The 221,286-nt window shown below is 74.2% G+C and carries 231 protein-coding genes, 3 tRNA genes, 5 pseudogenes and 1 riboswitch (2 of these 240 running past the window's edge); of the genes and pseudogenes, 134 read left to right on the top strand and 105 right to left on the bottom strand.

Going from position 1 to position 221,286, the window contains the following annotated elements:
* Together PED38_RS05795 and PED38_RS05790 are read right to left on the bottom strand one after the other, a co-directional pair.
* A protein-coding gene (locus tag PED38_RS05795) for a hypothetical protein (RefSeq protein ID WP_270980299.1) crosses the window boundary here: on the bottom strand, window positions 1–392 show its 5' portion. Its footprint begins 55 nt before the window's first position; only the first 392 of its 447 coding nucleotides appear in the window; the start codon lies at window positions 390–392; the stop codon falls past the left edge of the window.
* Window positions 393–395: 3 nt separating this feature from the next.
* The gene (locus tag PED38_RS05790; RefSeq protein ID WP_270980298.1) at window positions 396–521 is read right to left on the bottom strand and encodes a hypothetical protein; all 126 of its coding nucleotides are present in this window, start codon (window positions 519–521) and stop codon (window positions 396–398) included.
* 262 nt (window positions 522–783) lie between these two features.
* On the opposite strand from PED38_RS05790, the gene PED38_RS05785 reads away from it, so the two are divergent.
* Window positions 784–1,674, top strand: a complete 891-nt coding sequence (locus tag PED38_RS05785) for an amidase domain-containing protein (RefSeq protein ID WP_063072485.1) — start codon at window positions 784–786, stop codon at window positions 1,672–1,674.
* Here PED38_RS05785 and PED38_RS05780 read toward each other — a convergent pair.
* On the bottom strand, window positions 1,671–2,168 hold the full coding sequence (locus tag PED38_RS05780; RefSeq protein WP_063072484.1) for a ribosomal maturation YjgA family protein: 498 nt from the start codon (window positions 2,166–2,168) through the stop codon (window positions 1,671–1,673). The two genes, PED38_RS05785 and PED38_RS05780, sit on opposite strands and share 4 nt — an antisense overlap.
* A gap of 80 nt (window positions 2,169–2,248) precedes the next feature.
* Window positions 2,249–3,889 carry a phosphoglucomutase (alpha-D-glucose-1,6-bisphosphate-dependent) gene (pgm, locus tag PED38_RS05775; protein ID WP_270980297.1) on the bottom strand — a complete coding sequence of 547 codons (1,641 nt, stop codon included), beginning with the start codon at window positions 3,887–3,889 and terminating at the stop codon, window positions 2,249–2,251.
* A 49-nt stretch (window positions 3,890–3,938) separates the two neighbouring features.
* On the opposite strand from pgm, the gene pheA reads away from it, so the two are divergent.
* The 11 genes from pheA to PED38_RS05720 all read left to right on the top strand — a co-directional run bounded on the left by pheA (window position 3,939) and on the right by PED38_RS05720 (window position 12,952).
* The gene (gene pheA, locus PED38_RS05770; protein WP_063072482.1) at window positions 3,939–4,895 is read left to right on the top strand and encodes a prephenate dehydratase; all 957 of its coding nucleotides are present in this window, start codon (window positions 3,939–3,941) and stop codon (window positions 4,893–4,895) included.
* Between the two features lie 49 nt (window positions 4,896–4,944).
* Window positions 4,945–6,225 (top strand): serine--tRNA ligase, encoded by a 1,281-nt coding sequence (serS, locus tag PED38_RS05765; RefSeq protein ID WP_270980296.1) that lies wholly within the window; start codon window positions 4,945–4,947, stop codon window positions 6,223–6,225.
* Window positions 6,222–7,043 (top strand): HAD family hydrolase, encoded by an 822-nt coding sequence (locus PED38_RS05760; protein WP_063072480.1) that lies wholly within the window; start codon window positions 6,222–6,224, stop codon window positions 7,041–7,043. The genes serS and PED38_RS05760 overlap by 4 nt, the downstream gene beginning before the upstream one ends.
* A 170-nt stretch (window positions 7,044–7,213) precedes the next feature.
* A tRNA-Ser gene (locus PED38_RS05755) sits at window positions 7,214–7,298 on the top strand.
* A gap of 16 nt (window positions 7,299–7,314) precedes the next feature.
* Window positions 7,315–8,577, top strand: coding sequence for an LCP family protein (locus tag PED38_RS05750; RefSeq protein ID WP_063072479.1), 1,263 nt, complete (start codon window positions 7,315–7,317; stop codon window positions 8,575–8,577).
* Window positions 8,578–8,674: 97 nt separating this feature from the next.
* A tRNA-Ser gene (locus PED38_RS05745) sits at window positions 8,675–8,766 on the top strand.
* 79 nt (window positions 8,767–8,845) lie between these two features.
* The gene (locus PED38_RS05740; protein WP_063072478.1) at window positions 8,846–9,391 is read left to right on the top strand and encodes a hypothetical protein; all 546 of its coding nucleotides are present in this window, start codon (window positions 8,846–8,848) and stop codon (window positions 9,389–9,391) included.
* Between the two features lie 64 nt (window positions 9,392–9,455).
* Entirely contained in the window at window positions 9,456–10,541 is a 1,086-nt protein-coding gene (locus PED38_RS05735) for a LacI family DNA-binding transcriptional regulator (RefSeq protein WP_270980295.1), read from the top strand.
* Between the two features lie 167 nt (window positions 10,542–10,708).
* Window positions 10,709–11,407, top strand: a complete 699-nt coding sequence (locus PED38_RS05730) for a ThuA domain-containing protein (protein WP_063072476.1) — start codon at window positions 10,709–10,711, stop codon at window positions 11,405–11,407.
* A gap of 17 nt (window positions 11,408–11,424) precedes the next feature.
* Window positions 11,425–12,501, top strand: coding sequence for a Gfo/Idh/MocA family protein (locus PED38_RS05725; protein WP_270980310.1), 1,077 nt, complete (start codon window positions 11,425–11,427; stop codon window positions 12,499–12,501).
* Between the two features lie 91 nt (window positions 12,502–12,592).
* Window positions 12,593–12,952, top strand: coding sequence for a hypothetical protein (locus tag PED38_RS05720; RefSeq protein ID WP_063072475.1), 360 nt, complete (start codon window positions 12,593–12,595; stop codon window positions 12,950–12,952).
* 109 nt (window positions 12,953–13,061) lie between these two features.
* On the opposite strand, the gene PED38_RS05715 is transcribed toward PED38_RS05720, so the two are convergent.
* Window positions 13,062–14,405, bottom strand: coding sequence for an alpha-amylase family protein (locus PED38_RS05715; protein WP_270980294.1), 1,344 nt, complete (start codon window positions 14,403–14,405; stop codon window positions 13,062–13,064).
* Between the two features lie 188 nt (window positions 14,406–14,593).
* On the opposite strand from PED38_RS05715, the gene PED38_RS05710 reads away from it, so the two are divergent.
* A tRNA-Arg gene (locus PED38_RS05710) sits at window positions 14,594–14,666 on the top strand.
* 100 nt (window positions 14,667–14,766) lie between these two features.
* Here PED38_RS05710 and PED38_RS05705 read toward each other — a convergent pair.
* A complete protein-coding gene (locus tag PED38_RS05705; RefSeq protein WP_063072473.1) occupies window positions 14,767–14,955 on the bottom strand; it encodes a response regulator transcription factor in 189 nt (62 codons plus the stop codon).
* A gap of 80 nt (window positions 14,956–15,035) precedes the next feature.
* On the opposite strand from PED38_RS05705, the gene PED38_RS05700 reads away from it, so the two are divergent.
* The 4 genes from PED38_RS05700 to PED38_RS05685 all read left to right on the top strand — a co-directional run bounded on the left by PED38_RS05700 (window position 15,036) and on the right by PED38_RS05685 (window position 18,533).
* Window positions 15,036–15,959, top strand: a complete 924-nt coding sequence (locus PED38_RS05700; protein ID WP_270980293.1) for a metal-dependent hydrolase — start codon at window positions 15,036–15,038, stop codon at window positions 15,957–15,959.
* A gap of 125 nt (window positions 15,960–16,084) precedes the next feature.
* Entirely contained in the window at window positions 16,085–16,603 is a 519-nt protein-coding gene (locus PED38_RS05695) for a hypothetical protein (protein ID WP_063072471.1), read from the top strand.
* Between the two features lie 24 nt (window positions 16,604–16,627).
* Complete coding sequence (locus PED38_RS05690; RefSeq protein WP_270980292.1) at window positions 16,628–17,662, top strand: aldo/keto reductase; 1,035 nt, start codon at window positions 16,628–16,630, stop codon at window positions 17,660–17,662.
* 97 nt (window positions 17,663–17,759) lie between these two features.
* Window positions 17,760–18,533 carry a lysophospholipid acyltransferase family protein gene (locus PED38_RS05685; RefSeq protein WP_063072470.1) on the top strand — a complete coding sequence of 258 codons (774 nt, stop codon included), beginning with the start codon at window positions 17,760–17,762 and terminating at the stop codon, window positions 18,531–18,533.
* A gap of 303 nt (window positions 18,534–18,836) precedes the next feature.
* On the opposite strand, the gene panD is transcribed toward PED38_RS05685, so the two are convergent.
* Window positions 18,837–19,253 carry an aspartate 1-decarboxylase gene (gene panD / locus PED38_RS05680; protein WP_270980291.1) on the bottom strand — a complete coding sequence of 139 codons (417 nt, stop codon included), beginning with the start codon at window positions 19,251–19,253 and terminating at the stop codon, window positions 18,837–18,839.
* Window positions 19,254–19,482: 229 nt separating this feature from the next.
* Here panD and PED38_RS05675 point away from each other — a divergent pair, with 229 nt between their 5' ends.
* Window positions 19,483–20,565, top strand: a complete 1,083-nt coding sequence (locus PED38_RS05675) for a YihY/virulence factor BrkB family protein (protein WP_063072468.1) — start codon at window positions 19,483–19,485, stop codon at window positions 20,563–20,565.
* Window positions 20,566–20,619: 54 nt separating this feature from the next.
* Here the strand turns inward: PED38_RS05675 and PED38_RS05670 are convergent, their stop codons facing one another.
* Window positions 20,620–22,146, bottom strand: coding sequence for a cryptochrome/photolyase family protein (locus PED38_RS05670; RefSeq protein ID WP_270980290.1), 1,527 nt, complete (start codon window positions 22,144–22,146; stop codon window positions 20,620–20,622).
* A gap of 146 nt (window positions 22,147–22,292) precedes the next feature.
* Between PED38_RS05670 and PED38_RS05665 the strand changes: the two genes are divergently transcribed.
* The gene (locus PED38_RS05665) at window positions 22,293–23,687 is read left to right on the top strand and encodes a glycosyltransferase family A protein (RefSeq protein ID WP_270980289.1); all 1,395 of its coding nucleotides are present in this window, start codon (window positions 22,293–22,295) and stop codon (window positions 23,685–23,687) included.
* Here PED38_RS05665 and PED38_RS05660 read toward each other — a convergent pair.
* The 3 genes from PED38_RS05660 to upp form a co-directional block, all read right to left on the bottom strand.
* Window positions 23,684–24,127 (bottom strand): MarR family winged helix-turn-helix transcriptional regulator, encoded by a 444-nt coding sequence (locus PED38_RS05660; protein ID WP_254654579.1) that lies wholly within the window; start codon window positions 24,125–24,127, stop codon window positions 23,684–23,686. The two genes, PED38_RS05665 and PED38_RS05660, sit on opposite strands and share 4 nt — an antisense overlap.
* A gap of 321 nt (window positions 24,128–24,448) precedes the next feature.
* Window positions 24,449–25,240, bottom strand: coding sequence for a winged helix family transcriptional regulator (locus tag PED38_RS05655; protein ID WP_063072465.1), 792 nt, complete (start codon window positions 25,238–25,240; stop codon window positions 24,449–24,451).
* A 390-nt stretch (window positions 25,241–25,630) separates the two neighbouring features.
* Window positions 25,631–26,269 (bottom strand): uracil phosphoribosyltransferase, encoded by a 639-nt coding sequence (upp, locus tag PED38_RS05650; protein ID WP_041464689.1) that lies wholly within the window; start codon window positions 26,267–26,269, stop codon window positions 25,631–25,633.
* Window positions 26,270–26,337: 68 nt separating this feature from the next.
* Between upp and tadA the strand changes: the two genes are divergently transcribed.
* On the top strand, window positions 26,338–26,778 hold the full coding sequence (gene tadA, locus PED38_RS05645; protein WP_175345528.1) for a tRNA adenosine(34) deaminase TadA: 441 nt from the start codon (window positions 26,338–26,340) through the stop codon (window positions 26,776–26,778).
* 25 nt (window positions 26,779–26,803) lie between these two features.
* Here tadA and PED38_RS05640 read toward each other — a convergent pair whose 3' ends face one another.
* From PED38_RS05640 to PED38_RS05625, 4 genes are all read right to left on the bottom strand, one after another.
* A complete protein-coding gene (locus PED38_RS05640) occupies window positions 26,804–27,052 on the bottom strand; it encodes a hypothetical protein (RefSeq protein WP_063072463.1) in 249 nt (82 codons plus the stop codon).
* Window positions 27,053–27,261: 209 nt separating this feature from the next.
* Entirely contained in the window at window positions 27,262–27,522 is a 261-nt protein-coding gene (locus PED38_RS05635; protein WP_270980288.1) for a hypothetical protein, read from the bottom strand.
* Window positions 27,523–27,663: 141 nt separating this feature from the next.
* On the bottom strand, window positions 27,664–27,897 hold the full coding sequence (locus PED38_RS05630; RefSeq protein WP_270980287.1) for a hypothetical protein: 234 nt from the start codon (window positions 27,895–27,897) through the stop codon (window positions 27,664–27,666).
* A gap of 174 nt (window positions 27,898–28,071) precedes the next feature.
* Window positions 28,072–28,989, bottom strand: coding sequence for a cation diffusion facilitator family transporter (locus PED38_RS05625; RefSeq protein ID WP_063072460.1), 918 nt, complete (start codon window positions 28,987–28,989; stop codon window positions 28,072–28,074).
* A 131-nt stretch (window positions 28,990–29,120) separates the two neighbouring features.
* Here PED38_RS05625 and proC point away from each other — a divergent pair, with 131 nt between their 5' ends.
* Window positions 29,121–29,996 carry a pyrroline-5-carboxylate reductase gene (gene proC / locus PED38_RS05620; RefSeq protein ID WP_270980286.1) on the top strand — a complete coding sequence of 292 codons (876 nt, stop codon included), beginning with the start codon at window positions 29,121–29,123 and terminating at the stop codon, window positions 29,994–29,996.
* Between the two features lie 40 nt (window positions 29,997–30,036).
* On the opposite strand, the gene PED38_RS05615 is transcribed toward proC, so the two are convergent.
* A complete protein-coding gene (locus PED38_RS05615) occupies window positions 30,037–30,705 on the bottom strand; it encodes a potassium channel family protein (RefSeq protein WP_043671599.1) in 669 nt (222 codons plus the stop codon).
* 53 nt (window positions 30,706–30,758) lie between these two features.
* A complete protein-coding gene (locus tag PED38_RS05610; protein WP_063072444.1) occupies window positions 30,759–32,183 on the bottom strand; it encodes a TrkH family potassium uptake protein in 1,425 nt (474 codons plus the stop codon).
* 77 nt (window positions 32,184–32,260) lie between these two features.
* On the opposite strand from PED38_RS05610, the gene PED38_RS05605 reads away from it, so the two are divergent.
* From PED38_RS05605 to PED38_RS05595, 3 genes are all read left to right on the top strand, one after another.
* On the top strand, window positions 32,261–32,812 hold the full coding sequence (locus tag PED38_RS05605) for an ArsR/SmtB family transcription factor (RefSeq protein ID WP_063072443.1): 552 nt from the start codon (window positions 32,261–32,263) through the stop codon (window positions 32,810–32,812).
* A 122-nt stretch (window positions 32,813–32,934) separates the two neighbouring features.
* Entirely contained in the window at window positions 32,935–33,174 is a 240-nt protein-coding gene (locus tag PED38_RS05600; protein WP_012299821.1) for a helix-turn-helix domain-containing protein, read from the top strand.
* A gap of 72 nt (window positions 33,175–33,246) precedes the next feature.
* Entirely contained in the window at window positions 33,247–33,345 is a 99-nt protein-coding gene (locus PED38_RS05595; RefSeq protein ID WP_003792170.1) for a 30S ribosomal protein bS22, read from the top strand.
* Window positions 33,346–33,539: 194 nt separating this feature from the next.
* On the opposite strand, the gene PED38_RS05590 is transcribed toward PED38_RS05595, so the two are convergent.
* Window positions 33,540–34,292, bottom strand: a complete 753-nt coding sequence (locus PED38_RS05590; protein WP_270980276.1) for an HAD family hydrolase — start codon at window positions 34,290–34,292, stop codon at window positions 33,540–33,542.
* Between the two features lie 88 nt (window positions 34,293–34,380).
* Here PED38_RS05590 and PED38_RS05585 point away from each other — a divergent pair, with 88 nt between their 5' ends.
* From PED38_RS05585 to PED38_RS05550, 8 genes and pseudogenes are all read left to right on the top strand, one after another.
* The gene (locus PED38_RS05585; protein ID WP_063072441.1) at window positions 34,381–34,644 is read left to right on the top strand and encodes a glutaredoxin family protein; all 264 of its coding nucleotides are present in this window, start codon (window positions 34,381–34,383) and stop codon (window positions 34,642–34,644) included.
* Window positions 34,645–34,690: 46 nt separating this feature from the next.
* A complete protein-coding gene (locus PED38_RS05580; RefSeq protein ID WP_063072440.1) occupies window positions 34,691–34,993 on the top strand; it encodes a Dabb family protein in 303 nt (100 codons plus the stop codon).
* Window positions 34,994–35,069: 76 nt separating this feature from the next.
* Complete coding sequence (locus PED38_RS05575; RefSeq protein ID WP_270980273.1) at window positions 35,070–36,089, top strand: LacI family DNA-binding transcriptional regulator; 1,020 nt, start codon at window positions 35,070–35,072, stop codon at window positions 36,087–36,089.
* Between the two features lie 107 nt (window positions 36,090–36,196).
* Complete coding sequence (locus PED38_RS05570; protein ID WP_270980271.1) at window positions 36,197–37,510, top strand: MFS transporter; 1,314 nt, start codon at window positions 36,197–36,199, stop codon at window positions 37,508–37,510.
* Window positions 37,507–38,337 (top strand): alpha/beta hydrolase, encoded by an 831-nt coding sequence (locus PED38_RS05565; RefSeq protein WP_270980269.1) that lies wholly within the window; start codon window positions 37,507–37,509, stop codon window positions 38,335–38,337. Before PED38_RS05570 ends, PED38_RS05565 begins: the two co-directional genes overlap by 4 nt.
* The gene (locus PED38_RS05560) at window positions 38,334–39,548 is read left to right on the top strand and encodes a GDSL-type esterase/lipase family protein (RefSeq protein WP_270980267.1); all 1,215 of its coding nucleotides are present in this window, start codon (window positions 38,334–38,336) and stop codon (window positions 39,546–39,548) included. Before PED38_RS05565 ends, PED38_RS05560 begins: the two co-directional genes overlap by 4 nt.
* 145 nt (window positions 39,549–39,693) lie before the next feature.
* Window positions 39,694–40,263 (top strand): annotated as a pseudogene (locus tag PED38_RS05555) (ABC transporter ATP-binding protein); the annotation flags it as partial.
* A complete protein-coding gene (locus PED38_RS05550; RefSeq protein WP_270980263.1) occupies window positions 40,260–41,813 on the top strand; it encodes a hypothetical protein in 1,554 nt (517 codons plus the stop codon). The pseudogene PED38_RS05555 and the gene PED38_RS05550, both read left to right, overlap by 4 nt.
* 52 nt (window positions 41,814–41,865) lie before the next feature.
* Here the strand turns inward: PED38_RS05550 and PED38_RS05545 are convergent, their stop codons facing one another.
* From PED38_RS05545 to aspS, 3 genes are all read right to left on the bottom strand, one after another.
* Window positions 41,866–42,207, bottom strand: coding sequence for a DUF7882 family protein (locus PED38_RS05545; protein ID WP_270980262.1), 342 nt, complete (start codon window positions 42,205–42,207; stop codon window positions 41,866–41,868).
* 179 nt (window positions 42,208–42,386) lie between these two features.
* Window positions 42,387–42,923: an AAA family ATPase gene (locus PED38_RS05540; protein ID WP_063072434.1), complete on the bottom strand. Its 537-nt coding sequence runs from the start codon at window positions 42,921–42,923 to the stop codon at window positions 42,387–42,389.
* Window positions 42,924–43,204: 281 nt separating this feature from the next.
* The gene (aspS, locus tag PED38_RS05535; protein ID WP_270980259.1) at window positions 43,205–44,521 is read right to left on the bottom strand and encodes an aspartate--tRNA(Asn) ligase; all 1,317 of its coding nucleotides are present in this window, start codon (window positions 44,519–44,521) and stop codon (window positions 43,205–43,207) included.
* 106 nt (window positions 44,522–44,627) lie between these two features.
* Here aspS and PED38_RS05530 point away from each other — a divergent pair, with 106 nt between their 5' ends.
* From PED38_RS05530 to PED38_RS05520, 3 genes are read left to right on the top strand one after another with little or no spacing between them, the layout of a single operon-like run.
* Window positions 44,628–45,428 (top strand): LamB/YcsF family protein, encoded by an 801-nt coding sequence (locus PED38_RS05530; protein WP_270980257.1) that lies wholly within the window; start codon window positions 44,628–44,630, stop codon window positions 45,426–45,428.
* Complete coding sequence (locus PED38_RS05525; protein ID WP_063072432.1) at window positions 45,425–46,045, top strand: 5-oxoprolinase subunit B family protein; 621 nt, start codon at window positions 45,425–45,427, stop codon at window positions 46,043–46,045. Before PED38_RS05530 ends, PED38_RS05525 begins: the two co-directional genes overlap by 4 nt.
* Complete coding sequence (locus tag PED38_RS05520) at window positions 46,042–46,974, top strand: biotin-dependent carboxyltransferase family protein (RefSeq protein ID WP_333720438.1); 933 nt, start codon at window positions 46,042–46,044, stop codon at window positions 46,972–46,974. Before PED38_RS05525 ends, PED38_RS05520 begins: the two co-directional genes overlap by 4 nt.
* A gap of 51 nt (window positions 46,975–47,025) precedes the next feature.
* On the opposite strand, the gene PED38_RS05515 is transcribed toward PED38_RS05520, so the two are convergent.
* The 4 genes from PED38_RS05515 to PED38_RS05500 all read right to left on the bottom strand — a co-directional run bounded on the left by PED38_RS05515 (window position 47,026) and on the right by PED38_RS05500 (window position 52,045).
* Window positions 47,026–47,850, bottom strand: coding sequence for a DUF2510 domain-containing protein (locus PED38_RS05515; protein ID WP_270980254.1), 825 nt, complete (start codon window positions 47,848–47,850; stop codon window positions 47,026–47,028).
* Window positions 47,851–47,968: 118 nt separating this feature from the next.
* Window positions 47,969–50,464, bottom strand: a complete 2,496-nt coding sequence (locus PED38_RS05510) for an excinuclease ABC subunit UvrA (protein ID WP_270980252.1) — start codon at window positions 50,462–50,464, stop codon at window positions 47,969–47,971.
* A gap of 72 nt (window positions 50,465–50,536) precedes the next feature.
* Window positions 50,537–50,749, bottom strand: coding sequence for a hypothetical protein (locus PED38_RS05505; protein WP_063072429.1), 213 nt, complete (start codon window positions 50,747–50,749; stop codon window positions 50,537–50,539).
* A 249-nt stretch (window positions 50,750–50,998) separates the two neighbouring features.
* On the bottom strand, window positions 50,999–52,045 hold the full coding sequence (locus tag PED38_RS05500) for a sigma-70 family RNA polymerase sigma factor (protein ID WP_063072428.1): 1,047 nt from the start codon (window positions 52,043–52,045) through the stop codon (window positions 50,999–51,001).
* A gap of 316 nt (window positions 52,046–52,361) precedes the next feature.
* Here PED38_RS05500 and PED38_RS05495 point away from each other — a divergent pair, with 316 nt between their 5' ends.
* From PED38_RS05495 to ccsB, 5 genes are read left to right on the top strand one after another with little or no spacing between them, the layout of a single operon-like run.
* Complete coding sequence (locus PED38_RS05495; protein WP_270980249.1) at window positions 52,362–53,006, top strand: histidine phosphatase family protein; 645 nt, start codon at window positions 52,362–52,364, stop codon at window positions 53,004–53,006.
* Window positions 53,006–53,611: a TlpA family protein disulfide reductase gene (locus PED38_RS05490; RefSeq protein WP_063072426.1), complete on the top strand. Its 606-nt coding sequence runs from the start codon at window positions 53,006–53,008 to the stop codon at window positions 53,609–53,611. Before PED38_RS05495 ends, PED38_RS05490 begins: the two co-directional genes overlap by 1 nt.
* A complete protein-coding gene (locus PED38_RS05485) occupies window positions 53,612–54,352 on the top strand; it encodes a cytochrome c biogenesis CcdA family protein (RefSeq protein ID WP_270980246.1) in 741 nt (246 codons plus the stop codon). It abuts the gene before it with no gap.
* Window positions 54,336–55,994 (top strand): cytochrome c biogenesis protein ResB, encoded by a 1,659-nt coding sequence (gene resB, locus PED38_RS05480; protein WP_270980245.1) that lies wholly within the window; start codon window positions 54,336–54,338, stop codon window positions 55,992–55,994. Before PED38_RS05485 ends, resB begins: the two co-directional genes overlap by 17 nt.
* Window positions 55,991–57,019 (top strand): c-type cytochrome biogenesis protein CcsB, encoded by a 1,029-nt coding sequence (ccsB, locus tag PED38_RS05475; RefSeq protein ID WP_270980242.1) that lies wholly within the window; start codon window positions 55,991–55,993, stop codon window positions 57,017–57,019. The genes resB and ccsB overlap by 4 nt, the downstream gene beginning before the upstream one ends.
* A 24-nt stretch (window positions 57,020–57,043) precedes the next feature.
* On the opposite strand, the gene PED38_RS05470 is transcribed toward ccsB, so the two are convergent.
* Window positions 57,044–58,030: an o-succinylbenzoate synthase gene (locus PED38_RS05470; protein WP_270980240.1), complete on the bottom strand. Its 987-nt coding sequence runs from the start codon at window positions 58,028–58,030 to the stop codon at window positions 57,044–57,046.
* An 82-nt stretch (window positions 58,031–58,112) separates the two neighbouring features.
* Between PED38_RS05470 and PED38_RS05465 the strand changes: the two genes are divergently transcribed.
* Both PED38_RS05465 and PED38_RS05460 read left to right on the top strand, forming a co-directional pair.
* Window positions 58,113–59,024, top strand: a complete 912-nt coding sequence (locus PED38_RS05465) for a 1,4-dihydroxy-2-naphthoyl-CoA synthase (RefSeq protein ID WP_063072422.1) — start codon at window positions 58,113–58,115, stop codon at window positions 59,022–59,024.
* Window positions 59,025–59,043: 19 nt separating this feature from the next.
* Window positions 59,044–60,231 (top strand): AMP-binding protein, encoded by a 1,188-nt coding sequence (locus PED38_RS05460; protein ID WP_270980238.1) that lies wholly within the window; start codon window positions 59,044–59,046, stop codon window positions 60,229–60,231.
* A gap of 92 nt (window positions 60,232–60,323) precedes the next feature.
* Here PED38_RS05460 and PED38_RS05455 read toward each other — a convergent pair whose 3' ends face one another.
* Window positions 60,324–60,497 (bottom strand): CsbD family protein, encoded by a 174-nt coding sequence (locus PED38_RS05455; RefSeq protein WP_015489305.1) that lies wholly within the window; start codon window positions 60,495–60,497, stop codon window positions 60,324–60,326.
* A gap of 166 nt (window positions 60,498–60,663) precedes the next feature.
* Between PED38_RS05455 and PED38_RS05450 the strand changes: the two genes are divergently transcribed.
* Window positions 60,664–60,999, top strand: coding sequence for a hypothetical protein (locus tag PED38_RS05450; protein WP_063072421.1), 336 nt, complete (start codon window positions 60,664–60,666; stop codon window positions 60,997–60,999).
* On the opposite strand, the gene PED38_RS05445 is transcribed toward PED38_RS05450, so the two are convergent.
* The 4 genes from PED38_RS05445 to PED38_RS05430 are packed head-to-tail and all read right to left on the bottom strand — an operon-like array spanning window position 60,989 to window position 64,136.
* The gene (locus tag PED38_RS05445) at window positions 60,989–61,543 is read right to left on the bottom strand and encodes an NUDIX hydrolase (protein WP_270980232.1); all 555 of its coding nucleotides are present in this window, start codon (window positions 61,541–61,543) and stop codon (window positions 60,989–60,991) included. The genes PED38_RS05450 and PED38_RS05445 overlap by 11 nt on opposite strands.
* 9 nt (window positions 61,544–61,552) lie before the next feature.
* Window positions 61,553–62,170 (bottom strand): GNAT family N-acetyltransferase, encoded by a 618-nt coding sequence (locus PED38_RS05440; protein ID WP_270980231.1) that lies wholly within the window; start codon window positions 62,168–62,170, stop codon window positions 61,553–61,555.
* A gap of 14 nt (window positions 62,171–62,184) precedes the next feature.
* Window positions 62,185–62,820 (bottom strand): GNAT family N-acetyltransferase, encoded by a 636-nt coding sequence (locus tag PED38_RS05435; RefSeq protein WP_270980230.1) that lies wholly within the window; start codon window positions 62,818–62,820, stop codon window positions 62,185–62,187.
* Window positions 62,817–64,136 (bottom strand): glutamyl-tRNA reductase, encoded by a 1,320-nt coding sequence (locus tag PED38_RS05430; protein WP_270980228.1) that lies wholly within the window; start codon window positions 64,134–64,136, stop codon window positions 62,817–62,819. The genes PED38_RS05435 and PED38_RS05430 overlap by 4 nt, the downstream gene beginning before the upstream one ends.
* A gap of 146 nt (window positions 64,137–64,282) precedes the next feature.
* On the opposite strand from PED38_RS05430, the gene hemE reads away from it, so the two are divergent.
* The 13 genes from hemE to hemL all read left to right on the top strand — a co-directional run bounded on the left by hemE (window position 64,283) and on the right by hemL (window position 76,789).
* Complete coding sequence (hemE, locus tag PED38_RS05425; RefSeq protein WP_270980226.1) at window positions 64,283–65,407, top strand: uroporphyrinogen decarboxylase; 1,125 nt, start codon at window positions 64,283–64,285, stop codon at window positions 65,405–65,407.
* Window positions 65,400–66,839: a protoporphyrinogen oxidase gene (gene hemG, locus PED38_RS05420; protein WP_270980225.1), complete on the top strand. Its 1,440-nt coding sequence runs from the start codon at window positions 65,400–65,402 to the stop codon at window positions 66,837–66,839. The genes hemE and hemG overlap by 8 nt, the downstream gene beginning before the upstream one ends.
* 127 nt (window positions 66,840–66,966) lie before the next feature.
* Window positions 66,967–67,308 (top strand): hypothetical protein, encoded by a 342-nt coding sequence (locus PED38_RS05415; protein WP_063072417.1) that lies wholly within the window; start codon window positions 66,967–66,969, stop codon window positions 67,306–67,308.
* A gap of 32 nt (window positions 67,309–67,340) precedes the next feature.
* Window positions 67,341–67,757, top strand: a complete 417-nt coding sequence (locus tag PED38_RS05410) for a phage holin family protein (protein WP_063072416.1) — start codon at window positions 67,341–67,343, stop codon at window positions 67,755–67,757.
* Window positions 67,747–68,022 (top strand): DUF3618 domain-containing protein, encoded by a 276-nt coding sequence (locus PED38_RS05405; protein WP_063072415.1) that lies wholly within the window; start codon window positions 67,747–67,749, stop codon window positions 68,020–68,022. The genes PED38_RS05410 and PED38_RS05405 overlap by 11 nt, the downstream gene beginning before the upstream one ends.
* A 49-nt stretch (window positions 68,023–68,071) precedes the next feature.
* A complete protein-coding gene (mptB, locus tag PED38_RS05400) occupies window positions 68,072–69,694 on the top strand; it encodes a polyprenol phosphomannose-dependent alpha 1,6 mannosyltransferase MptB (protein WP_270980222.1) in 1,623 nt (540 codons plus the stop codon).
* 147 nt (window positions 69,695–69,841) lie between these two features.
* Window positions 69,842–70,405, top strand: coding sequence for a TIGR03086 family metal-binding protein (locus PED38_RS05395; RefSeq protein WP_063072414.1), 564 nt, complete (start codon window positions 69,842–69,844; stop codon window positions 70,403–70,405).
* Between the two features lie 148 nt (window positions 70,406–70,553).
* Complete coding sequence (gene hemQ, locus PED38_RS05390) at window positions 70,554–71,294, top strand: hydrogen peroxide-dependent heme synthase (protein WP_063072449.1); 741 nt, start codon at window positions 70,554–70,556, stop codon at window positions 71,292–71,294.
* Window positions 71,294–72,544 (top strand): ferrochelatase, encoded by a 1,251-nt coding sequence (locus PED38_RS05385; protein WP_270980220.1) that lies wholly within the window; start codon window positions 71,294–71,296, stop codon window positions 72,542–72,544. Before hemQ ends, PED38_RS05385 begins: the two co-directional genes overlap by 1 nt.
* The gene (gene hemC, locus PED38_RS05380) at window positions 72,541–73,527 is read left to right on the top strand and encodes a hydroxymethylbilane synthase (RefSeq protein WP_063072412.1); all 987 of its coding nucleotides are present in this window, start codon (window positions 72,541–72,543) and stop codon (window positions 73,525–73,527) included. Before PED38_RS05385 ends, hemC begins: the two co-directional genes overlap by 4 nt.
* On the top strand, window positions 73,524–74,363 hold the full coding sequence (locus PED38_RS05375; protein WP_063072411.1) for a uroporphyrinogen-III synthase: 840 nt from the start codon (window positions 73,524–73,526) through the stop codon (window positions 74,361–74,363). The genes hemC and PED38_RS05375 overlap by 4 nt, the downstream gene beginning before the upstream one ends.
* A complete protein-coding gene (gene hemB / locus PED38_RS05370; RefSeq protein WP_270980218.1) occupies window positions 74,360–75,340 on the top strand; it encodes a porphobilinogen synthase in 981 nt (326 codons plus the stop codon). The genes PED38_RS05375 and hemB overlap by 4 nt, the downstream gene beginning before the upstream one ends.
* A gap of 81 nt (window positions 75,341–75,421) precedes the next feature.
* Window positions 75,422–76,789: a glutamate-1-semialdehyde 2,1-aminomutase gene (hemL, locus tag PED38_RS05365; protein WP_270980215.1), complete on the top strand. Its 1,368-nt coding sequence runs from the start codon at window positions 75,422–75,424 to the stop codon at window positions 76,787–76,789.
* A 20-nt stretch (window positions 76,790–76,809) separates the two neighbouring features.
* Here the strand turns inward: hemL and PED38_RS05360 are convergent, their stop codons facing one another.
* The 5 genes from PED38_RS05360 to PED38_RS05340 form a co-directional block, all read right to left on the bottom strand.
* Window positions 76,810–77,631 carry a DNA/RNA non-specific endonuclease gene (locus PED38_RS05360; RefSeq protein ID WP_063072408.1) on the bottom strand — a complete coding sequence of 274 codons (822 nt, stop codon included), beginning with the start codon at window positions 77,629–77,631 and terminating at the stop codon, window positions 76,810–76,812.
* A gap of 134 nt (window positions 77,632–77,765) precedes the next feature.
* Window positions 77,766–78,425 carry a biliverdin-producing heme oxygenase gene (locus PED38_RS05355; protein ID WP_270980214.1) on the bottom strand — a complete coding sequence of 220 codons (660 nt, stop codon included), beginning with the start codon at window positions 78,423–78,425 and terminating at the stop codon, window positions 77,766–77,768.
* A 79-nt stretch (window positions 78,426–78,504) separates the two neighbouring features.
* Window positions 78,505–78,897, bottom strand: a complete 393-nt coding sequence (locus PED38_RS05350; protein WP_063072406.1) for a DUF1304 domain-containing protein — start codon at window positions 78,895–78,897, stop codon at window positions 78,505–78,507.
* An 84-nt stretch (window positions 78,898–78,981) separates the two neighbouring features.
* Entirely contained in the window at window positions 78,982–80,007 is a 1,026-nt protein-coding gene (locus tag PED38_RS05345; protein ID WP_270980211.1) for an MDR family oxidoreductase, read from the bottom strand.
* 67 nt (window positions 80,008–80,074) lie between these two features.
* Window positions 80,075–81,100, bottom strand: a complete 1,026-nt coding sequence (locus PED38_RS05340; protein ID WP_063072404.1) for a 6-phosphofructokinase — start codon at window positions 81,098–81,100, stop codon at window positions 80,075–80,077.
* A 38-nt stretch (window positions 81,101–81,138) separates the two neighbouring features.
* Between PED38_RS05340 and PED38_RS05335 the strand changes: the two genes are divergently transcribed.
* Both PED38_RS05335 and PED38_RS05330 read left to right on the top strand, forming a co-directional pair.
* A complete protein-coding gene (locus tag PED38_RS05335) occupies window positions 81,139–81,846 on the top strand; it encodes a nucleoside/nucleotide kinase family protein (protein ID WP_270980209.1) in 708 nt (235 codons plus the stop codon).
* Window positions 81,847–81,944: 98 nt separating this feature from the next.
* Complete coding sequence (locus PED38_RS05330) at window positions 81,945–82,910, top strand: DNA-3-methyladenine glycosylase family protein (RefSeq protein WP_270980207.1); 966 nt, start codon at window positions 81,945–81,947, stop codon at window positions 82,908–82,910.
* Between the two features lie 55 nt (window positions 82,911–82,965).
* Here the strand turns inward: PED38_RS05330 and PED38_RS05325 are convergent, their stop codons facing one another.
* Window positions 82,966–83,766 (bottom strand): DsbA family protein, encoded by an 801-nt coding sequence (locus tag PED38_RS05325; protein ID WP_270980206.1) that lies wholly within the window; start codon window positions 83,764–83,766, stop codon window positions 82,966–82,968.
* 75 nt (window positions 83,767–83,841) lie between these two features.
* Between PED38_RS05325 and PED38_RS05320 the strand changes: the two genes are divergently transcribed.
* Window positions 83,842–84,795 (top strand): aldose 1-epimerase family protein, encoded by a 954-nt coding sequence (locus PED38_RS05320; protein ID WP_063072400.1) that lies wholly within the window; start codon window positions 83,842–83,844, stop codon window positions 84,793–84,795.
* A gap of 64 nt (window positions 84,796–84,859) precedes the next feature.
* The gene (locus PED38_RS05315) at window positions 84,860–85,312 is read left to right on the top strand and encodes a VOC family protein (protein WP_270980204.1); all 453 of its coding nucleotides are present in this window, start codon (window positions 84,860–84,862) and stop codon (window positions 85,310–85,312) included.
* Between the two features lie 49 nt (window positions 85,313–85,361).
* Here PED38_RS05315 and PED38_RS05310 read toward each other — a convergent pair whose 3' ends face one another.
* A complete protein-coding gene (locus PED38_RS05310) occupies window positions 85,362–85,607 on the bottom strand; it encodes a hypothetical protein (RefSeq protein ID WP_063072398.1) in 246 nt (81 codons plus the stop codon).
* Between the two features lie 49 nt (window positions 85,608–85,656).
* Here PED38_RS05310 and PED38_RS05305 point away from each other — a divergent pair, with 49 nt between their 5' ends.
* On the top strand, window positions 85,657–86,160 hold the full coding sequence (locus PED38_RS05305; RefSeq protein ID WP_063072397.1) for a MarR family winged helix-turn-helix transcriptional regulator: 504 nt from the start codon (window positions 85,657–85,659) through the stop codon (window positions 86,158–86,160).
* A gap of 25 nt (window positions 86,161–86,185) precedes the next feature.
* Here the strand turns inward: PED38_RS05305 and PED38_RS05300 are convergent, their stop codons facing one another.
* A complete protein-coding gene (locus tag PED38_RS05300) occupies window positions 86,186–87,874 on the bottom strand; it encodes a glycoside hydrolase family 32 protein (protein ID WP_270980202.1) in 1,689 nt (562 codons plus the stop codon).
* 265 nt (window positions 87,875–88,139) lie between these two features.
* Between PED38_RS05300 and PED38_RS05295 the strand changes: the two genes are divergently transcribed.
* The 4 genes from PED38_RS05295 to PED38_RS05280 all read left to right on the top strand — a co-directional run bounded on the left by PED38_RS05295 (window position 88,140) and on the right by PED38_RS05280 (window position 92,194).
* A complete protein-coding gene (locus tag PED38_RS05295) occupies window positions 88,140–89,705 on the top strand; it encodes a glycoside hydrolase family 68 protein (RefSeq protein ID WP_270980201.1) in 1,566 nt (521 codons plus the stop codon).
* A 72-nt stretch (window positions 89,706–89,777) separates the two neighbouring features.
* Window positions 89,778–90,425, top strand: a complete 648-nt coding sequence (locus tag PED38_RS05290) for a hypothetical protein (RefSeq protein WP_063072394.1) — start codon at window positions 89,778–89,780, stop codon at window positions 90,423–90,425.
* 141 nt (window positions 90,426–90,566) lie between these two features.
* A complete protein-coding gene (locus PED38_RS05285; protein ID WP_063072393.1) occupies window positions 90,567–91,331 on the top strand; it encodes a YcnI family copper-binding membrane protein in 765 nt (254 codons plus the stop codon).
* Entirely contained in the window at window positions 91,328–92,194 is an 867-nt protein-coding gene (locus tag PED38_RS05280; RefSeq protein ID WP_270980198.1) for a copper resistance CopC family protein, read from the top strand. The genes PED38_RS05285 and PED38_RS05280 overlap by 4 nt, the downstream gene beginning before the upstream one ends.
* An 82-nt stretch (window positions 92,195–92,276) precedes the next feature.
* Here the strand turns inward: PED38_RS05280 and PED38_RS05275 are convergent, their stop codons facing one another.
* A complete protein-coding gene (locus PED38_RS05275; RefSeq protein ID WP_063072392.1) occupies window positions 92,277–93,179 on the bottom strand; it encodes a LysR substrate-binding domain-containing protein in 903 nt (300 codons plus the stop codon).
* A 175-nt stretch (window positions 93,180–93,354) separates the two neighbouring features.
* Between PED38_RS05275 and PED38_RS05270 the strand changes: the two genes are divergently transcribed.
* The 4 genes from PED38_RS05270 (at window position 93,355) to PED38_RS05255 (ending at window position 98,965) form a co-directional block, all read left to right on the top strand.
* Entirely contained in the window at window positions 93,355–97,002 is a 3,648-nt protein-coding gene (locus PED38_RS05270; protein ID WP_270980197.1) for a proline dehydrogenase family protein, read from the top strand.
* Window positions 97,003–97,461 (top strand): GNAT family N-acetyltransferase, encoded by a 459-nt coding sequence (locus PED38_RS05265; protein ID WP_270980195.1) that lies wholly within the window; start codon window positions 97,003–97,005, stop codon window positions 97,459–97,461.
* A gap of 233 nt (window positions 97,462–97,694) precedes the next feature.
* Complete coding sequence (locus tag PED38_RS05260) at window positions 97,695–98,357, top strand: hypothetical protein (protein WP_270980194.1); 663 nt, start codon at window positions 97,695–97,697, stop codon at window positions 98,355–98,357.
* 20 nt (window positions 98,358–98,377) lie between these two features.
* Window positions 98,378–98,965: a 4'-phosphopantetheinyl transferase family protein gene (locus tag PED38_RS05255; protein WP_270980193.1), complete on the top strand. Its 588-nt coding sequence runs from the start codon at window positions 98,378–98,380 to the stop codon at window positions 98,963–98,965.
* Window positions 98,966–98,992: 27 nt separating this feature from the next.
* Here PED38_RS05255 and PED38_RS05250 read toward each other — a convergent pair whose 3' ends face one another.
* The 4 genes from PED38_RS05250 to PED38_RS05235 all read right to left on the bottom strand — a co-directional run bounded on the left by PED38_RS05250 (window position 98,993) and on the right by PED38_RS05235 (window position 106,252).
* On the bottom strand, window positions 98,993–100,153 hold the full coding sequence (locus PED38_RS05250; RefSeq protein WP_063072387.1) for an ATP-binding protein: 1,161 nt from the start codon (window positions 100,151–100,153) through the stop codon (window positions 98,993–98,995).
* 114 nt (window positions 100,154–100,267) lie between these two features.
* Window positions 100,268–101,581, bottom strand: coding sequence for a M1 family metallopeptidase (locus PED38_RS05245; RefSeq protein ID WP_063072386.1), 1,314 nt, complete (start codon window positions 101,579–101,581; stop codon window positions 100,268–100,270).
* On the bottom strand, window positions 101,578–105,780 hold the full coding sequence (locus PED38_RS05240) for a Pls/PosA family non-ribosomal peptide synthetase (protein WP_270980190.1): 4,203 nt from the start codon (window positions 105,778–105,780) through the stop codon (window positions 101,578–101,580). The genes PED38_RS05245 and PED38_RS05240 overlap by 4 nt, the downstream gene beginning before the upstream one ends.
* 103 nt (window positions 105,781–105,883) lie before the next feature.
* Window positions 105,884–106,252, bottom strand: a complete 369-nt coding sequence (locus PED38_RS05235; protein ID WP_063072384.1) for a GntR family transcriptional regulator — start codon at window positions 106,250–106,252, stop codon at window positions 105,884–105,886.
* Window positions 106,253–106,373: 121 nt separating this feature from the next.
* On the opposite strand from PED38_RS05235, the gene PED38_RS05230 reads away from it, so the two are divergent.
* Complete coding sequence (locus tag PED38_RS05230; RefSeq protein ID WP_270980188.1) at window positions 106,374–106,745, top strand: hypothetical protein; 372 nt, start codon at window positions 106,374–106,376, stop codon at window positions 106,743–106,745.
* A 79-nt stretch (window positions 106,746–106,824) separates the two neighbouring features.
* Window positions 106,825–107,211 carry a hypothetical protein gene (locus PED38_RS05225; RefSeq protein ID WP_270980187.1) on the top strand — a complete coding sequence of 129 codons (387 nt, stop codon included), beginning with the start codon at window positions 106,825–106,827 and terminating at the stop codon, window positions 107,209–107,211.
* 8 nt (window positions 107,212–107,219) lie between these two features.
* Here the strand turns inward: PED38_RS05225 and PED38_RS05220 are convergent, their stop codons facing one another.
* Window positions 107,220–107,657, bottom strand: a complete 438-nt coding sequence (locus PED38_RS05220; RefSeq protein WP_011931848.1) for an Lrp/AsnC family transcriptional regulator — start codon at window positions 107,655–107,657, stop codon at window positions 107,220–107,222.
* Window positions 107,658–107,840: 183 nt separating this feature from the next.
* Between PED38_RS05220 and ddaH the strand changes: the two genes are divergently transcribed.
* The 4 genes from ddaH (at window position 107,841) to PED38_RS05200 (ending at window position 111,200) form a co-directional block, all read left to right on the top strand.
* Window positions 107,841–108,683 carry a dimethylargininase gene (ddaH, locus tag PED38_RS05215; protein ID WP_063072381.1) on the top strand — a complete coding sequence of 281 codons (843 nt, stop codon included), beginning with the start codon at window positions 107,841–107,843 and terminating at the stop codon, window positions 108,681–108,683.
* 20 nt (window positions 108,684–108,703) lie between these two features.
* Complete coding sequence (gene rocD, locus PED38_RS05210) at window positions 108,704–109,948, top strand: ornithine--oxo-acid transaminase (RefSeq protein ID WP_270980181.1); 1,245 nt, start codon at window positions 108,704–108,706, stop codon at window positions 109,946–109,948.
* 159 nt (window positions 109,949–110,107) lie between these two features.
* Complete coding sequence (locus PED38_RS05205) at window positions 110,108–110,578, top strand: hypothetical protein (protein WP_063072380.1); 471 nt, start codon at window positions 110,108–110,110, stop codon at window positions 110,576–110,578.
* 202 nt (window positions 110,579–110,780) lie between these two features.
* A complete protein-coding gene (locus PED38_RS05200) occupies window positions 110,781–111,200 on the top strand; it encodes a hypothetical protein (RefSeq protein ID WP_270980179.1) in 420 nt (139 codons plus the stop codon).
* A gap of 21 nt (window positions 111,201–111,221) precedes the next feature.
* Here the strand turns inward: PED38_RS05200 and PED38_RS05195 are convergent, their stop codons facing one another.
* The 6 genes from PED38_RS05195 to PED38_RS05170 form a co-directional block, all read right to left on the bottom strand.
* On the bottom strand, window positions 111,222–112,223 hold the full coding sequence (locus PED38_RS05195; protein ID WP_270980178.1) for an EamA family transporter: 1,002 nt from the start codon (window positions 112,221–112,223) through the stop codon (window positions 111,222–111,224).
* A 65-nt stretch (window positions 112,224–112,288) separates the two neighbouring features.
* Window positions 112,289–113,128 carry an MBL fold metallo-hydrolase gene (locus PED38_RS05190; RefSeq protein ID WP_270980176.1) on the bottom strand — a complete coding sequence of 280 codons (840 nt, stop codon included), beginning with the start codon at window positions 113,126–113,128 and terminating at the stop codon, window positions 112,289–112,291.
* Complete coding sequence (locus PED38_RS05185; protein WP_270980174.1) at window positions 113,125–114,324, bottom strand: ABC transporter ATP-binding protein; 1,200 nt, start codon at window positions 114,322–114,324, stop codon at window positions 113,125–113,127. The genes PED38_RS05190 and PED38_RS05185 overlap by 4 nt, the downstream gene beginning before the upstream one ends.
* Window positions 114,321–115,118 (bottom strand): ABC transporter permease, encoded by a 798-nt coding sequence (locus tag PED38_RS05180; protein WP_270980172.1) that lies wholly within the window; start codon window positions 115,116–115,118, stop codon window positions 114,321–114,323. The genes PED38_RS05185 and PED38_RS05180 overlap by 4 nt, the downstream gene beginning before the upstream one ends.
* Entirely contained in the window at window positions 115,115–116,107 is a 993-nt protein-coding gene (locus PED38_RS05175) for an ABC transporter permease (RefSeq protein ID WP_270980171.1), read from the bottom strand. The genes PED38_RS05180 and PED38_RS05175 overlap by 4 nt, the downstream gene beginning before the upstream one ends.
* A 3-nt stretch (window positions 116,108–116,110) precedes the next feature.
* On the bottom strand, window positions 116,111–117,175 hold the full coding sequence (locus PED38_RS05170) for an extracellular solute-binding protein (protein WP_270980169.1): 1,065 nt from the start codon (window positions 117,173–117,175) through the stop codon (window positions 116,111–116,113).
* 156 nt (window positions 117,176–117,331) lie between these two features.
* Here PED38_RS05170 and PED38_RS05165 point away from each other — a divergent pair, with 156 nt between their 5' ends.
* Window positions 117,332–118,372, top strand: a complete 1,041-nt coding sequence (locus PED38_RS05165; RefSeq protein ID WP_063072373.1) for a LacI family DNA-binding transcriptional regulator — start codon at window positions 117,332–117,334, stop codon at window positions 118,370–118,372.
* On the opposite strand, the gene PED38_RS05160 is transcribed toward PED38_RS05165, so the two are convergent.
* Together PED38_RS05160 and PED38_RS05155 are read right to left on the bottom strand one after the other, a co-directional pair.
* Window positions 118,369–119,253 carry an NAD-dependent epimerase/dehydratase family protein gene (locus tag PED38_RS05160; RefSeq protein WP_270980167.1) on the bottom strand — a complete coding sequence of 295 codons (885 nt, stop codon included), beginning with the start codon at window positions 119,251–119,253 and terminating at the stop codon, window positions 118,369–118,371. The genes PED38_RS05165 and PED38_RS05160 overlap by 4 nt on opposite strands.
* Window positions 119,250–119,675, bottom strand: coding sequence for a hypothetical protein (locus PED38_RS05155; protein WP_063072371.1), 426 nt, complete (start codon window positions 119,673–119,675; stop codon window positions 119,250–119,252). The genes PED38_RS05160 and PED38_RS05155 overlap by 4 nt, the downstream gene beginning before the upstream one ends.
* 293 nt (window positions 119,676–119,968) lie before the next feature.
* On the opposite strand from PED38_RS05155, the gene PED38_RS05150 reads away from it, so the two are divergent.
* The 6 genes from PED38_RS05150 (at window position 119,969) to PED38_RS05125 (ending at window position 125,001) form a co-directional block, all read left to right on the top strand.
* Window positions 119,969–121,222 carry a M23 family metallopeptidase gene (locus PED38_RS05150; protein WP_270980164.1) on the top strand — a complete coding sequence of 418 codons (1,254 nt, stop codon included), beginning with the start codon at window positions 119,969–119,971 and terminating at the stop codon, window positions 121,220–121,222.
* A 70-nt stretch (window positions 121,223–121,292) separates the two neighbouring features.
* On the top strand, window positions 121,293–122,009 hold the full coding sequence (locus PED38_RS05145) for an SGNH/GDSL hydrolase family protein (protein WP_254654573.1): 717 nt from the start codon (window positions 121,293–121,295) through the stop codon (window positions 122,007–122,009).
* 163 nt (window positions 122,010–122,172) lie between these two features.
* Window positions 122,173–122,628, top strand: coding sequence for an SRPBCC family protein (locus PED38_RS05140; protein WP_094126376.1), 456 nt, complete (start codon window positions 122,173–122,175; stop codon window positions 122,626–122,628).
* A gap of 2 nt (window positions 122,629–122,630) precedes the next feature.
* Window positions 122,631–122,867 carry a hypothetical protein gene (locus PED38_RS05135; RefSeq protein ID WP_270980160.1) on the top strand — a complete coding sequence of 79 codons (237 nt, stop codon included), beginning with the start codon at window positions 122,631–122,633 and terminating at the stop codon, window positions 122,865–122,867.
* 234 nt (window positions 122,868–123,101) lie between these two features.
* The gene (locus PED38_RS05130) at window positions 123,102–123,773 is read left to right on the top strand and encodes an RDD family protein (RefSeq protein WP_270980157.1); all 672 of its coding nucleotides are present in this window, start codon (window positions 123,102–123,104) and stop codon (window positions 123,771–123,773) included.
* A gap of 154 nt (window positions 123,774–123,927) precedes the next feature.
* Window positions 123,928–125,001 carry an alkene reductase gene (locus tag PED38_RS05125; protein WP_270980156.1) on the top strand — a complete coding sequence of 358 codons (1,074 nt, stop codon included), beginning with the start codon at window positions 123,928–123,930 and terminating at the stop codon, window positions 124,999–125,001.
* A 67-nt stretch (window positions 125,002–125,068) separates the two neighbouring features.
* Here PED38_RS05125 and PED38_RS05120 read toward each other — a convergent pair whose 3' ends face one another.
* Window positions 125,069–125,425, bottom strand: a complete 357-nt coding sequence (locus PED38_RS05120) for a TIGR02611 family protein (protein ID WP_063072364.1) — start codon at window positions 125,423–125,425, stop codon at window positions 125,069–125,071.
* A gap of 90 nt (window positions 125,426–125,515) precedes the next feature.
* Window positions 125,516–126,121, bottom strand: coding sequence for a TetR family transcriptional regulator (locus tag PED38_RS05115; protein WP_063072363.1), 606 nt, complete (start codon window positions 126,119–126,121; stop codon window positions 125,516–125,518).
* A gap of 60 nt (window positions 126,122–126,181) precedes the next feature.
* Here PED38_RS05115 and PED38_RS05110 point away from each other — a divergent pair, with 60 nt between their 5' ends.
* Window positions 126,182–127,765: an MFS transporter gene (locus PED38_RS05110; protein ID WP_270980151.1), complete on the top strand. Its 1,584-nt coding sequence runs from the start codon at window positions 126,182–126,184 to the stop codon at window positions 127,763–127,765.
* Between the two features lie 67 nt (window positions 127,766–127,832).
* On the opposite strand, the gene PED38_RS05105 is transcribed toward PED38_RS05110, so the two are convergent.
* The 3 genes from PED38_RS05105 to PED38_RS05095 are packed head-to-tail and all read right to left on the bottom strand — an operon-like array spanning window position 127,833 to window position 130,436.
* Complete coding sequence (locus PED38_RS05105; RefSeq protein WP_063072361.1) at window positions 127,833–128,903, bottom strand: LLM class flavin-dependent oxidoreductase; 1,071 nt, start codon at window positions 128,901–128,903, stop codon at window positions 127,833–127,835.
* 44 nt (window positions 128,904–128,947) lie between these two features.
* The gene (locus tag PED38_RS05100) at window positions 128,948–129,913 is read right to left on the bottom strand and encodes a quinone oxidoreductase family protein (RefSeq protein WP_270980148.1); all 966 of its coding nucleotides are present in this window, start codon (window positions 129,911–129,913) and stop codon (window positions 128,948–128,950) included.
* Window positions 129,914–129,944: 31 nt separating this feature from the next.
* Window positions 129,945–130,436 carry a hypothetical protein gene (locus tag PED38_RS05095; RefSeq protein WP_175345523.1) on the bottom strand — a complete coding sequence of 164 codons (492 nt, stop codon included), beginning with the start codon at window positions 130,434–130,436 and terminating at the stop codon, window positions 129,945–129,947.
* Between the two features lie 486 nt (window positions 130,437–130,922).
* Between PED38_RS05095 and cysK the strand changes: the two genes are divergently transcribed.
* Genes cysK through PED38_RS05080 form a run of 3 tightly spaced genes read left to right on the top strand, consistent with a single transcriptional unit; the run spans window position 130,923 to window position 133,215 of the window.
* Entirely contained in the window at window positions 130,923–131,861 is a 939-nt protein-coding gene (cysK, locus tag PED38_RS05090) for a cysteine synthase A (RefSeq protein ID WP_270980146.1), read from the top strand.
* A gap of 2 nt (window positions 131,862–131,863) precedes the next feature.
* Window positions 131,864–132,448: a serine O-acetyltransferase EpsC gene (gene epsC / locus PED38_RS05085; protein ID WP_063072358.1), complete on the top strand. Its 585-nt coding sequence runs from the start codon at window positions 131,864–131,866 to the stop codon at window positions 132,446–132,448.
* Window positions 132,448–133,215, top strand: a complete 768-nt coding sequence (locus PED38_RS05080; protein ID WP_254654572.1) for a TrmH family RNA methyltransferase — start codon at window positions 132,448–132,450, stop codon at window positions 133,213–133,215. The genes epsC and PED38_RS05080 overlap by 1 nt, the downstream gene beginning before the upstream one ends.
* 9 nt (window positions 133,216–133,224) lie before the next feature.
* On the opposite strand, the gene PED38_RS05075 is transcribed toward PED38_RS05080, so the two are convergent.
* Window positions 133,225–133,707 (bottom strand): MarR family winged helix-turn-helix transcriptional regulator, encoded by a 483-nt coding sequence (locus tag PED38_RS05075; RefSeq protein ID WP_063072357.1) that lies wholly within the window; start codon window positions 133,705–133,707, stop codon window positions 133,225–133,227.
* Window positions 133,708–133,749: 42 nt separating this feature from the next.
* Between PED38_RS05075 and PED38_RS05070 the strand changes: the two are divergent.
* Together PED38_RS05070 and PED38_RS05065 are read left to right on the top strand one after the other, a co-directional pair.
* Window positions 133,750–134,574: pseudogene (locus PED38_RS05070) on the top strand (EamA family transporter); the annotation flags it as partial.
* Window positions 134,514–135,017 carry a GrpB family protein gene (locus tag PED38_RS05065; protein WP_270980308.1) on the top strand — a complete coding sequence of 168 codons (504 nt, stop codon included), beginning with the start codon at window positions 134,514–134,516 and terminating at the stop codon, window positions 135,015–135,017. The pseudogene PED38_RS05070 and the gene PED38_RS05065, both read left to right, overlap by 61 nt.
* Window positions 135,018–135,027: 10 nt before the next feature.
* On the opposite strand, the gene PED38_RS05060 is transcribed toward PED38_RS05065, so the two are convergent.
* From PED38_RS05060 to PED38_RS05050, 3 genes are all read right to left on the bottom strand, one after another.
* Window positions 135,028–135,429 carry a hypothetical protein gene (locus tag PED38_RS05060; RefSeq protein ID WP_063072356.1) on the bottom strand — a complete coding sequence of 134 codons (402 nt, stop codon included), beginning with the start codon at window positions 135,427–135,429 and terminating at the stop codon, window positions 135,028–135,030.
* A gap of 147 nt (window positions 135,430–135,576) precedes the next feature.
* Window positions 135,577–136,431: a hypothetical protein gene (locus PED38_RS05055; RefSeq protein ID WP_131798138.1), complete on the bottom strand. Its 855-nt coding sequence runs from the start codon at window positions 136,429–136,431 to the stop codon at window positions 135,577–135,579.
* A gap of 135 nt (window positions 136,432–136,566) precedes the next feature.
* Window positions 136,567–136,968, bottom strand: a complete 402-nt coding sequence (locus PED38_RS05050; RefSeq protein ID WP_063072354.1) for a hypothetical protein — start codon at window positions 136,966–136,968, stop codon at window positions 136,567–136,569.
* A gap of 176 nt (window positions 136,969–137,144) precedes the next feature.
* Here PED38_RS05050 and PED38_RS05045 point away from each other — a divergent pair, with 176 nt between their 5' ends.
* Complete coding sequence (locus PED38_RS05045) at window positions 137,145–137,549, top strand: RidA family protein (RefSeq protein WP_270980141.1); 405 nt, start codon at window positions 137,145–137,147, stop codon at window positions 137,547–137,549.
* Window positions 137,550–137,621: 72 nt separating this feature from the next.
* Here PED38_RS05045 and PED38_RS05040 read toward each other — a convergent pair whose 3' ends face one another.
* Window positions 137,622–138,623: an adenosine deaminase gene (locus PED38_RS05040; RefSeq protein WP_063072352.1), complete on the bottom strand. Its 1,002-nt coding sequence runs from the start codon at window positions 138,621–138,623 to the stop codon at window positions 137,622–137,624.
* Window positions 138,624–138,693: 70 nt separating this feature from the next.
* Here PED38_RS05040 and PED38_RS05035 point away from each other — a divergent pair, with 70 nt between their 5' ends.
* Genes PED38_RS05035 through PED38_RS05025 form a run of 3 tightly spaced genes read left to right on the top strand, consistent with a single transcriptional unit; the run spans window position 138,694 to window position 140,331 of the window.
* Window positions 138,694–138,987 (top strand): hypothetical protein, encoded by a 294-nt coding sequence (locus PED38_RS05035; RefSeq protein WP_270980139.1) that lies wholly within the window; start codon window positions 138,694–138,696, stop codon window positions 138,985–138,987.
* An 8-nt stretch (window positions 138,988–138,995) separates the two neighbouring features.
* Window positions 138,996–139,841, top strand: a complete 846-nt coding sequence (locus tag PED38_RS05030; RefSeq protein WP_270980137.1) for a CPBP family intramembrane glutamic endopeptidase — start codon at window positions 138,996–138,998, stop codon at window positions 139,839–139,841.
* A 49-nt stretch (window positions 139,842–139,890) separates the two neighbouring features.
* Window positions 139,891–140,331, top strand: a complete 441-nt coding sequence (locus PED38_RS05025; protein ID WP_270980136.1) for a bleomycin resistance protein — start codon at window positions 139,891–139,893, stop codon at window positions 140,329–140,331.
* 40 nt (window positions 140,332–140,371) lie between these two features.
* On the opposite strand, the gene PED38_RS05020 is transcribed toward PED38_RS05025, so the two are convergent.
* The 3 genes from PED38_RS05020 to PED38_RS05010 all read right to left on the bottom strand — a co-directional run bounded on the left by PED38_RS05020 (window position 140,372) and on the right by PED38_RS05010 (window position 144,219).
* Window positions 140,372–141,178, bottom strand: a complete 807-nt coding sequence (locus PED38_RS05020; protein WP_270980134.1) for a thioredoxin domain-containing protein — start codon at window positions 141,176–141,178, stop codon at window positions 140,372–140,374.
* Between the two features lie 103 nt (window positions 141,179–141,281).
* Complete coding sequence (locus PED38_RS05015) at window positions 141,282–143,381, bottom strand: cytochrome c oxidase assembly protein (protein ID WP_270980133.1); 2,100 nt, start codon at window positions 143,379–143,381, stop codon at window positions 141,282–141,284.
* 199 nt (window positions 143,382–143,580) lie between these two features.
* On the bottom strand, window positions 143,581–144,219 hold the full coding sequence (locus tag PED38_RS05010) for a hypothetical protein (RefSeq protein WP_131798137.1): 639 nt from the start codon (window positions 144,217–144,219) through the stop codon (window positions 143,581–143,583).
* A gap of 152 nt (window positions 144,220–144,371) precedes the next feature.
* Here PED38_RS05010 and PED38_RS05005 point away from each other — a divergent pair, with 152 nt between their 5' ends.
* The 4 genes from PED38_RS05005 (at window position 144,372) to PED38_RS04990 (ending at window position 149,624) form a co-directional block, all read left to right on the top strand.
* Entirely contained in the window at window positions 144,372–145,946 is a 1,575-nt protein-coding gene (locus PED38_RS05005; RefSeq protein WP_270980131.1) for a sensor histidine kinase, read from the top strand.
* A gap of 26 nt (window positions 145,947–145,972) precedes the next feature.
* Window positions 145,973–146,635: a response regulator transcription factor gene (locus tag PED38_RS05000; protein ID WP_270980129.1), complete on the top strand. Its 663-nt coding sequence runs from the start codon at window positions 145,973–145,975 to the stop codon at window positions 146,633–146,635.
* A gap of 122 nt (window positions 146,636–146,757) precedes the next feature.
* Window positions 146,758–147,837 carry an ATP-binding protein gene (locus PED38_RS04995; protein WP_270980127.1) on the top strand — a complete coding sequence of 360 codons (1,080 nt, stop codon included), beginning with the start codon at window positions 146,758–146,760 and terminating at the stop codon, window positions 147,835–147,837.
* Window positions 147,834–149,624 (top strand): vWA domain-containing protein, encoded by a 1,791-nt coding sequence (locus PED38_RS04990; RefSeq protein ID WP_270980125.1) that lies wholly within the window; start codon window positions 147,834–147,836, stop codon window positions 149,622–149,624. Before PED38_RS04995 ends, PED38_RS04990 begins: the two co-directional genes overlap by 4 nt.
* 58 nt (window positions 149,625–149,682) lie before the next feature.
* On the opposite strand, the gene PED38_RS04985 is transcribed toward PED38_RS04990, so the two are convergent.
* The 5 genes and pseudogenes from PED38_RS04985 to PED38_RS04970 form a co-directional block, all read right to left on the bottom strand.
* Window positions 149,683–150,333, bottom strand: a complete 651-nt coding sequence (locus tag PED38_RS04985; RefSeq protein WP_063072342.1) for a histidine phosphatase family protein — start codon at window positions 150,331–150,333, stop codon at window positions 149,683–149,685.
* Window positions 150,334–150,412: 79 nt separating this feature from the next.
* Window positions 150,413–150,505 (bottom strand): annotated as a pseudogene (locus PED38_RS15905) (hypothetical protein); the annotation flags it as partial.
* A 77-nt stretch (window positions 150,506–150,582) separates the two neighbouring features.
* Window positions 150,583–150,657 (bottom strand): annotated as a pseudogene (locus PED38_RS15900) (hypothetical protein); the annotation flags it as partial.
* Between the two features lie 75 nt (window positions 150,658–150,732).
* Window positions 150,733–151,482 carry an SAM-dependent methyltransferase gene (locus PED38_RS04975; protein WP_270980123.1) on the bottom strand — a complete coding sequence of 250 codons (750 nt, stop codon included), beginning with the start codon at window positions 151,480–151,482 and terminating at the stop codon, window positions 150,733–150,735.
* A gap of 80 nt (window positions 151,483–151,562) precedes the next feature.
* Window positions 151,563–151,958, bottom strand: a complete 396-nt coding sequence (locus PED38_RS04970) for a hypothetical protein (RefSeq protein ID WP_270980121.1) — start codon at window positions 151,956–151,958, stop codon at window positions 151,563–151,565.
* A gap of 12 nt (window positions 151,959–151,970) precedes the next feature.
* On the opposite strand from PED38_RS04970, the gene PED38_RS04965 reads away from it, so the two are divergent.
* The gene (locus PED38_RS04965) at window positions 151,971–152,345 is read left to right on the top strand and encodes a hypothetical protein (protein WP_270980119.1); all 375 of its coding nucleotides are present in this window, start codon (window positions 151,971–151,973) and stop codon (window positions 152,343–152,345) included.
* Here the strand turns inward: PED38_RS04965 and PED38_RS04960 are convergent.
* Window positions 152,309–153,355: an NAD(P)-dependent alcohol dehydrogenase gene (locus tag PED38_RS04960; protein WP_063072338.1), complete on the bottom strand. Its 1,047-nt coding sequence runs from the start codon at window positions 153,353–153,355 to the stop codon at window positions 152,309–152,311. The genes PED38_RS04965 and PED38_RS04960 overlap by 37 nt on opposite strands.
* A 151-nt stretch (window positions 153,356–153,506) precedes the next feature.
* Between PED38_RS04960 and PED38_RS04955 the strand changes: the two genes are divergently transcribed.
* From PED38_RS04955 to PED38_RS04945, 3 genes are all read left to right on the top strand, one after another.
* On the top strand, window positions 153,507–154,901 hold the full coding sequence (locus tag PED38_RS04955; protein WP_270980117.1) for a carboxylesterase family protein: 1,395 nt from the start codon (window positions 153,507–153,509) through the stop codon (window positions 154,899–154,901).
* Window positions 154,902–155,016: 115 nt separating this feature from the next.
* Complete coding sequence (locus PED38_RS04950; protein WP_063072336.1) at window positions 155,017–156,165, top strand: zinc-dependent alcohol dehydrogenase; 1,149 nt, start codon at window positions 155,017–155,019, stop codon at window positions 156,163–156,165.
* 9 nt (window positions 156,166–156,174) lie between these two features.
* On the top strand, window positions 156,175–156,732 hold the full coding sequence (locus PED38_RS04945; RefSeq protein WP_270980114.1) for a hypothetical protein: 558 nt from the start codon (window positions 156,175–156,177) through the stop codon (window positions 156,730–156,732).
* Between the two features lie 9 nt (window positions 156,733–156,741).
* Here the strand turns inward: PED38_RS04945 and soxR are convergent, their stop codons facing one another.
* Window positions 156,742–157,242, bottom strand: coding sequence for a redox-sensitive transcriptional activator SoxR (soxR, locus tag PED38_RS04940; protein WP_270980113.1), 501 nt, complete (start codon window positions 157,240–157,242; stop codon window positions 156,742–156,744).
* Window positions 157,243–157,348: 106 nt separating this feature from the next.
* Here soxR and fdxA point away from each other — a divergent pair, with 106 nt between their 5' ends.
* From fdxA to PED38_RS04925, 3 genes are all read left to right on the top strand, one after another.
* Window positions 157,349–157,675 (top strand): ferredoxin, encoded by a 327-nt coding sequence (fdxA, locus tag PED38_RS04935; protein ID WP_270980112.1) that lies wholly within the window; start codon window positions 157,349–157,351, stop codon window positions 157,673–157,675.
* Entirely contained in the window at window positions 157,672–158,166 is a 495-nt protein-coding gene (locus PED38_RS04930; protein ID WP_270980110.1) for a flavin reductase family protein, read from the top strand. Before fdxA ends, PED38_RS04930 begins: the two co-directional genes overlap by 4 nt.
* 106 nt (window positions 158,167–158,272) lie before the next feature.
* Window positions 158,273–159,442 carry an ATP-binding protein gene (locus PED38_RS04925; RefSeq protein ID WP_270980108.1) on the top strand — a complete coding sequence of 390 codons (1,170 nt, stop codon included), beginning with the start codon at window positions 158,273–158,275 and terminating at the stop codon, window positions 159,440–159,442.
* A 169-nt stretch (window positions 159,443–159,611) separates the two neighbouring features.
* Here PED38_RS04925 and PED38_RS04920 read toward each other — a convergent pair whose 3' ends face one another.
* Complete coding sequence (locus PED38_RS04920) at window positions 159,612–161,537, bottom strand: LamG-like jellyroll fold domain-containing protein (protein WP_270980106.1); 1,926 nt, start codon at window positions 161,535–161,537, stop codon at window positions 159,612–159,614.
* A 65-nt stretch (window positions 161,538–161,602) separates the two neighbouring features.
* Window positions 161,603–161,983, bottom strand: a complete 381-nt coding sequence (locus PED38_RS04915; RefSeq protein ID WP_270980104.1) for a VOC family protein — start codon at window positions 161,981–161,983, stop codon at window positions 161,603–161,605.
* 21 nt (window positions 161,984–162,004) lie between these two features.
* On the opposite strand from PED38_RS04915, the gene PED38_RS04910 reads away from it, so the two are divergent.
* Window positions 162,005–162,625: an HD domain-containing protein gene (locus PED38_RS04910; protein ID WP_175345521.1), complete on the top strand. Its 621-nt coding sequence runs from the start codon at window positions 162,005–162,007 to the stop codon at window positions 162,623–162,625.
* A gap of 47 nt (window positions 162,626–162,672) precedes the next feature.
* Here the strand turns inward: PED38_RS04910 and PED38_RS04905 are convergent, their stop codons facing one another.
* The 7 genes from PED38_RS04905 to PED38_RS04875 all read right to left on the bottom strand — a co-directional run bounded on the left by PED38_RS04905 (window position 162,673) and on the right by PED38_RS04875 (window position 171,392).
* Entirely contained in the window at window positions 162,673–164,214 is a 1,542-nt protein-coding gene (locus PED38_RS04905) for a glycoside hydrolase family 28 protein (RefSeq protein WP_270980102.1), read from the bottom strand.
* 146 nt (window positions 164,215–164,360) lie between these two features.
* Entirely contained in the window at window positions 164,361–165,386 is a 1,026-nt protein-coding gene (locus PED38_RS04900) for a hypothetical protein (RefSeq protein WP_063072328.1), read from the bottom strand.
* Window positions 165,387–165,489: 103 nt separating this feature from the next.
* Window positions 165,490–166,479 carry a hypothetical protein gene (locus PED38_RS04895; RefSeq protein ID WP_270980099.1) on the bottom strand — a complete coding sequence of 330 codons (990 nt, stop codon included), beginning with the start codon at window positions 166,477–166,479 and terminating at the stop codon, window positions 165,490–165,492.
* A gap of 110 nt (window positions 166,480–166,589) precedes the next feature.
* Window positions 166,590–168,695 (bottom strand): YhgE/Pip family protein, encoded by a 2,106-nt coding sequence (locus PED38_RS04890; protein ID WP_270980097.1) that lies wholly within the window; start codon window positions 168,693–168,695, stop codon window positions 166,590–166,592.
* A complete protein-coding gene (locus PED38_RS04885; protein WP_270980096.1) occupies window positions 168,692–169,393 on the bottom strand; it encodes a hypothetical protein in 702 nt (233 codons plus the stop codon). Before PED38_RS04885 ends, PED38_RS04890 begins: the two co-directional genes overlap by 4 nt.
* On the bottom strand, window positions 169,390–170,112 hold the full coding sequence (locus PED38_RS04880) for a TetR/AcrR family transcriptional regulator (RefSeq protein ID WP_063072324.1): 723 nt from the start codon (window positions 170,110–170,112) through the stop codon (window positions 169,390–169,392). The genes PED38_RS04885 and PED38_RS04880 overlap by 4 nt, the downstream gene beginning before the upstream one ends.
* A gap of 92 nt (window positions 170,113–170,204) precedes the next feature.
* Window positions 170,205–171,392, bottom strand: a complete 1,188-nt coding sequence (locus PED38_RS04875; protein WP_270980093.1) for an AraC family transcriptional regulator — start codon at window positions 171,390–171,392, stop codon at window positions 170,205–170,207.
* A 277-nt stretch (window positions 171,393–171,669) separates the two neighbouring features.
* Between PED38_RS04875 and PED38_RS04870 the strand changes: the two genes are divergently transcribed.
* Window positions 171,670–171,873: a hypothetical protein gene (locus tag PED38_RS04870; protein ID WP_270980091.1), complete on the top strand. Its 204-nt coding sequence runs from the start codon at window positions 171,670–171,672 to the stop codon at window positions 171,871–171,873.
* Here PED38_RS04870 and PED38_RS04865 read toward each other — a convergent pair.
* Both PED38_RS04865 and PED38_RS04860 read right to left on the bottom strand, forming a co-directional pair.
* The gene (locus PED38_RS04865; protein ID WP_270980090.1) at window positions 171,866–174,934 is read right to left on the bottom strand and encodes an AAA family ATPase; all 3,069 of its coding nucleotides are present in this window, start codon (window positions 174,932–174,934) and stop codon (window positions 171,866–171,868) included. The two genes, PED38_RS04870 and PED38_RS04865, sit on opposite strands and share 8 nt — an antisense overlap.
* Complete coding sequence (locus tag PED38_RS04860; protein WP_270980088.1) at window positions 174,934–176,100, bottom strand: exonuclease SbcCD subunit D; 1,167 nt, start codon at window positions 176,098–176,100, stop codon at window positions 174,934–174,936. The genes PED38_RS04865 and PED38_RS04860 overlap by 1 nt, the downstream gene beginning before the upstream one ends.
* A 121-nt stretch (window positions 176,101–176,221) precedes the next feature.
* Here PED38_RS04860 and PED38_RS04855 point away from each other — a divergent pair, with 121 nt between their 5' ends.
* From PED38_RS04855 to PED38_RS04805, 11 genes are all read left to right on the top strand, one after another.
* Complete coding sequence (locus tag PED38_RS04855; RefSeq protein ID WP_063070118.1) at window positions 176,222–176,698, top strand: DUF3151 domain-containing protein; 477 nt, start codon at window positions 176,222–176,224, stop codon at window positions 176,696–176,698.
* Window positions 176,699–176,797: 99 nt separating this feature from the next.
* Window positions 176,798–178,087: an adenylosuccinate synthase gene (locus PED38_RS04850; protein WP_063070119.1), complete on the top strand. Its 1,290-nt coding sequence runs from the start codon at window positions 176,798–176,800 to the stop codon at window positions 178,085–178,087.
* 92 nt (window positions 178,088–178,179) lie between these two features.
* Window positions 178,180–178,308, top strand: a complete 129-nt coding sequence (locus tag PED38_RS04845; RefSeq protein ID WP_011931910.1) for a hypothetical protein — start codon at window positions 178,180–178,182, stop codon at window positions 178,306–178,308.
* Between the two features lie 81 nt (window positions 178,309–178,389).
* Window positions 178,390–179,004 (top strand): hypothetical protein, encoded by a 615-nt coding sequence (locus PED38_RS04840; protein ID WP_270980083.1) that lies wholly within the window; start codon window positions 178,390–178,392, stop codon window positions 179,002–179,004.
* Complete coding sequence (locus PED38_RS04835) at window positions 179,001–179,402, top strand: hypothetical protein (RefSeq protein WP_270980082.1); 402 nt, start codon at window positions 179,001–179,003, stop codon at window positions 179,400–179,402. The genes PED38_RS04840 and PED38_RS04835 overlap by 4 nt, the downstream gene beginning before the upstream one ends.
* Window positions 179,403–179,546: 144 nt before the next feature.
* Window positions 179,547–179,870 (top strand): PadR family transcriptional regulator, encoded by a 324-nt coding sequence (locus PED38_RS04830; protein WP_270980081.1) that lies wholly within the window; start codon window positions 179,547–179,549, stop codon window positions 179,868–179,870.
* The gene (locus tag PED38_RS04825; protein WP_270980080.1) at window positions 179,867–180,496 is read left to right on the top strand and encodes a DUF2812 domain-containing protein; all 630 of its coding nucleotides are present in this window, start codon (window positions 179,867–179,869) and stop codon (window positions 180,494–180,496) included. The genes PED38_RS04830 and PED38_RS04825 overlap by 4 nt, the downstream gene beginning before the upstream one ends.
* Window positions 180,497–180,566: 70 nt before the next feature.
* Window positions 180,567–180,675: riboswitch (TPP riboswitch) on the top strand.
* 56 nt (window positions 180,676–180,731) lie between these two features.
* A complete protein-coding gene (locus tag PED38_RS04820; RefSeq protein WP_270980078.1) occupies window positions 180,732–181,361 on the top strand; it encodes a YkoF family thiamine/hydroxymethylpyrimidine-binding protein in 630 nt (209 codons plus the stop codon).
* The gene (locus PED38_RS04815; protein WP_270980076.1) at window positions 181,358–181,969 is read left to right on the top strand and encodes an ECF transporter S component; all 612 of its coding nucleotides are present in this window, start codon (window positions 181,358–181,360) and stop codon (window positions 181,967–181,969) included. The genes PED38_RS04820 and PED38_RS04815 overlap by 4 nt, the downstream gene beginning before the upstream one ends.
* Before the next feature lie 2 nt (window positions 181,970–181,971).
* Window positions 181,972–183,459 carry an ABC transporter ATP-binding protein gene (locus tag PED38_RS04810; RefSeq protein WP_270980074.1) on the top strand — a complete coding sequence of 496 codons (1,488 nt, stop codon included), beginning with the start codon at window positions 181,972–181,974 and terminating at the stop codon, window positions 183,457–183,459.
* Complete coding sequence (locus tag PED38_RS04805) at window positions 183,456–184,193, top strand: energy-coupling factor transporter transmembrane component T family protein (protein ID WP_270980072.1); 738 nt, start codon at window positions 183,456–183,458, stop codon at window positions 184,191–184,193. The genes PED38_RS04810 and PED38_RS04805 overlap by 4 nt, the downstream gene beginning before the upstream one ends.
* Window positions 184,194–184,213: 20 nt before the next feature.
* Here PED38_RS04805 and PED38_RS04800 read toward each other — a convergent pair whose 3' ends face one another.
* A complete protein-coding gene (locus PED38_RS04800) occupies window positions 184,214–184,750 on the bottom strand; it encodes an AAA family ATPase (protein ID WP_270980070.1) in 537 nt (178 codons plus the stop codon).
* Between the two features lie 156 nt (window positions 184,751–184,906).
* Between PED38_RS04800 and PED38_RS04795 the strand changes: the two genes are divergently transcribed.
* Window positions 184,907–185,335, top strand: coding sequence for a BLUF domain-containing protein (locus PED38_RS04795; RefSeq protein WP_270980068.1), 429 nt, complete (start codon window positions 184,907–184,909; stop codon window positions 185,333–185,335).
* A gap of 22 nt (window positions 185,336–185,357) precedes the next feature.
* Here PED38_RS04795 and PED38_RS04790 read toward each other — a convergent pair whose 3' ends face one another.
* The 4 genes from PED38_RS04790 to PED38_RS04775 form a co-directional block, all read right to left on the bottom strand.
* Window positions 185,358–186,224, bottom strand: a complete 867-nt coding sequence (locus PED38_RS04790) for a 3-hydroxyacyl-CoA dehydrogenase (RefSeq protein WP_270980066.1) — start codon at window positions 186,222–186,224, stop codon at window positions 185,358–185,360.
* Between the two features lie 126 nt (window positions 186,225–186,350).
* Entirely contained in the window at window positions 186,351–187,289 is a 939-nt protein-coding gene (locus PED38_RS04785; RefSeq protein ID WP_063070131.1) for an alpha/beta fold hydrolase, read from the bottom strand.
* A 39-nt stretch (window positions 187,290–187,328) separates the two neighbouring features.
* Window positions 187,329–188,816, bottom strand: a complete 1,488-nt coding sequence (locus PED38_RS04780) for a sensor histidine kinase (protein ID WP_270980063.1) — start codon at window positions 188,814–188,816, stop codon at window positions 187,329–187,331.
* Entirely contained in the window at window positions 188,813–189,481 is a 669-nt protein-coding gene (locus tag PED38_RS04775) for a response regulator transcription factor (protein ID WP_063070133.1), read from the bottom strand. The genes PED38_RS04780 and PED38_RS04775 overlap by 4 nt, the downstream gene beginning before the upstream one ends.
* 146 nt (window positions 189,482–189,627) lie before the next feature.
* Here PED38_RS04775 and PED38_RS04770 point away from each other — a divergent pair, with 146 nt between their 5' ends.
* Together PED38_RS04770 and PED38_RS04765 are read left to right on the top strand one after the other, a co-directional pair.
* Window positions 189,628–190,203, top strand: a complete 576-nt coding sequence (locus tag PED38_RS04770) for a hypothetical protein (RefSeq protein WP_270980060.1) — start codon at window positions 189,628–189,630, stop codon at window positions 190,201–190,203.
* Between the two features lie 69 nt (window positions 190,204–190,272).
* Complete coding sequence (locus PED38_RS04765) at window positions 190,273–190,914, top strand: GNAT family N-acetyltransferase (RefSeq protein WP_270980058.1); 642 nt, start codon at window positions 190,273–190,275, stop codon at window positions 190,912–190,914.
* 149 nt (window positions 190,915–191,063) lie between these two features.
* Here the strand turns inward: PED38_RS04765 and PED38_RS04760 are convergent, their stop codons facing one another.
* A complete protein-coding gene (locus PED38_RS04760) occupies window positions 191,064–191,456 on the bottom strand; it encodes a hypothetical protein (protein WP_270980057.1) in 393 nt (130 codons plus the stop codon).
* A 436-nt stretch (window positions 191,457–191,892) separates the two neighbouring features.
* Between PED38_RS04760 and PED38_RS04755 the strand changes: the two genes are divergently transcribed.
* From PED38_RS04755 to PED38_RS04710, 10 genes are all read left to right on the top strand, one after another.
* Window positions 191,893–192,495 carry a VOC family protein gene (locus tag PED38_RS04755; RefSeq protein ID WP_414748347.1) on the top strand — a complete coding sequence of 201 codons (603 nt, stop codon included), beginning with the start codon at window positions 191,893–191,895 and terminating at the stop codon, window positions 192,493–192,495.
* A 178-nt stretch (window positions 192,496–192,673) separates the two neighbouring features.
* Entirely contained in the window at window positions 192,674–193,912 is a 1,239-nt protein-coding gene (locus PED38_RS04750) for an aspartate aminotransferase family protein (RefSeq protein ID WP_217491892.1), read from the top strand.
* Window positions 193,902–195,119 carry a hypothetical protein gene (locus PED38_RS04745; protein WP_063070137.1) on the top strand — a complete coding sequence of 406 codons (1,218 nt, stop codon included), beginning with the start codon at window positions 193,902–193,904 and terminating at the stop codon, window positions 195,117–195,119. The genes PED38_RS04750 and PED38_RS04745 overlap by 11 nt, the downstream gene beginning before the upstream one ends.
* The gene (locus PED38_RS04740; protein WP_270980054.1) at window positions 195,116–196,519 is read left to right on the top strand and encodes an HAD-IA family hydrolase; all 1,404 of its coding nucleotides are present in this window, start codon (window positions 195,116–195,118) and stop codon (window positions 196,517–196,519) included. The genes PED38_RS04745 and PED38_RS04740 overlap by 4 nt, the downstream gene beginning before the upstream one ends.
* A 40-nt stretch (window positions 196,520–196,559) precedes the next feature.
* Entirely contained in the window at window positions 196,560–197,225 is a 666-nt protein-coding gene (locus PED38_RS04735) for an HAD family hydrolase (RefSeq protein ID WP_063070139.1), read from the top strand.
* Window positions 197,226–197,305: 80 nt separating this feature from the next.
* Window positions 197,306–199,375, top strand: a complete 2,070-nt coding sequence (locus tag PED38_RS04730) for a serine hydrolase domain-containing protein (protein WP_270980052.1) — start codon at window positions 197,306–197,308, stop codon at window positions 199,373–199,375.
* Window positions 199,376–199,416: 41 nt separating this feature from the next.
* A complete protein-coding gene (locus PED38_RS04725) occupies window positions 199,417–200,808 on the top strand; it encodes a sensor histidine kinase (protein ID WP_270980051.1) in 1,392 nt (463 codons plus the stop codon).
* The gene (locus PED38_RS04720) at window positions 200,805–201,476 is read left to right on the top strand and encodes a response regulator (RefSeq protein ID WP_270980049.1); all 672 of its coding nucleotides are present in this window, start codon (window positions 200,805–200,807) and stop codon (window positions 201,474–201,476) included. Before PED38_RS04725 ends, PED38_RS04720 begins: the two co-directional genes overlap by 4 nt.
* Before the next feature lie 147 nt (window positions 201,477–201,623).
* Window positions 201,624–202,043, top strand: a complete 420-nt coding sequence (locus tag PED38_RS04715) for an organic hydroperoxide resistance protein (RefSeq protein ID WP_063070142.1) — start codon at window positions 201,624–201,626, stop codon at window positions 202,041–202,043.
* A gap of 84 nt (window positions 202,044–202,127) precedes the next feature.
* A complete protein-coding gene (locus tag PED38_RS04710) occupies window positions 202,128–202,511 on the top strand; it encodes a chorismate mutase (protein ID WP_063070143.1) in 384 nt (127 codons plus the stop codon).
* Window positions 202,512–202,694: 183 nt separating this feature from the next.
* Here PED38_RS04710 and PED38_RS04705 read toward each other — a convergent pair whose 3' ends face one another.
* The 13 genes and pseudogenes from PED38_RS04705 to PED38_RS04645 form a co-directional block, all read right to left on the bottom strand.
* A complete protein-coding gene (locus PED38_RS04705; RefSeq protein WP_063070144.1) occupies window positions 202,695–203,162 on the bottom strand; it encodes a hypothetical protein in 468 nt (155 codons plus the stop codon).
* Window positions 203,163–203,174: 12 nt separating this feature from the next.
* Window positions 203,175–203,642 (bottom strand): hypothetical protein, encoded by a 468-nt coding sequence (locus tag PED38_RS04700; RefSeq protein WP_063070145.1) that lies wholly within the window; start codon window positions 203,640–203,642, stop codon window positions 203,175–203,177.
* 60 nt (window positions 203,643–203,702) lie between these two features.
* On the bottom strand, window positions 203,703–204,218 hold the full coding sequence (locus PED38_RS04695) for a hypothetical protein (protein ID WP_063070146.1): 516 nt from the start codon (window positions 204,216–204,218) through the stop codon (window positions 203,703–203,705).
* A gap of 33 nt (window positions 204,219–204,251) precedes the next feature.
* On the bottom strand, window positions 204,252–204,719 hold the full coding sequence (locus PED38_RS04690) for a hypothetical protein (protein WP_270980045.1): 468 nt from the start codon (window positions 204,717–204,719) through the stop codon (window positions 204,252–204,254).
* 158 nt (window positions 204,720–204,877) lie between these two features.
* Entirely contained in the window at window positions 204,878–205,861 is a 984-nt protein-coding gene (locus PED38_RS04685; protein ID WP_270980043.1) for an ATP-grasp domain-containing protein, read from the bottom strand.
* 66 nt (window positions 205,862–205,927) lie between these two features.
* Entirely contained in the window at window positions 205,928–206,749 is an 822-nt protein-coding gene (locus PED38_RS04680; RefSeq protein WP_270980041.1) for an endonuclease/exonuclease/phosphatase family protein, read from the bottom strand.
* A gap of 154 nt (window positions 206,750–206,903) precedes the next feature.
* Window positions 206,904–207,623, bottom strand: a complete 720-nt coding sequence (locus tag PED38_RS04675) for an arsenate reductase/protein-tyrosine-phosphatase family protein (RefSeq protein ID WP_270980039.1) — start codon at window positions 207,621–207,623, stop codon at window positions 206,904–206,906.
* 127 nt (window positions 207,624–207,750) lie between these two features.
* Window positions 207,751–208,803: an endonuclease/exonuclease/phosphatase family protein gene (locus tag PED38_RS04670; protein ID WP_063070151.1), complete on the bottom strand. Its 1,053-nt coding sequence runs from the start codon at window positions 208,801–208,803 to the stop codon at window positions 207,751–207,753.
* Between the two features lie 249 nt (window positions 208,804–209,052).
* Window positions 209,053–209,850, bottom strand: a complete 798-nt coding sequence (locus PED38_RS04665; protein WP_270980037.1) for a dienelactone hydrolase family protein — start codon at window positions 209,848–209,850, stop codon at window positions 209,053–209,055.
* A 2-nt stretch (window positions 209,851–209,852) separates the two neighbouring features.
* On the bottom strand, window positions 209,853–212,213 hold the full coding sequence (gene purL, locus PED38_RS04660; RefSeq protein ID WP_270980036.1) for a phosphoribosylformylglycinamidine synthase subunit PurL: 2,361 nt from the start codon (window positions 212,211–212,213) through the stop codon (window positions 209,853–209,855).
* A complete protein-coding gene (gene purQ / locus PED38_RS04655) occupies window positions 212,210–212,905 on the bottom strand; it encodes a phosphoribosylformylglycinamidine synthase subunit PurQ (RefSeq protein ID WP_204568292.1) in 696 nt (231 codons plus the stop codon). Before purQ ends, purL begins: the two co-directional genes overlap by 4 nt.
* A gap of 152 nt (window positions 212,906–213,057) precedes the next feature.
* Window positions 213,058–213,297, bottom strand: a pseudogene (gene purS, locus PED38_RS15870) (phosphoribosylformylglycinamidine synthase subunit PurS); the annotation flags it as partial.
* A 97-nt stretch (window positions 213,298–213,394) separates the two neighbouring features.
* Window positions 213,395–214,078 carry a DUF2848 domain-containing protein gene (locus PED38_RS04645; RefSeq protein WP_063070156.1) on the bottom strand — a complete coding sequence of 228 codons (684 nt, stop codon included), beginning with the start codon at window positions 214,076–214,078 and terminating at the stop codon, window positions 213,395–213,397.
* Window positions 214,079–214,251: 173 nt separating this feature from the next.
* Here PED38_RS04645 and PED38_RS04640 point away from each other — a divergent pair, with 173 nt between their 5' ends.
* A complete protein-coding gene (locus PED38_RS04640; protein WP_270980032.1) occupies window positions 214,252–215,643 on the top strand; it encodes an MFS transporter in 1,392 nt (463 codons plus the stop codon).
* A 73-nt stretch (window positions 215,644–215,716) separates the two neighbouring features.
* Here PED38_RS04640 and PED38_RS04635 read toward each other — a convergent pair whose 3' ends face one another.
* A complete protein-coding gene (locus PED38_RS04635; protein ID WP_270980031.1) occupies window positions 215,717–216,391 on the bottom strand; it encodes a GntR family transcriptional regulator in 675 nt (224 codons plus the stop codon).
* Window positions 216,392–216,419: 28 nt separating this feature from the next.
* On the opposite strand from PED38_RS04635, the gene PED38_RS04630 reads away from it, so the two are divergent.
* Entirely contained in the window at window positions 216,420–217,259 is an 840-nt protein-coding gene (locus PED38_RS04630; RefSeq protein ID WP_270980030.1) for a carbon-nitrogen hydrolase family protein, read from the top strand.
* 74 nt (window positions 217,260–217,333) lie between these two features.
* Here the strand turns inward: PED38_RS04630 and PED38_RS04625 are convergent, their stop codons facing one another.
* Window positions 217,334–218,323 (bottom strand): aldo/keto reductase, encoded by a 990-nt coding sequence (locus tag PED38_RS04625; RefSeq protein ID WP_063070160.1) that lies wholly within the window; start codon window positions 218,321–218,323, stop codon window positions 217,334–217,336.
* A gap of 124 nt (window positions 218,324–218,447) precedes the next feature.
* On the opposite strand from PED38_RS04625, the gene PED38_RS04620 reads away from it, so the two are divergent.
* The 3 genes from PED38_RS04620 to PED38_RS04610 form a co-directional block, all read left to right on the top strand.
* Complete coding sequence (locus tag PED38_RS04620; protein WP_270980027.1) at window positions 218,448–218,933, top strand: Fur family transcriptional regulator; 486 nt, start codon at window positions 218,448–218,450, stop codon at window positions 218,931–218,933.
* A gap of 77 nt (window positions 218,934–219,010) precedes the next feature.
* Window positions 219,011–220,540 carry a catalase gene (locus PED38_RS04615; RefSeq protein WP_063070162.1) on the top strand — a complete coding sequence of 510 codons (1,530 nt, stop codon included), beginning with the start codon at window positions 219,011–219,013 and terminating at the stop codon, window positions 220,538–220,540.
* A 217-nt stretch (window positions 220,541–220,757) separates the two neighbouring features.
* Window positions 220,758–221,286 carry the 5' portion of a hypothetical protein gene (locus PED38_RS04610; RefSeq protein ID WP_270980025.1) on the top strand. 497 nt of this gene lie beyond the right edge of the window, so 529 of the gene's 1,026 nt are visible here — the first part of the coding sequence; its start codon is at window positions 220,758–220,760; its stop codon lies beyond the right edge, outside the window.

Below are 221,286 nucleotides of genomic sequence, written 5' to 3'. Positions count from 1 at the left end.
CCGGGGCACGGCGGGTGGTGCTTCACCCACTCGGTGACGGCGGCGATCGCGATCACGCCGAGGAAGCAGAGGAAGGGGCCGATCTTGGCGATCGCGCAGAACCTGACCGTGGCGCCGGCGCCCGCGCTGGCGGTGATGATCGGCCACGCGTCCTTGCTGATGTCGACCCACGGTCCGTGCCTGTCCCAGCCGGCCCACTTCGCGCTCGCGCCGAGCGCGTGCGGGTCCTTCACTCCCGGGTCGGTCGGGGTGAGCGTGGTGCTCGTGCCGCCGCTCGTCGTGACCGCGGCGGCGGTGGCGGTGATGGCCGCTCCCGCTCGGGCCTCGGCAGCCGTGACGTGCGCGGTCGCGGCCGCGCTGGCGGGGTGGCTCTCGGCTGCCTGGGCCGGCATGGATCAGCCGATCACCACGGCGAGCGCCGTGGTGATGGCGATGGCGAGCGCGGCGACGTGCTGGTGCGCGCGTCCGATCCGTCCGCGGTCGTTCCTGGTGCGAGATGGTGCTGAGGTGATGCGTGTCATCGGTGCCTCCTCGGTGGATGTCCTTCGTGGCGGTGCACGCGGCGTCGGTCGCCGCTTCCATGAGGATGGTTCTCGGGGAGTGGAAGGCATCCGATTCTCCACAAGTCGATCGACTGGCCACTCGGGCGTCCTCGCGCCCGGGGCCGCGCGTGCTCCCTCTCGGGCGGCCCTCGTCGCGCCGTCCGGGGGACGCACGGGGTCGCGGGGTACCCTGGTCGCGCCCGGCATCCCGGCGCACCCCTTCTACCTCCCGGAGCAGCTCGTGACCGCCGACATCCGCCGCCGCAGCATCCTCGCCGCCGCGCTCGCGGTCCCCGTGACCGCCGCCCTCGCCGCCTGCACCCGCCAGGAGCCCGAACCGCGCGCCGTTCTCGGCGCCGACGGCCAGCCCGCCGCGTCGGGATCCGCGCCCGCCGTCTCCTCCGTCGAACCGGCCACGCTCTCCGTCTCGGGCGGCCAGACCGTCACGCTCGCCGGCGCCGGCCTCTCCGCCGCGACCGCCGTCATGTTCGCGGGCACAGCGGGCACCGACCTCAAGGTGGCGGGCGACGGATCCGTCACGGTCGTGGCGCCCCGCTCCGCCGACTACGAGGACCGGTCCGCCGAGATCCAGGTCATGGCGGGCGACGCCGCGCTCACGACGGCGACCGCCGCGTACGCCGCGCAGACCCCGGTCGACAAGCAGCTCCAGTACGCGCTCGCGCACTGGGACTCCTACAACCTCAAGGAGTACGGCAACTTCAACCCGTCCGGCGGCGACTGCGTGAACTTCGTGAGCCAGACGCTCATCCAGCGCGGCTGGGAGATGACGACGGAGTGGCACAACCGCGGCGGCGGGTCCGACTGGACCTACCCGTGGATCCACGTGCCCACCTTCGACAAGTGGCTCACCTCGAACGCGTCCACGCTCGGCATCACGCGCCTCGAGCTCGCGGACCGCGACAAGCTGAAGGTCGGCGACATCGTCATCTTCGACTGGAACCGCAACTCCTCGCCCGATCACACCCAGATCGTCTCGGCCATCGAGCCCAAGGCCGGCGGGAACATCGTGAAGATGGTCGGCCACAACCTCGACAACGACTACCGCGACCTCGACGCCGCCATCACCACCGAGCACCCCGGCGCCCAGGTGCACTTCTGGAGCGTGGCCTAGGTCGGGTCGTCGAGCCCGCGGCCGATGCGCAGCAGGCGGTCGACCGCGAGCACCAGCAGCACGCCGAGCGCGTAGGCCCCGAGGTCGACGGGGTCGTACCCGGTGCCGAGCAGCAGTCGGCAGAGGGGCACGTGCAGCGCCCACAGCGCGGGCCACCCGGTGATCTGCAGGAGCTCGATCCCGGTGCACCACACGAGCACGGCGGCGCCGTGCACGACCGTGTCCACGCGGGGGAGCGCCGCGATGAGCGCGAGGTGGAAGGCCGCCGCGTAGAAGATGTCGGGCCACAGCCCGCGGCCGTCGCTGTGGGTGACGACCATGCCGGCGACCACGACGGCGAGCAGCCCTGCGAGCGCCACGACCCGCCGGCGCGCGTGGCCGTCGGGGAGCCGCATGTGCCGGTCGACGACCGGGGTCGCGCCGGCCGCACCGTCGCCGGGGCGCATCGACGGCTCGTCCCAGACGAACGCATCCACATCCCCGGAATGGCGCATTCCCCCAGCGTAGGCATCGTGGATGCGAAGCCTCCCATCGCGGCGGCTGCGCATCGCCCGGTCGATCCCGCGTCGAGCCGCTAGGCGCCGAGCGCCGCGTCGACGATCCGCTTGGCCTCCGCCTGCACCGCGTGCAGGTGGTCGAGGCCCACGAACGACTCGGCGTAGATCTTGTAGACGTCCTCGGTGCCGCTCGGGCGCGCCGCGAACCACGCGTTCCCGGTGATGACCTTGACGCCGCCGACCGCGGCGCCGTTGCCGGGCGCGGTGCTCAGCTTCGCGGTGATCGGGTCGCCCGCGACCTCGGTGGCCGTGATGGCGTCGCCGTCGAGCTTGCCCAGGGTCGCCTTCTGCGCCTTCGTGGCCGCGGCGTCGACGCGCTCGTAGACCGGGTCGCCGAAGCGCTCCGTCAGCTCGCGGTAGAGCACGCTCGGCGTCTTGCCGGTGACCGCCACGATCTCGGCGGCGAGGAGCGCCAGCAGGATCCCGTCCTTGTCCGTGGTCCAGACGGTCCCGTCCATGCGGAGGAAGCTCGCGCCCGCGGACTCCTCGCCGCCGAAGCCGACGGATCCGTCGATGAGGCCGGGCACGAACCACTTGAAGCCGACCGGCACCTCCCAGAGGCGGCGGCCGAGCGACTCGGCCACCCGGTCGATCACGCTGGAGGAGACGAGCGTCTTGCCGATCGCGGCATCCGCGCGCCACTCGGGACGGTGCGCGTACAGGTAGTCGATGGCGACCGCGAGGTAGTGGTTCGGGTTCATGAGCCCGGCGTCCGGCGTGACGATGCCGTGCCGGTCGGCGTCGGCGTCGTTGCCCGTGAGGATGTCGAAGTCGTCCTTGCGCGCGAGCACGCTCGCCATGGCGGAGGAGGAGGACGGGTCCATGCGGATCTTGCCGTCCCAGTCGAGCGTCATGAAGGCCCAGGCGGGATCCACCTCCGGGTTCACGACCTCGAGGTCGAGGCCGTGGCGCTCGCCGATGGCGGCCCAGTACTCGACGGACGCGCCGCCGAGGGGATCCGCGCCGATGCGCACGCCCGCCTTCCGGATGGCCTCCATGTCGATGATGGAGCCGAGGTCGTCCACGTAGTGGCCGAGGAAGTCGTAGCCCTCGATGCGGCCGCGGGCCTCCTCGAGCGGGACGCGCTTCACGTCCACGAGCCCGCCCGCGATGATCGCGTTGGCGCGCGACGCGATCCAGCCGGTGGCGTCGGAGTCCGCCGGGCCGCCGTGCGGCGGGTTGTACTTGAAGCCGCCGTCGGCCGGCGGGTTGTGGCTGGGGGTCACGACGATGCCGTCGGCCACGTCGTCGTCGCCGTGTGCGTCGTCGCGGTTCCAGCGGAGGATCGCGTGCGAGAGGGCGGGGGTCGGGCACCAGGAGTCGCGGGAGTCGGCGAGCACGCGCACGCCGTTGGCGACGAGCACCTCGAGCGCGGTGTCCTCGGCGGGCTTCGAGAGCCCGTGGGTGTCGCGGCCGATGAACAGCGGCCCGGTGATGCCCTGCTCGGCCCGGTACTCCACGATCGCCTGCGTGATCGCGAGGATGTGGTCCTCGTTGAACGCGGTCTTCAGGGAGCTGCCGCGGTGGCCGCTCGTGCCGAACGCCACCTTCTGCTCCGGGTCCTCCACGTCGGGGTGGAGGTCGTGGTACGCCCGGATCAGCTCGTCGAGGTCGACGAGGTCGGACGGGAGGGCGACTGTGCCTGCGCGGTCATGCATGCTCCCATCCTGGCACCGGGGCCCGCCCATTCCCATCTAGGGTGCAGGCATGGCCGAGACCCCGCGACCCGACGAGACCTACAGCTACCTCGGCCCGTCCGGCACCTTCACGGAGGCCGCGCTCATGCAGGTCGAGGCCGCCCGCGGCCGCACCTGGCGCGCGGTCAACAACGCCTCCGAGGCCCTCGCCGACGTGGTGTCCGGCACCTCGGTCGCCGCCATGATCGCCATCGAGAACTCCGTGGAGGGCGGGGTGACGGCCACGCAGGACGCGCTCGCGAACGTCCCGGGCCTCCGGATCCTCAGCGAGCACCTCGTGCCGGTGTCCTTCGACCTCGTGGTGCGGCCGGGCACGGCGCTCGCCGACGTGCGCACCGTGGCCGCCCATCCGGTCGCCTACGGCCAGTGCCGCCGCTTCCTCGAGCGCGAGCTGCCGAGGCACGGGCACGTGCCGGCGACCTCGAACGTCGCGGCGGCCCTGTCCCTGCTGGACGGCGGCACCGCGGACGCGGCTATCGCGCCGCCGCGGATCACGGAGGGCCGGCCGCTCGAGGCGGTCGCCCGCGGCGTCGGCGACAATCCGAATGCGGTCACGCGCTTCGTGCTCGTCGGCCGCGCCACCACGCTGCCGCCGCGCACGGGCGCCGACAAGACGAGCCTCATCGTCGAGCTGCCCGACGACCGCGCCGGATCCCTGCTCGACCTCCTCGAGCAGTTCGCGACCCGCGGCGTGAACCTCACGCTCATCCAGTCGCGGCCCATCGGCGACGAGCTCGGGCGCTACCGCTTCGTCATCGACGCGGAGGGGCACGTGCACGACGAGCGCGTGGCCGACGCCCTGCTCGGGATCCGCCGCTTCAGCCCGCGGGTCACGTTCCTGGGCTCGTATCCGCGGGCCGACGGCGCGCGGAGCAGGTACCGCGCCCGGTACGAGGACGACGTGTTCCTCGAGGCGCGCGACTGGCTGCGGGGCATCCTCTCGGCCGAGCCGGGCGCGGGCGCCTGACCGGTCGACGCGCCCCGACGCGCCCGGGCCGCTTCGTTAGAGTGACGGGGTGATCGATCCGCAGACCCTCCGCGACCATCCCGACCTCGTCATCGCCTCGCAGGAGCTGCGCGGAGCCTCCGTGGAGGTGGTCGACCAGGCGGTCGCCGCCGACTCCGAGCGGCGCCGGGCGATCACGGAGTTCGAGGCCCTGCGCGCCGAGCAGAACGTGCACGGCAAGCTCGTCGCGAAGGCCGACAAGGCCGACAAGCCGCGCCTCATCGCCGAGGTGCAGGAGCTGAAGGCGCGCGTCACGGCGGCGCAGGAGCGCGCGCAGGAGGCCGAGGCCGCGCTCGACGAGGCCATGCGGCGGATCCCGAACATCGTCATCGAGGGCGTGCCCGCCGGCGGCGAGGACGACTGGGCGCTCGTGCGCGAGGTCGGCGAGAGGCCGTCGTTCGACTTCGACCCGCGCGACCACCTGGAGATCGGCGAGATCCTCGACGCCATCGACATGGGACGCGGCGCCAAGGTCTCCGGCGCCCGCTTCCACTTCCTGAAGGGGATCGGCGCGCGGCTCGAGATCGCGCTGATGAACTTCGGCCTGGCGCGCGCGCTCGAGGCCGGCCTCGTGCCGCTCATCACGCCCACGCTCGTGAAGCCCGAGATCATGGCCGGCACCGGCTACCTCGGCGCCCACGCCGACGAGGTCTACCACCTCGACGACGACGACCTCTACCTCACGGGCACGAGCGAGGTGGCGCTCGCCGGGTACCACGCCGACGAGATCCTCGACCTCGCCGCGGGCCCCATCCGCTACGCCGGCTGGTCCACCTGCTACCGCAAGGAGGCGGGCTCCTACGGCAAGGACACCCGCGGCATCATCCGCGTGCACCAGTTCCAGAAGCTCGAGATGTTCAGCTACGTCGACCCGTCCGACGCCGAGGCCGAGCACGAGCGCCTGCTCGCCCTGCAGGAGCGCATGATGCAGGACCTGGGCCTCGCCTACCGCGTCATCGACACGGCGGCGGGCGACCTCGGGTCGAGCGCCGCCCGCAAGTACGACGTCGAGGCGTGGATCCCCACGCAGGACGCCTACCGCGAGCTCACCTCCACCTCGAACTGCACCACCTTCCAGGCCCGACGACTCGGCACGCGCTTCCGCGGCGAGGACGGGCGCACCTCACCCGTCGCCACGCTCAACGGCACGCTCGCCACCACGCGCTGGATCGTCGCGATCCTCGAGACGCACCAGCAGGCGGATGGCTCGGTGCGCGTGCCCGAGGCGCTGCGCCCGTACCTCGGCGGCCTCGAGACGCTGGAGCCCGCCACGGCGAAGGCGGCGCGATGACCCCGCGCGTGGCCGACGCCGACCGCCTCCTCATCGCCCTCGACATCGACGGCACGCTCCTCGGCGAGGACGGCTCGCTCGACGAGCAGGTCATCCGCGAGGTGCGGCGCGTGGAGGAGGTCGGCCACGTCGTCATGCCCTCCACCGGCCGCTCGGTCGCCGACACCCTGCCGATCGTCGACCGGCTCGGCATCCGGCCGGAGTACATGGTCTGCTCCAACGGCGCGATCACCCTCGAGCGCGACGCCGACGTCCCCACCGGGTACAGCCGACGCTTCGTCGAGACGTTCGACCCCGCCGACGTGCTGCAGCGGATCCGCCCCCACCTCGCGAGCGGCCGCTACGCCGTCGAGGACGAGGAGGGCGTGTACCTCTACTCCGGCGGCGACTTCCCGGCCGGCGTGCTCGAGGCCAACGGCCGTCACGTCGAGTTCGAGGAGCTGCTCCACGTGCCCGCGACGCGCGTCGTCGTCATCTCGCCCGGGCACGACGTGGAGGACTTCCAGGGCGTCGTCGAGCGCATGGGCCTGCACCGCGTGAGCTACTCGATCGGCTGGACCGCCTGGCTCGACATCGCGCCCGACGGCGTGAACAAGGCCACGGCCATGGAGCGCGTGCGCGAGCTGCACGGCATCGCCCGCACGCACGTCCTCGCGATGGGCGACGGCCGGAACGACATCGAGATGCTGGAGTGGGCGGGCGCGCACGGCCGCGGGGTCGCGATGGGCCAGGCGCCCGCCGAGGTCATCGCGGTGGCCACCGAGGTCACCGGCCCCATCGCCGAGAACGGCGCGGCGGTGGTCCTCGCCCGTCTCTGACTCCGGTCGCCGCGAGATTCCCCACCTGGGGAGGATTCAGCCCGCTCGGATCCGCGACGTGCGAGAGTGACGCATCCCGCGCGGTCACCCGGCCGCACCCCGCGGGCCGACCGGCCACCGGTAGGATCCTTCACGATCGCCCCATCCGCCCCGCGGGAGGGCGCGCATCGGGAGGGCTGTCCGAGCGGCCGATGGAGCCAGTCTTGAAAACTGGTGGGCAGAGATGTCTCGTGGGTTCGAATCCCACGCCCTCCGCCCGGAGAGGACCCGCATGAGCGACGCGCCCCTGCGCCCCCGTCGATCCGAGACGCCGCCGGTCATCGCCCGCCACGGCCGGCTGCGCAAGTCCTCGGCGGCGCGGACGCTGCTGATCGGCACGGCCATGACGCTCGTGGTGCTGGTCGCGAGCGGACTCTCGGTCGCCACCATCGCCCTCTGGGAGCTCGACAAGTCCGTGCAGGCCAACACCGTCGACATCAGCGACGGCACCGAGCAGACCACGGTGGGCGTCGGCGCCCTCGACGGCGGCTTCAACATGCTGCTCGCCGGATCCGACACCCGCCAGGGCCAGGGCGACGGCTACGGCAAGACCGACGGCGCGCTCAACGACGTGAACATGGTGCTGCACGTCTCCGCGGACCACTCGCAGGCCACCGTCGTCAGCCTCCCGCGCGACCTGATCGTGCCCATCCCCGCATGCCAGCGCAGCGACGGATCCGGCACCACCTCGCCCCTGTCCGCCGCGCCCCTCAACTCCGCGCTCTCCGACGGCGGCCTGCCGTGCGTCGCGAAGACCGTCGCGCAGTTCACGGGTCTCGACATCCCGTACGCGGCGCTCATCGAGTTCAACGGCGTCATCGAGATGTCCAACGCCGTGGGCGGCGTGCCCGTCTGCTTGGCGAGCCCGCTCAAGGACAAGCGGACCGACCTCGACCTCCCGGCCGGCGTGACCCCGCTGAAGGGCAAGGAGGCGCTCCAGTTCCTCCGCACGCGCCACGCGGTGGGCGACCAGAGCGACCTCGCCCGCATCAGCAACCAGCAGGTGTTCCTGTCGTCGCTCGTGCGCACGATGCGGCAGTCCAGCACGCTCTCGGATCCCACGCGCGTCTACGGCCTCGCCAAGGCGGCGGTCGACAACATGCAGCGCTCCACGTCGCTCGACTACCAGACGATGGCGTCCATGGCGCTGGCCCTCAAGGACATCCCGCTCGACCAGGTGCACTTCGTGCAGTACCCGGGCACGACCTCGGGCACGGGCGTCTACGCCGGCAAGGTCCAGCCGCTGAAGACGGACGGCGACGAGCTCATGCAGCTCCTCAGGACGGACGCGCCGTTCCAGGTCAAGGCGGGCAACACGGGGCTCGGCGCGGTCGCGGAGCAGCCCGCGGCATCGACACCGGCACCGGCCCCGTCGGCGAGCGCGCCCGCTGCAGGCGGCGGATCCGCGCCCGCGCCCTCCGGCCCCACCGTGCTGCCCGAGGCGATCACGGGCACCGACGCAGGCACGGTCACGTGCTCGAAGGCGTCCAGGTGACCCCGACGCGCGCGCGGAGGTCGACGGATCCCGCCGACCGCCCGGGACGCGGGATGTGAGCACGGCCCCGCGTCCGGTACAGTGGACGGGTACGTCTGGAGACGTCGCATAGTTCGGCCTAGTGCACCACCCTGCTAAGGTGGAGTACCCGTATGGGTACCGTGGGTTCAAATCCCACCGTCTCCGCCACTTCTCTCCCTCCCCGTCTCGGCCTCGTGCGCCATGCGCCCCGGGGGTCGGGCGCATCCGGAACCGATACCATCCTCGGATGGACCGCCAGACGCTCGACCAGCTGACGACGGGCCGTTCTCGGCGCGACGTGCAGGCCATCCGCGACGCGCTCTCCGCGCTGTCTCCCGGGGACCTCGTCCGCGTCGTCATCCGCTCGCCTCGGTACGGCCTCTACGTCGTCGACGGCGAGGTGCGCACCGGGGCGAACGGTCAGATGTCCGTCGCGGACACCGCGCTCGGCGCCGCGGGCGAGATCCAGGGCATCTCCGTGAGGGCCGAGGACGCGAGCGCGAGCGCGCCGGCCCTGCCCTCGTCGGTGTCGGGCCTCGCCCACGGGACCGCGGTCCGCGTGACGTTCGACGAGCCCGCCTACGGCGCGTTCCAGGTCACGGGTCCGCTCACCGCGGGCGACGACGCGTTCCTGCTCGTCGGCAACTGGATCGTGGTGGACGGCGATCGGTTCGCTCCCCGGGTCGTCGGCATCGAGGTGCTGGCCGATGTCGAGGTGCATCCGGCGAACGTCCCGCCGAAGCGCCCGTCGGCCGAGGACCCGGCCGTGCCGGTGCCGGGCCTCACCGCCTAGCCTCGCGAGGACCCGGCCGGTCGCGGCCTCGTCGTCGAGGGCCGGTCGGCCTAGCATCACCCCCATGAGCGACACGTTTCCCGATGCGACGCGGGCGCCGGACCCCGATCACGGCTCCGGCACCACCCTCGGCCTCATCGCGCGCGAGGCGAACGTGTCCATCGGCACGGTCAGCAAGGTGCTCAACGGGCGCAAGGGGATCTCGCCCGCGACCCGGGCGCGCGTCGAGGAGCTCATGGAGCGGCACGGCTACAGCCGCCGCGGGGCCGAGCGGCCGCACGGCGCGCTGATCGAGATCGTGCTCGAGGTCGTCGACACGGGCTTCTCGGTCGACCTGCTGCGCGGCGTCTCCGCCGTCGCGCGCGAGCACGCGCTGAGCGTCATCGTCACGGAGCACGGGCGCGACACCGCCCTCGACGGCGACTGGATGGCGGGAGTGATGCAGCGCCGCCCGATGGGTCTCGTTCTCGTGTTCTCCGACCTCGCGCCCGCGCAGAAGCGGCAGCTGCGGAGCCGAGGCATCCCGTTCGTGGTGGTGGATCCCGCGGGGTCGCCGGCCGCGGACGTGCCGGCCGTCGGATCCACCAACTGGGAGGGCGGCCACGCCGCGGGGGAGCACCTGCTGGGGCTCGGGCACCGGCGGATCGGCGCGATCAGCGGCCCGCCGCACCGGCTCTACTCCCGCGCCCGCATGTCCGGCTTCCGCAGCGCGCTCGAGGCGGCCGGATCCGGGGTCTCGCTCGTGGAGGTCGAGGGCGACTTCGGGCGCACCGCCGGGCACCGCGCGGGCGGCGAGCTGCTCGACGCCGCCGACCGTCCCACCGCGATCTTCGCGGGCAACGACGAGCAGGCGCTCGGGCTGTACGAGGCGGCGCGGGAGCGCGGGATCCGGATCCCCGACGACCTCTCCGTGCTCGGCTACGACGACCTCCCGTTCGCCCGCATCGTCTCGCCCGCGCTCAGCACGGTGCGCCAGCCGGTGCGCGAGATGGCGGAGGCGGCGGCGCGCATGGTGCTGCGGATCCGCGAGGGCCGGAGCGACGAGCCCACCCGGCTCGACCTCGCGACCGCGCTCGTGGTGCGCGCCAGCACCGCGGCGCCCGCGGGCGGGAGCGCGATCGCGGGCGCCACGGTGTCGCCCCGCGAGTGAAACGTTTCGGATCCCCCGCGCGCTGCTTGCCGGCCCTGACCGCCGGTGCGTAGCGTTCGAGGGGCGCCGGCAGTCGCCCGGCCGCGCCCGACGAAGGAGTCGCAGATGCAGATCCCCCGCACGTCCGTCCGCCCGCATCCGGGTCGCCCGACCGGGACGGCCCGCTCGTGACCGTCGCCCGGAAGGCGCTCGTCGTCCGCGGCGGCTGGGACGGCCACATGCCCGTGGAGACCACGGGCCTGTTCATCCCGTTCCTCGAGGAGAGCGGCTTCGAGGTCCGCGTCGAGGAGGGCTCGGCCGTCTACGCCGACGCCGATGTCATGGCCGCGACCGACCTCATCGTGCAGGCCAACACCATGACCACGATCGAGCCCGAGGAGATGGCCGGCCTCCGCGCCGCCGTCATCGCGGGCACCGGCATGGCCGGCTGGCACGGCGGCATCGCCGACTCGTACCGGAACACCGCCGACTACCTGCACATGATCGGCGGCCAGTTCGCCCATCACGCGGGCAAGGACCCGGCCGAGCGCACGGGCGAGCAGTCCGACAACTACATCCCGTACACGGTCGAGATGACCGAGCTCGGGCGCACGCACGAGATCACCCAGGGGATCGCCGACTTCGATCTCGTGACCGAGCAGTACTGGGTGCTGAGCGACGAGTACAACGACGTGCTCGCGACCACCACGCAGACCGTGCGGCCGTGGGATCCGTGGCACCGGCCGGTGACCGCACCCGCGATCTGGACCCGCCAGTGGGGCGAGGGCCGCATCTTCGTCTCGGCTCCCGGCCACCGCATCGAGGTCGTCGAGGACCCGAACGTCCGCACCATCATCGAGAGGGGCCTCCTGTGGGCGGCACGCTGAACCACGACGACGACGCGATGACCCTCGGGATCATCGGCGTCGGGAAGATCAGCGAGCAGTACTTCGCGGCGTTCGAGTCCCTGCCGGGCGTGCGCCTGGTCGCCGTCGCCGACCTCGACCTCGAGCGGGCGCGCACGGTCGCCGAGGCGCAGGGCGTGGACGCGCTGAGCGTCGACGACCTCATCGCCGACCCGCGGATCCAGGCCGTGCTCAACCTCACGATCCCCGCCGCGCACGCCGAGGTCGACCTCCGCGTGCTCGAGGCGGGCAAGCACGTCTACGGCGAGAAGCCGCTCGCGCTGAGCCCCGCCGAGGCCGAGCCGATCCTCCGGCTCGCCGCGGAGAAGGGCCTCCGCGTCGGATCCGCCCCCGACACCGTGCTCGGCACCGGGATCCAGACGGCCCGCCAGGTGCTCGACGCCGGCACCATCGGGAAGCCCGTCGCCGCCAACGCCTTCTGGGGCGCGCCCGGCCACGAGCTCTGGCATCCGGCCCCCGCCTTCTACTACCAGCCGGGCGCCGGGCCGCTCTTCGACATGGGGCCGTACTACCTCACGGCGCTCGTGACGCTGCTCGGGCCCGTCGTCCGCGTGCAGGGCGCGTCGCTCCGCTCCGACCGGGTGCGGTCCGCCGCGTCCGACCCGGAGGCGCGCGCGATCCCCGTCACCGTCGACACCCACGTGAGCGCCGTGCTCACGCACGCGTCGGGTGCCGTCTCCACGGTCACCATGAGCTTCGACATCTGGGCCACGCGGATCCCGAACATCGAGGTGTACGGCACCGCCGGCACGCTCTCGGTGCCGGACCCGAACCACTTCTCCGGGAGGGTGCAGGTCGCCACGTCCGCGGACCGGGAGTGGACGGACGTCGAGCCGAGCGCGGGCTTCGTCGACGCGGGCCGGGGATGCGGCCTCGCGGAGATGGCCGACGCCATCCGTCGGGGCGTTCCGCATCGGGCGTCGGGGGAGCTCGCGTTCCACGTGCTGGAGGTCATGGACGCGATCCTCGACCCCGCCGCGACGGGCGCGATCCGCAGCACCGTGGAGCGTCCGGAGGCCGTCCCGCTGGGCCAGCCGGGGCGCTCGGGGGCCTGATCCGGGGTCGTGCGCGAACAGGTAGTGGGCAGCCTTCCACAACCCTCGGATCGGACCGTTCCTGGGAGCCCGGGGCTACTAGCCTGACGCCGTGACCCGCCACTTCTCGCAGTTCCTCTTCGCGCCGTACGGCGATGGACAGGGTCTGCGCGCCGTGGACGAGCACGAGGTCGACGAGGCGCTGCACCCCACCGTCGGCACCGGCGGCGCGTCCGAGGAGTCGCCGGCGACCGACGCCACGTCCCCGGAGGCGTGGCCTCCGCTGACGGCCGTGGAGTGGCCGCTCACGCACCGCCCGTTCGACGACGACGACGAGCCCGAGATCGCCGACGGGCACTTCGCGGCGGCGGACGAGGATCCGGACGCCGAGGCCGTCGAGGAGGCCGCGGCCTACGCCGCGCGGGCCGCCCTCCTCGCCGAGGTCTACGGCTGGCCGCACCGGGCCGTCTGAGCGGTCCGGCCGTCTGGCCGGTTCGGCTGTCCGGCCGGTCCGCTGATCTGGCCGGACCGGCCCCCGCCTGCGAGGGGGCGGCGTCGCGTGCCCGGGACGTCCCGGCGCGTCAGGCGCCCGCCAGCACCGCCCACGCGTGCGCGGGCACGCGGCCGTCGCCGTCCACCTCGCCCGCCTCGACCGCGGCGGTCCCGCCCGGGACGGCGATCGGCTCGTCGCCGAGGTTGAGCACGAGGCGCAGGGCGTCGGGTGCTCCCGGAGCGACGCCGCCCGCCGCGCCGGAGAGCGACGGCCGCAGCGTGACGGTGAGCGCGGTGTTGGTCAGGTCGGAGGTCCGGAGGCCCGCGTCCACGAGCCAGGCGTGCCGGCGACGGAGGCCGACGAGCCGCTGGTGCAGGCTGCGGATCCGGGCGGCGTCCGGATCGTCCGCATCGGCCGGCAGCTCGTCGGGTGCCGCCGGGTACGCGGGTCGCACGGCGTCGTCGCCGCCCGCGCGGTCCTCCTTCACGCCCGTCAGTCCGCGCTCGTCGCCCGCGTAGATCGACGGGATGCCGGGGAGGAGGAGCAGGAGGGCGATCGCGTGGCCCAGGTGGCGCGGATCCACCGCCGAGGCGATGCGCGTGACGTCGTGGTTGCCGACGAAGGTCTGCGGCGTGAAGGACGGCAGCAGCTCGGAGTGCCGCGTCAGGGTCCAGTCGAGCTCGAAGAGGTTCCGCTCGGCGATGGAGCTGCGGATGGACTTCCAGAGCTCGTAGGCCGTGATGGAGTCGATGGTCGACTCGGCGGCGTACCCGGCGTAGTCGCCGTGGATCATCTCGCCGACGAACCAGGCGTCCGGGTGGCGTTCGCGCACGCGCGGCAGCACCGCCGCCCAGAACGAGGCGGGCACGGCGTACGCGGCGTCGAGCCGCCAGCCGGCGATGCCGCGGTCGAGCCAGTGGACCATCACCTCGGCGACGTGCGCGCGCACGGCCTCGGAGCCGTGGTCGAGCGTGACGAGGGCGCCGTGGCCCTCGAAGCCGACGGGCTCGCCGGCCTCGTCCCAGCGGAACCAGGACGCCGCCTCGGATCCGGGCCCGTCGGCCAGCGCCTGCACGAAGCGCGGGTGGCTGTGGCCCACGTGGTTGAAGACGCCGTCGAGGAGCACGCGCACGCCGCGCTCCGAGGCGTCGGCGAGCAGCGCGTCGAGGTCGGCGTCGTCGCCGAGCCGCGGGTCGACCCGCAGGTGATCGCGCGTGTCGTATCCGTGCGTCTCGGAGTCGAACACCGGACCGAGCAGCAGGCCGTCGGCGCCGAGGTCGACGAGGTAGGGGAGCCAGGCGCGGAGGCGCTCGAGGCGGTGCGCGGGTGCGGCGTCGACGCCGTCGGCGAGGTCGTCGCGGGTCTGCGGCGCACCCGTGAAGCCGAGCGGGTAGACGTGCCACCACACGACGTGATCGGTCCAGGATGCCAAGGGTCGCTCCTCGCGGTTCGGGTCGATCCAGCCTAATCAGCGGGCGCCGGGGCGACCGCCGGAGGGCCGGGGCCGGACATCGCCTCGCCTCGGACCGCGTCCGGCCGCCCGATTCGCGGGGCGGCCCGCGAGCATGTAGTCTGTCTCCCGGCCTGATCGCCGCTCGCGGGGATCATCGCCGTACGACTGCGCCCGTAGCTCAACGGATAGAGCATCTGACTACGGATCAGAAGGTTGGGGGTTCGAATCCCTCCGGGCGCACAGCACCTCCGGGTGCGCATCTCTGGTTGAGACAGAATGGAACGGCCCGCCTCGTGCGGGCCGTTCTCGTCTCCCGGGTGCCTCGCCCCGGTCCCGCAGCTCAGCGGGTCGACCCGAGCGGCTCCACCACGCGGTTCTCGTACGCCCGGATCGTGGCGTGCTGGCGGTCGCGCACGTGGAGCTCGTCCAGCGTGGGGCTCACGTGCGTCTTCACCGTCGTCGGCGCGAGGAACAGCCGGCCCGCGATCTCGGCGTTCGAGAGGCCGCGCTCCATGAGGGTGCTGTGCACGGCACCTCGGAGTGCCGCGCACGGGCGTGTCCGTGGTCGCGGGCTCTGCGAGGATCGGGGGACACCGACCCGGGAGCCCCATGACCTCCACCTCCGACAGCGCCGCCGCGCCCGCCGCCTCCCTGCCGCCGACGCGCGTGACGTACCCGGCGGGATCCACCTCCTCCACGGGCACCGTCCTCCGCGTCGACCGCCGCGCTGACGGCACGCTCGCCGTCGTGCTCGACGCGACCGCGTGCCACCCGGTCGACTCCGCCTGGCCCGACCAGCCCGCCGACCGCGCCGTGCTCCGCGTGCGGGGCGCCGGGATCGAGGTGCTCGACTGCGTCGTGGGCGCGGCGTCCACGGATCCGGGGGAGGGCGTCGCCGCGCTCCACGTCGGCGCCGAGGTGCCCGTCAAGAAGGGCGCCGACGGCTGGTCCTTCGTCGCGGTGCACCTCGTCCCGGGCGACGCCGACGTCCGGGAGGGCGACGCGGCCGAGGTCGCGGTGGATCCCGAGCACCGCCGGGCGCTCAGCGCCGGCCACACGGGCTGCCACCTCGCCTCCCTCGCCCTCGACCGCGCGCTCGCCGACGCCTGGACCAAGGAGGTCCCGACGGACGCGCTGGGCGCGCCCGGCTTCGACGCGCTCGCGATCGACACGTCCCGCATCGGCCCGTGGTCGTCGATCGACACCTACCGCCTCGGGAAGTCGCTGCGGAAGAAGGGGTTCCCGACGGCCGCGCTCGTCGAGCACCTCGACGAGGTGCGGGAGCGGGTCGACGCCACGCTCGCGGCCTGGGTCGCGTCCGCTGCACCCGCGCGGATCGAGCGCGAGGGCGACCTGCTCACCTCCCGCCGCTCGTGGGTGTGCGAGCTGCAGGACGGCACCGCGCGCATCCCGTGCGGCGGCACGCACCTCGACGGCCTCGCCGCGCTCGCCTCCGTCACGGTCGAGCTGGAGGCCGAGGAGGCCGACGGCGCGGTCGTCGTGCGGATGCGCACCGCCTGCGTCCCGGCTTGACGCGCACGGGTCGGGGTGCTGCGGTATCCCCGCACCTCCCGTGTCGGGTACCGTTGACAGGCGCCGTCCGGCCGACCGGCATCCTCGGTCCGGCGACGGCGCGGTGATGGAAAGCGGTATCGAACGTGGCAGCAACCCCCGCGACGAAGTGCTCGGTCTGCGGCAAGGCGAACCCCGTCGGCATGGCCACGGGCAACATCCTCGACCACGGTCGGAACCACGAGCGCTGCCCGGGCTCCGGCAAGCCGCCGGCCGTCTCGACCAAGCCCGCCTCGGCGGCCGCGAAGTCGGGCACCGCCCCGTCGCGCAAGCCCGCGAGCGAGGCCGCCAAGCGCGAGCCCAGCCGCAAGACCACGCCGGCCAAGGCCGCCGGCCCCACGCGCGGCGTCACCGTCCGCCGCGTCGAGGTCGACACCGAGCGCCTGCGCCTCCGCGAGGAGAAGCTCGAGCGGATCCGTGTGCAGCGCGAAGAGGCGGCCCGCCGTCGCCTCGGCGACTACATCGTGCCGCTCGACGCCGACGGGCAGGAGGCCCCCGAGGCCGACATCACGTTGGAGACCATGGACGACGAGGCCGAGGCCACGGTCGAGCCCGGCGCCTCCACGGAGTCCGATGTCGCCCCCGCCCCGGACGGTCGCCCCTGACGCCTCGCGCGTAGCGTGGCGCTCATGACAGAGCAGTCCACGGAGCAGCCCACCACCCACCTCGGACGCACCGGCGTGGAGGTCTCGCGCCTCTGCCTCGGCACCATGATGTTCGGCGCCTGGGGCGAGACCGACCACGAGAAGTCCATCCGCGTGATCCACCGCGCCATCGACGCCGGCATCACCTTCATCGACACCGCCGACATCTACGCGTACGGCGAGTCGGAGGAGATCGTCGGCAAGGCCATCGCGCAGTCCGGCCGCCGCGACGACCTCATCCTCGCCACCAAGTTCTTCAACGGCATGAAGCCCGAGGCGAACTTCCGCGGCGGCTCGCGCCGCTGGATCATGCGCGCTGTCGAGGACTCCCTGCGCCGCCTCGGCACGGACCACATCGACCTCTACCAGATGCACCGGCCGGACGAGCACACGGACATCGAGGAGACCCTCGGCGCCCTCACCGACCTCGTCACGCAGGGCAAGGTGCGCTACATCGGCTCCTCCACGTTCCAGCCCAGCCAGGTCGTGGAGGCCCAGTGGGTCGCGCGCGAGCGCGGCACCGCGCGCTTCGTCACGGAGCAGCCGCCGTACTCGCTCCTCACCCGCGGCATCGAGGCGGACCTCCTCCCCACCACCCAGCGCCACGGCATGGGCACGCTCGTCTGGTCGCCGCTCGCCGGCGGCTGGCTCTCCGGCAAGTACCGCAAGGGCCAGGACATCCCGAAGACGCACCGCAACGACCGCGACCCGTCGCGCTACGACCCGTCCGACCCGAAGTTCGCCGCCGCCGACCAGCTGGGCGCCCTCGCCGACGAGCTCGGCGTGCCGCTCGTGCACCTCGCGCTCGCGTTCGTGCTGCGGCACCCGGCGGTCTCCAGCGCGATCATCGGCCCGCGCACCCTGGAGCAGCTCGAGTCGCAGCTCGACGCGGCGAACCTGGAGCTCGACGCGGCGACGCTGGACCGCATCGACGAGATCGTCCCGCCCGGGCAGAACGTGAACCCGGCCGACACCGGCTTCTCCAACTACTGGCTGGATCCCGCCAAGCGCCGCCGCTGACGACGGGCGCCGATCGGGCGCGCATCGGGGGCCGGCGGTCGATCCGCCGAGCGTCGGCCCCCGGCGTCCGTCGATCCCGTCCCCGTAGGGTCGACGCATGAGCCGCCTCCCCCGCGAGCCCGTCTACGGGACCGCTGTGATCCTGGGCCGCGCGCTCTTCGGATCCCTCCGCCTCCGCCTGGTCGCCGAGGGCCGCGAGAGCATCCCGGACACCGGCGGCGCCGTCATCGCGATGACCCACTTCGGCTACCTGGAGTTCGCCCTCGTCGAGTGGGCGACCTGGCTGCACCACCGCCGGCGGATCCGCTTCCTGGCGAAGAAGGGCGCGTTCGACCAGCCCGGGGTCGGCTGGGTCCTGCGGCGGATGCGCCACATCAGCGTCGACATGGGCGCGGGCGCCGCCGCCTACGCGGACGCCGTCCGGGCCCTGCGCTCGGGCGAGCTCGTCGGCGTCTTCCCCGAGGCGGGGGTCAGCGCATCCTTCCGCGTGCGGGAGCTGAAGACCGGGGCCGCGCGCCTCGCCGCGGAGGCCGGCGTGCCGGTGATCCCCGTCGCCGTCTGGGGCGGGCACCGGCTGCTGACCAAGAACCGGCGCATCCGGCTGCGCGACCGCGTCGGCGTCCCCGTCCACGTGCGCGTGGGGGAGCCGATCGCCGTGGCGCCCGACGCGGACCCGCGCCAGGTCACCGACGCCCTCCGCGTCGAGCTCCAGTCGCTGGTCGACGCGCTGCAGGACGCGTATCCCGTCGACGGGCGCGGCGCCTGGTGGCAGCCGCGGCACCGGGGCGGGGCGGCGCCGACACCCGAGGAGGCGGCGGCGGCCGACGCGGAGCGCGACGAGCGGCGGCGACGGCGCGCCGAAGGGCGCTGAGCGGAGCGGCGGCACGGCTGAGGGCGCGGGGACGCGCATGCGTCCATCCCGGCGGGAGAGATGAGACCGGCCCGGACCTTCGAGGCCCGGGCCGGTCTGCGCACGAGGACGTCTGTTACCCGCAGACGAACCGGCTGGTGCGGTACCGCTCACCCGAAGAGCCGTACCGGATGCCTACACGGTAGCCCGGCATCCTGGGATCACCCCCGGGTATGCGGGAATGTGCCCCGGACTGGGGGTCCCGACCTGTGTCCGTCGTTTGGGGGACCCGATACAGTGCGTGACCCGATCGATCGGCCCGGGTCACACCGGCTCGGCCAGCGGGGACCGCTCGAGGTCCGGCGCGGGAGGCGCGGTGGGGTCCGCGTCCACCAGCCGGATGCGGTTCGCCGCGTCCACGTGCACCACGCGCGGCTCGAGGGCGCGCGCCTCGGTGGTGTCCATCTGGCCGTACGCGATGAGGATCACGACGTCGCCCACGTCCACGAGGTGCGCGGCCGCGCCGTTGATGCCGAGCACGCCGCTCCCGCGCTCGCCGGCGATCGTGTACGTGTCGAGGCGGGCGCCGTTGGTGACGTCGACGATGCTGACGCGCTCGCCCACGAGGATGTCGGCGGCGTCGAGCAGGTCGCGGTCGACCGTGACCGAGCCGACGTAGTGGAGGTCGGCGTGCGTCACCGTGGCGCGGTGGATCTTCGCGGTCATCATGGTGCGCAGCATGCGTGCTCCTCGGCGGGCGGTTCCGTGCGCGCGGAGGCGGAGCACGGTGATCGCACGAGGCGATCACGAGGGGCAACGCGCGGCGTCCGGCGGATGTTCCGGCGGGTGCCGGATCCCGGAGCGCGAGGCCCCCGGGCGAGTGTACGAGACCCCGGCGGGCTATGCGCTCCCGCCCCGGCGGGCCACTCTGGGACAGGGGACCCGACCCGCACACCACACGGAGGCACCAGTGGCACGACACGACACCGCCGGCACGATCGACGACCGGCCCGACGAGGAGGACGCGCGCAAGCCCGACTCCCCGACGGAGATCGAGAAGCCGTCCTGGAAGTACGTGCTCCGCAAGACCATGCGCGAGTTCGGATCCGACCAGTGCACCGACATCGCGGCGTCGCTGACCTACTACGCGGTGCTCTCGCTGTTCCCGGCGCTCATCGCGATCATCTCGCTGCTCGGGGTGTTCGGGCAGGGGCAGCAGACCGTCGACGCCGTCACCGACGTGATCCAGCCCATCGCGCCGAGCGCGGTGGAGCTGCTCGCGCCCATCATCCAGGGCTTCGTCGACTCGCCGGCCGCCGGCTTCGCCCTCGTCTCCGGCATCGTGCTCGCCGTCTGGTCGGCCTCCGGCTACGTCGGCGCGTTCAGCCGGGCGATGAACCGCATCTATGAGATCCCCGAGGGCCGACCGTTCCTCACGCTCAAGCCCACCCAGCTCGCCGTCACGGTCATCGGCATCGTGATCCTGCTGGTGTGCGCCCTCATCATCGCGATCTCCGGCCCCGTCACCGAGGCCATCGGCGCGGCGCTCGGCCTCGGCCCGACCGTGCAGATCGTGTGGTCCATCGCCAAGTGGCCGGTGCTCGCGTTCGCGATCGTGCTGCTCATCGCGATCCTCTACTACGCCACCCCGAACGCGAAGCAGCCGAGGTTCCGCTGGATGAGCATGGGCGCGGCCATCGCGCTCGTCGTCCTGGTGCTCGCGAGCGTCGGCTTCGCGTTCTACGTCACGAACTTCTCCAGCTACGCGAAGAACTACGGCGCGCTCGCCGGTGTCGTCGTCTTCCTGCTCTGGCTCTGGATCGCGAACCTCGCGCTGCTGTTCGGCGCCGAGTTCGACGCGGAGCTCGAGCGGGGCCGCCAGCTCCAGGCCGGGATCGCGGCCGAGGAGACCATCCAGCTGCCGCCGCGCGACACGAAGGTCAGCGACAAGAAGGCGGCAGCCGAGCGCGAGGACGTGAAGCGGGGCCGCGGGATCCGCGAGCGGCACGAGCGCGAGGAGCGCCTCGGGCACCGCGAGGGTGACGACGCCTGAGCGGATGCGCCCGGCCGGGCCCGCGTGGAACGATCGCCGCGCGGGCCCGTGGCGTCAGCGGTCCTTGACCTCGTCGTAGGCCGCCAGCGCGCGGCGCCGCGACTCCTTCAGGTCGACGATGGGCGACGGGTAGGCCGCGAGCCCGCCCTCGACGCTCGCGTCGGCGTCGTCCTCCGCGCTCGCGACCAGGTCGCCCATCGCCTTCCACGGCTCGTGCACGACGTCGCGCGGCGCGTGCGCCAGCTCCGGCACGTAGGAGCGGATGTACTCGCCCGACGGGTCGAACTTCTGCCCCTGCAGCACCGGGTTGAACACGCGGAAGTAGGGCGCGGCGTCCGCACCGGATCCCGCCACCCACTGCCAGCTCGCCGCGTTGTTCGCGGAGTCCGCGTCGACGAGCGTGTCCCAGAACCACTGCTCGCCGTGGCGCCAGTCGATCAGCAGGTTCTTGATGAGGAACGAGGCGACGACCATCCGCACCCGGTTGTGCAGGTGCCCGTCCTTCCAGAGCGCGCGCATGCCGGCGTCCACCAGCGGCACGCCCGTCTCGCCGCGCTGCCACGCGCCGAGGGTGTCGTCGCTCGGCTCGGCCCACGGGAACGCGTCGAAGCGCGGCGTGAAGTTCCGGGTCGCGAGGTCGGGCTGGTGGTACAGCAGGTGGTAGCTGAACTCCCGCCAGCCGAGCTCGGAGAGGAACTTGGTCGCGTTGACCTCGTCGCCGCCGACCTTCTTCCCGCGCGTCAGCTGGATCCGGTGCCACACCTGGAACGGGCTCACCTCGCCCCAGCGCAGGTACGCGGAGAGCCGCGAGGTCGTCATCGCGGCGGGCTCGTCGCGCTGGGCGGCGTAGTCCTCCAGCTCGTGGTGCACGAAGTCCTCGAGGCGCTGGAGACCGGCGGCCTCGCCCGGGTCGCACGCCTCCCGGAGGCCGGCGGCCCAGTCCGGCTTCGTGGGCAGCAACTCCCAGTCGTCGAGGCCGTCCGAGCGGGGCGCCTTCCGCGGCGCGTCGAGCTCGTGTGGCGCGGGGAACGGCCTCCGCGGCTCCTCCCGCTCCTGCACGGTCTTCCAGAACGGCGAGTAGACGCGGAACGGCTCGCCCTGCTTGTTCGCGATCGTCCACGGCTCCACGAGCAGCGATCCCTGGAAGCTGCGCACGTCGAGCCCGCGGTCGCCGAGGCGCTTCTTGATCGCCGTGTCGAGGGCGATCTCCGCTCCGCCGTAGCGCCGGTTCCACAGCACCGCACCCGCGCCGAGCTCCTCCACGAGGTCGTCGAGGATCTCCGAGGCCGCGCCGCGCCGCAGCACGAGCGGCGATCCGAGCTCCCGCAGCGACTCCCCGAGGCGCGACAGGCTCATGTGCAGCCACCAGCGGGCGGCACCGCCGAGCGGGCGGATCCCGTCGCTCTCCTCGTCGAGCACGTACAGCACCACGATCGGCTCGCCGCGCTCGACGGCCGCGTGGAGCGCGGGGTTGTCGGCCACGCGCAGGTCGTCGCGCAGCCACACGACGGTCGGTCCGGGGGCTCCGGCGGCGTCCTCCCGGGCGTCGGATCCGCGGTCGGGGGCGTCGTCGTCGCTCATGCGTCGAGCCTAGGACGGTGTCGCGGCGCGCGACCCGGGCGACGTCGCTGCGCGGACCGGGCCGGGCGGCACGTAACATTGCACACGGCAGTGCGCGTCCGTCCGGGTCCGACCGCCGACACGGATCCATCGTCGTGGAGAGGCCCATGGACAACGACAGCACCGCCCTGCCCCCGCCCGCACAGCCCCGGATCGGCCGCACCGCGCCGGTCTCGGCGGTCATGGTCGCAGGCGACGCCGGCGCCACCATCGCGCGCTCGCTCGCCTCGATCCTCGCCCAGAGCGTCCCGCCCGAGCGCGTCTTCGTCGTGGTCGCGGGCAGCCGGGACGACACGTTCGCGGTGGCGCGCACGTTTAACGGGCGCCACGCGCACCGGGTCCCGGGCCCGGGACCGTCGAGCACGACCGTGACGGTGATCGACCGCGGCCCGCGCGAGGACTCCCTCCGCTCCGCCTACGACTTCGCCCTGCGGCTCGTCGGCGATGACGCGTCCGTCCTCCTCGTGTCGCCCGACGCCGAGCTGGATCCGGGCGTGCTCGAGCTCCTCGCCGCCGCCCTCGACCGCGAGCCGCGGGTGACGACCGCATCCGCCCGACTCGATCCGCGTCCGACCGGGCGCGGCGGCCCCCTCGCGGCCGGCCTCCGGCTCCTGCAGCGCCACTGGGCGATGGGCGCGGTCGAGACGGGCACCGACCTCGGCCTCGCGGGTCCCGTGCCGCTCGCGCCCGCCACGCTCCTGCGGCTCCCCGCCGGCGACGCGGCCGCGACGGATCCGCGCCCCTCGGCCGACGGCATCGTCACCGCGCTCCTCGCGGGCGCGGACCGCACGATCCTGGTGCCCGGGGCGACGGCCCGCGTGGACACGGCCGTGAGCTGGGCCACGCTCCGGGTCCGGCGCGACAGGTGGAGCGCGAGCGTCGGACGCCTCACGCGCTCCGCCGCCGGCATCGATGCGGGGGATCGCCGCCGGGCGCGCCTCGCCGTGCTCCGCATCGGCGTCGGGCCCGTCCTGCGCGTCCTGTCCTACGGCCTGGCGCTGCTCTACCTGGCCGCGGCGTCGCTCGAGGGCACCCTGCAGCCGGCCTGGTGGTGGGCGCTGCCCCTCCTCGTGCGGCTGCCCCTGCACATCCGGACCCTCCGCAAGATCCGCGAGCGGACCCTCGCGGACGTCGTGTTCGGTGCCACCTACGTCCCGCTGGAGCTGGGCGAGTCCGCGTACGGCGTCTCCCGGATCCGGGACGGGCTCCGCCGCCTGACGCCGCGCGGCGGACGGCGGCCGACGCCCGGCTCCGTCGCGACGCCGTGGGGTGCCGTCGACGCCGTCGCCGCGATCGTGGTCGCCGCGCTCGTCGTGGTCGTCCTGGCTCTCGCCGCGATGGACGGGCCCGCGGGGGACGCCGCGACGACCCTGGTCGGCTGGGCCGCGGTGGTCGTCACGTCCGTCGACACGGCGATGGCGCTCCTGCGCCTCCTCGTCGCCCGGGGCGGCCCCTTCGCGCGGTCCGACGACGCGGTCGGCCGCGGCCGGTCGGCGCGCTAGAACTCGGCGACGCCGCCGCGGAGCTTGTCGGTGAGGGTCCGCAGCGTCTCGAGCTCGTCGGCGCTGAGCGCTCCGCCGACCGTCGCGGCGATCGACTCCATGTGCACGCGCGCGACCGCCCGGAACGCGGCGTCCCCGGCGTCCGTGAGCCGCACGATGGTGGCGCGCCCGTCGCTCTCGTCGCCGCACTTGACGACGAGGCCGCGCGACACGAGCCGGTCGATGAGGCGGCTGACGCTCGGCTGCGTGAGGAGCACGTGCTGGTTGAGGTCGCGCAGCCGCAGGCGGCCCTCCGGCTGGCGCGAGATGTTGAAGAGCACGTCGTACTCGTTGAACGAGAGGTCGCGGCTGGGGAACTCGGCCGAGAGGCGGCGCATCACGCTGACCTGGGCGCGGAAGAGCGACTCCCAGGCCCGCACGGCGTCCGCGGTCTCGCCCACCAGGCCTCCTCGTCGGTGCGCGCCCGCGTGACGACCGGGGAGCGCTCTCGATCGGAAGTCTAGTGAGGGCGAGATGGCGTGATGCCCGGCGGCGACTCGCCCCGGACATGACTGAGGGCCGACCCCAGAGGCATGGGGCCGGCCCTCTCCCTTGCACCAGGAGTGTCCTGCGATCACATTCCGTCTCCACCGCCACAGCAAACGGTGGGGACGAGAAGACTGTATAACGATCCCGTAACGCTGCGCTACCCGATGGGGGCCCTGCGCGCTGGGAGTCCGCCGACAGCTCCGCAAGGAGGGCCTGGGCGGGGCGGCTCCGCGTCAGAAGAGGTCGGGCGACGCGGTGCTCGTGTGGTGCACGGCGACGTCCGCGTGGCGGTCGAAACGGTACCCCGCGCCGCGCACGGTGCGGACGATCTCCTCGTAGCGGCCGAGCTTCGAGCGGAGGCGGCGGATGTGGACGTCGATGGTGCGCTCGTTCGGCACGTCGTCCTCGTCGCCGGTCGACCACAGCGACGCGATGAGCTCCGACCGCTCGATGGTGCGGCCCTCGCGGAGGACGAGGTACTGCAGCAGCTCGAACTCCTTGTAGGTGAGGGGCGCGACCTCCTCGTCCAGGACGACGCGCTTGCGGGAGAGGTCGACGACCACGCCGCTCGTGGCGCGCTCCTCCTCGTCCGGCTGCTCGCGGTGCTGGGCGACGGCCGCGGGATCTTGCAGGGCGAGGCGCACCACGTCGAGGTCACGGCCTCCGGCGCCCTCGGGGGCGAGGGCGACAGCGGCGTGCGTCTCGATGCCGGGGGCCAGCTCCGCGGCGAGGCGCTTGAGCGCGGCGACGACGGTGCCGAGGTCGGTGCCCGCGGATGCCGCCTTCAGTTCATCGAGGCCGACGTAGAGGGCGAAGCCGCGGGCCTCGGTGCCCTCGGGCACGGCGCGGAGGCGGGCCGGACGGGCGGCGGGGGCGGCCGTCGGCACGGCGGTGGGAGCCGCGGGAGCCGGCGCCGGCTGCGGACGCCGGACGGACGGCGCCAGCGGGGCGGCCGCCCGGAGGACGGGTGCGGTGGGAGCGGAGCGGAGGAGGGTGCGGGCGGGGTCGATGGTCGCGAGCGACATGGCGGTGTCCTTGTGATGATGCGGGTGCGGCGCAGCAGGGGTGCGCGGGACCACGGGGAGTGCGAGACGCCTCAGGGGGCGGATGCGCCGGTGACGGCGGGGAGGGCCGGCGACGGACTCGTCGCAGGACCGCTCAGGCGAAGGGGGCGGGTCAGGCCGACATTCGACAGGACATCGCGACACGGCCGGGCATCATCATGCCGGCGACTCCCGAGGCCTCGGAGGAGGTCAGGACGTGCGCGTTCAGAGTCATGGGGAGAGCATGCACGGATCCGTGCGCCCGTGTCAACAGCGGTGGCCGGAATCGTGCGGGACGCGCAGGAATCGTGCGTGGACGCGCGACGGCGCCCGTCCCCGAGGGGGCGGGCGCCGTCGCACGCGTGATGCGGGTCAGTGCGCGGCGGTGCCGTACAGGCGGTCGCCCGCGTCGCCGAGCCCGGGGATGATGTAGCCGACCTCGTCGAGCTTCTCGTCGAGGGCGCCCAGCACGATGGTGACCTCGCGGCCCGCGGTGGCCTCCTCGACGGCCTTCAGTCCCTCGGGAGCGGCGATGAGGCAGATGCACGTGACGTCGACGGCGCCGCGGTCGAAGAGGTACTCGATCGCCGCGATGAGGGAGCCACCCGTGGCGAGCATCGGGTCGACGACGAAGCACTGGCGGTTCGAGAGGTCGGTGGGGAGGCGCTCGGCGTAGATGTCCGGCTGCAGCGTCTCCTCGTTGCGGACCATGCCGAGGAAGCCGACCTCGGCGCTCGGCATGAGGCGCATCAGGCCGTCGAGCATGCCGAGGCCCGCGCGGAGGATGGGGACCACGAGCGGCTTCGGGTCGCTGAGCGTGAGGCCCTCGGCGGGTGCGACCGGGGTCTGCACCGTGATGGTCTCGACGCGCACGTCGCGGGTGGCCTCGTACGCGAGGAGGGTGACGAGCTCGTCGGCGAGGCTCCGGAACACGGGGGAGGGTGTGGTGCGGTCCCGCAGCGCCGTCAGCTTGTGCGTGATGAGCGGGTGGTCGGCTACGTGGACTCGCATAGGCTCCATTCAATCAGCAAGGGGGAACGCGATTGGACCTCCACGTGCCCGGCGACTTCGACCGCTGGATGGCCGTGGCGCTCGACGAGGCCCGGGCCTGCGCGGCCACCGGGGACGTGCCCGTGGGCGCGGTCGTGGTGGATGCGTCCGGCGCCGTCGTCGGACGCGGCCGCAACCTCCGCGAGGCGCGCCAGGATCCCACGGCGCACGCCGAGGTGGAGGCGCTGCGCGAGGCCGCCGCGACGACCGGCGATCGGCATCTCGTGGGCACGACTCTGGTCGTCACGCTCGAGCCGTGCGTGATGTGCGCCGGGGCGATCCTCGCGGCCCGCGTGCCCCGCGTCGTCTTCGGCGCGTGGGACGAGAAGGCCGGCGCGGCGGGATCCCTCTACGACGTGCTCCGCGACCGTCGCCTGCCGCATCGTGCGGAGGTGTTCGCCGGCGTCGCGGCCGAGGAGTGCGCGCGCCTGCTGGACGGCTTCTTCGCGGAGCGCCGCACCGACGCCTGATCCGGCGTCCGGAGCCCGCCCGGGATCAGCAGCGCGGGCACTCGGGGGCAGGCGACTTCGGGTGGGGCTTGATGTTGCGGTGCGAGTGATAACCGTATCCCCCGTAGTCGAATCCCAGCAGCGTCGCGACGTCCCCGCCGGTGGCCGCCGAGGCGGTCCGCGCGGTGGTGGTCGTCGGTGCGTGAGCGGCCTCGGCCTGGGCGGCCGTGGTCGCCGTGAGGACCAGCCCCAGGGCGAGGGCTGCCGCTGCCGCGGTCTTCGTGGCGTGGGTCATCGGGGGTCTCCTCGTGTGGCGGCGTGATCGGAGCGGTGTGCTCGGCATCGGTTGCGGACAGGGCGCGATACCGGTCCGGCCGTCATGGTCGCAGCGAGGGGCGTGCGTCGTGCGGCCTGTGCACATCTCGCGGCCGCGTGGTCGCGAGATGTCGTGGCGGGCATCGCGCGGGCCCCGCGTCGGGCGGACATGCGGCCCCGTCCACGGCTTCAGCTGGCGCAGTGGCGGCAGATGGGAGCCAGCCCGGCGTGCGTCGGGTCGTCATTGAGGTGGGAGCCGTGGCGCGGCGGGATGCCGCGGAACCGGTGGGCTCGCGTGGGCAGGTAGTCGCCGCCGAACGCGTCGATCCGAGCCGTGGCGGTGGTGGTCGTCGGCGAGTGAGCGGCCTCGGCCTGGGCGGCGGTGGTCGCCGTGAGGACCAGCCCCAGGGCGAGGGCGGCCGCTGCTGCGGCCTTCGTGGCGTGCGTCATCGCTGGTCTCCTCCGGTGGCGGCGTGATCGGAGCGCTGCGCTCGAGCATCTGCCGTGGACGCATCGCGACGACCGTCCGGGCGACATGGTCGCAGCGCGGGGTCGGATGGGGACCGGGTTGTGCACCGGCCGGAGCCCGTGTCATCCGTGGCGGTGCGCCTGCCCGGGGGTGGTGTGCGTCGCGGCGGGGCGGTGGTGGTGCCCTGGGAGCGGAGGCGGGGTGTCCCCGGAACCCCAGGCGATCGACTGCGACTGGGCCGGATCACCGGTGATGGTCGGCGCGTAGCGCGTGTCCGCGTGGGCGGCGCTGGTCGCGGCGAGGCCGAGCGCCAGGGTGAGAGCGGCGGTGGCGGCGGTCGTGATGGCACGTGTCATGGTCGTTCTCCTCGGTCTCCGGGGATCCGTCGCGCCTCGTGCGTCGGGCCCGAGCGCTCGCGACCCGCGGGTCCCCTGACCCGCCGGCCGCCATGGTGGCCGGCGCCCGAGGGCGCGAGGGGCGGGCTCTGCACATCGGGGATCGTGTTGCCTGCCGGGCGCGGGAGCGGCGGATCAGCGCGTCGCGACCCGCACGTCGGGCTCGAGGTAGATGACCCGCGCGACCGGGACGGCCTCGCGCACGCGGCGCTCGATCGCGTCGATCCCGGCGGCCACGTCGCCCAGCGAGCTGGTGGCTGGCATCGCGATCTTCGCCGCGACGAGCAGCTCGTCCGGGCCGAGGTAGAGCGTCTTCATGTGGATGATCGACTCGGCCTCGTGTCCGGCCGTGATGGCGGCGCGGATGGCCGCGAGGTCCGGCTTCGACGCGCCCTCGCCGACGAGCAGGCTGCTCATCTCGACGCCGAGGACCACGGCGACCGCCACGAGCAGCACGCCGATGAGGAGGGTGCCGATGCCGTCGTAGATGCCGTTCCCGGTGACGATCGACGCGACGACGCCGAGGAGCGCGAACACGAGGCCGGAGAGCGCGGCCGTGTCCTCGAGCAGCAGCACGGGGAGCTCGGGGCTCTTGGCGCGGCGCACGAACTGCACCCACGTCTGGTTCCCGCGCAGCGGGTTCGACTCCTTGATCGCGGTTCGCAGCGAGAACGACTCGAGGGCGATCGCGATGACGAGCACCACGATCGGCAGCCACGGCACGTCGAGCGGCTCCGGGTGCTCGATCTTGTGGATGCCCTCGTACAGCGAGTACACGCCGCCGACCGAGAACAGGATGATCGAGACGATGAACGCGTAGACGTAGCGCACGCGCCCGTAGCCGAACGGGTGCTCCTCGTCCGCGACGCGCTTGGCGCGCTTGCCGCCGATGAGCAACAGGATCTGGTTGCCGGAGTCGGCGAGCGAGTGGACGCCCTCCGCGAGCATCGACGAGGATCCGGAGAAGAACGCCGCGATGAACTTCGTGATCGCGATGCCGACGTTGGCCGCGAGGGCGGCGAGGATCGCCTTGCTGCCGTGCGATTCGCTCAAGGCGGGACCTCCTCGACCGGCGAGGCGGCTCGGGCCGCCCGGGCGCGCGTGCCCCGGTCGCCTCAGCCTAGCCACGCGGCGGGGGCGGTCGACCACCCGATCGGGCGACGCCCGGTCCCTAGGATCGGGGCATGCCCGACGCCTCCCGCCCCGCCCCGTCCGCCCCCGCCGAGGTCGTCCGCCTCCCGTCGCTCGCGATGCTCGGCACCGGATCCATGAACGGCGCCATCCTCGGCGGACTGCTGCAGCCGGGCGTGGAGGTCGAGGGCGACGTGCGCGTCACCACGCGCTCGGCCGCCAGCGCCGACGCGCTCGGATCGCGGGAGGGCGTATCCGCCGCCAGCGTCGAGGAGGACGCCGACGCGAACCGCCGCGCGGTCCGCGGCGCGCGCATCGTGGTCGTGGGCGTGAAGCCGCACCTGGTGCCGGACCTGCTGCGCGAGATCGCCGACGACCTGGAGCCCGGCGCGCTCGTGATCAGCGTCGCCGCCGGCGTGACCGTCGCGACCTTCGAGTCGCTGCTGCCGGACCACGTGGTGGTCGTGCGGTCGATGCCGAACACGCCGTCGCTCGTGGGCCGCGGGGTCACGGGCCTCGCCGCCGGCACGCGCTCGAGCCTCGAGGACCTCGCGCTCGCCCGCTCCGTGTTCGCCACGGTCGGCGACGTGGTGGAGGTGCCCGAGGACCGCATCGACGCGCTGAGCACGATCTCCGGATCCGGCCCCGCCTACGTGTTCCTGCTCATCGAGGAGCTGACGCGGACGGCCGAGGCCAAGGGCTTCAGCCCCGACGAAGCGCGTGTGCTCGTGCAGGGGACCTTCCGTGGTGCGGTGGAGCTGCTCGCCGCGTCGGACGACGAGCCCGCGGAGCTCCGCCGCCGGGTCACGAGCCCCAAGGGCACGACCGAGCGGGCCGTCGAGGTGCTGCAGGCGGCGGACCTGTCGGGGCTGTTCGACCGCGCGACCGACGCCGCGCTCGCCCGGGCGCGGGAGCTGGCGGCCGGCTGAGCTGGCCGCCGGTCGAGCCGCGCCGGCGCGCACCCGCGGATCAGGACAGCGAGGCGAACCGCTCGATGTCGGCCGACGTGCCCGACACGATGATGAGGTCGTGGTTCGAGACGACGGTCTCGGCGGTCGCGTACGTGAACGGCTTGCCGGGCGTCTTCACGCCGACCACCGTGATCCGGTAGCGCCGCCGCACCGACGACTCCGCGAGCGCCATGCCGCGGATGGGCTTCGGCGGGTACATCTTCGCCAGCACGAAGTCGTCGTCGAACTCGATGAAGTCGAGCATCCGGCCCGACACGAGGTGCGCCACGCGCTCGCCCGCCTCGGCCTCCGGGTAGATCACGTGGTTCGCGCCGATGCGCTCCAGGATCTTGCCGTGCGACTGGCTGATGGCCTTGGCCCAGATCTGCGGGATCTTGAGGTCCACCAGGTTCGCGGTGATGAGCACGCTCGCCTCGATCGACGACCCGACCGCGACGACCGCGATGGAGAAGTCCTTGGCGCCCAGCTGCTGCAGCGCCTCGATGTTGCGCGCATCGGCCTGCACGGCGTGCGTCACGCGGTCCGACCACTTCTGCACGAGGCCCTCGCTCGCGTCGATCGCGAGCACCTCCCGGTCGAGCCGGGCCAGCTGGCCGGCGGTCGCGGCGCCGAAGCGGCCGAGCCCGATCACGAGCACGGGGGCGTTGTGGGGGATGCGTTCGCCCATGGTGGGGCCTTCCTGCTGCGGTGGATGCGGGGACGGGTGGGGCGACCGTCGGCTCAGCCGACGATCGGGCGCTCCTCGGAGCGCTGGAAGAGCTGTCGGCGGGTGCTCGCGGCGAGGGCCGCCGCGAGGGTCACGGTGCCGACGCGCCCCAGGAACATGGTGACCGCGAGCACGTACTTCGCGGGATCCGTGGCCTCGGCCGTGAAGCCCGTGCTGAGGCCCGAGGTGGCGAACGCGCTGATGGCGTCGAAGAGCACGTAGTCGAGGCGCTCGCCTGAGATCTGGAGCAGCACGATGCTGCTGAGCGCCACGGTCGTCGCACCCCAGAGCACGATGCTCACCGCGAGGCGGAGCACGTCGCTCGGGATGCGGCGCTCGAACACCTCCATCGACTCGCTGCCGCGGGCCTCCGCGAAGGCCGCGAGGAACAGGATGGCGAGGGTGGTGACCTTGATGCCGCCGGCCGTGGACGCGGATCCGCCGCCGATGAACATGAGCATGTCGGTGACCAGGAGGCTCGCGTTGCCGAAGTCGCCCATGTCGAGCGTGGAGAAGCCGCCGGAGCGCGTCATGACCGAGAGGAACAGCGCCTGGAAGCCGTGCTGCACCGGATCCATGCGCGCGAACGTCCTCTCGTTGTCCCACTCGAGCACGACGTAGGCGAGCGTGCCGAGCACGATGAGGATGAGCGAGGTCCAGAGCGTGAGCTTCACGTGCACGGAGAACCGCCGCGGCTTCCGCCAGCCGCGGTAGACGGCGTAGATGACCGGGAAGCCGATGCTGCCGAGGAAGACGCCGATCATGAGCAGGCTGAGGAACCAGTAGTCCTGGTGGTACAGCTCGAACCCGGCCTCGCTGAACACGAAGCCCGTGTTCGTGAAGGCCATGAGCGAGTAGTAGAAGGAGTCGAGGGCGGCCTGGCCGACGGGGATGCCCTCCAGCAGGATCCGCGGGAACAGCAGCGCCGCGATGGACAGCTCGATGACGAGCGCGCTGATCGCGACCGTGAGCAGCAGCGTGCCGATCTCGCCGAGCTTCACGGCCTGGCCCTCGGCGACGGGGCCGTGGTGGATCCGCAGCGGGTTGCTGTCGCTCGCCGCCATGAGCCTGGCCTTGAGGCCGAGGCGGCGCGAGACGATGAGCCCCATGATCGACGCGAGCGTGAGCACGCCGATGCCGCCGATCTGCACGCCGAGCGCGATGAAGGCGTGGCCGAGCGGGGTCCAGTAGGTGGCCATGTCGACCGTCGCGAGGCCCGTGACGCAGATGGCGGACACGGCCGTGAAGAGCGCGTCGGCGAAGGGGGCGGTGTCGCCGGTGGACGTCATGCCGGGGAGCATGAGGATCGTCGTGAGGGTGAACACGAGCGCCGCGAAGATGAGGATCGCGAAGCGGGCCGGGGTGGAGTGCGCGAAGTAGTCGAGGAAGTCGCGGATGCGGCCGAGCAGCGGACGGCCCCTCTCCGGCTTGACGCGCATGGTCCCCTGTCCGCTCCGAGCCCTGTCGGCCCGGATGGTCATGGTACTGCGAGTGCGCGACGGAATACCCTTCGGGCATGGCTGACATCTTCGACGTCGTGTCGGATCCCACCCGACGCGACCTCCTCCGCGTGCTGCTCGACCGACGTGCCGTGCCCGAGGCGCCCACGGGGGAGATCAGCGTCTCCGAGCTCGTGCAGACCCTCGGGATCAGCCAGCCGACCGTGTCGAAGCACCTGCGCGTGCTGCGCGACATCGGCCTCGTGTCCGTCCGCGAGGAGGGGCAGCACCGGTACTACCGGCTGGAGCCCGCGCCGCTCGAGGCGCTCGAGGCCTGGGTCGCGCCGTTCGCGGCGGCCGATCGCGTCGCCGGCGGCGCGGTCGACGACGGCCACGCCGATCCCGACACCGGCCTGCTCGGCGGCGGCCTCTCCGCGGACCCCGACGGCGACGGCGAGCACGACCCGGCCGGCTACCCGTTCGCCGCGTCGCTCGGTCGCATCTGGGCGGACACCCGCTACCAGGCGGCCGCGGCCGTGCACGACGCCACCCGCGTGGCGGGCAGCGCGGGCCAGGCGTCGCTCGGTCGGCTGCGCGGCCGGAAGGCGGGGAACTCCCGGGACGCGTGATGCAGGATGTGACACGATGGACAGGCGTCCATCCGGACCCCTAGACTCGCGCACCAGCGCCCGCATCGCGGGGGCTACGAGGTCCGTGAGCCGGTCACGCAGAACGAGGAGTCCATCCGCCCATGTCGCGTGACCTGTCCGACGTCCGATTCCTCACGGTGGCCGAGGTCGCCGAGATGATGCGCGTCTCCAAGATGACCGTCTACCGCCTCGTGCACTCGGGCGACCTGCCCGCCATCCGCTTCGGTCGCTCGTTCCGCGTGCCCGAGTCGGCCGTGCTCGCCGCGATCGACCCCTCGAACGCGGTGCCCGGCCAGCCCGGGGAGGCCTCGCGTCACTCCGGCATGTCGGATGTCGGCTAGACTCCTCTGAGGCTATTTTCCGCGGGTCACCAGAGCCCGCGTGTTCCGTCCGGCAACAGATGAGGTGCCCCTATGGGTTCAGTGATCAAGAAGCGTCGCAAGCGCATGGCGAAGAAGAAGCACCGCAAGCTGCTTCGCAAGACGCGCCACCAGCGTCGCAACAAGAAGTAGAGCGCACGCGTCCACGAGGGCGCTGAACGCGACGAGAGGACGCCGACCCGGAGACGGGGCGGCGTCCTCTTCGTCTGTCCGGGCGTGGGGCTGTCCGGGCGTGGGTCTGTGCGGGTGCGGGTCTGTCCGCCTGTGGTGGGCGCGGCGCGGGGGGTCGTGGGCGGGGAGGTCGCGGCCGGTCAGGGCGCGGACGGTCAGGGCGCGGCCGGGCCGCCCGCCTCCGCGGCCTCGCGGCGCACGCGTCGACGGGCGTCGCGGATGCTCGCGCGCTGCAGCCGCATCGACGGCCAGCCCGCGGCGCGCGCGTGGGCGGCCAGCGCCCGGTCCGGGTTCACCACCACCGGGTGGCCGACGAGCGTGAGCAGCGGGATGTCGTGCCGCGAGTCGGAGTACGCCCAGCACGCGGCCGGATCCGCCCCCGTGCGCGCGACGAGCGCTCGCGCCGCGGCGGCCTTGTGCTCGCCGTGCAGGAACTCGCCCGCGAGGCGGCCGGTGTACGCGCCGCCCGCGATCTCGAGCGCGCTGCCCAGCGCGCCGGTGAGGCCGAGCCGCCGCGCGATCACGTCGGCGAGGAACGACGGCGACGCCGTGACGAGCCAGACCTGGTGGCCCTTCGCGAGGTGCTCACGCGCGAGGTCGAGCGTCTCCGGCCAGACGGTGGCGGCGGTGTGGCGCTCGTACACGTCGTCGGCGAGCCGCGCCATCTGCGCGACGGTGACGCCCGTCACCACCTGGAGGCCGCGGGCGCGGGCGGATGCGAGGTGCCGGTCGTTCTCGCCGCGCGCCTTGAAGCGCGCGTGCTTCCACCCGGCGCCGACGATGTCCCGCGTCGAGAGGAGGCCCGCCGCGCGGAGCCCGCGCACGAGGTGGAAGGCGCTCGCGCCATGGATCAGGGTGTTGTCCACGTCGAAGAACGCGAGGACCGGGGCGACCGCCTGCTCGACCATGATCGGGCCAGCGTAGGCGACGCTCCCGCGCCCGGCCGCCGCCCGTCCCGGGAGCGGCGCGACGGCCGCGCTCGCCTACGCTGGGCGGATGAGCGCAACGGTCCTCACCCTCGTCGGCAAGCCCGGCTGCCATCTGTGCGACGACGCCCGCGACGTCGTCACCCGCGTGCTCGGGGAGCTCGACCCGGCGCGCGCCGCCGACGTCACGCTCGAGGAGCGCAGCATCCTCGACGACCGGGCGCTCGCCGACGAGTACGCGGAGGAGATCCCGGTGCTCCTCATCGACGGCCGCGTGCACAACCACTGGCGGATCGACGCCGACCGGCTGCGCGCCGCGCTCGTCGCCCGCTGACCCGGGCCGTCCGCCGACCCGCGTCGCGCGCGGCTAGGGTCGTCGCATGACCCTGCGCCACGTCGTCTCCTGGAAGCTCGCCGACCGCGACCCCGCCGCCCTCGACCGCGACGCGGCCCGCGCCGCCGAGGCCCTCGGCACGCTGCCGGCGCTGGTGCCCGGCATCCGCTCGTTCCAGGTGGGGCGCGACGTCGTCGGATCCGCCCGCAGCCACGACCTCGTGCTCATCGCCGACTTCGACGACCGTGCCGCCCTCGACGCGTACGACCAGCACCCCGAGCACCAGCGCGTCGCCGCCGTCGTGCGCAGCCTCGTGGCGTCCGCGGCATCGGTCGACTTCGAGGTCTGACGTCGTCGGCGACGACCGCGCGACCGCCCGGGACGGCAGCGCGCGTGGCCCCCGGCGACGCATCACCCTCGCGCAGGTGGCGGAGCGTGCCGGGGTGTCGCGATCCGCGGTGTCCTTCGCGCTGACGGGGCGGACCGACCAGCGCCTCTCGGCCGACACGATCGAGCGGATCCAGCGGGCCGCGGGCGACCTCGGCTACCGCCCGAACATGACCGCCCGCACCCTCCGCACCGGCCGGTCCGGCACGGTCGCGCTCGTCTCCGACTTCGTCAGCAGCACGTCGCACGCGAACTCGATGGTGCGCGGGGCGCTGGACGCGCTGCGGGAGCGGGACACGATCCTCTTCACCGTGGACACGCAGGGCGACGCCCGGCAGGAGGAGCAGCTCCTCGAGAGCCTCCTCGGGCGGACCATCGACGGCGTGCTCTATGCGTCCATGTTCACCCGCGTCGTCGAGCCGCCCGCCCTCCTCGACCAGGTGCCGCACGTGCTGCTGAACTGCGTGCCCGGGAGCGGGACGGCGTCGGCGGTGGTGCCGGACGAGGACACGGCCGGATCGGACGCCGCGCGCATGCTCCTCGACCTCGGCCACCGGGACCGGATCTGGTTCGTGGGCGGACTCCCCGCGGGCGTCACGGGCGGCCCGGCGTGGCGCGGATGGGCGCCGCTCGCGCTCGAGGAGCGGCTCGCGGGCGTGCGACGCGCGCTCGCCGAGGCGGGCGTGGAGCTCGCCGGCGTCCAGGACGTGGAGCGCGACTGGGACACCGCGGACGGGCGCGACGCCGTGGCGGCGCTCCTCGGATCCGGCGCCCGGCCGACCGCCCTCGTCTGCGCCAACGACGCCGTGGCCGCCGGTGCGTACCAGGCGCTGCACCGGAGCGGGCTCCGCGTCCCGGAGGACGTGTCGGTGGTCGCGTTCGACGGGAGCGCGATCAGCCGCGCGCTGGATCCGCCGCTCGCCTCGGTCGCGCTGCCGCAGCTGGAGCTGGGGCGCCGAGCGGTGGAGCTGCTGTTCGACCGGGAGGCGGCGCCTGCCGTGCACCGGATCCCGATGGTGCTCGCACCCGGCGCCTCGGTCGGGCCCGCCGCCTCCTGATCTCCGGGGAGAGTGCTTCCGTGGAGGTGCTAGATCGTTGTAGCATCCTGCGCGCGGCCGGTGCCCGACCGGCCCGCGATCTCACGACGCATACGAAGGAGTATGGGATGACTGCTGTCGAGGGGGCCCGGAGGGCCCCGAACGCCTGGTGGGTGGGCTTCGTGTGCGGCATGGCGACGTTCGTCGACGCCGCCGCGACGACGGGCGTGGGCATCGCGCTCGTGCTCTTCCTCGCGCCGCCGACCGGAGGGCCCGGGCTCACGGGCGCGGAGGTGGGCTATCTCACGGCCGTGCTCACCGCAGGCGTGGCCGCAGGCAGCCTGCTCGGCGGATGGGCGGGCGACCGGTTCGGTCGACGTCGCGTCTTCCTCGTCACGATGACGCTGATCGTGATCGGCTCGATCACGCCGTTCCTCGGCGTCTCGTCCGCGGCGCTGCTCCCCGGCATCGCGCTCATCGGCATCGGCGTCGGCGCCGACCTCCCCGTCGCGCTCGCGACCATCTCGGAGGCGGCGACCGACCGGAACCGCGGCAAGATCCTCGTCTTCTCGAACCTGCTGGGCGGGTTCGGGATCCTGCTGGCCGTGGTCATCGGCATCCTGTTCGGCCAGTCCGGGCCCACCGGCGGCCACGTGATGTTCGGCGCGTTCGGCGTCGTCGGCGCCCTCGTGCTGCTGATGCGGGCCACCATCCCCGAGTCGGCGTCGTGGCTCGTCGCGCGCCGCGAGCGCTCCGACGGCGCGCGCACCGTGCGGGCGCAGCGGGGACGGATCCGCGACCTCGGCCGGCCGGCGTACCGCCGCCCGTTCGCGACCCTGCTCGTCTACTACACGCTCGCGTCGCTGGCCATCAGCGTCGCCGGCAGCTTCGGCACGTACGTCGCGGTGAGCGTCGCGGGCGCGCGGGTCGACGAGTACCAGTCGTGGACGATCCTCGCGATGCCGGCCGCGGTGCTGGGCGCCCTGTGGTTCATGTCGGTCGCGGACACCCGCTTCCGGATGCCGTACTTCGTGGTCGGGTCGGTCGTGGTGGTCGCGGCGAACCTCATCCCGGTGGTGCTCGGCTTCAGCCTGCCGACGCTCGTCGTGTCGATCGTGCTCTCCACCTTCGCGGGCGCGTTCTGCTTCGAGACGATCATGAAGGTCTGGACGCAGGAGTCGTTCCCCACGCTGCTGCGGTCCACGGCGCAGGGCACCGTGTACGGGGTGGCGCGCTTCGCCACGGCCGGCCTCAACGCCGTGACCCCGGCGCTCCTCGCGCTGAACCCGCAGGGCGTCTACGTCGGCGTCTCGGCGGTCGCGGCGGCGGGCTTCCTCATCGGGTGGATCGGGTTCCGCCGCGCGCGCGGGACCGCGTTCGACGTCGAGGGCGACACCGTGCCCGCGACGGCGTCCGTGCGCACCGTGGAGGCGGTCGCGTGAGCGGCCCGGCCGGCGTGATGCGCATCCGTCCGTTCGAGGCGCGCGTGCGGGGCCTCGTGCTCCGCGGGTCGCAGCACCTGGTCGACGCCCCGGGACCCGGGCCCGTCGCGGTGCTGATGCACGGCTTCGGCGGCTCGCGGGTCGAGACGACGGGCGTGTTCGTGGCGCTCGCGCGGCGGCTCGCAGCGGAGGGGATCGGCGTGGTCGCCTACGACCGCGCGGGCCACGGCGAGAGCGACGGGGAGTTCCTCGACACCACGGTGACGGGCGACGTGGCCGACGCGCGGCGCGTGCTCGAGGCCGTGCGGGCGCTGCCGGAGGTGGATCCGGACGACGTGCACCTCGTGGGCATGAGCCTCGGCGCGGTCGTGGCGTCGGTCGTGGCCGCGGAGGAGACGGCGGCGGGGGCGCGGATCCGGTCGCTCGCGATGTGGTCGACCGCGGCGGTCTTCGTGGACGACATCCGCGGCGGCACCATCCAGGGCCGCTCGCTCGCGTCGCTCGACGCCGACGGCTGGTTCGACTTCGCCGGGATGCGCATGGGGCCAGCCATGCGGGACGACGCCCTCGGCTTCGACCCGTACGCGCGCGCCGCCGGATACGACGGCCCGGCCCTGCTCCTGCACGGGACGGAGGACTTCGTGCCCGTCGCGTACGCCCGGCGGTACCGGGAGCCCGACGCGCTCGGCGACCGGGCGGAGTTCGTGGTCGTCGACGGCGCGGACCACGGCTGGGCGCAGCTGCCGCAGCGCGACGAGGTGATCGCGCGGACGGTCGCGCACGTGCGGGCGCACGGTCGAGCGCACGTGGCGGGCGGGGCGGCGTGAGCGGCGAGGTCGTCGAGCTGGGCGGCGGATCCGTCCGCGTGCACGGCCATCTGGGGCTCGTGCCGGTGCCGGGCGGCGTGCGTCCGGTGCGGCTCCCCGTCGACCGGTGGCGCGACTTCCCGCCCGCGGGCGAGCTCCTGCGGGCGCAGGTCTCGACGGCCGGAGGCGTCCGGATCCGGTTCACGACCGCCGCCGACGAGGTGCGGCTCCGGGTGCGGTGCACGCGGATCCACTACGACGAGCTGCCGGGGCCGCGCAACACGTTCGTCGCCGAGGTCGACGGCCGCGACCTCGCGCCCGTGGAGGCGCCCGTCGACGTGGTGCGGCGCATCTCGCCCCTCGGCGATCGGGCGGACGAGACCGCGTCGGGGGCGGAGGGCGGCGCGTCGACCGTCGTGCTCCGCGGACTCGGGCGCGAGCTCTCGACCGTCACGGTCTGGCTGCCGCAGGGGATGCTGGTCGACCTGCTGGGGATCGAGGCCGTGGGCGGCGCCGGGCCCGTGCGCGCCGCGGATCCGCTCGGGCTGCCGCGGTGGATCCACCACGGCAGCTCCATCAGCCACGGCGTGGAGGCGCCCGACCCGACGGGCCCCTGGCCCGTCGTCGCCGCGCGCCGCGCCGGCCTCGACCTGGTCGGCCTCGGCTTCGGCGGGCAGTGCATGCTCGACCCCTTCGTGGCCGATGCCATCGCCGACGAGCCCGCCGACGTGATCTCGCTGAGCGTCGGCGTGAACATCGTGGGCGCGCGGTCGATGGACCAGCGCACGTTCGTGCCCGCGCTGCACGGGTTCCTCGACCGGGTGCGGCGCGGGCACCCGGAGACGCCGATCGTGCTCGCGTCGTCGATCCTCTGGCCAGGGAGCGAGCACGTGCCCGGGCCGCCCGGGGTCGAGCTGCGGGAGGACGGGACGGTGCGCTGCTTCGCGGCGGGCGACCCGGCCGACGTGGGGCGGGGCGCGCTCACGCTGGCGGAGTCGCGGATCCACGTGGCGCACGTCGCGCGGGTGCGCACCGCGTCGGGGGAGCGGATCGCCCACCTCGACGGCCTCGCGCTGTACGGGCCGGACGACGTGGAGCGCTTCCCGCTGCCCGACGGGCTGCATCCGGATGCGGCGCTGTACGCGGAGATGGGGCGCAGATGGGCGGCGCGCGTCTTCGGCGACGGCGGGCTGGTGCCGCGCGCGGGCCGGGGCGCATCGGTCGGCGCCTGACGCGCGCACGCGGATGCGGGCACGGCCGGTGCCGGCACCCGGCCCGGCGCGTGTCGTGCGGGAGGATGGGCGCATGGCGGGAGCGGTCGAGGTCGAGCGGGTGTCGGTGGTCGTCGACGGGATCCCGCTGCTCCGGCCGACCGACCTGACCGCCTCCGCGAGCGAGGCCGTCGCCGTCACCGGACCGAACGGCGCGGGCAAGACGACGCTGCTGCGGGTGCTGGCGGGGCTGACGCGGCCGAGCACGGGATCCGTCCGCGTCGCCGGCCGGCCCGTCGACGAGCGGCGCGCGGAGTTCCGGCGGGCCGTGTCGGGGGCCGTCGGCCATCCGCCCGTCGCGCGCGACCTCACGCTCGCCGAGCACCTCGCCGTGATCGCCGCCTCGTGGGGCATGGACGCGGAGGAGGCGCGCGCCCGGGCCGCCGACCACCTCGAGCGCTGGCACCTGGCGCCGCTCGGCCGCCGCTTCCCGCACGAGCTGTCCTCCGGGCAGTCGCAGCTCGCCGCCCTCGCCATGGCGACCGTGCGGCCCTACGACGTGCTGCTCCTCGACGAGCCCGAGCAGCGGCTGGATCCCGACCGGCTCCAGCTGGTGATCGGGATCCTCCGCCAGGAGCTCGAGGCCGGTCGCACGCTCGTGCTCGCGACGCACAGCCCGGTGCTGCGGAACGCGGTGGCCCGCCGGAGCGTCGCGCTCCTCGGCGACGCGGCGTGAGGCCGGGCCGCGCGCTCCGCGTCGTCCGCGGGATCCGGGACGAGCGCGGCGGCGCCTCCGCCATGGACGTCGCGTACGCCGTGTACGCGGGCGCGCTCGTGGTGCTCATCGTCGGCTTCCCTCTGCTGCGGGCGGTCGTGCTGGAGCTCGCGGAGCCGGCGGCCGCCGCCGCTCTCCGCGCGCACGGCCCGACCGCGACCGCCGCGGCGTGGGGGATCGCCGCCACGGCCCTCCTCGCGGCCGGCGGCGCGCGCGGTCCCGCGCTGCTGTCGCCCTTCCTCGCCTCGGCCCTCGGCGGCAGCGCGCTCCCGCGGGCGGTCGTGCTGCGGCGGCCCACCTCGCAGGCGTTCGTCGGCTGGGCGGCGCTCGGCGCGCTCGTCGCGGTGCTGCCGGCGATCGCGCTGCTCATCGCGGGCGACGCGGATCCGGTCCCGGTCGTCGCCTTCGCCGCGGGCGGGGCGCTCGCGGGCGTCGCGGTCGCGGGATGCTGGCTCCTCGGCCAGCGGCTGGGCCCCGGGGCGCGAGCCGCGGTCGGCGCGGTGCTGCTCGGATCCACGGGGCTCGGCCTCCTGGCGCACGCGCCCGTGGCGCCGTGGGGCGCGCTCGCGGCGCTCTTCCCCGGGCCGGTCGCGGGATCGCCGGGGCCGGCGACCGGATCCGCGGGGCTGCCGGCGGGATCGGTCGCGGCGCTCGGCGTCCTGGTCGCGCTCGCCGTCGTCGCGGTCGCGGCGGCCCCGCTGCTGCTCCGCGGGTTGCGCGGACCCGACCTCGTCGCGCAGGCCCGACGGTGGGAGGCGGCGACGACGCTCGCCACCACGGGCGACCTGGCGATGGCCGCCGGCGGCTTCCGGCCCGTGCCGCGGGTCGGGCGCGGGCTCGCCGCGGTGGGCGGGCGCTCGCTGCCCGCGCTGATCCTCCGGCGCGACGTCGTCGGATCCCTCCGCACGCCGGTCCGCGTCGCCGCGGCCGCCATCGGGATCGCGACCTCCGGCGGGCTGGTCGCCGCGGCCGTCGGCGGCGACGGGGTCGGGCGCTGGGGCCCGGGCGTCGCGGCGGCGCTCGTCGGCTTCCTCGCGCTCGGCGTGTGGGCCGACGGCTTCCGGCACGTGGTCGACGTGTCGTCCGCGCCACCGCTGTACGGGATCCCCACGGGCCGGCTGCTCGCGCTGCACGCGATCCTGCCCGCCGCGGCCGGGGTCGTGGGCGCGCTGGCGGGCGCGGGCGTCGCGGTGGCGCAGGGCGCGGATCCGGCCGGGCTCCCGGCCGCGCCCGGGGTCGCGCTGCTGCTCGTGGCGGTGCGCGCCTTCGATGCCGCGAAGGGGCCGCTGCCGCTCGAGGTGATGGCGCCCGTGGCCACCCCGGCCGGCGACGCCTCGGCGCTCGTGGTCGCGGCGTGGCAGGCGGACGCGCTCCTGCTCGCGGGTGGATCCACGCTGGCGGTCGTCGCGGCCACGGCGTCCGTGGGTCCGCTCGGCGCGGCGGTGGCGCTGCCGATCGCGGCCGGGATCGCCTACCGCGCCCGCCGCCGGATCGCGACGGCGCGCGACTAGGCCGGACGCGCCCCGGTGCCGGTGCCGGTGCCGGACGCGCGCGAGTCCGGCGTCAGTCCACGCCGAGCTCGTGCACGACGCGCGGGACGGCCTCGCGCTGCGTCGGCTCGGGCACCAGGTGCAGGCCGGCCGCGGTGTTGGCGCTGTCCATGAGCACGTCGACCCAGGCCGGGTTGATCGCCGGGGGCCGGCTGCCGGAGAAGCGGAAGTGCAGGGGGAGCTCGGGGGCGATCCAGACGGTGCTCCGCCCGTCGCCCTCGGCGGCCGGGTACTTCCACGAGAAAGCGAAGCTCTCCTTCCGGCGGAGCTTGTTGAGCATCACGATCTGGAGGTGGGCGAGCGCGCGGTCGTCGATCGTCGTGCGCGTCGACGTGTCGTAGATGAGCTGACCCACTGCTGGCCCTCCCGGATCGTGGTGATGTGCTGCACATTACGGCACGTGAGGAAAGCCGTGCGGGCGGGGACCGCGGGCGCGCCGACGAGCGGGCGCCCGATCCGACGAGGACGACGCCGGGAGGACGACGCCGGGCGGCCGACGCCGGGCGGCCGACGCCGGGCGGCCGGCGGCGGGCGTCAGAACCCGAGCGCGGCACGCACCGCGCGGGCGACGTCGCGCGGCGAGACGCCGTCCGTCGCGATGACCGCCTCGGCGAGGTCCGCCCGCTCCTGGCGCGCGGCGAGGTCGCGGAACCGCGCCAGGTGCCACTCGCGCGCCGCCACGCGATCCGCGTCGTACCGGGACCGCAACCGCGCCTCGACGACCGCGTCGGACGCCGTGAGGCGCACGCACCGCACATCGATCCCGAGCGCCGCGCGGTACCTGTCGAGGTCGGCGCGCTCGGCGATCACGCCGCTGACCACCAGCTGCCGCGGCCCCGCCGCCCGGTACTCGGCCCAGGTGGCGGCCATGGCCTGCGCCTCGATCACCACGTTCTCCGGATCCCCCGCCGCCGTCGGCCACGACCGGTGGAACCAGTCGACGTCCATGAGCGCGAACGGCGTCCCGTCCGCTGCGAGGAGGTCGCCGAGGTGCTCGAGCACGGCGCTCTTGCCGACGCCGTAGGTGCCGTCGAGGAACACGGCGGGCGGGAGGGCGAGGTGGTCGGGCACGGCTCCATCCTGCCGGTCGCGTGCGCTGGGCCGGCTGCCGACCGGTCAGATGGCCAGGCGGAGGACGCGACGGGCCTCGATCTCCTCGAACGCCGCGCCGACCGCGTCGAGGCCCGTCGCGCGAGCGGCCCCGCCGCCCGGTACTCGGCCCTGGTGGCGACCATGGCCCGGCGGCTCCCCCGCGCGATGCGCATCCGGGAGCGCGCGGGTCGCGCGGGGTCCGGGAGACGCGGAACGGCCCGACCCCGCGAGGGGATCGGGCCGTCCGGTGGAGCGGGTGCCTACGGCGCGAGCCGGTTCGGGCCGCGGAACAGGTACGTGACCTCGCGCAGGTTCGACTGGTGCAGCAGCAGCATCAGCACGCGGTTGAGGCCCATGCCGAACCCGCCGTGCGGGGGCACGCCGTAGCGGAAGAAGTCGAGGTAGGAGCCGAGCTCCTCGGGGTCGAGGCCCTTCTCGCGGGCCTGCGCCTCGAGCACCTCGACGCGGTGCTCGCGCTGGGCGCCCGTGGTGATCTCGACGCCGTTCCAGATGAGGTCGTAGCTGTTCGTGATCGACGGGTCCTCGGCGTTCCGCATGTGGTAGAACGGCCGGATCGTCGACGGGTAGTCGGTGAGGAACACGAACTCGTGGCCGAACTCCTCCAACACGTGCGCCGCGATCTGGCGCTCGCCCTCGGGGTCGAGGTCGTCGTCGGCGCGGTCGATCACGTGGCCGCGCTTCGCGACGATGTCCTTGGCCTCGAGCAGCGGGATCCGCGGGAACGGGATGCTCGGCACGGTCACCTCCACGTCGAACAGCTCGCGGATCTCGTCGCCGTGCTTCTCCTTCACCGCGGTGAGCGCGGCGACGATGAGCTCCTCCTGGAGGCGGGCGACGTCCTCGTGGCTCTCGACCCAGCTGATCTCCGCGTCCACCGAGGTGAACTCGGTCGCGTGGCGCGAGGTGAAGGACGGGTCGGCGCGGAACGCCGGGCCGACCTCGAACATCTTGCCGAAGCCCGCGGACTGCGCCATCTGCTTGAAGAACTGCGGGCTCTGCGCGAGGTACGCGACGCCGTCGAAGTAGTCGACCTTGAACAGCTCGGCGTTCGACTCGGAGGGCGTGGCCATGAGCTTGGGGGAGAAGACCTCGATGAAGTCGTGCTCCACCCAGTAGGTGCGGAGCGCGTGCACGAGCGTGGTCTGCACGCGGAAGATCAGCGAGTTGCGGGGCGCGCGGAGGTCGATGAAGCGCCAGTCGAGGCGCTTGTCGATGGAGGAGTCGGCCGCGATGGGCGTCTCGGGGATGGCCGCGCCCGCGACCTCGATGCCGGACAGGCCGATCTCCAGGCCGCCGAGCTTCACGCGCTCGTCGTGCTTGAGCGTGCCGGTGGCGGTGAGGAACGTGCCCGCGGCGAGGCCGGAGATGGTGTCGGCGGTCTGGTCCTCGTCGCCCTGGCGCTTGTACGTGAGCTGCACCGCGCCGGACTCGTCGCGGAGGATCACGAACTGGATCTTCTTCTGGTCACGGACGGTCTCGACCCATCCGGAGACGGCCACGTCCCCGTCGTCGAGGGCGGCCAGGTTCTTGATGAGGGTGCGTGAGGTCACGGTCATCGAGTCTATCCGCGCCGCTGTCCGGCCGGTCGCCCCACGGGACGCCTAGCCTGGTGGGGACGGCGCCGCGGCCCGCGGCCGTCGCACCGGGTGCAGGGGGAACGCCATGCGGATCGACCTCAACAGCGACCTCGCGGAGTCGTTCGGCCGCTGGACCCTGGGCGACGACGACGCGATGCTCGCCATCGTCTCGAGCGCGAACGTCGCCTGCGGGTTCCACGCGGGGGATCCGCTCGTGATGCTGCACGCGCTCGAACGGGCGGCGCGGGACGGCGTCGCGGTCGGCGCGCACGTCGCCTACCGCGACCTCGCCGGGTTCGGCCGCCGCGACCTCGACGCCTCGCCCGCCGAGCTCACGGGCGACGTGCTCTACCAGCTCGCGGCGATCAGCGGCATGGCCCGCACGGTCGGCGCGCGCGTCAGCTACATCAAGCCGCACGGCGCCCTGTACAACCGCATCGCGCACGATCCCGTGCAGGCCCAGGCCGTCGTGGACGCGGTCGTGGCGCTGGATCCGACGCTCCCCGTGCTCGGGCTCCCCGGCTCCGAGATCCTCCGGCTCGCCGCCACCGCCGGGCTGCCGACGCGCGTCGAGGCCTTCGCCGACCGCGCCTACACGCCCGCGGGCGCGCTCGTGTCGCGGCGGCAGGAGGGCGCGGTGGTCCACGATCCGGCCGAGGTCGCGGCCCGCTCGGTGCGCATGGCGACGGAGGGCACGGTCGTGGCGGTCGACGGATCCGTCGTGCGGCTCGACCCCGACTCGATCTGCCTGCACAGCGACACCCCCGGCGCCGTGGGCCTCGCCCGGGCGGTGCGCGCGGCCCTCGAGGAGGCGGGCGTGGAGATCCGCCCCGTGCCCGACGCCGCCGACCGCGCCCTCCCCGTCCGCGACCGGCGCGCGCTGTGACCCTCCGCCTCCTGCCGTGCGGCGACGCCGCCGTCATGCTCGACCTCGACTCGCTCGACGAGGTCCTCCGGCTCCAGCCCGTGCTCGACGCCACGCGGCCGGCGGGCGTGGTCGACGTCGTGCCGGGCGCACGCAGCATCCTCGTCACGGTGGATCCGCACGTGCTCCCGGTGGCCGCCGCCCGCGCCTGGGCCCTCGCCGCGACGCCCGCCGACGAGGCGGGGGCGCGCGGGGGCGAGCCCGTCGAGATCGACGTGGTCTACGACGGCGAGGACCTGGCCGACGTCGCCGCGCTCCTCGGCATCGACGCGCGCGAGGTCGTCCGGCGTCACACCTCCGGCACCTGGACGGTCGCGTTCGGCGGGTTCGCGCCGGGCTTCGGGTACCTCGCCGGCGTCCCCGGACTCGTGGTGCCGCGCCGCGCGTCGCCGCGGCCGCGCGTCCCCGCGGGCGCCGTCGCGCTCGCGGGCGAGTTCAGCGGGATCTACCCGCGCGCCTCCCCGGGCGGCTGGCAGCTCATCGGCACGACCGACGCGGTGCTGTGGGACCCGGAGCGCGAGCCGGCGGCGCTCCTCGTGCCCGGATCCGCCGTGCGCTTCCGCGAGGTCGGGGCGTGAGCGCGCCCGGGACCGTCGGGCCGGCCCCCGGGCGCCGCGGCCGTCGCGCGACGACCGCCGCCGCGCCCGCGCTCGTCGTCGAGCGCACCGGCCCGCTGATGCTCGTGCAGGACGCCGGACGACCCGGCCACGGCGGCATCGGCGTCTCGCCCTCCGGCGCGCTGGATCCGCGCGCCCTCGCCGACGCCAACCTCCTCGTCGGCAACGCGCCCGGCACCGCGGGCCTCGAGATCGTGCTCGGCGGCGCCGTGCTGCGCGCGACCGCGGCCGTGTGGGTCGCCGTGACGGGCGCCGTCGGCCCGCTCGCGCGCACGGTCGGCCGGGAGTCGCGCCCGGCGCCCTACGCCCGGGCGATGCTGCTCGACGCGGGCGACGCGCTGGAGGTGGGCGCCGCCGAGCGCGGCATCCGCTGGTACCTGGCCGTCCGGGGCGGGATCGACGTCCCGCCCGTCCTCGGATCCCGCGCCACCGACCTGCTCTCCCGCGTGGGTCCGGCGCCGGTCGCACCCGGCGACGCGCTGCCCGTCGGATCCGCGGTCGCCGGCCCCGTCCCGCCCGTCGACTCGCTGCCGGTCTCCGCGCCCGCCGACGGCGAGGTCGTCCTCCGCGTCTCGCCCGGCCCGCGCCTCGACTGGTTCGTCGACGGATCCTGGGACGCCCTCCTCGACGGGACGTGGGAGGTCACGGCGGAGGCCGACCGCGTGGGCGTCCGGCTCGACGGCGCACCGCTCGAGCGGCGGATCCCCGGCGAGCTCCCCAGCGAGGGCGTCGTCACGGGCGCGCTCCAGGTGCCGCCATCGGGCCGGCCGATCCTGTTCCTCGCCGACCACCCCATGACGGGCGGCTACCCGGTGATCGGCGTGGTCGCCCGCGACGACGTCCGGCTGGCCGCGCAGCTGCGCCCCGGCCAGCGCATCCGGCTCGTGTGAGCGGACGCGCCGACCGGGGCGCGGGGCGTGCGGCGGGCGGGTGCCCGCAGATCAGTAGCCGCGGGGGCTGTACCGCTGCATCGTGTCCAGGAGGACACCGACGCCCTTCGCGATCGCGATGATGGACACGAGCGCGTTGAGCCCGATCCAGACCCAGATCGGCGTGAGCGCGGAGGACGGCGCGCCCTCGATCCGGCGGCGCACGACGATCGACCGGCCGATGAGGTACACCCCGCCGTTGACGGGGATGAACGCCCACGCCCAGTGGAAGGGCTTCACGATGCCGCGGCGCGTGAGGTCCCGCCAGTCGAAGAACGCGAGGACGACCGTCGCGCCCCACAGGAGGAACTGCAGGAAGTTGAGGAGCGCGGACGTCACGGCGGCCTCGGGGCTGATCCCGCGCGGGCTCGAGTCCAGCAGGCTGCGGTAGTCCACGCTGAGCGAGATCACGAGCGAGACCACCGGCAGCGCCGCGAGCACCCAGATGGCCCAGGTCCACGGCGAGGTGCTCGCGGGCACCTGCGGCGGCGGGGTCGGTGCCGCGTAGGCGGCCTGCGCGTACGGCTGCTGCGCGTACGTCTGCTGCGCGTACGTCTGCTGGGCGTACGTCTGCTGGGCGTACGGCTGCGACGCCGCCTGGCCGTCCGACGCGCCGGACGCTGCCGGCGCGGCCTCCTCCGCCGATCCGGTGCGACCCGTCGAGTGCGCCGCACCGGCACCGGCACCGGCACCGGCACCCGCACCGGCACCAGCGCCCGGCGCATCCGTCAGGTGGTCGGTCCAGCGAGTGCCGTCCCACCAGCGCAGGCGGTCGGATCCGGCGGGGTCCGCGTACCAGCCCGCGGGCGTGGAGGGTGTTCCGGTCGAGTCAGTCACGAGGTGCTCCTAGGGAAGAGGTGCGGATGCCGTCGGGCGTCGACGCGCGCGGGCGCGGACGCCGGAGGTCAGACTACCGACGCGGGCCGGGGGCCGCGATGGCACGCGGGGCCGCCGCTCAGGACGCGTCGAGCCGGCGGGCGAGGTAGGGGGCGGTGCGGCTGCCGGCCGTGTCCGCGACCTCGCGCGGGGTGCCCTGCGCCACGATGCGTCCGCCCTGGTCGCCGCCCGACGGCCCGAGGTCGATGACCCGGTCGGCGTCCGCCACCACGTCCATCTCGTGCTCCACCACCACGACCGTGTTCCCCGCGTCGACGAGTCCCTGCAGCTGGCGCAGGAGCAGCACTACGTCCGCCGGATGCAGCCCCGTCGTCGGCTCGTCGAGCAGGTAGAGGGTGTGGCCGCGCGGCGCGCGCTGCAGCTCGGTGGCCAGCTTGATCCGCTGCGCCTCTCCGCCCGACAGCTCCGTGGCGGGCTGGCCGAGCCGCAGGTAGCCGAGGCCCACGTCGCGGAGGGTCGCGAGGGCGCGCGCCGCGAGCGGCACGTCGGCGAGGAACCCGTGCGCCTCGTCGACCGTCATCGCCAGCACGTCCGCGATCGAGCGCCCGCGGTACTCGATCTCGAGCGTCCCGGGCTCGTATCGGGCGCCGTGGCAGGTGGGGCACGGTCCGTAGGAGCCGGGCAGGAAGAGCAGCTCGACGGTCACGGATCCCTCGCCCTGGCAGGTCTCGCACCGCCCGCCCGCGACGTTGAAGGAGAACCGCCCGGCGCCGTAGCCGCGCGCCCGCGCCTCGTCGGTCGCCGCGTAGGTGCGCCGGACCGCGTCGAAGAGCCCCGTGTAGGTGGCGAGGGTCGAGCGCGGCGTGCGGCCGATGGGGCGCTGGTCGACCGCGACGAGCCGGTCCACCGCCTCGGCGCCCTCGACCCGGGCGATGCGGGCGGGTCCGGACGCGTCGTCGGGCGCGTCCCCGTCCGCGTCGTCCCCCGGCTCGACCACCACGCGGTCGGGCGCGAGCGAGGCCCGCAGCAGGTCCGGCAGCACGCGGCTCACGAGCGTCGACTTCCCGGATCCGGAGACGCCCGTCACCGCGACCATCACGCCCAGCGGGATCTCCACGTCGAGGTCGACGAGGTTGTGCAGCGTCACGCCCGTGGCCCGGATGCTCCCGGTGGGCGTCCGCGGCGTGCGCTCCGCCCGCGCCGGCGCCAGGTCGGGGAAGAGGTGCGGCCGCGTCGCCGATCCCTCCACCTCGCGGAGCCCGTCGACCGGCCCGCTGTAGACGACGGATCCGCCCGCCTGCCCCGCGCCCGGCCCCACGTCCACGATCCAGTCGGCCCGCCGCACGACCTCCATGTCGTGCTCCACCACGAACACCGAGTTGCCGGAGTCGCGCAGCTGCTCGAGCACCTCGAGGAGCGGCTCGGCGTCGGCGGGGTGCAGCCCGGCGGACGGCTCGTCGAGCACGTACACGACCCCGAACAGCCCCGACCGCAGCTGCGTCGCGAGCCGGAGCCGCTGCATCTCACCGGGCGACAGCGTCGTCGTGACGCGGCCGAGGCTCAGGTAGCCGAGCCCGAGGTCCACCAGCACGGCGAGGCGCGCGACGAGGTCGGTCGTGATCGTCACGGCCACGTCGCCCATGCCGTCCGTCGGCGCGATGGCCGTCGCGAGGTCCGCGAGCGTCAGCGCGTTGAGCTCCTGGATGCTGCGGCCGGCGAAGGTCACGGCCAGCGCCTCGGGCGTCAGCCCGCTCCCGCCGCACCGCTCGCACGTGCCGGACACCATGTGCGCGAGCGCCGCCTCGCGGAGACGCGGGCTCGACGAGTCGGCCAGCGTGTGCAGCACGTAGGAGCGCGCGCTCCAGAAGCGCCCGTTGTACGGCTTCGCCACCCGGTCGCGCTGCGGCGTGATCTGCACCACGGGCTGCTCCTCGGTGAAGAGGATCCAGTCCCGTCGCTCCTGCGGCAGCTCGCGCCACGGCACGTCCACGTCGTAGCCGAGCGCGATGGCGATGTCGCGCAGGTTCTTGCCCTGCCAGGCGCCCGGCCACGCGGCGATCGCGCCGTCGCGGATCGACAGCGACGGATCCGGCACGAGCGATGCCTCGGTCACGGTGTGCGCGACGCCGAGGCCGTGGCACACGGGGCAGGCGCCCGCGGCGGTGTTGGGGGAGAAGGCGTCGGAGTCGAGCCGGCCCTGCCCGGCGGGGTAGGCGCCCGCGCGCGACATCAGCATCCGCAGCGAGTTGGACAGCGTGGTCACGGTGCCGACGGTCGAGCGCGTGCTCGGCGCTCCGCGGCGCTGCTGGAGCGCGACCGCGGGCGGCAGGCCGGTGATGCTCTCGACGTGCGGCGTCTGCTCCTGCCGGATCAGCCGACGGGCGTACGGCGCGACCGACTCGAAGAACCGCCGCTGGGCCTCGGCGTAGACGGTGCCGAACGCGAGCGACGACTTGCCGGATCCGGAGACGCCCGTGAAGGCGACGATGCGGTCGCGCGGGATGTCCACGTCCACGTCCCGGAGCGTGTTCTCCGACGCGCCCCGCACACGCACGAAGCCGTCCGCGCGGTCGTCGGCGGCGGAGGCGGGCGGGGTCTTTCCGGAGGGAGGCACCTGCTCGACCCTATCCCCGGCGACCCGCGGTGCCGACCGGCCGCCGGAGGGGCAGCGCGGTCGGGAGGGCGGTCAGGACAAGGCGGCGCGCGCCTCGGCGAGGGTGGGGAAGTCGCCGACGTCGCGGCCGAGGCGGTCGGTGACGTGGAAGCCCGCGCCCCACCGCTCCTCGCTCATGCCGGCGAACTCGTCGCCGCGTCGGGCGACCCAGAGCCCTGCGGCGACGGGGGACCAGCTGATGCGGGGGACGTCGGTGACGCCGGGTGCGGCCTGCGTGAGAGCCATGGCTCCTCCTTCTTCGCGGCTCGTCGTCGAGCTCGCTTCGTGTCGTCCGCGGCGTTGATGCGCGCCGTCGGAGGGGTGGGAAACAACTGTATGCGCACTAACGACTAGCGGGCGTAGTACTCGGCGGATCCGCAGGAACACGGGCGCCCGTGGGCATGCGGATCCGGCCCGGACCCGGGCGTCGATGCGCCGCGCACGCGCGAGGGCCGCCCGCGACGCAGCGCGGACGGCCCTCGGGATGCGGCGGGATCAGCCGCGGATGTACGTCTCCAGCTCCGGGATGCGGAGCTTCGCGAGGCACTTCTTCTCGATCTGGCGCACGCGCTCGCGCGTCACGCCGAGCTGCTGGCTCACGTACGCGAGCGAGCGCGGCTCGAGTCCCGCGAGGCCGAAGCGCATGCGCACGACCTCGGCGTCGCGCTCGGCGAGCCCGTCGATGAGGCGCGTGACGTGCGCGGCCATGAGCTGCTGCGTCACCACGTCGATGGGCTGCGTGACGTCGGCGTCCTCGATGAGGTCCGCCATCTCGGTGTCGCCGTCGCCGCCGCTGCCGCCCACGAGGACCTGCAGCGACATGGGCTCCTGCGCGCGGTCGAGCAGGTAGCGCACCTTGGTGACCGGCGTGTCCGACTCGCGCGCGATCTCCTCCATGGAGGGGTCCCGGCCGAGCTCCACCGCGAGCTCGCGCTGCACCGCGTTGATGCGGTTGATGTGCTCGACGGTGTGCACGGGGATCCGGATGGTGCGGCTCGTGTCCGCCATGCCGCGGGTGATGGACTGCTTGATCCACCACGACGCGTAGGTCGAGAACTTGAAGCCGGCCTGGTAGTCGAACTTCTCGACCGCCCGGACGAGGCCCATGTTGCCCTCCTGGATGAGGTCCAGGAACGGCAGGCCGCGGCCGGTGTAGCGCTTGGCGATGCTGACGACGAGGCGCAGGTTGGCGTTCACGAGGTGCTGCTTGGCGCGCATGCCGTCCTGGGCCAGCGTCTGGTACTCGCGGCGCTCGGCGGGCGTCAGGTCGGTGCGGGTGTCCAGCACCTCCTGGGACAGCACGCCCACCTCGATGCGGCGGGCGACGCTCACCTCCTGCTCGGCGGTGAGGAGCGGCACGCGGCCGATCTGGCGGAGGTAGTCCTTGACGGCGTCGGTGCTGGCGCCGGGCGTGACGAGCGAGGGCTCGGGGAGGTCGGAGTCCGCGTACGGATCGACGGGGCCGACGGCCTCGATCGGATCGAGGGCGGAATCGGTGCTGGTGGTGTCGGTGGCCGTGGGCCTGGTCGGTGTCATCGTCATGGTGCCCGTTCCTTCCGCGCCGTCCCGGACGGCATCGTCATGCGGGCCCGCGTCCGTTAGACGGGGGTCTCTGCGAGGTCCCGTGTGCCACGGGGCTCTCGCCGGGAGGTCGGATCACGACCTCGCGCACCTAACTTAGCGTGCGATTCCTTTGGGGCCCAATCATTCGTATACGCATGTAAGAACCGGTCGGAGCCGGAGGCGAAGCACCGGCCCCCGCCGGTGCGCCCAATCGTATTGCGGACGAATGATTCGCGCATGGGGTTGCGCTCGCTGCTCGGCGGTTGTACATCCGCGCGACACCTACACTTGACGGGTGGTCGCCTCACGAATCCATCTCGTCCGTCACGGCGAGGTGCACAACCCCGACGGAGTGCTCTACGGACGCATCCCGGGATACGGCCTCTCCGACCTCGGCCACCGCATGGCCGACGCGGCCGCGCAGGCCCTGGAGGACGCCGGAGCACCCGTCAACCGCGTCATCGCCTCCCCGCTGCAGCGCGCGCAGGAGTCCGCCGCACCCTGGGGCGAGCGCTTCGCCCTGGAGGTCGCGACCGACGAGCGCGTCATCGAGCCCACCAACCGCTTCGAGGGATCGCGCTTCCCCTCGCCCGCCCGCATCGCGCGCTCCCCGCGCCTCTGGCCGCTCGTCGTCGACCCGGTGAAGCCGAGCTGGGGCGAGTCGTACCGCTCCATCGCCGCCCGCATGGCGGAGGCCGTCAAGGCCGCGCACCGCTCGGTGCCGGACGGCGACGTCGTCATCGTCAGCCACCAGCTGCCCATCTGGATGGTGCACCTCTCCCTCGCGGGCGAGCGCCTCTTCCACGACCCGCGCAAGCGCCGCTGCGCGCTGTCGAGCATCACCACGGTGGAGCGCGTGGGCGACCGGTTCGTCGAGACCGGCTACATCGACGCGGCGGCCGGCCTGTCCGACCTCGCGGTCGACGAGGGCGCGGTCTGATGCCCGTCCGCCGCCGCACCGTCCTCGCCGCCGTCGGGTCCGCCGCTCTCGCCGCGGTCGCGCTCACCGGCTGCACGCAGGATCCGCTCGCGGCCGAGTTCCGCGCGGGCGACAACAAGCGCTACATCGCGGGAGACGGCACGTTCACGGAGGTGCCGCTGTCCGACCGCGCCGCCCCGGTCGACTTCTCCGGCACCCTCGCCGACGGCACCGAGGTGTCGTCCGACGCGTACCGGGGATCCGTCACGGTGGTCAACTTCTGGTACGCCGAGTGCCCGCCCTGCCGCCTCGAGGCGAAGGACCTGCAGGCCGCGAGCGTGGAGCACGCGCCCGACGGCGTGAAGTTCCTCGGGGTGAACACGCGCGACCGGGCACCGAACGTCGAGTCGTTCGACTCCACCTACGGCATCACCTACCCGTCCGTCCTCGACGTCGAGGACACGAGCATGCAGCTCGCGTTCGCCGGCACCATCGCGCCGAACGCCGTGCCCGCCACCATCGTGCTCGACCGCCAGGGTCGCGTCGCCTCGCGGGTGCTCGGGAAGATCGACCCCGGGGTGCTCCGCACGCTCGTCTCCGACACGGTCGCGGAGCCGGCGGGCTAGGTGGATCAGATCCAGAGCGCCCTCTCGGGCCAGCTCCTCGTCGCGGTGCCGCTGGCGCTGCTCGCGGGCCTGGTCTCGTTCGCCTCCCCCTGCGTGCTGCCGCTGGTGCCCGGCTACCTCGGCTACATCGGCGGCATGGCCGAGGCCAAGGGCGGATCCGCGACGCGTCGCCGCCTGCTCCTCGGCACGGCGCTGTTCGTGCTCGGCTTCTCCGCCGTCTTCATCGTCACCACGCTCGTCTCGGCCACCGCCGGCTTCTGGCTGATGCGCTGGCAGGACCTCATCACGCGGATCCTCGGCGTCGTCCTCATCGTCATGGGGCTCGTCTTCACCGGGCGGCTCGGCTTCCTCCAGCGGCAGGTGAAGAGCTCGTGGCGGCCGGCCACCGGGCTCGCGGGCGCACCGCTGCTCGGCGTCGTGTTCGGCATCGGCTGGGCGCCCTGCATCGGCCCGACCCTCGCCGTCGTCATCTCGATGAGCCTCACGTCCGCCGATGCGGGCCGCGGCGTGCTGCTCGGCGTCGCCTACTGCATCGGGCTCGGCGTGCCATTCCTCCTCGTGGCCCTCGGCCTCGGCTGGATGACGCGCACCGTCGGGTTCCTCCGCCGCCACATCCGCACCGTGAACCTCGTCGGGGGAGCGCTGCTCGTCCTCATCGGCGTGCTCATGGTCTCCGGCCTCTGGTCGGCGTGGATGCTCCGCCTCCAGGGGGTGATCGCCACGTATGTCCCGGCCATCTGACCACGTCGACTCTCCGCAGCGGGCCCCGCGCCCATCCTCCGCCGCTGGCGCGGCCATCGAGCAGCCGAAGCTCGGCTTCCTCGGCACGCTCCGCTGGGCCTGGCGGCAGCTCACGAGCATGCGCACGGCGCTGTTCCTGCTGCTCATGCTCGCGTTCGCGGCCATCCCCGGATCCCTGGTGCCGCAGCGCAGCTCCGACCCCAACGGCGTCACGCAGTTCCGCTTGGACAACCCGGACCTCTACCCGGTCCTCGACTGGTTGCAGGTGTTCGACACCTACAGCTCGGTCTGGTTCTCCTCCATCTACCTGCTGCTGTTCATCAGCCTCATCGGCTGCGTCGTGCCGCGGGCCAAGCACCACTTCGACGCGCTCCGCCAAGCGCCCCCGAAGACGCCGGCGCGCCTGTCCCGCCTGGCCGGCTACACGACGCGGACGACCACGGGGGATCCGGTCGAGGCGATCCGCCAGGCCCGCGCGCTCCTCACGAAGCAGCGCTACCGCACCCTGCTCGTCGACGACGCGTCGGCCTCCGGCGGCGTGCTCTCCGTCTCGGCCGAGCGCGGGTACCTGCGCGAGACCGGCAACCTCGTGTTCCACTCGGCGCTCGTGGGGATCCTCATCACGGTCGGCGTCGGCGGCGGCTTCGGGTACTCCGGGCAGAAGGTGCTCGTCGAGGGCCAGTCGTTCGTGAACACGCTCTCGACCTTCGACTCGTTCAACCCCGGCCGGTTCTTCGACGACTCCGCGCTCACGCCGTACCGCGTGAAGCTGAACGCGCTGCACGTGCAGTACGAGCAGGAGAACCCGAACGCCATCGGCCAGCCGCTCGACTTCACGGCCGACGTCACCGCCGACGTGCCCGGAGGCCAGCCGCAGGACCGCGAGGTCAAGGTGAACGACCCGCTCGCCATCGGCGGCACCGACATGTACCTGCTCGGCAACGGGTACGCGCCGCACGTCACGGTGCGGGATCCGGAGGGCAAGAGCGTCTACAGCGCCGACGTGCCGTTCCTCCCGCAGGACGCGAAGCTCATGTCCCAGGGCGTCGTCAAGGTGCCGGACGGGCTGCGCGAGCAGGTCGGCATGATCGGGTTCTTCTACCCGACGCTCGACGACTCGAAGACGCCCTTCAGGTCCTCCTACCCGGATCTCGACAATCCCGTGCTGACGCTGAACGTCTACACGGGCGACCTCGGGATCAACGCGGGAGTGCCCACCTCCGTCTACAACCTCCAGGTCAACGAGCTGACCCAGCTCACGGGCGGGCGGACGGGCGTGCAGGCGCTGCGGATGTCGCCCGGGCAGACCGTCGACCTGCCCGACGGGCTCGGCACCGTCACCCTCGACGCCGTGCCGCGCTTCGTCTCGTTCGACGTGCACCACGACCCGACCCAGGGCTGGGTGCTGCTGTTCGCGATCCTGATCCTCGGCGGCCTGCTCACGTCCCTGTTCGTGCCGCGTCGGCGCGTCTGGGTCAAGGCGGTGCCGCAGGCGGACGGATCCACCACCCTCGAGTACGCCGGGCTCGCCCGCGGCGAGGACCCCACGCTGGAGGCCGCGGTCGCGGCGCTGGCGGACAAGCACGTGGCCGGCCTCGCGCCGGGCACGGTGTCAGATGCAGAAGTTAGGCTCCCCTCGTGAACACGGCCATGCTCGACGACGTCTCCCTCATCGCGCTCCTCGTCGCGATGGGCCTCTACGCGGCCGCGTTCATCGCGTTCGCCCTCGACCTCGCGCGCCGCTCCGCGCTCGTCGCCGACGCCGCCACGGCGCGGCAGCCCTCCGCCGTCGGCGCCACGGCGCGGCAGCCCTCCGCCGTCGGCGCCACCGCGGCCCGTCGCGGCGGCACCGCCACCCTCGAGCGCGAGCCCGCCTCCTCCGGGCCGGACGCGCCCGTGGCCGCCGGCAGGTCCCTCAGCCTCAACGTCGCCATGGTGCTGCTCGTCGTCGGCTTCGTGGCGCATGCCGTCGCGACCGTGCTCCGCGGGCTCGCGGCCTCGCGGGTCCCGTGGGCGAACATGTACGAGTTCGCCATGACGGGCACGCTGCTCATCCTCAGCGTCTACCTCATCGTGCTCACGCGCCGCGACCTGCGGTTCCTCGGCACGTTCGTCACGGGGCTCATCCTCATCCTCCTGGGCGTCGCCGTCGTGCAGTACCGCGTCGAGGTGTCGCCGCTGCCGCCGTCGCTGCAGTCGTACTGGCTCGTGATCCACGTCTTCGTCGCCGCCCTCGGCACCGGGTTCTTCGCGCTCGCCTTCGCGCTCTCCGGCGTGCAGCTGCTGCAGTTCCGGCGCGAGTCGCTCGCCGCCGATGCGAAGGCGGCGAAGATGCGCTTCCTCGCGACCCTGCCCGACTCCGTCACGCTCGAGTCGATGGCGTACCGCCTCAACATCGTGGGCTTCATCTTCTGGACCTTCACGCTCATGGCCGGCGCCATCTGGGCCGAGCGCGCGTGGGGTCGCTACTGGGGCTGGGACACCAAGGAGGTCTGGACCTTCATCATCTGGGTGCTCTACGCCGGCTACATCCACGCGCGGGCCACCCGCGGCTGGCGCGGATCGCGGTCGGCATGGCTGGCGGTCATCGGGTTCTCCGCCGTCATGTTCAACTTCGGCGTCGTCAACGTCTTCTTCAAGGGCCTGCACACCTACAGCGGCCTGTAGGCGGCGCCGGGCCGCTCAGCCGGCTCAGGCGCGCGTCGCGAGCACGGCGTGCGTGCGGCGGATCCGGTCGAGCCACCACTGCCGGCGGTCCGCGTCCGCGGCGTGGGCGTCGAGGAGCCGTGCGTCCGGCGTCACGCGGCGCACCAGGATCCGGCCGTCGACCGGCACGAGCGGCTCCGCCACCACGTCCTCGACGAAGAGCGATACCGTGCCGAGGCCGCAGTCGTGGGGCAGCTCGGGGATCGCGGCCGCGAGGTGCGCGGCCATCGAGATGCCGATGCTCGTGTCCAACGCGCTGGACACCACGACCGGCAGGCCCGCGTCCTGCGTGATGCGGAGCGCCCGGTGGATCCCGCCGAGCGGCTGCGCCTTGATCACGAGCAGGTCGGCGGCGCCGGCGCGCGCCACCCGCAGCGGGTCGTCGGCCTTGCGCACGCTCTCGTCGGCGGCCACGGGCACACCGAGGTGACGGATCCGCTCGCGCAGCTCGGCCAGCTCCTCGACCGTCGCGCACGGCTGCTCCACGTACTCGAGGTCGTGCTCGGCGAGGGCGTGCACCGCGTGCTCGGCTTCGTCCACGTTCCAGGCCGCGTTCGCGTCGATGCGCACGCGGCCCTCCGGCCCCAGCAGGCGGCGCACCTCGGTGACCCGCGCCACGTCGTCCGCCAGCGTCGTGCCGCGTTCGGCGACCTTGACCTTGGCGGTGCGGCAGCCGGGGAACCGCGCGAGCACCCCGGCCACGCCCTCGGCCGGGATCGCCGGGATCGTCGCGTTCACGAGCACGTGGTCGCGGAGCGCCGCGGGCGGCTCGGTCCAGCCGAAGTCGATCGCGGCCTCCAGCCAGGCGGCGGCCTCGGCGTCGTCGTACTCGACGAACGGCGAGAACTCGGTCCAGCCGTGCGGGCCCTCGATCAGGACGGCCTCGCGGACGTCGAGGCCGCGGAAGCGCGTGCGGAGGGGGAGGGCGACGACGCGGGCGGTGGCGAGGAGATCGTCCAGGGCGGGGAGCATGGGTCCAGCCTCGCACCCGCGGCGCCCGGCGACCGGTGCCCGGCCGCGGACGGCCGGGCACCCGGCGCCTAGGCTGGGCGTCATGGTGAAGCAGGTCTCCGACATCCTCGATCCCACCCGCTGGCGCGACGTGCCCCTCGCGGAGGGCTTCACCGACATCACGTACCACCACGACCTCACCGGGCGGATCGCGCGCATCGCGTTCGACCGGCCGGAGGTGCGGAACGCCTTCCGCCCGCGGACCGTCGACGAGCTGTACCAGGCGCTCGACGACGCCCGTCAGGATCCGCGCATCGGCGTCGTGCTCCTCACCGGCAACGGCCCGAGCCCGAAGGACGGCGGCTGGGCGTTCTGCAGCGGCGGTGACCAGCGGATCCGCGGGCGCGACGGCTACAAGTACGGCGAGGGCGAGACCGCGGAGGGCGTGGATCCCGCCCGCGCCGGACGCCTGCACATCCTCGAGGTGCAGCGGCTCATCCGCTTCATGCCCAAGGTCGTCATCGCGGTCGTGCCCGGCTGGGCGGCCGGCGGCGGGCACTCGCTGCACGTCGTGTGCGACCTCACCATCGCGTCGGCCGAGCACGGCCGCTTCAAGCAGACCGATGCCGACGTCGGCTCGTTCGACGGCGGGTACGGATCCGCGTACTTCGCCCGCCAGGTGGGCCAGAAGGCCGCGCGCGAGGTGTTCTTCCTCGCCGAGGAGCACAGCGCCCAGCGCATGTACGAGATGGGCGCCGTGAACCGCGTCGTGCCGCACGCCGAGCTCGAGACGACGGCGCTCGACTGGGCCGAGACCATCCTCGGCAAGTCGCCCACCGCGATCCGCATGCTCAAGTTCGCCTTCAACGCGGTCGACGACGGCATGGTCGGGCAGCAGGTCTTCGCGGGCGAAGCCACGCGCCTCGCCTACGGCACGGACGAGGCCGTCGAGGGCCGCGACTCCTTCCTCGAGAAGCGCGCGCCCGACTGGTCGCCGTTCCCGTGGCAGTTCTGATCCGCGCGGGCCTGGTGCCGTGAGGCGGCTGGAGCGGCTGACGGCATCCGGCGCGGACGTGGTGCCGCTCCTCCGGGCGGCCCTCGCGGGCGACGGGCCGGCGCTGCTCGCGCGGCCGGTCGACGCGGCCGCGGCCGCCGGGGATCCGCCGCCGCCCGTCGAGGTGGAGCGCCGCGTCGCGCTCGTGGTCGAGACGTCCGGCACGACCTCGCGTCCCAAGCGCGTGGCGCTCTCCGCGGACGCGCTGCTGGCGAGCGCCGCCGCGTCGCAGACCGCGCTCGGGGCGCCGGGGCGGTGGATCCTCGCGCTGCCCACCCACTACATCGCCGGCCTCCAGGTGCTCGTGCGGTCCATCGCCGCGGGGACGGCGCCGGTCGTCCTGCCGCCCGGGCGGTTCGACCCGCACGCGTTCGCGGACGCCGCCGCGGGTCTCGACGCGCGCGTCGCCCGCTTCACGTCGCTCGTGCCCACGCAGCTGCACCGGCTGGTGGACGCCGCGGAGGCCGCGCCCGCGGGGGACGACGCGCGCCGGATCCGCGACGGCGTCGGCCGCCTCGACGCGATCCTCGTGGGCGGCCAGGCCACGCCGGCGCAGCTCGTCGACCGTGCCGCTGCGCTCGGCTGGCGCGTGGTCCGCACCTACGGGTCGAGCGAGACCGCGGGCGGCTGCGTCTACGACGGCGTGCCCGTCGCGACGGCCGAGGTCGCCGTGGTCGACGGGCAGGTGGAGCTCGCGGGCCCGATGCTCGCGGAGGGCTACCTCGGCGACCCGGCCGCGACGGATGCGGCGTTCGGGGAGCACGACGGCCGCCGCTGGTACCGCACGGGCGACGGCGGCGAGCTCGTCGACGGCGTGCTGCGCATCAGCGGCAGACTCGACGACGTCGTGATCTCCGGCGGCGAGAAGCTCCGGCTCGCCGCGGTGGAGGAGGCGGTGCGGTCGCTCGCCGGATGGGACGCGCGCCTCGGCGAGGCCGTCGCGGTGCCCGGCGAGCACGCGGGGTGGGGCCAGCGTCCCGTGGTGTTCGTGCCCGGCGGGGTGGATCCCGGGCTCGCCGATCGCGTGCGCCGCGAGCTGGCCGCGCGCCTCGGCCGCGTCGCCGGGTCGTCGTCCGTCCGCGGCGTCGAGGAGCTGCCGACGCTCCCGTCCGGGAAGCCGGACCGCCGCGCGCTCCGGACGCTGGCCGACACCGATCCGGGCACCTGATCCGCGGCGCCTCCCGCGCCCGGACATGACGAGGGGCCGGATGCTCGGCATCCGGCCCCTCGCCTCTCAGGAGGGACGTCCCTCCGAAGGTCCTACTTCTTGAAGACGTCCTTCACGTTCTCGCCGGCCTGCTTGGCGCTTGCCCCGGCCTGCTTCGCTTCGCCTTCGGCGACCTTGCTGTCGTCGCCGGTCAGCTTCCCGAAGGCCTCCTCGGCCTTCCCCGCGAGCTTCTCGCCGGTGTTCTGGGCCTTGTCGTCCGCACTCATGGGCGCTCCTTCGTTCGGTGGATGTGACGTCTCCGACGCTACGCCGGTCGGGCGCGGGCGTCACCCGGCTCACACCGGACGCTCGGGCCGGAGGGCCGCCCTCGCCCGGGCGTGCCCGCGACCTGCGCTCCCGGACGGCCCGGCACCCGCGTGGGAGGATGGGCGCATGGCCACCCGCACCCCCGACGCGCGCGCGAAGGGCCTCCTCTCCTGGCTGATCCTCGCGGTCGGCGTCGTCATCGCCGGCTTCACGGTCGCGATCCTCGTGGCCGCCATGAAGGTGGACGGGGTCGGCGAGGTCACCGGCACGCTCGTCGCGGGCGGCATCGCCACGGTCGCGGCCGTGCTCGCGTTCGTGGACCAGCGGCGGAAGGTGCGCGCCACGCGCGCGGCCGAGCTGGCGGCGCCGTCCGCGGGGGAGGACCCGGTGGCGCCCGGCTCCGCGGACGCCGCGGACGCGGGCGGCCCCTCCGCCGACGGGGACGCGCCGCTCAGTCGATGAGCCGGAGCGCCACCAGGCGCTCCAGGGCCTCCTGTCCGGCGGGCGGGCAGCGGTCGGCGTCGGCGGATCCGACGAGCTCGACCTCGGCGATCTCGCCGGAGGCGACGGGCTGCTGCGACCGGTCCCGCGGCTCGGCCCGGTAGACGGTCATGCTCACGAGCCGTCCGGCGTGCACGCCGTGGGCGTCGGCGAGGACGGTGAAGAGGTCCTCGACGGTCGCCGGGTCGATGTCGAGCCCGACCTCCTCGGCGGCCTCGCGCATCAGCGCCTGCCGTGCGCCCTCGCCCGGCTCGATCTTGCCGCCGGGCAGGTAGAGCACGTCCTGGCCCGTGACGCGCACCATGAGCACCCGCCGGTCGCGGATGAGGGCCAGCGCGGCCACCCGCAGCGGCCGTTCCCGCGGCGCGCCGAGCGGCCCGTCGGATCCGCGGGCGCCGGAGCCGTCCGTCCGGTCGAGGTCGTCGAGCTCGTCGAGGTCGTCATCGTCGTCGTCGTCCAGGACGGGGATGACGGGCCCGCGGGCCGGGTCGGGGGTCGAGGTCACGCGGTCCTCCTACAGTCCGTCGAGGCTCGTGCGAGCCGCCCACTCGACGTCGAGCAGGGCGACGACCACGGTATCGGCCCACGCGCCCTCGGCCCATCGGTCGTGCACGAGCAGGGCCTCCCGGCGCATGCCGAGGCGCGTGGCCAGCGCGAGGGCGGCCGCGTCCCGCGCGTCCACCCGGGCGGTGACGCGGTGCACGCCCACCTCCTCGAACAGGAGCTCGAGGACCCGGTCGGCCGCCTCTCCCGCGATGCCGGCGCCGCGCACGTCCTCGTGCAGGACGACGCCCAGCTCGGCCTGGCGGGCGGCGGGCTCGCGCAGCCGCACGTGCGCCTCGCCGACCACATGCGCGGGCCGCGGGCCCTGGGCCGGCAGCTCGACGGCCAGGGCCAACCGGTCGCCGACCGCGGCCAGCCGCGTCCACGCCAGGCGATCGGCGAGCAGGCGCGCCGCGTCGGGTCGCGCGCCCGCCGGGGGACCGGCGAGGTGCGCCCGTGCCCCCGGGGCGGTCGCGTACCCGTCGACGGCCACGAGGTCGTCGGGCGCGAACGGGCGGAGGACGAGGCGGGACGTGCGGATCGGGCCGCGCACGTCGACGGGGTCGATCGCGGGCAGGTCTCCGTGCACGGTGCGGCTCCGGGTCAGGGTGCCGGCGGCATGGCCGCCCACTCGTCGGCCAGCACGGCGTAGTAGAGGCTGTCGACCCACTCGCCCTTGACGAGGTGCTCCTCGCGGAAGCGCCCCTCGAGGCGCATGCCGAGGCGCTCGGCCATACGCGCGGAGGACGAGTTGCGGGAGTCGAGCTGCGCCACGACACGGTGGGCGCCGGCGCGCCGGAAGGCGATGTCGATGAGGGCGCGGCTGGCCTCCGTGGCGTAGCCGTGGCCGGCGAAGTCCGGGTTCATCACCCAGCCCACCTCGAACTGCCGCGACGGGACGTTGCGGAGGAGGAGGGACACGTCGCCGATGACGCGGCCGGTGCCCGCCCGCGGGGCGAGGCTCGGCTCGTCGGGCAGCTCCACGGCGAGACCGAGGAAGTCGTGGCCCTGCTCGAGCCGGGTCTTGCGGCGGCGGTCGGCGAGGTGCCGCTTCGAGGCGGCGCGGTCGCGGAGCGGCCAGAACATGTACTCGACCACCTCGGGGCGGCGCTGGATGTCGGCGAAGTCGTCGAGGTCGTCGGCCGTGTAGGGCCGGAGCACGAGGCGCTCGGTGCGCACGGGATCCGTCATCCGGAGCGGCGCGTCGAGGCGCGGGCCGCGGAGGACGCGGGGCCTCACGACGCCGAGCCCGCCTCACCGGTGCGGGGCAGCGCGACGGCGACGGGGGAGGACACCGCGGCGGGCATCTCCACGTCGAGACCGAAGAGCGCCTGCACGGCGTCGACCACGCGGGCCCCCTCGCCCTGCCGCGCGAGCTCGCGGGCCCGGACGGACGGCTGGTGCACGAGGACGCTCACGAGGTGGCGGAGCGCCTTCTCGGTGGCCTCGGACGAGTCGCCGCGCTTGCGGACGCGCTCCAGCTCGCCCTCGAGGACGTCGAAGATGTGGGTGCGGAGCGCGACGACCGCGGGGGCCACCTCGTCCTCGGCGCTCGCGGCGCGGAACTCGGCGGCGGCCGTGCTCACGATCTCGCGCGCGTCGTCCGTGGCGGTGAGGTCGCGGAGCGGGGCGTGGAGGCTGATGGTCTCGAGGTCGAGCAGCTCGACGCCGTCGACCGTGACGACGTCCGGATCCACGTTGCGCGGCAGCCCGAGGTCGATGACGAGGCGACGGCGTCCGTCGCCGGACACGGCGGCCGCGGCCTGCAGGTGGTGCGCGGCGAGCACGGACTTGGGCGCCGTGCTGCAGGTGACGACGATGTCGGAGGCGGCGAGCACGCGGAGCAGGTCGCGCCCCTCGACCGCGGGGATGCCGTGGGGGCCGGCGAACTTCTGCGCGCGGCCCGAGGGGGAGTAGACGTGCACGTCGACGACGCCGCGGTCGCGGAGCGCCGCGAGGCTCGCGCCCGCGTAGGCGCCCGTTCCGACGAGGAGGACGCGCGTGGCCGACCAGTCGGCGATGCGGCTCTCGGCGAGGTCGAGCGCGAGGCGGACCATGGAGCGCCCGGCGCTCTGCAGGCCCGTGCGGGTCTTGACGCCGCGCGACGTGTTGGACGCGGTCTGGAAGAGCCGCTCGAGGCCGGTGCTCGTGGTGCCGCCCGTGCGCGCGCCCTCGAGCGCGCGGCGCACCTGGCCGGCGATCTCGCCCTCGCCGACGACGACGGACTCGAGCCCGGAGGACACGGCGAACAGATGCTCGGCCACCGCGTCCCCGCACTTCACGTCGACGCTGCCGCGGACGTCGTCGCGGTCGATGCCGCTGGCGCCGCTGACCACGTCGACCGTGGCCTCGACGGCCAGCGCGCGGGCGGCGGTGAGGGGCTCCTCCACGTCGAGGTAGGCCTCGAAGCGGTTGCAGGTGGCGAGGACCACGGCCCCCGCGATGAAGTCGTTCTGCTCCATGAGCGTGCCGGCGACGGAGGGTGCGGCCACGGACAGCTTCTCGAGGACCTCGAAGCTGGCGTTGTGATGACTCGCCGTCAGACATATGAGCACAGTCCATGGTAAACCTCCCGGCCGTGTGGTCGGGGCCGGTGAGGGTGCCCTGCCTCGCCGCCGCCGGACCCGGCCGTCGGCCGCCCGCAGCCGTCCCGTCCTCCTGCCGCGTCCCCAGTCGAGCGGGCGCGCAGGCGGGGGATGCGATGATCTCCTCCGTGATCACGCCCGCATCCTCCGCCCCCGCGCCCGCATCCGCCGCCCTCCCGCTCCCCGCGGAGCACCCGCTCAACACCCGCACCGCGTCGTCGCTGCTCGTGGAGGCGTACCGCGGCCGTCGCGGGGACCGCGCACCCGTGTGGTTCATGCGCCAGGCCGGCCGCTCGCTGCCCGAGTACCGGGAGCTGCGCGTCGGCACCCGCATGCTCGACGCGTGCCTCGACCCGGAGATGGCGAGCGAGATCACGCTGCAGCCCGTCCGCCGACACCACGTGGACGCGGGCATCTTCTTCAGCGACATCGTCATCCCCCTCAAGCTCGCGGGCGTCGGCGTCGACATCGTCGCGGGCCGCGGCCCGGTGCTCGAGAAGCCCGTCCGCACCGCCGCCGACGTGGCCGCGCTGCCGGCGCTCGACCCGGCGGCGCTCGAGCCCATCCGCCAGGCCGTCGCGCGGACGGTCGCGGAGCTCGGCGACACCCCGCTCATCGGCTTCGCGGGCGCGCCCTTCACCCTCGCCGCCTACCTGGTGGAGGGCGGGCCGAGCAAGGACCACATCGCGGCGCGCGGCCTCATGCACGCGGATCCCGACGCCTGGGACGCGCTCATGCGCTGGTGCGCCGAGATCACGGGCGTCTTCCTGCGCGCGCAGGTCATGGCGGGGGCCTCCGCCGCGCAGCTCTTCGACTCCTGGGCCGGCGGCCTCTCGCTAGCCGACTACACGCAGCGCGTCGCCCCGGCGTCCGCGCTCGCGCTCGACCACGTGCGCACCATCACGGCGGCCGACGGGCGCACCGTCCCGCTCGTCCACTTCGGCGTCGGCACGGGCGAGCTCCTCGGCGCGATGCGCGACGTGGGCGTCGACGCGGTGGGCGTCGACTGGCGCATCCCGCTCGACGAGGCGTCGCGCCGCCTGGGCGGATCCGTCCCCGTGCAGGGCAACGTCGACCCGGCGCTGCTGGCCGCGCCCTGGCCCGTCCTCGAGGCGCACGTCCGCGACGTGCTCGAGCGCGGGAAGGCGGCGCCCGCGCACATCCTCAACCTCGGGCACGGCGTGCCGCCCGAGACCGACCCGACCGTGCTCACGCGCATCGTGGACCTGGTCCGTGGCTAGCGACCCGCGGCAGGCGGCCGGCGAGGTCGACCCGACCGACGTCGTCGTGGTCGGCGGCGGGGTGGGTGGCCTCATCGCGGCCCGCGCCTGCGCCCTGGCCGGGAAGCGCGTGATCCTCGTGGAGGCGTCGCCCGCGCTCGGCGGCACCGTCGGATCCCACGTGGTCGACGGCCTCCGCCTCGACAGCGGCGCGGAGAGCTTCGCCACCCGCCGCGGCACGGTCGCCGCGTACCTCGGCGAGCTGGGCCTCGCCGACCGCATCGTGCAGCCGAACCCGGACGGCGCGTGGGTGCAGCTCGCCGAGCGCGCCATCCAGCTCCCGCGGACGGGCCTGCTCGGGATCCCCGCGCATCCGTTCGACAGCACCATCGCCACCGCCATCGGACGCCTCGGCGTCGCCCGCGCCAAGGCCGACCTCGTGCTCCCGGCCTCCGTCGGCGCGAAGGAGCGCACGCTCGGCGGCCTCGTGCGCGCCCGCATGGGCGACCGCGTCGTCGACCGGCTCGTCGCCCCCATCGTCTCCGGCGTGCACAGCGCCCACCCCGACGAGGTCGACGCCGACTCCGTGGCCCCGGGCCTGCGCGCCGGCCTGGCCGAGCACGGGTCGCTCGGGCGCGCGGTCGCGTCCATGCGCGCCGCCTCGCCCGCGGGATCCGCCGTGAGCGGCATCGTGGGCGGCGTCCACCTCCTGGTCGACGCGCTCGTCGCCGACCTCGAGCGCCTCGGCGTCGACGTGCGCACCTCCCTCGCCGCGGGGTCGGTGCACCGGCACCGGTCGCACGAGGGCGCCGCCGCGTACGACGACTGGCACGTCGAGCTCGCGGACGGCCGCGGCATCGACGCGGCCGCGGTGGTCCTCGCGATCCCGGCGGCCGGCCTCATCCGCCTCTTCTCCGGCCTCGCGCCGCGCGCCGTCACCGAGGGCTGGCCCGAGCCGTCCTCCGTCGAGCTCGTCACGCTCGTCGTCCGCGCGCCGGAGCTCGACGCCGCCCCGCGCGGCACGGGCGTGCTGGTCTCCGCCGACGTGCCCGACGTCCGCGCGAAGGCCCTCACGCACGCGACCGCCAAGTGGCCGTGGCTGAAGGAGCTGGCGGGCGACCGCCATGTGCTCCGCCTCTCCTACGGGCGCGCGGGCGGCCAGGACGACACCGCGGGCGTCCCGGACGACGAGCTCACGGCGATCGCGGTGCGCGACGCGTCGGCCCTGCTCGGGACGGATCTCGCGGGCCGGGCCACCGGATCCGCCCGCGTGCGCTGGACCAACGCCCTCCCGTTCGCCGCCTCCGGGCACCGCGAGCGCGTGCAGGCGGTGCGCGACGAGGCGGCCGAGCACCCGGGCCTCGAGATCACCGGATCCGCCGTCGCGGGCACGGGCCTCGCCTCCGTCGTCGCCGACGCGTCGGCCGCCGCCGACCGCGTCCTCGGCCGCTGATGCGATCCGCGCCGGCCCCCTGGCCGGGCAGCGCCCGCCCGGCCGCCCCCGACCACGCGGGTGCGCCGGAGGGATACGCTGAACGGACGTGCGCCCCACGTGCCCCCTCAACGATCGGAGATCTCCCATGAAAGGCAAGCTTCTCTTCGTCGCCGGAGCCGGTGTCGGCTACGTCCTCGGTGCCCGCGCCGGACGCAAGCGCTACGAGCAGATCCGCACGAACGCCAAGAAGGTCTGGGACGACCCGAAGGTCCAGCGCCAGGTCGACAACGCGGCCGGCTTCGTGAAGGACCACACCCCCGACGTCGCGCACGCGGTCGTCGGCGGCGCCAAGAAGGTCGTCGGCACCGTCACGGGCGGCAAGAAGGACTCCTCGACCGGATCCACGCCGTCCAGCGCCTCCACCACGACGTACCCGACCATGGACCCCGCCTCGCCCGAGCCGAACGGCTCCGGCACCTCCCGCTGACCCGCCCGCCCATCCCCAGGAGGGAACCCCGCATGACGGATCAGGATCTCAATCCGAAGAGCAAGCGCTCGCTCGTCCGGCTCGTCGCCGACCTGCCGACCCTCATCGTCCAGCTGGTCAAGGACGAGATCGAGTCGTTCAAGAACGAGCTCGTCTCCAAGCTCAAGCACGCGGGGATCGGCGCCGGCTTCCTCGTCGTGGCGCTCTTCTTCGCGTTCATCGCGTTCCTGGTGCTCGTCGCCGCCGCGATCCTCGGCCTGTCCGAGGCCTTCTCGCCGTGGCTCTCCGCGCTCATCGTCGCGGGCGTCTTCCTCCTGATCACGGTGGTGCTCGCGCTGCTCGGCATCCGGTGGCTCAAGAAGGGCGTCCCGCCGACGCCCGAGGAGACCGTGGACAGCCTCAAGGAGGACGTCGACGCGGTGAAGGGGACCGGCAAGTATGAGCACTGATCGCCCCCGCCCCGTCGGCCCGCGCTCGCGCGCGGAGCTGAAGCTCGACATCCAGCACACCCGCGAGGAGATCGCCGCCACGCTCGACGCGCTGGAGTCGAAGCTGAACGTGCGGCGCCGCGCGAAGGACGGCATCGCCGACCTGCGTCGCCGGATCCGCCGCACGGCGGACGAGGACCCGCTGCTGCTCGTGGCCGTCGGCGTGGGCGCGGTCGTGGTGATCGGCGGCGTGGTCTGGGCCGTGTCGCGCGCCGCGCGCCGCTGACCCGGACCGGACGGGACCCCTCGTCGTGCCCGCGCACTCCCGCGCCGCCGTGGACCGACCCGCATCGCGGACCCCGCGTGATCCCGACGCCCTCGGGCGGCACCCGCTGGTGCTGCCCGGGCTCGTCGGCTTCGGCGGCGCCCTCACGCTCGCGGTGTCGTCCTTCATCGTCGGCCACGCGCCCACGGAGTCCCGCCTCTCGCACCTGGCCGTGCTCGGCAGCCTGCGGGTGTCGCCGACGGCGACCGGGATAGCGTCGGTCGCGGTGGTCGTCGGGGGCATCCTCACGATCGCCGCATGGCTCCTCCTCGGAGCGCTCCTCCCGCGACTGGGCAACCGGGCGATCCGCGCGATCATCGGCCTCTCCGCCCTCTGGACGGCGCCCCTGCTCCTCAGCCTCCCGCTGTTCAGCCGCGACGTGTACTCCTACATCGCGCAGGGCCGGGTGCTCGGGGCCGGGCTCTCGCCCTACGAGCACGGTCCCGCGGTGCTCGCCGACTGGCGCTCGACGGGCGTCGACCCGCTCTGGGCGCACAACCCGGCGCCGTACGGGCCGCTGTACCTCGTCGTGGAGCGGGCGCTCGGCGCGATCGACACGGCCATCGGCATCGAGTGGGCCGTGGTGGCCGCGCGTCTCGTGTCGGTCGCGGGCGTCGTGCTGATGGTGTGGTGCGGCTACCGGATCGCCCGCCGGCGCCGCATCGACCCCGTGCGGGCGCTCTGGTTCCTCGCGGCGAGCCCGCTCGTGAGCTTCAACTTCGTGATCGCCGCGCACAACGACGCGCTCATGATGGGCCTCCTCGTCGCCGGCCTCCTGGCGGCCATCGACTCGCGGCCCGTGCTGGCGGTGCTGCTGGTGACCGCGGCCGTGGCCGTGAAGCCCATCGCCCTCGTCGCGCTGCCCGTCGTCGCGATCGTGCACGCGGAGATGCGGGCGCGCCGCGTCGACGACCGCGCGCCCGCCGGCGTCGCCGTGGACGGATCCGCGGGCGCCGTCGTCGGCCTCCGCGCGCCCACGCGCGACCCGCGCGTCTGGGCCGCCTGGACCGCGTCGGGCATCGTCGCGATGGGGCTCCTCGCCCTCGGCGGGGAGCTGCTCGGTGTCGGCCTCGGCTGGATCTCGGCCCTCTCGAGCCCCGTGTCGGTCGTGTCCTGGTTCATGCCGTTCGGCCTCGCGGCGGGCGCGATCGGTCCGCTCGTGGACGTGCTCGGCGGCCCCGGCGAAGCGGTGGAGGGCGGGATCAAGACCGCGGGCATCCTCATCGGCTTCGCCGGCGCGGCGTGGTGCATCCTCACCACCCGGACGCTCTCCGGCGAGGCCCGGCTGGCGCTCGCGTTCGCGTGCATCGTCGCGATGTCGCCCGTCGTCTACCCCTGGTACGGCCTGTGGGTGCTCGTCGTGCTGGCGGTCGTCGGCATCGCGGACGGCGCGGCCATGTCGCTCGCGGTCTCGGCGACGGTCTTCCTCGTGGGCGTGAACCTGCTCGAGCCCATGGCGGTCACGCACACGGTCGCCTCCGGGTGGCCGCGGCTGGTCGTCGTGCTGGTCGCTGTGGTCGGCGTCCTCGGGGTCCTCGCGCCGGGGCTGCAGGGGCTCGCGGGGACGGATCCCTTCCGCGCGCTGCGGGCGCCCCGCCACCAGTTCTCCGCCGCGCGGGTGCCGCCAGCCTGATCCGCGCCGGCCTGATCCGTGCCGGGCTGATCCGTGCCGGCGCGACCGCGCCGTGCGGCGGCACCGCCCCGCTCCCCGGACCGGCTCCGGGAATGCGCGCGACCGCCCCGGACGTTCCCCCGGGACACCACCGACGGGAGCGCGACCATGGACACCGAGCACGACTGGACCGACCTCATCCGCCGCGCGCACGACGGCTTCGGCGACCGCCTCCGCGCCGTCACCGACTGGTCGGCGCCCACCCCCGACGTCGAGTGGGACGTCCGCGAGCTCGTCGCCCACGTGATCGAGGAGCAGCAGTGGGTGCCGCTCCTCCTCGCCGGTCACACGGCCGAGACCGGGCAGGCGCTGATCCGCCGGCTCGACGACGACCTCGTCGCCGAGTGGGGCCGCTACTCCCGCGAGGCGCTCGCCGCCTGGCGCGACGCCGATCCCGAGCGCCCGGTCGCGCTGTCGACCGACCGCGTCCCCACGCGCGAGTACCTGCGCGAGCAGCTGTCCGACGTCGTGATCCACGGTTGGGACCTCGCGCGCGCCATCGGCGCCGACGAGCGCATCGACGACGACCTGGTCCGCGCGACCTGGACCGTCTTCGAGCCGCAGCGCGACACCCTCGAGGCGAGCGGCCTGTTCGCCTCGCCCGTGCCCGTCGGTGAGGACGCGCCGCTGCAGGTCCGCCTCCTCGCGCTGACCGGCCGCGACGCGCGCTGACCGGCCGCGACGCGCGCTGACCGGCCGCGACGCGCGCTGACCGGCCGCGACGCGCGCTGACGGGCCGGCAGGGCGCCGACCTGCGGATGATCTGACGGCCGCCCGCCCGATGCGGGACGGGGTGCCCGGGCGACGTACCATGGAGACCATGAGCATCCCGGCTGCCGAGTCGGCGGCATCTCAGGTCCCCCCGATCGAGCCCCCCGCGGAAGCGTCCCCCAGCGGCTACGCCCTGTGGGCCGTCCTCCGTCGCGATCCCCAGCGCCCCGACGACCTCGACGGCCGCGAGGTCCCGGGCGCCGTCGACGAGCTCGACGGCATCGTGAACATCGTCGAGGCGGAGGGCGTCACCGTCCGCGGCTTCTACGACGTCTCCGGCATGCGCGCGGACGCCGACCTCATGGTCTGGATCCACGGCCCGCAGATGGAGACGCTCCAGTGGGCGTTCCGCGAGATCCGCCGCGCGCGCCTCATCCGCGCGCTCATCCCGTCGTGGAGCGCCGCGGGCGTCCACCGCGACGCCGAGTTCAACCGCAGCCACGTGCCCGGCTTCCTCCGGGGCGAGGAGCCGCGCGACTGGCTCTGCGTCTACCCCTTCGTCCGGTCCTACGAGTGGTACCTGCTGCCGCCCGAGGAGCGCGGGCGCATGCTCGCCCAGCACGGCCGCCAGGGCGCGGCCTTCCGCAGCGTCGTCGCCAACACGGTCTCGTCGTTCGGCCTCGGCGACTACGAGTGGATCCTCCCGCTCGAGTCGAACGAGCTCGTCGACCTGGTCGACATGATGCGCGACCTGCGCAACACGGACGCGCGCCGTCACGTGCGCGAGGAGGTCCCGTTCTACACGGGCCGCCGCATCACCACCGCCGAGCTCGTGGAGGTCCTCCAGTAATGGCCGCAGTGAACCTGGGTCGCAAGCCCGCCCCCGCCACCGACGCCCCGCGGGCGCCGGGCGCGCTCGTCTCCGCCGCGAGCGAGGCCGCGAAGATGGGTCCGCCTCACGTCGAGGAGCCCGTCGCGTACGACGCGATCCTGCTCGCTTCCTTCGGCGGTCCCGAGGGCCAGGACGACGTGATCCCGTTCCTCCGCAACGTCACGAGCGGCCGCGGGATCCCGGAGGAGCGCCTCGAGGAGGTCGCCCACCACTACCGGGCCTTCGGCGGCATCAGCCCCATCAACGAGCAGAACCGCGAGCTGAAGGCCGCCCTCGAGGCGCGCCTCGCCGAGCGCGGCATCGACCTGCCCGTCCTGTGGGGCAACCGCAACTGGGGCCCCTACCTCAACGACGCGCTCCGCGAGGCCGAGGAGAAGGGCTACCGCCAGCTCATCGCCGTCGCCACGAGCGCCTACAGCTCGTACTCCTCCTGCCGCCAGTACCGCGAGGACTTCGCGGACGCGCTCGAGGACACGAGCCTGCAGGGCGTCGTCCGCATCGACAAGGTGCGCCAGTTCTTCGACCACCCCGGCTTCGTCACGCCGTTCATCGAGGGCACGCGCGACGGGATCCGCGACGTCATCGCGCACTTCGAGGCGGAGGGCGCGCCCGTCGACCTGTCGACCGATGTCGAGATCCTCTTCTCCACGCACTCCATCCCGTCGTCGGACGCCTCGAAGTCCGGCCCCGCCGAGCGCGGCTTCGACCAGGACGGCGCCTACGCGGCGCAGCACCTGGCCGTCGCCGAGGTCGTGATGCACGAGGTCCGGAAGGAGCTCGGCATCGACCAGGACGTGCCCTGGCAGCTCGTCTACCAGTCGCGCTCCGGCCCGCCCTCCATGCCGTGGCTCGAGCCCGACGTGAACGACGCCATCGGCGAGCTGCCCGCGCAGGGCCGCCGCGCCGTCGTGATCGTGCCGCTCGGCTTCGTGAGCGACCACATGGAGGTCAAGTGGGACCTCGACAACGAGGCCACCGAGTCCGCCCAGGAGAACGGCCTGTACTCGGTGCGCGTGCCCACGCCGGGCGTGCACGCCGCGTACGTCGACGGCCTCATCGACCTCGTGCTCGAGCGCCGCGACGGCGTGAAGGCGGAGGACCGCCCGCACATGACCGACCTCGGCCCCTGGTACGACGTCTGCCGTCCCGGCTGCTGCGAGAACGTCCGGCTGGGCTTCAAGCCGGCGGTCTCCGGGCTGGCACCGTGACGGACGGTCCCCTCACGTCGGAGGATCGCGGCACGCTGCGCATCGGGACCCGGGGGAGCGCGCTCGCCCTGGCTCAGACGCGCGCGATCGCCGCGGAGATCACCGACGCGTCGGGACTCGAGGTCGAGCTCGTGCCGGTGACCACCCACGGCGACACGTCGCGCGAGTCGCTCGCGAGCCTCGGCGGCACCGGCGTGTTCGCGAGCGCGCTGCGGGAGTCGCTGCTGCGCGGCGAGTGCGACCTCGTGGTCCACTCGCTGAAGGACCTGCCGACCGCGCCCTACGACGGGCTCACGGTCGCGTCGGTGCCCGTGCGGGCGGATCCCCGCGACGTGCTCTGCGCGCGCGACGGGCTCACGCTCGCGACCCTGCCGCGCGGCGCCCGCGTCGGCACGGGATCGCCGCGGCGTCGCGCGCAGGTGCTGGCCGAGCGGTCGGACCTCGACGTGGTCGACATCCGCGGCAACATCGACACGCGGCTCTCCCGCGTCACCGCGGGCGACCTCGACGCCGTGGTCCTCGCGGCCGCCGGGCTCCAGCGCATCGGCCGGCTCGACGCCGTCACCGAGCACCTCGAGCTCGACCGCTGGCCCACCGCCCCGGGTCAGGGGGCGCTCGCGCTCGAGATCCGCACGGAGGACGCCGAGACGCACTCCGTCGTCGGCCGCGCGGTCGAGGCCGTCGACGACCCCTTCACGCACGCGGCCGTGCTCGCGGAGCGCGGCGTGCTCGCCGCCCTCGAGGCCGGCTGCGCGGCGCCCATCGGCGCGCGGGCCACCGTCACGAGCGCGCGCCTCGAGCTCACCGCGGTCGTGTACCGGCCCGACGGGTCGCAGCGCATGACCGCGAGCCACGAGCTCGACACCGCTGGCATGGGCATCGATCAGCTGACCGCGTACGCCTCGACGCTCTCGGGACCCGTGTCCCGCGAGCTGCTCGACGCCGGAGCGGCCGGACTCGCGCCGCTGGGAGGGACCCGATGACCTCGACGGACCAGAAGCCCCTGAAGGGCTGGCGCGTGCTCGTGCCCCGCGGCGGGCCGTGGGGCGACGGCGTCGCGTACGACCTGCGCGCGCAGGGGGCGACCCCGGTGGTCGCGCCCATGATCAACTTCGCCGCCACGCAGGACGCACAGGGGCTCGAGCGCGCCCTCGCCGACCTCGCGGCCGGCTCCTTCGACTGGCTCACCGTCACGAGCGCCACCACGGTCGACGTGCTGGCCTCGCACCGCGCCGTCGTGCCCGCGGGCACGCGCATCGCGGCGGTCGGCGAGACCACGGCGGCGGCCCTCGTCGCGGCGGGCTACACGGTCGACTTCGTGCCGTCCATCGAGTCCTCCGCCACCGCGCTCCTCGAGGAGTGGACGGAGATGGCGGCCGGGTCCCCGCGCCGCCGCGTGCTCACGCTCCGCTCCGAGATCGCCAAGCCCACGCTCACCGACGGGCTCATCGCGCGCGGCCACGACGTGCGCTCGGTCGTCGCGTACCGCACCGTCGGCGTGCCGGTGAGCGACCGGATCCGCGAGGACGTGTCGTCGGGCCGCGTCCGGGCCATCCTCGTCACGTCGGGCAGCGTCGCGGAGCAGGTGCACGAGCAGCTCGGCGACGTGCCGGACGGCGTGGTCATCGCGTGCATCGGCCCGCGCACGGCGAAGGACGCCCGCCGCTCGGGCGTCCGCGTCGACGTGGTCGCTCCGGAGCGCTCGGCCGCGTCCCTCATCCAGTCCCTCGTCGACCTCGCCCGCCATCAGGAGCCGCGCACCGACACCGCGGGGCTCAGCGGCCTCGCCGACCTCCTCGATCGGAACACCACGGAATGACCTCCCCCTACTACCGCCCGCGCCGCCTCCGCACCTCGCCGGCCATGCGCCGGCTCACGGCGGAGACGCGCCTGCACGCGGCCGACCTCGTGCTGCCGATGTTCGTGCGCGAGGGCCTGACGGAGGCCTCGCCCATCACGTCGATGCCCGGCGTCTCCCAGCACTCCCTCGACAGCCTGCGGCGCGCGCTCGTCGAGGCGGCCGAGGCGGGCATCGGCGGTGTCATGCTGTTCGGCATCCCGGCCGTGCGCGACGCCGAGGGCTCCGGCGCGAGCGACCCCGAGGGCATCCTCAACGTCGCCACGCGAGTGGCCGTCGAGGAGGTCGGCGCCGCCCTCGTCGTGCAGACCGACCTGTGCCTCGACGAGTTCACCGACCACGGCCACTGCGGCGTCCTCGACGCCCACGGCGTGGTCGACAACGACCGCACCCTCGACCGCTACCGCGCGATGGGCCTCGCCCAGGCGGAGGCGGGATCGCACCTCCTCGGCCTCAGCGGCATGATGGACGGCCAGGTCGGCGCCGTCCGCGAGGCCCTCGACGACGCCGGGCACCACGACGTCGCGATCCTCGCCTACGCCGCCAAGTACGCGAGCGCCTTCTACGGCCCGTTCCGCGAGGCCGTGGACTCCCAGCTCGTGGGCGACCGCCGCACGTACCAGATGGACAACGGCAACCGGCGCGAGGCCCTCCGCGAGGTGGAGCTCGACATCGAGGAGGGCGCCGACGTCGTCATGGTGAAGCCCGCCATGAGCTACCTCGACATCCTCGCCGACGTCGCCGCCACGAGCAGCGTGCCGGTCTGGGCGTACCAGATCTCGGGCGAGTACGCGATGATCGAGGCCGCCGCGCAGAACGGCTGGATCGACCGCGAGCGCGCCATCGACGAGAGCGTCCTCGGCATCAAGCGCGCCGGCGCCGACGCGATCCTCACCTACTGGGCCGTCGAGCTCGCCGAGCGCCTCGCCCGGCGCTGAGCCGTCCCACCCTCCTCCTCGCCGGACGCGAATCCGGCCCCGACCCGAGCGGATCCGCGCCCGGCACCGAAGGACTTCACCGTGACCCACTCCCAGGACCTCTTCGACCGCGCACGCGACGTCATCCCCGGCGGCGTGAACTCGCCCGTCCGGGCCTTCGGCTCCGTCGGCGGCACCCCCCGCATGATGGTGAAGGCCGCCGGCCCCTACGTGACCGACGCGGACGGCGTGGAGTACGTCGACCTCGTCAACTCGTGGGGCCCCGCGATCCTCGGCCACGCCCGGCCCGAGGTCGTGGAGGCCGTGCAGGACGCGGCCGCGCTCGGCCTCGGCTTCGGCGCCACCACGCCCGCGGAGACGGAGCTCGCGGAGCTCGTCACCGAGCGCGTGCGCGTCGCGGGCGTCGACGGTTCCGCCGACCGCCGCCCGATCGAGAAGCTCCGCCTCGTGTCCACGGGCACCGAGGCCACCATGACCGCGATCCGCCTCGCCCGCGGGTTCACCGGCCGCGACCTGCTCGTGAAGTTCGCCGGCCACTACCACGGCCACTCCGACAGCCTCCTCGCCGAGGCGGGCTCCGGCGTCGCGACGCTCGCGCTGCCCGGCTCGGCGGGCATCCCCGAGGCGATCGCCGCGCAGACCGTCGTCGTGCCGTACAACGACCTCGACGCCGTGCGCGCCGTGTTCGCCGAGCACGGCCCGCGCATCGCCGCCGTCATCACGGAGGCCGCCGCCGCCAACATGGGCGTCGTCCCGCCGCTGCCCGGCTTCACCGCCGAGCTCGCGCGCATCGCCCACGACAACGGATCCCTGCTCATCTCCGACGAGGTGCTCACGGGCTTCCGGGTGCACCCCGCCGGCTACTGGGGCCTCGACAACTCCGGCCTCGCAGCCGACCACCCGGACGCCTGGACCCCCGACCTCGTCACGTACGGCAAGGTCATCGGCGGCGGCCTCCCCGTCGCCGCGCTCGGCGGCCGGGCCGACGTGATGGACCACCTCGCGCCCCTCGGCCCCGTGTACCAGGCGGGCACCCTCTCCGGGAACCCGGTCGCCGTCGCCGCGGGCCTCACGACGCTGCGCCTCGCGGACGCCGACGTGTACCGCGCGCTCGACATCGCGGCGGACATCCTCATCTACGCGGTCGAGCTCGCCTTCGACCGCGCCGGCCTCGCGTACTCGGTGCAGCGCGCGGGCAGCCTCTTCAGCTTCACCTTCGGCACGCCGCCCGAGCGCGGGATCGTCGACTACGCCACCGTGCAGGCGCAGGAGACCTGGCGCTACCCGGCCTTCTTCCACGCGATGCTCGACCAGGGCGTGAGCCTGCCGCCGTCGGTGTTCGAGGCGTGGTTCGTCTCGGCCGCCATGGACGAGGCCTCGCTCGACCGCGTGATCCGGGCGCTCCCCGCCGCCGCCCGCGCGGCCGCGGACGCCCGCCCGCCAGCCTGATCCGTCGTGCGCGAGGCGCGTCAGAGCGTGATCGCCGCGTACCGCTCCAGCTCGACCCAGGAGTCGCGGCCGTCCTCCGGCGTGCCGACGCGCGCGGTCGCGGGCACCCCGAGGCGGTCGGCGGCGGCGAGCTGCGCCACGTCGAAGCCGGTGAGCGCGCCGATCTCCCCCACGGCCACCTGATACGTGCGATACGGCCCGAGCTCGGGCGCTCCCGCGGTGGCCGGCTTCCGGTCGAGGTCGCCCAGCTGCGGCGCCTGGTCGAGGAGGTACGCCGTCGCGGCCAGCCGGCCGCCCGAGACCCAGGCGGCGATCTTCCAGAACATCAGCGGGATCCGCACGCCCCGGTACACGGGGTCGTCCGCCGAGAACACGGGGCCGGTGAGGACCGTCATGCGCCGGTCGCCGAGGTCGGCGTTCTCGAGCACGAAGTCCTCGAGGCCGAGCCACAGCTCCTTCGACTGGTTGAACTCCGCGGCCTGCGGGGCCGCGTTCGTGTACGCGAAGGTGTCGGCGCTCGCGCGGGCCGCGTCCGCGATGCCGCCCCACACCGGATCCCGCCGCCGCACCAGGTGACCGCGGTCGATGTCGTTGCGCGCGTAGAGCTCCGGGCCGCACTGCTGCTCTTCCGGGAGACGCGGATCCAGGTGCCAGTCGTCGGTGCGCTCCACGTCGACGAGGCGCGCGCCGTCGATGTTCACGGCCGTGAGCGCGGCGAGCCGCCGGTCGGTGTCCATGAGCACGGAGAAGTGCAGGTAGTCGAGGCGCACCGGCCGGGCGTCGGCCGGGGGATCGGGCAGCGGGAGCGGGATGGGCAGGAAGTCGAGGTCGTAGCCGTCCATGCCCGGAGCCTATGCCCGCCCTCGGACACGCGACCGGGCGGCGGGGTGGACGCGCGGGGGACGGCGGGCGACGGGCGTCCACGCACCCGACGCGACGGGCGGGCGCCGCGCGAGCGGGGGACCGAGCGCGCGGGTCAGGCCCGGCGCAACGGCGCCGTGGTGCGCCCGCGCGCCAGCTCCGCGAACACGTCGGTCGTGAGCCGGTACGCGTGCTCGACCTCGGCGACGACGCGGGCGCGCTCGTCGTCGTCCCACGGCACCTGGTCGAGCGCCTCGCGGTAGGTGCTGCAGAAGCGGCGTGGCTCCGCGATCTCGGCGAACAGGTAGAGGCCGACGCCGTTGGTGTCGAAGCCGAACTGCCGCTGGAGGAGGGTGCGGAGGAGGCGCCCGCCGGAGAGGTCGCCGAGGTAGCGCGTGTAGTGGTGCGCGACGAAGCCGCCGACCCAGACGGAGGCGACCCGCTCGATCCGCTCGACGTACGCGGCCGTGCTCGCGAGCGGGCGGACGACGTCGCGCCAGTCGGGCCCGACGAGGAAGTCGAGGTCGGCCTCGATGGCGGGGAGGCGGGTGAGGTGCGGGTCGATGAAGCGCGCGGCCACGGGATCCGCCGCCATGCGCTCGGTCGCCGCCTCGATGGCCCGGTAGATGAAGTAGTGCTGCGCGACGAGGGCGACGTAGTCGTCCCGGCAGCCGCGGCCGGTGACCAGCGCCGTCATGAACTCGTCCGCGTCGGTCGCCTCGGCGCGCGGTCGCGCGCGGTCGCGGAGGGCCTCGGTGAGCGGGACGACGGTCATGATGTAGGTGAGCCTAACCTCATCTGCTGGCCGGGCGGAAGGGCCCACGCGTGCTGTCCGGCCGACCCCGGGCCGGAGCTCAGGAGGCCGCGGCGAAGAAGACGAGGCCGAGCAGCGGCGGGACGCCCTGGACGAGCGCGGGGATCAGGTACTTCTTGCCGGTGCTCGCGATGATGATCGACGCCAGCACCATGCACGCGGTCGTGAAGAGCACGAGCGTGAGGCCGGCGGGCACGTTGCCGACGAAGTAGAGGATGAGCCCGAGGCCGGCGCCGAGCGCGAGGAACAGGTTGTAGAAGCCCTGGTTGTACGCCCACGGCTTGATGATGAGCGCCTTCTCCTGGTCGGCCACGCCGAAGCGCTTCCAGGCGAACGGCTTCTCGAACCAGACGCTCTCCAGGAGGAAGAAGAACACGTGCAGCAGGGCCGCCAGTCCGACGAAGATGGTCCCGGTGGCGGCTACTGCGGTCATGATCCCTCACTCCGGCGGCAGCGTGCCGCGTCGCGCCCAGGCTAGCGCGCGGGGGACGGGCACGGGGCCCGGCGTCGGCGGGTGCTAGGCGCGCACGTCGACGACGACGCGGCCGCTCGAGGCGCCCGCGAGGATCCGCTCGCCGGCCGCGATGGCGTCGCCCAGGGGCACGGTCGTGGTGACGGAGTCGAGGAGCGCGAGGTCGAGGTCGGTCGCGAGCCTGGCCCAGGCCTCGCGGCGGAGCGCGGCCGGCGCCTCGACGGAGTTGATGCCGGCGAGCGTCACGGCCCGGAGGATGAACGGGAGCACGGTGCCCGACAGGTCCGGCCCCTGGGCGAGGCCGGCCGCCGTGACGACGCCGCCCCACCGGGTCTGCGCGAGGACGTTGACGAGGGTCGCGCTGCCCACGCTGTCGACCGCGCCCGCCCAGCGCATGCCCTGCAGCGGCTTGCCGGGCTCGCCGAGCGCGCTCCGGTCGATGACCTCGGCGGCGCCGAGCGCGCGCAGCCGGTCGCCGAGCTCGTCGACGCGGCCGGTGGACGCGACCACGCGGTGGCCGAGGCGCGCGAGGAGGGCGACCGCGATGGATCCGACGCCTCCGCCGGCGCCCGTGACGAGCACGTCGCCGGATCCGGGCTCCACGCCGCCGCGCTCGAGCGCGAGCACCGAGAGCATCGCGGTGAAGCCGGCGGTGCCGATCGCGGCGGCGCGCGCCGCGGAGATGCCGTCGGGCACGCGGACGAGGGCGTCGGCCGGCACGCGCACGCGCTCGGCGAGCCCGCCGTCGCGGCTCTCGCCGAGGCCGGCGCCATTCAGCACCACCAGGTCGCCGGGGGAGATGGAGGCGGACCCGCTCGCGGCGACCGTGCCGACCGCATCGATCCCCGCCACGAGCGGGCTCGTGCGCGCGATGCCCGGGCGGCCGCCGAGCAGCATGCCGTCCTTGTAGTTCACGCTCGAGAACAGGACGTCGAGCACGACCTCGCCGTCGCCCGGGCCGTCGGCGCCGCCGGTCGCCCGCTCGTCGGGCAGGTCGCGCAGCGCGACCCCGATGCCCGTCGTGCCGTCGTCGGCGACGGTCTTCTCGGCCACGAGCGCGCGATACGTCATGCCGTCACGCTACGCCCGGCGGTCGGGGCCGGCGAGGCGTCGCGCGCGGCGGCGTGACCCGGCCGGATCAGCCGAAGAGGATCGCGGCCTCGTCGTAGCGGTGCTGCGGCACGGTCTTCAGGCGCCCGAGCGCCTCCTCGAAGCCGACGTGGACGATGTCGGTGCCGCGGAGCGCGACCATGCGGCCCCAGTGGCCGTCCCGCACGCTGTCGACCGCGGCGAGGCCGAGGCGCGTCGCGAGCACGCGGTCGTACGACGACGGGGTGCCGCCGCGCTGGATGTGGCCGAGGGTCGTGGCGCGCGTCTCGATGCCGGTGCGCTCCTCGATGATCGGCGCGATCTGCTCGCCGATGCCGCCGAGCCGCGGGCGACCGAAGGCGTCGAGCCCGCGCTCGCCGTGGGCGTCGGAGGCGTGCTCGGGGATGAAGCCCTCCGCGACCACGACGAGCGGCGCGCGACCCCGGTCGTAGGCGGCGCGCACCCAGCCGATGATCTGGTCCATCGACGTCTTCTGCTCGGGGATGAGGATCGCGTGCGCGCCCGCGGCCATGCCGGAGTGCAGCGCGATCCAGCCGACATGGCGGCCCATGACCTCGGCCACCATGCAGCGGCTGTGCGAGTCGCCCGTGGTGCGGAGGCGGTCCATGGCGTCGGTCGCGATCTGCACCGCGGTGTCGAAGCCGAACGTGTAGTCGGTGGCGTCGAGGTCGTTGTCGACGGTCTTGGGCACGCCGACGATCTTGAGCCCCGCATCGGTGAGGCGCTTCGCGGCCGCGAGCGTGCCCTCGCCGCCGATGGCGAGGATCGCGTCGATGCCGAGCCGGTCGAGGTTCTCCTGGATCCGCTCCACGCCGCCGTCGCCCTCGAACGGGTTCGTGCGGCTCGTGCCGAGGATCGTGCCGCCCTGCTTGCCGATGCCCTGGATGTCGCGGCGCGCGAGCGGCATGACGTCGCCGTCGACGACGCCCCGCCAGCCGTCGCGGAAGCCCACGAACTCCTGCTTGTGGATGGTCGTTCCCTTGAGCACCGCCCCGCGGATCACCGCGTTGAGTCCGGGGCAGTCTCCGCCTGAGGTGAGGATTCCGATGCGCACACGTCCATCATGGGGCACGGCCCCGCGAGACTGGGCGGATGCACACGGACCCGGGCGGACGCCCGCACCCCTCGCCCCGCCCGGTCGACGACCTCGACGTGCTCGCACGCCGTGCGCTCGGCCTCGTGCACGACGGCCGCCGGGCGGTCCTCGGCATCGCGGGCAGCCCCGGCGCCGGCAAGACGACGCTCGCGCGGGCGCTCACGGCGCGCGTCGACGCCCTGGCGGGTGCGGGCACCGCCGCGTACGTGCCCATGGACGGCTTCCACCTGGCGAACGCGACGCTCGACCGGCTGGGCCGGCACGACCGCAAGGGCGCGATCGACACGTTCGACGGCTGGGGCGTGCTCGCGCTCGTGCGACGGATCCGGTCCGAGACCGATCACGCGGTGTACGCGCCGTCGTTCGACCGGACCGTCGACGAGGGCGTCGCGGGGGCGGTCGCGGTGGAGGCGGGCACGCGGCTCGTCGTGATCGAGGGCAACTACCTGCTCGTGGACGAGGATCCGTGGGCGCTGCTGGCCGCCGAGCTCGACGAGGCGTGGTTCTGCGCGACGCCGGGCGAGGAGCGGTTCGCGCGCCTGGTCGACCGGCACACGACGGGCGGTCGGGCGCCGGATGCCGCGGAGGCCTGGGCCCGGGAGGTCGACGGCGCGAACGCCGTGCTCATCGAGGGGACGCGCGGCCGGGCCGACCTCGTGGTCGCGGGCACGGCGCCGGGCGTCCCGGCGGCGGTCGACGGGTAGCGGCGCGCGGACGGGCGCGACGACGGCCCGGATCCGCTCGGCGGACGCGGACGCGGCCGCGGCCGAGGAGGGTCGGGGGCCGTGCGTACCCTGAGGGGATGGACGACGGCGGCGGCGAGGCGACCGCCCCCGACGCGCGTACGGCCTACGTGCCCGACCGCGAGGTCGACCTCCGGCTCGTGCTCCGCCCCCTCTTCCGCGGCGCCGCGGATCCGACCTGCCGCTGGGATCCGGCCCCGCCCGGCTCCCGTCGCGCGGGCGTCTGGCGCACGGCCCGCACGCCGCTCGGCGACGCGTCGCTGCGTCTCGATGCCCGGCCCGACGGCGGCGTCGACGCCCGCGCCTGGGGGCCGGGCGCCGAGTGGGCGATCGACGGCGTGCCCGAGCTGCTGGGGGAGGGCGACGACTGGTCCGACCTCGACGTGTCCGCGCATCCGCTCCTCCGCGACGCCCGCCGCCGCCTGCCCGCGCTCCGGCTGATGCGCACGAACCACGTGCTCGAGGCGATGGCCGCGGCGGTGCTCGAGCAGAAGGTGACCGGTCTCGAGGCCCGGCGGGCGTGGCGGCAGCTGATCCTGGCGCACGGCGATCCCGCGCCCGGCCCGGCCCCTGTCGGCATGCGCGTGCTGCCGTCGCCCGAGCGCTGGCGGCTCATCCCGTCGTGGGAGTGGCACCGCGCGGGCGTGGATCCGAAGCGGTCGCGCACCCTCATCGCCGTCGCCACCTCGGCCGCGGGGCTCGAGCGCACGCTCGCGCTCGGGCGGGGGAGCGATGAGATCTCGCGGCGGCTGCGGTCGATCCCGGGCGTCGGGATCTGGACGGCGGCGGAGACCACGCAGCGCGCCCACGGGGATCCGGACTCGGTGAGCGTCGGCGACTACCACGTGCACGACACCGTGGGGTGGGCGCTCGTGGGCCATCCGGTCGACGACGACGGCATGCTCGAGCTGCTGGAGCCGTGGCGCGGGCACCGTCAGCGGGTGATGCGCCTCATCGAGGCGAGCGGCTTCCGGAAGCCGCGGTTCGGCCCGCGCATGACCGTGCAGGACCACCGCGGGCACTGACCGCGGGAGGCGCCGATCCCCACCGGCATCGGGACCGACCGGTGCCGCGCGCGGTTCAGCTGTCGGCGGCGATGCCGTCGGGGAGCTTCGCGCCGGCCGTCGTGAGGGCGTCGACCAGGTCCTGGCCGGCGACCGTCTTCACGATGTCGCCCTGGATGCGGAGCGTCGGCGTGCCGGTGACGCCGGCGGCGGTCGCGTCCGAGGTGTTATCGGTGATCCACGACGAGTACTTGCCCTCGGCCACGCAGGTGCGCGCGTCGCCGGAGGAGACGCCCTGGGTCGTCAGCCAGGTGACGAAGTCGGCGTGGGTCCACGAGTCGGTGACCGTGGAGTGGTTGTCGAACAGGGCCGAGTGCACGGCGGGCCACTTGTCGGGCTCCTCGGCGAGCACGCACGCGGCGGCGCTGCCGGCGACCTGGCCGTACTTCGTGACGATCTGGATGGGGTGGTACACGATGCGCACCTGGCCCGTGGCCGCGATCCTGTCGAGCAGGGGGCCGGACTCGGCCTCGTACTGCGCGCAGTGGGGGCACGAGTAGTCCTCGAACACGTCCAGGGTGACGGGGGCGTCGGCCGCGCCCACGCTCACGCCGTGCGGCTCGGTCGCGACGCGCACGGTGTCGCCCGTGGACAGCTGCGCCGTCGTGTCCTGCTTCGGGCCCGCGGCGCTCGCCGCCTGCGACTGGCCGAGGAGGTAGACGCCGCCGGCGATGGCCGCGATGACGACGACGAGCCCGCCCGCCACGGAGAACTGGGTGATGAGGCGACGGCGCTTGCGGCGCCGGTCGTCGAGGGCCCGCTCGATGCGTGCCTTCTCGCGGATCGCGCGTACCTTCTCGTTCTCATGACGGGCCATGCGCACGATCCTAGGGATCCGCGCGCTGGTGCCCCTGGGAGGCGCCACAGCGCCTCGTGCGGATAGGCTCGGCGGGTGCCCGAAGACGTGTCGTACTCCCCCCGCCTCCCCACCGGCCAGCAGCACGAGCTCGTCGCGGAGGTGGACGGCCGCACTCAGCGCATGGTGATCGCGGAGGTCGGCGCCGCCCTCCGCGTGCTCCAGGTCGACGGCGCGGACCTCGTCCAGTCCTACCCCGACGAGGCGCGCCCGCCCTTCTGCAGCGGCATCGTGCTCGCGCCCTGGCCCAACCGGATCCGCGACGGCGTCTGGCAGCAGGGCGACGTGGTGCACCAGCTCGACATCACCGAGGTCGACCGCGAGAACGCGATCCACGGCCTGCTCCAGCACTCCCCGTACCGCCTCGTGGAGCGCGACGACGTGTCGATCACGCTGGCCGCCGACGTCCACCCGCAGCACGGCTACCCCTTCGCCCTCGAGACGAGCGTGCGCTACGAGCTCACGGGGTCCGGCGTCCGGGTGACCCACGGGATCCGCAACGTCGGCGTCCAGGACGCGCCCGTCGCCGTCGGCACGCACCCCTTCCTCCGCGTCGGCGACGTGCCCACCGAGGACCTCGAGGTCGTCATCGACGCGCCCACCCACATCGAGGTGGACCCGGTGCGCCTCAACCCCACGGGCGTCCAGACCCCGGTCGCGGGCACCCGGTTCGACCTGCGCCAGGGCGTGCGCGTGCGCGACGCCCAGCTCGACGACGCGTGGGCCGACGCCCGCGTGGTCGACGGCGTCACCCGGCACGGCGTCCAGGCGCCCGACGGCCGCCGCACCGAGATCTGGGCCGACGGCGAGTTCACCTACTGGCAGGTCTTCGTGACGCCGTGGTACCCGGTCGCGGACGGCCACGTGTGGGCGGTCGCGGTCGAGCCGATGACGGCGCCCGCCGACGCGTTCAACTCGGGCGACGGCCTCATCACCCTGGAACCCGGATCCGAGTGGACCGGCACCTGGGGCATCGACCTGCACGACTGATCCGCGCTGGTCGGAAACCGAACGCGCGGGCGACGGGCGCGGACGACCGTCCTAGCGTCGGAGCATGACCGACGACACCGCGACCACCGCTCCCCTCGACGCCATCACCGGGGTGCACCACGTGCGCCTCTCCGTCACCGACCTCGCCCGGTCGCGCGCCTTCTACGAGGGCGTCCTGGGGCTCACCCCCGCCATCGAGAGCGAGGGCGACCCGAGCGACCCCGCCGTGCGCGAGGATCCGGCGCAGTACTTCGGCGGCGTCATCTACGGCGTCGGCTCGCAGCTGTTCGGCCTCCGCCCGATCGCGGGCGACGACGCCGCGTTCGACCCCGAGGCACGCGGCCTCGACCACGTGAGCCTGCAGGTCGGCTCGCGCGACGACCTCGTGCGCGCGGCCGCGCTCTTCGCGGAGCGCGGCATCTCCCACGGCGAGGTCGTCGACTTCCCGACGGGCATGTCGATCCTGTCCGTGCAGGACCCGGACGACATCAACGTCGAGCTCGTCGTCGCCGGCTGAGCCCGCTCGCCGCGGATCCGCTCCGCCGCGCGTGCGTCGGCGCTCCGGCTCAGACCGGGCAGCGGACCTGCGTGCGGGGGCCGGACCGGTCGATGACGTGATCGGGCATCGGCTCGCCGCACATCGGGCAGAGGCGGCTCATCGGCTCCTGCACGGGCTCGTCGTCGTACGGGCCGAGGGGCGGCGCGCCGAGGTAGGGACGCAGGCGCTGGTTGAAGCGCTCGACGGCGCGGCCGAAGCCGCCGGCGCGGCTCCCGCCCTCCGGGCCATCGGCATTTCCCCGCTTGCGTAACATCTACCCAGTGTACGTAGCAGTCCACGGGATGGCGGTCGAGGAGAACGCGATGACGACGACGGATCCGCTGGCGCTCGAGAGCCAGGTGTGCTTCCAGGCGGTGGTCGCCGCGCGGTCCGTGGTGGCCGTGTACCGGCCCATCCTCGAGCCGCTCGGGCTGACGCATCCGCAGTACCTCGTGATGCTCGCGCTCTGGGAGCGCAACGACCGCTCGATCTCCGACCTCGGGGCCGCGCTCCAGCTGGAGCCGGCGACGCTGACCCCGCTGCTCAAGCGCCTGCAGGGCGCGGGGTTCGTCGGCCGCGCGCGCAGCACGGTCGACGAGCGCGTGGTCGTGGTCTCGCTGACCGACGCCGGACGCGAGCTGCGCGGGCGCGCCGTGCACGTGCCCGCCCAGGCGGCGGCGCGCACGGGGCTCTCCATCGCGGAGCTCGAGGCGCTGCGCGACGCGCTCGACGACGTGGTCGGCCGCCTGAACGGCGCGGCGGCCGAGGCCGACGCGGGATGCGGGCGGGGCGACGGCGCGGGCGGCGAGGACGACCGGGCGGCCTGACCCCGGTGCGGTACCGCGGGGCGGGTCAGCCGGCCGGGTCGAAGGGCGTCCAGCTCGCGTCGGTCACGCGCGTCGTGCCGTCCACGGCCTCCACGGAGAGGGCGGCCGCGTCGAGCGAGCCGACCGTGGCGGTCGTGAGCACGGCCGTGTCGCCGTCGACGAAGGCCTCGACGACCCGGTCGTCCACGACGAGGTCGAGCGTCACCGGATCCCCCGGCGCGGAGTCGGGGAGCGGCGCCGTCGCGGGCCGATCGTAGGCGTCCGGCATGATCCCGTCGGGGTCGTCGTCGCGCACGACGAACGCCTGCCGCCGCTCCGCGTCGTAGCCGACGGTGACCGTGCCGCCCTCGGGGGAGGAGAGGCGCACGCGGGTCTCGCGCGCCGGATCCGCCGGGTCGGGCACGAGGGTGAGGCGGAGACGCGACGGGCCGCGCGGCGCCTCGGCCAGCGGGATCGTGCCGGACGCCCGGGCGTCGGCGATGGGCCGGGCCTCGCCCTCGCGTCCGGCCAGGGCGTCGAGGGGCGCGGACCGCAGCGCCCATCCGGCGCCGTCGCGCACGAGGCGGAGCTCCCGCACGATCGACTGGGCGCCGCCGGATCCGCCGTCCCGCAGGGGCAGCTGTCGCGCGTAGGCCCAGCTGCTCGCCCAGCCCATCGCGTACCGGCGGGTGGGGGCCGCGGGGTCGCCGGCGGGATCCGCCCACGTCACGGCCGCGTAGAGGTCCGCTCCCCGGTCGAGCCAGCGCGGGGCGTCGTCATCGGGCGTGAAGCGCTCGCCGTCGAAGTCGCCGACCCAGTACGCGGTGCCCGTGCCGCGGCCCTGGGCGGCGCCGTCCGCGCCGGCGGCGAGGACCCAGCGGACGCGGCCGGGGTCGTCCGGGCTCGTGAGGGGGAACACGTCCGGCGTCTCGAGCGTCCCGAGGTCGTCGCGGGCGAAGTCGGAGCGGTAGGTCCAGCGCAGCAGGTCGGGCGACGTGTAGAAGCCGATCCGTCGGCCCTCCGCGAGCGCCATGCTCCAGCGGCCGTGCGCGGCGTCCCACACGACCTTCGGGTCGCGGAAGTCGGGGCCGCCCGGGTTCTCCATCACGGGGTTCCCCGTGTACGCCGCGAACCGGTATCCGCCGTCGGTGGAGTAGTAGAGGGACTGGCGCTGCACGCCGTCCGACTGCTGCGTGAGGATCGCGACGACCGTGCCGGCGCCGAGCCCGGAGGTGTTCGCGGTGTCGACCACGACGCTGCCGGTCTCGGCGTCGCCGAGCGGGGTGTCGTACTTGTCGATCGCGATGCCCTCGTCGTGCCACGTGACCATGTCCGGCGACGTGAAGTGCCGCCACGAGGATCCGTTCCCGCCGGGGTGGTCGCCGTTGACGAGCGCGTAGGCGTGCCACACGCCGTCGAGCTGGAACGGCCGCTGCGGGTCGTTCATGAACTCGTCGGACGGGGCGATGCGGATGCCGTCGGGCGCGGACCGCGGCGCGGGAGGCGGGGGCGCGACGGGACCGCGGTCGGCGCCCGTGATGCCGCGGACGGCGACGACGAGGGCGGCGACCAGGAGGATCGCGACGACCGTGACGAGCGCGCGCCGGTGGCGACGGGCGAAGGGGCGGACGCGGTCGCGGATGCGGAGCGCGAGGCCGGCGGCGGGCGGCGCGGATGGAGCGGGTGATGCGGTCGCGGGCTGAGCGTGCTCCGGGCGCGGCGGGATGGAGGTCATGTCGTCGAGCTCCTCGCGTGGTCGATCGGGGGGCAGACGGGTGGCGGGACGGAGCGGGAGAGCATGCACCGCCGCACGACCGAGCTGCGACCGTACCGGTTCGGATCGGTCGCGTCCACCCCGTTCGGGGGACACGCCCGGGATCCGCCGCCGACCCCGTCCGGGGCGCGCTCGGGCCCCGACACCCCCTAGGCTCCCCGACCGGGGGAGCGTGCACCGCGCGACGCGATCGGACTCATCGATACGAGAACGAGAGTGAGAACAGGTGACCAAGAGAATCAGGCGCGGGTTGTCCGCGTCCGCTGTGGCGACCCTGGTGGTGGCGTCCGCGCTGATCGCCGGCGGATCCGCCCAGGCTGCGGGCTCGACCCCGCCGCGGCCCACCGTCCACACCCAGAAGGCGTACGCGCCGGAGGACGACTTCACGGCCCACTGGACCCGGGCCGACGCGAAGCAGATCGCGAAGCTGTCCGACCCCACGGCTGCGCCCCGCCAGAACTCCATGCCCGCGGCCCAGACCATGCCGCAGGTGCCGAAGGACTTCCCGACCATGACGGACAAGGCGTACGTCTGGGACACCTGGCCCCTCACGGACGCGTCCGGCCAGACCTACAGCGTCGACGGCTACGACGTGATCTTCGCGCTCACGGCCCCGCGCACGCTGTCCTTCGACGACCGTCACACGGCGGCCAAGATCGGCTACTTCACGCGGCCCACGGGGATCCCGGCGGAGCAGCGGCCCGAGAACGGCGGCTGGACCTACCAGGGCAACGTCTTCGAGGACGGCGTGACGGACGGGGTCTTCCCCGACCAGTCGTTCTCGCAGCAGGCCGAGTGGTCGGGATCGACGCGGATCATGCCGGACGGCACGATCAAGATGTTCTTCACCGACGTGGCCTTCTACCGTGACGCGAAGGGGCAGGACGTGAAGGCGGCCGACCCCGTCATCTCGCTCAGCCAGGGGCGCATCGAGAAGACGGACGGCGCGGTCAAGGTCGCCGGCTTCGAGACGGTGACCCCGCTCCTGCGCCCCGACGGCCAGAAGTACCAGACGAAGGAGCAGAACGCGGGCGTCAACTTCCGCGACCCGTCGACGTTCAAGGACCCGAAGCACCCGGGCAAGACCTACATGGTGTTCGAGGCCAACGTGGCCGGGAAGCGCGGCGAGCAGCAGTGCGACGCGACCGACCTCGGCTACCGGAAGGGCGACCCCGCGGCGGAGGACCCGAAGGAGGTGACCGCCTCGGGCGCGAACTACCAGATGGCGTCCATCGGCCTGGCGGTCGCGGACGACGACGACCTCACCAAGTGGCACTTCCTCGATCCGCTGCTCGAGTCGGGGTGCGTCACCGACCAGACGGAGCGGCCGGAGGTCGTGATCCAGGGCGGCAAGTACTACCTGTTCACGATCAGCCACCGGTCGACCTTCGCGAAGGGCATCGACGGCCCGGAGGGCGTGTACGGCTTCGTGGGCAACGGCCTCCGCAGCGACTACAAGCCGATGAACAGCGGATCCGGCCTCGTGCTCGGCAACCCGACGAACCTGAACTACGCGGGCGGCACCGCGTACGGGCCCGACTACAACCAGACGCCGGGCGCGTTCCAGGCGTACTCGAGCTACATCCTCCCGGGCGGGCTGGTGGAGTCGTTCATCGACGCCGTCGGCTCGAAGGACTCCTTCCGCCGCGGAGGCACGCTCGGACCGACCGTGAAGCTCGACATCACGGGCGACACGTCGAAGCTCGACCGGGGCTACGGCGAGGGAGGGCTCGGCGCGTACGCCGACATCCCGACCACGAAGGCCTACGACCCGGCGCACCCGCCGCAGTAGGACCGCGCGCGGCGACGGCGGGCTCCCCGTCGTCGCCGCGCGCTCCCTGCCCCGTCATCTACACTCCACTCGATGCCTGTCCCGCCCTCGATCGCCCCGCGCGTCCAGCGCGTGATCCGGGGGCTCGCCGCATCCACCACCGCCACGTTCGTGGCCGCCCTGTTCCACGAGGCCGGCGGCGGGGCCGCCCCGTCGTGGGCCGTCGTCGCGTTCGGCCTCGCGCTCGCGTCGCTGGTGGCCATCGCGCTCGCCGGCACGCGCGCGTCGCTCTGGCGGCTCACCGCCGCGGTCGGCGTCAGCCAGCTCCTCTTCCACGGGCTCTTCACGGCGGCGGGCGACGCCTCCGGGACGCTCACCGCCGCGGATCCGCACGCGGGCATGGCGGGGCACGGCGCCCTGCCGCTCGCCGTCCCCGGCCTCGACGGCGTGCCCGTCGGCACCGCGTCCGCGCTCGACGCCGGCATGCTCCTGTCGCACGGCGCCGCGCTCGCGGTCACCGTGCTCGCGCTCCGGCACGGCGAGGCGGCCCTCCGCGCGCTCGTCCGGGCATCCGGCCTGCGCGTGCTGCTCGCCCTCGCGATCCCGTTCCTGCGCCCCGACGGGCGGCCGGCCGACGCGCTCGCCCGCATCGCCCGTTCGCCCCGACCGCTGCGCGACCTCGTCGCCCGGATCGGACGGCTGCGCCACCGCGGTCCGCCGCGCGTGCTCGTCGCCGCCTGACCCGCGACCGTCGTCGCACCGGGGCCGCATGCCCGCGCCTGCGCCGCCCTCACCCCTCCCTCTCTCCCTCCCTCCGGACGCCGCCACGGCCGCGCCCGCTCCCGGGGCCGCCACCGCGCGGCCCGGAACAGGACACCAGCCATGACCACCTCATCCACCCCCGCTCCCCGCCGTCGGATCCTCCGCTCGGCCACCGCGCTCGTCGGCGGCGTCGCGCTCGCCGTCGCCCTCCCGCTCGCCGCCTCGGCGCACGTGCGCGTCTCGCCCGACCAGGCCGCGGCAGGCAGCTACAGCACGCTGACGTTCAAGGTCCCGACCGAGTCCGCGACCGCGACCACCACGAGCGTCACGGTCGACCTGCCGAAGGACACCCCCTTCTCCAGCCTCTCCACCGAGCCCGTCCCCGGTTGGACCGCCAAGGTCACCACCGAGAAGCTCGACACCCCCGTGAAGACCGACGACGCGACCATCACCGACGCGCCCATCGAGGTGACCTGGACCGCGGACGACGGCGTGGGCATCAAGGCGGGCGAGTTCCAGCGCTTCACGGTCTCGGTGGGGCCCGTGCCCGCGGAGGGGAGCATCATGCTGCCCGCGCACCAGGGCTACTCGGACGGGTCGGTCGTCGACTGGGACGAGGCGACGCCCGCGTCCGGCGAGGAGCCGGAGCACCCCGCGCCCACGCTCTACGTGCAGGACGCGCCGCCCGCCGACGCGATGAGCGCCATGAGCTCCCCGGCGCCCGACGCCGCCGCCGCGACGACCACGGCATCCTCCTCGGACGCCGCGGGCAGCGCGGTCGCGGTGGGCCTCGGCGTGGGCGGCCTCGCGCTCGGCGCGGTCGCGCTCGTCGTCGCGGTCTTCGCGCTGACCCGCGTGCGCCGCGAGGGCGGCGGCCAGGCGTGACGCCCGGACACCGGATCCGCCGCGGGCCCCGTCCCGCGGGAGCGCCCGCGGCTCCGCGCCGCCGCCTCGTGCGGGTCGCCGCCGCGCTCTCCGGCGCGGCCCTCGCGACGGCCGCGCTCGCGCTCGTCGGCATCGGACAGGGGAGCGGGCCGGACGCCGCGCTCCCCGCCTCGGCGCACGACTACCTCGTGTCGAGCTCGCCCGCAGCCGGATCCACCATCGACGCGCCGCCGTCGGAGGTCTCGCTGACCTTCAACGACGTGATCCTCGACCTCGGCGCGTCCGGCGGCGGCGACGCCGGCGGAGCGTCGGCCGGGGCGGGCGGATCCTCGATCGTGCAGGTCACCGGCCCCGACGGCCAGGGCACGCACTTCGAGACCGGCTGCGCCGTGAACGCCGGCCGCACGGTCTCCGTGCCGGTCGCGCTCGGCGGGAGCGGCCAGTACACCGTCACGTGGCGCGTGGTCTCCGCGGACGGGCATCCGGTGTCCGACTCGATCACGTTCACCTACCAGGCGCCCGCGGGCGCGGCGACGGCGGCGGGATCCGCGTCCGGGCCCGCCTGCGCGGCGGCCCAGGAGGGCGCTGCGGGAGCGGGAGCGGGCTCCGGCTCCGCGGGCGGATCCGCGACCGGCGAGGCCGGCACCGCGGCAGGCCAGGAGCAGGGCGTCGCGCCGTACCTCGGCGTCATCGTCGGCGTGGGCATCGGCATCGTCGTGCTCGCGGCCGCCGCGGTCGTGCTCATCGTGGTGACCGGGCGGCGGAAGCCGGCCGGCGCGGGTGCGCCCGCCGGCGGCACGCCCGGCACGCCCGGCACGCCCGGCACGAGCGACGCGGACGGCGACGGGCCGCCGACCGCCTGACCCCGCGCCACGGACCGCGACGGGCCCGGATCCCCCAGGGATCCTGGCCCGTCGTCGCGCGGCCCGCGGAGCAGGCGACGGGTCAGCCCGCGGCCGGTCCCATCAGCTCGACCGCGCGCGCCAGGGCGTCCCGGCAGGCGCGGATGCCCGGCCGGTCGAGGCTCCCGACGCGCGACGACGTGAACACCGTGCGCCGCGGCGACCCCGGCAGGCCGACGAGCCGCACGTCGGGCTCGCGGCCGGCCCAGACCAGGTCCGGCAGCACGGACGCCGCGTGCCCGCCGCGCACCAGGTCGATGTGCGCCTGCAGGTCAGCCGTCACGTAGCGCACGTCCGGCTCGAAGCCCGCGACGCGGCACACCTGCTCGGCGAAGTGGCGCGACGCGGTGCCCGCGGGTTCCATCACCCACGGCAGGCGGCGCGCGTCCGAGATGGAGCGGACGTCGTCGTGGCCGGGCGGCAGGCCGAGGCGGAGCGGATCCACGCACAGCTCCTCGCGGTCGAGGTCGGCCGGCCGCGGCGCCGCGTGCGCCGGGTACTGCTCGGCGATGACGAGGTCGTGGTCGCGCGCCCACACGTCGTGCAGGCCCGACTCGGGCTCGCGCATCGTGATCTCGACCCGGAGGTCGGGGTAGTCGTCGCGGAGGATCGTGAGCGCGGGCGGCACGAGCGCGAGCAGCGCCGACTGGAACGCGGCGATGCGGATGGTGCCGGACACGTTCGCGAGCGACGCGTTCACCTCGGTCTCGGCGCGCTCCAGCCGCTCGAGCAGGGCCGTCGTGTGCTCGACGAGGATCTCGGCCTGCGGCGTGAGCACGACCCGCCGCCCGACGCGGCGCAGCAGCGTGACGCCCGCCTCGCGCTCCAGCTGCGACAGCTGCTGCGACACCGACGACGGGCTGAACGACAGGGCGTCGGCGACCGCGCCGATCGTGCCGCGGAGCTTGAGCTCGCGCAGGAGCCGGAGCCGTCGCATCTCGAGCACGTGCGCCTCCCGCGGGATCCCAGGCGAGCATGGAATCATCGGCGGAGCCGCACGATGATCATCGGAAACGTTCAGCGCATCCGACGAGAGCATGGTCGCACACTGGGTGGACGCGCTCGCCGCGCGGACGACGACGACGGGGCCGACGGCCCACACGAGACGAAGAGGTTCCCGCATGACCGCCGAGACCGCATCCGCCCCCGAGACCGCGGCGATCCCGACGCTCGCCGGAGCCGCCGCCCCGGACCGCGACGACCTCGCCGACCGGTCCGTCGCGCTCGTGCGCACCTGGCTCGCCGAGGCGGCGCAGCACCCGGCGGATCCGTCCGCCGAGCGCCTCGCGGGCGTCCTCAAGGACGAGAACGGCCTCGACTTCACCATCGGCTTCGTCGACCGCGTCGTGCGCCCCGAGGACCTGCCGGTCGCGGGCAACAGCCTCGCCGCGCTCACTTCCAAGACCCCCGGCTTCCTGCCCTGGTACATGCAGGGCGCGATCCGCGCGGGCGGCATCCTCGGCCCGGTCCTCCCGCAGGTCGTCGTGCCCGTCGCGCGCCGCGTGCTGCGCGAGATGGTCGGGCACCTCATCGTCGACGCGACGAGCGAGAAGCTCGGCCCGGCCATCCAGAAGCTGCGCGAGGGCGGATCCCGCCTCAACCTCAACCTGCTCGGCGAGGCCGTGCTGGGCGAGAAGGAGGCCGCGCGCCGCCTCGCCGGCACGCGCGAGCTGCTCGCCCGCGACGACGTGGACTACGTCTCCATCAAGGTGTCGAGCGTCGTCTCGCAGCTGTCGATGTGGGCGTTCGACGAGGCCGTCGAGAAGGTCGTCGAGCGGCTCACCCCGCTGTACGAGCTGGCGTCGGAGGCCGCGACCCCCAAGTTCATCAACCTCGACATGGAGGAGTACAAGGACCTCGACCTCACCATCGAGGTATTCACGCGCGTGCTCGACCAGCCGCAGCTGAAGGACCTCGAGGCCGGCATCGTGCTGCAGGCGTACCTGCCCGACGCGCTCGCCGGGCTGCAGCGGCTCACCGCGTGGGCGCAGGAGCGCCGTGCGGCGGGCGGAGCGCCCATCAAGGTCCGCATCGTGAAGGGCGCGAACCTCGCGATGGAGCAGGTCGACGGCCGGATGCACGACTGGCCCGTCGCCACCTGGGCCACCAAGGAGCAGACCGACACGCACTACAAGCGGATGCTCGAGCACGCGCTCCAGCCCGCCGCGGCCGACGCCGTGAAGGTCGGCGTGGCCGGCCACAACCTCTTCGACGTCGCGTACGCGTGGCTGCTCGCCGAGGAGCGCGGCGTCACCGACCGGATCGAGTTCGAGATGCTGCTCGGCATGGCCACCGGCCAGGCCGAGGCCGTGAAGCGCACGGTCGGCGGGCTGCTGCTCTACACGCCCGTCGTGCACCCGACCGAGTTCGACGTGGCCATCTCGTACCTCATCCGCCGCCTGGAGGAGAACGCGAGCCAGGAGAACTTCATGTCGGCGGTGTTCGAGCTGAGCACGTCGTCCGAGCTGTTCGCGCGGGAGGAGTCGCGGTTCCGCTCGTCGCTCGCCGGCGTGGACGACACGATCCCGGCGCCGAACCGCACGCAGGACCGCCGCTTCCCGCCGGAGCTCGACGACGTGGATCCGCTCGCCGAGCCCGAGCCGGCCGCGGAGCCGGCGGACGAGATCGACCCGCAGCTCACGAACGTGGTCCAGGGCTTCACGCGCGGGTCGCTGCTCATGCCCGACGCGCTCGTCGACCCCGGCGCCTCCACCACGCCGTTCCACAACGCGGCGGACACGGATCCGGCGCTGCCGACGAACCGCGCCTGGGGCCGCGAGATCCTGGCGCGCGTGGAGGCCTCGCGGCTCGGCGTCGCGACCATCGACGCCGCGCGCATCGACTCCACCGACCAGCTCGACGGCGTCATCGACGGCGTGCGCACGGCCGCCGCCGCGTGGGGCGCCCGACCCGGCGACCAGCGCGCGGCGCTGCTGCACCGCGTGGGCGTGGCCATCGAGCGGAACCGCGCGCGCCTCATCGAGGTGATGGCGTCCGAGACCGGCAAGACCATCGCGGAGGCCGACCCCGAGGTCAGCGAGGCCGTGGACTTCGCGCACTACTACGCCGAGCGCGCCCGCGACCTCGACCGCGTGCAGGGCGCCCGGTTCGTGCCGTCGCGCGTCACCGTCGTGGCGCCGCCGTGGAACTTCCCCGTCGCGATCCCCGCGGGCAGCATGCTCGCGGCCCTCGCCTCCGGCAGCGGCGTGGTCGTGAAGCCCGCGGGCCAGGCCCGCCGCTCCGGCGCCGTGCTGGTCGAGGCGCTCCGCGAGGCCGGCGTGCCGCGGGAGCTCCTCGCGCTCGTCGACGCGGGCGAGGCCGAGTTCGGCGAGCACCTCATCGCGCACCCGGCGGTCGACCGCGTGATCCTCACGGGCGGCTACGAGACCGCCGAGGTCTTCCGTTCCTGGCGCTCGGATCTGCCGCTCCTCGCGGAGACCAGCGGCAAGAACGCCATCATCGTGACCCCCAGCGCCGACCTCGACCTGGCCGCGGCCGACGTCGTGAAGAGCGCGTTCGGCCACGCCGGCCAGAAGTGCTCGGCCGCGAGCCTCGTGATCCTCGTGGGCTCGGTCGGGAAGTCGCGCCGCTTCCTCACCCAGCTCGTCGACGCGGTGTCGTCGCTGCGCGTGGGCTACCCGTCGGATCCGACCACGCAGATGGGCCCGATCATCGAGCCGGCCGCCGGCAAGCTCAAGCACGCGCTCACGCAGCTCGGCGTCGGCGAGAAGTGGCTCGTGGAGCCGCTGGCGAAGGACGAGACCGGCCGCCTCTGGTCGCCGGGCGTCCGCGACGGCGTGAAGCCCGGGTCGTACTTCCACCTCACCGAGTTCTTCGGCCCCGTGCTCGGCGTGATGCGCGCGCGGAACCTCGAGGAGGCCATCCGCTTCCAGAACGCCATCCCCTACGGCCTCACCGCGGGCCTGCACAGCCTCGACGCGCGCGAGCTCGAGCAGTGGCTCGACACCGTCGAGGCGGGCAACCTCTACGTCAACCGCGGGATCACGGGCGCGGTCGTGCAGCGCCAGCCGTTCGGCGGCTGGAAGCGCTCCTCGGTCGGATCCGGCACCAAGGCCGGCGGGCCGAACTACCTCATGGGCCTCGGTTCCTGGGTCGCGGACGAGGGCCGGCACTCCAGCTCGCTGCACCTGCGCGGGCTGTCGCCGCGGGTCACGGAGCTCATCGAGTCGGCGCAGCCCGCGATCCGCTACGAGGACTTCGATCTCGTCCGCCGCTCCGCCCTCAGCGACGCCGTCGCCTGGCACGACGAGTTCGGCCAGGTGAAGGACCCGAGCGGCCTCGGCGTGGAGCGGAACCTGTTCCGCTACCGGCCGCTGCCCGTCACGGTGCGGCTCACGGAGTCGGGCGCGCTCGCCGACCTGCTGCGCGTGCTCGCGGCCGGGCGCCTCGCCCGCGCGGAGATGCACGTGTCGGTCCCGGGGATCCTCCCGGCCGGCCTCGGCCAGGTGCTCGAGGACCTGCCGAGCGTGCACGTGATCATCGAGACGGACGATGCGTGGCTCGCCCGCGTCGCGACCGACGGCATCGCGACCGAGCGCGTGCGCCTCGTCGCCGCGCGCGACGCTCGGCTCGTGGAGGCGCGCGCCCTGTCGGACGCGCTCCGCGGCACGCCCGACGTGGCCGTGTACGCCGACGAGGTCACGGCGGCCGGCCGCGTCGAGATGCTCACGTTCCTGCGCGAGCAGGCCATCAGCATCACGGCCCACCGCTTCGGCAACCCGGACGACTGGAGCGAGGCGGTCATCTAGGTGACCGCGATCGAGGTCCGCGCGCTCCAGGCCTCGGAGGTCGGGCGGCTCGAGCAGGGGGAGCCGTCCGGCCGCGGGTTCGCGCGCGCGATGTGGGCGCTCCAAGAGGCGGGCGGATCCACGCTGCTCGTCGCGTGGGACGGCGACCGTCCCGTGGGCTCCGGCCAGCTCGACCTCCGCGGCGCCGCGCCGGAGCTGCGGAACCTGCGGGTCGACGCAGCGGAGCGCGGGCGCGGCGTCGGCACGGCGATCATCCGCGCGGCCGAGGAACGCGTCGCGCCGGGCCGCCTCACGGTCGGCGTCGGCCTCGACAACCCGCGGGCCCGCGCGCTGTACGAGCGGCTCGGCTACCGCGGCACGGGCGAGGTCACGACCACCACGTACGCCTACGTCGACGACGACGGCGTCACCCGGCAGGCCACGGAGGCGGACGAGACGCTGGCGCGCGACCTCGGCTGAGCCCGGTCGGCCTCGCCGACCTGCCACGATGAGCGCATGCGCGAGACGGAGGCCATCGCCCGCGCCCGGGCGATGTGGGATGCGGGTCGTCGCCGTGGCGCTGATCGCCGCGTACTGGAGCCTGGCGAGGATCGCCTAGGGCCGCGATCCTCGTGCACCGGCGGCGCCCGTCTCCACAGCCGGCACCGGGGATGATCCGCGCGCGGCCCGCCCGGATCCGCGACCCTGGACGGATGCAGCGCTCCGAGACCGTCGACCGCGCCCGGACGCTGTGGGACGACGGCCGGCGGCGCGAGGCGATCGTCGAGCTCCGCACCCGCGTGCGGCGGGAACCGGGAGACGCGGTCGCGCGCCTGCTGCTGGCGTCCTGGTACCGCGAGGTCCGCGCCCCGGACCAGGCCGCCCGCTGGGGCATCGCGTTCCCCGGGTGGACCACCGCGCGCGAGCGCGAGCTGCTGGCGCGCCTCATCGCGTCCTCCGGCGTGCGCGACGAGCACCTCGGCCGCTTCCTCGCGCTGCCCGCGGGTGAGCGGCCCGCCGAGCTCGCCGAGGTCATGACGATCGTCGGCGGCCTCCGCGCCCCCGACGGCTGGCGCGGCGCGAAGCCGCTGCGGCCGCGGGACCTGCGGAGCCGGATCGCGCACGCCGTCCACGCGCTCGGCTGGGTGCTGCTCGCGGGAGCCCTGATGATGTCCGGCCTCGTGGCGCTGGCCGGCGAGGACGCCACATCCCCCGCGCGCGGCGGCGTCGCCCTGGGGCTCCTCCTGCTCGCCGTGGCCGCGGTCGTGGAGGGCACGCGGGCCCGCCGCGGCTGGTGGTGGGTCGGCCCGTCGGCCGTGATCTCCGCGGTCGCCCTGGTGGCGGCCGCCGTGGCGCTCGCCCGCATGGCGCTCTGAGCGCCGCCTAGGGTCGTCACGTGACCCCCGCTCCCGCCGCCGTGCACGTGTCGGTGGTGCCGGTCGACGCATCCGCCGATCGCGCCGCCCGCACCGCCGCCGGGCGCGACGCGCTGCGGGCGCTCGCCGCGGAGATCGTGGGCGCGGATCCCGCCGCCGTCACCGTCCGCGCCCGCTGCGCGACCTGCGGCGGACCGCACGGACGGCCGGTGCTCGGCGGATCCCGCGCGCTCGACGGCCTGCACGCCAGCGTCGCGCACGCGGGCGACGCCGTGGTCGTCGCGGTCAGCGCCGACGGCCCGATCGGGATCGACGCCGAGCCGCGCGGTCGCGCGACGCCGCCCGGGATGACGCTCGGGCGATGGGTGCGGATCGAGGCGGTGCTGAAGGCCGACGGCCGCGGGCTCCGCGTCGAGCCGGAGCGCGTGCGGTTCGCCGACGACGCGGACGACGCGCGCGGCCTGCTCGCCTGGATCGACGGCGAGCCCGCGCGCTACCGCCTCATGGAGGTCGCGCTCGCGCCCGACCTCGTGGTCGCCATCGCCCGCCGTGTGCGGCGCGCCGGTGAGGAGTCGCTCAGGGTCGAGATCCGCGCGCTCGACCGCTGAACGGGACGCGGCAGGGGAGACGCGGGTTCACTCGTTCTCCGCCTGGTCCAGCACGAACTCCGTGAACCCCGGCACGGTGAACGACAGGTGCCCGTGCTTGTTCGCGTCGAGGAGCCCCTTGTCCAGCAGCTTCTGGCGGGCGACCGAGATGGCTCGAGTGGTAGTCGCCAGGGCATCGGCGAGGTCGGCGCGCTTCACGTCCGTTCCGCCCAGCCGCGCGACCGCGACGAGCATGTCCTGCTGGCTTGGGCTGGCCGACCTCCAGCGTGCGGTGAAGAGCGTCTCCATCTCCGCATCGACGGACGGCAGCGCGGCCACGACATCGTCGAGCGCGATGGCGTCATCCGGTCGCAAGCCCTCTCGGGCGAGTCGCCTGCAGGCCGCCCTCCAAGACGCATCGCCGATCAGCTGGACCTTGTAGGGATAGCCGCTCGATTCCGATACGGCCCGATCGAGGGCCGCTACGTCCCAGGCGACGGCGACGGTCGCAGCCGTGGCCTGGAGCGCCTCCCGCGCGCCGGCGTCGGACAGGCCGTGCAGGGGCTGGAAGCTGAAGCGCTCGCTGAACGTCACCGCCTTGTTGATCTTCGTCGGGGCGCCGGGCAGCCCGACGGCGAAGAGCGCGGTCCGCGGCTGCCCGGGTTCGAAGGCGCGAAGCGGGGCCATCTCCTGCCATGCGTAGGCGAGCGTGCGCAGGCTCTCGGGGTCCGCCTCCTGGATCTCGTCGATGAGCAGTGCGATCCCCGCGTCCCCGTCATGGATCACCGCGTCGATCGCGGCGCGGATCGCCTGCTGGATCTGCTTCGCCGACGCGGCCGTCGGCGTGCGCTCCGGGGTCAGCGAGACGCCGACCTGCACGATGCCGGGCGCCCCCAATGTGACCGTCGCCGAGTCGATCGCCTCGAGTGCGGCCTTCCGCAGACGCGTGCCGGTTCCCACCACCTGCCGGAGCTCACCGAGCAGGGATCGCACCAGATCCTCGTCGGGATCCGCCGTGATCAGCACGGTCCGGATGCGGTACCCGCCGAAGATGCGTTGCGCCTCCCGGAGCAACGACGTCTTGCCGATCCCACGGGGTCCGTGGTCGACGTGCACTCGGGGGATGAACAGCCCGTCGGATGCCATGCGCTGGGCGGCCTCGCGGAACTGCTGCAGCTTGTCCGCTCGGCCGGGGAGGCTCGTCGGCACGGATCCCGGCGTGTAGGGGCTCAGCGACTCGCTCGGATGACGTCTATCGTTGTTATACATCGACCCGAAGTATAACGACGATGGCACAGACCCCGAGGTGTCGCCAGCGGCCCCTCAGCGCCGCCCGACCTTCGGCAGCTGCGGCAACGGCACGTCCGCGAGCCACGCCCGCAGGAGCGCGCCCGCGTCCCCGGCCGCGCCGACGAGGTCGGCGGTGGTGCGCGGGGCCGTCCACGCCGGATCCGTCCAGCGGAGCAGCAGCGCGCGCCACGCGGCGTCGCCGAGCGTCAGCCGGAGCGCGTGCACCGCGAGGGCGCCGCGCTTGTAGACGACGTCGTCGAACATCGCCTCCGGGCCGGGGTCGCCGATGCCGACCTGCGTGCCGTAGCGGTCGAGGCGCGCGTGGTGCTGGCGGGCGAGCTGATCCGCGGTCGGCCCGCCGGACTCCTCCGACCACAGCCACTCGGCGTAGCAGGCGAAGCCCTCGTTGAGCCAGATGTGCTGCCACGACGCGAGGCCCACCGAGTTGCCGAACCACTGGTGCGCGAGCTCGTGCGCGACGAGCCGCTCGGATCCGCCGGTGCCGTCGGCGTGGTTGGAGCCGAGCACGGCCATCGCCTGCGCCTCGAGCGGGATCTCCAGCTCGTCGTCCGTCACCACGACGCGGTACTCGCCGAAGGGGTAGGGCCCGAACAGCGTCTCGAAGAACGCCATCATGCGCGGCACGAGCGCGAGGTCCTGCAGCACGCGCGCCTCGCGCGGCTTCGGGTACGCGAAGACCGCCTCGGTGGATCCGGCGGGCACGCGCCGCTCCGCGTACCGGCCGATCTGCACGGTCGCCAAGTACGGCGCGGTGGGCGCGTCCTGCTCGTACGTCCAGGTGGCGCGGCCCGAGCGCTCGAGCCGGGAGACGAGCCGGCCGCTCGCGACCACCGTGTAGTCGACCTCGCACGCGACGCGGATCCGGAACGCGGCCCGCACGTCCGGCCGGTCGTTGCAGGGGAACCACGTCGACGCGCCGCTCGGCTGCGACGCGACGAGCACGCCGTCGCCGAGCTCCTCCCAGCCGAGCTCGCCCCAGACGGTACGGCGGGGGCCGGGCTCGCCGGAGTAGGCGACGTCGACCGTGAAGGACGCGCCCGCGGGGATCGGCGCGGCCGGGGTGACCACGAGGCGCCCGCCCCGCTGCACGTGCCGGGTCTCGCGCCGGCCGTCGACGCGCACGGCGCCCACGCGGAGGCCCGTGAGGTCGAGCTCGAACCGGGGGAGGGTCTCGCGGGCCGTGGCGGTGATCACGGCCCGGGCCTTCAGCCGGTTGCGGGCCACGCGGTAGTCGAGGTCGAGGTCGTAGCGCTCCACGGAGTACGCGGTGGAGCCGACCTCGGGGGTGTAGCCGTCGCCGGCCTCGGGACCCGCGGCGGTCCTCACCGGGGACCGGCGGTCGCGGGAGCGGCGGGTTCGGCGGAGGCCGGGGCGGCGTCGCCGGCGGCGGGCGCGGCCTCGGCGGGCAGGTACCGACCCGTCTTCACCTCGCGCCACGGGCCGATCGGGTTGCCGCTCCAGCGGCTCGCCTCGGGCACGAGCTCCCCGCGCATCACGAGGCTCGCGGGGCCCACGGTGGCCTGCGGGCCGATGCGCGCGGCGGGCAGGATGACGCTGTGCGGCCCGAGGGTCGCACCGGCGTCGAGGGTGACGGTGTCCATGCTCATGATCCGATCATGGAACAGATGCGTCTGCACGACACAGCCGCGGTTGATCGTGGACGCGTCGCCGAGGGTCACGAGGTCGGCCTCGGGCAGCCAGTGCGAGTCGCACCACACCCCGGATCCGATGCGCGCGCCGAGGCTCCGCAGCCACCACACGAGCGCGGGCGTGCCGGCGGCCGAGGACGCGAACCAGGGCGCGGCCACCATCTCGGTGAACACGTCCGACACCTCGCTGCGCCACACGAACGACGACCACAGCGGGTGCTCCTCCGCGCGGATGCGGCCGATGAGGATCCACTTGGCGGCCGTCGAGATGCCCGCCGCCACCGCGCCCGCCACGAGCAGAACGACGCCCCCGAGCAGGAACGCGACGAGCGGCCCCCACGCCTCCGTGATCGCGGCGAGCGTCACGAGCACGGCCAGGCCGATCGCGCAGGTCACGAGCACGGGCACGACGCGCAGCAGCTCCCAGAGGATGCGCGCCACGCGCAGCCGGGTCGGCGGCCGGAACGTGCGCGAGTCGTCGGCGGCGGCGACCGTGCGCCGGAGCCGGACGGGCGGGGAGCCGAGCCACGAGGATCCGGCCTTCGACTTGGTCGGCGCCGCCGAGAGCACGGCGACGAGGCCGTCCTTCGGCACCTTGTGGCCGGGCCCCGCCATGCCGGAGTTGCCGAGGAACGCGCGCTGGCCGATCTCGGCGCGGGCGACGCGCATCCACCCGCCGCCGAGCTCGTAGCCGGCCACGAGCGTGTCGTCGGCGAGGAAGGCGCCGTCGCGGATCGTCGTCATCGCGGGGATGAGGAGCACGGTCGACGCCTCGACGTCCTTGCCCACGCGCGCGCCGAGGAGGCGGAGCCAGACCGGCGTGAAGAGGCCCGCGTAGAGCGGGAAGAGCACGGTGCGCGCGAGGTCGAGGAGGCGCTCGGTGGTCCAGAGCTGCCAGCCGACGCGGCTGCGCACGGCGTGGATGCCCTCCGTGACGCCGAGGCCGAGGAGGCGCACGGATCCCACCACGAGCAGCGCGAGCACGAGCCCGGTCACGAGCACGGCGGGCACGAGCGCGCCGAGGCCGCGCCACCACGTGTCGCCGAGGTCGGCGGATCCGCGGATGGCGGCCGCGAGGATCCCGCCGCCCGCGACGAACGCCACCACCGGCACGAGCGCGGTCGCGACCGAGGCGGCGCCGTACGCCGCGACCCAGCGCGTGTTCCGCGGCGGCCGGTGGTCGGGCCACCAGACGCGCGCCTTGCCCTCGCGCGCGGCGGGGGATCCGGCCCAGCGCTGGCCCGACGGCACGCGCCCGAAGACGGCGGATCCCGGCGCGATCTCCGCGCCCTTGCCGATGCGCGTGCCCGGCAGCAGCGTCGAGCGCGTGCCGACGGTGGATCCCGCGCCGATGCGGACCGCGCCGATGCGCACGGTGTCGCCGTCGATCCAGTACCCGGAGAGGTCGACCTCGGGCTCGACGGAGGCGCCGCGGCCGATGCGCAGCATGCCCGTGACGGGCGGCAGCGTGTGCAGGTCGACGTCGTCGGCGATGCGCGCGCCGAGCGCGCGGGCGTAGTAGGTGATCCACGGCGCGCCCGCGAGCCCGACCGCGCCGATCTGCTGGGCGATCTGCTCGGCCAGCCAGAGCCGCAGGTGCCACTTCCCGCCGCGCGGGTGGTCGCCGGGCGTCAGGCCGCGGAGCAGCAGGCGCGCGGAGGCGGCGGAGATCGCCATGCGGCCGAACGGCGTCGCGAAGAGGAGGAGGCCGGGGATCAGCAGCCACCACGACACGTCCGGCAGCGCGTCGAAGCCGCCGAGCGGGCGCAGCAGCGCGGAGCCCGTGAGCAGGAGCGCGAGCCAGCGGAGGCTCTGCAGGGCGAGGAGGGGCGCGCCGAGGAGGGTCTGGATCCACTGCGTGCGGCGCGGCGTCGGCCGCACGTCCACCTGCCGTCCGGTGCGCACGGCCCGCGGCGCGCGTCCGGCCATGGCCGCGTGCATGGCGCCGAGGCGCGGGTGGGCGTAGACGTCGGCGACCGTGAACTCGGGGTCGATCGACCGGATCCGGGCCACGAGCTGCGCCGCCGACAGGGATCCGCCGCCGAGGTCGAAGAAGTTCGCGTCGGCGCTCGCGACGGGCGTGCCCAGCGCGGCGGACCACATCTCGGCGAGCGGGCGCAGCTCGGCGTCGAGGTCGGCGCCCTCGTCGCCCGCGGCGCCGGGCAGCGGCCAGGGGAGCGCGGCCCGGTCGACCTTGCCGGAGGTGCGCGTGGGCAGCGACTCGACCACGCCGATGAGCGGCACGAGCGCCGCCGGCAGCGCGACGCGGAGGCGCTGCACGGCGTCCTCGCGCGAGAAGGTCGCGGGATCCCGCGGCACGAGGTAGCCGACGAGCACCTGGTTCCCCGCGCCCGTGGTCTGCACGGCGACGGCCGCGCCCTGCACGTCGTCGAGGCCCTGCAGCGCCGCCTCGATCTCGCCCAGCTCGATGCGCCGACCGCCGACCTTCACCTGGTCGTCGGCGCGACCCTGGAACACGAGGCCCTCCGCCTCGAAGCGCACGAGGTCGCCCGAGCGGTAGGCGCGGTCCCAGCCGAGCGCGGGGAACGGGGCGTACTTCTCGGCGTCCTTGGCGGGATCGAGGTACCGCGCGAGCCCGACGCCCCCGATGATCAGCTCGCCCACGCCGCCCTCGGGCACGCGGGTGCCGTCGGCGTCGACGACCGCGAGGGTCCAGCCGTCGAGCGGCAGGCCGATGCGCACGGGACCGGGGCCGCCGAGCGGCGCGGCGCACGCGACGACGGTCGCCTCCGTGGGGCCGTAGGTGTTCCAGACCTCGCGCCCGTCGGTCGCGAGGCGCTGGCCGAGCTCCGGCGGGCAGGCCTCGCCGCCGAAGATGAGCAGCCGCACGTTCTCGAGCGACTCCGCGGGCCATAGCGCCGCGAGCGTCGGCACGGTGGACACGATGGTCACGCCGTGCGTCGTGAGCCACGGCCCGAGGTCCATGCCGCTGCGGACGAGGCTGCGCGGCGCCGGCACGAGGCACGCGCCGTGCCGCCAGGCGAGCCACATCTCCTCGCACGACGCGTCGAACGCGACCGAGAGGCCGGCGAGCACGCGGTCGCCGGGGCCGATCGGCTCGTCCTGGAGGAAGAGACGCGCCTCGGCGTCGACGAAGGCCGCGGCCGAGCGGTGCGAGACCGCGACGCCCTTGGGGGTGCCGGTGGACCCGGAGGTGAAGATGATCCACGCGTCGTCCTCGGGCGCGGGCGGCGCGACCAGCGGCAGCGCGGAGGTGGAGGCGTGCGCGGCGGCGGCGGGGAGGATGCGGAGCGCGGCGGCCGTGACCCGGGCGGCGGCGTCGGCGTTGTCGTCGTCGGCGTTGTCGTCGGCGTCCGCGTCCCCAGCTCGCGGCGTGAACTCGCCCGTGCCCGTCACGACGCCCGCGACGCGCGCCTCGCCGAACACCAGACGCGCGCGCTCCTCGGGGTCGTCCGCGTCGACCGGCACGTAGGCGGCGCCGGCCGCGAGCACGCCGAGCACGGTGACGTAGAGGTCGCGGGATCCGGACGGCATGCGGATCCCGACCCGGTCGCCCTTCTCCACGCCCGCCTCCCGCAGCGATGCGGCGACCTGCACGACGCGCGCCATGAGCTCGCGGTAGCTGAGCGCGCCGTCGCCGTCCTCGATGGCGGACGCGTCGGGGTGCGCGGCGACGGTCGCGCGGAGCACGTCGACGAGCGTGCGCGGGGGAGTGACGGCGTCGGCCCCGTCGAGGACGCGCTGCGCGCGGGAGGCTGACGCGGCGGCGGCATCGGCGTCGGTCTCGGTCCCGGGTCCGGTGGTCGCCTCGGAGGGAGCGGGAGCGGGAGCCGGTGCGCTCACGGCCTGCGCGTCGTCGTGCGGCGTCGCCGCCTCCGGGGAGGACTCGGGCATGTGATCTCCGATCGGGACGGGCGGCGTGCGTACTGTCGGGCCTCCGGGTGAACGGGAGGTGGAATCGCGGCGACCCCGGGGCTCCGGAGCCCGCGGCGGCGGATCAGCCGGCCGCGAGCGCCTCGTCCACCAGCCGTCGCGCGTCGGCGTCGGAGGCGTCGAGCCGCCGGGCGAGCTGCGCGTACGCGGCGGCGGATGCCCGGAGCGCCTGTGGCACGTCGTCCCGCGCGGCGACGAACGACCCGGCGCGCCCGCGCGTCTCGATCACGCCGTCGGCCTCGAGCTCCTTGTAGGCCCGCGCGACCGTGTTGACGGCGACGCCCGCCTGCTCGGCGAGCGCCCGCACGGTCGGCAGCCGCGCGCCAGCCGGCAGCTCGCCGTCGACGGCCCGGCGCGCGACCTCGGCGCGGAGCTGCTCGAAGGGAGGGGTCGCGGAGCCCGGGTCGATGCGGTAGCCGGGCGCGGGATCCATGCGCCGAGGCTAGCGAGCCGCGGGCCGCCGCCGGGCGCGACATGCACGGCGGCATGCGCGGGGCCGCCATGCGCGAGAGGATGGGAGAGCGGCACGCCCGGCCGCCGACAGGAGGTCCCCCATGTCCGAGCTCGAGCTGATCACCATGTGGTCGCGCGCCCGCAAGCAGATGATCACGAGCCAGCTCGGCCCCATCTTCCTGCTCACCGCCACCGTGTTCCTGCTGCGCACCGGCCTCGCCGACGCCGACCTCAGCACGCGCCTCGCCGCCGCCCTGATCCTGCTCGCCACCGGCGCCCTCGGCGCGGCCGTGCAGTTCTCCGTCAACTCGCAGGCCATCGCGATCGCCCGCGACCTCCGCGAGTCCGGCGCCACCTCGCACGCGGCGCGCACGGTCATCGCCGCCGAGGGCCTCACGAACCTGATCCGCTACGCGATCCCGGCGCTCTTCGTCGTCATCTACGTCGTGATCCTGGTGGCGCTGTTCGCCTGACCCGGCGGGCTGTGATCGCGGGCGTGATCGTGCTGTCACTCAGCGTGTGTTCCACTCGCTCAGCGGATAGCATGTCCCCATGTCGATCACCACGCCCGGGCTGGGCGCCTACGAGACGGCCATCCGCGCGTCTGATGCCGAGCTGGTCGCCGGCCTCCGCGAGGTCCTCGGCGCCAAGCTCGTCGCCTACCTCGGCTCCGTGCAGGAGACGCGCGCCGTCCGGCAGTGGGCGGAGGGGGAGCGCGTCCCGTCCGCGGTGATCATGAACCGGTTGCGCCTGGCCTTCCACGTCGCGGGGATCCTGGTGGAGCGAGAGCATCCCCGGGTGGTGCAGGCCTGGTTCACGGGCCTCAACCCGCAGCTCGACGATGCCTCGCCCGCACGTCTCATCCGGGAGTCCCCGGACCTCGACGAGGCGGGCGCCCGGATCCTGGCGTCGGCCCGGTCCTTCGTGGCGAACGCCTGAGGCGGGACCTACTCCAGCGTCCGGTTCACCAGCCGCGACAGCACGATCGCGCTGCGCGTGTGGTCGACGTTGGGGGCGAGGCGCACCTTCTCGAGCGCGTCCTCGAGGCTCGGGATGTCGCGGGAGCGGATGCGCACGATGGCGTCGGCGTCGCCCGTGACGGTGCCCGCGTCGACGACCTCGGGGACGCCCTGCAGGATCCGGCGCAGCTCGTCGGGCGCGACCGTGCCGCGGCAGAACAGCTCCACGTAGGCCTCGGTGCTGAGGCCGTCGACCGCGGGGTCGACCTGGATCGTGAAGCCGCGGATCACGCCGTCGGCCACCAGCCGGTCGACCCGGCGCTTCACCGCGCTGGCCGAGAGCCCGACCGTGCCGCCGATGTCGCCGTACCCGGCGCGTCCGTTCTGGCGGAGGAGGTCGATGATCCGGTGGTCGAGGTTGTCCATGCTCCGAGCCTATGGCGGGATCCTGCGTGGGACGGGGGTCGGACGCGCGGAATCCGCGCGGCACCCTCTCGAACGGGCGTGATGCGCCTGCCAGGCTGACGGGAAGGCGTCCCCTCGGGGCTCTGGGACATCGTCCGCCTCCACGACCGCGCCGCGAGGCGCGCCGCACGAAGCAGGAGCACCATGCCCTCCACCCTCTCCCGGCCCGCGGACACCGCATCCGGCCGCACCCCTGTCGCGAAGCGCGTGCTGATGTGCCGGCCCGACCACTTCGACGTGGTCTACAAGATCAACCCCTGGATGGACCCGGCCGTCCCGACCGACACCTCGCTCGCGGTGCGCCAGTGGCAGACCCTGCACGACGCGTACGTGGGCCTCGGCATCCAGGTCGAGCTGATCGACGGCATCGCGGGCCTGCCGGACATGGTCTACGCGGCCAACGGCGGCTTCACGCTCGACGGCATCGCGTACGGCGCCGCGTTCCAGTTTCCCGAGCGCCAGCCCGAGGGCCCCGCGTACATGGACTGGTTCCGCGAGGCGGGCTTCGACGTGCGCGTGCCCGAGCAGGTCAATGAGGGTGAGGGCGACATCCTCCTCGTCGGCGACACGATCCTCGCGGGCACCGGCTTCCGCAGCGACAGCACCAGCCACGCCGAGGTGGCCCGGATCTTCGACCGCGAGGTCGTGACCCTCCGCCTCGTGAACCCGTCGTTCTACCACCTGGACACCGCGATCGCGGTGCTCGACGACAGCAACATCGCCTACCTGCCGAGCGCCTTCGACGCCGCGAGCCTCGACGAGCTCGAGCGCCGCTACCCGGACGCGATCGAGGTCAGCGAGCAGGACGCGTCGATCCTCGGCCTCAACTCCTACAGCGACGGCCTCCACGTCGTGATCGCCGAGAAGGCCGTGGGCTTCGAGGCGTCGCTGCGCGAGCGCGGCTACGAGCCCATCGGCGTCGACCTGTCCGAGCTGCTGCTCGGCGGCGGCGGCGTGAAGTGCTGCACGCTCGAGCTGCGGCAGTGACGATCAGGACGGACGAGGACATGACCGACACCATCGACCGCCCCGCCGCCTCCGAGGCCGGCGCCCTGGCCATCCACGCCGAGGAGGCCCACGCCGCGCACAACTACCACCCGCTGCCCGTCGTGGTCGCGTCCGGCCAGGGCGCGTGGGTCACCGACCTCGACGGCCGGCGCCTGCTCGACTGCCTCGCGGCCTACTCGGCCGTGAACTTCGGGCACTCGCACCCGGAGCTCGTGCGGGTCGCGACCGAGCAGCTCGGGCGGATCACGCTCACGAGCCGCGCGTTCCACAACGACAGGCTCGGCCCGTTCGTGACCGCGCTCGCCGAGCTCGCGGGCAAGGACATGGTCCTGCCGATGAACACGGGCGCCGAGGCCGTGGAGTCCGGGATCAAGGTCGCGCGCGCCTGGGGCTACCGGGTGAAGGGCGTGGCCGCGGGCCGCGCGAAGATCATCGTGATGGCCGGCAACTTCCACGGCCGCACCACCACCATCGTGAGCTTCAGCGACGACGAGGAGGCGCGCGCCGACTTCGGGCCGTTCACGCCCGGGTTCGTGACCGTGCCGTACGGCGACGCCGCGGCGCTCGAGGCCGCGATCGACGGGGACACGGTCGCCGTGCTCGTCGAGCCGATCCAGGGCGAGGCCGGCATCGTCGTGCCGCCCGCGGGGTACCTCGCCGACGTGCGGCGGATCTGCACGCGCGAGCGGGTGCTGATGATCGCCGACGAGATCCAGTCGGGCCTCGGCCGCACGGGCGCGACCTTCGAGTGCGACAACGCCGGGGTGGTGCCCGACCTGTACCTCCTCGGCAAGGCGCTCGGCGGCGGCATCGTGCCCGTCTCCGCGGTCGTCGGCGACGCGGACGTGCTGGGCGTCATCCAGCCGGGGCAGCACGGATCCACGTTCGGCGGCAACCCGCTGGCCGCGGCGGTCGGCCACGCGGTGGTCGACATGCTCGCGACCGGCGAGCCGCAGGAGCGCGCGCGTCGGCTCGGCGGCGTGCTGCACGCGCGGCTGGCGGATCTCGTGGGCCACGGCGTGCTCGAGGTGCGCGGTCGCGGGCTGTGGGCCGGCATCGACATCGACCCGGATCTCGCCACGGGCCGCGCGGTCTGCGAGCGGCTCGCCGAGCGCGGCGTGCTCGCCAAGGACACGCACGGCTCCACGATCCGGCTCGCGCCGCCCATCGTGGTGGAGGAGGAGGACCTCGTCTGGGCCGTGGAGCAGCTCGCCGACGTGCTGACGGAGCTCGGGGCGCGCTGATCCGTCGCCCACTCGTCGCGCCCGTCCGCCCGTGAGGGCGGGCGGGCGTCGTCGTCCCGCGCGGCGGTGGGGAGAGCCGGCACCCCGCCGGGGGGCCGGCCGGTACGGTGCAGCCGCCGGCGCGTACGCGTCGGACCCCCTCCTCTCAGAAGGCCGACCATGATGCCGACCGCTCCCTCCTCCCCGTCCGTCCGCGCCCCGCGCCGCCGCATGCGGATGCTCGCCTGCGCGCTGGCCCTCGCGGGCGCCGTCAGCGTCCTCCCGTTCGCCGCGCAGTCCGCGAGCGCCCAGCCGGAAGCGGGCCCGCACTCGGGGCCCTGGAACGGGGTCGACGTCTACATCACGCACAGCAAGCTGTTCGGGATGGCGGTCCGCACCTTCTCCAACGGGCACCAGTACTGCGTCGAGCTGTCCCCGGGGTGGAACGCCGTCCCCATCGAGGCGCCGGTCGCGGGCCGGTCGGGCGCCGAGCTGGCGCCCTCGAAGTCCTGCACCGACTTCGGCGGCACGAACACCTACATCATCCACGTCCGAGCCGGCGAGCGCTGGCACGTCACGAACGACAGCCCCCGCTGCGTGCCGTTCCACGGCGGCCCCGCAGGGCAGTGCACCCCGTACCGGCGCTCGTAGACGGCGAGCCCGATCTCGCGCTCGGCCGCTCGCCGCGGCCGGGCGCGACGGGCGGTGGGGAGAGTGAGCGCGTACGCGGGGCGGCCGCGGATACGGTGCATCGGCCGGTGCGCACGCACCGGATCCCACCCCTTTCCAGAAAGCTCACCACCATGCCCACCGCTCCCTCCTCCCTGTCCCTCCGCGCCCCCCCCGCCGCGGCATGCGGCTGTTCGCCTGCGCGCTGGCCCTCGCGGGCGTCGTCAGCGTCCTGCCCCTCGCCGCCCAGTCGGCGAGCGCCTCCCCGGAAGCGGGCCCGCACACGGCGCCGTGGAACGGCGTCGACGTCTACGTATCGGGAGGCCAGCTCCACGGGATGAACGTGCGGACCTTCTCGAACGGGCACGTGTACTGCGTCCCGCTGTCCGCGGGATGGAACGCCGTCCCCGTCGAGGCGCCGGCCGCGGGCCGGTACGGGGCACAGCTCAATGCCTCGCGGTCCTGCAGCGACATCGGCGGACTGAACACCTACCGGGTCAACGTCCGACCGGGCGAGCACTGGCACGTCACGAACGACTCCCCGCGCTGCGTCACCTACCGTGGTGGCCCGGCCGGGCAGTGCACCCCCTTCGGGCACAGCTAGGAGTCGAGGTCGGCCCCGCCCTCAGGAGGGCGGCCGAGCGGCCGGCGGGCGCGTCGCGATGGCGACGCCCGCCGCGCCGCACACCACCACGATCGCGCCGAGCTGCACCGGCGTGAGCGTCTCGTGCAGCACGATCACGCCGAGGATCGCCGCGACCACCGGGCTGAGGCTCGTGAGCACGGCGAACAGGCGCGGGGTGATGCGGCGGAGGATCACGGTGTCGAGCGAGTAGGGCACCGCGGACGAGAGCAGGCCGATCGCCACGAGCAGGCCGAGGATCCGCCCGTCGAGCGCCGCGACGTCGAGCGTGAGGAGCGCCCACGGCACCAGCACGACGAGGCTCACGACGCTGGCGACCGCGATCCCCTGGAAGCCCGGCAGCCGCTCCGCCACCCGCCGTGTGAAGACGATGTAGGCGGCCCAGGTCACGGCCGCCGTCGCGCCGCAGACCAGGCCGAACGCGTCGATCCGCCCCTCGAGCCCGGTGAGCACGACGACGCCCGCGGCCGCGACGAGCGCGCACGCCGCGTCGAGCAGGCGGCGCGAGGCGAGCAGCGCGATGGACAGCGGCCCGAGGAACTCGATGGTCGCCGCGATGCCGAGGCCCAGGCGGTCGACGGCGGCGTAGTACGACAGGTTCATCAGCGAGAGCGAGAGGCCGAGCAGCACGGCCGGCACGAGCTGCGCGCGCGTCATGCGGTGGATCCGCGGCCGCGCGACCGGCAGCACGAGCGCCGCCATCATCACCTGCCGGGCGGCGACGACGAGCACGGGGCCGACCGCGGGGATCGCGAGGCCGGCGAGCGACGACCCGAGGCTGACGCTCACGATGGTGCCGACCTGGAGCGCGGCGCCCGCGGCGGTGTCCCGGGGGCTCGGGGCGTGCCCTGCGCTCGCCGCGTCCGTCTCGTCCGTCGCGTCCGCCACGTCGGCGACCGCGGCCTCGACGCCGGCCGGGGTGGTGCCGGGCGCGGATCCCGGGTGCGCGCCCGCGGCGTCGGCGGCGTCCCCGGTGCTGGTCACCTCGCGAGCGTACCGATGCGGGGACGGGCGGTCGCGCTACTCGGGTCCGTCTCCCGCCCCGCCGGTCAGCGGTCAGCGGCCCGCTCCCGCGCCGGGGTCCGCCGCTCGAGCGGGAACCGCGCGCCCGGGCGGGCGAGCAGCGTGGACACCGGGGTGCCGGCCGCTCCCGCGGCGTCCGCGAGGATCCGCGGGGCGAGGGTCTGGTCCGCGATGTGGCTGACGAGCAGCGTGCCGACCCGGGATCCCGCGGCGACGCGGCCCGCGCCCTGCCCGGTGAGGTGCCCGTGGCCCTCGAGCTCCTGCGGCGTGGCCGAGAGGTAGGTCGCCTCGCAGACGAACAGGTCCGCCTCGTGCGCGGCGGCGCGGAGGCCGGGGCAGTCGGACGTGTCGCTCGAGAAGGCGATCGTCGCGCCGGTATCCGCGTCCTCGAAGCGCAGCGACGCGCTCGGCACCGCGTGGTGCGCGGCGAAGGCGGTGAGGCGGAGGCCCGGCGCGACCTCGAACGGGGTCGGCGTCGCGAGGTCGAGCCCGCGCACGTCGAAGGCCTGCGCGAGGGGGGCCTGCAGCGTCGGCACGGTCGGGATCCCGATGAGCTCGTCGAAGGACTCCACGTAGTCGAGGCTCTCGGCGGGCAGGTGGAGGGGCACGCGGCTCTCGCGCGGCCGCGGGAACTGCAGGCGGAACGCGAGGGCGCCGAGGTCCAGCGCGTGGTCGGCGTGCCGGTGCGTGACGACCACGGCGACCAGGTCGTCGAGGGCGCCGCGCTCGGCCAGCTCGCGCACGATGCCGGGGCCGCAGTCCACGAGCACCGAGCCGTGCGGGCCGCGGAGCAGGTAGCCGCTGGCGGCGGATCCGGCGACGGGCGCGGTGGCCGCGACGCCCAGGATGTCGAGGGTCCAGGTCATGCGCGTCGTCCTCTCGTGCGGGCGCGGTCGCGGCGTCGCGCGTCCGGGCCGGGGGTCGGGGGTGCCGCGTCCGGGGAGGCGGCGGGGGAGGCGTGCACGGTCGTGCCCGGTGCGTCGAGGCGCAGGTGCACGGCGTGGCCCGGCAGGCGCGGGGTGGCGCTCGAGACCGTGAGCTCGGTGCCGTCGACCGCGCTGGATCCGTCGCCCACGAGCCGCAGCCGGAGCGACCAGCTGGATCCGCGCGGCTCGACGTCGACGACCACGGCGGCGCGGGATCCGTCGACCGGCCGCTCGTGCAGGCTCGCGCCGTCGACCGGCCGGACCACCGCGAAGCACGCGCCGTCGACCGGGGCCGCGCCGTCCGCGAGGAACGGCGCGAGCGGCATGCGCCAGCCCTCGGCGACGACGAGCTCGCCGTCGGCCGCCATGGCGGGCAGGGCCGCGGCGCCCGCGACGAACTCCGCCACGAACGGATCCAGGGGCCTGCTCCACACCCCGTCGACGGAGTCGCGCTGGACGAGGCGCCCGTCGCGCATCACCGCGACCTCGTCGGCCAGCGCGAGCGCCTCGGCCTGGTCGTGCGTGACGATGATGGTGCAGCAGTCCGCCTCGGCGAGCAGGCGCCGGAGGTCGCGGCGCATGCCGTCGCGCAGCTGCGGGTCGAGCGCGGAGAGCGGCTCGTCGAGCAGGAGCACGCGGGGACGGATCGCGAGGGCGCGGGCGAGCGCGACCCGCTGGCGCTGCCCGCCGGAGAGCTGGGCGGGGGAGCGGTCGGCGTACGCGGTCATGCGGGTGAGCTCGAGCGCGTGGTCCACCCGCTCGTCGCGCTCGGCGCGCGGCACCCTCTGCGCGCGGAGGCCGTACGCCACGTTGTCGCGCACGCTCAGGTGCGGGAACAGCGCGTACGACTGCGGCACGTAGCCGATGCGGCGCCGCTCGGCGCGGAGGCGGGTGGCGTCCTCGCCGTCGAGGTGGAGGGATCCGCTCGACGGCGTGAGGAGGCCCGCGATGAGGCGCAGCAGCGTGGACTTCCCGCAGCCGCTGGGGCCGATGAGCGCGAGCACGCGGCCCGGCGCGACCTCGAGGCTCACGTCGGCGACCGCCTGGGTGGATCCGTAGCGGTGCCCGATCCCCTCCAGCCGCAGCGCGGGGACGGCGGCGGTCGCGGGGACGGCTGGGGCGTCGATGACGGTCATGCGTTCTCCTTCCGGGAGAGGGCGTTGCGCGCCAGCAGGGCGGCGGCGACGGCGGCGGGCACGAGGGCCACGCCGAAGAGCAGGGATCCCGCGGCGCCGAGCTCGAGCCGCTGGGTGGTGAAGGCGGAGTAGAGCGCGAACGGCGCGGTCTGGTTGGCGGGCGGCACCACGAAGAAGCTGAGGTTGAACTCGCCGATGGACAGCGCCGCGGCCATGAGCAGCGCGGCCGCGAGCGGGAGGCGGATCGCCGGCAGCGTGATCGTGACGAGCCGCCGCACGGGTCCCGCGCCGAGGGTCGCGGCCACGCGCTCCGCCTCGACGAGCTCCACCGCCGCGAGCGACGGCACGAGCCCGGCCACCAGGAACGGCAGCGCGATGAGGAGCTGACCCACCACGAGGAGGGTGCCGCTGGAGCGGAGCGCGGGATCCGACGCCGCGAGGGCGAGGCCGAGCGCGACGCCCGGCACCGCGAGCGGGAGCATCGTGATCTGCCGCACGGCCGACCCGCCCGGCACCAGCCGGCGGGCGAGCGCGTGGCAGAGCGGCAGCACGACGACGAGCGCGAGCACCAGCACGACCGCGGTCACGGCGAGCGTCGGGCCGACGCGCGGGCGCAGCAGCTCCCACGCCATCGCGTACCAGTCCGCGGTGATCCCGCCGACGAGCGGCCCGCGGGAGGCGTCGGGCGACACGGAGACGGCGAGGGTGCCGAGGATCGGGACGAGCACGAACGCGACGCACAGCGCGAGGGCGGCGGGGCCGACGCGGTCGCGGTGCCCGGGCCGGCCGCTCATCGGATGCCCCGGCCGGCGGCGAGGGGCGCCGCGGCGGGGTCCGGGGCAGCAGCGGCCGCGGGTGCGGCGTGCGCGGGCGGCACGGCGTCCGGCGCGACCGATGCGACCAGCGCATCCGACGCCCCGCCCGAGCGGGCCCCCCGCCCGTCGACGATCCGCGCCCCGACCGCGCACAGCACGAGCGACAGCACCGCGAGCAGCGCGAGCACCACGGAGAGCGCGGCCGCGAGGCCCTGGTCGCCCTGGTTGTAGAGGGCGTCGGCCACATCCAGCGGCAGCACGCGGATCCCCTCGGACAGCGTCGCGGCCGTCCCGTACGCCCCGAGCGAGGTCGCCATGCAGACGCCGGCCGCCGCGAGCAGCGGGCCGCGCAGCAGCGGCATTGTCACCGACCACGCGACGCGGGCGGGGAACGCGCCGAGCGACGCGGCGACGGCGGTGAGCTCGGGGTCGAGCCCGGACGCGGCGCCGCGCAGCGTGCCGATCACGCGCGGGATGCAGAAGTAGACGTACGCCGCCGCGAGCCCGCCGGCCGTGTAGGCCCAGCGCCCGCCGGGATCGCCCGTGACGGCCTCGATCGCCTGCGAGAGCAGCCCGTTGCGGCCGAGCATGACGATCACGAAGAAGCCGATGACGATGCCCGGGAACGCGAGCGGGAAGACGAGCACGGCGTCCACCAGCGCGGACGTGCGCGGCCCGGAGCGGGCGAGCGTGATGGCGGCGGGCGTGCAGATGGCGAGCGTCACGAGCGTGACGCCCGCGGACAGCAGTACCGTGGTGACGAGGGAGGCGCGGAGCCGGTCGTCGGCCACGAGCGCCGCGTAGTTGTCGAGCGTGAGCCCGCCCTCGCGCACGCCGAGGACCGTGCGGTGCAGCGAGTCGATCACGAGACCCGCGAGGGGCCGCAGCAGGAACCAGACGAGGAGCGCGAGGGCGGGGAGGGCGACGACGAGGCCGCCCCAGCCGACCCGGAGGGGGCGCGTGGGCACGGTCTAGCGGACCTCGGCCTGGTAGCGCGTGACGAAGGCCGCCTGCGCGTCGGCGAGGGCGGCGTAGTCGACGACCTGGGCGCGCGCGAAGTCCTCCGCGCTCTCGACCTTGTCGGCGATCTCCGCGGGAACCTCGCCCGAGATCGGGCGCACGTAGCCGCCCGCGAGCGTCGACTGGCCCTCCGCGGAGAGCAGGTAGTCGAGCCACTCCTTCCCGAGCTCCGGGTGCGGGGCGTCCTTCACGAGCGCCGCGACGTAGGGCACCTGGAGGGAGCCCTCGGCGGGGATCACGACGTCGAGCGGGGCGCCGTCGTTGTACTTCGCCGCGTAGCCGTTGAAGTCGGCGTCGATGAGGATCGGGATCTCGCCCTGCACGACCTTGGCCGTGGCGGTCTGCGCGGGCGTGACCGCGCCGTTCGCCTTGAGCTGCTTCAGGTAGTCGATGCCGGGGCCGAAGTCGTCGATCGTCCCGCCCATCGCGAGGTTCACGGCGGCGGCGACCGAGTAGCCGACGGCGGCCTGCGACGGATCGAGGTAGCCGGTCATCCCCTTGTACTCGGGCTTCAGCAGATCCGCCCAGCTGGTGGGGCAGGGGAGGCCGTGGAGCGCCTCGGTGTTGCAGATGAAGGCGATGGCGCCCGTGTGCACGGCGAACCAGCGGCCCTCGGGGTCCTTGAGGCCGTCGGGGATCGCGTCGAAGCCGGCCGGCTCGTAGGGCTCGGTGACGCCGGCCGCGACGGCCTTCGGCCCGAAGGCTATGCCGAGGTAGACGGCGTCGGCCTGGGGTGCGGCCTGCTCGGCGACGAGCGCGGCGAGCGCCTGGCCGGAGTTCTTGGTGTCGCTGGGCGCGGCGACCGACTGCTCGGAGCCGAACTGCGTGAGCAGCGCGCCGAAGTTCGCGAAGGAGGTGGGGGAGTTGTAGGTGATGAGCGTGCCGGCCGAGGTGTCGCCGGAGCCCGCCGCGGCGGTGGATCCGGTGCCGGTGCTGGCCGAGGTGCAGCCGGCCAGGGTGAGCGCGGCGACGGCGGCGATGGCCGTGGCGGCGACGCGGGTGCGGAGCAGGGACATGCGGGTGGGCCTTTCGTCGGGGATGACTAAAACGTTAAAGTCGAGGAGCGGCCCGCTCCGGTCCGCCACGTGAACGCCGCCTTAACGCCGGCGGTCGAACCGGTCCTCGGCCCGGCCCCGGCCGGCGCGCGGGCCCCCAGGCGCTAGGAATGACGGATGACCCGAGACCCCGCCCCGCGCCGCCGGGTCTCGCTCACCGACGTGGCGCGCGAGGCCGGCGTCTCGGCGACCGCGGCGAGCTTCGCGCTCAACGGCCGGTCGGGCGTCGGCGAGGTCGTGCGGGCGCGCGTCAAGGAGGCCGCCGCGCGCCTCGGCTACGTTCCGTCCACCTCCGCGGTCGCGCTGCGCACCGGCCGCTCGGGCGCGGTCGGCCTCCTCATCCGCAACATGCGGAACCCCTTCTTCCTCGACGTGATCGACGGCTTCGACGCCACATGCGCGGCGGCCGGTCTCGGCGTCGTCATCGGATCCGCCGACTACTCGCCCGCGCGCGAGGCCGAGCTCGTCGCGACCTTCGCGGCGCGCGGGGTGGACGGGCTCGCGCTCGCGCCCATCGGCGGGGGGAGCGCGGCGGCCGACTGGGACGGATCCACCGGCAAGCCCGTCGTGCTCATCAACGGCGCGCGCCACGCGACCGGGATCGACGCGAGCCGCGTGCACGTCGACGGCGAGGCGGCGGTCGCGCAGGCCATGGCGCACCTGGCCGGCCTCGGGCACCGGCGCATCGCCATCGTCGCGGCGCCCCGCGACCGCAGCGCCGACGACGAGCGCGTGGCGGCCTTCCACCGGATCTGCGCCGAGCGCGGTCTCGCTCCGCGCGTCATCGAGACGGCCATGCAGCACGACGCCGCCGTGCAAGCGCTCACCCGCACGCTCGCCGAGCCCGCCGCCACGCGCCCCACGGCGATCGTGACGAGCAGCGACTACCTCGCGACCGCCGTCTACTCGGCCGCCGAGACGGCCGGCCTCCGCATCGGGGTCGATGTCAGCGTCGTCGGCCACGACGACCTCGGCACCAGCCGCTTCCTCGCGCCGGCGCTCACCACGATCGCCGTCGACCGGGCCGCGCTCGGCGCCGCGGCCGCGCGCCGGCTCATCGAGCGGCTCGACGGCGGCGATGCCGGCACCACGGTCGTGTCGACGTCGCTCGTCGCCCGCGCCTCGACGGGACCGGCGCCCGCCGGCGGATCCGCCTAGCGGGGCAGCGCGTTCCCGTCGGCGTCGAGGTGGTCGCGCCAGCTGCGCTTCGGCTCCCAGCCGAGCAGGCGGCGGGCCTTCGCGGTCGAGATGCCCGAGGAGTCCACGCGCTCGAGCGACCGCAGCTCGATGGCGTCGCCGTAGTGGCGGCGCAGCTCCGCGGCGAAGTCGTGACCGCCCGCGTTGTCGGCCGCCGCGATGTAGAACACCTCGTGGCCCGGCAGGTCGGACGCGACGGACAGCACGATCGCGTCCGCCAGGTCGTCCGCGTCGATGTAGCTCCACAGGTTCGCCGTGAGCACGGACGCGTCGCGCACCTGCTTCCCGAGGTTCGACGCGTAGTTGTCCTCGTTGTGCACGGTGCTCGGGCGGAGCGAGATCACGCGGATGTCGGAGCGGCGCACGGCCGCGTCCATCAGCTGCTCGCCGAACGCCTTCGAGAGCGCGTACGGATCCTGCGGGTGCAGCGGGTGGTCCTCGTCGACGGGCGCGTAGTCCGGCGGGAACGGCCGCTCGGGGAAGAAGTTGCCCACGATGCTCTCGCTCGAGATGTTGACGAAGCGCGGCACCCCGAAGCGCACGGCGGCCTCGATGAGGTGGAACGTCGACATGAGGTTCGTCTGCAGCACCACGTGGGCGGGGTGCCCGGTGGGCTGCGGGATCGCGGCGACGTGCACGACGGCGTCCATGCCGGCGACGAGCGCGAACGCGGATCCCTGGTCGGTGAGGTCGGCCATCACGTAGCGGCCGGGCAGCACGACGCCCGCGTCGAAGACGGGCCGCACGAGGTCGACGCCCGTCACGTCGTGCCCGGCGGCGACGAGCGCCTCGACGGCGGCGCGGCCGACCTTGCCGCGGGATCCGGTGACGAGGACCTTCACGCGCCGACCCCCGCCTGGCCCTCGGGCGCCTTCATCACGACGGGCACGAACGGGTCGTCCTCGAGCCGCTCGGCGAACCAGGCCTCGTCGACGTAGCCCTCCGACCACAGCTTCAGCGGGGTCGCGACGGTGGGCGTGAACAGCTCCCACCGGGTCCAGAGGCGCGCCTCCTCGGTCATCATGCGGCCGACCGCGCGGGTCCAGCGGACGACGACGTGGTCGGCGGGCAGCAGGCGCTCGAACGCGGCCTGCGCCTCGGCCAGGCGGGCGGACCGGGTGCCGTCGCCCGAGACCTGCTCGGCGCTGAGCGCGAGGACCAGGGTCCAGGTCGTGCTCTGCAGCTCGGTGTCGCGCGGCGCGGTGACGTCGGGGTCCGCTCCGGCTCCGGCTCCGGGCGATGCGGGGGTGGTGTCGTGGCTCATGCGGCGTCGCGCTCCTCGTGTCGATCGAGTCTGCCACGCGGGGTCGCCGGTGTCCGGAGCGCGGAGGTGCACCCGCCTCGCCGGACCGCGTCCCCTCCCGTGCCGCGAAGTGGATTTCCTCAACTGCGGAAACGAAAGTGGATGATGGTGTTCCTGCGTATTTCGGTTACCGTCGAAAGAACCGCGCTCCACCGACACCGACGAGGCCCGCCATCTCCCGCATCGCCCGCCCCTCCCGCCGCGCCGCATCGCGCCCGCGGGCCCGCACCGCGCCGCGCATCCGGACGGCCGCCGTGCTCGCCGCGAGCGGCCTGCTGATCGGCCTCGGCGTGCCGTCGGCGCAGGCGGCGGAGGAGTACCCCACCTGGTCCGAGGTGCAGGCCGCGCGCTCGAGCGAGCAGGCCACCGCCGACCAGGTCACGCGCATCACCTCCCTCATCTCCGGCCTCGCCGGCGAGGTCGAGGCCGCCACCGCCCTCGCCCTGCAGCGCGCCGACGAGCACGCGGCCGCGGTCGACGCGCTCGACGAGGCGACCGGGAAGGCGCAGGCGCTCGAGACCAAGGCCGACAAGGCCCGGACGGAGGCCGACGACGCCAAGCGCCAGGTCGGCCAGCTCGTCGCGCAGCTCGCGCGGCGCGGCGGCGGCGACGTCTCCCTCCGCCTCTTCGCGAGCGGCGAGGACGCCGACGCGCTCCTCGCCCGCATGGGCACCGCCACGAAGCTCGCCGACCGGCAGGACACCGCGTTCACGAACGCGGTCACCGCGGCGCGCACCGCCGAGTCGCTCGGCAAGCAGGCCGCCGTCGCGAAGGACGCCCTCGCGGCGCTCGCCGCCGACGCGGAGGCGAAGCTGCAGGAGGCGTCCGCGGCCCAGGCCCGGGCGGATCAGGCGCTCGCCGAGCAGGAGGCCCGCAGCTCCGAGCTCCAGGCCCAGCTCACGACGCTCCGCGACTCGCGCATCTCGGTCGAGGAGGGCTTCGCGATCGGCGAGCGGAAGCGCCAGGAGGAGGCCGCCGCCGAGGCGCGCCGCCAGGCCGAGGCCCGTGCCGCGGCCGCAGCCGCTGCCGCCGCGGCGAACGCCGCCGCGCGACCGCCGGCCAACGCACCCCGTCCGCCGTCGGCCGGCGGCGCGCCCTCGGCCTCCGGCTGGACCATGCCCATCCGCAGCTACGGCTCCTACCAGTCCTTCGGGATGCGCCTGCATCCCATCGCCAAGGTCTGGCGCCTGCACGCGGGCGACGACTTCGGCGCGGGTTGCGGCACGCCCATCTACGCGACGGCGGCCGGCACGGTGCAGTTCGCGGGCGGATCCAGCGGGTTCGGCAACGCGATCACCCTGAACCACGGCGGCGGCGTCACCAGCGTCTACGGCCACATGTACTCCTACGGCGTCATGGTGCGCACGGGCCAGACCGTGCAGGCGGGCCAGCAGATCGGCGCGGTCGGGAACGACGGCTACAGCACCGGATGCCACCTCCACTTCGAGATCCGCCAGGGCGGAGTGGCCACGTCCCCCATGCCCTTCCTGCGCGGGCGCGGCGTCTGACCCGGGGGAGTAGCCTGGATCCGACGATCACCGGGGGGTGCGGCGCGTGGCAGGTCGGCTGAGGCGTGTCGTGCAGGGCGTCGTCCGACCCGTGATCTTCGTGCAGTACCTGGCCCTCCGCGCCGGTCTGCAGAGCAACGTCTTCCCGCGTGACGCCGGCTCCGGCACCGTCCCGGGCGACGCCCCGCAGCGCATCCTCGTCATGGGCGAGGCCACCGCCGTCGGCTTCGGCGTCCTCTCGCACGAGCTCGGCATGGCCGGCCACTTCGCTCGCCAGCTGTCCCGGCGCACCGCCCGCGGTGTCGAGTGGTCGACGCGCCCCTTCTCCGACCTCACGATCCACACGGCGGCCGGCACCGTCCGCGATCCCGAGCTCCTGGAGGGCGTCGACGTGGTGCTGCTCATGCTGGGCGTCGGCGACAGCATCCGGCTCACGCCGCAGCGCACCTGGCGACGGCTCCTGTGCGCCACCATCGACGATCTCATCCGAGGCCTCCCCGCGGGGGCGCACGTGTTCGTCTCCGAGGTGCCGCCGCTGAACGACAGCGCGGGCCTCCCCGGCCCCTGGCGCACCATCGCCGCCCGGCACGGTCGCCTGCTCAACCGGGTCACGGCCGAGGTGATCGCGTCGCGGCCCGCGGTCGTATCCGTCCCGTTCCCCAGCGAGAGCGTCATCGACCTCGGCGACCCGGACTCCGCCCAGGCGTCGCGCGTCTACGCGACGTGGGCGCGCGCCTTCCTCACCCGGATGCTGGGCCCGGCGACCCCGTCCCCGCGCGAGGCGTGACCGCCGCGTGATCGTTCCCTGTGCATTCCCCGGGTGCAGGATTCCCGTCGCGGGCCGGGCGTAGCGTCGGATACGTGCCCGCCCCGGTGTCCTCACCGGAGCCCGGGCTCTCGGGTCGCAGGACGACCCGACCCCACGCACCGAGATCGAACGAGGAGAAGCAATGCCCCAGGTAATCGAGACCGTCGACGTCAACGTCCCCGTCAGCACCGCCTACAACCAGTGGACCCAGTTCGAGTCGTTCCCGAACTTCCTCAGCTACGTGGAGTCGATCACGCAGGTCACCGACACGCTCACCGAGTGGAAGGTCAAGATCGGCGGCGTCGAGCGCACGTTCGAGGCGAACATCACGGAGCAGCACCCCGACGAGCGCGTCGCCTGGAACTCCACGGGCGGCGACGAGGACCACGCCGGCGTCGTCACGTTCCACAAGCTGAGCGACACCGAGACCCGCGTCACCGTCCAGCTGGACTGGGCCGCCAAGGGCCTCGTCGAGAAGGTCGGCGCGGCGATCGGCGTCGACGACCACGTCATCAAGGGCGACCTCAAGAACTTCAAGGAGTTCATCGAGAAGCGCGGCACCGAAGAGGGCGCCTGGCGCGGCGACGTCCAGGCCTGATCGTGCAGACCGACGAGATCCGCTGGAACCAGGAGGCGCGCGACAAGATCCTCGACGACAGCGACCGCGTGCTCCAGGAGGCCGTGCAGCAGGCGGCGAAGGAGCTCGAGGGGAAGGACTGGGAGACCGTGTACCAGCGCCTCTTCGAGCAGCTGAAGGGCCGGTTCATCGACTTCGAGCCCGGACCGGACCTCCGCAAGTACGCCGAGGCCGTGTCCCGCGGCGAGATCCAGGGCTGACGCGAGCGTCACCGCACGTCCAGCACGACCGGGAGGGCCCGGCATCCGCGAGGGTGCCGGGCCCTCGCTGCGTGCTGCAGGCCGCGCCGCGGCGCGCGCAGAGGCGGAGGAGCCCCTCGCATAGCACGTCCCGGCGCGCACGTCACCCTTGCGGGCCGCGGGCCTGCCGGCGTGCTCGGAATCGGTACCCTTGCGCCGCGTCGGAGGGGCGCGCCACCGACGCGAGGGGACACGATGAGCGACGCGCACGACCAGGAGCACGCACGACACGACCGCACGGCGGCGGGTGCGGTCGGCCCGCAGCCCGGCTTCGACATCGGCCTCCTCCCGTACCACCAGCGGCCGTTGCCCCCGCACATCGCTCCGGAGTGGCGCCTGGCCGGTGTCGGCCGACGCGCGGTGGGGGTGATGCTGGACCGCGCGGTGGCCCTGGTCGTCGTCTTCGTCTGCCTGCTCGCGTGGATCCTCTCGCTCCGCGCCCTGGCGCTCCAGCGCATCGATGCAGAGGGGCTCGGCAGCACCGCCGCCCGGGACGTGTTCCGCACGTACTTCAGCGGGGCCCTGGTGGCTGCCGCCATCAGCGTGGTCGCCTACCTGCTCATCTCCGCGTGGTGGCTCGGCCGCACGGGTGCCACGCCGGGCAAGGCCATGGTCGGGATCCGCGTGCAGCGCTTCTCCGAGCCCGGCACGCTGGGGTTCCGGCGCGCCCTCCTCCGCGGCGTCGTGAAGAACGGCTTCGCCTTCGGCCCGGTCTTCCTCGAGTGGCTGCCATACGCCTCCGTGGCCTGGGACTCCCGTCGCCTCCTGCGCGGCTGGCACGATCTGGCCGCGGACGACATCGTGCTCGTGCACCGCTCGTGGACGTCGCCCCGCCGCGCCGACGCGCCCGGCCGCCGTCGACCCTGACGAGCGCCTGGGAGAAGCAGCGGGCGAGGAATGGCGTCCGTGCCCGTCCGTGTTCCCGGAAGGCGGTCCGCCCGGGCCGCTGGTCCCCGCCCGCATCCCGACGTGATCCGTCGCGGTGCGCGCCGGGCCACCCGCGAGACGAAGGATCCACCACGTGAAGCTCTTCTCCCCCGTCACCCTGGGCGCCCTCGAGCTCCCCAACCGCGTCGCCATGGCGCCCCTGACCCGCATGCGGGCCGACGAGCACGGCGTCCCCGGCGACCTGATCGTCGAGCACTACCGCCAGCGCGCATCCACCGGCCTCATCGTCACCGAGGGCGTGTTCACCAGCGAGCGCAGCAAGGCGTACCCGGGACAGCCCGGCATCGTGACGGACGAGCAGATCGCCGGCTGGCGCCGGGTCACCGAGGCCGTGCATGCTGCGGGCGGCCGCATCGTCATGCAGCTGATGCACGGCGGTCGCGTCTCGCACGAGGACATCACGGGCGGCCTCCCGCTGCTCGCTCCGAGCGCCATCGCGATCCAGGGCGAGGTGCACGTGCCCACCGGCAAGAAGCCCTACCCCGTGCCGAGCGAGCCGGAGACCGACGAGGTCCCGCTCATCGTCGACGAGCTCACGGTCGCCGCGCGCAACGCGGTCGACGCCGGGTTCGACGGCGTCGAGATCCACTCCGCCAACGGCTACCTGCTGCACGAGTTCCTGTCGCCCGTGTCGAACGTGCGCACGGACGCGTACGGCGGATCGCCCGCGGCCCGCGCCAAGCTCGGCATCGACGTGGCCCACGCGGTCGCGCGCGAGATCGGCGCGGACCGCGTCGGCATCCGCATCTCGCCGTCGCACAACATCCAGGACGTGCTCGAGGAGGACGCCGACGAGACGCGCGCTACCTACGAGGCGCTGCTGTCCGGCATCGCGCCCCTCGGCATGGCGTACGTGAGCATCCTGCACGCGGAGCCCGCGGGCGAGCTCGTGCAGGGCCTGCGGAAGACGTTCGGCGGACCGCTCATGATCAACAGCGGCTTCGGCGTGCAGACCGAGTACGACGAGGCGGTGCAGCTCGTCGACGAGGGCACGGCCGACGTCGTGGCCGTGGGCCGCATGGTCATCGCGAACCCCGACCTCGTCGAGCGCTGGGAGTCCGGCGCCCCCACGAACGAGCCGAACCCGGCCACGTTCTACGGCCCCGGCGCCGAGGGCTACACCGACTACCCGGCGCTCGCGAGCTGATCCGCCGCGACGCCTCACACGACGAGAGCGGCCGTCCCGAGGGGCGGCCGCTCTCGTCGTGCGGTGGTCAGCGGCGGACGCGCTCCGCCTTGCGGGCGGCGCGGGAAGCGCGCCAGCGGCGCCACGCGTCCCAGAAGCGGTGGAGCTGGCGCTTGAGGAAGACGTTCACGCGGTGCGCGGCGGGGAACTCGGTGCCGAGCACCGCGATGCCGAGGAAGACGATGAGCCAGCCGGGACCGGGCAGCGGGATGAGCACGATGCCGACGAGCACGATGCCCACGCCGAGCAGGCCGACCAGGATCCGGTAGAGCCAGCGCGCCTTCGGGTGCAGCTCGATCCAGGCCCGGCAGCGACGCAGGAACCGGCGGAGGGGGTGGGAGTGGCTGGACCCCGCCTCGAACTCGCGGGTCAGGGTGTCGGACATGCCCCAACGCTACGGGCGGGTCCTGGGAGGCGTCTCCCTCATCCGGCGAATCCGCAGGGTGCCGTGACGGATGCGCCGCCGGCCGGACGCCTACCGCGCGGGTGGCGCCGTGATGATCCGTCGGGCGGCCTCCACGACGGCCGCCCGGTCGGCGGCGCGCGCCTTCGGGCCGTCCGCGTGCATGGCCGGGTACGGCGACTGCACCCACGCCTGCGCGAGCGCGAACAGCATCGTGAGGAGGCGCTGCGGATCCCACGACGGGTCGATGTGCCCCTCCTCCTGCCCGCGACGGACCGCCTGCACCTTGGCCGACGGCGACGTCGCGCTGTGCGGCACGTCGAGCTCCAGGCCGTCGAGCCGGGCCCACGCGAGCATGCGGCGGTGCTGCGGGTGCTCGTACGCGTGGTCGAAGAGCTGGCCGACGAAGCCGGGGAGGTCGGCGGGATCCAGCGTCACGGCGGAGAAGAACTCGACGCCGTTGAGCTTCAGCACCGCGTGGAACAGCGACTCCTTGTCGGTGAAGTGCGCGTAGAGCCGCTCCTTGCTCGCGCGGCCCGAGCGGGCGATGCGGTCGACCCGCGCGCCCGCCAGCCCGTGCGCGGCGAACTCCTCGCGTGCGGCCAGGAGGATGCGGTGCCGGACGTCGTCCTGCTTCTCGTCGGTGGTGGATCGGGCGGACCCCGTCGTCGCTGCCATGTGAACAGCGTATGTCAAACGAACCGGTTCGTTTGACTCTGTGCACGGACCCGCCCTAGATTGGACCGTCCTCGCCCGCCCGGGCGCCGCACGACCATCCAGGAGCATCAGATCTCGCACGCACGCACCCCTGAGCACGCACCGCCCTCCACCTCTCCCGCCGGTCCGGCCGCCTCCGCCGAGGCCGCCGCCCCCGCCGCCCCGGACGCGACCTCCGCCCGCAGCAAGTGGATCCTCCTCGCCGTCGTCGCGCTCGCCCAGCTCATGGTCGTGCTCGACGGCACCATCGTGAACATCGCCCTGCCCGCCGCGCAGCGCGACCTCGGCATGACCGACGCCGACCGCACCTGGGTCGTCACCGTCTACGCGCTCGCGTTCGGCTCGCTCCTCCTGCTCGGCGGCCGCGTCGCCGACTACTGGGGTCGCAAGCGCTCCTTCCTCCTCGGCATGGTGGGCTTCGCCGCGGCCAGCGCGCTCGGCGGCTTCGCCGTCTCGAGCGAGATGCTCCTCATCGCCCGCGGACTGCAGGGCGTCTTCGCGGCGCTCCTCGCGCCCGCCGCGCTCGCGCTGCTGTCGGTGACGTTCCCGTCCGGCCCCGACCGCGTCAAGGCGTTCGCGGTCTACGGCACGATCGCCGGATCCGGCGCGGCCGTCGGCCTGCTGCTCGGCGGGGTGCTCACGGAGTACCTCAGCTGGCACTGGTGCCTGCTCGTCAACGTGCCCATCGCGATCGTGGCGATCGTCGCGGGCATCCCGCTCGTGAAGGAGAGCCGCGCCGACGGCGACCGCAGCTACGACGTGCCCGGCGCGCTGCTCGTCACGGTCGGCCTCGCCTCCATCGTCTACGGCTTCTCCCGCGCCGAGAACGGCTGGGGCCAGCCCGACACCATCGGCTTCCTCGCGCTCGGCGTGGGCATCATGGTCGCGTTCGTCTGGTGGGAGTCGAAGGCGCGCAACCCGCTGCTGCCGCTCCGCGTCGTGGCCGACCGCACGCGCGGCGGCGCCTACCTCACGTCGGTGATGGTGGGCGCGGCGCTCCTCGGCGGGCTGCTCTACCTCACGCTGCACTTCCAGATCGTGCTCGGCATGTCGCCGCTGATCTCGGGCCTCGCGTCGCTGCCGATGGCCGCGACCATCATGCTCACGGCGCCGCAGGTCGCGCGGCTCCTGCCGAAGGTGGGCCCGCGCATCCTCATGACGGTCGGGCCGCTGATCGCTGCCGCCGGGCTCCTCTGGTTCAGCCGGATCACCGTCGACGGCGCGTACGTCGTGCAGGTGCTGCCCGGCCAGATCCTCCTCGGCATCGGGCTCGCGTGCGTGTTCGTGCCGATGCAGAACGTGGCGCTCTCCGGCATCGAGCCGCGGGACGCGGGCGTCGCGGGCGCGGCGCTCACGGGCACGCAGCAGATCGGCGGATCCATCGGCACGGCCGTCTTCACGGCGCTGTTCGCGTCCGCGGTCACGGCGGCGACGACCGACGGCGTCCAGGACCGGCTCCAGCAGCAGGTCGACGGGTACCACGTGGTGTTCCTGGCGGCGGCGATCGGCGTGGCCTGCGCCTCGGTCATCTCCTGGTCGATGGTGCGCGTCCCGATCGAGCGCTTCCGCGAGGGCGCCTCGACCGAGGCCGTGAGCATGCACTGATCCCCGCCCGGATCGACGACGCCCCTCCCGCCGTGCGCGGGAGGGGCGTCGTCGTGCGTGCAGCGGGTCAGGCCGCGGGCGACCAGCCGAGCGCGGGGCCGAGGCGCTCGGCGACGTCGGTGAGGATCCGCGCGAGATCGGCCGCGGGCAGTCCGGCGGGCAGCGCGATCGCGAGCTCGTCGGCGGCCTGCACAGCCGGGTGCGCCAGGAGCGCGGCGGCGAGCTCGTCGGACGGGCCCACCAGGTCCGGCGCGCGGACCATGCTCGAGGCGGCCCCGGGATCCTCCGACTGGTCGGCGCGCCGGGCCCGTTCGGCGCGCGACGCGGCGTCGGCCCGGTACCGGGCGATCTGCTCGGCCGTCGCGCCGTCGGTGGGCACCACCACGAGTGCGAGCGTGACGTGCGCGGCGGCCGGATCCGGGTGCGCCGCCCGGTAGGCGTCGATGAGGCCGCGCTGGTCGGCCGCGAAGCCGGCGGCGCCCGACCCGCGCTCGGTCACGTCCGAGGAGAGCAGGCGGAAGCCGTTGGATCCGGCCCACGCCGCCGTGCGGAGGGTCGCGGCGCCGTACCCCAAGCGGTCGGCGAGGCCGGGGGACGCCGGCTGCACCGTGGGGGTGAGGGCCTCCTCGTCGTGCGCGTCGTGCGCGTCGTGCGATCCGTCGGGCCGGTCGTCCGCGCCCGGCACCCGGCCGCCGCGCAGCAGGTCGCGGAAGCGCAGGAGGCGCTCGCGCCCCGGCTCCTCGTGCTCGGCCGTCGTCGGATGCACGGCCCGGTCGACCGCGGCGACGCGCTTCGGGCTGCCGACCGAGAGGCCGGGGCGGAGGCGGCCGCCGGAGAGGAGGTCGACGGTCGCGAGGTCCTCGGCGAGGCGGAGCGGGTTCTCGGCGCGCACGGGGATGGACGCGGTGCCGAGGCCGATGCGGCGCGCGCGCTGCGAGGCGGCGGCGAGCATCGCGACGGGGGAGGAGATGGCGTGCCGGAGGTGGTCGGGGCGGAGCCAGGCGGTGTCGAGGCCGAGCGCGTCGCCGAGCTCCACGAGCCGGAGCGCCTCCTCGAGGCCGGTCGCGGGGTCGGCCGGGTCGAACGGGCCGGTGGTGAGGAAGCCGAGGCGCGTCGGCGCGGATCCGGATGCGGGCATGCGACGAGGCTAGGCGGTGCCGGTGCGAGCCCGCCGATCCGGCCTCAGGGGATCAGGACGATCGACCCCGTCGTGCGCCGGGCCTCGAGGTCCTCGTGCGCACGGGCCGCGTCGGCGAGCGCGTACGTCGCGCCGACCCGCACGTCGAGGGATCCGTCGAGCACGGCGGCGAACAGCTCCCCGGCGCGCCACCGCCGCTCCTCCGCGTCGAGCAGGAAGTGGGCGAGGGTCGGGCGGGTGACGGACAGGGATCCGCCGGAGTTGAGGCGCTGCAGGTCGAACGGCGGCACCTGCCCGCTCGCGCCGCCGAAGAGCACGAGCGTCCCGCGGATGCGGAGGGACGCGAGCGACCCGTCGAACGTGTCGCGGCCGACGCCGTCGTAGACCACGTCGACGCCGCGTCCGTCGGTGAGCTCGCGGACGCGCACGGGCACGTCGTCGTAGCCGAGCACGTGCGTGGCGCCGGCTGCGCGCGAGAGCGCCGCCTTCTCCTCGGTGGAGACGGTCGTGATCACCTCGACCCCGCGATCCGCGAGCAGCTGGGTGAGGAGGAGGCCCACGCCGCCGGCGCCCGCGTGCACGAGCGCGCGATCGCCGGGACCGGCCGGGTACGAGCTCGTCGCGAGGTAGTGCGCGGTGAGGCCCTGGAGCGGGAGCGCCGCGGCGACCTCCATGCCCACGCCGTCGGGCACGGGCAGCAGCGTCTCGGCGCGGACGAGCGCGTGCTGCGCGTAGGTGCCGGACGCCTCGGCGGTCGCGACGCGGTCGCCCACGTGCACGCCGGCCACGCCGTCGCCGAGCGCCTCGATCACGCCCGCGGCCTCGGATCCGGGCACGTACGGGTGCGCCATCGGGTAGACGCCGCTGCGCCGGTAGGTGTCGATGAAGTTGACGCCCGCGGCGTGCACGCGGATCCGCACCTCGCCGGGCCCGGGATCCGGCACCGGGCCGTCCGTCAGTGCCATGACCTCGGGGCCGCCGGGCCCCTCCACCTCGATGCGCGCGCTCATGGGTCCAGCCTGCCGTGTCCGCGGGTCGCGGTCACGCGTCGCGCGGCGGTCGGTCCCCGTCGTCGCGCTGCCGCTCCTCGTCCCGCGCCCGCTGCGCCTCTCGCTCCTGATCCTCGTCCCGCGCCCGCTGCGCGTCGCGCTCGGCGATCTTCCGTCGGTACCCGTCCATCGCCCGCTCGTCCAGGCGGTGGCGGATCTCGGCGACGTCGGGCGCGAAGGTCTCCTTCGTCAGCTCCCGGAACGCGATCCACTTCTCGTGGAACTCGGCGTCGGTCTGGCCGGGTCGCCAGGCTCGTCTCCACAGCGTCTCGAGTCCTTCGACGCCGGCCATCACCGAGGCGAGCACGGCACCGGTCGGGATGCCGAGCCACACGATGACCACCGCGGCGGCGGCCGTGGACCCGGCGAGCCACGGGAGGACCGCGAAGCCCCATCCGCCCGGGGACACCAGCCGACCGCGGACGACGAAGGGACGCTCGACCACGACCTCGACGGTGCAGAAGACCAGGGTCATGGCGGTCACCCCTCCGATCGTCCGGTCGAGGGAACCGGGGCCCCAGGCGGGGACGAGCAGGAGGGCCTGGCATGCCAGCACCACCAGAGGCGCCTTGAGCAGAGCCACCGTGAGGTGCCCGGACAGCGGCGCCCACAAGCCGGGCGGCGTCCAGTCGGGAGGGTTCCGCCGGACCTCATCTCCCTGCTCCGGCCGGGGTGCGTCACGCATGCGGAGCGGTGCGGTGGACGGGCATGTCTCTCCTTCGTGAGCAGGAGGGATCCCGGTTCGGGTGCGGACCGCGTCGGCAGCGGGATCGCCTCGGGGTGGTCGGCCGCATCCTCACCCGCTCGGTGCAGGCGGCGACGGCCCCCTCCACAGCTCCTCCCGACAGACGGTCCGCCCGGCCCGGAATGCCGTCGCCACCCGCGCGGTTGCGCTCGCATAGGCTCGACGACGAGCAGGTGCGCGCGGCTCGGCCCCGCACCGATCACGATCACGACGAAGGTGGAACCCATGGCAGGTCGCGTCTACGACGACATCACCCAGCTGGTCGGCGGCACGCCGCTCGTGCGCCTCAACCGGCTCACGGAGGGGCTCGACGCGACCGTGCTCGTGAAGCTCGAGTCGCACAACCCGGCGTCCAGCGTGAAGGACCGCATCGGCGTCGCGATCATCGACGCGGCCGAGGCGTCGGGCCAGCTCGAGCCGGGCGGCACGATCGTCGAGGGCACGAGCGGCAACACCGGCATCGCGCTCGCGATGGTGGGCGCGGCGCGCGGCTACACGGTCATCCTCACGATGCCCGAGACCATGAGCATCGAGCGCCGGCTGGTGCTGCGCGCGTACGGCGCCCAGATCGTGCTGACGCCCGGGCCCGAGGGCATGCGCGGCGCCGTCGAGCGCGCGCAGCAGATCGTCGCGGAGACGCCCAACGCCATCTGGGCGCAGCAGTTCGCGAACGCGGCCAACCCGCAGAAGCACCGCGAGACCACGGCCGAGGAGGTCTGGGCGGACACCGACGGCGCCGTCGATGTGTTCATCGCGGGCGTCGGCACGGGCGGCACCATCACGGGCGTCGGCCAGGTGCTCAAGGAGCGGAAGCCCGACGTGAAGATCGTCGCGGTCGAGCCGCTCGACTCGCCCATCCTCAACGGCGGGAAGCCCGGCCCGCACAAGATCCAGGGCATCGGCGCGAACTTCGTGCCCGAGATCCTCGACCGGGAGGTCTACGACGAGGTCGTCGACGTCTCGCTGGAGGATTCCATCCGCGTCTCGCGCGCGCTCGCGACCGACGAGGGGATCCTCTGCGGCATCTCGTCCGGATCCATCGTGTGGGCCGCGCTCGAGATCGCGAGGCGGCCCGAGAGCGCGGGGAAGACCATCGTCGCCATCGTCTGCGACTACGGCGAGCGGTACCTCTCGACCGTGCTGTTCGACGACCTGCGCGACTAGGCGTGGGAGTCGTCGCCCGCGTCGTCGAGGACCTCCGTTCGGCGCGCGCCCACGATCCGGCCGCGCGCGGGTACCTGGAGATGATGCTCGGCTACCCGGGGCTGCACGCCGTGTGGCTGCACCGGGTGTCGCACGCGCTCTGGCGCCGGCGCATCCGGCTCGCCGCCCGGCTGCTCGCGCAAGTCGGGCGGGCGCTGACCGGGGTGGAGATCCACCCGGGGGCGCGCATCGGGCGGCGGCTGTTCATCGACCACGGCATGGGCGTGGTGATCGGCGCGACGGCCGAGATCGGTGACGACGTGCTGATGTACCACGGCGTCACGCTCGGTGGGAAGAGCCTCGTGCGCGGCAAGCGGCACCCGACCGTGGGCGACGGCGTCACCATCGGCGCCGGCGCGAAACTGCTCGGGCCCATCGTCATCGGCGCGGGCAGCGTCATCGGCGCGAACGCCGTGGTCGTGAAGGACGCGCCCGCGGGATCCGTGCTCACCGGCATCCCGGCGGTCGAGACCGGGAAGCGCGCCGGGCGCGGGCCCGACGCCCACGTCGACCCGGCGTTCTTCGTCGACCCGGCGATCTACATCTGATGCCCGAGCCCCACGGCCAGGAGCCGACGCCCGCCGTCGAGGCGGAGCCGAGCATCGATGCGGCGCCCCGCGTGGAGGCGGCATCGAGCGTGGAGGCGGCATCGAGCGGCGAGCCGCCATCGAGCGCCGAGCCGGCGCCCACCCACGAGCACAGCACGCACGGCGTCGGCCCCTGGCCCGGCGGCCCCGAGGCGTGGCCGGATGAGCCGCATCTCGACCCCGAGTTGCTGGAGCGCGGCGACACCCGCAACGTGATCGACCGCTACCGCTACTGGCGCATGGAGGCGATCGTCGCCGACCTCGACCAGCACCGGCACCCGTTCCACGTGGCCATCGAGAACTGGCAGCACGACATGAACATCGGATCGATCGTGCGGAGCGCCAACGCGTTCGCGGCCGACACGGTGCACATCGTCGGCCGGCGCCGCTGGAACAAGCGCGGCGCGATGGTCACCGACCGGTACCAGCACGTCGTGCACCACGCGACCATCGCCGACCTCGTGGAGTGGGCGCGCGGCGAGGGCCTGCCGATCGTCGCGATCGACAACGTCGACGGATCCGTGCTGCTGGAGACCACGCGCCTCCCCGAGCGCTGCGTGCTCGTCTTCGGCCAGGAGGGCCCGGGCCTCAGCGACGAGGCGGTGGCCGCGGCCGACATGACGGTCGCGATCTCGCAGTTCGGATCCACCCGCTCCATCAACGCGTCGGCGGCGGCCGCGGTCGTGATGCACGCGTGGGTGATGCAGCACGTGGCGTTCCCGGAGTAGCGCGCCGGGCTAGCGGCTCGTCGGGTCGAGGCGTCCGAGCAGCTCCGCGAGCGTGCGCCGCTCCCGGGCATCGAGCGGGGAGAGCAGCTCCTCCTCTGTCGCGAGGTGGTCGGGGAGCACGCGGTCGACGAGCTGCCGGCCCTCGGCGGTGAGCTCGACGAGCTTCCCCCGGCCGTCCTCGGGGCGGGGGAGCCGCGTCACGAGGCCGAGCGCCTCCAGGCGGTTGAGGCGCTGGGCGACCGCGCTCGTGGTGATCATCGACTCCCGCGCGAGCTCTGCCGGCGCCAGTCGGTGGGGCGCGCCCTGGCGCCGCAGCGTGGCGAGCACGTCGAAGGTCGATGCGTCGATCCCGTGCCGGGCGAAGGTGGCGTCTGTCCCCGCCGCGAGGGCAGCCGACGCCCGCGCGAGCCGGCCGACGACGGCCATGGGCGAGGGATCGAGGTCGGGCCGCTCGGCGCGCCACTGCTCGAGGATGCGGTCGACGTGGTCCATGCTCTCGACCATACCCGCTAAGCGGTGAGCTAGATTGACTCAGTGCTTAGCTACCGCCTCCGCCTCATCCTCCTGACCGCCATCGCTCCCGCGCTCTGGGGGACGACCTACGCGACCTCGACCGCCTTCCTGGTGCCGGGGCATCCGCTGCTCACGGCCACGCTCCGCGCCCTGCCGGCCGGACTGGTGCTGCTCGCGATCGGACGTCGCCTCCCACGCGGCTCGTGGTGGTGGCGGTCCGCCGTGCTCGGGGCGCTCAACATCGGGGCGTTCTTCGCGTTCCTCTTCGTCGCGGCCGACCGTCTGCCGGGCGGGGTGGCGGCCGTCATCGGCGGGATCCAGCCGCTGCTCGTCTCGGTGCTCGCCGCCCGGATCCTCGGCGAGCGGATGGCGCTCCGGGTGATCGTCGCCGGGACGGTCGGGCTGGCTGGCGTGGCGCTCATCGTCCTCCGGGCCGATGCCCGGCTCGATGCCGTCGGTGTCGCCGCCGCGCTCGCCGGCGCGACCTGCATGGCGGTGGGTGTGGTGCTCGCCAAGCGGTGGGGCACGGATCACCCGCCGCTCCTCACCACGTCGTGGCAGCTGCTCGCGGGCGGGATCCTCCTCGCCGTGGCCACCGCGGTGTCCGAGCCCCTGCCCGTGGCGCCGCTCACGGCCGTCAACGTGGCGGGATACGCCTACCTGGCGTTCGTCGGCACCGCGCTCGCGTACGCGCTCTGGTTCCGCGGCCTGCGTGCGCTCCCGGCCCGGGTGCCCGCCTTCCTCGGGCTGCTCAGCCCCCTCGTCGCCGTCGGCATCGGGATCGGATGGTCGGGCGAGAGGCTGTCCGCCGTCCAGGTCCTCGGGATGGGTCTGGTGCTGGCGTCCGTCGCCGTGGCGGTCGCGCTCCGGACGACGCCGTCTCGCTCGTCCCGGGTCTCGCCGCGAAGCCCATCGTGGACGTCGTGCTCGTGGTGGCGGACATCGCGGCCGAGGAGGACCACGTCGCCCGGCTCGTCGCCGCGGGGTACGAGCTGCGCGTCCGGGAGCCCGGGCACCGCCTGGTGCGCACGCCCGCGCGGGACGCGCATGTGCACGTCTACGAGGAGGGCGATCCCGCGGTGGAGGCGTACCTGCTGCACCGCGACCGGCTGCGCGCCGACCGGGCCGACCGCGACCTCTACGCGCGCACGAAGCGGGAGCTGATGACCCGGCGGTGGGAGCCGATGGACGCCTACGCGGACGCGAAGACCGCGGTGATCCAGGGGATCCTCGCCCGAGCGCGGGCAGCGCGGGCGGCGCGGGCGGCCCGCGCATCCCGCCCGGCCTGAGCCCGCGGACCTAGCCGAACGGCCACTCGTCGTGCGTGTGCGGCACCGCGACCACCTGCACGTCGTCCTCGTAGGTGATGCGCCCGGGCGTGCGGGTGCGCAGCTCGTGCCAGGGCACGTCATGCCGGTCGAGCAGGTCGAGGTACTCGCGCGTGACGCGGAGCAGGTCGACGGATCCGACGCGGAACCAGGCGCGCGCCCGGGGGTTGAGCGTGCGGTCGTAGCAGCCCGGGACGACCGTGGACGGATCCGCGTACGTCGCGTTCATGTGCGCGTTGGACGCCCCGATCCACGCCATCTCCTCCGCGGACAGACGGCCTTCGTCCCGGAGGCCGTTCGCCAGGGCGAAGACGCCGGGGAAGGTGCCGCGGCGATTCGGGGCGGCGCTCTGGAAGCGCACGAAGTCGGGCATCCGGCGAGGGTAGCCCGGCGGGCGCGGAGGGGGCCGGCGGCGTCCACGCACCGAGCGGGGGACGACCGAGGGCCGAGCGGAGAGGATCCCCGCTCGGCCCCGGGCCGTCGTCGTGCGTGCGCCGGAAGCGCACCGTCGGGCGTGCCGTCAGTCGCGCCCGCAGTGGATCGAGAATATGGGGAGCCGGAAGGTGAGGCCGTGACCGCCGCAGATCCCGTTGGTCTTGATGAACTCGATGAAGCCGGCCGCCACCGCGGCCAGCAAGACGCAGGTGAGCTTGGTGAGGTCGGGGATCAGCACGCAGATCACGCCGGCGATCGAGCCGCCGAGGGCGGAGATGATCCCTCGGATGATGGCGTTGCCGATGAAGAAGCTCCAGTGGGGGATGGGGATGTGGATCGGCGGGATGTGGATGTGGATCGGCGGGATGTGGATGTGGAAGGGGTTCCACCACTTGCTCTCCGTCACCGGCGCGTTGGGGGACAGGGGGGCCGGCCGGTAGGAGCTGGTGGCGGAGTCCTTGGCCGCGGTGGCGGAGTCTTCGACCGCGGCGGCGGAGGCGTCGGCCGCGGCGGCGGAGTTGCTGGCCTTGGCAGCGGAGACCTGCGACTGCAGGGATCGCATCTTCTGCGCCATCACCGCCACGTCCGGGTCGCCCGCGGCCGCCGAGCGCAGTGCCGTGGCGGCCTTCTGCCGTGCGGCCTCCTCCTCGGGCGAGAGGTCCAGCCACTTGTCGATGTGGCGCCCGGAGAAGGTCAGGCCCGTCTTGCCGACGGCGTCGATGTCGGCGTCCGTGATCCGGCCGGCGCTGATGTCGTCGAGGTAGTGGCCGTGCTCGAGGGAGAAGGCGACGCGGGCCTGGGGAGAGTCGTGGTCGATGGCGAATGCGCCGCTGCTGGGGGCGGCGATGACGAAGCCGAGGGTCGCGACGGCGGTGAGCGCGATGGTCGCGAACATCCTGCGCGGGATGAGGGGCCGGGTGGCCCTCGAACGGATGGACATGGGTGATGTGCCTCCTTGGGTGCGGTGTCGGTCACCGCACTGAGAAGCTAGGAGCCGGGGCGCCTCCGTGCGGACAGTCCCCAGTCGCGCAGATGAAGGGCAGACGGCCGTCTGGCCAAGGGAGCATCGGACCTCCTAGCGGAACGGCCAGTCGTCGATCGTGTGCGGGGTCGCGATGACCTGCACGTCGTCGGCGTAGACGATGCGGCCGGGCGTCCGCGTGCGGAGCTCCTGCCAGGGCACGTCGTGCCGGTCGAGCAGGGCGAGGTAGTCGGCCGTGAACCCGAGGAGGTCCGTGGCGCTGGCGAGGAACCAGGCGCGGGCGCCGGGGTTGCGCACCCGGTCGTAGCAGTCGGGGTCGACCGAGCGCGGATCCGCGTAGGACTCGGCCGCGCGTGCGTTCACCGCGTCCATCCACTCGCCCTCCTCGGCCGAGAGCCGGCCGCTCTGGCGCAGCCCGTCGGCGAGGGCGAACACCCCCGGGAAGGTCCCGCGGCGGTTGGGGACGGCGCTCTGGAAGCGGACGTAGTCGGTCACGCGGTGATGCTAGGGACGCGGCCTGCGGATCCGGCTGCGCGGGGGCGGAGCGGATAGCGGTGGCGCCGGGCGGACATGCGGGACGCGCCGGGCGGACACGCGCGCGGACGTGCGGGCGGCTACGCGCTGGCAGGCTGGGACGCGCCGCGGATCCGCCCGCGCGAGACGGGAGACCCATGACCGCCGTGACCCTGATCCGCTCCGCCTCCCTCGCGGACGCCGCCGAGTACGCCTACGCCGCCACCGCGCCCGCCGACGCGCGGCTCGTGTTCCTCGCGGGATCGTGCCCGCTCGACGCGGACGGCCGTACCGTCGGCGTGGGCGACCACGCCGCGCAGGCGGCGCGGTGCGTCGCGAACCTGCGCATCGCGCTGGAGGCGGCGGGCGCGACGACCGCCGACCTCGTGAGCACGCGCGTGCTCGTGGCCTCCAGCAGGCAGGCCGACCTCGTGATCGCGTGGGAGGTCGTCCGCGACGCACTGGCCCCGCACGATCCGCCGAGCACGCTCCTCGGCGTCACCGTGCTCGGGTACGACGACCAGCTCGTGGAGGTCGAGGCGGTGGCGGCCGTCGTCGACTGAGGGCGGGTCGGGCGGGGGACCGGAGCGTGGTGGCGGCGGTCGTCGACTGACAGGAGCCGGCGGGTGCCCGGCTCAGAGCGCGGAGGCGCGCCAGGCGTCGACCGCCGCGAGGAGCTCGGCGCGGCGCTCGTCCGACAGGAACGCCGCGTGGAACGAGTTGCGGGCGAGGAGCGCGACCGCGTCGTCGTCGAAGGCGTGCGCCACGCGCAGCTGGCGGAGGTTCTCGCCGAGGTAGCCGCCGAAGTAGGCCGGGTCGTCGCTGTTGACCATGGCGAGCACGCCGCGCGCGAGGAGCTCCGGCAGGGCGTGCTCGTCGAGCGTCTCGTTCACGCCGAGGCGCACGTTCGAGAGCGGGCAGACGGTGAGCGGGATCCGGTCGGCGACGAGCCGGTCGACGAGCGCGGGATCCTCGAGGCAGCGCACGCCGTGGTCCACCCGCTCGACGTGCAGCAGGTCGAGCGCCTCCCAGACGTACGCGGGCGGGCCCTCCTCGCCGGCGTGCGCGACGGCGTGCAGGCCGAGCTCGCGGGCGCGCGCGAAGACGTCGACGAAGAGCGACGGCGGGTAGCCGACCTCGGCCGAGTCGAGCCCGACGGCGAGGATCTCGTGGGCGCGGCCGGCGACCGACTCCAGCGTCGCCATCGCCTCCTCCACCGGCCGGTCGCGGAGGAAGCTGAGGATCAGGCCGCCGGAGATGCCGTGGCGCACGCGCGCGTCGCGGAGGGCGTCGAGGAGGCCGTCGACCACGTCGTCGATGGCCACGCCGCGGGACGTGTGCGCCTGCGGGTCGAACGACATCTCGACGTGCCGGATCCCGTCGGCCGCGGCCCGCTCCAGGTACGCGGCGGCGAGGTCGTGGAAGTCGCGGCGCGTGCGGAGGACCGCCGTGCACGCGTAGTAGAGGTCGAGGAACGACTGCAGGTCGGTGAAGGCGTAGCGCGAGCGGAGGTCCTCGATGCCGGCGTACGGCAGCTCGACGCCGTTGCGCTCGGCCAGCTCGAACACCAGCTCCGGTTCGAGGGTGCCCTCCACGTGCAGGTGCAGCTCGGCGGTGGGCGGGAGCGTGGAGATCATCCGTCCACGGTAACGGGCGGCGGGCGGGTGGCCGACGGGCCGGGGCGTCCGGCGTCCGTAGGCTCGGGGGATGGAGGCGTCCGAGGTCGCGGTGCTCGGCGAGCGGTGGCGCATCGCCGAGCGGGAGCCGCGGGGCGCGACCCCGGCCTACGACCTCGACTGGCTGAGCGGCCCGGCGGGCGGCACGTACGGGTTCACGGTCGGCGGAGGACGGCTGACGCCCGAGCAGCTGATCGCGGAGGCGACCGCGTTCGTGGAGGGCTTCTCCGAACCCGGCGGCATCGGCGAGGACTTCGCGGGCTTCGTCCCGGCCCGCTTCCGCGGCGAGGGGTCGGACGGGCAGCCAGCGCCGGGGCGCGGATGAGCGCGCGCGTGCCTCACCGGATCCTCGGCCGGACGGTCCTCGTGCTCTGCGCGGCCCTAGGCGTCCTGGCTCTCGGGATCGTCCTGGTCGCCGTGCCCGACGGAGCGCCGACGTCGTCAGATGCGGGTGCGCCCTCGGTCCCGTGGTGGGCGGTGCTCCTCCCCGCAGCCGTGGGCATCGCCCTCACGCTGACGCTGCCGCGCCGGGTGCGTGAGCAGCCCGCGATCGTGTCCGAGCCGGCGCGGCACCGGGCAGCGACGTGGATCCTGCTGGCGCTCGCCGCGGCCTTCCCGCTCGCGGTGGGAGCGCTCGGGCTGGCGCGGAGCGAGGGCTACGTGCTCCTGAAGGCCCTCCTGCTGATCGCCCTCGCCGCCGCCGTGGTCGGCGTGCTGCGCGGTGTCCGCATCGACCGCGTCCACGATGCGCAGCGATGGTGGGCGCCGATCGTGGTCGTGGTGGTGTGGGCGCTCCTGGCGCAGGTCGCGCCGTGGAACCCGCGGCCGGACCTCGACGGCGTGGACCCCGCGACGCTGCTCGTCACCGCGGTGGCGACGGCGCTGACGGCCGGGATCGGCGAGGAGCTCTTCTACCGGCGGTGGCTGCAGACGCGGCTCGAGGCGTCGCTCGGCCCCGCACCCGGCATCGCCCTCGCGTCGCTGGTCTTCGCGCTCATGCACCTGGCCTCCCACGGCACCGGCGCCCCGGTGCTCGACGTGGCCCGCGTCGTCGTCGCGCAGGGGTCGTTCGGGCTCCTGCTCGGGATCCTGTGGTGGCGGCACCGGAACCTGCCCGCGATCATCGCCGCGCACGTCGTCATGAACGGATGGCCGGTCGCCGAGCACCTGGTCGCGTGACGCCAACCGGTGTCGGTCCGGCGCGCGACCCGTCTGCGAGCATGGCCGCATGGATCCCGACGACGAGCCCGACCTGGTCCCCGAGCTGCTGGTCACCGACCTCGCCGCGAGCCTCGCGTTCTGGCGCGACCTGTGCGGCTTCCAGGTGCGGTACGACCGCCCGGACGAGGGCTTCGCGTACATCGCGCGCGGCGGGGCGCACCTCATGCTCGAGCAGGCCGGCATCATCCGGAACTGGGTGATGGGGCCGCTGGAGCGGCCGTTCGGGCGGGGGATCAACTTCCAGATCGCCGTCGAGGACGCCGACGCGGTGGCGGAGGCGCTCGCCGCGGCCGGCATCGCGCTCTTCCTCGAGCCGGAGACGACCTGGTACCGGATCGGCGACGAGGAGACGGGCGTCCGCCAGTTCCTCGTGCAGGATCCCGACGGCTACCTGGTGCGGTTCCAGTCGTCCATCGGGCGGCGACCGGCGGAGGCTCCCGCGGGCTGATGCCGCCGCGGCCCGCCCGGTGCCGGGCGGGCCGCGATCGTCACCCCTCCGCGATGCCCGCGGACAGCGTCGCCCCCGCCGCGGTGAGCGCGTCGACGAGCTGCTGCCCGCTCACCGTGGTGGTCTTCTGCCCGCCGATCATCAGCGTCGGGGTGCCGGTGACGCCCGCGGCGGTCGCCGTGTCGGTGTTGGCCGTGATCCAGCCGGCGTACGCGCCCTTCTCCGTGCAGGTGAGGGCCTCGGGGTCGGTGACCCCCTGCGAGCCGAGCCAGGAGGAGAAGTCCTTCCCCGTCCACGAGTCGGTCGCGGCCGAGTGGTTCGCGAAGAGGGCGGAGTGCACGCCGGGCCAGGCGGACGGGTCGTGCTGCAGGACGCACGCGGCCGTGCTGCCGGCGACGCGGCCGTAGTTCGTGACGATCCGGATGGGGTGGTACACGACGCGCACCTGCCCGGATGCGGCGACCCGGTCGAGGAGCGGGCCGGTCGCGGCCTCGTACTCCTGGCAGTGCGGGCAGGAGTAGTCCTCGTAGATGTCGAGCGTCACGGGCGCATCCGCGGCGCCGACCGACACGGCATCCGGCTCGGTCGCGACGTGCGCCTCGCCGGCGCTCGCCAGCTGCACGGTGGCGTCCGCGGTGGGCGCCACGCTGCCGGCCTCCGCCTGCTGGCGGAGGAGGCTCGCGCCGCCCCAGATGCCGGCGACGAGGATCACGACGGCGCCGGCGACGCCGAGCTGGGTGAGGAGGCGGCGGCGCTTCCGCTTCGCCTCCTCGAGGCGGCGCTGCGCGTTCGCCTTCTCCCGGATCTCGCGGGTGCGGTCGCGGTCGGCGCTGGACTTCTTGCTCATGATGCGGTGCTCCTGTCGGTGGGTCGGACGGGGTCGGTGTGGGTGTCAGTGTCGGTGTCGTGGAGGAGGGGGAGGTCGGGGACGCGGTCGCGCGCGCGGCGGCTCACGGCGTCGGCCGCCGCTCGTCGGCGCGCTCGTCGAGCGCGGACAGCCGCGCGTTGTAGGCGCGGAGCTCGGCGTCGCCGTCGCGGGCGGCCGCCCGGTCGTAGCGGGTGGCGGCGCGCTGCTCGGATCCGGACCACTGCCGCACGACCATGAGCGCCACGAGCACGACGGGCAGCTCGCCCGCGCCCCACGCGATGCCGCCGCCCGCGGCCTGGTCGGCGAGCAGCTGCGCGTCGGTCGCGAGGCCGAGCTGGTGCCACCAGTCGATCGCGAGGATCTGCGTGCCCGACATGATCGCGAGGCCGAAGAACGCGTGGAACGCCATGGTGGCGAGCAGGAGCATCAGCCGGATCGGGTACGGCGGGCGCGTGGGGCCCGGATCCACCCCGATGAGCACGAAGAAGAAGAGGTACCCGCTGATCAGGAAGTGGACGGTCATCAGCATGTGGCCCTGGTGGGTGGCCAGCGACCACTCGAACCACGGCGTGTAGTAGAAGGCCACGAGGCTGCCGGCGAAGACGACCGCGGCGACGATCGGGTTCGTCACCAGGCGCGAGTACCGGGAGTGCGTCGCGGCGAGCACCCACTCGCGCACGCCGCGGCTGGCGTCCTTCCGGGCCGGCAGCGCGCGCAGCAGCAGGAGCACGGGGGCGCCGAGCACGAGCAGCGGCGGCACGTACATCATCAGCATCATGTGCTGGATCATGTGGGTGCTGAAGTGCACCGCCCCGTACACGGCGGGCCCGCCGCTCGTGGCGTAGACGAGCATCGCGCAGCCGAGCAGCCACGGCACCGTGCGCGTGCCCGACCAGGCGTCGCCGCGCCGGCGGAGGCGCCGCACCGCGACGAGGTAGAGCCCGGCCATGACCGCGGCGACCCCGAGGAACAGGAAGTCCGGGTGGACGGCGGTCAGCATCCGGAGCGGCGTCACGGGGTCGGGGAAGGTGAAGCCGATGAGCGACGCGAGCGGGTCGACGTCGGCGATGGTCGTCTGCGGCACGGGCGGGGCGCTGCGCGAGAGCGCCACCGAGACGCCCATCGCCACGGACATCACGACGACCTCGCCGACCGCGAGGCGGAGGAACGCCGTCCGCCGGGTCGCGTCGCGGACGAGCCCCGGGATGAGGATCCGGCGGTGCGCGAACCCGGCGACGCCGAGCGCCACGAGGATCGCCGTCTTCACGAGGAGCAGGAGCCCGTACGGCGTCGTGATGAGGTCGAGCGGCGTGCCGATGCGGAGCGACGCGTTGACGATCCCCGACAGCGCGACCGCGACGAACGCCCATCCGGCGAGCGTCGAGTAGCGGGCGACGACCGCGGGCAGCGCGCCCTTCGCGAGCTTCTGGCAGAGGATCACCGCGACCAGCCCGCCGGCCCACACGGTGACGCCGACGAGGTGGATCCCGAGGCTGTCCACCGCGTTCGCGTGCTCGTACGTGCCCGCGGCGTGGCCCGACAGCGAGAGCGGGAGCAGCGAGGCGAGGGCGACGGCCGCGGCCACGCCGATGCCGGAGACGCTCCGCGTCCACGCGCTGATGCCGAACGCGACGGCCACGCACACCAGCGACGCGAGCAGGGTCTGGCCGAGCTCGAGCTGGAACGCGAAGTAGCCGAGCTGGCCCCGGAAGGTCGGGGAGGTGAGCGGGACGCCGATCACGTTCGCGCCCGAGAGGGCGAGCACGGCGATGCTGGCGGCGAGCCACACGGCGGCGGCGCGGGTCGCCCAGCGGGTCGCCCGCCACTGCGCGAAGCCCGCCATCCCGGGGTGCTTCCGCTGCCCGGGCAGCGCGAACGCGGCGACCACGAGCAGGCCGATGGTCACGGCGGCGGCGGCGTCGTGGATGACGCGCGCGACGGGCAGGCCGTAGGTGACGACGTCGCCGGGATCCACCAGCAGCGTCCGCGTGGTGGCGCCCGTGAAGGCGGCGGCGGCCAGCGTCACGGCGACGGCGAGCGGGAGGCACGCCCAGAGCAGCGCGGGGCGGGCGCGGATGCGCGGGACGGTCAGCGTGCGGGGCACGAAGACGGGGTCGTCGGGATCGGGGCGGTCGTGGTCGGTGACCGGATCGGGGGAGGGCAGGGCGGAGCGAGGGGGCATGGGGTGTCCTGGGTGGGCGTCGGGATCGGGCGCGGCGGGACGGCGGCTCTCCGGGTGGGCGATCCGAGCGGCTCGGATCTGCCGGGTCGCGGAGGGAGCGGGCACGTCGGGGTGCGCGTCCGAGGACGCGCGAGGGCACGGCGCCGGGAGGCGTCGTGCGTCGTCCGGGCGCGCGGGAGCGCGCCGGACCGGGGCCGGATCAGGCCGCGGCGGGTGGCCCGCGGTGGGGCGACGCGGCGACGCAGACGCCGAGGTCGCGGATCTCCGGGCGCATCGCGCGCGCGACGCGGTGGCGCACCTCGGCGCGCGGCACGACGTCGAGCGCGGCCACGAGGATCAGCGCGCGGAGGCTCGTGCGCGCGAGCGCGACGAGGTCCCAGAAGGCGCGCTCGCCGGAGCGGAGCGCCACGATCGTGAGGACGGCGGCGAGCAGGTGCGCGACCCACATCGCGGATCCGTGGTGCATGCCGCCCATGTCGCCGGCGCCGGCCGCGGCCCCGCCGGCGCTCACGACGTGCCCGCCCATGCCGTGGTGCCCGCCGACGACCTGCAGGGTCGTCGTGGTCGGGGCGCCGACGGTGAAGAGGAGGTGCAGGACCGCCTGGCTGCACGCGACGGCGACCGCGAGCCGCGCGGTCGACACGGTGCGGCCGGCGAGCAGCACGCACGTCGGCAGCGCGAGCGCCGCCGCGACGACGAGGCCGACCGCTCCCGGGATGGGGCCGCCGCCGGCGAGGTGCGACAGCATCGACACGAGGATCGCGAAGGCGGCCGTGACGGCGCCGCGTGCGACGCGCGTGCCCCGCCCGGCCATCGCCGGCGTCCTCGGTTCCCTCATTTGCAGAACAGCCTAGGTGCGGCTCCCGGGGAGACGATGGGCGAAGTCGGCTCCGCGGCCCGCGCCCGCGCCCGCCGCACGGGGGCATACCCCACCTCGATCCGGGAGCGAGCAGGATGGGCCACGTGCCCGTCGCTCGCGAGGCTGGGATCATGAACACGACACCGCCCACCACCGAGGCCGAATCGACGCCCGTGCCATCCGAAGAGCTCCTGCCCGACGCCGCCGACGCGTCCGACGCCGGCGGTCCCCCGTCCGACGCCGCGGGCGGGAGCGACGACGTGGACCCGGACGACGCGGCCCCGCCCGTCGCGCGCCGCCGCTCCCTCTACTCCTCCGCCTGGCGGCGCTTCCCCCGCGACATCGGCTACATGCTCCTGACCGGGATCCTGTGCGCCACGGTCTACCTCGCGCTCCCCAACATCGTCTTCAGCCTGATCAGCGAGCTCCTGTGGTCGGCGTCCGGCCTGTTCGCTGCCCTGGCGCTCTCCGTCGTGCTCTTCGGGTCGCTGTTCGCGGCGCGCGGGCTGGGGGCGGTGGAGCGGGTCCGCATCGGGTGGGCCGAGCCGCGGCCGATCCGTCCGGTCGACTGGACCCCGCGCTGGACGCAGAACCGGGCGATGCGCCTCCTCTCGGCGGTCGCGAATCCGCACTACTGGCTGTACCTGCTGCACGCGGTCGTCGTGTACCCGGTCGTGGCCATCGTCACGCTCGGCGCGGGCGTCCTCCTGGCGCTCGGGTTCATCGCGCCGGCCCTCGGCGGGATCGCGGTGCTGGCGCAGGGCTGGCAGATCAACCTGCTCCTCGAGCGCTTCGGCTACGACCCCGCGCGCACCTGGACGCTGGCGTTCGTGCTCTCGGGCGTGACGATGATCCTGTCCGTCGTGCTCCTGCCCCTCTGGACCCGCGGCGCCACGCTCGCCCACTACTGGACTGACCACGCCCTCCTCGGCGGCTTCCGGTCCGACGCCCTCGAGCGCCGGGTGCAGGGCCTCGAGCGGTCCCGCGCCGGCGCCGTCACGGCCGAGGGGCAGACGCTCCGCCAGATCGAGCGCGACCTGCACGACGGTCCGCAGCAGCGGCTCGTGCGCCTCCGCATGGACCTCGCGGCCGCCGAGCGCGCGCTGGACGCGGATCCCGAGCGCGCCCGCACGCTCATCGCCGAGGCGTCCGCCCACGCCCACGACACGCTCGAGGAGCTGCGCGCGCTGTCCCGCGGGTTCGCCCCGCCGATCCTCCTCGACCGCGGGCTGGTGGCCGCCCTCGAGGCGCTCGCGTCCCGCTCGACGGTCCCCGTGGCGCTCGACGTGCAGCTCCCCGAGAGCCTGGCGCTGCCGACCGAGGTCGAGCGGAACCTGTACTTCACCGTCAGCGAGCTGCTCACCAACGTCGCGAAGCACTCGGGCGCGACCCGGGCCGACGTGACGCTGGCGCTCGTGAGCGACCTCGACGGCGACCGGGTGCTGGCCGCCCGCGTGACGGATGACGGGCAGGGCGGCGCGTCCGTCCAGGAGGGCCACGGGCTCGAGGGGCTCCTCGGTCGGCTCGGCGCCCTCGACGGCGACGTCAGCATCTCCAGCCCCGCCGGCGGACCGACGCGCATCACCGCGCGCGTGCCGCTCGTCGCGCTGAACGGCGTGCCGACCGACCCGCGCACCGCCGCTGGCGGGTCGGCCGCCGACGGCACGGGATCCGACGGCGCGATCGCCGCCCCGCCCGCCGCGTGACCCGCCCGCTCGATACGATCGGGGCCATGGACGACGGCCCGGATGCAGCGCGCATCCGGGCCGTCGTGGTCGACGACGCGGTGCTGCTCCGGGAGGGGCTCGCGCGGGTGCTCGTGGAGGCCGGGATCGACGTGGTCGCCCAGTACAAGGACGCGGATGCCTTCCTCGCCGCGCTCGCCGACGACGTCCCCGACGTGGTGGTGATGGACGTCCGCATGCCGCCGTCGTACACCGACGAGGGCATCCGCGCGACGGTCGAGGCCCGCCGCCGCGTGCCGGGGATCGGCGTGCTGCTGCTCTCCCAGTACGTGGAGGCCGCGTACGCCGAGGAGGTGTTCCGCAGCGGCACCGCCGGGATCGGCTACCTGCTCAAGGACCGGGTGACGCGCCTGGAGGAGATCGACGACGCCGTGCGCCGCGTCGCGTCCGGCGGCACCGTGCTCGACCCCGAGGTGGTGACCCAGCTGATGGCCCGACGACGCGATCCCCTCAGCGCCCTCACGCCGCGCGAGCTCGAGGTGCTCGGGCTGATGGCCGAGGGCCGCACCAACCCGGCGATCGGGCGGGCGCTCGTGATCGGCACGGGCGCGGTCGAGAAGCACGTGACGAGCATCTTCGCGAAGCTCGGCCTGGAGGACACGGGCGAGGACCACCGGCGGGTGCTCGCGGTGCTGGCGTACCTGGGCTGACGGATCGACCGGGCTGACGGCTGACGGCTCGACCGGGCTGACGGCTGGCGCCCGCGGAGGCCCGCCGCCCGCGCGTGTGGAACGCCACGGAGGCGCCCGCACCCGACACGGGAGGATGTCCCGTGCGCGCCCTCCACCCGATCACCCCGGCCCAGCTGCCGGACGTCCTCCTCCGCGTCTCGCTGGCGCGTCCCGTGCACCTGTGGGGCGCTCCGGGCATCGGGAAGTCGACCATGGTCGAGGCCTTCGCGCGCGATCTGGGCATGGACTGCGTCACCCTGATGGCGACCCAGCTGGCGCCGGAGGACGTCGCGGGCGTGCCGCAGCTCGTCACGCGCGAGGACGGCGTGACCTTCTCCCGGTTCGCCCCTCCCGAGCTGCTCGTGCGCACCGAGCCGTTCGTGCTGTTCCTCGACGAGCTCAACGGGGCCCGGCCCGAGGTGCAGAAGTCGTTGTACTCGCTGGTCCTCACGGGCCGGGTCGGCGACCACCGCCTGCCGACCGGCAGCGTCGTCATCGCGGCGGGCAACCGCGCGACCGACCAGGCCGCGATCAAGCCGATGCCCGCGCCGCTCGTCAACCGGTTCGTGCACGTGCACCTGCGCTCGTCGGTGGACGACTGGCTCGCGTGGGCCGTGGACGCGCAGATCCATCCGGCGGTGGTGGAGTACATCACCCAGCGGCCCGACCACCTGCACGTCGAGCCGCCGAAGACCGAGGAGGCGTTCTCCACGCCCAGGTCGTGGCACGCGCTGGCCGACGCGCTCACGTCGTGGGGCGAGGATCCCGACCCGGACGTCGTCGCGATGCTCGCCGCCGGCTGCGTCTCGGCGTCGCACGCGGCGTCGTTCGCTGCCTGGTGGAAGATGCGCGCGCGGGCGTACGACCTCGAGGCCATCCTCCGCGGCGACCTGCGCTGGCCGGCGGAGGTCGCCGACCGCGACCTCCTGCACTTCCACGCCCTCTCGTTCCGGGCCCGGCTGGCGAAGGACCTCCCCGCCGACATGAGCCACGCGTCGCCGGCCGGGCGGCAGTTCGCGATCCGCGCCAAGGGCCTGCTGATCGAGCTGGCCGACCTCTCGCTCGAGATCGCGCAGATCGTGGTCGCGCCGGACGACACGGGCGCGCCGACCCTGCCCGCCTGGTTCCTCGTCGAGCTCGTGCGGGACGTGCCCCGGCTGGCGGAGAAGCGCTCGGCGTGACGCCCCGGAGGAACTCGACGGGACCGAAGGACCCGGGTCTCGCGGCGGTGATGCTCGGCTGGAGCAGCGTGCGCCGGCACCCCATGTTCGCCCACATCGCGGAGGAGCTGTCGCTGGTCCGGCACGCGAACGTGCGCCCGGACGACGGGTGGGCGCAGATCGACTCCGAGACGTGCGACATCGTGGTCGACCCCGTGCGCCGGGCGAGCGCGGAGGAGTGGGCGTGGGTGTTCGCGCACCTGGTGCTGCACCTGGGGTTCGGCCACCTCGATCCGCGCCCGCCGTCCTCCTCCCGGGTGGAGGCGACCGCGGCGGACGTCGAGGTGGACCGCTTCCTCGCCTCCCTCAAGTTCGGGCGCAGCCCGTTCGCGCTCCCCGTCCTCTGGCCCGTCGGCGCGCCCGAGCGCCTCGTCGCGGAGTGGCGGCTGTCGGGCGTCCCGTCGGGGCTCGAGACGTGCGGCACCGCGGGCGCGGCATCATGCGTCACGCGGGGCCGACGCGCGTACGGCCGCCCACCCGACTGGCGGCAGCTCTTCGCCTACGGGCTCACCGACGCGGTGACGGCCGCCATGGACGTCGCCGGCGGGGCCCGGCGCTCCCTCCACGACCCCTCCGCGCCGCTGCCGCCCTGGGAGCGCGCGCGGCGCTGGTTCCTGTCGGCGTACCCGCTGCTCGGCGCGACCACGTCCACCCTGACCCTCGTCGCCGACGCCGAGCTCGCGCGCGGGTGGGACATCCCCATCGCGGCGGTGGATCCGGTCGCCGGCGAGCTGTACGTGAACCCGCTCGCCGTGCACTCCGAGCAGGAGTGGCGCTTCATCCTGGCGCACGAGACGCTGCACGCCGCGCTGTCGCACCACGCCCGCGTCGGCGGGCGCGACCCCTTCCTCTTCAACCTCGCGACCGACTTCGTGATCAACGGCTGGCTGCTCGAGATAGGCGTGGGGGAGATGCCGGCCGGCCTCCTCCACGATCCGCAGTTCGCCGGGCTGTCGAGCGAGGAGGTCTACGACCGCATCGCGACGGACGCGCGCCGGTACCGCAGGATGGCGACCCTGCGCGGCCGCGCCCAGCCCGACGTCCTCGACTCCGGCGGACGGGTCGCGAGCGCCGGGTCCGCGGTCGACCTCGACGAGCTGCTCCGCCGGTCGCTCGGCTCGGGGCTCGACCTGCACCTGGCCGAGGGGCGCGGGCACCTCCCCTCGGCGCTGGTGGCGGAGATCCGCGCGCTCGCGCAGCCGCCCCTCCGCTGGGACGTCGAGCTCGCCCGGTGGTTCGAGGAGATGTTCCCCGCGCTGGAGCCGGTGCAGACCTACGCCCGGCCGTCGCGACGGCAGGCGGCGACGCCGGACATCCCGCGACCCGGCTGGCTGACGCCCGAGGTGCCGACCGCCCAGCGCACGTTCGGGGTCGTCCTCGACACCTCCGGATCCATGGACGTCCGCCTGCTCGGGAAGGCCCTCGGCGCCATCGCGTCGTACGCGCGCGCCCACGACGTGCCCGCCGCGCGCGTGGTGTTCTGCGACGCCGCGGCCTACGACGCCGGGTACCTCGACGTGGACGACATCGCGGGACGCGTGCGCGTGCGGGGGCGCGGCGGCACGGTGCTGCAGCCGGGCATCCACCTGCTCGAGCGGGCGGCCGACTTCCCCGAGGACGGGCCGATCCTGGTGATCACCGACGGGGCCATCGACGTCGTGCGGATCCGGCGCGACCATGCCTTCCTGATCCCGGCGGGCGCCTCGCTGCCGTTCCGCCCGAAGGGGCCGGTGTTCCGGTTCTCGTGAGGGCGCGCGGATCTACCGGGCCGACCACGCGCGCCGTGCGGCTCGCCGGTCGGGCCGCCTAGGGCCGCGGCTCGCCGGCCGGCCCGGACGGGGCGTCGCCGCCGACGCCGCCGGCGGGCTCGCCCTCCCACGACTCCAGGGTCCAGTCCGCGCCGGATCCCTCGAGCACCACGACGCCCGTGTTCTCCAGCTCGTGGTCGGCCACGAAGGCCGCGTCGAGGCCGCGCGCCCGCATCCCCGACCAGCAGCGGATGGCGGCGCCGTGGCTGACGAGCGCCACCGTGCCGTGCCCGGTCGCCTCCGCCTCGGCGACCACGGCGTCGTACCGCGCGGCGAACTCGCGGCCGGTCTCGCCGTCCGCCAGGCGCAGGTCGTCCTCGCCGCCCACCCAGCGGATCATCGTCTCCAGGTACTCCGCGACCGACGCGCGGTCGCCGCGCATCTCGAGCCCGCCCGCGGCGATCTCGCGGATGCCCGCCCGCTCGACCGGCGTGAGGCCGAGCGCCTGCGCGAGGGGCGCGGCCGTCTCGTGGGTGCGGCGCATCGTCGAGACGTAGAGCGCCCCGATCCGCTCGTCCCGCAGGGTCTCCGGGAGGCGCGCGGCCTGCTCGCGCCCGAGGTCGGTGAGGCCGGGGCCGGGGATGCGGGTGTCGAGGACGCCCCGCACGTTGGAGGGGGTCTGGCCGTGTCGGATCAGGATCAGGCGCATGCCCCGACGCTATCGCGGGCGGCGGGCAGGCCCTCCGCCTTCGCGAGCCGTGGGCGACACCGACCCGGAAGCCGTCCACGCCGCGGTCGAACCAGAACCGCAGCACGTCGACGAACTCCGCGTGCACCTCGGGGTTCGACCAGTCGAGGCCCGGCTGCTCGGGAGCGAACATGTGCAGGTACCAGGGCCGGGGCGGCCGTCGGCGCCCGTCCCGTCGCGAAACAGGTAGCGGGCGCGGGCCGCCGGGTCGCCGGCGAGCGCCGCCCGGAACCAGGGGTGCGCGTCGGACGTGTGGTCGGGCACGATGTCGAGCAGCACCCGCATCCCGAGGGCGTGCGCCTCGGCGATCAGCGCCTCGGCGGGGCGCGTGTGGTCCACGCCGACCTGCCGCGCTGAGGATCAGCGCGCGAGCGGCCGGCCCAGCACCAGGGTGAGGAAGCCGAGCGTGCCGCGGTACCCGTCCAGCCACGCGCGTCGGTGCTCGACCGACGCGGTCAGCACCTGCTCGCGGTCGGGGTCGTCGGGGTGCTCGAGCGCCCACCGGGCGAGCGCTCCCGTCCACGACCACTCGTAGTCGTCCCACTCCCGCAGGGTGCTGACGTGGCCCTGCAGCGGGATCCACCCGTCCGCGGCGACGCGCTCCACGGTGGCGCCGAGGTCGTCGTAGTCCTCGGGCTCGGAGCCGAGCAGCTCCAGCACCCGCGGGGTCGGCTCCCGCTCCCAGAAGCACTCGCCGACGAGCGCGCGGCCGCCCGGACGCAGATGCCCGTCCATCGCGGCGAGGGTCGGCTCGAGGCCGCCGAAGGCGTGCGTCGCGCCCACGCTGAGCACGACGTCGAACCGGTCGGGGGAGCTCCACATGCTCGCGTCGGCGCAGACGAGCGTGAGGCGGTCGGCGAGGCCCTCGCGCTCGGCCTGCGCGCGCACCCGGCCGAAGCCCGCGTCGGAGTGATCGACCCCGACCGCCGTCAGCGTCGGATCCCGGCGCAGGGCCCGCAGGAGCCACGTGCCGTCGCCGCAGCCCAGGTCGAGGACGCTGCTCCGCCCGGCGACCGCGGCGTCGAGGAGCCGATCGACGCTGTCGTCGCCCAGCGGCGAGGCGATGGGGTGGTCGGCGTGGGCGAGGTCGCTGATCCGGTCTCTGTCCATCCGGCGAGCCTAGGGGCGCGCTCCGATGGGCGGCGCGCGCCGAGGATCCTCCGCCCCTCCGCCCGTCGCGCAGGCGCGCGTCAGGGGATGAACGGGCGCGGGTACGGGGCGAAGAGCTGCCCGCCCGTCAGCGCGAGCGCGCCGACGAGCCCCGCGGCCGACACGGCGGCGGCCGTCCACAGGGCCAGCATGGTGTGCCGCCGTGAACCACCCGGGGCGCCGCTCGCGATCCCCCGCAGCAGCCCCCATCCCACGAGGTGCGCCATCGCGATGAAGACGAGCGTGACGATGAGGAGGCCGGGGCCCGAGGGGGCGAAGCCGTGCCGTGCGGACTCGGAGTCCTCCTCGTTGGCGAACGGGATCGCGGTCCACGCGGCCGTCATGATCGGCACCCCGATCGCGGCGCACGTCACGAAGGCGGCGAGCAGCCAGGGTGACCGCCAGCGGGTGCGCGGGTCCTCGGGAGCGTCGGTCACGGCCCGATCCTAGTGAGCGGCTCCATCGCCGGCGCGCGGCGGCGAGGCCGCGGCATCCGCCCGCTGCACGCGCTGCACGCGCTGCACGCACTGCACGCGCTGCTCGCGCTGCTCGCGCTGCTCGCGCTGCTCGCGCTGCTCGCGCTGCTCGCGCTGCTCGCGCTGCTCGCGCTGCACGCGCTGCACGCACTGCACGCACTGCACGCGCTGCACGCACTGCACGCGCTGCACGCGCTGCACGCGCTGCTCCGCGGGGACCGAGACCGTCGCGACCGGACGCCCGATCGGCCCGGACGCGGGAAGGCCCCGCGGATCACGAGGATCCGCGGGGCCTTCCGGTGTCGCGTGGACTACGCGAACGTCTTCGCGTCGATGACGAAGCGGTAGCGCACGTCCGACTTGAGGACGCGCTCGTAGGCCTCGTTGATCTGCTCGGCCGAGATGAGCTCGGTCTCGGGCACGATGCCGTGCTCGGCGCAGAAGTCGAGCATCTCCTGCGTCTCGGCGATGCCGCCGATCATGGATCCGGCCCAGCTGCGGCGCGCGGGGATGAGCGCGAACGCGGGGATCTCGAGCGGCTCCGAGGGGGCGCCGACGTTGACGAGCGTGCCGTCGATCGCGAGCAGGCCGATGTACTTGCTCATGTCGAGCTTCGCGGAGACCGTGTTGATGATCAGGTCGAACGAGCTCGCGAGCTCGGTGAACGTGGAGTCGTCGCTCGTCGCGAAGTAGCGGTCGGCGCCGAGGCGGAGGCCGTCCTCCTTCTTGGAGAGCGTCTGCGAGAGCACGGTGACCTCGGCGCCCATGGCGTGCGCGATCTTCACGGCCATGTGGCCGAGGCCGCCCATGCCGACCACCGCGACGCGCGTGCCGGGGCCCGCGTTCCAGTGGCGCAGCGGCGAGTAGGTGGTGATGCCGGCGCAGAGCAGCGGCGCGACCTTCTCGATGTCGAGGGACTCGGGGACGCGGAGCACGAAGTCCTCGTCGACGACGACGGCCTCGGAGTAGCCGCCCTGCGTGATGGTGCCGTCGGCCGGGTCCACCCCGCCGTAGGTCTGGATGTTGCCCTTCAGGCAGTACTGCTCCTGGCCGGCCGTGCACTGCTCGCACTCCTTGCAGGAGTTGACCATGCAGCCGACGCCGACGAGGTCGCCGACCTTGTGCTTCGAGACCTCGGAGCCGACCTCGGTGACGCGGCCGACGATCTCGTGGCCGACGACCTGCGGGTACTGGATGGGGCCCCACTCGCCGCGGACGGTGTGGATGTCGGAGTGGCAGACGCCCGAGTAGGCGATGTCGATGGAGACGTCCTTCGGGCCGACGTCGCGGCGCTCGATGGTGGTCTTGACGATGGGGTCGGTGGCGGACGGGGCCGCGTAGGCGTTGACGGTGCGCATGGTTCTCCTAATGCTGTCCGGTGGGGGAGGGGAGGGATCAGGTCGATCCGGCCGCGCCCTCTTCGGATGCGGTACCCCTCGACGCTACGCCCGCGGGAGGGGCTCCCCGGAACCACGCGGTTTTTCCTCGGGCGCCGGATAGCGTGGCCGGATGCCCGCTCCCACCCTCCCTGGCCCGACATCGACGCGATCCGGCCCGGTGACGGGGCTCCGCGACGGCGACGTGATCCGCTACCTCGGCATTCCTTACGCGACGGCGGCCCGCGGCGTGCCGCCCGTGTCGGCGGTGCCCGCGCGCGGACCCGACGGCTCGCCGGTCGTGCTCGCGGCCGTGCACCCGGCGCCCGCGTGCCCGCAGCCGTCGTCGCGGATCCTCGACACGCTCATGCAGGGCGCCCTCGACGGGATCGAGCGCTCGGAGGACTGCCAGCGGCTCTCGGTCACGCTGCCCGCGGACATCGCTCCCGGCGAGGTGCTGCCCGTGATCGCGTGGTTCCACGGCGGCGGGTACACGACGGGCGCGGGCGACCTCGCGATCCACGACCCGCGGGCGCTCGTGGTCGAGCAGCGCGTGATCGTGGTCGCGGTGACCGCGCGGCTCGGGCTCCTCGGCTTCGGCGGCGGCGGTCGCGGCGGATCCGGTCGCGGCGCGTCCGACGGCCCGCCCGCGAACCTCGGCCTGCTCGACCAGATCGAGGCGCTGCGCTGGATCCGCGACTCCATCGCCGCGTTCGGCGGCGATCCCTGGACCGTGACCGCGATGGGCCAGTCGGCGGGCGGCGACGCGATCCTGCACCTCATGATCGCCGACGGCGCCCGCGGGCTCCTCCGGCGGGCGATCGTGCAGAGCCCGCCGGTGGGGATCACGGGCGGGCGCGAGCGCATGTTCCGCGCGATGGCGCGCGTGACCCGCGGTCTCCGATCCGACGCGACGCTCGCCGACGTGATGCGGCGGCAGGCCCGGGCCGAGCGCGCGGCGTGGCCGTCGGGCATCCGCGCGGGCCTGCCGTGGGGCCCGCGCTACGGCCACGCGCCGCTGCCCGCCGAGGCCGACCGCGACGCCGCGTGGCGGGAGGCGGCGCCCCACATCGACCTCCTCATCGGCACGACCCGCGACGAGACCGCGATGTACCTGCCCGCGCTGCCGGTGGTCGGCCCGCTGCTCGCCGTGCCGGTGGTCGGGCCGGCCCTCCGTCGCGTGCTGATGCGCGTCGTCGTCCGGCCCACCACGCGCCGCGTCTACGCGCGGCCCGTCGCCGAGTTCGTCGCGCGGCACCGGCGCGCCGGCGGCCGGGCCGTCCGCTACGTGCTCCGCGCGGCCCCGGCGTCGAGCCCCATCGGCGCAGGCCACACGTCCGACCTCCCGTTGATCCTCGGCACCCGCGACGCGTGGACCCGGATGCGGCTCGTGCCCCCGGAGGCGTGGCCGGAGGTCGCCGCCCGCGGCCGCGCCGTGCGGCAGGTCTGGGCCGACTTCGCGCGCACGGGCGAGGTGGCGGCGGATGCGGACGCGCGCGCCTGCGGGATGCGGTTCGACCGGGGGTGATCGCCGGACGCGACGACGGGCGCCGCCGCGCGGATCGCCTCCCGCCCCCCATGTCAAGGGGGTAGGCGACGGCATCGACGCGGAGTCGGCTCGACGCACCGACGGAGGGAGCGACATGCGAGCGATGGTCTACCGAGGGCCCTACCGGATCCGCGTCGAGGAGAAGGACATCCCCCGGATCGAGCATCCGAACGACGCGATCGTGCGGGTGACCCGGGCGGCGATCTGCGGATCCGACCTGCACCTGTACCACGGCCTCCTGCCGGACACGCGGGTCGGCACCACGTTCGGCCACGAGTTCATCGGCGTCGTGCACGAGGTCGGCTCGTCGGTCGAGAGCCTGTCCGTGGGCGACCGGGTGATGGTGCCGTTCAACATCTACTGCGGATCCTGCTTCTTCTGCGCCCGCGGCCTGTACTCGAACTGCCACAACGTGAACCCGAACGCCACGGCGGTCGGCGGCATCTACGGCTACTCGCACACCACCGGCGGATACGACGGCGGCCAGGCGGAGTACGTGCGCGTGCCGTTCGCGGACGTGGGGCCCATGGTGATCCCCGACGACATCCACGAGGAGGACGCCCTCGTGATGACGGATGCCCTGAGCACCGGCTACTTCGGCGCCCAGCTCGGCGACATCGCGGAGGGCGACACGGTCGCGGTGCTCGGCGCGGGGCCCGTCGGCCTCTACGCCGCGCGCTCGGCCTGGTTCATGGGCGCCGGCCGCGTGATCGTGGTCGACCAGCTTGACTACCGGCTGCGCATGGCAGAGACGTTCGCGCACGCGGAGACGCTGGACTTCTCGGCGGTGAAGGACACCGTGCTCGCGCTCAAGCGCATGACCGACGGGCTCGGCGCCGACGTCGTCATCGACGCGGTGGGCGCGGAAGCGGACGGGCACGCGCTGCACCAGATCACGGGCACGAAGATCAAGGTGCAGGGCGGTTCCCCGGTGGCGCTCAACTGGGCGATCGACGGCGTGCGCAAGGGCGGCACCGTGAGCGTGATGGGCGCCTATGGGCCGGTGCCCGCGGCGATCAAGTTCGGCGACGCCGTGAACAAGGGCATCACGATGCGGATGAACCAGGCGCCCGTGAAGCGGCAGTGGCCCAGGCTCATCGAGCACATCCGGGCGGGGCACTTCTCGCCGCGCGACATCATCACGCACCGGATCCCGCTCGAGCACATCGCGGAGGGGTACCACACGTTCTCCGCGAAGCTCGACGACTGCGTCAAGACCGTCATCACGTTCGACGAGGAGTAGGAGCCAGCCATGCCGTACCGCGCGAGCGACCACCACCGACCGATCGACGCCGACGCGCTCCGGGCCCGGATCCCGGGCTGGGGCGCCGACCTCGACCCCGCCGACCGTCCCGCCTTCCCGCGGGAGCGCACCGACCTCGTCTCCGGCGCGCACTGGGACATGCCCGAGCGTCAGCAGGAGCTGCGGCCGCGCGAGCGCTCCCTCGAGCACACGGAGCTGCCGCCCGTCTTCGGCACGGTCGCCCCTCTGCACGGCGTCTCGGGCGCGATCAAGCGCTACGCCTACGCGACCTTCAGCGAGGGGCGGTCCGTGCACTGGCTGCTGCTGATGCTCGGCGATCGGGTGGACGCAGCGGGCGCGCACCTCGGGTCCCTCGTGAGCGGCCGGCCGGACGACCCGCTCACCGAGACGGGGATCCTCACCGAGGGCCGGCACCACCCGATCTCGTCGCGCGTCGGGCGCGGGCGGGCGGACATGAAACACGCGTGGATGGACCCGCTGATCGTGGGCGCCTGGCCCATCGCGGCGGTCGCGCTGCTGTTCGCGGTGCGGCGGAAGCGGCGCTGAGGCGGCGGCTCAACCGCCCTGCACCCGCACGGGCCCCGCGCCCCGGTCGCCCAGCGCGTCGTCCGGGTTGAGGAGGCCGCAGGCGCGCATCGAGAGGCAGCCGCAGCCGATGCAGCCCGTGAGCTCGCGCTCCAGCCGTTCGATGCTGCGGCGGCGCTCCTCGAGCAGGCGCTTCCAGCGGCGCGACGCGCGCTGCCACTCGGCATGGCTCGGCGGGCGGTCGAGCGGCACGTCGTCGAAGGTGGCCTGCACGTCGGCGAGCGGGATCCCGAGGCGCTTGGCCACCGTGATCAGCGACACGCGCCGCAGCATGTGCCGCGCGTACCGGCGCTGGTTGCCCGCGGTGCGCTCGGCCGCGATGAGCCCGAGGTCCTCGTAGAAGCGGAGCGCGGACGCGGCGACGCCCGTCCGGCGGCTCATCTCGCCGACCGTGAGCAGCTCGTCGGGGGCGTGACGGGGAGCGTGGCCGGGCGTCGAGGACGCGGCCGTCGGCTCCTGCGCATCCGCCACGACGACCCCTCCCGATTGACCTCAAGGGTACGTGAGGTTCTAACGTGGACACCATGCGCACCACCACCCCCGCCGTCCCGACGGCCCCTGCCCGTGAGGACGCCCTGTGACCTACGTGATCGCCCTCCCGTGCGTCGACGTGAAGGACCGCGCCTGCATCGACGAGTGCCCCGTCGACTGCATCTACGAGGGCGAGCGGTCGCTCTACATCCACCCCGACGAGTGCGTGGACTGCGGCGCCTGCGAGCCCGTCTGCCCCGTCGAAGCCATCTACTACGAGGACGACCTGCCCGAGAAGTGGTCGGACTACTACACCGCGAACGTCGAGTTCTTCGCCGACCTGGGCTCGCCCGGCGGCGCCACGAAGATCGGCGTCGTGCCGAAGGACCACCCCGTCATCGCCGCGCTCCCGCCCCAGGGCGAGCACGCGTGAGCGCCGACCCCGACCTCTTCAAGGCCGCGTTCCGCGGGCACCCGGCGGGCGTCGCGCTCATCACGGCGCGCACCGCCGACGGGCCGTCCGGACTCACGGCGTCGAGCGTCGCGTCGCTGTCGGTGGATCCGCCCGCGCTCTCGTTCTCGGTGACGCGCGCCACGGGATCCGCCGGCGCCATCCTCGAGGCCGACAGCTACGTCGTGCACCTGCTCGCCGGGCAGCACGCCGCGCTCGCGCGCTCCTTCGCCGTCTCCGGCTCGCCGCGCTTCACCGAGGAGCAGGGCTTCCAGGAGCTGCCGACCGGCGAGCCGCTGCTCGCCGACGCGCGCGCCGCCCTCCGCTGCCGCACGCTGCAGACCGTGCCGGTGGGCGGATCCGTGCTGGTCGTCGCCGAGGTCCTCGACGTGATCCTCGGCGAGCCCGCCCCGCCGCTCGTCTACCGCGACCGCCGCTTCCACCTGCTCGCGGACGACCACCCCGAGCTCTAGGCCCTCGGAGGCCGCCCCTGGCGACCTCATCCTCGAACCGGGCCTCGCTGGCCTCCCGGCCTCTCTGTCTCTCGGGCAGGCATCGCGGAGCGGATCCGCGCCGGTCGTGTCCGAGCGACGACAGGCGCGCGATGGTCTCTCGATGTATCCCCATGTCTGTCAAGATCTGACAGACGTAGAGAGACAAGGGGAGATCGACCATGGACGGCACGTCGAACCCCTACGCGCCCGGCGCCGGCGCCCGACCCCAGCACTCGTAGGCCGCGATGCCGAGCTCGAGACCTGGCGCGTCTCGGTCGCACGGGCCGCTGCCGGACGTGCGCCGCGCTCGCTCGTCCTCTATGGACTCCGCGGCGTCGGCAAGACCGTCCTGCTGAGCCGGATGTCTGCCGAAGCCGAGACGACCGGATGGGTCGTCGCGCAGATCGAAGCGGCCGCGGGAACGTCCATGCGCGCGGCGCTCTCCTCCGCTCTCCAGAGCCACGTCGCCCGCATCGCCCGACGCAACCGCAAGCGCCCCTTCCTCCGCGCGCTCAAGACCGCCCTCTCCTTCTCCGCCCGCGTGGACACGGACGGCACCACCACCTTCGGCCTCACCCTCGACGACATCGAAGCCGAGCTCGCGGACTCCGGCAACCTCGAACTCGACCTCACCACCGTCGTCGACGGGATCCTCGACGCTGTCCACGACGAGGGGCTCGGCCTCGCGATCCTGATCGACGAGGCCCAAGACCTCACCGCGGACGAGCTCGTCGCCATCTGCACCGTCGCCCACCGTGCGTCCCAGCGGCAGCGGCCGGTCCTGTTCGTCCTCGCCGGACTGCCCAGCCTCCCCACGCGGCTCGCCGAAGCCAAGTCCTACTCCGAGCGCCTCTTCCAGTACCGGCACATCCGCGAACTCGAACCCGAAGCCGCCGCCGCTGCCCTCACGGTGCCCGCTGCCGACGAAGGTGTCACGTGGGCCGACGACGCCATCGACCTCGTGGTCACGCTCACTGGCGGGTATCCCTACTTCCTCCAGGAATACGGCTCGGAAGCCTGGCTCGAGTCCGCGTCATCGCCGATCTCCCGGGACGACGCACAGAACGGCGCCGGAGTCGCCCTCCGCCAGCTCGACGACGGCTTCTATCGCACCGCTGGGACCGGGCCACACCCCTGGAGAAGGAATACCTCCGCGCCATGGCCGCCGACGGCGACACCGGATCCAGGACCGCCGACGTCGCACGCCGACTCGACCGGACCACGCAACGCCTCAGCAAGATCCGCCAGAACCTGACGGACAAGGGCATCATCTACGCACCCGAGCATGGGCGGATCGCCTTCACCGTGCCGTGGATGACTGCGTTCATCGATCGCCAGCCCGTCTGACCCCGTCGCCGATCTCGAGGACGACCACCCGGAGCTGTGGCCTCGGGCGGCTGCCCGCGGCATCAGGCGGCCCGTCCTCAGGCGATCATGAACTCCGACGGCTTCAGCGCGCGCTCCACGATGCGCACGTCGCCGATCGACGCCGGGAGCACGTGGTCGAGCTTCCCGCCGTAGAGGTTCGCGCCGAGGAGCCACGAGGTCGCGGGCGACGCCGCTGCCAGCCCGCGGTTCGACGTGGACGGGTTCCGCACCACCGGGCAGCCGTCGACGTACATGGTCGTGTGCTGGCCGTCGTTGACGACCGCCACGTGCCACCACGTCGCGGCGGGCAGCTCGTGCGACCAGTTGGTGAGCGAGCCCTGCTGGGTCGTCGGGTAGACGCACCACTGGATCTCGCGGCTGCCCGAGACGCTGAGGGTCGCGGCGGGCTCGTCCGGGTCGCCGGCGTCGCCCGGCGTCCTGCCCGCGTCCTTCGCGGAGGCGGCGCGGGAGAGGATCGCGCTGAAGCCGTCCGCGTCGCCGTCGAAGTCCGCGGGGATGCGCACGAACGCCTCGACCGTGTAGCCCTGGCGGAGGGTCGCGGCATCCAGCGGGGCGCCCGGCACGGTGCGCAGGAAGTCGCCCGTCTTCCTGCCGCCCGTGAGCGTGAGGCTGCCGAAGCCGGGCTGGTCGTCGTGGTGCGCGGACGAGAAGCGGAGGGAGCCGGGCGCCGCGCCCGCGCGGTTCGCGACCACGAGGTCGTTGCCGTGGCCGGACGCGTCCGCGATGCGGGTGGTGGTACCGAGCGCGGATCCGTCCGGCTGCCCGTCGAAGCGCCAGTACGCGACCGTGCCCGGCACGAACATCTGCGCGGCGGGCCGGGCGGCGCGCGCGGGGGCGGGCGCGAATCCGGCGAACCGCTCATCGAAGTCGACGCTCACGGTGAACCGGTCGACGTCGCCGGAGAGCTGGGCCTCCTCGTCGGCGAGCTCGTTGCCCGCGCCGAGCCCGCCGGCCAGGAGGAAGGGCGAGAGGGTCTCGACGTCGATCGCGTCCCGCTCGAGGTCCACGTGGTACAGGCGGATCATCGCGGCGCCGCCGTAGTAGCGGTCCTGGTAGTTCACGAGGTGCAGGTGCACGTCGTGGCCCGCGCGGTTCTTCAGCGTGGTGCGGCCGGGCTTCCAGTAGTGGCCGTTCAGCGTGAGGAAGATCTGGTCGTGCTGCGAGATGAACGAGTCCCAGAGGCCCTGGCCGTAGGCGTCGAGCACGGCGGATCCGTCGGGCTTCGAGTCGACGATGTCGTGCGCCGTGAGGATCACCGGCAGCGTCGGGTGCGCCGCCAGCACGCCGCGCGCCCACTCGACGCCGCGGGCGCTCGTGCGCCAGTCGAGCGCGAGGACGAGCCAGTCGCGGCCGCCCGCCGTGAAGGTGTGGAACGAGTTGTAGCCGTCGGGGCTGGATCCGCGGTAGCTCGGCGACTTCCGGAAGCGCTTCGGGCCGAACGCGTCGAGGTAGGGCGTGCGGCCGCGCTGGTCGTCGGTGGAGGAGACGACGTCGTGGTTGCCGGCGAGCACGCTCCACGCGGCGCCCGCCTTGTCGAGCAGCGTGAACTGCGCGCTCGCGGCCGTGATCTCCTTCTCGGCGCCGTTCTGCGTCACGTCGCCGAGGTGCGCGAGGAAGACGATGTTGTGCCGGTCGCGCTCGGCGAGCACGTAGCGGAGCGACGCCTCGAGCGGCTCGGGGTGGATCGATGCGCCGTCGAAGAGGTACTGCGTGTCCGGCAGCACGGCGATGGTGAAGCGGGGCGATGCGGTGTCGGGCTTCCAGCGGGCGCCGGATCCCTGCTGCGGAGCGGGCGCCTTCGCGGCGCTGGCGCCGAGCGCGTCGTCGGACGCGGTCTCGGCCACGGCGGGCAGCGCACCGCCGAGCCCGGCCACGCCGAGCGCGCCGGCGGCCCCGCCGGTGAGGAGGAAGCCGCGTCGGGAGAGCGCGGAACGGGGAGGCGTCGTCGGGTCCTGGGTCACGGGGGACGACGGTAGGGCCGACGGGTGAATGCGGTGCGACACCGCGGTGGACGTGCGGCGGCGCGTCAGCCGACCGGCGGCTGGATGAGGTCCCACGGAGCGCCGTACGGGTCCTCGAAGATCGCGACGGTGCCGTACGGCTCGTGGCGCGGATCCTCGCGGAACACGACGCCGTGGGCGAGCATCCGGGCATGCCGGGCGGCGAAGTCGTCGGTCTCGAGGAAGGACGCGACGTCGTCGCACGCCTGCCGCCCCACCGGCGCGGCGTCGCCGGCGAGCGCCAGGATGAGGCCCGCGCCCGGTCCCTCGGGGCCCACGACCACCCGGCGCCAGCCGTCCGGCGCCGTCTCGTCCTGGTGCACGACGAAGCCCAGCGCGTCGACGAGGAACGCGAGCGCCTCGTCGTGGTCGCGGACGAGGTAGGTGACGTTCTGCAGCCGGATCATGCGAGAACCGTGTCCAGCCGCATGCCAGCATGGGCCATGCGCATCGCCGACTTCCCCGTGCCCGACACGGGCGCCGCCCGCGGTGCCCTCGAGCTCGCGACCTCGTACCAGTCCGCCGCGATCACGGCCCACGGGATCCGCTCGTGGCTCTTCGCGGAGGCGTTCGCGGTGGTCGAGGGGCTGACGGGCGTCGACCACGAGATCCTGTACGTGTCCGCGGTGCTGCATGACATCGGCACGGTCACCGAGTTCGACAACCACACCGTCTCCTACGAGCACGCGGGCGGCCACGTCGCCGTCGCGCTCACCGCGGGCGCCGGCTGGCCCGCCCCGCGCCGGCAGCGCGTGCTCGACGCGATCGTGCGGCACAACTGGCCGCAGGTGGATCCGGCGCTCGACGTCGAGGGGCACCTCCTGGAGGTCGCGACCGGCCTCGACATCTCCGGCGCCCGGCCCGACGCGCTGCCCGAGGGGTTCCTCGGCGAGGTGCTCGCGGCGCACCCGCGGGGAGCGCTCGCCGCGGAGTTCGGCGCCTGCGTCGTCGACCAGGCCGAGCGCAAGCCCGACACGGCCGCCCGCCGCCTCGTGGACGGCGGGCTCGTGCGGAAGCTCGCGGAGAACCCGCTGGAGCGCCTCGCGTGAGCTGACCCGAGGGCTGCGGCTCGCGTCCGGCGCTCCAGCAGGCGGGGTCAGGGCGCGGTGGGAGCGAGGCCCGACAGGAGCGGGAACGCCGGGAACGCGCACGTGGGCGCGGCGCCCGCGCTCGCCGAGGCGGTGACGTGCACGTCCGCCCGCTTCGAGGTGAGCGCGGAACCGCCGAAGGTCGCGCCGGCCGTGGCGATGTCCGCGAAGGCGGCCGTGACGGCGGGCGCATCCACGGCGACGCGGGAGAGCGAGACGCCGAGCCGGTGGGCGTCGTCGTACCCGGCGAGCGTCGACACGGCCTTGGCCGGGGAGTCGACGGCGCGGAGGCCGTCGACCACGATGCCGCTGAAGGACGGGATCGCGCTGCCGCTGCCGCCCGCGTAGTGCGTGTCGAACAGCACGGGAGCCAGGGTGCGGCTGAGGCAGACGTCGCGGTAGGTCACGCCCGTGACCGGGCCGCCCACCTGCGGGTTGCTCTTGATGCGCACCCCGGCGCTGGACGGGCTCGCAGTGCCGTAGGCGTCCGCGCCGGAGACCGTGGATCCGGTGACGAGCACGTCGCTCACACCGGAGGTCACCTCGCTGCCGATGGAGATGCCGTGCGTGCCGTAGAAGTGGCTGTCGATGATGCTGATGTGGCTCGACGCGTGCGTGCCGCCCTTGATGGCGATGCCGTCGTCGCCGTCCGAGACGTACGAGTGGGCGATGGTCACGTCCGTCGCGCCCGCCGGGTCGATGCCGTCCGTGTTGCGCGCGGTGGCGGGCGTCTGGATGCGCACGCCCCAGGCCGTGAAGCCGGTGGCGTCGTGGAAGGACACGTGGAACATGGCGGCGTCGACGAGGTCGATGTCGTGGAGCGTGAAGTCGTCGGCGCCGGTGGCCTGGATCAGCCGCGGCTCGTTCTGCGAGCCGCCCGCGCGAGCCTGGTCGGAGAGCTGCCACCAGGTCGTCGTGCCGCCGAGGATCGCGTGGTCCCCGCGGCCGTCGATGCGGCCGCGCCGGGCGTCGAGGCCGCCGCGGGACGCGACGCCCGAGTGCGGGTCGGTGGCGGTGATGAGCGCGGCGCAGCCCTTGCCGGATCCGCCGATGGTGCCGCAGGTCGGTCCCTTGGGGATTTGGTAGTCGGCCGGGTTCCGCGATCCGAAGAGCGTGACCGCGGGATCCAGCACCAGCGTCTCGCCCTGCCGGAGCTGCAGCGGCCCGCTGAGGAAGCTCGCGCCCCGGCTCGAGGAGGCGAGCCGCACGGCCACGACGGCGGTGCCGGACTGGGCGCAGGAGTCGAGCGCGGCCTGGATGCGGGCGGTGTCGGGCGCCTGCGCCTCGTCGGCGGCGGATGCGGAGCGGTCCGGCATGTCGAGCTGCGCGCTGACGGTGGCGCACGTGGTGGCCGGGTCGACGGGCTCGGTGACGGTGCGGCGGTCGCCCGTCCCGCCGACGGCCGCGGCCCGCGAGGTCGCGGCGGCGGGCGGATGGGCGGCCTTCGGATGGGCGGCCAGGGCGGCGGGCCCGGCGAGCGTCACCGCCGCGAGCGTGCCGGCCACGACGGCGGTGAGGGTGAGTGTGCGGGCAGCGGTGCGTGATGGCACGTGGTTCCTCTCGAGGGCAGACCCGCTCGGCGCACGGCGTGCGTCCTCCCGGATGTGCGGGTCGCGGGAAGAGTAGGGGCGCCACGCGACCCGCCGTGCGCCCTCTCCCCGATCCGCGACGGCCGAGCGGCGACCGCTCGCGCGCATCACCTCGGCGCGGACAGGAACCAGACCACGCACGTGACGATGACCACGAGCCACGTGGCCTGGTACCAGACGTGCGGATGCGTCCGCAGGCGCGGGGCGGTGATCGCCGCGCGAGGGCTCCCGACCCCGTCCTCGGCGTCCGCGGTCTCGCGCATCGGCGACCCGCGCCAGCGTCCCCAGCGGGCGACCTTCTCCTCCACGGCCTCGACCGTCTCCATCAGGCGCTCCCAGGCCGCCGGGTCGGTCGTGATGATCCCGCCGGGGGAGTACAGGAAGAGGTGGTCGTCGACGATCTCGACATCGAGCCCCGCGGCCGTGTCGATGAAGCGGGCCATCACGTCGGGGGTGAAGAGGTAGAGCGCGTCCCGTTCCGCGCCGACCGGGCAGTAGAGCGTGAAGTGGCGGTCGAAGTCGCCCTCCAGGGAGACCCGCTGATGCCGGCCCACCGCCTCCGGCAGATCGGAGTGGAACAGCGAGTTGTTGCGGCGGGAGTCGAGCACGATGTGGGGCAGCGGCACCGGGAGGCGCATCATCACGTACCCCCAGCGGTGCACGCGGGCGGCGAGGAACGGCAGCTTCCGCCGCTGGTGGTCGCCGATGTCGAGGGTCGGGCCCGAGCGCCGCTCGAACCGGTCGCGGATCTCCGACTCGCCCCAGGACGAGCGCGCGAAGATCATGCCCGGGTAGTCCGGGCTGTGCCGGGTGATGTCGTACCAGAAGCCGTTCGCGTCGGCGAAGCCCTTGAGCCGGCAGCGGCGCCGGTCCGAAGTGCGGAAGAAGGGCAGCACGCGCTTCAGGTGCAGGCCGATGAAGAGCGACCCGAGGATCCACGCCGGCGGGGCCTTCGCGTGGGACCCCTCGCTTGCGGTGATCGACATGACCGACGCGATCCACAGCACCGGGAGCACGGCGTAGTAGAGGCTGCGCAGGTCGGGCAGGCGCTTCCTCTCGGGGTACCGCCGCCGGAGCTGCTCGCGAGCCTGCCTGTCGACGCGGGCGATCAGGGGCCGCGTGTCGAGTCGCATCCGACGATGGTAGGGCGGTGGGGCCTGTCGCCGATCGAGGTGTCCCGGCTGCACGCGCCCCGCACCCGGCATCTCAGGATCGCGCCCATGGGGGAGGCGAGCCCTACGTGAGGCGCAGGACGACGACGATGATGGCGATCGCGATGATCGCGATCTGCCACCAGTGCAGGTGCGTCGTGAGGCGCCCCCGCGTCGCCACATGGCGAGGTGAGTGACGCGCACCGCTCGCGACGCCCGCGGCGGCCGTCTCCTCGGCCGGGGTCGCATCGCGCCAACGGCTCCATCGCGCCACTTTCTCCTGCACCGCGTCCACGGTGACCATGAGCGCCTCCCATGCGGCGGGATCCGTGGTGACGAGGCCGCCGGGGGAGTACATCAGCAGGTACTCGTCGATGATCTCCACGTCGAGCCCGGACGCGGTGTCGATGAAGCGCGCCATGACGTCCGGCGTGAAGAGGTACAGCGCGTCCCGCTCGTAGCCGCGCGGGCAGTAGAGGGTGAAGTGGCGATCGAAGTCACCCTCGAGGGAGACGCGCTGGTCACGGTCCAGAGCGTCGGGCAGCCCGGGGTGCCAGAGCGAGTCGTTGCTGCGCGAGTCGAGCACGATGTGGGGGAGTCGCGTGGGCAGGGGGATCATCACGTATCCCCAGCGGTGCGTCGGCTCGATGCGCTGGTTGCTCCTCTTCCAGGAGTAGTCGCCGAGGTCGAACGGGCGTCCGTCCCGACGGAGGAACCGGTCGTGGACGCGGTGCTCGTAGGGGAAGGGTCGCGCCAGCACCATCCCCGGGTAGCGCGGTGGCCGCGACACGGGCCAGTAGGTGAGCCCGTTCGCCTCCGCGAAGCGGTGCAACCGGTACTGCCGCACCCCGGAGCGCTTGCGCAGCGCACGCGCCGCGATCGTCGCTCCGATGAGGACGGGGAGGAGCGGGATGCCGACGATCGGGAGCGCCCGCGTCCAATTGCCGGCGTCGATCCCCAGGAGCATCGTCACGACCAACAAGAGGGGCCACCCGGCGAGCCGGAGGAAGTCGAGCACGGTGTCGCTGAGGAGCGGGATGGCGCCCTCCGGCAGGGTGCGCCGGTACTCCCGCACCGCGCGACGATCGACCCGCTCGGTCAGTGGGCGCGTATCGAGTGGCACCCGCCGATGGTAGGGCGGCGGCGCGGCGCGCGCGGGGACCGTCCCCGCGCGCGCCGGACGGATCACCCGATCAGCGACGGACGCAGGTCGCGCAGCGTGCGGTGCGACGTGATGCGGATCGCGCCGGCCAGCGCCACCGCGAGCCCCGCGACCAGCCACAGCGCGAGCACGCCGGCGTCCTGGGCGGCCTGCCCGAGGTCGCCGCCGTACATGAGCTGGCGGAGGGCATCCACCGCGAAGCTCATGGGCAGCACGTGGTGCAGCGCGGCGAGCGGGCCGGGCAGGGTCTGCCAGGGGAACGTGCCGCCCGCGGTGACGAGCTGCACGACCATGAGCACGAGGCCGAGGAACTGGCCGACGCTGCCGAGCAGCACGTTGAGCGCGAGGATGATCGCCGCGAACGTGATGGAGGCGAGCACCATCGTCCCGTACATGGCGAGGGGGTGGGCGATGCGGAAGCCGAGCGCCCCGGCGACGATCGCGTAGAGGCCGGCCATCTGCACGACGCCGAGGAGCGCGGGCGTCAGCCAGCCGGCGAGCGTGATCCGCAGCGGCGCCTTGCGGGCCGTGATCGCCCGCCGCGACAGCGGCTTCACGATGAGGAACAGGGCGTAGATGCCGATCCACGCGGCGAGGCTGATGAAGAACGGCGCGAGCCCGGCGCCGTACTCGCCGGCCTGGGTCACGGCGTCCTGCCGGAGCGCGACGGGATCGCCGATCGTGTCGGCCTGCGCGTCGCGCTGCGCCTCGGTCGACGCGGGGATCTGGTCGAGCCCGGAGTCGAGGCCGTCGCGCAGCTTCACGGTGCCGTCCTGCAGCGTGCCGAGCCCGGACGCGAGCGAGGTCGCGCCGTCGGACGCGGAGTGCGCGCCGGTCGCGAGGGTCGCGCTGCCGTCGGCGGCCTTCGCGATGCCCGACGCGAGCGCGGGGGAGGCCTTCGCGAGCGCATCCGCGCCCGTCGCGACCTGCGAGCTGCCGGACGCGAGCGTGCCGGCGCCGGTCGCGAGGGAGGCGGATCCGGTCTGCAGCTTGGCCGCGCCATCGGCCACCTGGGCGCTGCCCTGGGCGACCTGCTCGCTGCCGGCGGCGAGGGTCTGGAGCCGGGTGTTGAGGCCGTCGGCCTTCGCGGCGGCGCCCGTGATGTCGGTGCCCAGCACGTCGAGCTTCGCCAGGGCCGCGTCGATGTCGGCCTGCGGGATGCCCGCCTTGGCCATGCGGTCCTGGATGGCCGTCCGGAGCGCCGGCACCCTCCCGGCGAGCTGGTCCACGCTCGTGGTGGCGGTGGATCCGAGGGTCGCGATCTGCGCGTTGCCATCGGCCACCTGGCGCGCGCCCGCCGCCGTCTGCTGCGCGCCCGGCGTGAGCGCCGCTGCGCCGGTCGACAGCTCGGTCGCGCCGGAGGAGAGCGTGGCCGCACCCGACGCGACCTGGTCGGCGCCCGTCGCGAGCTTCTGGGTCTGCGCGGGGAGCTGCGCCGTCCCCGTGCGGAGCTGGCTGAGGCCGGAGGAGAGCATGTCCGCTCCGGTCGCGAGCTTCGCGTTGCCGTCCGCCAGCGAATCGGCGCCGGAGCGCGCGGACGCGGATCCGTCGACGAGCTGCTGCGCGCCGGACGCCGCGTCGCCGAGGCTGGAGCGCACGTCCGCGAGACCGAGGAGGAGCTTGCCCGCGGCCTCGGTGCCGACGCGCGAGGCGACCGACTTCGTGATCCGCGCGCCGGCCTGCTGCGCGATCGTGGTGGCGAGGTAGCTGTTGGCGTCGTCGGTGGCCATGACCACGCGGGCCTGCTGCGGGTCCGTGCCCGACGCCGAGCTCAGCGCGGCGGAGAAGCCGGACGGGATCGTCAGCGTGAAGTCGTACGTGCCGTCCTCGAGCCCGGTGCGCGCCTCGGCGGAGGAGACCTCGTGCCAGTCGAAGGACGCGTCGTCGAGCACGTCCTTCGCGACGTCGGATCCGTAGTCGACCGGCTTCCCGTCGACCGTGGCGCCCTGGTCGGCCACGACGAGCGCGGCGGGGACCCTGTCGAGGCTGCTGTACGGATCCTGGTTCGCCCAGAGGTAGAGGCCGCCGTAGAGCACGGGCACCAGCACGAGCGCGACGAGCGCGATCTTGGACATGGTGGTGGCGGTGAGGCGCGTCAGCTCGGCGCGCACCAGGGGGAGGAGTCTCATCGGGTCTGCGTTCCGTCGATCGAGGGGGTGGGTTCGGGGGTGGCGGGCGCGGCGCTCGCGTCGTCGGCGGGGAGCGCGGCGATGGCCTCGGCGGCGGCCTCGCTCGTGACGACGAGGACGCCGGTGCCGGAGCGGGCGAGGTCGCGGAGGACGCGCATCCACTCGCCGACCGCGCCGCCGTGCCGCTCGGGCGAGGTGACGACGACGGCCTCGACGCCCGCGCGGCTGGCGGCGAGCGTCGTGAGGAGGCGGATGCGGGCGACCGCGGGGACCGCGGAGAAGGGGGCGCGGGCGAGGTCGGCGAGGCCTTGATCGTCGAGGATGACGCCCACCTCGTGCCGGCCGGAGCGGTGCCCGGCGAGGGCGAGCTCCTCGGCGACGACCGCGCGGAGCGACACGTCGTCGGCGGGCTCGTTGATCCGCGGGGTGTCGACGAGCGCGACCCGCTCGGCGATCAGCGCGGCCACGTCCTTGGCGTCGGCGCCGGCGTCGGTGCCGGCGGTGCCGTCGCCGTCCAGCGCGAGCGCGCCGCCGTCGATCCGCATCCGGCCGGACGCGACGAGCGACAGCACGGTGGGCCGCAGCTCGGTCTCGGCGACGGCGACCACGGGCTCCGGGCCGCCGTAGCAGAGGGAGATCGCGGGCAGGGCGGGGGCGGGGCCGTCGCCGACGCGCGCGTCGGTCAGGGTGACGATCACGAGGCGGCTCCCGCGGTGGGCGCGGGGGAGACGGGCACGGGGGCGGCTGCTGCGGGGGCGATGGGCGCGGGCGCCTCGGCGGCGCGCGGCGCGACCTCGCGCAGCTCGGGCGTCGCGGCGATCAGCTCGCCCGCCGCCCGCCAGTCGAGTCCGCACAGCGCGAGCGAGGTGAGGATCACGAGGGTGTGGCCCTCCGCGCGGCCGATGTCGCTGCGCGTCGCCTCGTCGAGCACCGCGAGCGCGCCGCCCTCGATCAGGCGCGCGAGCGTCGGCGCGGGGATGTCGCCGCGCAGCTCGTCCGCGGCGATGCCGCGCTCGACGACCCGCAGCAACTCGGCGCGCAGCGGCGCCAGCTCGCCGCCCACCTCGCGGGCGAGCGGCCCGCGCACGGCGACCCGCGCCATCACGCGCACCTGCTCGACCTCGGCCCAGAGGCGCGCGCCGATGAGGGCGACGTGGATCCGGCTGTCGTCGTGCGTGATGCCGGCCAGCGCCTCGACGATGCGCCGGGCGCCGCGCTGCACCACCTCTCGGACGAGGTCGTCGCGAGTGGCGAAGTGCCCGTAGACGGCGCGGCGGCTGAGACCGGCCGTGGTCGCGATGGTCTCGAGGGAGGCGTCCGGGTCGCGGTCGAGCGCGACGACGGCCGCCTCGATCAGGGCCTGGCGGTTCGTCGCGGCGTCCTTGCGGGGCGCGCGGGCGGAGGCGAGGGAGGTCATGAGACCAGGCTAGCTATCTTGCACAGTCGTGTGCAAGTTGCTGGGCGCACTCACGGTCTCGGGAGTCGACGCCCGCGCCTCCCGCGCCGGCGTCAGCTCCGGAGCGTCTCGCTGGGGAGCTCGCCGAAGGCCGACGCGTACGACGCCGCGAACCTGCCGAGGTGCGCGAAGCCCCACTGCTCGGCGACGCTGCGGACGGTCGTGGTGGCGGGCGTCGCGTCCAGGAGCTCGGCGCGCACCCGGCGGAGGCGGATCCCGCGCAGGTACTCCGTGGGCGTCTGGCCGTGGTGGCGGCGGAGCGCGAGCTGGAGGACGCGCGTCGAGATGCCGGCGGCGGCCGCGGCCTCGGCGGGCGTGATCGGCAGGTGCGCGTTGTGGTGCAGGTACTCCACGGCGACGCGGATGTGCGCCATGCGCGGTGCGCGCAGCTCGGACGGGAGCTCCACGTCGTCCCACGGGAAGAGGCGGAGGGTCGCGCGCGCCATCGCCAGGTCGGCCTCGAGGCGCATCAGCGGGGACGCGTCGGGATCCGTGATGACGGGGGCGGCGGCGGCCACGGCACGGCGCCAGACGGCGGCCGTCTCGGCGGTCGGCACGCTGCGGTGCTCGAAGAGGAGCGGACGGGCGGGGCCGTGGTGGAACTCGGTCGCGGTCTCCTCGAGGAACGCCGCGTCCAGGTGCACGCAGTTCTGGCGGGTCGAGCTCGCCTGGTACTGGAACGGGCGGCCGGTGGGGAAGAGGAACGGGAGCTGGCCCTGGGAGGAGACGGCGCGGGATCCGCGGTCGACGGTGATCTGCCCCTCGAGGAACCAGGTGACCACGTGTTCGGGCCGCTGCGGGCTCTCGGCCCACTGCGTGCCCGCGATGCGCGAGGTGCGGAGGGTCACGCGCTCGCTGCCGAGGACGGCGTAGCGGTAGGAGAAGGAGTTCGTGCGGCGGTCGCGGGCGAACCGGATCCCCTCGAGAACGGGCCCGAAGCTCGCGGTGGCCTCGTCGATGTCGGCGCCCGCCATGACGGCGCGGACGAACGGGTCCGGCTCGGCGTCGGCGGGGGAGCTATCGGGGGCCTCGCGGAGGTCGATGGGGGCGGCTGCGGCTGCGGCGGCGTCGTCGTCGGCGGCGGAGTCGATCATCGCGGTGGCCGCGGCGACGACCGCGGCGGCGTCGACGGCGTCCGTCGCCACCGGCGTCGCGAGGGCGTCATCGACCGTAGCGGTCTGCGGCGTGCGCGGGCGGCGCGAGGGATCCCTCGTTCCGGTGGGTGTCAGCGTGGTCGTCATGGTCCCCGATGTCTCTGGGTGTCGTTCGTCTCCACCCTCCCGCTCATCTTGCATGGCGCTCCTGCGGGGAGGGGCCTCCGCGGCTCGGGAGGCGTCCTGTGGTTCGGCACGGGCCCATGGGAGAGCGGGTGCGCGCTCCGCGGCTATCCGCTGAGCGAACGCGTGTCCCCCGGACGGTGGTCATGCCGTGGACCCGCGTGCGCGGGATCCGCACGGCGCCGGCCCGTAGGCTCGTCCCGCGCGCGACCCCCGCGCCCCGACTCCCGAGAGGCGCCGCATGACGAGCGACCGGTCCCTGGCCTTCATCCTGCTGCGCTCGTGCCTCGTGATGGTGGCGCTCGGCGTCGTCACCGTTCAGACCGGCGGCGGCCTCGGGGTGGTGGGCGTCGTGGCCTTCGCGCTGGCCGCGGGCCTCGGCGGCGGGGCGACCTTCTACTGGCGGCGGCACCTCGCGGCGAAGCGGCGCGACCCGTTCAGCTGACCGTGGACGTGAGCGTCGAGGAGCCGTCCGGGAGGCGTCGCACCTCGATCCGGTCGGCGACGCGCTGCTTGAGCTCCTCCACGTGGCTGACGATGCCGACCGTGCGGCCGTCGGAGGAGAGGCGCCCGAGCTCGGACATGACGGCGTCGAGCGTCTCCGGATCCAGCGTGCCGAATCCCTCGTCGACGAACAGCGTCCCGAGCTGGAGCCCGCCCGCCTCGGCCTGCACGACGTCGGCGAGGCCGAGCGCGAGGCTGAGCGACGCGTAGAAGGTCTCGCCGCCGGAGAAGCTCGCGGGCTCGCGCACGCGGTCGGTGACGTGGTCGCGGATCTGCAGGGCCAGGCCCGTCTTCCGCGATCGGCTCGTCGCCTCCCGCTCCTCGCTCACCTCCAGCTCGTAGCGGCCGCTCGACATGATCCGCAGGCGCGCGTTCGCCGCCTGCACCACGTCCTCGAAGCGGCGGAGGAGCACGTACGTGCCGAGCGTGAGGCCGCGGGTGTTCTCGGGTGTGGTGGCGTTCGCGACCTCGGACATGCGGATGGCGGCGCGCGCCTCCTCGCCCGCCTGCGCGCTCGCGCGGCGCGCGACGTCGTGCCGGGCGAGGGCGGCGGCGCTCCGGTCGGCGCGATCGCGGGCGCGGGCGGTGCGCTCGGCGGTGGTGCGGGCGGCGGCCTCGGCGGCGTCCGCGGCGGTGCGGGCGGCGGCCGGATCCGCGTCCTCGGCGCCCGTGAGCGTCGCGACCTCCGGATCCACCAGGCTCGCCGCGACCACCGCCTGCTCCCGCTCGTGCGCGGCGACCCGCTGCGCGAGCGCCGGGAGCTCGGCCGGCGGCAGGGCGGCGGCGCGGGCGTCGTCCTCCGACGCGAACGACCGGGCGGCGAGGGCGTCGGCGAGCTCCGCGGCGCGTGCCTCCGCGTCGGCGGCCGTGCGCGCGCGGTCGGCCGCGAGCGCGAGGAGCCGTTCGACGAGGGCGCGCTCGTCGGCGCGGTCGGCGACGAGGGCGGCGACGCGCGGGGTGGCGGAGACATCAGCGTCAGCGTCAGCGTCGCCGTCGCCGGGCCCGTCGGCGTCGGCGGCGCGGGCGGCGTCGGCGGGTGCGATCGCGGGGTCGACGCCGGCCGCGCGCAGCGCCGCGCGCACCGCCTCCGCGTCCTCCGCGAGCCGCTCGCGCGCCCGGATCACGCGCTCGCGGAGACCCGAGAGCGCGGCGCGCGCGTCCTCTCGGCGGACGCGGATCCGCTCCGTGTCGGCGTCGTGGGCCGCGAGCCGCGCCTCGGCCTCCCGCAGCGCGCCGCCCGCGGCCTCCGCCTCGGCGAGGCGCGCCGTGCGGTCGGCGACCTCGTGCTCCGCCTCCTCGCGCGTGACGCCGTCCAGCTCGGCGGCCATGGCCTCGCGCCGCGCCGTCTCCGCGGCCAGCGCCGCCGCGGCCTCGGCCTGCGCGCGCCCGGCCCGCTCGCGCGCGTCGGCGGCGGCGTCGATCTCGTCGTCGTCCGGGTGCCCGGGGGCACTCGGGGCGGGGAGCGGGTGATCCGCGGATCCGCACACGGGGCACGGCGCGCCCGCCACCAGCTCGCGCGCCAGCTCGCCCGCGAGCCCGCGGACCTTGCGCTGGCGCAGCTCCGCCTCGTGCCGCACGGCATCGCCCGCGGCGGCCGAGCTCGTGTCCAGCGCGGCCCGGGCCGCGGTGATGCGCGCGTCCTGCGCGACGAGCGCCGCGGCCTTCCGTCGGGTGGCCTCCGCGTCGGCGACCGCAGCGCGCGCCGCCTCGATGCCGCCCGCCGCTCCGGCCGCGGCATCGCGCGCCTCGACCAGCGGGATCCGCGCGGCCGGCCGCTCCTCGAGCGTCTCCTCGGCCGCGGCGGCCTCCGCCTCGCGCGCGGCGACGGCGGCCTCGGCGGCGCGCACCTCGGACCGTCGACCGGGCAGGCCGCGCTCGCGCGCCTCGGCGTCGGCGAGGGTCGCGAGCTCCGCGACCAGGGCGTCACGTCGCGCGGAGAGGTCGGTCGCGGGAGCGTCCGCGAGCGTCGGCCGCGCCTCCCGGCACGCCGTCCGCGCCGCGTCCTCGGCGGTGCGCGCCCGCTCCCCGGCCGCCTCGGCGCGGTCGCGCGCGGCCAGCGGCCCGACGACCGCCTCCGCCCGCCGCGCCTCCTCCAGCCGCGCCGCGAGTCGCGCGACCTCGTCGGCCTCGGTGCGCAGCGCCTCCGCGCGCGCCATGAGCGAGCGGCGCCGCTCGAGCGCCCGGGTGATGCGCTCCGCCTCCGCGAGCGCCGCCGCCGTCCGGCGCCGCGCGGCCTCGTCCTCCTCGCGCGCCGCGTCCGCCGCATCCGCCAGCTCGGCCAGGAGCCGCACGGTGTCGGCCGCGTCGTCGACCGCGAGCGCCTCCACGCGCGTCGCCTCGCGGAGGCCCGTGAGCGCCTCCGCCACCTTCGCGTCCGCCGCGTCGGTGCGCGCCTTCGCGGCCGTCCGCATCTCGGCGAGCTGCTTCGCGGTGACGTCGTAGACGGCCGTGCCGAACAGCGACTGCAGCACCAGCCGCCGCTGCTCGCCCGTCGAGCGCAGGAACTCCGCGAACTCGCCCTGCGGCAGCACGACGGTCTGCACGAACTGCGCGCGCGTGAGCCCCACGATGCGCGCGATCTCCGTGCCCACCTCCTGCGTGCTGGTGCCGAGCACCTCGCCCGCGTCGGCCTCGGGCGACGACAGCCGGAACAGCTTCGCGGTCGCGTTCTGGTTCGTGGTCCCCGTGCCGCGCGCCTTCGGGCGCTGGTGCTGCGGGCTCCGGCGCACCCGGTGGATGCCCGCGGCCGTCTCGAACACGAGCTCCACGTACGGCTCCACGCCCGGCGCCGCGTGGTGGCTGTGCAGGCGGTCGCGGCTCGACCCCTCGCTCGCGAGCGACCCGTAGAGCGCGAACACGATCGCGTCGATGAGCGTCGACTTCCCGGATCCGGTGGGCCCCTCGAGCAGGAACAGGCCCGACCGCCCGAGCTCGGCCACGTCGATGACGTGCTCGCCGGCGAACGGACCGATGGCGCGCAGGGTGAGGCGGTGCAGGTCCATCAGGCGCTCCGGTCCGCGGCGAGGGCCTGCTCGTACGCCTGGCGGAGGACGAGCGCCTCGGCGTCGGTGGGCGGCGCGCCCGTCGCGTGCTCCACGAAGTCGGCGGCGACCTCGAGCGGATCCGTCGTGGCGTCCACCACCCGCGACCGCACGCCCTCGACGCCCCCCTCCGGCTCGTGCAGCACCACGAGCGCGTGCGGCAGCGCCTCCCGCACACGCGCCACGAGGTGGGCCGGATGCACCGGATCCGTCACGTGCACCCGCAGCCACGCGTCGGCGAGGTGCGCGAACCGGCCGTCCGTGATCTCCGCGAGCGTCCCCGTGACCTCGTCGAGCCGCCGCGGCACGGGGGCGTCGATCAGCTCGACCGCGGTGGATCCGTCGGCCGCCAGCTCGACGAGCGCGCTCGACTTGCGCTGCATCCGCTCCCCGAAGGAGAAGGCGAGCGGCGAGCCGGAGTATCGGATGACGGGCCGCGCCGATCCCGCCGCCCGCACCTCCTGCGCCCCGTGCAGGTGCCCGAGCGCCACGTAGTCCGCGCCCCGGAACACCGAAGCCGGCACCTGGTCGAACCCGCCCACGCGGATGTCCCGCTCGCTCTCGCTGGCCGCCGCGCCCGTGACGAAGGCGTGCGCGACCACGACCACGCGCGCCTCCGGTCGTCCGGCGGCGTCGGCGCGCACCCGGTCCATCGCCGCGCCCAGCACGGCCTCGTGCGAGCGCGGCAGGGGAGGGGCGCCGGCGGCGGCGAGCGACGCGCGCACGGCATCCGGATCCAGGTACGGCACCCCGTAGATAGCGACCGGCCCGTCCGCGTCGTCGAGCACCACGGGCACGTCGAGCGCCTCGGCCGACGCGAGGATGCGCACCCCGTCGCGCAGCAGCCCCGACGCGAACCCGAGGCGCGCGGCCGAGTCGTGGTTGCCGGGCGTGACGATGACGGTGGCGTGCGCGCTCAGCCGCGCGAGCGCGTCACCGAGCAGCGTGACGCTCGGCACGCCGGGCACCGCGCGGTCGTAGACGTCGCCGGCGACGAGCACCACGTCCACCGCCCGCTCCTCGACCAGCTCCACGAGGTGGTCGAGGAACGCGGCATGGTGCGCGTGCAGGTCCTCGCCGTGGAGGGTGCGCCCGAGGTGCCAGTCGCTCGTGTGGAGGATGCGCACGCGGGTCCTTCCGTGGGGCTGCCGGCGGTGCCCGTCACGCTACCGGAGGGCGCCGACACGGCCGGGCCGCCCGGGCGGCTGCCGCAGGAGGACCGGCCGGACCGCCTTGGTAGGATCGAGTGTGACTGGAGAGAACCTGCTCGGCGTCCCCGAGACGCGCCTGGCCGACGAGCCCGAGGTCGCCGCCCGCATCGCGAACGCCGACGGCGATCACGACACGCTCGGCGCCATCGCGGCCGACCACCCGCAGTCGTCGCTCGTCTGGGCGCTGCTCGCCGACTCCGCGTACGTGCAGGGCGACCGCATCGCCTCCTACGCGTTCGCGCGCGTCGGCTACCACCGCGGGCTCGACTCGCTGCGCAAGTCCGGCTGGAAGGGCCAGGGCCCCGTGCCGTGGAGCCACGAGCCGAACCGCGGCGTCCTCCGCTCCCTCTACGCGCTGCGTCGCGCGGCCGCCGCCATCGGCGAGGAGGACGAGGTCTCGCGCCTCAGCGCCTTCCTGCGCGACGCGGATCCCACGGCCGCCGGCCACATCGAGGCCGCGACCGCCGGGGCGCTCCCGCCCACGGAGGCCATCGTCATCCGCGGCCAGGACTGACCCGCCCGCTCCGCGCAGCACCCCGCACCGCAGCTCCGCCCGCACCACCGCACGCCACCCGATCCACCCCGACCGACCCGCCCCGACGAGGAGTGAGCCATGCCCGCAGTAGTGATCATCGGAGCCCAGTGGGGGGACGAGGGCAAGGGACGCGCGACCGACCTCCTCGGCAGCCGCGTCGACTACGTCGTGAAGTTCAACGGCGGCAACAACGCCGGCCACACGGTCGTCGTCGGCGACGAGAAGTACGCGCTGCACCTGCTGCCGTCGGGCATCCTCACGCCGGGCGTCGTGCCCGTCATCGGCAACGGCGTCGTCGTCGACATCGAGGTGCTGTTCCACGAGCTCGACGCACTCGCCGCCCGCGGCGTGGACGTCTCGCGCCTCCGCGTCAGCGCGAACGCGCACGTCATCACGCACTACCACCGCACCATCGACAAGGTCACGGAGCGCTTCCTCGGCAAGCGCCAGATCGGCACCACCGGCCGCGGCATCGGGCCTACGTACGCCGACAAGATCAACCGCGTCGGCATCCGGATCCAGGACCTCTTCGACGAGAACATCCTGCGCCAGAAGGTGGAGGCGGCCCTCGACGCCAAGAACCACATGCTCGTCAAGATCTACAACCGCCGCGCCATCTCGGCCGACGAGATCGTGGAGAGCCTGCTCTCCTACGTGGAGCGCCTGCGGCCCATGGTCGGCGACGCGTCGCTCGAGCTGAACGCCGCGCTGGACGAGGGCAAGACCGTGCTCTTCGAGGCCGGCCAGGCCACCATGCTCGACATCGACCACGGCACGTACCCGTTCGTCACGTCCTCCAGCGCCACCTCGGGCGGCGCGGCCACGGGCTCGGGCGTCGCGCCCAACCGGCTCGAGCGGATCATCGCGGTCGTCAAGGCGTACACGACCCGCGTCGGCGCCGGCCCGTTCCCCACCGAGCTGCACGACGCGTCGGGCGAGTACCTGCGCGCCAAGGGCTTCGAGTTCGGCACCACCACCGGCCGCCCGCGCCGCTGCGGCTGGTACGACGCGCCCATCGCGCGCTACACGGCGCGCATCAACGGCGTCACCGACTTCGTGCTCACCAAGCTCGACGTGCTCTCGGGCCTCGCGACCATCCCGGTCTGCGTCGCCTACGACGTCGACGGCGTGCGCCACGACGAGGTGCCCGTCTCGCAGTCCGACTTCCACCACGCCACGCCCGTCTACGAGGAGCTGCCGGGCTGGCAGGAGGACATCACGGGCTGCCGCACCTTCGCCGACCTGCCGAAGAACGCGCAGGACTACGTGATGGCCATCGAGCGCATGAGCGGCGCCCGCATCTCGGCCGTCGGCGTGGGCCCGGAGCGCGAGCAGGTCGTCGTGCTGCACGACCTCCTCGAGGCCTGACCCTGATCCAGGACGGCTGGGCCGACGACGCCCGCCTCGGCACGGACGCCGCCGACCTCGCGCGCTTCCTCAGCCGGGCCGACGCGCGCACCATGAACCGCGAGCGACTCCAGGCGGATCTCGACATGGGTCAGGAGCAGTACGTGGCGGCGTGGCGCGAGCTGCACCGCTTCGGCTACGTGTCGTCGGCGGAGCTGCGGCGGCTGGTCGTCGAGCGGTAGGACGCCCCGAGGCTCGCGCGCGCATCAGGTCAGACCCGATCGATCGACCAGGATAGTTGGCGATCGACTACGATCCTGGGCATGCAACTGCAGCATCCGTTCCGCACGATCACTCCCACGATCGATGGAGACGTCCTCCGCGTGCTCGCCCGGTCGGACTCGTGGTTCACGGTCGCGCGGATCCGCAGCCTCGCGGGCTCGGGATCGCCCGAGGGCATCCGCCGGGTCCTGCGCCGGCTGGCGGAGCAAGGCGTGGTCGACACCCAGTCGGCCGGGAAGGCCGTGCTGCACAAGCTGAACCGGGACCATCTCGCAGCTCCGGCGATCCTGGAGCTCGCGCGTCTCGATCGGGAGCTCCACGACCGCATCCGGGCCTCCCTCGCGGCCTTCCGCGTCGCACCCCTGTTCGCCGTCCTCTTCGGCTCGGGGGCGCGGCTCTCCATGCGGCTCGACAGCGACCTCGACCTGCTGCTCGTCCGGGATCGGCCCGCCTCCGACGAATGGTCCGACGACGTCTCGGAGCTCGCACGCCGGATCCATCGGTGGACGGGAAACGATCCACGGATCATCGAGTACGGTCGCGACGACATCCGCGGGGCGGCCGCGGAGGAGCCGCTGCTCAGGTCGATCGCCGACGAGGGGATCGTGTTGACGGGAAGCGCGGCGGGCTTCCGCAAGGAGGTCGGAGCGGCATGACACCGGCTCGCGAAGCAGGGCGGACCGAAGCGGACGGTCGATTCCGCAAGGCGAGGCAGTTCGCGGACGCCGCGGAGCTGTTCGCGGACGCGGCCTCCGACGACGCCGACGAGTTCGGCGACGCCTACGTCACCCTCGCGGTGCATTCCGGCATCGCCTCCGGGGACGTCATCTCGATCGTCGCGAGCGGTGAGTACTCCCCGACGGGCAACCACCAGGAGTCGGTGGCGATGCTCCGCCGGGCGGACCCGGATGCGGCCAAGCACCTCGAGAGGCTGCTCGCTCTGAAGACCAAGGCGGGCTACGCGCATCGCCCCGTCTCCTCGGACGACGTGGCCAGGGCGCGTCGCGCACACGAGGCGCTGCTGGAGATCGCGTCCGCGGTGGTGGCTGGATAGCGCTGCACGACTCGCGGCTCGCGGCTCGCGCAGCAGGTGGTGTCACGGCGGCTGGTCGTCGAGCGGTAGGACGCCCCCGATCGGGCTATTCCGTTGCGCTGTATATCGTCTGACTGTACAGTCGGACGATATGAGGAGGGCGCGATGACGAGGGACCCGCTGCTGCCGCTCACCGAGACGGTGGCCTGCATCCTGCTCGCGCTGCGCGAGCCGGCGCACGGGTACGCGATCATGGCGCGCGTCGAGGAGATGAGCGAGGGCGCGGTGCGCCTCGCGCCGGGGACGCTCTACGGCGCCCTCGACACGCTCGTGAAGCAGCGGCTCATCACCCGGGTGGCGAGCGAGGATCCGCGGCGCAAGGTGTACCTCATCACCGACCGGGGATCCGAGGTGCTCGCGCAGGACGCCGAGCGCATGGCCCACCTCGTGCGGCTGCATGAGCGCGGCCGGGGGAGCAGGGAGGGATGACCATGGTGATCAGGTTCTTCGTCGACTTCGACGAGGAGGAGCGCTGGCTCGACCGGATGGCGGCCGAGGGGCGGCTGATGCGGAGGCGCGGGTTCGTCTACACGTCGACGGACATCGAGCCCGGATCCGCCGTCGTGCGGATCGACTACCGGCCGAGCATGACGGCGGCCGACTTCGCCGACTACGTGCAGCTCTTCGCCGACGCGGGCTGGAGGCACATCAGCGGCAGCCGCAGGAGCGGCACGCAGCACTTCGCGTCCACGACGGCGGATGCGGACGCCGAGATCTTCTCCGACGCCCGGTCGCGGGCCGAGCGGTACAAGCGCGCGCTCGACGTGAACGCGGCGGTGCTCCTGCCGCTGCTGGTGGTGGTGTTCGTCCTCGCCGCGACGGAGGGATCCGGCGTCCGCGCGATCCTGCGCCCGGACGAGTGGTACCTGACGCCCGGCCTCTGGGAGATGGAGGGGTGGCGGTTCGCCGGCGCGTTCCTCTTCGAGTCGGTGTTCGTGGCGATGCGGGTGGGACTGCCGCTGCTCCTCGTGGTCGGGTGCGTCGTGATGCTGGTGACCGCGGTGCGGCAGGGGATCCTCTATCGGCGCGCGGTCGCGGCGGCGGCGGAGGCGTAGGTCCCTAGGTCCCACCGTCCTCCACGGCCAGGCCCGGCGTCGCGCCGACTCCGTCGCGGCGGCGGTATGGTCATCCCGAACACGGGAGTCCGGTAGGCCGGGCTGAGAGGAAGACCACCAGTCTTCGACCGTAAGAACCTGATCTGGATCATGCCAGCGCAGGGAGGCATCTCTTGAGGGACCGCGCATCCGCGCGCGTCCCACCCGTGCATCCGCGACCACGGAAGGCACGCGCGTGACCAGCACCGCATCCCCCACCACCCGCCTCGAGGCGGCGCCCACCCCCGAGGAGTTCGGCGTCGGCGCCCGGCTCAGCCTCGCCGTCATGCGCGACGACTTCGTCGACGTGATCCTCGGCGCGCTCGCCGCGACGCCCGCCGACGGCCTCGTCATCGAGACCGACGACGTGAGCACGTTCGTCGGCGGGTCCGAGCAGGACATCGTCCGCTGGCTCGTCGCCCTGCTCGCGCACGCCGCCGGATCCGGCGCGCACGTGCAGGCGACCATCGCGTTCTCGCGGGGCTGCCCGGGCGAGGTCGCGTGCGGCACGGGCGTCGTGCGCGTCGGCGAGGTGCCGGCGGCGGACGCCACCGGGATCGCCGCGTCCGCGCAGTGGGCGCTGTACCCGCTGTCCGACGCGCCCGCGGCGGATCACATGAAGGACATCCACGCGGCCATCGACCACGCCCGCGCGGTCGGCACCTTCGCCGGGTCGCAGCACTTCGTGACGGCGCTCCGCGGCGACCTCGCCGACGTGATCACCACGGCCGCCGCCGGCTGGGTGCTCGTGGGCCGCTCGGTGGCGCACGTCACCAGCCACCTCACCGTCTCGTTGAACAGCCCGAGCCGGACGGCCGGCGCATGAGCGCGCCCGTCGAGGCGCGGGATCCGCGTCCCACCGCCCCGCGCCGCGCGCGCTGGGACCTCCGCGACATCGTGCTGCTCGTCACGCTGGGCGTGGTCTTCGGCTTCCTCTACTGGGTGCTCGTGCAGGGCTGGACCGCGCTGTCGGTCGCGGCCGGGCCGCTCGGCGACCTGACCCAGCACGTGCTGCTCGGCGGCTGGCTGCTCGTCGCGCCCATCGCGATCGCCGTCATCCGGCGGCCGTTCGCGGGCGTCGCGGCGGAGGTGATCGCGTCGGTCATCGAGGTCGTGTTCCTCGGGTCGGCCGTGGGGCCGATCCTCTTCGTGTCGGCGGCGATCCAGGGCGCGGGCAGCGAGATCCCGTTCGCGGCCGGACGCTACCGCCGCTACGGCTGGCTGCACTACGCGGTCTCGGGCGGTCTCGGCGCGCTGCTCGTCTTCTTCTTCTCGGCGTTCCGCTCCGACTGGTACGGCACCGAACTGTTCTGGGTGCGGCTCGTGATCCAGGTGGCTTCCGGCGTCGTGCTCGGCGGCCTGCTGGCGAAGGTGATCGTCGACGCGCTGGTCCGCACGGGCGCGGTCGACGACTTCGCCGTCGGCCGGACGTAGGGGTGACGGACGCGCGAGGCCCCGTCGTCGCGCTCGACGGGGTGGGCGTCGCGTTCCGCTCGCGGGAGGTGCTGCGGGACGTGACCTGCCGGATCGGGGCGGGGGAGCGGATCCTCGTGATCGGCCCGTCCGGATCCGGCAAGTCGACCCTGCTGCACGTCGTCACCGGCGTGGTGCCGCACTCCGTGCACGCGACCATGACGGGGAGCGCGACCGTCGCGGGGCTCGTGGACGCGCCCGTGCTCGACCGGGTGCGGCACGTGGGCTTCGTGGCGCAGGATCCGTCGGCCGCCGTCGTGCTGCCCACGGTCGAGCAGGACGTGGCGCTCGTGCTCGAGAACCACGGCGTGGATCCGGCGGAGGTCGACGCCCGCATCGACGAGGCGCTCGAGGCCGTGGGCGCCGGCCACCTCCGGCACCGGGAGACGGACCGGCTGAGCGGGGGAGAAGCGCAGCGCGTCGCCATCGCGGCCGCGCTCGCCGCCCGGCCCGCGCTCCTCGTGCTCGACGAGCCGACCGCGATGCTCGACGCCGCGGGCGTGCGCGCCGTGCGGGACGCGATCGCGCGGCTGCCGGCGGAGGTCGCCGTGCTGATGGTGGAGCACCGGCTCGACGCGCTCGGGCCGGAGGGGCTGCCGGCGCGGACCATCGCGCTGGATCCCGCCGGCCGGCTCCTCGCCGACGGCCCCACCCACGAGGTGCTGCGGGAGCACGCGGCGGCGCTCGCCGAGTCCGGCTGCTGGGTGCCGGGGTGGGCGGCGGACGCGCACACGCCGGTCCCGCGCGCGTCCGCGGCCCCCGCGGCGGAGCCGGTGCTGCGTGCCGTCGGGCTCGCCGTGCACCCGGCGGCCGTGCGGCCGCGTCGCTTCCGCCGCGCGCCGGATCCGCTCCCGCCCGTGCTCGCGGGCGTCGACCTGGCGCTCCGGCCGGGCGAGCTGGTGGCGCTCATCGGGGCGAACGGATCCGGCAAGTCGACCCTGCTGCGGACCCTCGCCGGGCTCGTTCCCCCGGTCGCCGGGAGTGTCGCGGGGGCGCGGCCCGGCATGGTGTTCCAGGATCCGGCGCACCAGTTCGTGGCCGCCAGCGTGCGCGACGAGATCGCCGTCGGCCTCGCGGACGACGACCCGCGCATCGACGACGCGCTCCGCTGCCACCGCCTCGAGCACGTGCGGGACGCGTCGCCGCACCGGCTGTCGGGCGGGGAGAAGCGGCGGCTGAGCCTCGCCGCGATGCTCGTGCACGACCGGCCGGTGCTCCTCGCGGACGAGCCCACCTTCGGGCTCGACCGCCGCGACGCCGAGGCGGCCATGGGGGCGCTCGCCGATGCGTCGCGCACGCGCGCGGTCGTGTTCTCCAGCCACGACCTCGCGCTCGTCGGGCGTCACGCCACGCGGGCCGTGGTGCTCGGGCGCGGCACGGTGATCCACGACGGCGGGGTGGACGCGCTCGTCGCGTCGCCGGCGCTCCTCGTCGCGGGCGGGATCGCGTGAGCGGCCCGGACGACAGCGGCCTCGGCGTGAGCGGCCCGGACGACAGCGACCTCGGCGTGAGCGGGCCGCGCGCGAGCTGGCTCGCCCGGCGCAACCCGTCGGCGGTGCTCGCCGGGCTGTTCGCGGTGTCGGCCGCGCTCATCGCCGTGCGGGATCCGGCCGTCGCCCTCGGCGTGCTCGTGCTCGCCGTGGCGCTGGCGCTCGTCGGCGCGCGCGTCGGCGTCGGCGCCGTCCTCCGCGCGCAGCTCGCATTCGGCGGCTTCGCCCTCGGGATCCTGCTGGTGAACGCGATGAGCCGGCCGGGCGCGGTGCTCGCGCGGGCGGGGGCGTTCCGGATCACCGAGGAGGGCCTCGACATGGGCGCCGCGCTCGCCCTGCGGACACTCGCGCTCGGCACGCTGTCGGTCGCGTTCCTGGCGGCCGTGGATCCGGTCGACCTCATGATCAGCCTGCACCTCGACCTGCGGCTGCCCGCGCGCGTGACCTTCGCGGTGCTCGCCGGTCAGCGGATGCTCCAGCGGCTCCCCGCGGAGTGGGCGACGATCCGCGCGGCGCAGGCCGTGCGCGCGCCCCTCGACCGGCGCGGTCGTCCGCGGCGGGGACCCTTCGCGGCGGCGGCGTTCGCGCTGCTGGTGTCGTGCATCCGCCGGTCGGCCCGCGTCGCGCAGTCTCTGGAGGCCCGGGGCCTCGGGCTCGAGCCGCGCACGGTGTGGCGACGGAGGTCGCGGGGCTGACGCGCGGGCCCGCCGGCGGATCAGGCGCCGGACGCCCCGACGAGGACCGCGCCCGCGATCCGGTCGGCCGCCTCGGCCGGGGTGATCCGCGACGTGTCGACGACCTCCGCCTCCGCGTGCAGCCAGGTGCGGGCCGCCTCCTCGTAGGGCTCCACGCGGGAGAAGCGGAAGGCCGACGGGCCGAGGTCCGCATCGTGCTGGATCCGGTCGCGGAGCGTCGCCGTGTCCGCGTGCAGCACGAAGTGGCGGATGGGGATGCCGTGCGCGGCGAGGCCGGCGCTGATCTCGCGCCAGTAGGCCTCGACGAGCACTGTCATGGGCATGACGAGCGTGCCGCCCGCGTAGTCGAGCACGCGCCGCGCCGTCTCGACCACGAGCGGGCGCCACGGCGTCCAGTGCTGGAAGTCGTCCAGCTTCGGGAGGGGCGGCCGGATGTCCATGAGCACCTCGCCGACCTTCTCGGCGTCGAGCACGCGGCCGTCGGGGATCCGCTCCTGCACGAGCCGCGAGGTCGTCGTCTTGCCCACGCCGTGGGTGCCGTTCAGCCAGATGATCATGGCCGGAGGCTATCGGCGGCGTGGCGCCGTCGGCATCCGTCCGGCGACGTATCCCGGTCCGCCCTGGCCGCCGGCGTGCCGGAGGACCAGGCTGGAGGGGCGGCGGGATCCGGCCCCGTCCCACGACGCGCTTCCCCGCGCACGCGGAAGGACCCCATGCTCTCGATCGTCTACTCCAGCACCGCCGAGCGGTCCTTCGACGACGTCGACCTCGCGCAGCTCCTGGCCCAGAGCCGCGCGACCAACGCGGCGCACGGGCTCACGGGCCTCCTCGTCCACCGGCAGGGGCGCTTCCTCCAGCTGATCGAGGGCGAGGAGGACGACGTGCGCGAGCGCATGGCCGCGATCCTCGCCGACGACCGCCACGGCCGGATCGCCACGCTCATGGAGGAGCGGATCACCGAGCGTCAGTTCCCCGACTGGACGATGGGCATGGCGAAGTACGACGCCCGCGTGGCCGAGCGGATCCCCGGCTACCGCGACACCTTCGACGACCTCGAGGGCGAGCGCCCGGACGACGCCATCCGGCCCGCGCTCCGCGAGCTGATCCGCTGGTTCCAGGAGGACACCGGCCGGCTGTCCTGAGGGGCGGGGCCCGACGCCGGCCTCACCCGCCCGGGTACCGGTAGAACCCCTCGCCCGTCTCGACGCCCGTCTTGCCGTGCCGCACGTAGTTCTCGTGGAGGTACTCGGCCCAGGCCCGCACCGTCGGATCGTCCGACATGCGCGCGGTGGCGTAGGAGTTGCGGAGGCCGATGACGTCGTAGATCTGGAACGGGCCGTACGGGGAGCCGGTCGCGGTGCGCCAGGTCGCGTCGATGGTCTCGACGTCGGCGTACCCGCCCACGAGGAGCTCGGCGGCGGCGCGCATGAACGGCGCCAGCATGGTGTTGAGCACGTACCCGGGCTTCTCCTTCGTCATCACGACCGGCGTCATCCCGGTGTCCGCTGCGTACCGACGCACGGCCTCCACGGCGGCCGCATCGGTCGAGGGGGAGGGCATGATCTCCGCGGTGCCGTAGCGCCAGATGCGGTTCGCGAAGTGCAGGGCCAGGAACCGGCCGGGCAGGTGCACCACGTCGACGAGATCGCTCGGCACCATGTACGACGAGTTCGTGGCGATGATCGCGTCGTCCCGCGCGAGACGGGAGACCGCGTGATGGAGCTCCCTCTTCACGGAGAGCACTTCCGGCGCCGCCTCGATGACGAGATCCGCGTCCCGCACGGCCTCGGCCAGGTCCGTCGTGATGCGGAGGGAGGCGAGCGCGGCCGCCGTGCTGCTCGGCGTGGCGCCGACCACCGCATCCTCGACGTACGCCGCGGGCAGCCCGGCCAGGCGCCGTCGGGAGGCGTCGAGCGCCGTCTCGCTGATGTCGTAGGCCGTGACGCGCAGGCCGCGGAACGCGGCGTGGAAGGCGATCTGCGAGCCGAGCGTGCCGATCCCCAGCACGGCCACGGTCTGGATCTCGGACATGCGGGTCCTCCTGGGGTGGGGTGACGCGACCCACGAGGAGCGGGTGCCGGACGACGCCCGGCCGCCTTCACGCCCGGGCGTCCGCGTCACGGTAGTCAGCGGCCCACCGGCCCGGGCTCGTTCTCCTCAGCTGGCGGGCGTCGCGCCCCGCCAGAATCCCGCGAGGAGCTCCGCGCTCGCCTCCGGCTGGTCGACCTGGGCGGAGTGGCCCGCGTCGGCGACCACCTCGTAGCGGGCGCCCGTGCGCTCGGCCATGTCGCGCTGCCAGTCCTGGGGCCACGCGTCGTCGGCGTCGCCGTGCGACACGAGCACGGGGAGGCCGGTGGCGCGGAGCTCGTCGGCACGGTCGCTCTGCGCCTGCATGATCTCCAGCGCGCCAAGCAGCTGCGCCGACGCGGTGCCGAACAGGCGGGTGCGGAACCACTCCACCTCGGGGTCGGCGCCGTCGAGCTGCTCGGGCAGGAACCACAGCGGCCAGAGGCCGGCGCTGCCCGACGCGCGGACCGCCGCGATCTGCTCGGACCGCTCGCCGCGGCTGCGGGGGCCCGAGTTCCAGTGCGTGTAGCTGGCGAAGCGGCCGGGATCGCGGATCACGGCCTGGAGGCCGACGACGCCGCCGAAGCTGTGGCCGAGGAGGTGCACGGGGCCGAGCGGCGCGGCGGGGGCGGCATCGGTCGCGACGTGACGGCCGCCGGATCCACCGACGCCCGCGAGCGCGTCGACCACGTGGTGCACGTCCTGGCCGAGGGTCTCGAGCTCGTAGCCCGACGCGTCCACGGGCGGCTCGGCCTGGCCGGGGCCGGTGGATCCCCACTGCCCGCGCTGCGAGAACGCCACCACCGTGAAGCCGCGGTCGGCGAGCGGGCCGAGCAGCGGGAAGAAGTCCTCCTTCGACCCGGTGAAGCCCGGCACGAGCAGCGCGACGGGCGCGGTCGCCGGATCCCCGGTGCGGGCGGGCACGCGCACGGCCGACAGCCGCGCCGCCGGGACCTCGATCACGAGGTCCTCCGCGTCCTTCGGCCGGTGCTCGGACAGGGTGCGCGGGGCGTGGGCGTCGGTGCTCATGGGGTCAGCGTAGGCCGGGGTGCGGCGGCGGCGCGGTCGTCACCCCGCATCCACCACCGGCAGCGTCAGCCGGAAGCGGGCGCCCGCGCCCGGGACGGCGGGCAGGCAGACGAGGTCGCCGCCCTGGGCGCGGGCGAGCGCGCGGGCGATGGAGAGGCCGAGGCCGGCGCCGCCGTGCTGGCGGTCGCGGCCGTCGTCGAGGCGGACGAGGCGGTCGAAGACGCGCTCGCGGTCGGCCTCGGGCACGCCGGGGCCGTCGTCGGACACCGTGACGTGCACGGATCCGTCGTCGGCCGCCTCCGCCGCCACGCGCACCTCGGCCGCGGCGTAGCGGGCCGCGTTCTGCAGGAGGTTGTCGAGGATCTGGGCGAGCCGGTCGGGATCCGCCCGCACGGCCGGGGGAGCGCCGCGCACGTCGGCGTCGATCCGGATGCCCGGGGTCCGCGCCCGCTGCTGCGCGACCGCGGCCTCCAGCACGGGCGGGACGCGCACCGGGCGTCCCTCGACGGAGAGGCCCTCGTCGAGGCGCGCCATCATCAGCATGTCCTCGACCAGGCGGCCCGCGCGGATCGCCTCGCGCACGACGTGCACCGACAGGCGCTCGCGCTCCTCGGCGCTCGGGTCGGTGCGCACGAGGGCGTCGGCGGAGGCACGGATCCCGGCGACGGGCGTCCGCAGCTCGTGGGCGGCGTCGGCGACGAAGGCGCGCATGCGGGCCTCGGCCGCGAGGGCCTGGCGCTCGGCGTGCTCGATGTCGTCGAGCATCTCGTCGAAGGCGACGGCCGTGCGGCCGAGCTCGGTGGTCGGGCGGGTGGGGCGGAGGCGGCGGCCGCGGTCGCCGCGGCCGATGGAGCGGGCGACGCCCGTCATGACCTCGAGCGGGCGGAGCGTGCCGCGGACCACGACGACGAGCGCCACCGCCGCGAGCGCGAGGAACACGAGCGAGGTGACGGCGAGGATCCCGCGGAGGGAGGCCAGGGTGTCGTCCACGGATCCGGTGCCCGCCGACAGCTCGAGCACCGTCCCGTCGCTGAGGTCGGAGCGGAGGGTGATGCCGTCGGCGGTGGAGCGCACCGAGCTCGCGGAGACGGAGACCGCGTCGGCGCGCGGCGTGGCCGGGGCGGTGACGGATCCGCGCGCGTCGCCCAGCGGATCCGGCCCGGGCAGCGTGGCCCCGAGCGGATCCCGGCCGGGCCGCACGGAGACGGCCCCGCCGTCGGGGGTCGTGATCTGCACGGCCACGCCCTGCGCGCTCAGCCGCTCGGCGAGCGCGTCGTCGTCGAGCACGCCCACGAGCGCCGCGGCCGCGGACGCGCGGTCGGCCAGCCGGTCCTGGATCTGCTGCCGCAGCTGCGCCCCGAGGATCGTCTGCACCGTGAGCGAGAGCGCCACGAGCAGCACCGCGAGGAGCGCGAGCACGGCGAGGACAGTGCGGGTGCGGAGCGAGCCCGTGCGGAGCGGAGCGTCCGGCGTGCGCGCGGGAGCGCGGCGGTGCGCCAGGCGCCGCGCGCGGGCGACCGCGCTCACGCCTCCACCCGGTAGCCGAGCCCGCGGACGGTGTGCAGGAGCCGCGGCCCACGCGCCTCCATCTTCTTGCGGAGCGCGCTGATGTGGACCTCGACGAGGTTCGGATCCGCGTGGTCGTACCCCCACACCTGCGTGAGCAGCTGCGTCTTGGAGAGCGTGCGGCCGCGGTGCGCGGCGAGGTAGGCGAGCAGCTGGAACTCGATGGAGGTGAGGTCGAGCACCTCGCCGCCGCGGCGCGCGAGGCCGGAGTCGGGATCCACCAGCAGGTCGCCGATCTCCACCACGCTCGCGAGCCGGCCGCGCCGCCGCAGCACCGCGCCGACGCGGGCCACGAGCTCCGCGAGCGCGAACGGCTTCACGATGTAGTCGTCGACGCCCTGGCCGAAGCCGCGCAGGCGGTCCTCGACGGCGTCGCGCGCGGTGAGCATGATGACGCTCGCGTCGCTCCAGCGGCGGATCCGCTCGGCCAGCTGGATGCCGCTCGGCCCGGGGAGCATCCAGTCGAGCACCACGAGGTCGGGCAGGAAGCCCTTGACCTCCTCCTCGAGCTCGACGCCCGAGGCGAGGCCGCGGACGACGAAGCGCTCGGCGGTGAGGGTGGAGACGACGGCGGCGCGGATGGCCTCGTCGTCCTCCACCACGAGGACGCGTGCGGGAGGGAGCATGAGGCGACCCTAGGAGGCCCGGATGGGCGATCCCGGCCGCATGTCCGCCCGGGGCGCGGAACTTAAGCAGGACTTCAGATCCGCTGCCGAGCCTGGCAGTACCGACCCGGCGCATCCCGCGCCGCGGCGGACACGGAAGGAACACCATGGACGACACCATCACGGTCTTCGAGAAGGGCCGCGGCACGCAGAAGCCAGCGCCGCGGAAGCGCCGCGCGGGCATGGCCGTCGGCATCGCCGGCGCCTCCCTCGGCCTCGTCGCGCTCCTCTCCTCGGCGGCGTTCGCCGACGGGAACGGCGGCGACACCAGCGGCGCCACCGGATCCGGGAGCGGCACGACCGCCACCTGCCCGGCGCCGCCCGCGCTGCCGGACGGATCCACGCCGCCCGCGCTCCCGACGCCGTCGAAGAACGCCGACGGATCCACCGCCACCGTGCCCGCGCCGCCGACGAACGCGGACGGCACGTTGGCGACGCCGCCCACCCCGCCCACGCCTCCGACCAACGCGGACGGATCCACGGCCACCGTGCCGGCCCCGCCCGCCGACGGCTGCGCGCCGCCCGCCCCGCCGGTCGGCAAGGACGGCACGGCACCCACCCCGCCCGCCGCTCCCGCGGCCCCGGGGACGACCGGCGGCGCCACCGCCCCGGCCGCTCCGGCCGCTCCGCAGCAGTCCGGCGGCGGCTCGGCCACGACGCCGGCGCCCACGACCGGCAGCTGACCGGATCCACCGCCCGGCCGGGCCCGCGACACCCGCGGGTCCCGGCCGGACCTCTGCCAGGCTGGCCGCGTGACCGCCAGCATCCCCGCGCCCGTGCCGCTCGTCGGCACCCACGTCCGCCTCGATCCGCTCACGCCCGAGCACGTGCCCGCCCTCCATGCCGCCATCGCGCACCCCGCGGTCTTCGCGGGCGGCTTCGGCGGCGGCGCGGCGGGCCTCCGCGCGGATCCCGACGCCTTCGCCGAGTGGGCCCGCGGCTACTTCCGCTGGGACGACCTGCCGTACGCCGTGATCCTCGTGGGCGGCCCCCACGTCGGGACGCTCGTCGGCACCAGCACCCTCACCGACCTCGATGTGCGGCGCGAGCGGATCCACCTCGGCTGGACCGCGTACGACCCGCGCGTCTGGGGCACCGTCGTCAACGCCGAGGCCAAGCGCCTCCTCCTCGGCCTCGCGTTCGACTCCGGGTTCGGCCGCGTCGAGCTCCAGGCCGACGCGCGCAACGACCGCTCGCGCGCCGCGATCCGGAAGCTCGGCGCCACGCTCGAGGGCGTGCGCCGCCGCGACCAGCGCCGCGCCGACGGCACCTGGCGGGACGCCGCGGTCCACTCGATCCTCGTCGACGAGTGGCCGACCGTCCGCGCCGGCCTCGACGCGCGCATCGCCGCCCACGAGGACCGCCCGGTGCTGTTCCGCACGCCGCCCGCATGAGCCGGATCCTCGTCACGGGCATGTCCGGCGCCTGACGACGTCGGCGGGCGGGCGCCGTCCGGCGATCCGCATGGCGTCCGGCGATCCGGATGCGCCGGGCATCCGGCCCGAAACCTGCATGCGCGCGCACGCTCGGGACTCCGGCGGAGCTATCCCGCGGGAGGCCGGCGCGGCGTGCCGGGGGCCGGACGGGGGCGCGGATGCGGTCCGGTCCGGGGGCGCCGCACCGCCTTCGGGACGCGGACGGCGCCGTCCCGGTGGGCGGTCAGGAGCGCCATGCCCGCGGGCGCAGGCCCGGGCCCGGCGTCGCTCCCGGTGATGCGGATGGAGTGCACCCGCAGCGGCGTCCCCGCGGTCCCCTCGGCCACGCGGATCACCGCGGGCCCCCGCTCCATGCGCAGGTCGAGCGTGGTGGAGCGGCGCGCGGCCCCGGGCTCCAGCGGCGGGTAGCGGACGGTGCGCGTCTGCGCGCGGTCCAGCGCGAAGCCGAGCGCGAGCGGGACCTCGGCGGCGTGGTCGTAGGTCACCGTGACGGAGTGCACCCCCGCCTCCTCGGTCGTGACGGCGAAGTCGAGGTAGCTGCGGCTGCCGGGTTCGGCGGCGTCGGGCGGGGGTGGGCTCGCGTGGACGCGGGCGGCGTCGACGGCGGGGTAGCAGCGGACGTGGACGATTCCATGCCTCCGTGGTGCGCATAGGGGGGACGTCCGCGCGATCCGTCCGGCGTCGTCGCCGGTCGGAGGATGCGGACACCCGATGCTGCGAGGAGCAGCGGAGCGTCGCGGCCGGTGGGTGGACGGCGCGGGCATCGGGGCGGGACCGCGCACGGGACTCGGGTGTCCGGTCGGCACGTCGTTCGGCCCCGGTGATGCAGGGCGACGGCCTCACCCTACGGCGTCGGCGGGCGTCGCGGGCCCGCGCGTCGAGGTCGGCGGGCGGACGCGCCCGCCGCGTACCCTCGGGAGGACGGCAGGGGGAGTGATGGGCGACGGAGGCACGCAGCCGACGCGCGACCACGACTCCGGGGTCGGGGCCCGACGTCCGGCCCGCGGATCGCTCCACCACGTGGAGCTGCAGGTGCGCGACCTCGACCGGGCGCTGGCGGCGTGGGGCTGGATCCTCGGCGAGCTCGGCTACCGGGAGGACGCCCGCTGGTCCGACGGCGCGAGCCTCCGCCTCGGCGACGCGTACGTCGTGATCGCCCGCGCACCCCGCGACGCCGCGCACGACCGCCGCGGCGCGGGCCTCAGCCACCTCGCCTTCCACGCCGGATCCGCGGCCGACGTCGACCGGCTCTGGGACGCGGCGCCCGACCACGGCTGGGCGCGCCTCTACGCCGACCGTCACCCGTTCGCCGGCGGACCGGACCACCGCGCCGCGTTCCTCGAGGACGCCGAGCGCTTCAAGGTGGAGCTCGTCGCCGCCGACGATCCCGCTGCCCGGCTCCCTCCACCGGCGGCCGCCGCCGCCAGCCGGGAATCCATTCCACGGCGGCCCGCACGATACCGCGAGCGCCGGCCCGCGGTGCGTTTTCGAAATACCGGGAATACCCTTCCTTGGGGGGTTCGCACCCTTCGAGGATGATGTTTTACTCGATGGGTCGCAGCACGCTTCCACGGTGACGCGAATGCGGGACGAGTCGTGTCCCCGTCGCGCCGGCCGTCGGGTGGCGCCTTTCCGCTGCGGTTCCCGAGTCCTCACTGAATCGATTGCAGGTGCGCACGTGTCCCTTCAGGAAATGCATGGCACGGATCCTGGCGCCGTGTACTACCCGGTCTCCGAGCAGAAGATGGTCCGCGGCGAGGGGGTGTACCTCTTCGACGAGGAGGGGAACGCCTTCCTCGACTGCGCATCCGCCACCTTCAACCTCAGCCTGGGGTACTCGCACCCCGCCGTGGTGTCCGCCATCAAGGATCAGGCGGAGCGGCTGGTGCACGTGACCAGCAGCTTCCAGACCGATCAGATCAACCATCTCTCCCGCCGCCTGGTGGATCTGGCGCCGTCCTCCATCACCCGCGCCCACCTGAAGGTCTCCGGAGGCTCGGAGGCGAACGAGGGCGCGATCAAGATGGCCCAGCGCGCCACGGGCAAGCGCGACGTCATCACGCTCTTCCGCGCGCATGTCGGACAGACCATGATGATGACGAGCATGTCCGGCAACGCCTTCCGACGCGAACCGTTCCAGACGCTCTTCCACAACTCCCTCCAGGTGCCCGACCCCTACTGCCACCGGTGCTTCTACGCGCAGGACGCCGCATCATGCGGGTCGCTCTGCACGGAGCGCCTCTACGACTTCATGGAATACGCGAGCAGCGGCAGCGTCGCGGCTTTCCTGGTCGAGCCGATATCGGGGAACGGAGGGAACATCATCCCGCCGATGGGGTATTTCCAGAAGCTCCGGCAGTTCTGCGACGACATGGGCATCAAGCTCATCCTCGACGAGATCCAGACGGGCATCGGGCGCACCGGGCGGATGTTCGCCGCCGAGCACTTCGGTGTCGAGCCGGATGCGATCACCGTCGCCAAGGGACTCGGCGGCTCCGGAGCGCAGGTCGCGGCGATCCTCGCCAGCGACGAGCTCGCGGACCTGCCCAGCGACCAGCACTCCTTCACGTACGGCTCGAACATCATGGCCGCCGCCGCGGCGAACGCGACGCTCGACATCATCGACGACGAGGCGTTCCTCGCGAACGTCCGGGCGACGGGCGCGCGCATCCTGGCGCGCCTGCACGAGATGAAGAAGAGGTACCCGTTCATGGACGACGTGCGCGGCCTCGGTCTCATGATCGGCGTGGAGATCGCGGATGCGGACGGCAGCCCCAACGTCGCGCTCACGAACGAGCTCGCTCGTCGGGCCATGGACTTCGGCCTGATCCTGCGCACGTCGCGCTACGGGCGGGGCAACGTGCTCAAGATCCGGCCCCCGCTCATCCTCACCATGGAGCAGGCCGACCTCATCTGCGACCGCTTCGACGCCCTGCTGGCCACCCATGCGGGCTGAGGAGCCGGATCTCGACATCCTGTTCGTCGGCGGCGGCTTCCGGACGACGTCGTTCCTCGCGTCGGCGCCGTGGCTGCTCGGCACGCGCCTCGGCATCGTCGAGCGCCGCCCGAGCCTCGGCGGCGGCGACTACCACGACTACGGGATCCTCAGCACGTCCGTCGGCGCGCGCTTCCTCAAGGACGTGGACCTGGCGGGGGACTGGCCGGAGCTGTGGCGCTCCCCGGTCGTGCGCGAGGTCGCCACGGCGGAGGGACCCGTGGACCTGCGCGAGCTCGCGGCCGCGCTCGACCGGATCGGGCAGGCGGTCACGTCCGCGCTGCCCGACGGTGCCGTCCTGTCCGGCCGGCACGCGTCGGAGGTGGAGATCGGGGGATCGCACCCCTCGGTGAGCCTGACCTCCGGCGAGACGCTCCGCGCCCGGCACGTCGTGCTGGCGACCGGACGGCGGGAGCCGCCGCATCCGGCGCTCGCGCCGTGGCCCGACACCACGCTGCTCTCCGGTCGCGTGCTCGATCCGCGGACCAGGCCCCGGATCCTGGAGCTCGTGCGCGCGCGACCCGGTGCGCCGATCGTGGTGGCGGGATCCTCCCACTCCGCCATGTCCGCGCTCCGCGTGCTCCTCGACATGCGCGCCGCCGACCCGAGGACGTTCGCCGGGCACCGCATCGAGGTCCTCGAGCGCTCTCCCGCGCGTCTGTTCTACGGGTCCCTGGAGGAGGCGCGCCGGTCCCAGGTGCCCGAGCGGGAGATCCTCGCGACGCCCGAGGCGGTCTGCGGCGTCACGGGCGCGGTGTTCCGGGACACCGGTCTCCGACACGAGTCGAAGCTCCTCTACACGAGGCTGTGGGACGGCGCCGTGCCCGACGTGCAGCTCGTGCGGGACACCGACGTGGAGCACGAGGCCGACCGGCTCGGCGAGGCGGCGCTCATCGTCCAGGCCCTCGGATACGTGGGTCGCGCGCCCGTGCTGACCATGCGCGGGCAGGGGGTCCTCCGGGCCGCCGACTCCCGGCGACGCGTGGACGCGGACGTCCGGGGTCGACTCCTGGTGGAGGGGCGGCGGCGTGATGACGTGACCGCCCTGCGCCTGGATCCGACGCCCCCCGGGCACCGCGACAACGCCCAGTACGGCCAAGACCTCTACGCGCACCTGTCGGATCGCCTGCGCGGGCTGCTCGACCCGGCCAGGGCGGGCACGTCGTGAGCGCGCTGCCCCGCCCCACCGCCGAGGCCGCGTCCGCCGAGGGCGCGTCCGCCGAGGCCGCGTCCGCCGAGGCCATCGCCGCCGATGCGGTGGCGCGCGCCGCCACCGACAGGCCCTTCCTCCTCGGGATCACCGGTCCGGACACATCGGGGAAGAGCCGCCTGGCAGAGGCCGTCCGCGCCGAGGTCGTGCGGGCGGGCCGACGCTGCACCGTGGTGCACGTCGACGACTTCCACAACCCCCGCAGCGTCCGGTACGACAGCAGCCTGTCGGAGCGCGACGCGTACCTGACGCGCAGCATCGACACCCGGCGGCTCGTCGCCGAGGTCCTCGCCCCGTTGCGGCAGGCCGGATCGCTCGAGACGCGCCTCCGCCATCTCGATCTCGCGACGGACACCTACTCGATCGAACGCGAGTACCGCGTGCGGCCCGGCGACATCGTGATCGTGGAGGGGATCTTCCTGCTGCGGGACGAGCTCCGAGCCCACCTCGACCGCGTCGTCCACCTCCACGTGGATCCGCAGGAGATGCTCGACCGCGGCTTCCGGCGCGACGTCCCCGAGCAGGGGCCCGACGTGATGCGGAAGTACCACGAGAAGTACATACCCGGCCAGCAGGAGCACCTGCGCGCCCACCCGCCCCGGGAGCACGCCGACGTCATCGTGGACAACACGCTGTGGGAGCGGCCCCTGCTCGTGCCGCACGCCCCCCATCCACGCGCGGTGCTCGCCCGGTCCGACATCCGGTGGATCGTGTTCGATCTGTGGGAGACGCTGGTGGACCTGCCGCGCAGCACCAAGGACCACGCGTTCGCCGCGCTGTGCGAGAGCCTGGGTGAGGATCCGCGCCTCCTCCGCACCCCGTGGCAGGCGACCCGGTTCGCGCGCGAGACGGGAGACGTGAGCAGCTACCTCGACGAGCTCGCGAGCCTCCTCGACCGCAGCTGGTCGTCCAGCCGCCGACGCGAGGCGCTCGCGGCGCGGCGCGCCATCCACGGCCGCGAATTCGAGCTCGCCGCGCCCCGGATCGTCCGGCAGCTCGGGCGCATCCGGGACAGCGGCATGGGCCTCGGCCTCGTGTCGAACTGCAGCTCCGACGTGCGGGACATGCTCGACGCATCCGGTCTCACCTCGGCGTTCGACGCGGTCGCGCTGTCCGCCGAGACGGGGGTGATGAAGCCCGACCCCCGGGCGTTCCGCGCCGCGATGGCGGCCCTCCACGCGGAGCCGGACGCGACGCTCTTCGTGGGCGATGGGTCGGACGCGGAGCTGGTCGGGGCGCTCGTGGCGGGGATGCATCCGGTGCGCATCGAGGTCCACTCCCGGGTGACCTGGCCCGGCACGGTCACCGCCTCGCTGGAGGACCTCGCGGACGCCGTCGTCGCGAGCACCGCCGCATGATCCTGCCATCCACCCACGCCCCACCTCAGGAAGGACGCCCATGAACGACTACCTCGACCTCGTCATCTTCGACTGCGACGGGGTGCTGGTGGACAGCGAGGTCCTCGCCGTGGAGGTGGACAAGCGGATCCTCGCGGAGCTGGGCTGGCACCTCAGCACGGCGGAGATCGTCGACCGCTTCCTCGGCACGTCCGCGCGCAGCTTCCAGGCCCAGGTGGAGGCGCACCTGGGCATCACGATGGCGCCCGACTGGGAAGAGAGGTACCGGCCTTGGTTCGTCGAGGCCTTCGAGGCGGAGCTGCGGGCGGTGCCGGGGATCGAGGACGCGCTCGACGCGATCACGGTCCCCACCTGCGTCGCATCGAGCGGGAGCCACGAGAAGATCCGGACGACGCTCGGGCTCACCGGCCTGCTCGGCCGGTTCGAGGGGCGCATCCACAGCTCGTCGGAGGTCGCCCACGGCAAGCCCGCACCCGACATCTTCCTGCACGCGGCCGCGCGGATGGGAGCGGCGCCCGAGCGCGCGGTCGTCATCGAGGACAGCAAGTACGGGGTCCGCGCCGCACGCGCCGCGGGGATGCGCGCGTTCGGTTACGCGGGCGGCCTCACGCCGGCCGCGTGGCTGGAGCAGGAGGGCGCGATCGTGTTCACCGACATGGCTGAGCTCCCTGCCCTCCTCCGCGCGCACGCGCCCGACCCGGAGTGAGCATCCTGCGACTCGAGTCGCAACCCGGATGACGACTCCGGCACCCTGTGCGCGCGCCGCGCACCCGGGAGCGTGGAGGCATGCACACGACACCGCACCCATCCACCTCCGGGGTCCGATCCCGGCGCCTCGCGCCCGTCGTCGGCACCGTCGCCCTCGTCCTGGCGCTGCCGCTCGCGATGGGCGCCGCCACGTCCGCCGGCCCCGCGGATCCGCCGCCGCCCGCCCCGCCGCAGCACCAGCCGGGCGGGCACGACCTCCAGAAGGACGACGTCGACGCGTGGCTCGACGGCGTGGTCGGCGCCGCGCTGCCGACCACGGGCATCCCCGGCGCGGCCGTCTCGGTCGTCGCCGACGGGAAGGTGCTCACCTCCCGCGGCTACGGCCTCGCCGACACCGGCACCGAGAGCGGATCCGCCCGCCCGGTGGATCCCGCCGACACCCTCTTCCGCGTCGGCTCCGTCTCCAAGGTGGTCTCCGCCACGGCCGTGATGCAGCTCGTGGAGGAGGGCCGCCTCGAACTCGACGCCGACGTGCAGCAGTACCTCGACTTCGACCTCGACACCCCGAAGGGCACCGTGACCCTCCGGCACCTGCTCACCCACACGGCCGGGTTCGAGGAGGTCATCACGGGCCTCATCGGCGTGCCCGGCTCGGAGCGCGCCCTCGGCGACGTGATGAGGACGGATCCGCCCGAGCAGGTCTTCGTCCCCGGCACCACCCCCGCCTACTCGAACCACGGCGCGAGCCTCGCCGGCTACGTCGCCGAGCGCGTGGCCGGGAAGCCGTTCGTCGACCTCGTGCAGCAGGAGGTGCTCGACCGCGCCGGGATGACCTCGTCGTCGTTCGCGCAGCCGCTGCCGGCCGACCTCGACGCCCGCCTCGCGAAGGGCTACCCCGACGACTCCCAGCCCGCGTACCCGACGGAGGTCGTCAACGCGGCGCCCGCCGGCGCGCTCTCCGCGACCGCCGACGACATGGCCCGCTTCATGCTCGCCCACCTGGGCGACCTGCCCGAGGATCAGGCCCTGCTGGATCCCGCGACCCTCGACGAGATGCACCGCCCCGCCCTCGGCGCCGACCAGCTCGGCACGTTCGCGGCCGGCCAACGCATGGACCTCGGCTTCTTCGACGACAGCACGCCGGGGATCCGCGCGTTCGGCCACGACGGCGACACCAACGTCTTCCACACCGCCATGCGCATGTTCCCGGACAGCGACGCCGGCGTCTTCATCACGTTCAACGGCAACGGCCGCGACGCCGTCGACACGCTCGAGCTCCGCACCGCCGTGCTGCAGGGCTTCGCCGACCGCTACCTGCGCGTGGACGACGCCGCCGGATCCGCCGGATCCGCCGCCGCGACCTCCGCACCCGCGGGCGACCCCGCGGCCGCCGCCGAGCTCGCCGGCACGTGGCTCTCCTCCCGCTCCCCGTTCTCGAACCCGGGCGCGCTGCTGAACCTCAGCGGCCAGACCGAGATCGTGCCGCGCGCCGACGGCACCATCGCCGTCACGCCGAAGCCGCTCGGGATCACCACGGGCGTCTACGAGAAGGCCGGCGACCACCTGTGGCGCGAGGTCGGCGGCGACGCCCTGCTCGCGACCCGCGCTTCCGCCGACGGCGGACCGGTCGACGCGATCGCGTGGGGCGCGTCCTTCACGATGCTCCGGGCCGAGCCGTGGCAGGCCGCGTCGGTGGCGATCCCCGGCCTCCTCGCCGCGGTCGCCGTGCTCGCGGTGTCGGTGGTCGCCTGGCCGGCCGCGGCCATCGCCGGCATCGGGCGCCGCCGACGGGCCCGCGCCTCCGGTGCCGACGCGGTCGCCGTGCCGCGAACCCGCCGCAGCCGCGCGCTGCTGCTGTCGCGCATCGGCCAGGCGGTGACGCTCGTCGCGCTCCTCGGCTGGGCGGCGGCCGCCGTGCAGGCGCTCTCCCTCGTCGACGTCCCGGCCGGGCAGCTCCGCACGCTCCAGGTGCTGCAGGTCGTCGGGGCGCTCGCGGTGATCCCCGCGGCGCTCGCCGCGTGGCAGGCGATCCGCACCCGTCGCGGCGTCGGGATCGTGACGGGCCGGATCCTCGTGGTCGTCGCCCTGGTCGGCATCGCGGCCTTCGCGATCGGCTTCCGGCTCCTCGCGCCGAGCGTGAGCTACTGATGCGCGGCGGGGACGGGCGCGACGCCTGGCATGCTCGGGAGGTGACCGACCCGACACCCGACCGCGCGGACGCGGCCCGCGCGGACGCGGCTCCCGCGGTCGCCCCCGCCCCCGTCCGGCCGCGGGGCGCGCTCGCCGACCGCATCCGCCAGGCGCTCGCCCGCGTCGGCATCCGCACCGCGGCCCGGCGCGACGCGGCCGCCGCGGCCGCATGGGCGCTCCTCACCATCCCGCTGCTCGGCGTGCTCGGCGCGCTCGTCTGGGCGGACGGCACCGCCCGCAGCATGTCGCCGGCGCAGGGCGCGGTCATCGCGGTCCTCGCCGTCGTGCAGTGCGCGCCCCTCGCGTGGCGGCGCCGGCATCCGCGGTCGACCCTCCTGGCCGTCTCGCTCCTCCAGGCGGCGCTCGTCGCGGTGCTCCCGCCGCAGTTCGGGTTCTGGGCCGCCGCGCCCGTCGTCGCGGCCTACACGGTCGGGGCACTCCTGCCGCCGGCGTCCGCCGTCCGCATCGTGGTCGCGGCCATCGCCATCGAGGCGGTGGGCGCGTCCCTCGCCGCCACCGGGCAGGTGCGCGCGCTGCTCGTGCCCACGGCGGTGGACGCGCGGTACGGCATCGACACGGTCGTCTCGGCCGCGTCGATCCTCGTCAGCGGGCTGCTCATCGCCGCCGCGAGCGCCGCCGTCGGATCCTGGGTCGCGCTCCGCCGCCGCCACGACGGCGACGTGCTCGCGCGGGCCGCCGAGACCCTCGAGCACCAGGCGGCGCTCGGCCGGGCCGCGGTCGCCGCCGAGCGCACCCGGATGGCGCGCGAGCTGCACGACGTGGCCGCGCACCACCTCACCGCGCTCGTGGTGCAGGCGGGCGCTGCCGAGCGGCTCGTGGACCTCGATCCGGAGCGCGCCAAGGACTCCCTCCGCGGCATCCGCCTGCAGGGCAGGGAGACCCTCGACGCGCTGCGCTCCATCGTCGGGATCCTCCGCCAGACCTCCGATGCCGAGGGCGCCGAAGGGGTCGGCACCGTCCCCGTGCCCGGCCTCGCCGACCTGCCCGGGCTCGTGGCGGCGGCCCGTGCGGCGGGCACGGAGGTCGAGGAGCGCGTGACGGGCGACGCCCCGCCGCTCGGGCCGCTCGCCGACGTCACCGCGTACCGGACGGTGCAGGAGTCCCTCGCCAACGCGCGCCGGCACGCGCCGGGGTCCGCGGTGACGCTGACCGTGCAGGCCGAGCCGACGCGCATCGCGCTCACGGTCGAGAACGTCCTGCCCGCCGCCCGCCCCGCGACCGCGCCCGGCTACGGCCTGGTCGGGATGCGCGAGCGGGCCGCGCTCGTCGGCGGACGCCTCGAGGCCGGCCCCACCGCGACCGGCACGTGGCGCGTGCGCCTCGAGCTGCCGGTCGAGCCCGTCGCCGCCGACCGGGCGGGCGCCGCGTGATCCGCGTGGTGCTGGTCGACGACCAGTCCATCGTCCGCGCGGGCTTCCGCGTCGTGCTCGAGACGGCCGGCGGGATCGAGGTGGTCGGCGAGGCGTCCGGCGGCCGCGAGGCCGTCGCACTCGTCGGCCGGCTCGCGCCGGACGTCGTCGTGATGGACGTGCGGATGCCCGGCGGCGACGGCATCGAGGCCACCCGCGCGATCACGGGGGCGGACGTCGACGCCGCGGACGTCGCCGACGACCCCGCCCCCGCCGTCTTGGTCGCCACCACCTTCGACCTCGACGAGTACGTCTTCGGCGCGCTCGAGGCCGGCGCCCGCGGATTCGTGCTCAAGGACGCCGAGCCCGAGGAGTTCATCCAGGCGGTCCGTGCGCTCGCCGCGGGGCAGGCCGCGCTCGACGGCGTCACCACGCGCCGCGTCATGGCCGAGTTCACGCGCCGCCGGGCCGCCTCGGCCGTGCATCCGGGCGCCGACGTGCTCACGCCCCGGGAGCAGGACATCGTGCGGCTCCTCGGCGACGGCCTCTCGAACGACGAGATCGGCGCGCGGCTCGTGATCGAGACCAGCACCGTGAAGTCGCACCTCACCCGGATCATGACGAAGCTCGCCACGCGCGACCGCCTGCAGACCGTCGTCTGGGGCTACCGCTCGGGCCTCCTGCCCTGACCGGATCCGGCTCGGCGCGACGCGCCCGGGACGCCGCTGGCGGTCGCGCGGATCGTCCTCCGCGTTCGCCCGCGATCCACCGTCCGTGCCGCGAACGTGCATGGAGAGCGGCGCACGCTCCCAGCCCGGTCGTGGTCTGATGGATCCATGGAACCCATCTACACCGCTATCGCGCACGCCTCCGGCGGAGGACGCGACGGACACGTCCGCAGCGAGGACGACCAGATCGACTTCGACACCCGTCCCCCCAAGGAGATGGGCGGCTCGGGCGAGGGCACGAACCCGGAGCAGCTCTTCGCCGCCGGGTACAGCGCCTGCTTCCTGGGCGCCACCCACCTCGTCGGCAAGAACGCCGGCGTCGACACGAAGGACGCGGGCGTCTCCGCCAGCGTGTCCATCGGCGACAACGGCCAGGGCGGATTCGGCCTCGCCGTCGAGCTCGACGTCTACCTCCCGAACGTGCCGGCCGAGCGCCGCCAGGAGATCGCGGACGCGGCCCACCAGGTCTGCCCGTACTCCAACGCCACGCGCGGCAACATCGACGTGAAGGTCACCATCGTCGACTGACCGTCACCGCTCGACCCGCGAGGCGGGCGTCCCGATGGGGACGCCCGCCTCCGTCGTCCAGGGGCGGATGGGTAGGGTCGTGCCATGCCTGAGAACACCGGCCCCGCAGGGGCTCCCCTCGACGACGACGCCCGTGCCGCCCTCGAGGAGCTGGGGGAGATCCGCGGGAGCATCGACAACATCGACGCCGCCCTCGTGCACCTGCTCGCCGAGCGGTTCAAGTTCACCCAGTCGGTCGGCCGGCTGAAGGCCGCGCACGGACTGCCCGCGGCGGATCCCGAGCGCGAGCGCCGCCAGATCCTCCGCCTCCGCGCCCTGGCCGAGGAGTCGAAGCTCGACCCGGCCTTCGCGGAGAAGTTCCTGAACTTCATCGTCGCCGAGGTCATCCACCACCACACGCAGATCGCCGAGGACCAGGGCGCCGCCACCTCCGCGGTCGCGCCCGAGGACGGCGGGCCGGCGGCCTGAGGCGGCGCCTGCGGCGCCGCGTTCTCGATCAATCCGGACTCACGCGCGGCTATGGCCGAATGCGAGCAGATCACCGAGTCTTCTCTTCCGCCAGTCGTTGCATCAGAACCCGCCGCGTTGCCCCTCGGAGCTCGAATCGGCGCTCGTCTGCGTGAATCAAGGCCTCACCCGGACGCGTGCGGATTACTCCGCGGAATCCCTGGGGGTCCGTCCAAAGACCTTCTCAAGCCTCCCATCCAACCAGTCCTCCGAGCCCTCTTCCAATATCTTGGTTGGGTGATTGGAGTAGAGGAGTTCGTGGGACATCTGCATGTCGAGTTGGCGCGAGACGAGGTCGTAGGTGATGCGGTATTGCGTCGGGCGCGGGACGCCGGCCTCGTCGAACTGGGCCTCTGCGGTTCTGAGGTCGTTGCGCAAGAATCGCTGTACTGCGACTACGCGCTCGTCGCTCGCGTCCACACCGCGCAGCTGATTTGCGTAGAGGACGGCCCCTTCTTGCTCGAAGAAAACGTTGGCGTAGACGTGCCCGATCTCAGAACCCGCGTAGATGTATGTCCTGGTCAGGCCCGGGGCGCCCCCGCTGTATTCGAGGGCCAGGGGCACCCACTTGGATGTGAGTTCTTGCAGGATTTCGTATTCTGTCCTCGCCATGGCTGTCCTCGGTCAGTTTCCGTTCGGCGCAGGGGCGTCATCGTCGCCGAATATCTTCCTCAAGCGTCCGTCGAGCCAGTCCTCGGCGCCTTCTTCCATGATCTTCGCGGGGTGGTTGGCGTACATGGGTTCGTGTGATAGCTGCATGTCAAGCTGTCGTATGACGGTGTCGTACGCCACGCGGTATTGCGTCGGCACGGGGGCGCCGAGCTCGCGGAGCCGCGTCTCGGCCGCCTTGAGGTCCTTGAGCAGGAAGCGCTGCACGGCCACGGTCCGGTCCGGGTCGGCGTCCACGCCGCGTAGCTCGCTGGCGTAGATGACGGAGCCATCCTGCTCGAAGAAGACGTTCGCGTACGTCCTATCTCGCTCGGAGGCGGCGTAGACGAATATCCGGGTCAGGTCCGGAGCGCCGTCGGAGTACTCGAGGGCCAGGGATACCCAGCTCTCGATGAGTTCCGCCAAGACCTGCTCTTGATCCATCCGTCGCCTTTTCTCTCTCAATGGGAAGCGATGATCATCCACTCGCCATTGCAGCGGAGATCATCGATCGAACTTGCCCAGATGCTCCCAGTCGCCGAACTGGGGCACTCGTTCCCAATGGCGATCCATCTTCACCTCTCGGTACTCTGAGACGTGAGTGAGTGGATCTGCGTCATCCATGACGACGTGCTTGGCGTAGCCTTCGGGCTTGAAGACGAACTCCTCTACGGCGTTGGCCTCGTTGATCCGATGGAAGGACCGATCGGCGGGATAGCGGTGCTCCGTCACGTTGGACATGAAGAGCCGGCCCTGCAGGTTCGTGAACCCGTATCGAAAGCGCTGGCGGCCGAGTTCGTCGAGAAATGAGACATTGACGAAGTCGGCATGAGGGATGACTTCGAGCAGGAATTCAGGCACCGTGCGATCTCGGGCGTCATCCTTGAGTGCCGCGACGGAGAACCAATGGTCGGGCTCGGGGACCAGGCCGTCGAAACGGTTCCGTGCGTCGGCCTCCGACAATGGATTGATGGGCTCGTTGAATTCGCCGTCCCATCTTTCGCAGTAGATGTACTTCACCGGGAGTCCTCGAAGGCGTGGGCGTGGCCGATCTCAGCCTCCGCTCGGCGCAGGGGCGTCATCGTCACCGAATATCTTCCTCAAGCGCCCGTCGAGCCAGTCCTCGGCGCCTTCTTCCATGATCTTCGTGGGGCGGTTCGCGTACACGGGTTCGTATGATAGCTGCATATCGAGCTGACGTATGACGGTGTCATACGTCACTCGATATTGTGTCGGAATTGGTGCGCCCAGTTCTTGAAGCTGTGTCTCGGCCGCCTTGAGGTCGCGGAGCATGAATCGCTGCACTGTCACGGCCCGATCCCGACTGGCGTCCACGCCTTCGAGCTCGTTCGCATACACGACGGATCCCCTCGGCTCGAAGAACATGTTCGCGTAAGCGCTGTCTCGCTCAGACGCACCATATACGAATATCTTCGTCAGATCGGGGGCGCCGTCCGCATACTCGAGGCCCAGTGACACCCAGTTCCGGATGAGGTCGTTCAAGATCGCCGCGTGATCCATCCGTCGCTTTCCTCCCATCGCCGCGTCCTCGCGCCGACGCTCGGTGCGCAGAGCCGAGGTGCCCCCATCCGGGGGCATCCCGACGACGTGCCCAGCATCCCCGTGCCGCGTCACCTCGTCAAGCGCCGGATGGGATCCGCGGGTACGGCCGCGAGGCCTCAGCCCTCCGGGTACTCCTCCCGCAGCACGCGCTCCAGCAACGCAGCTACCGCGCCCGGGCCCGAGGCGGGAGCGACCGCCTCGACGCCCGCGTTGTAGTTGGTGTTCGTGTTCACGTCGTAGGTCACGAGCCGGCCGTCGGCGGTCTCGATGAACTCGATCCCGGCCACCTCGATCCCCAGCCCCGCGAGGAATGCGACGTAGCGCTGCACGAGCGGGTGCTCCGCGGTGATGTCCTCCCGCAGCGAGAAGATCGTGTCGCCCGGCTGCTGCGCGATGGTCGCGCCGGGCGGCATCACGAGCGCGCCCGTCGCCGGGTCGATCGCGCAGGCGTCCGCCGGGCACAGCTGGTACCCGCCGCGCGCCGTGTCCGCCTGGATCGCGTAGACGAACCGCCCGCCCACGATCTCCACGCGCGTCACCCGCGGCGTCGCCGCCTCCAGGAACTCCTGCAGCAGCGTGATCCCGTCCTGCGGCTCCTCGAAGTCGGGCCCCTCCACGTACGCGGCCAGCTCCTCGACGCTGTCGAACCTCCGGACGCCGAGGCCCTTGCCGCCCTGGTTGTGCTTGGTGATGAACGGCGTCGGGAGTCCTCGCGCCGCCTCGACGATCCGGTGGCTGCCGATCACGGCGCGCGTCCGCGGCACCTCGATCCCGGCGGCGCGGAGGGCCGTGAGCTGGTCGACCTTGCTCACCTCGAGCTCGATCGTGCGGCGGCCGTTGACCGTGCGGCGGCCGTGCGACTCCAGCCAGCTCATGAGCGAGCGCGTGTAGTCCTTGGACAGCGCGTGGTCGCGCGTGTGGGCGGAGGCGCTGATCCTCGACCAGAAGATCCCCTCGGGCGGCGCCTCGTCGATCTCCAGCACGCCGTCGGTGAGGAGCCACTCCTCGTACGGCACGCCGCGCGCGTCGAGGGCGGCGGCGAACGGCCCGAACCACTCGGGGTTCTCGTGGATGGCGAATACCTTCGGTGCGGTGGTCATCCACCCAGGCTACGAGGCCGGGGAGGCCGCGCCCAACGCGTGACGCGCGAGGCGTGACGCGCGACGTCAGCGCAGGCGCACGAGCGCCTGCACGGGCAGGTGGTCGCTCATCATGCGGCCCTGCCAGGCGAAGTCGTTGACGGCGGCGGCGCGCACGTCCACGCGCTCGCTCACGAGGATCCAGTCGATGCGCGGCGCCCCCACCACCGGCGGCCGGTAGTCGGGGAACGTGCCGAACGCCGGGGTGGCCTGGCGCGCGGTGTCGAGCCAGGAGTCGCGGAGGCCGCCGCGGCGGGTGAGCGCGTCGTAGGGCGTGGAGTCGACGGGCGCGTTGAAGTCGCCCATGAGCACGAGCGGCAGCCCGGCGAAGCGCGTGCGCACGAGTTCCGCGATGGCCTCGGCCGCGCGGTCGCGGGCCTCGGCGACGTCGTGGTCGAGGTGCGTGTCGAGCACCACGAGCGGGAGGCCGGTCGCCTCGTCCTGGAAGCGGGCCCAGGTGAGGATCCGCGGCATGGGGTTGCCCCACGTCATGCTGCCGATCACGTCCGGGGTGTCCGAGAGCCACATCACGTCGTGCTCGAGGAGGGTGAGGCGGGACGCCTGGTAGAAGATCGCGCCGTGCTCGCCGTGGCTGCCGCCCTCGCGGCCCTGCCCGACCATGCGGTACGACGGCGGCAGCGCCTTGTCGATCACCTGGATCTGCGGCCACACCGCCTCCTGCACGCCGAGCACCGTGGGGCGCTCCTGCTGCAGGAACCGGATCAGCGGCTCCTGGCGCTCGGGCCAGTGGTCGGCCTCGCCGGGGCGGGTGCCGTGCCACGGCATCCGCACGTTGAGCGAGATCAGGTGGATGTCGTCGCCGGTCGTCGGGCCGATCGCGGGGGTCATGCCCACCATTCAACCCCGCCCGCCTGATCGCCGGGCCGCGGCGCGGCGAACGGATGAGCACCCGAGCGCGATGACGACCGCGGGGTCGTCGTCGAAGCAGCGGTCGGACGCCGCCGGCGTGCGCGCGATGCGAGAGGGCTCGACGGCGCTCGGGTCAGCCCCGGAGGCGGGACGCGCCCGTGCGGGTCACGGCCCGCACCGACTCGAGCACTGAATCGATCGCGCGTGCGGCCTGCTCCCCGGAGGCGTCGTACGTGCTCTGCGAGCGGCGGTACGGGTCGACCACGTCGTAGTCGTCCTCCTGCGCGGGCGGCAGGGTGACGCCCCGCTGCGCCGCGATGAGCGGGATGAGCGCGCGCAGCTGCGCCGGGACGTCGCCGTCGCACGTGATGTGCTTCTCCTCCCCGCTCACCTCGACGAGGTGAGCGAAGAGCGCCGCGAACTCGCGGAGGGTGAAGGTGGAGCGGTTGGCACGCGGCACCTGGCGCACGACGGCGCTGCGGTGCTCGCGGGCCATCGTGAGCACGAGGTCCGTGCCCCGGATGATGTCGGGCGTGAGGAACCGGGCCTGGTGCTCGCTCGGGTCGCCGCCGTAGCGGACGGACAGCTCGGCCGCCTGCTCCGGCATGCGCTGCCCGTCGGCCGCGATCGTGCCGGCGCTGGAGAAGCGCACGACCGAGTCGGCTTCGGAGGCGTCGCCGCCGAAGATCGCGCGGACCCTCGCTCGGAGCACCTGCTCTGCGAGGGGCGAGCGGCAGATGTTGCCGGAGCAGACGAACAGCACGCGGAACGGGCCGTCGTCGACGCCCGCGGTGGATGCGGCGCCGAGGGCTGCGCGTGCGGCCCTGCGGCTCGTGGGGGGGAGTTCCGACATGGAGGGGAGATGTGCCTTGATCTTCTCGATGGGCGCCTCGGTCTTCCGACCTTCCTCGCCCTCGGTGTACCCGCAACTGTAGCCGTAGTGGCCCTGGCCGTCCGCCTGCGGGCCCGGGGCGTGCGGGTCAGGCGGTGCGCGCGAGGCGGACCAGCGCCTGCACGGCGGCGTGGTCCGAGGGGGAGCGACCCTGCCACGTGTACGGGTTGATGGCCGAGTCGACCACCTCGACGCCGCGACCCGCGAGGATCCAGTCGATGCGCTCGCCCTCGGGCACCGGGTCGCCGTACGCGGTGAAGGTGCCGATGCCGGGCGTCGCGTGGTGCGCGGCCGTGGTCCAGGTGTCGGCGAGGCCGGCGTCGCGCGTGAGGATGTCGTACGCCGCCGACTCCTCGGCCGGCGCGTTGAAGTCGCCCGTGACGACGACCGGGGCGCCCGAGGCGACCTCCTGCAGGCGCTCGGTGATGAGGTCGGCGCTCTTCACGCGGGCGAGCTCCGACTCGTGGTCGAGGTGCGTGTTGAGGTGCACGAACTCGGCGCCGCTGCGGCGGTCGCGGAAGCGCGCCCACGTCGCGATGCGGGTGGTGCTGCAGCCCCACGAGCGCGAGCCGATGAGCTCGGGCAGGTCGGACAGCCAGAACTGGTCCCACGCGACGACGTCGAGGCGGCGCTCGTCGTAGAAGATCGCGCTGTACTCGCCGCCGGACCCGCCGTCACGGCCGTAGCCGAGCATGCGGTGGTGGGGGAGCGCGCGCGCGATGGCGGGCAGCTGGGCCGAGAGGGCCTCCTGCACGCCGAGCACGGTGGGCTGCTCGAGCTGGAGGAAGCGGGCGAGCACGGGCTCGCGGTCGGCCCAGTGGTCGGGGTCGCCGGGCTCGGTGGAGGGGCGGGCCAGGCGGATGTTGCAGGTCATGACGTGCACGAGGTCGCCCTCGGCCGAGCCGATGGTCGCCTGCTGGGGCGGGGCGGGAGCGACGGGAGCCGCTGCCGCCGGGCGAGACGGAGGGGGGTCGGCCTCCGCGGTGCCGTCCGGGCCGTCGGTCGTGGTGGTCGTCTCGTCCGCGCGCGGCCGCTCGAGGAGCGCCGTGCCGGAACCGCGGGTGGGGCGTCCGATGCCCGGATCCGAGGATCCGGCGCCGTCGAACAGGTCGCGTCGGCTGGATCCGCCGCTCGCCATCATGGAGATCTCCTCGGGTCGCACGTGTCTCGCATGATCAGCCTGCGCGTGCGTGCCCCTGCGGGGCACCAACGGCGCATGGCGGATGCGTGAACTGCACGGACAGGTCTACGCGAGGGGTGCGGGGATGGCAACCCGGGGGCGGCGTGTCGGCCCGTCGCGGAGGGATCCGCCAGGCGATGCCAGGCCCCCGGACAGACGCGCGCGCCGCCGGCGAGTTCCGGCGGCGCGCGGATCGGTGCGGGGAGCGGGTCAGCCCACGTGCTCCGCGAGGAAGTCCGTGAGCGCGCGCCAGGAGCGGCGCTCGGCGCGGTCCTGGTACTGCGCGCCGTGCTCGGGCGAGTCGACGCCGGGCACGGAGAACGCGTGCATCGCGCCGCTGTAGGTGACGACCTGCCAGTCGATCGCGGGACGCGTGCGCATCTCGTCCTGGAACGCGGCCACCTTCTCGTCCGGGACCATCGGGTCGTCCGCGCCGGTGAGGACGAGGATCGCGGCCTTCACGTCCGCGACGTCGGCCGGCTCGTGCACCACGAGGCTGCCGTGCAGCGAGATGGCGGCCTTGATCTCGGCGCCCGCGCGGGCGACCTCGAGGGAGGCGCTGCCGCCGAAGCAGTAGCCCATGACGGCGATGCGCGACGGGTCGACGTCGGGCTCGGCGGCGAGCCGGTCGATGCCGGCCTGCACGCGGGCGCGCATGAGCGGCAGGTCGGCGTAGTAGGCGCCAGCCACGTCTGCCGCCTCCTCGGGGCCGGGCCGCACGTCGCGGCCGTACACGTCGGCGGCGAACGCGACGTAGCCGAGGCGCGCGAGCATCTGGATCCGCGCGGCCACGTGCCCGCCGACCCCGAACCAGTCGTGGATCACGAGCACGGCCGGGCGGCGGCCACCCTGCGACGCGTCGCGGGCGAGCAGGCCCTCGAGCTCGGTGCCGTCGTGCTCGTACAGCACGGGCCCCATCTGGATGTCGGCGCCCGCGGGCAGGGGCACGCGCTCGGTGAGCTCGGCGAGGGACGGCGACCAGACGGGGGTCGATGCGGGATCGGTCATGCTCAGGCCTCCACGGCGGTGCCGAAGCGGGCGGGCAGCGTGGCGCGGTGGATCCCGCGCAGCTCCTCGACCGACAGGGTGAACAGGCCCTGCAGCTCGAGGCCGGGCGCCTGCGCGTCCGTCACCCCGATGCGGAGCACGGGGTAGCCGCGCCCCTCGCAGAGGCCCTGGAACTTGACGTCGTCCTCGCGGGGGACCGTGACGAGCATCCGGCCGGTGGACTCGGAGAAGAGGGCGGTGGCCTGGTCGACGCCGTCGCGCTGGACGATGCCGTCGAGCCAGACGCGCGCGCCGACGCCGAAGCGCATCACGGACTCCGCGAGCGCCTGGCCGAGGCCGCCGTCCGAGAGGTCGTGCGCGCTCGCGACGAGCGACTGCGTGGCGCCGGCGGCGATGAGGGAGGCGAGCTCCTTCTCCGCGGTGAGGTCGACCACGGGCGGGACGCCGCCGAGGTGGTCGTGCACGGTGCCGGCCCAGGCGGATCCGTCGAGCTCCTCGCGCGTGACGCCGAGGAGGTAGATGTTGTCGCCCTCGTCCTGCCAGCCGGACGGGATGCGACGCGCGACGTCGTCGATCACGCCGAGCACGCCCACGACGGGCGTGGGGTGGATGGCCTGCGTGCCCGTCTGGTTGTAGAGGGAGACGTTGCCCCCCGTGACGGGGATCTCGAGCTCGAGGCAGCCGTCCGCGAGGCCCTCGACCGTGCGGCTGAACTGCCACATGACCTCGGGGTCCTCGGGGCTGCCGAAGTTGAGGCAGTCGCTCACGGCGACGGGCGTGGCGCCGGATGCGGCGACGTTGCGGTACGCCTCCGCGAGGGCGAGCTGCGCGCCGCGGTACGGGTCGAGCTGGCAGAAGCGCCCGTTCGCGTCGGTCGCGACCGAGAAGCCGAGGCCGCTCTGCTCGTCGACGCGGACCATGCCCGCGTCGTCGGGGAACGACAGGGCGGTGTTGCCCATGACGTAGCGGTCGTACTGGTCGGTGATCCACGACGCGTCGGCCAGGTTCGGGCTGCCGAGCAGCTGGAGGAACTGGTCGCGGATGTCGTCGGGCGCGGTGGGGCGCGCGAGGCGCGAGGCGGAGTCGGCCTGGAGGGCGTCGATCCACGTGGGGTAGGAGACGGGCCGGTCGTAGACGGGGCCGTCGACCGCGACCGTGCGCGGCTCGACGTCGACGATGCGCTCGCCGTGGTGGTCGATGACGAGGCGGCCGGTGTCGGTGACCTCGCCGAGCACGCTCGTCTCGACGTCCCACTTCGCGACGACCGCGAGGAAGCCGTCGAGCTTCTCCGGCTTCACGACCGCCATCATGCGCTCCTGGCTCTCTGACATGAGGATCTCCTCGGCGGTGAGCGACGGGTCGCGCAGCAGCACCTCCTCGAGCCGGATGTGCATGCCGCCGTCGCCGTTGGAGGCGAGCTCGCTCGTGGCGCAGGAGATGCCCGCGGCGCCGAGGTCCTGGATGCCCTCGACGAGATCCTCCCGGAACAGCTCGAGGCAGCACTCGATGAGCACCTTCTCCGCGAACGGGTCGCCCACCTGCACCGCGGGGCGCTTGGTCGGGCCGCCGTCGGCGAAGGTGTCGCTCGCGAGGATGGATGCGCCGCCGATGCCGTCGCCGCCCGTGCGGGCGCCGAACAGCACGACCTTGTTGCCCACGCCGCGCGCGTTGGCGAGGTGGAGGTCCTCGTGGCGGAGCACGCCCACCGCGAGCGCGTTGACGAGCGGGTTGCCCTGGTACACGCGGTCGAAGTAGGTCTCGCCGCCGATGTTCGGGAGGCCGAGGCAGTTGCCGTAGAAGCTGATGCCGGAGACCACGCCGTGCACGACGCGCGCGGTGTCCGGGTCGTCGATGTCGCCGAAGCGGAGCGCGTCCATCACGGCGACGGGGCGGGCGCCCATCGAGATGATGTCGCGGACGATGCCGCCGACGCCGGTGGCCGCGCCCTGGAACGGCTCGATGTAGGAGGGGTGGTTGTGGCTCTCGATCTTGAAGGTGACGGCCCAGCCCTCGCCCACGTCGACGACGCCGGCGTTCTCGCCCATGCCGACCATGAGGTCCTTCTTCATGGACTCGGACACCTTCTGCCCGAACTGGCGCAGGTACTTCTTCGAGGACTTGTAGGAGCAGTGCTCGCTCCACATGACCGAGTACATGGCGAGCTCGCCGCTCGTGGGGCGGCGGCCGAGGATCTCGCGGATCTTCAGGTACTCGCCCTCGGTGAGCCCGAGCGCCGCGTACGGCTGCTCCTTCTCGGGGGTGTTCTCAGCCATCTCGACGGTGTCGGCGACGTGGCGGCGGGCGCTGCGTCCCTCTCCCGCGGGGTCGGTGGGGACGGAGGCGGGATCGGGGTGGACGCTCACTGCGCGAGGACTCCTTCGAGGACGGACGTGAAGAGACGGAGGCCGTCGACACCGGAGCGCATGGCGGCCGGGGTGTCCGGTCCGAAGCCCTCCTCGACGGCGTGCTCGGGGTGGGGCATGAGGCCGACGACGTTGCCGCGGGCGTTGGTGATCCCGGCGATGTCGCGCAGGGATCCGTTCGGGTTGCCGCCGAGGTAGCGGAAGGCCACGAGGCCCTCGCCCTCGAGGCGGTCGAGCGTGTCGGCGTCGGCGATGAAGCCGCCCTCGCCGTTCTTGAGCGGGATGGTGATCTCCTCGCCCTCGGCGAAGGCGCTCGTCCACGCGGTGCCGGTGGCCTCGACGCGGAGGCGCTGGTCGCGGCAGACGAAGTTCCCGGCCTCGTTGCGGATCAACCCGCCGGGCAGCAGGTGCGCCTCGGTGAGCATCTGGAAGCCGTTGCAGATGCCGAGGACGGGGACGCCGCGCTCGGCCGCGTCCACCACCTCGCGCATGATCGGCGCGAACGCCGCGATGGCACCGGCGCGCATGTAGTCGCCGTAGCTGAATCCGCCGGGGAGCACGACCGCGTCGACGCCCTGGAGGTCGTGGTCGCCGTGCCAGAGCGCGACGGGCGTGGCGCCCGCGAGGCGGACGGCGCGCTGGGCGTCGCGGTCGTCGAGGGATCCCGGGAAGGTGATGACCCCGACGCGCATCAGCGCTGCTCCGCCGCGGCCGAGCCGTGGGGGAGCGGGTGCGCGGCGACGTCGGTGTCGGCCGTGCCGCCGTCGGCGACCGTGTGCTCGTCGGTGACGTTGCCGGTGGACATGTCCGCCTCGGCGGTGAGGCCGAACCCGTCGAGCCCGGCGACGTGGACGCTGATAACGTCCTCGATGACGGAGTTGGAGAGCATGTCGGCGGCGAGCGACTGGATGTCGGCGAGCAGCGCGTCGTCCACCTCGCCCTCGACGGTGAGCTCGAAGCGCTTGCCGATGCGGACGCCGGTGAAGCGGTCCTTGCCGAGGCGGGCGAGGGCGCCGGCCACGGCCTTCCCCTGGGGGTCGAGCAGCTCGGCCTTGGGCATCACTTCGACGACGATCGTGGGCACGATGGGACTCCGGATTCCTGGAGGCGGGTGGATGCGCTCAGCGTACCGGACGGCCGCGTCCCGCCGGGCTGGTCCGACGGGGCGGTCGCGGGCAGCGTCAGCCGATCGCCTCGGGCAGCAGCTCCACGCGGTAGGCGGCGTCGATGGTCTCGCCCGTGGCGGGGTCCTCGAGCTGCACGCGCCAGCGCGACGCGAACTGGTCGACGCCCGGGACCATCGCGACCGTGCCCGAGATGAGCACCGTGCCGGGCACCCGGAGGCCGCGCTCGGCGAGCACGTCGAGCCAGTGGTCGGGCGTGAGGAGCGCGGCGAGCGTGGCGTCTTGGATGAGCTCCTCGGCGCCCTCCTCGCCGACCCAGCCGCGCAGGCGGATCGCGTCGAGCCGGTCGCGCACGTCGGCGAGGCGCCACGCCTTCCGGCCGAGCACGTCGGGTCCGGCGTTCTTGCTCCACGCGACGCCGTGCACCTCGAGCGCGCGGTCGGTGTGGTCGCACGCGACCGTGAGGAGCACGTCGTCGTGGGTGATCACGAGCGCCCACTCGGCCTCGCCGGAGGTGCGGCCGTGCTGCGCGGGGACGGCGTCCGCCTGCGACGCGAGGTAGGGCGCCACCGGGTAGAGCGCGGGCGTGACCTCGGGGCCGGGGACGCCGAGCTCGGCGAGCTCCGCGATGTGCGCCTGCACCTCGGCCTGGTCGCGGCCCGCGTAGCCGGCGTTGAGGAGGCGCACGACCTCGACGCTCGTGGTGGATCCGTCGGGCAGCTGGAAGCGCAGGGTGGTCATCGGTCCTCCGGTGGTGTTTCGAGCGTGTGAAGAGATGCGGATCCGGTCGCCCCGGCCATGGTCATCGGCGTCCGGTATGCCTACTGTATACAGCACACCGACCGGACGCCCGGCGGGGTCCGCCAGCCGGATCCGCGGCGGCTCCCCACCCGGTCCCGCACCCGAGGAGACCCATGGCCGACGACCCCACCGCCGCTGCGGCGACCACCGCATCCGCCGCCTACGCGCCCGCATCCGGCGCGCCCCACGACACCCCGAGGCCGTCGCGCCGCGAGCTCGTGAAGGCCTTCACCGCGAGCCTCACCGGCACCTCGCTCGAGTGGTACGACTTCGCCGTCTACTCGGCAGCCAGCGCCGTCGTGTTCCCGATCGTGTTCTTCCCCGCCTCCGATCCGTACACGGCGATGATCCTCGCGTTCTCCACCTACGCGGTCGGCTACGTGTCGCGCCCCGTCGGCGGGTTCGTGTTCGGGCGGCTCGGCGACAAGATCGGCCGGAAGCCCGTCCTCGTGCTCACGCTGCTGCTCATCGGCATCGCGACGTTCCTCATCGGCGTGCTCCCGGGGTACGCGACCATCGGGCTCGCGGCGCCGATCATCCTCGTGCTCCTCCGCTTCGCGCAGGGCGTGGGCGTCGGCGGCGAGTGGGGCGGCGCGGTGCTGCTCTCCAGCGAGTTCGGGGATCCGCGGAGGCGCGGCTTCTGGTCGTCGGCCGCGCAGGTCGGCCCGCCCGCCGGCAACCTGCTCGCCAACGGCGCGCTCGCGCTGCTCACCGAGGACGACTTCCTCGACTGGGGCTGGCGCGTGGCCTTCCTCCTCTCCGCGCTGCTCGTGGCGTTCGGCCTCTGGATCCGCCTGAAGCTCGAGGACACCCCTGTGTTCAAGGCGCTGCAGGAGCGCGGCGACCGGCCGAGCGCGCCCATCTCGGAGATCTTCCGCACGCAAGCCCGCCCGCTCGTGGCCGCGATCCTCAGCCGCGTCGGGCCCGACGTGCTCTACGCGCTCTTCACCGTCTTCACGCTCACCTACGGCGTGAACTCGCTCGGCTTCGAGCGCAGCCAGGTGCTCGTGGCGGTGCTCGTCGGATCCGCCGTGCAGCTGTTCACGATCCCGTTCGCGGGGGCCGTGAGCGACCGGATCAACCGCCGGGCGCTCTACGCGACCGCGGCGGTGGGAGCGGCCGTGTGGGCGTACGTGTTCTTCGCGATCACGGACGGCTCGTCGACCTTCGTGCTCGGCGTGGGCATCGTCCTCGGCCTGTTCTTCCACTCCTTCATGTACGGGCCGCAGGCGGCGTACATCATCGAGCAGTTCTCGCCCCGGCTCCGCTACACGGTCGCCTCGCTCGCGTACACGATCGCCGGCGTGATCGGCGGGGCCATCGCGCCGCTGATGTTCACGATCATCTACGAGGAGACCGGCAGCTGGGTCGGCATCGCGCTGTACCTCACCGCCGCGGTCGTGCTCACGCTCGTGGGCCTCGCGATGGGCCGCGACTCCGACGTGGCCGAGGACGAGGAGTACGTGCGGACCGGCGCCGAGGGCGTGGCCGCGCCGCGCGTCTGACGCTCCCCGCACGCGGCGACGCCCGGATCCCGTCGGGGTCCGGGCGTCGCCGTGTGCGGTTCGGGCCGCCGCGTCAGGCGCGCAGCAGCACGTCGAGCGTGACGGCGAGGTGCCGGTCGATCGCGTCGCGGGCCGCCTCGGCGTCGCCCGCCGCGAGCGCGTCGACGATGCCGGCGTGCTCCTCGCAGACCCGGTCCTGCCGGTCCACCGCGCGGTAGAGCGCCTCGACGCCCACGAGGATCTGCCGGGCGCGGAGCTTCGCGTAGGTGCGGCTCATCAGCTCGCTGCCCGCGGCGTCGACGAGCAGCTGGTGGAAGCGCCGGTCGTGCTCGATGAACTCCCGGCCGCTCTCGCGCGGCGGGCTCTGGACCATGGCGCGCTGCTGCTCGAGCACCTCGCGCATGGCGTCGAGCGGGGTGCGGTCGTGCTCGACGGCGCTCGTCGCGGCGTGCCGCTCGAGCACGCTACGCAGCTCCATCAGCTCGGCGATCTCGCGGCCGGTGATGACGGGGATCCGGGCACCGCGCTTGGGGATCATCTCCACCAGGTCGTCGGCGGCGAGCAGCAGCAGGGCCTCGCGGACGGGCGTGCGCGAGACGCCGATGCGCTCCGCGAGCTCCTGCTCGTTGAGGAACGCGCCCTGCTGGTCGGGGTCGGTGAGGACGTGCGCGTGCAGGAACTCGTAGGCCCGCGCGCGGCCGGAGAGGGTGCTCGCCGAGGTGCCTGGATCGCCCGCGCGTTCTCGCATACGCTATGTATACATCACGAGGAGGACCATGAAGATCGCGCTCGCACAGATCATCAGCTCGCCGGATCCCGCGGACAACCTCGCACGGATCGAGCGGTTCGCGGAGGATGCGGCCCGGCAGGGCGCCGAGCTCATGGTGTTCCCCGAGGCGGCGCAGCGCGCGTTCGGCAACCCGCTGCCGGAGGTCGCGGAGCCGCTCGACGGGCCGTGGGCGTCCGGGGTGCGGGCGATCGCCGACCGGCTCGGGGTCGTGATCGTCGCGGGCATGTTCACGCCGGGCGCCGACGGCCGGGTGCGGAACACGCTCCTGGTCGCGCGGCCCACGGGAGCGCAGGCCGAGGGCGCCTCCTCGTACGACAAGATCCACCTCTTCGACGCCTTCGGGTTCCGCGAGTCCGACGCCGTCGACCCGGGCGATGCGGTCGCGGTGATCGAGGTCGGCGGCACCCGCGCGTCCCTCGCCACCTGCTACGACGTGCGCTTCCCGGCCCTCTTCCTCGCGGGCGCCGAACGCGGCGCCGCCGTCAGCATCGTGTGCGCGAGCTGGGGCGCCGGCCCCGGCAAGGCCGACCAGTGGGACCTGCTGCTCCGGGCTCGCGCGCTCGACTCCACGACCTTCGTGGTCGCGGTCGGCCAGGGCGATCCCGCGACGCTGCCGGCCGGATCCCGCGGCCATGACCCCGCGTCCGGCGCGCCCACGGGCATCGGCCGGAGCGCTGTCGTCTCCCCGCTCGGCGAGGTGCTGCACCGCCTCGGCGGCGAGGAGGAGCTGCTCGTCGTGGACGTGGATCCGTCGGCGGTCGAGGCCGCGCGCGGCACGCTGCCCGTGCTCGCGAACCGGCGGCGGGGGCTCGAGCGCGACGCCTGACTCCGCGTCTCCCGCCGGCGACACGACGCGGGCCCGGCCGCCTGGGCGACCGGGCCCGCGGGCATGCGAGCGGATCAGCGCCCGACGGGACCCATGTCCGCGTAGCGGTCGCCGACCGGGGTGGGCAGCGACGAGAGGCGCGCGAGCTGGTCGGCCGAGAGCGTCACGGCGTCGGCCGCCACGTTCTCGTCGAGGCGGCTGACGCGCTTGGTGCCGGGGATCACGGCGATGTCGTCGCCCTGCGCGAGGATCCACGCGAGCGCCACCTGGGCCGGCGTCGCGTCGAGCTCGCCCGCGACGTCCTTCACGGCGTCGACGATGCGCATGTTCTGCGCGAAGGCCTCCTCCGCGAAGCGCGGCGAGGAGGAGCGGTAGTCGGCCTCGGACAGGTCGGCGGCGCTCGAGATCGCGCCGGTGAGGAAGCCGCGGCCGAGCGGCGAGTACGCCACCAGGCCGATGCCGAGCTCGCGCAGCACCTCGAGCACCGGACCCTCGGGGTCGCGCGTCCAGATGGAGTACTCGCTCTGCAGCACGGCGATGGGGTGCACGGCATGCGCGCGCCGGATCGTGTCGGGCCCGGCCTCCGAGAGCCCCAGGTGCAGGACCTTGCCCTCGTCGACGAGCTCCTTCATCGCGCCGACGGTCTCCTCGATCGGCACGGCCGGGTCGACGCGGTGCTGGTACAGGACGTCGATGCGGTCGGTGCCGAGGCGCTGCAGCGAGGCCTCGACGGCGATGCGGATGCTCGTGGGCGAGCTGTCCATGCCGCGCTCGTAGTCCTCGGCGTCCTTGCCCGGCGCGTGCTTCAGCAGGCCGAACTTGGTGGCGATGACGATGTCGTCGCGGCGGCCGGCCAGCGCGGATCCGACCAGGCGCTCGTTCGTGAACGGCCCGTACGCCTCGGCCGTGTCGAACAGCGTGACGCCCTGGTCGACGGCGCGGTGGAGGGTGCGGATCGATTCCGCCTCGTCCTGCCCGTGGCCGTCGTAGAAGGCGCTCATGCCCATGCAGCCGAGGCCGATGCGGCCGACGTCGAGGCCCGTGCCGGTGTGGATGTGCTTCATGCGGTGCTCCGATCTCCCGCGGCCGGATGGGCCGCCCGTCGAGCCTAGGCACGTCCCGGGACGGCGACGCGCCGTCGTCCCGCTTCTTTTGAATGGCTCAAGGGAAGTGTGCTTGACTGCGGCGATGCCCACCGACCTCGCGCACCACCACGCGCCGCCCCTCGACGCCGACGCCCTGCGCGCCGCGCTCCGGGAGGCGGGTCTCCGGGTGACCCGGCCGCGCGTCGCCGTCCTCACGGCGGTCGACGCGCAGCCCCACTCGGACGCCGACGAGGTGCTCCGCGCGGTCAAGGGCGATCTCCCGAGCACGAGCATCCAGGCGGTCTACGGCGTGCTCGGCGCGCTCGCGGCCGCGGGTCTCGTGCGCCGCATCGAGCCCGCGGGATCGTCCGCGCGCTACGAGCGTCGTACGGGCGACAATCACCATCACCTCGTGTGCACGTCATGCCGGAAGATCGTCGACGTGGACTGCGCGGTGGGGGAGTCCCCCTGCCTCGCGCCGTCCGACTCGGCGGGGTTCCTCGTGGCGAGCGCCGAGGTCACCTACTGGGGCCTGTGCCCCGCCTGCCGGACCGCATCCGCGGATCCCGGTGCCACCGTCGCGACCTAGCGGTCGCCACCGGCCCGCCCCACGGCCGACTGCCCGAGCCAGCACCGCCCCGTTCCACCGCTGACAGGAGAAACACCATGACCGACCAGAAGTACACGACCACCGACTCCGGCGCCCCGGTCGCCAGCGACGAGCACTCGCTGTCCGTCGGCCCCGACGGCGCCATCCCCCTCCACGACCACTACCTCGTCGAGAAGCTCGCGCAGTTCAACCGGGAGCGCATCCCGGAGCGCGTCGTGCACGCCAAGGGCGGCGGCGCGTTCGGCATCTTCCGCACCACGGGCGACGTCAGCGCCTACACCCGCGCCTCCCTCTTCCAGCCCGGCGCCGAGGTCGAGATGCTCGCGCGCTTCTCCACCGTCGCCGGCGAGCAGGGCAGCCCCGACACGTGGCGCGACCCCCGCGGCTTCGCGCTGAAGTTCTACACGGACGAGGGCAACTACGACCTCGTCGGCAACAACACGCCCGTCTTCTTCATCCGCGACGGGATCAAGTTCCCCGACTTCATCCGCTCGCAGAAGCGCCTGCCGGGCTCGCACCTCCGCGACCACGACATGCAGTGGGACTTCTGGACGCTCTCGCCCGAGACCGCCCACCAGGTCACCTGGCTCATGGGCGATCGCGGCCTGCCGAGCTCGTGGCGCCACATGGACGGCTTCGGCTCCCACACCTACCAGTGGATCAACGCGGCCGGCGAGCGCTTCTGGGTGAAGTACCACTTCAAGACGCAGCAGGGCATCGAGATCCTGAAGCAGGAGCAGGCCGACCAGATCGCCGGCGAGGACGCCGACTTCCACATCCGCGACCTCACCGAGGCCATCGACCGCGGCGACTACCCGGAGTGGAAGCTCGAGGTGCAGATCATGCCCTACGAGGAGGCGAAGTCGTACCGGTTCAACCCGTTCGACCTCACGAAGGTCTGGTCGCAGAAGGACTACCCGCGCATCGAGGTCGGCACCATGACCCTGAACCGCAACCCGGAGAACTACTTCGCGCAGATCGAGCAGGCCGCGTTCGCGCCCTCGAACTTCGTGCCCGGGATCCAGACCAGCCCCGACAAGATGCTCCTCGCGCGCATCTTCAGCTACGCGGACGCGCACCGCTACCGCGTGGGCACGAACCACGCGCAGCTGCCGGTGAACGCGCCCAAGTCGCCCGTGCACAGCTACTCGAAGGACGGCCAGGGCCGCTACGCGTTCCAGGACGCCGGCACGCCCGTCTACGCGCCCAACTCGCTGGGCGGCGCGCACGCCGACCCGGCTCGCGCCGCCGAGAGCGCCGGCTGGGAGCAGGACGGCGAGCTCGTCCGCGCGGCCGCCACGCTGCACGCGGAGGACGACGACTTCGTCCAGGCCCGGATGCTCGTCAACGAGTCGATGGACGACGCCCAGCGCGAGCGCCTCGTCGGCAACATCGTCGGTCACGTGAGCAAGGTCACGAGGCCCGAGCTGCGCGCCCGCGTCATCCAGTACTGGACGAACGTGGACGCCTGGCTCGGTGCGGCCGTCGCCGCGGGCCTGCCGCCGCTCGCCGGATCCGCGCCCGTCGCGGAGGCCACGCCCGGCCCGACGCGCGACGCCGAGGAGGTCTCCGTCGCGGCCCACTGAGCCGCGGCGGTGATCCGCTGGTCGCGTGACACGACGCCCGTCCCCTCGACGAGGGGGCGGGCGTCGTCGCGTGCGCCGCCGGCCCGCACGCGACCGCACCGGGCCCGCCGGGCGCCCTGCTCCTGTGCGATGCGCCCCCGCCCGGGGGCGCGGCCGTGTCAGCGTCATGCCGCGCGGCGATCGACGCGCACCCCTCACACGAGAACAGGACGGAACCATGGCACTCGCCACCCGCTCCACCATCCTCGGCACGGCGGCCTGCGCCGCGCTGGCCGTCGGCATGCTCGCCGGCGGCGCCGGCGCCGCGACCGCCGCCACCGTCGTCCCCGGCACCGTCGGGTCCGGCGTCCTCCAGCAGTCGGTCGCGCGCGGCTCGACGGCCTCGACGTCGACCTACTGGACCCCCGCGCGCATGCAGGCGGCGAAGTCGAACGCCTTCGTCGATCCCGACCCGGCCGACGGTGACGGCCCCGGTGCCGCCCCGGACAGCGCGGTCGCGTCGCGCGCGGGCTCCGCGGTGACGGCGCCGACCGGGATCCCGGGCTTCGACGAGTCCCAGCCCGTCCCCGGATTCGCGCCGCAGGACCACCTCGGCGTGGTGTTCTTCCGCAGCGGCGGCGTCGACCAGCGCTGCACGGGCAACGTGGTGGCATCCGTGTCCGGCGACCTCGTCGCCACGGCGGGGCGGTGCGTCTCCGCGCTGGCCGGGCAGTTCGTCTCCCAGCTCGCGTTCGTGCCGCAGTACG

This window comes from Clavibacter sp. CT19 (genome assembly GCF_027858075.1).
GTDB classification, from domain to species: Bacteria; Actinomycetota; Actinomycetes; order Actinomycetales; family Microbacteriaceae; genus Clavibacter; species Clavibacter tessellarius_A.
This window is presented reverse-complemented; position numbering and strand designations above follow the sequence as displayed.

Excerpts from the sequence above, each read along its gene's own strand:
- PED38_RS04645 (WP_063070156.1), bottom strand. The coding sequence starts at position 214,078 with ATGACCACCCTGCGCTTCCAGCTGCCCGACGGATCCACCACGAGCGTC.
- PED38_RS05690 (WP_270980292.1), top strand. The coding sequence starts at position 16,628 with ATGACAGAGCAGTCCACGGAGCAGCCCACCACCCACCTCGGACGCACC.
- PED38_RS04680 (WP_270980041.1), bottom strand. The coding sequence starts at position 206,749 with ATGACCCCCGCGATCGGCCCGACGACCGGCGACGACATCCACCTGATC.
- PED38_RS04910 (WP_175345521.1), top strand. The coding sequence starts at position 162,005 with ATGCCAGCATGGGCCATGCGCATCGCCGACTTCCCCGTGCCCGACACG.
- PED38_RS05315 (WP_270980204.1), top strand. The coding sequence starts at position 84,860 with ATGACCGACGACACCGCGACCACCGCTCCCCTCGACGCCATCACCGGG.
- PED38_RS05225 (WP_270980187.1), top strand. The coding sequence starts at position 106,825 with ATGTCGATCACCACGCCCGGGCTGGGCGCCTACGAGACGGCCATCCGC.
- proC (WP_270980286.1), top strand. The coding sequence starts at position 29,121 with ATGCCCGACGCCTCCCGCCCCGCCCCGTCCGCCCCCGCCGAGGTCGTC.
- PED38_RS05410 (WP_063072416.1), top strand. The coding sequence starts at position 67,341 with ATGACGGATCAGGATCTCAATCCGAAGAGCAAGCGCTCGCTCGTCCGG.
- aspS (WP_270980259.1), bottom strand. The coding sequence starts at position 44,521 with ATGACCGTGACCTCACGCACCCTCATCAAGAACCTGGCCGCCCTCGAC.
- PED38_RS05335 (WP_270980209.1), top strand. The coding sequence starts at position 81,139 with ATGCACACGGACCCGGGCGGACGCCCGCACCCCTCGCCCCGCCCGGTC.
- hemB (WP_270980218.1), top strand. The coding sequence starts at position 74,360 with ATGACCTCCCCCTACTACCGCCCGCGCCGCCTCCGCACCTCGCCGGCC.
- PED38_RS04640 (WP_270980032.1), top strand. The coding sequence starts at position 214,252 with ATGGCCGACGACCCCACCGCCGCTGCGGCGACCACCGCATCCGCCGCC.
- PED38_RS05205 (WP_063072380.1), top strand. The coding sequence starts at position 110,108 with ATGATGCCGACCGCTCCCTCCTCCCCGTCCGTCCGCGCCCCGCGCCGC.
- PED38_RS05180 (WP_270980172.1), bottom strand. The coding sequence starts at position 115,118 with ATGAGCGGCCGGCCCGGGCACCGCGACCGCGTCGGCCCCGCCGCCCTC.
- PED38_RS04795 (WP_270980068.1), top strand. The coding sequence starts at position 184,907 with ATGCTCTCGATCGTCTACTCCAGCACCGCCGAGCGGTCCTTCGACGAC.
- PED38_RS05585 (WP_063072441.1), top strand. The coding sequence starts at position 34,381 with ATGAGCGCAACGGTCCTCACCCTCGTCGGCAAGCCCGGCTGCCATCTG.
- pheA (WP_063072482.1), top strand. The coding sequence starts at position 3,939 with ATGGCCGAGACCCCGCGACCCGACGAGACCTACAGCTACCTCGGCCCG.
- PED38_RS05395 (WP_063072414.1), top strand. The coding sequence starts at position 69,842 with ATGGACACCGAGCACGACTGGACCGACCTCATCCGCCGCGCGCACGAC.
- PED38_RS05330 (WP_270980207.1), top strand. The coding sequence starts at position 81,945 with ATGGACGACGGCGGCGGCGAGGCGACCGCCCCCGACGCGCGTACGGCC.
- PED38_RS04675 (WP_270980039.1), bottom strand. The coding sequence starts at position 207,623 with ATGTCGGAACTCCCCCCCACGAGCCGCAGGGCCGCACGCGCAGCCCTC.
- PED38_RS05780 (WP_063072484.1), bottom strand. The coding sequence starts at position 2,168 with ATGCGCCATTCCGGGGATGTGGATGCGTTCGTCTGGGACGAGCCGTCG.
- PED38_RS05530 (WP_270980257.1), top strand. The coding sequence starts at position 44,628 with ATGCGGATCGACCTCAACAGCGACCTCGCGGAGTCGTTCGGCCGCTGG.
- hemE (WP_270980226.1), top strand. The coding sequence starts at position 64,283 with ATGATCTCCTCCGTGATCACGCCCGCATCCTCCGCCCCCGCGCCCGCA.
- PED38_RS05130 (WP_270980157.1), top strand. The coding sequence starts at position 123,102 with ATGAGCGACGCGCACGACCAGGAGCACGCACGACACGACCGCACGGCG.
- PED38_RS04775 (WP_063070133.1), bottom strand. The coding sequence starts at position 189,481 with ATGCTCCCTCCCGCACGCGTCCTCGTGGTGGAGGACGACGAGGCCATC.
- PED38_RS05020 (WP_270980134.1), bottom strand. The coding sequence starts at position 141,178 with ATGAGCAAGAAGTCCAGCGCCGACCGCGACCGCACCCGCGAGATCCGG.
- PED38_RS05310 (WP_063072398.1), bottom strand. The coding sequence starts at position 85,607 with ATGTTACGCAAGCGGGGAAATGCCGATGGCCCGGAGGGCGGGAGCCGC.
- PED38_RS05120 (WP_063072364.1), bottom strand. The coding sequence starts at position 125,425 with ATGTCCGACACCCTGACCCGCGAGTTCGAGGCGGGGTCCAGCCACTCC.
- PED38_RS05015 (WP_270980133.1), bottom strand. The coding sequence starts at position 143,381 with ATGCCCCCTCGCTCCGCCCTGCCCTCCCCCGATCCGGTCACCGACCAC.
- PED38_RS05665 (WP_270980289.1), top strand. The coding sequence starts at position 22,293 with ATGGACAACGACAGCACCGCCCTGCCCCCGCCCGCACAGCCCCGGATC.
- PED38_RS05060 (WP_063072356.1), bottom strand. The coding sequence starts at position 135,429 with ATGCCCGACTTCGTGCGCTTCCAGAGCGCCGCCCCGAATCGCCGCGGC.
- PED38_RS05140 (WP_094126376.1), top strand. The coding sequence starts at position 122,173 with ATGCCCCAGGTAATCGAGACCGTCGACGTCAACGTCCCCGTCAGCACC.
- PED38_RS05230 (WP_270980188.1), top strand. The coding sequence starts at position 106,374 with ATGTCCGAGCTCGAGCTGATCACCATGTGGTCGCGCGCCCGCAAGCAG.
- PED38_RS04635 (WP_270980031.1), bottom strand. The coding sequence starts at position 216,391 with ATGCGAGAACGCGCGGGCGATCCAGGCACCTCGGCGAGCACCCTCTCC.
- PED38_RS05080 (WP_254654572.1), top strand. The coding sequence starts at position 132,448 with ATGCCCGAGCCCCACGGCCAGGAGCCGACGCCCGCCGTCGAGGCGGAG.
- pgm (WP_270980297.1), bottom strand. The coding sequence starts at position 3,889 with ATGCATGACCGCGCAGGCACAGTCGCCCTCCCGTCCGACCTCGTCGAC.
- PED38_RS05490 (WP_063072426.1), top strand. The coding sequence starts at position 53,006 with ATGCCCGTCCGCCGCCGCACCGTCCTCGCCGCCGTCGGGTCCGCCGCT.
- PED38_RS04950 (WP_063072336.1), top strand. The coding sequence starts at position 155,017 with ATGCGAGCGATGGTCTACCGAGGGCCCTACCGGATCCGCGTCGAGGAG.
- PED38_RS04630 (WP_270980030.1), top strand. The coding sequence starts at position 216,420 with ATGAAGATCGCGCTCGCACAGATCATCAGCTCGCCGGATCCCGCGGAC.
- upp (WP_041464689.1), bottom strand. The coding sequence starts at position 26,269 with ATGCGAGTCCACGTAGCCGACCACCCGCTCATCACGCACAAGCTGACG.
- PED38_RS04800 (WP_270980070.1), bottom strand. The coding sequence starts at position 184,750 with ATGATCATCTGGCTGAACGGCACCCACGGCGTGGGCAAGACGACGACC.
- PED38_RS05005 (WP_270980131.1), top strand. The coding sequence starts at position 144,372 with ATGAACACGACACCGCCCACCACCGAGGCCGAATCGACGCCCGTGCCA.
- PED38_RS05170 (WP_270980169.1), bottom strand. The coding sequence starts at position 117,175 with ATGTCCCTGCTCCGCACCCGCGTCGCCGCCACGGCCATCGCCGCCGTC.
- PED38_RS05500 (WP_063072428.1), bottom strand. The coding sequence starts at position 52,045 with ATGACGATGACACCGACCAGGCCCACGGCCACCGACACCACCAGCACC.
- PED38_RS05040 (WP_063072352.1), bottom strand. The coding sequence starts at position 138,623 with ATGATCTCCACGCTCCCGCCCACCGCCGAGCTGCACCTGCACGTGGAG.
- PED38_RS05055 (WP_131798138.1), bottom strand. The coding sequence starts at position 136,431 with ATGTCCATCCGTTCGAGGGCCACCCGGCCCCTCATCCCGCGCAGGATG.
- PED38_RS05740 (WP_063072478.1), top strand. The coding sequence starts at position 8,846 with ATGGACCGCCAGACGCTCGACCAGCTGACGACGGGCCGTTCTCGGCGC.
- PED38_RS05610 (WP_063072444.1), bottom strand. The coding sequence starts at position 32,183 with ATGCGCGTCAAGCCGGAGAGGGGCCGTCCGCTGCTCGGCCGCATCCGC.
- PED38_RS04955 (WP_270980117.1), top strand. The coding sequence starts at position 153,507 with ATGCCCGCTCCCACCCTCCCTGGCCCGACATCGACGCGATCCGGCCCG.
- PED38_RS04850 (WP_063070119.1), top strand. The coding sequence starts at position 176,798 with ATGCCCGCAGTAGTGATCATCGGAGCCCAGTGGGGGGACGAGGGCAAG.
- PED38_RS05155 (WP_063072371.1), bottom strand. The coding sequence starts at position 119,675 with ATGAGCCACGACACCACCCCCGCATCGCCCGGAGCCGGAGCCGGAGCG.
- PED38_RS05700 (WP_270980293.1), top strand. The coding sequence starts at position 15,036 with ATGACCTCCACCTCCGACAGCGCCGCCGCGCCCGCCGCCTCCCTGCCG.
- PED38_RS05165 (WP_063072373.1), top strand. The coding sequence starts at position 117,332 with ATGACCCGAGACCCCGCCCCGCGCCGCCGGGTCTCGCTCACCGACGTG.
- PED38_RS04825 (WP_270980080.1), top strand. The coding sequence starts at position 179,867 with ATGACCATGGTGATCAGGTTCTTCGTCGACTTCGACGAGGAGGAGCGC.
- PED38_RS05505 (WP_063072429.1), bottom strand. The coding sequence starts at position 50,749 with ATGGCTCTCACGCAGGCCGCACCCGGCGTCACCGACGTCCCCCGCATC.
- PED38_RS05630 (WP_270980287.1), bottom strand. The coding sequence starts at position 27,897 with ATGACACGTGCCATCACGACCGCCGCCACCGCCGCTCTCACCCTGGCG.
- PED38_RS04815 (WP_270980076.1), top strand. The coding sequence starts at position 181,358 with ATGAGCGCGCCCGTCGAGGCGCGGGATCCGCGTCCCACCGCCCCGCGC.
- PED38_RS04785 (WP_063070131.1), bottom strand. The coding sequence starts at position 187,289 with ATGAGCACCGACGCCCACGCCCCGCGCACCCTGTCCGAGCACCGGCCG.
- PED38_RS04745 (WP_063070137.1), top strand. The coding sequence starts at position 193,902 with ATGCGGGCTGAGGAGCCGGATCTCGACATCCTGTTCGTCGGCGGCGGC.
- PED38_RS05000 (WP_270980129.1), top strand. The coding sequence starts at position 145,973 with ATGGACGACGGCCCGGATGCAGCGCGCATCCGGGCCGTCGTGGTCGAC.
- PED38_RS05725 (WP_270980310.1), top strand. The coding sequence starts at position 11,425 with ATGACCCTCGGGATCATCGGCGTCGGGAAGATCAGCGAGCAGTACTTC.
- PED38_RS04730 (WP_270980052.1), top strand. The coding sequence starts at position 197,306 with ATGCACACGACACCGCACCCATCCACCTCCGGGGTCCGATCCCGGCGC.
- tadA (WP_175345528.1), top strand. The coding sequence starts at position 26,338 with ATGGCCGTGGCGCTCGACGAGGCCCGGGCCTGCGCGGCCACCGGGGAC.
- PED38_RS04710 (WP_063070143.1), top strand. The coding sequence starts at position 202,128 with ATGCCTGAGAACACCGGCCCCGCAGGGGCTCCCCTCGACGACGACGCC.
- PED38_RS05290 (WP_063072394.1), top strand. The coding sequence starts at position 89,778 with ATGCCTGTCCCGCCCTCGATCGCCCCGCGCGTCCAGCGCGTGATCCGG.
- PED38_RS04665 (WP_270980037.1), bottom strand. The coding sequence starts at position 209,850 with ATGACCGATCCCGCATCGACCCCCGTCTGGTCGCCGTCCCTCGCCGAG.
- PED38_RS05455 (WP_015489305.1), bottom strand. The coding sequence starts at position 60,497 with ATGAGTGCGGACGACAAGGCCCAGAACACCGGCGAGAAGCTCGCGGGG.
- PED38_RS04975 (WP_270980123.1), bottom strand. The coding sequence starts at position 151,482 with ATGGACAGAGACCGGATCAGCGACCTCGCCCACGCCGACCACCCCATC.
- PED38_RS04915 (WP_270980104.1), bottom strand. The coding sequence starts at position 161,983 with ATGATCCGGCTGCAGAACGTCACCTACCTCGTCCGCGACCACGACGAG.
- PED38_RS05100 (WP_270980148.1), bottom strand. The coding sequence starts at position 129,913 with ATGAGCGCGCGCATCGAGGTGGAGGGGCCCGGCGGCCCCGAGGTCATG.
- PED38_RS05615 (WP_043671599.1), bottom strand. The coding sequence starts at position 30,705 with ATGGGCGAACGCATCCCCCACAACGCCCCCGTGCTCGTGATCGGGCTC.
- PED38_RS05115 (WP_063072363.1), bottom strand. The coding sequence starts at position 126,121 with ATGGCAGCGACGACGGGGTCCGCCCGATCCACCACCGACGAGAAGCAG.
- PED38_RS04890 (WP_270980097.1), bottom strand. The coding sequence starts at position 168,695 with ATGAGACTCCTCCCCCTGGTGCGCGCCGAGCTGACGCGCCTCACCGCC.
- PED38_RS05065 (WP_270980308.1), top strand. The coding sequence starts at position 134,514 with ATGGTCGGGCGAGAGGCTGTCCGCCGTCCAGGTCCTCGGGATGGGTCT.
- cysK (WP_270980146.1), top strand. The coding sequence starts at position 130,923 with ATGGCAGGTCGCGTCTACGACGACATCACCCAGCTGGTCGGCGGCACG.
- PED38_RS05760 (WP_063072480.1), top strand. The coding sequence starts at position 6,222 with ATGACCCCGCGCGTGGCCGACGCCGACCGCCTCCTCATCGCCCTCGAC.
- PED38_RS05025 (WP_270980136.1), top strand. The coding sequence starts at position 139,891 with ATGGATCCCGACGACGAGCCCGACCTGGTCCCCGAGCTGCTGGTCACC.
- ddaH (WP_063072381.1), top strand. The coding sequence starts at position 107,841 with ATGCCCTCCACCCTCTCCCGGCCCGCGGACACCGCATCCGGCCGCACC.
- PED38_RS05325 (WP_270980206.1), bottom strand. The coding sequence starts at position 83,766 with ATGGCCCGTCATGAGAACGAGAAGGTACGCGCGATCCGCGAGAAGGCA.
- PED38_RS04615 (WP_063070162.1), top strand. The coding sequence starts at position 219,011 with ATGACCGACCAGAAGTACACGACCACCGACTCCGGCGCCCCGGTCGCC.
- PED38_RS04985 (WP_063072342.1), bottom strand. The coding sequence starts at position 150,333 with ATGCGCCTGATCCTGATCCGACACGGCCAGACCCCCTCCAACGTGCGG.
- PED38_RS04865 (WP_270980090.1), bottom strand. The coding sequence starts at position 174,934 with ATGGACCTGCACCGCCTCACCCTGCGCGCCATCGGTCCGTTCGCCGGC.
- PED38_RS05385 (WP_270980220.1), top strand. The coding sequence starts at position 71,294 with ATGGCCGCAGTGAACCTGGGTCGCAAGCCCGCCCCCGCCACCGACGCC.
- PED38_RS04625 (WP_063070160.1), bottom strand. The coding sequence starts at position 218,323 with ATGAAGCACATCCACACCGGCACGGGCCTCGACGTCGGCCGCATCGGC.
- PED38_RS05635 (WP_270980288.1), bottom strand. The coding sequence starts at position 27,522 with ATGACGCACGCCACGAAGGCCGCAGCAGCGGCCGCCCTCGCCCTGGGG.
- PED38_RS05450 (WP_063072421.1), top strand. The coding sequence starts at position 60,664 with ATGGCCACCCGCACCCCCGACGCGCGCGCGAAGGGCCTCCTCTCCTGG.
- PED38_RS04770 (WP_270980060.1), top strand. The coding sequence starts at position 189,628 with ATGGACGACACCATCACGGTCTTCGAGAAGGGCCGCGGCACGCAGAAG.
- PED38_RS05355 (WP_270980214.1), bottom strand. The coding sequence starts at position 78,425 with ATGACCGTCGTCCCGCTCACCGAGGCCCTCCGCGACCGCGCGCGACCG.
- PED38_RS05045 (WP_270980141.1), top strand. The coding sequence starts at position 137,145 with ATGACCGCCGTGACCCTGATCCGCTCCGCCTCCCTCGCGGACGCCGCC.
- PED38_RS04900 (WP_063072328.1), bottom strand. The coding sequence starts at position 165,386 with ATGCGACTCGACACGCGGCCCCTGATCGCCCGCGTCGACAGGCAGGCT.
- PED38_RS05685 (WP_063072470.1), top strand. The coding sequence starts at position 17,760 with ATGAGCCGCCTCCCCCGCGAGCCCGTCTACGGGACCGCTGTGATCCTG.
- PED38_RS04705 (WP_063070144.1), bottom strand. The coding sequence starts at position 203,162 with ATGGCGAGGACAGAATACGAAATCCTGCAAGAACTCACATCCAAGTGG.
- PED38_RS05790 (WP_270980298.1), bottom strand. The coding sequence starts at position 521 with ATGACACGCATCACCTCAGCACCATCTCGCACCAGGAACGACCGCGGA.
- PED38_RS05345 (WP_270980211.1), bottom strand. The coding sequence starts at position 80,007 with ATGACGTATCGCGCGCTCGTGGCCGAGAAGACCGTCGCCGACGACGGC.
- PED38_RS05240 (WP_270980190.1), bottom strand. The coding sequence starts at position 105,780 with ATGCCCGAGTCCTCCCCGGAGGCGGCGACGCCGCACGACGACGCGCAG.
- panD (WP_270980291.1), bottom strand. The coding sequence starts at position 19,253 with ATGCTGCGCACCATGATGACCGCGAAGATCCACCGCGCCACGGTGACG.
- PED38_RS04835 (WP_270980082.1), top strand. The coding sequence starts at position 179,001 with ATGACACCGGCTCGCGAAGCAGGGCGGACCGAAGCGGACGGTCGATTC.
- PED38_RS05075 (WP_063072357.1), bottom strand. The coding sequence starts at position 133,707 with ATGGACCACGTCGACCGCATCCTCGAGCAGTGGCGCGCCGAGCGGCCC.
- rocD (WP_270980181.1), top strand. The coding sequence starts at position 108,704 with ATGACCGACACCATCGACCGCCCCGCCGCCTCCGAGGCCGGCGCCCTG.
- PED38_RS05750 (WP_063072479.1), top strand. The coding sequence starts at position 7,315 with ATGAGCGACGCGCCCCTGCGCCCCCGTCGATCCGAGACGCCGCCGGTC.
- PED38_RS05305 (WP_063072397.1), top strand. The coding sequence starts at position 85,657 with ATGACGACGACGGATCCGCTGGCGCTCGAGAGCCAGGTGTGCTTCCAG.
- PED38_RS05600 (WP_012299821.1), top strand. The coding sequence starts at position 32,935 with ATGTCGCGTGACCTGTCCGACGTCCGATTCCTCACGGTGGCCGAGGTC.
- PED38_RS05465 (WP_063072422.1), top strand. The coding sequence starts at position 58,113 with ATGGTGAAGCAGGTCTCCGACATCCTCGATCCCACCCGCTGGCGCGAC.
- PED38_RS04685 (WP_270980043.1), bottom strand. The coding sequence starts at position 205,861 with ATGACCACCGCACCGAAGGTATTCGCCATCCACGAGAACCCCGAGTGG.
- PED38_RS05350 (WP_063072406.1), bottom strand. The coding sequence starts at position 78,897 with ATGACCGCAGTAGCCGCCACCGGGACCATCTTCGTCGGACTGGCGGCC.
- PED38_RS04620 (WP_270980027.1), top strand. The coding sequence starts at position 218,448 with ATGCCCACCGACCTCGCGCACCACCACGCGCCGCCCCTCGACGCCGAC.
- PED38_RS04875 (WP_270980093.1), bottom strand. The coding sequence starts at position 171,392 with ATGACGACCACGCTGACACCCACCGGAACGAGGGATCCCTCGCGCCGC.
- PED38_RS04840 (WP_270980083.1), top strand. The coding sequence starts at position 178,390 with ATGCAACTGCAGCATCCGTTCCGCACGATCACTCCCACGATCGATGGA.
- PED38_RS04790 (WP_270980066.1), bottom strand. The coding sequence starts at position 186,224 with ATGTCCGAGATCCAGACCGTGGCCGTGCTGGGGATCGGCACGCTCGGC.
- PED38_RS04845 (WP_011931910.1), top strand. The coding sequence starts at position 178,180 with ATGAACCGCGAGCGACTCCAGGCGGATCTCGACATGGGTCAGGAGCAG.
- PED38_RS05405 (WP_063072415.1), top strand. The coding sequence starts at position 67,747 with ATGAGCACTGATCGCCCCCGCCCCGTCGGCCCGCGCTCGCGCGCGGAG.
- PED38_RS05220 (WP_011931848.1), bottom strand. The coding sequence starts at position 107,657 with ATGGACAACCTCGACCACCGGATCATCGACCTCCTCCGCCAGAACGGA.
- PED38_RS05260 (WP_270980194.1), top strand. The coding sequence starts at position 97,695 with ATGCAGCGCTCCGAGACCGTCGACCGCGCCCGGACGCTGTGGGACGAC.
- PED38_RS05185 (WP_270980174.1), bottom strand. The coding sequence starts at position 114,324 with ATGACCGTCATCGACGCCCCAGCCGTCCCCGCGACCGCCGCCGTCCCC.
- PED38_RS05735 (WP_270980295.1), top strand. The coding sequence starts at position 9,456 with ATGAGCGACACGTTTCCCGATGCGACGCGGGCGCCGGACCCCGATCAC.
- purQ (WP_204568292.1), bottom strand. The coding sequence starts at position 212,905 with ATGCGCGTCGGGGTCATCACCTTCCCGGGATCCCTCGACGACCGCGAC.
- PED38_RS05655 (WP_063072465.1), bottom strand. The coding sequence starts at position 25,240 with ATGTCGCTCGCGACCATCGACCCCGCCCGCACCCTCCTCCGCTCCGCT.
- PED38_RS05605 (WP_063072443.1), top strand. The coding sequence starts at position 32,261 with ATGGCTGACATCTTCGACGTCGTGTCGGATCCCACCCGACGCGACCTC.
- PED38_RS05105 (WP_063072361.1), bottom strand. The coding sequence starts at position 128,903 with ATGCCCGCATCCGGATCCGCGCCGACGCGCCTCGGCTTCCTCACCACC.
- PED38_RS05580 (WP_063072440.1), top strand. The coding sequence starts at position 34,691 with ATGACCCTGCGCCACGTCGTCTCCTGGAAGCTCGCCGACCGCGACCCC.
- hemQ (WP_063072449.1), top strand. The coding sequence starts at position 70,554 with ATGAGCATCCCGGCTGCCGAGTCGGCGGCATCTCAGGTCCCCCCGATC.
- PED38_RS05640 (WP_063072463.1), bottom strand. The coding sequence starts at position 27,052 with ATGACCCACGCCACGAAGACCGCGGCAGCGGCAGCCCTCGCCCTGGGG.
- PED38_RS05190 (WP_270980176.1), bottom strand. The coding sequence starts at position 113,128 with ATGACCTGGACCCTCGACATCCTGGGCGTCGCGGCCACCGCGCCCGTC.
- PED38_RS05595 (WP_003792170.1), top strand. The coding sequence starts at position 33,247 with ATGGGTTCAGTGATCAAGAAGCGTCGCAAGCGCATGGCGAAGAAGAAG.
- PED38_RS05235 (WP_063072384.1), bottom strand. The coding sequence starts at position 106,252 with ATGGATCCCGCGCCCGGCTACCGCATCGACCCGGGCTCCGCGACCCCT.
- PED38_RS04715 (WP_063070142.1), top strand. The coding sequence starts at position 201,624 with ATGGAACCCATCTACACCGCTATCGCGCACGCCTCCGGCGGAGGACGC.
- PED38_RS05035 (WP_270980139.1), top strand. The coding sequence starts at position 138,694 with ATGGAGGCGTCCGAGGTCGCGGTGCTCGGCGAGCGGTGGCGCATCGCC.
- PED38_RS05285 (WP_063072393.1), top strand. The coding sequence starts at position 90,567 with ATGACCACCTCATCCACCCCCGCTCCCCGCCGTCGGATCCTCCGCTCG.
- PED38_RS05670 (WP_270980290.1), bottom strand. The coding sequence starts at position 22,146 with ATGAGCGACGACGACGCCCCCGACCGCGGATCCGACGCCCGGGAGGAC.
- PED38_RS04945 (WP_270980114.1), top strand. The coding sequence starts at position 156,175 with ATGCCGTACCGCGCGAGCGACCACCACCGACCGATCGACGCCGACGCG.
- PED38_RS04755 (WP_414748347.1), top strand. The coding sequence starts at position 191,893 with ATGGGCGACGGAGGCACGCAGCCGACGCGCGACCACGACTCCGGGGTC.
- PED38_RS05590 (WP_270980276.1), bottom strand. The coding sequence starts at position 34,292 with ATGGTCGAGCAGGCGGTCGCCCCGGTCCTCGCGTTCTTCGACGTGGAC.
- PED38_RS04870 (WP_270980091.1), top strand. The coding sequence starts at position 171,670 with ATGACGAGCGACCGGTCCCTGGCCTTCATCCTGCTGCGCTCGTGCCTC.
- PED38_RS04690 (WP_270980045.1), bottom strand. The coding sequence starts at position 204,719 with ATGGATCACGCGGCGATCTTGAACGACCTCATCCGGAACTGGGTGTCA.
- PED38_RS05470 (WP_270980240.1), bottom strand. The coding sequence starts at position 58,030 with ATGCTCCCCGCCCTGGACGATCTCCTCGCCACCGCCCGCGTCGTCGCC.
- PED38_RS05010 (WP_131798137.1), bottom strand. The coding sequence starts at position 144,219 with ATGAGGGAACCGAGGACGCCGGCGATGGCCGGGCGGGGCACGCGCGTC.
- PED38_RS04735 (WP_063070139.1), top strand. The coding sequence starts at position 196,560 with ATGAACGACTACCTCGACCTCGTCATCTTCGACTGCGACGGGGTGCTG.
- resB (WP_270980245.1), top strand. The coding sequence starts at position 54,336 with ATGTCCCGGCCATCTGACCACGTCGACTCTCCGCAGCGGGCCCCGCGC.
- PED38_RS05360 (WP_063072408.1), bottom strand. The coding sequence starts at position 77,631 with ATGGACGGCTACGACCTCGACTTCCTGCCCATCCCGCTCCCGCTGCCC.
- PED38_RS04880 (WP_063072324.1), bottom strand. The coding sequence starts at position 170,112 with ATGACCTCCCTCGCCTCCGCCCGCGCGCCCCGCAAGGACGCCGCGACG.
- PED38_RS04700 (WP_063070145.1), bottom strand. The coding sequence starts at position 203,642 with ATGGATCAAGAGCAGGTCTTGGCGGAACTCATCGAGAGCTGGGTATCC.
- PED38_RS04830 (WP_270980081.1), top strand. The coding sequence starts at position 179,547 with ATGACGAGGGACCCGCTGCTGCCGCTCACCGAGACGGTGGCCTGCATC.
- PED38_RS05200 (WP_270980179.1), top strand. The coding sequence starts at position 110,781 with ATGCGGCTGTTCGCCTGCGCGCTGGCCCTCGCGGGCGTCGTCAGCGTC.
- PED38_RS05570 (WP_270980271.1), top strand. The coding sequence starts at position 36,197 with ATGACTGCTGTCGAGGGGGCCCGGAGGGCCCCGAACGCCTGGTGGGTG.
- PED38_RS05300 (WP_270980202.1), bottom strand. The coding sequence starts at position 87,874 with ATGACCTCCATCCCGCCGCGCCCGGAGCACGCTCAGCCCGCGACCGCA.
- PED38_RS04670 (WP_063070151.1), bottom strand. The coding sequence starts at position 208,803 with ATGATGGCGAGCGGCGGATCCAGCCGACGCGACCTGTTCGACGGCGCC.
- PED38_RS05270 (WP_270980197.1), top strand. The coding sequence starts at position 93,355 with ATGACCGCCGAGACCGCATCCGCCCCCGAGACCGCGGCGATCCCGACG.
- PED38_RS05415 (WP_063072417.1), top strand. The coding sequence starts at position 66,967 with ATGAAAGGCAAGCTTCTCTTCGTCGCCGGAGCCGGTGTCGGCTACGTC.
- PED38_RS04960 (WP_063072338.1), bottom strand. The coding sequence starts at position 153,355 with ATGCGCACCGTCAACGCCTACGCGGCCCCGTCCGCCACCGACCCCATC.
- PED38_RS05375 (WP_063072411.1), top strand. The coding sequence starts at position 73,524 with ATGACCTCGACGGACCAGAAGCCCCTGAAGGGCTGGCGCGTGCTCGTG.